Here is a 227,907-nt window from a genome sequence, read left to right on the forward strand (position 1 = left end):
GTGCCAACCAGACCATGCAACGCCTCTGGCGTCGCCGCCTCTACCGTCACCGGCGCGCCGGCCACCAGGGTCACCCGCGACCAGATCCGGTGAAAGAAGCCCTTGTTCGGGTCACGACTGAAGAAACTCCCCCACAACCCCTGCAACGCCATCGGAATCACCGGCACCGGCGTCTCTCCAAGAATCCGCGTCACGCCGCTTCGGAACTCGTTCATCTCGCCATCGGAGGTCAATTTACCTTCCGGGAAGATGCACACCAGCTCGCCGTCCTTAAGGTAGTGGGCAATCCGCTGGAAGGCCTTTTCGTAGATCTGGATGTCCTCATGCCGCCCGGCAATCGGAATCGCCCCGGCAGTGCGGAAGATAAAGTTCAAAACCGGCAGGTTGTAGATCTTGTAGTACATGACAAAACGAATCGGCCGACGCACCGAACCGGCAATCAACAGCGCATCGACAAACGACACGTGATTGCACACCAGCAACGCCGCGCCCTCGTCTGGGATCAGCTCGAGGTTCTTGTGCTCGACGCGGTACATGGAATGGCTGAGCAGCCAGATCATGAAACGCATGGTGAACTCGGGCACGATCTTGAAGATGTAGGTGTTGACCGCGATGTTCAGCAGCGACACCACCAGGAACAGCTCGGGAATCGACAGCTTGGCCACGCTCAGCAGCAGGATCGAGACGATCGCCGAGACCACCATGAACAGCGCATTGAGAATGTTGTTGGCCGCGATCACCCGCGCCCGCTCGTTCTCGGCGGTACGCGACTGAATCAACGCGTACAGCGGCACGATATAGAAGCCGCCGAATACGCCAAGGCCGAGGATATCGAACAACACCCACCACGCCTGGCCGTAACTCAGCACGGCGATCCAGTCGTTGGCCTGGACGTTCTGCGGGAAGCCGCCGGAATGCCACCACAACAGCAGGCCGAACACGGTCAAACCGAACGAGCCGAACGGCACCAGGCCGATCTCGACTTTGCGCCCGGAGAGCTTTTCGCACAGCATCGAACCCAGTGCGATGCCCACCGAGAACACCGTGGGGATCAGCGTGACCACAGTCTCGTCGCCGTACATCCATTCCTTGGCGTAGGCCGGGATTTGCGTCAGGTAGATCGCGCCGACAAACCAGAACCACGAGTTGCCGACAATCGAGCGCGACACCGCCGGTGTCTGCCCCAGGCCGAGCTTCAAGGTGGCCCAGGACTGACTGAAGATATTCCAGTTCAGGCGCATCTCGGGGCTGGACGCCGCCGCGCGCGGAATGCTGCGGCTGGCCAGGTAGCCCAGCACCGCAATGCCGACGATGGCCGTCGAGACCACCGGCGCGTAATGGGTGGACGACATCATGATCCCGGCGCCAATGGTGCCCGCGAGGATCGCGAGGAACGTGCCCATTTCCACCAGGCCATTGCCGCCCACCAGCTCATCTTCGTGCAGGGCCTGGGGCATGATCGAGTATTTCACCGGCCCGAACAGCGCCGAGTGCGTGCCCATGGCAAACAGCGCCAGCAGCATCAGCTCCAGGTGGTTGAACATGAAACCCACCGCGCCCACGGACATGATCACGATTTCGCCGATCTTGATCACCCGGATCAGCGCGTCCTTGTTGAACTTCTCGCCAAATTGCCCGGCCAGGGCCGAGAACAGGAAGAACGGCAGGATAAACAGCAACGCGCAGAGATTGACCCAGATCGAGCGGTCGCCCTCGATGGTCAGCTTGTAGAGAATCGCCAGGATCAACGACTGCTTGAATATATTGTCGTTGAACGCACCAAGGGACTGGGTAATGAAGAACGGCAGGAAACGCCGTTTGCGCAGTAAAGTGAATTGCGAGGGGTGGCTCATCGTCCGTGTTCCTGCGTGGCCTGAAGGCTGTTATTGGTTTTTCCAGGCCACGACTTTACCTAATCCTGCTTACTTATTCGCTAGTCCTGCAATGCACGGCGATACAAAAAGCTCGCCTTTATAGGCGCCCTGCACCGTGCGCTTGGCGACGATCAGCCACATCAGCGCCAGCGCCGCCACCAACACGCAACCAACGATGCTGAAAAAACCCAGGTGCAAGGTGCTCGCCAGTTTCAGCGTGGCCAGCGAGTACACGCCCAACGGGAAGGTGAAGCCCCACCAGCCAAGGTTGAACGGGATACCGGCCCGCAGGTAACGCAGGGTGATCAGCACCGCGATCAGCATCCACCACAAGCCGAAGCCCCACAGGGTGATGCCTGCGACCAGGCCGATGCCGTTGGCCATCTCACCGACGCCGGGCAGACCGTTGGCGGCAAAGATGGCAGGTGCATCACCGCCCAGTACCAGCATGCCCAGGGCACCGGTGCCGATGGGACCTAGAGCCAGCCAGCTCGACGCGGCCATATTGGCGTGTGGCAGTTTATGCAGGGCCATGCGCAGCATCAGGATGGTCAGGATGCTGAACGCCACCGGCAGGGAGAACGCCCACAGCACGTAGCTGGTCACCAGCATCACCAGTTGCGAATGGGCGTCGGCCAGGTGCGGCGCCAGCAGGCCACCGCTGGCGGCGGCGACTTCCGCGGCCACCACCGGCAACAGCCACACGGCAGTCATCTGGTCGATGCTGTGTTCCTGGCGGGTGAACATCATGAACGGGATCAGCACCCCGCAGGCCAGGGCCATCGCGACGTCGAGCCACCACAGCACCTCGGCCAGTTGCACCACGCCATCCCCCCAGCGCGGCACGCCAAACAGCAGGAAGCCGTTGATGATGGTCGCCAGGCCCATGGGAATGGTGCCGAAGAACATCGACACCGTGGAGTGCCCGAAAATACGCCGCGCCTCGTGGAAAAACATTACCCAGCGCGCCGCGTACAGCACGCTGAACAGCACAAAAAGGCCGATAGTAAACAGCCACAGCCCTTCAGCGACGGCATGCAACCCCGATACGCTGACCGGCAATTGCGCCAGCGCCAACGCCAGCACTCCGGTGCCCATGGTGGCGGCAAACCAGTTGGGGGTGAACTGGCGAATCACTTCCCGGGGACGGGTCAGGTGACTGAAGGGTTTCAAGCTGCTGTGAAGCGTATTTGGGCAAGTCATGGTGTATTCCTCTTCCTCGCATGAGGTTGAGACCATGGTAGAACCGAATCGAATATCTATATAACGGGTAATATCTCTAACTGTTATCTGTTTCGTAGATATGTGATTAAACGCTGCCTTCGGTTTCAATCACCAGAATCCGTGCCGGGCCCTGTGGATGGGCCACATGCTCGGTGCCGACACTGGCGTAGAAGATGTCGCCTACCTCAAGCAAGGCCATCTGTTCGCTGCCGTTTTCGCGATAGTGCATCTGCACCTGGCCATCAAGCACCACGAACACCTCTTCGCCGTCATTCACGTGCCAGCGATACGGCTGGTCGGTCCAATGCAAACGGGTGGTGATGCCGTTCATATTGGCGATGTCCAGCGCCTCCCAGGCGCGGCTGCCGGTGAATTCTTTGCTGCGGATGATCTTCATGGGTGAATCCCAAGGCGTAAGGGTGACGAATTATTACCGAATCAATTACCCGCCGTCGCCCTGCTCTTCGCCAAATCCTGCATTAGCAACGCCACCAACGCGCCGAGTGCCAATACGATCAGCACCACGCCATAACCGTCGGTGGTGGCGATCAAACCGAAGGTGCGCGTCAAGTTGCCCGCCAACAGCGACGGCACACAGAACGCCAGGTAACTCAGCACATAGAACGCCGACATCAAGCCCGCCCGCTCATGGGGCAAGGCCAACGGCAAAACACTGCGCAGCGCACCGAGGAATCCCGAGCCAAAACCACCGCCGGCGATCAGCGTGGCAATGAAGAACAGCGGCAGGCTGGCGCTGTGGACGGCCGTGAGGATCAGCGCAACACCCACCGCCAGCAGCACGGCGCCCAACCGCAGGACTTTGTCCGCCGGGCGGTTGCGCAGGCTGAAAATCATCACCGCCCCGCTCAGCGTCAACACCGCCACCAGTCCGCCGCCGATCAGGTTCGAGGTGGACCCGGTCGCCGCCCGCACCAGCGAGGGCGCCAGAGACAGATAAAAACCGCCCATGGCCCATACGGCTACGTCTACCGGCAACGAGATCCACAAGGCGCGTCGGGCCTGGGGCGGTACATGCAAGGTGGGCCATAGCGAGGCCAGGGCCCCCGGAATCCGGCTGACTGTCTCCGGCAGGCGCCAGACGTACAATGCCTGCAGGATCATCAACCCGAGCAGGGTCCAGTAAATCAACGTGGTCGGCATCGGCGCGAACTCCACCAGCAGGCTGCAGCCCATGGCCCCGCAGGCCATGCCCAGCAAAGGCGCTACGCTGTTGATCAGCGGGCCTTGCTGGCGGTCGGTGTCGAGCAATGCGGCGCCCAGTACGGCGGTGGCCATGCCGGTGGCAAAGCCTTGTACCGTGCGGGCGGCAATCAGCCAGCCGACGCTGTCGGCATTGATAAACAGCAACATCGCCAGCATATCGAGGAGCAGCGCGGCAAAAATTACCGGCTTGCGCCCCAGGTGGTCCGACAGTGAACCCACGGTCAGCAATGCAGCCAGCAGGCTCAAGGCGTAAATGCCAAATACCAGGGTCAACATCGCCGCCGAAAAGTGCAGGCCCTCTTGATAGAGGTGGTACAACGGGGTCGGCGCGCTGGAGGCGGCGAGAAACGTCAGCAAGGTGATCGCCAGAAACACCAGGCTGGAACGATGAGAAGTAACGCTGGACATGGGCACGCTCCGCTAAAGCTAATATTTTGCTTTTGCGGAGTGTGCTACCGGATGGCGCTTAAAGCAAATTCTTTGTGTTAAGGTTTTACGCATGGCGATAAAAGAAGGGCTCCGCCCGGGGGGCCGTAGTGCCCGGGTCCAGGAATCAGTGCATTCGGCGGTGCGTGAATTGCTCGAAGAGCAGGACCGTTCCAGCGTGACCGTGCCGCAGATAGCCACGCGCGCCGGAGTGACGCCTTCGACCATCTACCGGCGCTGGGGTGACTTGGCGGCGCTGCTGGCCGATGTTGCGATGGCCCGTCTGCGCCCGGACAGTGAGCCGGCTGATACCGGCAGCCTGCGCGGAGACCTGCGGGCCTGGGGTGAGCAATACCGTGATGAGATGAGCTCGGACCTTGGCCGCGAGATGATGCGTGATGTGCAATGCAGTCAGGCGCCGGGGTATTGCGTGGGGATTCTCACCGGGCAGTTGGAGACGATCCTGGATCGGTACACCGACGACGCCGGGACACTTCCCAGCGTGGATCGGCTGATCAATTTGATCGTTGCGCCAACCGTTTTTCGTAATCTGTTTTCTACCGCGCCGCTTGAGGTTGAAGAACTGCATGAGCTGATTGAGTTGGCTTTGCTGCCGTAAGGTGGTTTGTGGGTTTGGGTTTGGGTTTGGGTTTGGGTGTATATCCGTTATTTGGGTTGTTGCTGATATGGGTTCCGCTCTTACAGCGGCTCACTTTTGAACAGCGCAAAAGTAAGCAAAACGCTCTTGCCCCACCACTCGGCACCTCGCCTAGGCTCGGTGTGCCCTCACTCCGGCTTTGGACCGTGGGCCGCCGTCATGGGCCATCCCTGGCCCAGGACGGCTAACCTGGCGTCCTGCCAGGTTACCCACGCTCCAAAGCCTGCGTTCGGCCAGCGTGGTTTAACGGGGCGCCTAAGATCAAGATCAAAAGCAGATCAAGAGCACAGCGGCCTCCCGGCCGGCTTGAGTGTTGAAGAGCAAAATCAAAATCTAAAGCGGGCACGGTCAAAAATGTGGGAGCGGGCTTGCTCGCGAAGGTCGTTAACGATGACGCGGGCATTCTGAATGAACGCGGCGCCCTCAGGTTTTTCGCGAGCAAGCCCGCTCCCACAGAAAAGCAGATCTGCTTTCGCTTTGGTCTTTGCTTTTGCTTTTCAACACTCAAGCCGGCCGGGAGGCCGCTGTGCTCTTGCTTTTGATCTTGATCTGACTGCCCCAATAAGCCCGAGGCCGAACGCAGGTATTGCGGAGCGGGTAAACCGGCAGGACGCCGGTTTAGCCGCGCCGGGCCATGGATGGCCCGTCGCGGCGGCCCGCGGAGCAATGCCGGAGTGAGGGAACGCCGAGCCACAGCGAGGCGCCGACAGGCGGGGCAGAGCCCTTTGCTTACTTTGGGGCTTTTCCAAAGTGAGCCGCTGTAAGAGCGGAACCATAGGTGGCCGTTACCGAAAAAACGGATATGTACTCAAACCAATCGCCAAAAAAAACGGCCTCATCTGGAGGCCGTTTCTCATTACATATCAACGCTTAGGTGCGCATCCCACGCCCACTCACCAGCAACCGCGCACACCCCACATACAGCACCACAGTCGCCACCAGCATAAAGGTGATCGCCACGCTGATCTTGATGTCCGAAACGCCCAGGATCCCATAGCGAAACGCGTTAACCATATGCAACACCGGGTTAGCCAACGACACCGTCTGCCAGAACGGCGGCAGCAAGGTGATCGAATAAAACACCCCACCCAGATACGTCAGCGGCGTCAGAACAAACGTCGGAATAATCGAAATATCATCAAAGTTGCGCGCAAACACCGCATTGATGAACCCCAGCAACGAAAAGATAGTCGCCGTCAGCACCACCACCAACAGGGTGATCCCGAGGTGATGCACCTGCAAATGGGTAAAGAACAGCGACAGCAACGTCACAATCACCCCAACCATCAACCCGCGCAGCACACCGCCCAGGGTGTAGCCGATCAAAATCGTATGAGGCGACACCGGCGACACCATCAATTCCTCGATGGACCGCTGGAACTTGCTGCCAAAAAAGCTCGACACCACGTTGCCGTAGGAGTTGGTAATCACCGACATCATGATCAACCCTGGCACGATGTACTCCATATAGGTGAATCCACCCATATCACCAATCTGCCGACCAATCAGGTTACCGAAGATCACGAAGTACAAAACCATGGTGATCGCCGGCGGCAGCAAGGTCTGCGGCCAGATCCGGGTAAAGCGCTTCACTTCGCGATAAACGATGGTCTGCAGCGCGACAAGGTTGGGTTGCAGTTCCGAACTCATACCGCCACCTTCGCCAGATTTTTCTCCACCAGGGACACAAACAACTCCTCAAGGCGATTGGTTTTGTTACGCAGGCTCAGCACCTCGATGTTCTGGGTAGCCAATTGGCCAAACAGCGCGGTGATGCCCACGGCTTTGTCCACCTGGACTTCCAGGGTGTGGCTGTCCACCAGGCGATTCGGGTAGCCGATCAACTGGGGCGCAACCGTCATGTCGTTTTTCAGGTCGAGCAGGAAGGTCTCGACGTGCAACTGGCTCAGCAAATTACGCATGCTGGTGTTTTCGACAATGGTGCCGTGGTCGATGATGCCGATGTTGCGGCACAGCTGCTCAGCCTCTTCCAGGTAGTGCGTGGTGAGGATGATGGTGATGCCTTTCTGGTTCAGCTCGGTGAGAAACGTCCACATCGAACGACGCAGCTCAATGTCCACGCCCGCCGTCGGCTCGTCGAGGATCAGCAGGCGCGGTTCGTGAACCAGGGCGCGAGCGATCATCAAGCGGCGCTTCATGCCCCCGGACAGGGAACGCGAAGGCACGTCGCGCTTGTCCCACAAGCCCAGTTGCGTGAGGTATTGCTCGGCGCGTTCCTTGGCGATCTTCGGCGGGATGCCGTAGTAACCGGCCTGGGTCACGACGATGTCGAAGGTCTTTTCAAACTGGTTGAAGTTGAACTCCTGGGGCACCACGCCGATGCTGCGCTTGAGCGCCGCCGGGGATTTGTCCAGGTCGTTGCCAAAGATGTTCACCGTACCGGTGGTCTTGTTGACCAGGGTCGAGAGAATCCCGATGGTGGTGGATTTGCCGGCGCCATTGGGGCCGAGCAAGGCGAAGAAATCACCTTCGGCGACGTCCAGATCGATACCACTCAGGGCCTGGAAACCGTTGCCGTAGGTTTTGGTTAGCTGCCGGATGGACAGAGCGGAACTCATATCGGATTACGCACCAAAGAAGAGGAATAGAATTGTTACATGAGGGCAGACCGCACGGAATACAACGGCTGCGCGTGACAAGCATGGTGCTTGTCCGCGCCGCACAAGTACAGTAACCCGTATTAATAGTCGGTATCAGGTCAACGCGGTCATGACCGATTTCTGATAGGCCGGACGCTGGCGCAGCCGCTGGTACCAGGCTTCCAGGTTAGGCATCGACGGGCGTTCGATGGGCATTTCGAACCAGGCATAAATGAAGCTGCCCAAGGGGATATCGCCCATGCCGATCTCGCTGCCGGACAGGTAAGGTTGCGTGGCCAAGGCCTGATCCACCGTCTGCAAAACGTCGATGCAGGCCTGGCGACCGGCGTTGATGGTGTCCCAGTTCTGTTTTTCAGCCGGGGTTCGCAGCACGCCCCAGAACACGGTCTTGAACGGTTCGGCCAGGGTCGAGGTGGTCCAGTCCATCCACTTTTCAGCGTTGGCCCGGGCTTGCAGCTCGCTGGGGTACCAGTTCGAATCCGGCGCATGTTTGGCGGCCAGGTAGCGCACGATGGTGTTGGATTCCCACAGCACAAAATCGCCATCTTCAATCATCGGCACCCGGCCATTGGGGTTCCGCGCGCGGTATTGCGGCGTGTCGACCACACCAAAAGCCCCGCCCGCATCAATTGCCTCATAGTCCAGGCCGAGCTCCTCGGCGCACCACAGTGCTTTCCTGACATTTGACGAATTTTTACGACCCCAGATTTTCAGCATGACCGCCCCGATTTTGAAAAAGATGGTTGGATGAATGCCGGGGCAGCATACGCCGGATCACGTCCGGCTTAAATCACTCTGCATGTCCCCCAGCAGGATCGGCATCTGCTCGCCAAACAGGTGCGGGTAACATTTCTGGATGTGGGCGAAGAAAAATTCCTCGGGCACCTCGGCAAATTGCCCATGGTCCACCACGTACTCCATGGAGCGCTGGCCCTTGCGGTTGAAGGCGTGAAAAACACTGTCATGAATGCCATCGAAATCCAGCGGCGGCACATCGAACAGTTCGCACAGTTGCTGGTTGAACGCCGGCGTGGCCTTGACCCAACGGCCGTCCAGATACAACTCGGTATAGCCATGCATGGCAAATACGTCACTTCTGAGCAGCTCGATCAAACGGGGCGTCGAGAGGTGGTTACGCACGTCGGCCAGGCCGATGCGCGCCGGGATCCCGCAGTGCCTTGCGCACGCCGCCAGCAATGTTGCCTTGGGCACGCAATAACTCTCGCCGGCCGCCAGTGCGAAGCTCGCGCTGAGGGTTTGCGGGTCGCGACTGAAGGTATAGGGGTTATAGCGCACCGCCTCGCGCACAGCGTAGTAAAGACTGACTGCCTGGTCACGAAGTGCGGCACTCGAACCGCGATGTTTTTCGGCGAACTCCACCACCGCAGGGTGGTCACTATCGATGAAGCGGCCGGGATTCAAGTACGCATTCATGAGGTTAATCTCAGAGAGCAAGCCCTGAGTCTAACCACAGGCATGCACCTGGGATAACGACGATTCGGCCAAATGTCGGCGCCTGGTGCTGATCATTGCCGGCACACCACGTAACACCCTCGTCACCCCGCTTGTTCGGATGCCGACTAAGCTCTGAGGTGATTTCGCACCTGGTTTCACGGAGGATTGAATATGCTGTTGTTGTGGATACTGGTTCTGGTGGTGGGCATTGCCTACCTGGCGCACCGGCGCATCGCGCCCCTGCCCGCCATCGGCGTGGTCGCCGTCTACCTGTTGGCGATGGGCGCCTTCAGCCACGCACCAGGCTGGTTGCTGCTGATCTTCTGGGTACTGATCGCCGTGGTAGCCGCCCCGCTGCTGCTGCCGGACCTGCGCCGCAAGTACTTCACCGCGCCGCTGTTCAACTGGTTCCAGAAAGTCCTGCCGCCGATGTCCGAGACCGAGCGCGATGCCATCGACGCCGGCACCGTGTGGTGGGACGGCGAGCTGTTCAGCGGCCGCCCCGACTGGGACAAGCTGCTGGCCTATCCCAAGGCGCAACTGACTGAAGAAGAACAAGCCTTCATCGACGGCCCTACCGAAGAACTGTGCGCCATGGTCACCGACTGGGAAATCGGCCAGGCCATGGACCTGCCCCCCGCCGCCTGGGAACACATCAAGCAGCATGGCTTTTTTGCCCTGATCATCCCCAAGGAGTTCGGCGGCAAAGGCTTCTCCGCCTATGCCCACTCCCAGGTCGCGATGAAGCTGGCGACCCGCAGCGGCGACCTCGCCTCCACGGTCATGGTCCCCAACTCCCTGGGCCCGGCCGAATTGCTGCTGCACTACGGCACCGATGAACAACGCAACCATTACCTGCCACGCCTGGCCCGTGGCGACGATATCCCGTGCTTTGCCCTGACCGGCCCACTGGCCGGTTCCGATGCCGGCTCCATGCCCGACACCGGGGTGATCTGCAAAGGCGAATGGGAAGGCAAGGAAACCCTCGGCCTGCGCCTGAACTGGGAAAAACGCTACATTACCCTCGGCCCGGTAGCGACCTTGCTCGGCCTGGCCTTCAAGGCCCATGACCCGGATCATCTGCTGGGCGACAAAGAAGACTTGGGCATCAGCCTCGCGCTGATCCCCACCAGCACCCCGGGTGTTGAAATTGGCCGCCGTCACCTGCCACTGGGCGCCGCGTTCATGAACGGCCCCAACTCCGGCAAGGATGTTTTCATTCCGCTGGAATTCCTGATCGGTGGCCAGGAAATGCTCGGCAAGGGCTGGATGATGCTGATGAACTGCCTGTCGGTAGGCCGTTCGATTTCCCTGCCTGCCGTCGGAACGGGCGCGGCCAAGTTCACCAGCCTGGTGACCGGCCAGTACGCCCAGGTGCGTGAGCAGTTCAACGTACCGCTGGCGGCCTTTGAAGGCATCCAGGAAGCCCTGGCCCGCATCGGCGGCAACGCGTGGCTGATGGACAGCGCGCGGATGCTCACCGCCAACGCGGTCGACCTGGGGGAAAAACCCTCGGTACTGTCGGCGATCCTCAAGTACCACCTGACCGAACGCGGCCGCGAATGCATCAGCCACGCGATGGACGTGCACGGCGGCAAGGGCATCATCATGGGCCCCAACAACTACCTGGGCCGCAGCTGGCAGGGCGCGCCGATCTTCATCACCGTGGAAGGCGCGAATATCCTCTCGCGCAACCTGATGATCTTCGGCCAGGGTGCGATTCGTTGCCATCCGTTCGTGCTCAAGGAAATGGCCCTGGCCGGTCGCGAAGACCATGACCAGGCGCTGAAGGAATTCGACGGCCTGCTGCTGCAGCACATCGGCTTTGCCGTAAGCAACGCCGCCAGCACCCTGGTGTTGAACCTCGGTTTCGGTCACTTCGAAAAGGCTCCGGGCAACAGCCTGAGCCAGGGCTATTTCCGCGCACTCAACCGTCAGGCCGCGGCGTTTGCGATGCTGGCGGACCTGAGCATGATGCTGCTGGGCGGCGAGTTGAAACGACGCGAACGCCTGTCGGCACGTCTTGGTGATGTGCTGAGTCACATGTACCTGGCATCGGCTGCACTCAAGCGTTATCACGACCTGGATTCGCCAGACCACCTGGAACCGCTGTTCGCCTGGGCCATGGAAGAGAGCCTTGGCCACTCCGAGCGTGCACTGGATGAACTGCTGACCAACTTCCCGAGCAAGGTGTTGGGTTGTCTGTTGCGGGTGATCGTGTTCCCGTTCGGCCGCCGTCATAAAGGCCCGTCCGATGCGCTGGATGCCGAGGTGGCCGCAGTGCTTGGTCGCGCCAAGGGTGACCCGACCCTGGAAGCGGTACTGGCGGGCTGCTATCGCCCACAGTCCGCAGAAGATCCGGTGGGCGCCCTGCAACACGCCTACGACCTGTTGGCCGACAGCCATCCGTTGCAGAAAAAACTCCACGAAGGCCTCAAGAGCGGCCAGGTCAAACCGACCGCGGGCGAACACGCCATCGATGCCGGGCTGCATGCCGGCGTGCTGCAACCGGCCGAGGCGCAGACCCTGCGTGACGCTGAAGCGGCGCGGCGCAAGGTGATCGACGTGGATGATTTCAGCAAGGAAGAACTGAGCCAGGCTGAGGGAAAAGTCCGCTGATCCCAGCGGTCATATAAAAACGGGTAGAGTGCCCTGCCTCACAAATACTGATCCCTTTTGACGGCGTCTGTTGTCGTCATGCTGCGTTGCCGCTCCTCGCCATAGCAAGCTATGACTCGTCGCGGCGCCTTGCCTGACAACAACAGCCACTCGTCAAAAGGAATCGTATTTGTGAGGCAAGGCACCGAGCTATATACTCTCGCGCCCGTTTTGCTCTTGAGGACTTATCTCGTGTCCAACGTCGTTGCCGATCATCTCGTCTTGCTCGACCACCTGCGCAGCATCCTGGTTGCCGTCGGCGAAGCCGAACAGGTTCCCGAGGAAAGCCACCTCCTGTTCCTGGAGCGCTTCGATGAACTGCGCGCCTTGCTGCCCATCGACCCGATCGAAAGCCAGTACCTGGGCCAGGACATGATGAGCCAGGTCATCCTGCGCTACCCGCAAATTGCTCACCTGGTACCGCGCGACCTGCTGTGGTTCTTCGGTGGCGACTGCCTGCACTTCATGCCCGACGACGAGCTGGACCTGTACCAGGCCCTGGAAGAACGTCGCTTCGAAGCTGAACAGAACGACGAACCGTTCGACTGGAACCAGGAAAAGCAGTTGTTGGCCATGTCCAATGACCAGCCCAAGCACTGATTTCAGGGCTCACGCAGATCAAATGTGGGAGCGGCGGTGCGACGGTTCGACTTGCTCGCGAATGCGGTGGTTCAGTCAATATTTTAGGTGACTGAACCACCGCATTCGCGAGCAAGCCCGCTCCCACATTTAAACTGTATTCCTACCGTTTCTTCAGCGTCGGCTCTTTGGCCATGCACTCCACCAGATAATCAATAAACACCCGCAACTTCGGCGGCAGGTACCGCGTCGGCGAATGCAGTAGCCACGCATCCCCGTGGTACGACGCAATGAAATCCCACCCCGGCAGCACCTGCACCACCTCCCCCGCTTCCAGCGCATGCCGCGCCGTGAAATACGGCAAGCTGCCAATCCCCACATGTTGCAATACCGCATCCAGCCGCACGCCTGTGTGATTGGCCGCATACCGCCCGCGCACGCCCACCGTCACCGCCTTGCTGCCCTGGCGAAACTTCCAGCGCGCATCCCCCGGCGTCTCACCCAGGTAGATGCAACTGTGCTCCAGCAAATCATGGGGATGCTGCGGCGTACCGTGCTCCGCCAGGTACCGCGGCGTGGCGCAGATCAAATGCTCGATCGGCAGCAACTGGCGCCCCACCAACCCCGGCGGCGGGCTGTCGGTGATGCGGATGCTCAGGTCGACATTGTCGTCAATCAGGTCCACATGCCGGTCCTCCAGGATCAACTGCACGTCAACCTTGGGATAACGCCGCAAAAACTCCGGCATATGCGGATGCACCACAAAACGCCCTACCGCCTTGGGCACGCTGACCCGCACCAGCCCTTCGGCTTCATGGGTGTATTGGCCGCTGATTTCCATCACCGACCGCGCAGCACTGACCATTTCCTGGCAGCGCTTGAACACCTCTTCGCCACCTTCGCTGAGGCGCAACTTGCGCGTAGTGCGTTGCAGCAGGCGAGTTGCCAGGGCCTTTTCCAGGCGTGAGATGCTGCGGCTCACGGAGGACGGCGATGCTCCCAGTTGGCGCGCAGCCTCGGAGAAGCTGCCGGTTTCCACCACCTTGACGAAAATCGCCATTTCGCCCAGCAGCGGTAAGGGAAGATTGATGCTCATGACGCACAAGTCCATTGAGATTTGAACGGATTATCACCCATTGGCGCACTTCTTATACTGCCGGTTAGAAACCCTGATGCGGATATAAATGATGACCCAGCGCCTGTTTTTTACCCATGACCACCTGAATGCCGAACTTGAAGTGCTGGGATGCACACCTTTTGATAACCAGTTTGCGGTAATCCTGCAGTCCACAATCTTCCATCCACAAGGTGGCGGCCAGCCCTGCGACACCGGCTGGCTCGGGGCAAGCCAGGTGTTGAAGGTGGTGCAGGAAGGCGATCATGTCGTGCATTACGTAGACCGCCCCGTGGCTCCCGGCGTGATCCAGGCACGCGTCGATGAAGACCGCCGCACCTTGCACACGCGCCTGCACTCGGCCGGGCATCTGATCGGCAATGCCGGTGAAACCCTGGGCTGGATGCCGATCAAGGCTCATCACTGGCCGGGCGAAGGCAAGATCACCTTTATTCGCGGCACCTCGGCCCAGGCCATGGACGCCGAGGCGATCCAGCGGCAAGTCGACCAATGGATCGCCGCCAACCTGCCGCGCCATATGGCCCTGGATGACGGTACGCGGCAAGTGGGTTTTGGCGACCTGCCGGCCTATGCCTGCGGCGGCACGCATGTGCAGGCATTGGGGGACGTGGGTCAGGTGACGATCCTGGCCCTCTCCGAGAAAAAGGGTGCATTGTCGGTGCGCTATACCCTGAACTGACTAAACCGCAATCGCCCCCGCCCTGCCCGGTTCCACCACAAACGACTTGAGGGTCGAGACGCTGGCGTTCGGATCCCGGGGATCGGAAATCACCCGGAAGTTCGTCAGCATATTCCTCTCCTCAAGCGCCACCGACACATAGCCGCGCTGGCGGCTGTCGAAAAACTTCACATGGGGATTGAGGGGCAGGATCGCACTGAACGCATCAAATGGTGGCCCGTCAGACGTCACCGACGTGCCGACAAACTCGGTCGCGACCACGGGCGAATCCGGATTCCCTGCGTCAGCGTGCAGGTCCGTCGTCCAGAACGAGTGAATATCGCCGCCCCAGAACACCGGGTTATTCACCTTTCTGCGCACCATCGACGCAAGCATCCGCTCACGGTTGGCCATGTAACCATCCCAGCCATCGGTCCAGCGGCCGGGCTTGTGGTTGGTCAGGTCACGTTGCGTGAGCGGCGCGACCAACAGGTCCTGCGCGATCACGTTCCATTGTGCCCGGGACTCGGCAAAACCCTGATCCAGCCAAGCCTCCTGCTCCCAGCCGAGCATGGTGCGACGGGGATCGCGCAGGTCAGCACAGGTGTTCGCGGCCACATGTCCCTTGTGGCTGCCATTGGCCAGGATGCATGGCTGCTCGGAGCGGTACTGACGCCCATCCAGCACATGGAAACGCGCCAGCCGGCCGTAGTCCAAACGCCGATAGAGGCGCATGTCCGGCCCTCGCGGCAGGCTGCTGGCCCGCAGCGGCATGTGCTCGTAGAAGGCCTGGTAGGCCGCCGCCCGCTGCTTGAGAAAACTCGTCACCGGGATGTTCGGGTCCTGGGACCACTGGCTGGCATAGTCGTTTTGCACTTCGTGATCGTCCCAGGTGACCACACTGGGCGCCGCAGCATGCAGTGCCTGCAAATCCGGATCGGTCTTGTACAGGGCGTAGCGGTTGCGGTAATCCACCAGATTCAACGCATTGCCGCTGCCGTGGGGGCGAATGATCTTGCCGGAATCAGCCGCGTAGGAACTGTCATAGATGTAATCCCCGAGGAAAAACACCAGGTCAGGCTGCTCGGCGGCCAAATGCCGATAGGCGCTGAAGTAGCCTCGCTCCCAATGGGAGCAGGAGACAAAACCCAGCTGCGCCGATGCCATGGCATGCACCGCCGGCGCAGTGCGCGACTGGCCCACCGGGCTTTGCGCACCGAGGCCTTCGAACTGGTACCAGTAAGGTCGACCCGCCTCCAGCCCGGCGACTTCCACATGCACCGAATGGGCGAAACGCTCGATGGCCATCACCTCGCCCTGGCGCACAACGCGCGTCATCGCTGCATCGCGGGCCACCTTCCAGCGCACCGGCACCGCTCGGCTCAGGCCACCCCGACCGTCGGCGGCATTGAACAGCGGCGCGAGGCGCGTCCAGATCACGAAACCATCGGGCAATGGATCGCCTGACGCCACACCGAGGGTGAAGGGATAGTCGATGCCTGCACTACGGGCAAACGGGCTGAGGATCGAAAACGCCGTGGCAACTGCAAGCCCGCCCAGTACGCGACGGCGATCGTGATTCACACTCATCAACTGCGCTCCTTCCAATCGGCACGCACCAGGCCATACAACAACATGTCCTCGTGCACCCCATTCTTGAGGAAGGCGCCCTTCATGCACCCTTCGTAACCCAAGCCAATTTTTTCCATGACCCGAGCGGACCCTTTGTTACGAGCAAAGCACTGGCTGCCCACACGCTGCAGCGCCAATTCGCTGAACCCAAACGCCATGATCTGCGCCGCTGCTTCGGCGGCATAACCCTGGCTTCGAGAATGGGCGGCCACCCAATACCCGAGATGCCCACTTCGATGAGCAGCAGATAATCTGAGACTGATCACGCCGATCAATTCGCCAGTTTCCCGCAGATGAATCCCCAGCCCCAGTGAATGCCCCGAGCGGTAATTCTCTGCCTGGCCATCAATAAAGGCGTGTGCGGTTTCCAAGGTGTATGGCGATGGAATCGCAGCCGTGTTGTTCGCAATATCGGGATCGTTGGCCAGCACCGACAACGTCTCGGCCTGCTCCTTTTGCAGAGGCTTCAACAGCAGTCGCGGGGTGGATAAATGCGGCAGTGCAATGCTCATGCAGGGGGACTCGCGAAATAAATTCTCCAAGAATGTACCCGCGTCGTGTCAGTTTCATTACGTAGATAAATAGACCTACGAGTCGTCTGTAAGACGCGTCCTAGAGCCTTAAAAGCTTAAATTAAAGTTAACCATTCGGTCATTTTTGGTTGCTAGCGTGTCGCCCCTAATCAACTGCGGGGTAGCGGAATGAGAACTTGGGATGAACCCAAAAAACGCAAGGCACACATCGAACTGATCCCGATGATCGACGTGATGATGTTCCTGTTGGTGTTTTTTGTACTGGTGAGTTTGAACGTGATTCCGGCCCTGGGCATGAAGACTCAGCTGCCGAGCGCCAGCAGTTCACAGCAGCTCAAGCCGCAAAATAAATTCATCCTGACCCTGGGCCTGGAAGGTCAGCTGCAGCTCGATGGCAAGGACCTGACCGTCGACGCGCTGGTGCCTGCACTCAAGGCCGGCGAGAAGCCAGACACCAAGTCGACGATCATCGTCAACAGCGACAAAGGCGTGGAAGTGTCGCGCCTGGTCGAGGTGATGGACACCCTGCGCCTGGGTGGCTTTACCTCTGTCTCCATCGCCACGAAAAAGTCCTGATCATGTATGCCTTGTTTCGTGCGCGTCGGCTGCTGGGCAGTGTCCCGGCCCTGATCGCCCTGGTGCTGATTGCACTGGGTATCCAGTCCCAACCCCTGAAGATCCAGCCGCAGTACGACGAGTCGGCGGTTGAACTCGCGCTGGTCGAGCCCGAGCCGGAAGTGGTCCCCGAGCCCGTGGTGGAAGAACCGCCGCCACCGCCGCCGGTGATCGAAGACGAGGAGGCCGAACCTGCCCCTCCGCCTCCGCCACTCAAGCCGATCCCCAAACCACTGCCAAAACCTGAGCCCAAGCCAAAACCGGTGCCCAAGCCCGTGGTCGCCAAGCCAACGCCTGTGCCTGCGCCAGCTCCGGTGGCCGCCAAGCCGGTGCAAGCCGCTCCCGCTCCCACGCCAGCACCCGCCGCGCCACCGGCGCCGCCGAAAGTCGACGGCCAGGCACTGGAAGGCGGCTACCTCAAGGGCTTGCGCAACGAGTTGGACACCTACAAGCAATACCCCACCGGGCGCCAGGCGTCCCTTGAACGCCCGAGTGGCGAGGTGGTGGTCTGGTTAATGGTGGACCGCCAAGGCCGCGTCCTCGACTCCGGGATCCAGACCCCGGCGCCGAGCATGCTGCTCAACCGGGCCGCCACCAACAGCCTGCGCCGTATCAAGCAGGTGAAACCGTTCCCCGAACAAGCCTTCGGTGGACGTAACGAGCAGCGCTTCACCGCCACCTTCAACTACAGCGTGCAATAAGCACACACCACCAGGACGACAGTGATGAAGTTCACCCGGATTCATCTGGCACTCGTTGCCGCGACGAGCATGACCCATGGAGTGGTCATGGCAGATACCAGCGACAGTGACGTCGGGACTATTGGGGTACAGGGCAAGGCAACCGCTGGGGGCGGTTACATGGTCCAGGAAGAGAGCGCCAAGGGCCGCTCGACCATCACCAAGGAAGCGTTGGACAAACAGACGGCCACCGGCAACGCCATCGACAAGCTCAAGTACACCCCGGGCCTGAACATCTCCAGTGAAGACAACACCGGCCTCTCGGGTTTCCGCTTCACCATGCGCGGCATGAACTCCGACCAGGTCGGTATGTCGGTGGACGGCATGCCGATCAACGACTCCGGCAACTACGCGTTGTACTCCAACCTGTTGGGCGACCCGGAAAACATCGACCAGATTTTCGTCACCCAGGGCTCGTCGGAAGCCGACGGCCCGCACATCGGTTCCAGCGGCGGCAACATCGGCATCGTGACCATTCGCCCCACCAAGGAAACCGGTGCCTTCGTCAAGCAAGTGGTCGGCAGCAACGCCACCCGCAAGACCTTCGCCCGCCTCAATACCGGTGAAGTCAACGGCCTGAGCAACTGGCTGTCGGCCTCCCACACCGAAGGCCAGATGTGGCGCGGCTCGGGTGCCGTACGTGCGGACAAGGTGGAGTGGAACAGCTTCTTCGACGCCGGCAACGGCAACACTGCCAACCTGATCCTCAAGTACCACGAGCAGGACAACAACAGTTACAGCCAGTTGACCAAGGCACAGTTCCAGCAGTACGGCCGCAAGTACGACCCGTACCCGGCGACACCGGCGGTGGGCGCCAACGGCAAGGTCAGCAGCTACTACGACCTGGCGCAGAACCCGTTCCAGACCTTTACCGCCGTGCTCAACACCCAGTACAAGCTGAGCGACAACCTGTCCCTCTCGGTGATCCCGTATTACTACTACGGCAACGGCAGCGGCGTGGGCTCCTCGGCCTATGCGCTGAACAGTGGCTCGAACAAGGGCGGCGTTTTCGACCTCGGCAACCTGCCGACACAGGCTCAATACAACGCCGACGGTTCCGCGACCACCGGCGTCTACTACCGCCCTTCGCGCACCCAGACCTGGCGCCCGGGCATCACCACCAAGCTGAACTGGGACCTGGGCGACCACAGCCTGCAATTCGGCTACTGGTATGAACGCGCCCGCCAAAGCCAGACCCAACCGTTCATTGCCCTCAAGAACAACGGCAAGCCAAGCGATACCTGGCCCGACGGCAACTCCGTGGTCGACGCCAACGGCAACACCGTACAGGGTCGCGACCGCTACACCGTGACGCCGGCGCAAAAGGTCTGGACCCAGGACACCTGGTACATCAACTCGGACTGGACGTTGATCGCGGGCATTGCCTACATGAACGTCGAGCGTGACGGCACCAACCACGGCAGCCTCACCGAGCAACCCGGCAAGGCCAGCCAGACCTACAACAAACTGCTGCCCAACGCCGGCCTGAAATACCAGCTCGACGAGCGTGACCAGTTGTTCTACAGCCTGTCGCGCAACATGCGTATTCCACAGAACTACGTGCTGTACGACAAAGGCGTCGGCTCCCTCGACTCCAAGCCGGAACTCAGCTGGAACCAGGAACTGGGCTGGCGCTACACCGGCGAAGACAGCACCCTCGCCGCGACCCTGTTCTACATGCAGTTCAAGAATCGCCAGCTCACCTCCCTGGACAGCAACGGTGATTCCGCCGACATCAACGCCGGCACCGTCATCAACAAAGGCCTGGAACTGGAGTGGAGCGGCAAGCTGCCGCACAACTTCAACTACTACACCTCCTACACCTACACCAGCTCCAAGCAGCAGGACGACCTGACCGTCTACAGCGCCGGCAAGCCGATCGTGCTGCCCACCAGCGGCAAGCAGTTCGCCAACGTGCCGACCAACATGCTGGCGGCCAACATCGGCTATGACGACGGGCGCTTCTACGGCACCTTCGGCGGCAAGTTCACCAGCAAGCTCTATGGCGACCTGACCAACGACGAAGCCATCTCCGCCCGCACCATCTTCAACCTCGGCGCCGGTATCTACCTGCCGGTGGACAAGAAAGTCGTCAAGGACGCAACCCTGCGCCTGAACGTCGACAACCTGTTCGACAAGAAGTACCTGGACGGCGTGTACACCACCAAGACCAACTCGGCGAGCTACAGCGGTTTCCGCGATGGCGACCCGGCCTACATCGTTGGGCTTGACCGCACCGTCACCGTTTCCCTGGAAGCCAATTTCTAACTGCGAGGCTCAGCATCATGGACATGAACCTGCTTCACCAAATCACCTTTTATGTGATGTACGCCGCACTGGCGATTGCAATCTTCATCACCATCGAACGTGGCATTTACTTCGCCTACGTGCGCCGCCAGGCCCGTGCATTGACCGAAGTGCTGGGCGCCAATGTGCACAGCGAACGCGACCTGCCGGAAAACCTGACTCGCCGTGACAGCCTGCCACTGAGCATGGTGCTGCCGATCCTGGCGCAGAAGGCGTCCCATGGTTCGCGCAAGGACCTGGATGACGAGATCGAAACCCAGTACCTCAAGACCCGCGCGCCGCTGTCGCGCAGCCTGTGGATCATCGAAACCATCACCACCGCCGCGCCGCTGCTCGGCCTGCTGGGGACCATCCTCGGCATCATCGATACCTTCAAGGCGCTGGCCAGTGCCGGTGTGTCCGACCCGGGCCAGATTTCCGGTGGTATCGGTACGGCCCTGTTCGCCACGGGTTTGGGTATCGCCATCGCGCTGTTCTGCGTGGTGTTCCACAACTTCTTCCAGGACAGCCTGGAGCGTATCAACGACCAGCTGAAAATCCTGCTGATCCGCGCTGCAACCGGTGCCCGCGTGCAGGGTGAAGTGCCGCACCTGGTACCGACCCCGCTGCACACCCGCACTGCGTGACCTTCCCGGGGCGGGCGCATCATGCGCCCGCCCTTTTTTTGCCCGATGAGACGCCTATGTCCATATCGCTGAAATTACGTATCGCCGGCCTTGCAGGCCTGCTCCTCAGTCCGCTTGCCCAGGCGGACTTTTCAATTCCGGGATTTGAGTTGGTACACACCGTGCCAGTGGACACCCAACTTGGCACCGCCGATCTGCGCCAGCCCGGCCCCGTGTGGATCCAGCTGTTCGACGGCGCGAAAAGCCGCATCGACATCGGCCAGTTCTACGCGGCCGACCATCCTAGCTCGGTGATGGACAAGGTGATTGAACACCTGGAAGCCGCCGGCAAACGCGGGGTGAAAATTCGCTTCCTGCTGGAAGAAAAAGGCGTACGGCTGTCGGAAGCCTCGACCCTGGAGCGCCTGAAAGCCATTCCCAACCTGACCTTCCGCATCCTGCCCTATGGCAAGCTGAGTGGGGGGATCATCCACGCCAAGTACATGGTAGTGGATGGCAAGCAGGCGTTTATCGGCAGCCAGAACTTCGACTGGCGTTCGCTGGAGCATATCCACGAAACCGGGCTGTTGATCAGTGATGCAAACGTCGTCGCCCAGACCCAGGCCATTTTTGAACAGGACTGGCAGGCCCAGGCTGCGTTGGCCGACAACCAGCCTGTTGCCCTGCCCGCCACAGGCGCCACACCGGCACGCACCGGCAACTACCTGGTAGCCAGCCCCCAGCGCTACAACCCGCCGGGTGTGGGTGATTCGCAGCTGGAACTGCCACATCTGCTGGGCGAGGCGAAAAAGGAAGTGCGCGTACAACTGCTGGACTACGCGCCGCTGTCCTATGGACCTGACAGAACCCGGCCTTACTACGCGATGATCGACAACGCCGTGCGTGCAGCGGCAGCGCGCGGGGTCTCGATCAAGTTGATGGTATCCAACTGGAACACCGAAGCACTGGAATTGCCGTACCTGAAAAGCCTGGCGGTGCTGCCGAATGTCGAGGTCAAGATCGTCACGCTGCCCGAGGCCAGGCAAGGATTTATTCCTTATGCGCGGGTGATCCACAGCAAGACCATGGAAATCGACGGGCAAGTGGCGTGGGTAGGGACCAGTAACTGGCTGGGCGGTTATTTCGATAACTCGCGCAACCTGGAAGTGGTGATGCGCAGTGAGGCGATGGCCAAGCGTGTGGGAGATTTACACGAGCAGCTGTGGGACGGGCCGTATGCCAAGGCACTGGAAGTGACGAGTGAGTACCCGCAGCCGCATCCGGGCAAACCTTAAGCTGTTGCCCGCAAATGGCATGGCTTTGCGGGCAATATCACATTGCCAGATATCCAGGTTGCACTTTTTCGCCTTTGCGCTGACCAACCCTGCATAACTCATGGAGGGAGAGCAGGGATGAACAACACACGCAATGGACTGTACGGTGCCGCGCTGGTTTGGGCGGCCATCGGGCTTGGCGGCTGCGCCAATTCGATGACCACCACCGGTGAGCCCGGGGTGAAGATGGGCGAGAGCTATGAGCAGGTGCTCGCCGTGGTCAGCCGCAACAATACGGTGACCAGGGAGATCGACGGGGAAGCATTCCGGGCTGAAGGTTACTCGGAGACGTTTAAGGATTGTCGCAACAAATATTTTATCTTCCAGGGTGCTAATGGCTTGCAGATGGTCAAGCTTGAGCCCGCGCCGCATCTGTCGGTCAGCCAGAACTGCCGCCAGCCATGAGAACCTTACGTGTAATTCCCGCCCTGTTCCTGGTTCTTCTCAGCGGCTGTGGCCAGGTATATAACGTCCGCTCCCTCAACACCGCCTATACAGCGCCACCGTCTGCCGAGACGGCGCGCTTGCGCATTATCAGCGACGGCATGGTGCGCGCAGTGCCCGGGCGCGATTGCCTGGACTGGAATGTTCCCGGAGCAGGCGTGATGGTGTCCGCCAAATCCGGCTTCGCCGACCGCAATGGCGCAAGCCTGGGGATGCCGGGGCCGATTTACACCTGGGACGGTGCGGTGTCGTCCGAACAGGTGATTCCGGCGAACACGCCCATTGCCTTTCATTACCTTGGGTTGCCGCAATATGGCCGGCAATGTTTCAACACCATGACCTTTATCCCCAAGCCCGGCATGGACTACATGGTGCGAGCATCAATGTCCGGGAGTTGCTCATTCGAGCTTGCTGAGCTGCCGAAAGGTGCCGAACGATGGAGTCCGATTGAACCGACGCCGTCGGGAAGGCTGTCGATGTGCCACGCGATGGATAATTTCTAGCGGTACAAACGCAACGTGGGCCGGGGCATTGCACTCCAGCTCACAAAAAACCCACAAACAAAAACGCCGATCATTGCTGATCGGCGTTTTCGTTAAATATGGAGCGGGAAACGAGACTCGAACTCGCGACCCCGACCTTGGCAAGGTCGTGCTCTACCAACTGAGCTATTCCCGCAAATGGCGTCCCCTAGGGGACTCGAACCCCTGTTACCGCCGTGAAAGGGCGGTGTCCTAGGCCACTAGACGAAGGGGACACGCTACTGAAACACATGGTGTGTATTTCAGTGCCCAGAGATTAAATCCGAAGATTACGCCCTGGTTTCACTCAGTGCCGCCCGAGGGCAACACTGCTTAAATTTGGAGCGGGAAACGAGACTCGAACTCGCGACCCCGACCTTGGCAAGGTCGTGCTCTACCAACTGAGCTATTCCCGCATATGGCGTCCCCTAGGGGACTCGAACCCCTGTTACCGCCGTGAAAGGGCGGTGTCCTAGGCCACTAGACGAAGGGGACACACGTACAACATTCACTCCCTACCGCGTTTCGCTGTGTGCTTTACGCTGTAAGTGGCGCGCATTCTATGGATGGATTGGGAGGTCGTCAACCCCCAAGGATAAATTTATTTAAATCAATGACTTCGCCGTGGTTTACGGGGGTTGCAAGGGTTTCTCGCCGTCCAGGCTTTGGCGCCTATATTCTGGCGTTCCACAAGGCGCTATAGTTCGCCACAGCAAATGATGGCAATGTGCATCTACGCAGGGACTGCCCCGCTATATAGAAGAAACTACTGACGCAACTGGTCGCTCAGTCCTATCCGGTCACTGCACCAGTCACTACACTTCAATGCAAACCCCATAAAGAGGTCACACCGGTGACACCACTCATGATCACCCTGCTGGTAATAGCCGGGATCGTAATACTGATCGCCATTGGCTACATGAACCACGTGGTGGAAAACAATAAGCTGGAAAAGAACCGGACCCGGATCGAACTCAATGACCGGCTGCGCCGCTGCGGCGAAATCACCGAGACCTTCCCTGGCCAGTTGATGACGCCGCGACTCAAGTTGCTGCTGACCCGCCTGGAGCTCAACGTCAATCAGCGCCTGCTGAACCTCGACAAGTCCAATGCGTCGCTCAAGGCACGCATCACTGAACTCAACGCACTGGTGGCCCAGGGCGAATCGATTCCGGTGAACAACCCGCCAGGCCCGATCCAGACCGAAGCCAAGGCCAAGGATGTACGTTTCCTGCTCGAAGCACTGCATGGCCAGGTGACCCGAGCGGCCCAGGACGGTTTCCTGCCGACCAATGAAGCCAAGCACTGGATCAAGGAAATCCGCCATATCCTGGTGCTGCTGCACATCGAGTTCTTCAACAACCTGGGCCAGCACGCACTGCAACAAGGCCAGCCGGGCCAGGCTCGCCTGGCGTTCGAACGCGGCGTGCAGTACCTGCGCAAGCAACCGGAGCCGGTGGTGTACAGCCAGCAGCTGCAATTGCTCGAGAAACAGCTGGCGCGCGCCAACTCCATGGTGCTGTCCAACCTTGAACCGGCTGAAGACGAGGTCAACGAATTGACCGAAGGCTTGAAAGTGGTGGATGCGGACGCCGACTGGAAGAAGAAAGCCATCTACGACTGATCCCCTGCCATTGTGGTGGGCGGGAAACCCGCTCGCCACATGCCATCACTCTGCACCTATCCCCTTCCCCTCGAATAGCGTAAAAAAGGCCCCTCACTCCGTTAACGAAAAGGGCTTCGCCATGCCTGTCGTGCTCATCGATGGACAACCGCTGCACTACCTCGACCAGGGCACCGGCCCGGCCGTTCTCCTCGGTTCCAGCTACCTGTGGGACAGCCAGATGTGGGCGCCGCAGATCGAAGCCCTGTCGCAACAGTACCGGGTGATCGTCCCCGAGCTTTGGGGCCACGGCGAGTCCGGCGCACTGCCTGCAAACACTGCATCCCTGGACGACCTCGCACGCCAGCACCTGGCGCTGCTGGATCACCTGGACATTGCCCGGGTCAACCTCGTGGGCTTGTCGGTCGGCGGCATGTGGGGCGCACGCCTGGCGCTGCTGGCTCCCGAGCGGGTCAACAGCCTGGTGCTGATGGACACGCACCTGGGCGCCGAGCCGGAAGCCACTCGCCAATACTACTTTTCGCTGTTCAAGATGATCGAAGACGCCGGCGCCATTCCGGAACCGCTGCTGGATGTGGTGGCGCCGATCTTCTTCCGTCCCGGTATCGACCGGGAGTCGGCCTTGTACCAGGATTTCCGCAACGCACTGCAGGCCTTCCCCAAGGAGCGCCTGGTGCACAGCATCGTGCCCCTGGGCCGGATTATCTTCAGCCGCGCGGATGTGCTGGAACAACTGGCGCGCCTCGACACCGACACCACCCTGGTGATGTGTGGCGAGCAGGACAAGCCACGCCCACCGGCCGAATCAGAGGAAATGGCGGCCTTGATCGGCTGCGCGCTGACGTTGATTCCGCACGCCGGGCATATCTCCAGCCGGGAAAACCCCGATTTCGTCAACGAAGCGCTGCTGACCTTCCTGGCCAACAACGCCTGACCGCCCTGCCCTTTGATCACCGCAGGCCTGCGGTGATCAAAGGCGAAAGTGCCCGACCATCCCCTTAAGCTCCGTACCCAACTGCGCCAGCTCGATGCTCGACGCTGCATTGCCCTGCATGCTCAACGCCGATTGATCGGCACTCGCACGGATGCTGGTGACGCTGCGGTTGATTTCCTCGGCCACCGAGCTTTGCTCTTCGGCCGCCGCGGCAATCTGCTGGTTCATCTGCTGGATCAACGACACCGCCGCCGCGATGCTGCCCAGGGCGCTTTCGGTTTCCAGGGCATCACTGACCGCCAGCTTGACCAGTTCGCCGCTCTGCCTGATCTGCTGCACCGAAGCCTGCGCAGCGCTGCGCAAGGTACTGACCAACCGTTCGATTTCCTCGGTCGATTGCTGGGTGCGCTTGGCCAGCGCCCGCACCTCGTCGGCCACCACGGCAAAACCGCGGCCCTGCTCGCCCGCCCGCGCCGCCTCGATGGCCGCATTCAGCGCCAGCAGGTTGGTTTGCTCGGCCACGCTCTTGATCACCTCAAGGACGGTGCCGATAGTCTGGATCTCCGCGCTCAGGCTTTCGATGCTGGTACTGGCGGAGGTCGCGGAACTGGCCAGCAACTCGATACGCTGCAAGCTCTGGCGCACCACCTGCTGGCCGCTGTCGACCTTGTCATCCGCCGTCTGCGCCGCCTGGGCCGCTTCTTCGGCATTGCGCGCCACATCGTGCACGGTGGCGGTCATCTGGTTCATGGCCGTGGCCACCTGCTCGGTTTCTTCCTTCTGGCTGCTGACCTCGATATTGGTCTGCTCGGTGACGCTGGACAGCGAATGGGCCGAGCTGGCCAGTTGCTCGATACCCGCCTGCAACCCGCTGACCATGCTGCTCAGGCCGCTGCTCATCTGTTGCATCGCGAGCATCAACTGGCCCATCTCGTCCCGGCGACTGACTTCCATGCGGCCACTGAGATCACCGGCGGCAATCTGCTGGGCCACCGCAATCACGCTGCGCAACGGTGCAACGATCAAACGGGTGATGATCCACGCGGCAATCAGCCCGACCAATAACGCCAACGCCGAAGAACCGATGATCAGCAACGCGCTTTTCTTCAACTGCGACTGCATCGACAGGTCTTCTGCGTCGTAGGCCTGATTGACCCGGGTGACCACTTCGGCTGCACGCTCGTGCAACTGCTTGTAGACGACTTTTTCCTGGGCCAGCAGCCCGGTGTATTCGCCGAGTTTTTCGCTGAAGGCCGCGATATGCCCGGACACTTCGTTAAGCACGGTTTGGTAGCCAGGATCCTTGACGGTGGTTTTCAGCTGTTCGACCTGGGCCAGGGCCTGATCGGCCTGCTCGATCTTGCCCTGCTCGGCGTTCTCGTCATCGCCCTTGCGGCTCTGGTCCAGGCGCACGTGCGCTTCGTTCATGGCCTGCAGCATCAGGCGCGAGACCTGGCTGACCTGCCCCGCCTGCTCGATGAATTCGGCACCTTCCTTGCCCTGGCTTTCCTTGAGGCCATAGGCGCCGTCGTCCGCCAGCCCGGCCTGCAACACATCAAGGTTGTTGGCGACACTGGAGACCGACCAACTGGCCATTTCCAGCGCCAGGTCCTTGGTCTGGGTCAGCTCGACAAACTCATCGAACGCCTTGCGATACGCCGCCAGCGCCTGCTCGACGTCGCTCATCACCGGGACATTGGCAGGCGACTGGGCCTTGAGAATTACCGCCTGGGCCGCCAACGCGTCGACACGTTCGTGCAAGGCGTCCACCGACTTGGGGTCGGCATGCAGCGCGTAGTCCTGCTCGATCAAGCGCACCTTGAGCAAGCCGCTGTTGAGCGCCGACATGGCTTTAAGGCCCTCGAAGCGCTGGCCAACGGTTTGCAGCGACCACACGCCAATCGCGGCCACCAATGCCGTCAACAGCAGTACCAGGGCAAAGCCCAAGCCCAGTTTCTTGGCCATACCGAGGTTGGCAAAACGTCGTTGCACGGCAGAAATCATTGCACTTGAGTCCTCTTGCAATGGCGAATGCCATCAAGCCAGGTTTCGATGCAGCGAGATTCGCAACCCCGGGGCACTGAATACAAGGGTTTGGCGCCACAATAATGGCAAAAAGCTACATCCTCGTCGTTTTCAGAATGGTAGAGGTCGATCCTGCCGGCCCCATGGCCTTGAACAACGCCAGTGCACGCTGATCAGAAGCGTAGGCCACATTGATGCGCAGCCAGTCGCTGGATTCGCCCGTCGGGCTGAAAAGCGTCCCCGGCGACAGCAACACCCCCAGCCGGCGAGCCCGCGCCTGCACGGTGGAACGGTCGCCGACACCAGGGCGCGCCCAGAGGAACATGCCCCCCGCCGGCACCGCAAACACCTCCCACTCTTCGTCTTCCAGCACCTGCAGGGTCATGGCCATTTCCGTGCTCAGCCGCCGGCGCAGGCGTTGCACCCACTTGCGGTAGGTACCATTGGCCAGCAACGTCGCCACCACCGCCTCGGCAAACCGCGAGGTGCCGATGCCGGTCAAGGTCTTGACCCTGGCCAATTGCGCGATGATCGCCCCGCTGGCCGTGAGATACCCCACCCGCAAGGCGCTGCTGAGGGTCTTGGAAAAACTCGAGACATAGATCACCCGGTCCTCGTGGGGCAACGCCGACAACCGGGTGCACGTGGCATGTTGCAGGTCGCCATAGACGTCTTCCTCAATGATGAAGAAGTCCTGGGAATGGGCCAGTTGCAGCAAGCGCTCGGCGACCGCCAGGGACAGGCTGGTGCCGGTGGGGTTGTGATACAGGCTGTTGATGAACAGGCACTTGGGCCGGTGCCCGCGCAACAGCGCTTCCAGGGCAGGCATGTCCGGGCCGCCACGGGTGCGCGGCACTTCCAGCAGCTTGACACCGTGAAAGGCCAGTTGGCGGTAAAGGTTGCCGTACCCCGGGCTTTCCACCACCACGGTGTCGCCGGCCTTGAGCAGCGTGCGGATCAGCAGGTCCTGGGCGTGGCTCGCGCCGTGGGTGGTGAGAATATGCTCGACCCGGGTTGCCACCTGAATGTGCGCCAGGCGCTTGAGCAGCTGTTCACGCAGGGCCGGCAGGCCCAGCGGCGTGCTGTAGTTGAAGACCGCAGCAGTGTCGGTGCGGGTGACTTCACGAATCGCGTAACTGATGTCGTCGCTCTCGCGCCAGGTGTCCGGCAGCCAGCCGCATCCCAGTTTCAGTTCGCCCAGTTGATTGTCGATGAAGGCGCCCCACCCCGACTCGGCGCCCTCATACCATTGGTTTTCACCGCGAAGACCACGCTCGGCGGGTGGCTGGGCCACACAGAAACCGGCGCCTTGCCTTGAGGCCAGCACCCCTTGGGCAACCATCCGCTCGAACGCCTCGATGACGCTGGACTGACTGAGCAGGTTCTCGTGGGCCAGTTGCCGCACCGAGGGCAACCGCGTCCCGGGGCTGGCGCCGCTCTCGCGAATCCAGGCGGCCAGCGCACTGACGATTTGCTGCACTACCGGTACAAGGGCTTGTCGATCGATCCCTAAATCCATGAGCCACTCACTTAAACTGTTGTCATTTAACCCAAACCAGTTAAGCACAGAAGCCCAATGACAGCCGCGATCAAGATTTATTAAATCATTGATTTAATTGAATTATTTACCTAGTGAAACACATTCAGGTGAGGCATCTGGCCACCTGCGGAAAAACCCCACAGCGCCTCCAACGCTTTTCTGAATGGCATCCGCCTCACTTCCTAAATCGCGGTCGCGCCACCGTCCACCGCCAATGCCTGGCCCGTGGTGAAGGCAGCACCGTCGCTGCACAGATAAAGCACGGCGCTGGCGATCTCCTCGACCTTGCCGATACGCCCGACCGGGTGCATGGCGGCGGCAAATTCGGCTTTGCGCGGGTCGGCTTCATAGGCACGGCGGAACATATCGGTGTCGATCACGGCCGGGCATACCGCGTTGACGCGGATTTTCTTTTTCGCGTACTCGATCGCCGCCGACTTGGTCAGGCCGATCACCGCGTGCTTGGACGCGGCATAGATACTCATCTTCGGCGCCGCCCCAAGCCCTGCCACAGAAGCCGTGTTGACGATGGCGCCGCCGCCCTGAGCCAGCAGCAACGGCAGTTGATACTTCATGCACAGCCACACGCCCTTGACGTTGACGCCCATGATTGCGTCGAACTCATCCAGGCTGCCGTCCGCCAGCTTGCCCTTCTCGATCTCGATCCCGGCGTTGTTGAAGGCATAGTCCAACCGGCCATAGGTGGCCACGGTCTGCTGCATCAACTGCTGCACGTCCGCTTCGAGGGTGACATTGCAGCGCACAAACACCGCTTCGCCACCGGCCTGATGAATCAGCGCCACAGTGCCCTCGCCGCCAGCCGCGTCCAGGTCGGCGACTACGACTTTCAAGCCTTCAGCGGCGAACGCCAGCGCAGTGGCGCGGCCAATGCCGGCGGCCGCACCGGTCACCAGGGCGACCTGGCCGGAAAATGTCATGCTCATGGTGGATGTTCCTTCGATGGGGATGCTCGATGACCCCAGTCTAGCCAGAGCCAGCATCGGCGCGTCAGCACTATCAAAAGCCCGGTTGGCGAACCATGAGCCGCAGTGATAACGGCACCGGCATCACTATCATTGCAGTGGATCGGTGGGCATTCGCAGGTGCCGCGCACCTTGCCGGTGCAGCCCGAAGGGTCTATCACTCAAGGTCCACTTCTCAAGAGTCGCTGCCATGACTGCCCAGACCAACCGCCAATTCCTGCTCGCCAAACGCCCGGTCGGCGCGGCCACGCGGGACACCTTCACTTACCAGGAAGTGCCGGTGGGTACACCCCAGGACGGCCAGGTGCTGGTGCACAACGAATACCTGTCCCTGGACCCGGCCATGCGCGGCTGGATGAACGAGGGCAAATCCTACATTCCACCGGTGGGTATCGGCGAAGTCATGCGCGCCTTGGGCGTAGGCAAGGTGATCGCGTCGAACAACCCGAAATTTGCCGTGGGCGACTACGTCAACGGTGCCTTGGGTGTGCAGGATTACTTCCTCGGTGAGCCGTGGGGTTTCTACAAGGTCGATCCGAAACTGGCGCCGTTGCCGCGTTATCTGTCGGCGCTGGGGATGACCGGCATGACCGCTTACTTCGCCCTGCTGGACACCGGCGCGCCCAAGGCCGGCGAGACCGTGGTGATCTCCGGCGCGGCAGGCGCGGTGGGCAGCATTGCCGGGCAGATTGCCAAGATTAAAGGCTGCCGCGTGGTAGGCATCGCTGGCGGCGCCGACAAATGCAGGTTCTTGGTGGATGAGCTGGGTTTTGATGCCGCCATCGACTACAAGAACGAAGACGTGCATGCCGGCCTCAAGCGCGAGTGCCCGAAAGGTGTGGACGTGTATTTCGATAACGTCGGCGGGGACATTCTCGATGCCGTGCTCAGCCGCCTGGCATTGAAAGCCCGCGTAGTGATCTGCGGCGCCATCAGCCAGTACAACAACAAGGAAGCTGTCAAAGGGCCAGCCAACTACCTGTCACTGCTGGTCAATCGTGCGCGCATGGAAGGGTTTGTGGTGATGGACCACGCGGCGAATTTTGCCGCTGCCGGGCAGGAAATGGCCGGCTGGATGGCTCAGGGCAAGCTCAAGAGCAAGGAAGATATAGTCGAGGGGCTGGAGACGTTCCCGGAGACGCTGATGAAACTGTTCAACGGTGAGAACTTTGGGAAGTTGGTACTTAAAGTCAGCTGACACACCTCAGAACCAAATGTGGGAGCGGCGGTGCGACGGTTCGACTTGCTCGCGAAGGCGGTGTGACAGTCAATGCATAAGGTGACTGCTCTACCGCCTTCGCGAGCAAGCCCGCTCCCACATTTTTTTACCGTGCCCGCTTCAGGTCGGGTAGGTCAGGCAATCTCGGCAACTACCGCTGCCAGCGCCTTGGCCGGGTCGGCCGCCTGGCTGATCGGGCGACCGATCACCAGGTAATCGGAACCGGCATCCAGGGCCTGGCGCGGGGTCAGGATGCGACGCTGGTCGTCCTGGGCGCTGCCCGCCGGGCGAATCCCCGGGGTCACCAGTTGCAACGCCGGGTGGGCGGTCTTCAGCGCCTGCGCTTCCAGCGCCGAGCACACCAGGCCGTCCAGGCCAGCCTTTTGCGCCAGGGCCGCGAGGCGCAGCACTTGTTCCTGTGGCTCGATGTCCAGGCCGATGCCGGCCAGGTCTTCACGCTCCATGCTGGTCAGCACGGTCACGCCAATCAGCAGTGGCTTGGGGCCGCTGCGCTGATCGAGCACTTCACGGCACGCAGCCATCATGCGCAAGCCGCCGGAGCAGTGCACGTTGACCATCCACACGCCCATTTCGGCGGCGGCCTTGACCGCCATCGCGGTGGTGTTGGGGATGTCGTGGAATTTCAGGTCGAGGAACACCTCGAACCCTTTGTCACGCAAGGTGCCGACAATTTCGGCGGCACAACTGGTGAACAGTTCCTTGCCAACCTTGACCCGGCAAAGCTTGGGGTCCAACTGGTCAGCCAGCTTCAGTGCGGCGTCACGAGTGGGGTAATCCAGGGCGACGATGATAGGAGTCTGGCAGGCGGACATTGGAATGGGCTCTCAGGCAAGTCGAAATCGGCGCGGATTGTAGCGCAAGCAGCGGGTTTGCGGGATCCGATGATCGGTAATTCGCGATTTAGCCGCCAGATTGCGGGCTCCCGGGCAATTGTGTCGAAACAGATACATTCCCGACATGCCTGCAATACCCCCGAAGATTAGCCTCGCACACGTGAACCATCGTACAGAACTTCCAGCCCCGGGGCTGGGCGCCTATGCTGAACGCAACAACCTCTCCGCCGAGCTTCGGCCCGGCGGCCAACCAGGTAGATGATCGCACCATGCAAACCCTGACTCCTGTGCTGAATGACGATCAAAAAGCCTCGCTTGTCGGTGAAGACAAACGCTGGAATACCCGCGCACTGATTGTCGACGACGACGTGCCGATCCGCGAACTGCTGATCGATTACCTGGCGCGCTTCAATATCCTCGCCAGCGGCGTGACCGATGGCGCGGCCATGCGCCAGGCCATGCAAGCCGAGACCTTCGACGTGGTGGTGCTCGACCTGATGCTGCCGGGCGAAGACGGCCTGTCGCTGTGCCGCTGGCTGCGGGCAGAATCGGACATCCCGATCCTGATGCTCACCGCCCGCTGCGAACCTACCGACCGCATTATCGGCCTGGAACTGGGGGCCGACGACTACATGTCCAAGCCCTTCGAGCCCCGCGAACTGGTGGCCCGTATCCAGACCATCCTGCGTCGCGTGCGGGATGACCGCACTGAGCAACGGGCGAATATCCGCTTCGACAACTGGCGCCTCAACAGCGTACTGCGCCAACTGGTGGCCGACGATGGCCTGGTGGTGCCGCTGTCCAACGCCGAATTCCGCTTGCTGTGGGTGTTTATCGAGCGCCCGCGCCGAGTGTTGAGCCGCGAGCAATTGCTGGATGCGGCCCGTGGCCGTTCCATCGAAGCCTTTGATCGCAGCATTGACCTGCTGGTCTCACGCCTGCGCCAAAAACTCGGGGATGACCCCAAGGCCCCGCAGTTGATCAAGACCGTACGCGGTGAAGGCTACCTGTTCGACGCCCGAGATATCGGCTGATGCGCAACGCCTTCAACACCCTGTTCGGGCGGCTGTTCGGTGTGTTGCTGGTAGCGATTGTGCTGGCCCACGCGCTGGCATTCTTCTGGTTTCACCATTATGGCCCGCCGCCCCCTCCACCCCACGAGACCTTCATCGAGCAACCGGACGGCAGCCTGACGCCAATGCCCAAGGAGCATCGCCGTCCCTGGTTCGGCGGGCCTGTGGTGCCACTGACCTTCCAGTTTATCTCGCTGATCATCGCCGCCTGGTATGGCGCCAAGCTGCTCAGCCGGCCGATCCAGCGCCTGAGCGCCGCGGCCGAGCGCCTGAGCCTGGACCTCGACAGCCCACCGCTGAACGAGTCCGGCCCACGGGAGGCGCGGCAAGCGGCATCGACCTTCAACCTGATGCAAAAGCGCATCCGCGAACAGGTCACCCAGCGTGCCCGCATGCTGGGCGCCGTGTCCCACGACCTGCGCACGCCGCTGTCACGGCTCAAGCTGCGCCTGGAACAGATCGAAGACACCAAGCTGCAGGGCCAGATGCGCCAGGACCTGGACGACATGATCGGCATGCTCGACGCCACCCTGAGCTACCTGCACGAGCAGCGCACCAGCGAAACCCGGCATTGGCTGGATGTGCAGGCGCTGGTGGAGTCCCTGAGTGAAAACGCCCAGGACCGCGGCTCCGATGTGCAATGCAGTGGTGAGTGCGCGCCGCTGCAAGTGCAACCGATGGCCCTGCGTTCGTGCCTGAACAACCTGATCGACAACGCCCTGCGGTACGCCGGCACCGCGCGCATCGAACTCGCGGACACTCCGCAGGCGCTGGTGGTGAAGGTGATCGACCACGGCCCGGGCATTGCGGCGGATAAACGCGAGGCGGTGTTTGAACCGTTTTATCGGCTGGAAGGCTCGCGCAACCGCAATTCCGGTGGCGTGGGGTTGGGCATGACGATTTCCAAGGAAGCCGTGGAACGCCTCGGTGGACGGCTGAGCCTGGAGGAAACTCCGGGCGGCGGCCTTACCGCCGTAATGTGGCTGCCAAGGGCGTAGGAATGGTTCCTGCGCCCTGCAGGAACCATTACTGCCCGGTTTTATCTTCCCGCCGCACCTGAGCCTGGGTGGCACTCCAGTCGGTCAACAAGCTATACGCCACCGCCAGCAATGTCGGGCCGATAAACAGGCCGATAAAGCCGAACGCAATCAACCCGCCAAACACCCCCAGCAACACGATCACCAGCGGCAGGTTGCCGCCACGGCTGATCAGGTAGGGCTTGAGCACGTTGTCGACGCCGCTGATGATGAACGTGCCCCATACACCGAGGAACACCGCATAGGTGTAGTCGCCCTTCCAGGCGAGCCAGGCGGTGGCCGGAATCCAGATCAGCGGCGGGCCCATCGGAATCAGGCTGAGCAGGAACGTCACGATCCCCAGCACCAAAGCCCCCGGAACACCGGCAATCCAGAAGCCGATCAGCGCCAGCAAGGCCTGGGCGGCAGCGGTGCCGATCACACCGTTGACCACCCGCTGCACCGTACCCGCGACCAGTTCGATGTAATAACCCGCCCGGTCGCCGATCAACCGCTCCAGCAAGCGATGCACAAACATCGCCAGGCGCGGCCCGTCACGGTAGAAAAAGAACACGAACACCAGGCTCAGGGTCAGTTCCAGGATGCCGCCGCCGATCTGCGCACTGCGGGCCAGCAACCAGTTGCCGACCTGGCCCAGGTACGGTTTCAACGTGACCATCAGTGCCGCGCCCTGCTGGTCGATGCTGTCCCACATCGCCACCAATCGTTCGCCGACAAAGGGAATGGAGCCGAGCCAGGTGGGCGCCGCAGGCAAGCCATCCACCTGGATATCCTTGATCAGGCCCACGGCATCGCGCACATGGTCGGCCAGGTTGAACCCCAGCCAAACCAGCGGCAACGCCACCAATAGCATCCAGACCAGGGTCAGGATCCCGGCGGCCAGCGATTCGCGACCGCCCAGCCAGCGGGTGAGCAAGCGCATCACCGGCCAACTGGCAAACGCCAGTACCGCGCCCCAGAACAGCGCCGACCAGAACGGCGCCATCACCCAGAAGCTGGCACCAAACAACACCAGCAGCAGGATCTGCACCAGCAGGCGATCGTTATTGAGCATGTGGTTTCTCGAAAAGAAGTCTGTAAGAGGAAGAGCTTAGGCGAACGGCGCGGGTCCGTTCGCCCTGGAACGGTCAGCGTATCAGATGCAGGTGCAAACCCTTGGCTTCGGTGGTGCCGGTTTCCAGGCGCGCCGCACGTACGCCCTGATCGATCAAGCCCTGGCGCCATGCCTCGGCGGTGGGCCCGGTCAAACTGACCCGCAACGTGGCATCCAGGTTCAATCCGCGGGAAATAAGGGTGAGCCAGGTGGCGTCAGGCTCGGCGCCCAGCTTGGGGAAATCCAGCTCGCCGGTGCTTTTCAGTTCCCGCAGCAGCGTAGCGGAGGTCGGCAGCAAATCGCCCAACGGTGCGCTGGCGTCCATCTGTTCCACGTGCAGGTACGCCCGTCGATTGCCCCGGGTGATGCCGTACAACGCGACCAGGGAGTTGTCCTGCGGGGCCGCCAGGCGCAGCAGCAGGTATTCCTGCTGGCCGTCGGCGCCCACCAGCTTGGCATTGCCGAACACTTCATTGGCCCACAGGCTGCTTTCACCGCAATCACGGGCCTGGCACCAGAACAGCAGTTGCGCGCCCTGGGCCTGCAAGGCTTCGCGGGTGGCGGTAAAGGCGGCGCTGGAGGTGTGCTCGGCAGGCAGTTCGTAGGTGATGGCAGTGGCTTGGCCGCGGGCGGTGGCCTGGCCTTCATAGCGCAGCTGGCCGCTGATCTTGCGGATCGAGCCCAGCGGGTAGATACGTTCTTTCTCTTCGGCGGGACGGTAGTCGACGATCTGCGCGTCGACCTGACGGGCCACGGCGGGCAAGTCCTGGCTACCCGGTACGTCGGCGGCAAACACCAGCGGGCTGAAACAGCACAGCCCCAGAACACGGAAAAATCCCTTCGGCATACTCATCGGATCGGCGCGCCCTGGCCATTGGGGTGCGCTGCGGTGTTGAGATCGTTCATGGTTGACTCCCTTTCGATCCGCCCAGCCTCGGCAGTTGACCCCGCCAAGTCAAGGCGTGGAGAAGAACCGATTGAAACAGTCTGCAACAAGGGTAGCGCCTGGCTCGTCATTCAGGTGCAAATGATGGCCACCGGGCAAGGTAGTCACCTGGAACGTAAGCCCGGAAAGCAATTCGGAATGTTTCGCCAACATGCCGTCTTCGGCGACCACCAACTGTGTCGGACAGCCGACTCGGCGCACGAAGGCCATCGCCTGCTCTTCTGTCAGGCGCATGGGGGAGGCCAGGGTCAGGCGGCTGTCGCTGCGCCAGGTGTAACCACCCGGCACGGGCATCAAGCCACGCTGGGCCAGCAGTTCGGCGGCTTCACGACTGACTGCCACCACGCCTTTCATCCGCGCTTCCACCGCGCGATCAAGGGTGCTGTACACCGGCTTGCGCTTGTCCTGCAGGTTCATTTGCGCCTGCAACGCCATGCCGAGGCGTTCGGCGGCGTTGTCTGCGGTGCCGGTCGGCGGGATCACGCCATCAATCAATCCCAGGTGCGTCACCCGCTCCGGCAAGGCGCCGGCCAACACCAGGGAAACGATGGCGCCGAGGGAGTGGCCAAGTAATGCAAAACGTTTCCACCCGAGTTGTTCGGCGACTTGCAGCACGTCGTGGACGTAATCCCACAGGGAATAACCGGCGCCAACGGGGCGATGGGCCGAGTGACCATGGCCGGCCATGTCCAGCGCAACGATGCGCAGGCCATCGAGTTTCGGTGCCAGGCGGGCGAAGCTGTTGGCGTTGTCCAGCCAGCCATGCAGGGCAATCACCGGCAGGCCATCTTCAGGGCCGAACAGATGCGCCGCCAACTCGATGTGCGGCAGCGCCAGGCGGACTTCTTCGACGGGCGCAGTCATGCGCAACTGCGCTCGCGCTGGCGAGCTTCCCAACGGGCAAACAGGTTCTTGATCAAAGTGGCGGTGTCCTGTGGGCGTTCAAGGGGAAACATGTGGCCGCCGGGCATGGTCAGCATTTCGCCCATGGGCATGCGCCCCACGCCGCTGGCATGGTGACGCATCACCACCCGGCTCTGGCGACCACGCACCACCGCCAGCGGCACTTTCAGTTGCCGGGCCTGGCCGGGGCTGGTGTGGGGCACGCCGCGGTAGATGCTGATTTCGGTGGCCGGATCAAAGCGCAGGCGCAGGCGATCACCCACCGGCTCCAGGCCGTGTTGCAGGTAGGCATCAAAACAGTCGGGATCAAAGCCGCGAAACAAGGTCTTGCCAGCGAAGTACTGGCGCGCAGCCGCCAGGTCGGCGAACTCTTCACGACGGCCCAGGGTGCGCCCCGCCGGGGTCAGCCGGTCAATAAAGCCGAAACGCTTGGCCGCGCGGATCACCCAGCGATCGGCCAGGGTCAGTACCGGCGAATCCAGCATCACCACCCCGCGATACAGCTGCGGGCTACGCATGGCCGCATGCAGGTGCAGCACACCACCCAACGAATGGCCCACGCCCCACACCGGCTCCGGTTGTTGCTCAAGGTGGTGGATCAGTTCGTCCACCAGGTTCTGCCAATTGTCATCCACTGGAAACCGGGGGTCGTGACCGTGCTGCGGCAAATGCGCGACGGCGTACTCCGGGGCCAGGGCGGCAAACAATTTGCCGTAGGTCGCCGAAGGAAAGCCATTGGCGTGAGCGAAAAACACGTGCTGCGACATACCTGATCCATCACCGTAAACAGAGTGTTGATTCTCCCCAGACCCGGCAGTCACGGCAATGACTGTAACTGCCAGGAATGATGACACTCACGCCACGCCTATCGGGCCGGCGGCTTCTCCCCCAGCGGTACCACGGCCATGGTCAGGCGCGATACACAGCTGGCCTTGCCTTCATCGCTGGTCAGGCGGATGTCCCACACGTGGGTGGTGCGCCCGATATGAATCGGCTTGGCCACCGCCGTCACCCGCCCGCTGCGCAAGCCGCGCAGGTGGTTGGCGTTGATTTCCAGGCCCACGCAATAGAACTTGCTGGCGTCGATGCACAGGTAACTGGCCATGGAGCCCACGGTTTCCGCGAGTACCACCGACGCGCCGCCGTGCAGCAGGCCGTAGGGTTGATGGGTGCGGTGGTCGATCACCATGCTGGCCGTCAGGGACTCGTCGTCAAAACGTTCAAAGCGGATATCCAGTACTTCACCGATGGTGTTTTTCTGAATCGCATTCAGTTGCTCGATATTCGGTTGGGTGCGCCACAGGCTCATTGATCGGTCCTTATTGGTTTTATGTCAGTGCTCAATCCTGCCACAGCACGGCTTCGGAGCGCTCGCTCCAGGCCAGGAACTGCGACCCGTAGGCTGATTCAATCACGTTGCGCTTGATCTTCAAGGTCGGCGTGAGAAAACCGTTTTCCACCGCCCAACTGTCTTTCACCACCACCAGTTGGCGCAAGCGCTCATGTTTATCCAGCACCTGGTTGACCTCTTCCAGCAAGCGTTCAAGGCTGCCCTGCAAAGCCTGGCGCCCAGCGCCTGCGGCATCTTGCAGGCCCACGGCAGATAACACGCACAGGCCCATGGGCGCACTCAAGCCATCGCCCACCACGCACACCTGCTCGATGCGTGCATGTTCGGCCAGGCGGTTTTCAATCGGCGCCGGGGCCACGTATTTGCCTTTGCTGGTCTTGAAGATTTCCTTGAGCCGCCCGGTCAGCCGCAGGCGGCCATCGGTGCCCTGCTCGCCCTTGTCGCCGGTGCGCAGGAAGCCGTCGGCGGTGAGGGTCTCGGCAGTTTTTGCCGGGTCCTTGTAATAACCGAGCATGGTCGCGCCGCTGCGTACCTGGACTTCGCCGTCGTCACCGATGCGTACTTCGACGTCCGGGCATGGCGGGCCTATCCAGCCGAGTTTCTGCTGGCCGGGGCGGCACACGTGGGAGTAGCCGCAGCTTTCGGTCATGCCATAGACCTCCAGCACATCCAGGCCCAGCCGGCGATACCAGACCAACAGTGCTTCGGGCACGGGGGCTGCGCCGGAGATCGCCACGCGCACAGCGTCCAGGCCCAACCCGGCGAGTACTTTGTGGCCGACCCGCTTGCCGATGAAGGGCAGGCGCAGCAAGGTATCGAGGCGGCTTGCGGGGATTTTGCTATAGACGCCCATCTGGAATTTGGTCCAGATCCGCGGTACGCCGAACAGCGCTGTTGGCCTCGCCCGTTTGAGGTCTGTCAGAAAAGTGTCGAGGCTCTCGGCGAAAAATACTGTCTGTCCGGTGTAGATCGAGGCCATCTCCACGAACATGCGTTCGGCGACGTGGCACAGCGGCAGGTAGGACAGCAGGCGGTCGCCCTCCCCCAGGCCGAACAGTTCAGTGCCGCGGATGGCCGCGAAGGCCAGCGCGCCGAAGCTGTGCATCACGCCCTTGGGCAGGCCGGTGGTGCCGGAGGTGTAGATGATGGTGGCTAGATCGGATGCTGCGGGCGCGGGGTTGTCCTGAATGGGTGAGCAGGCTTGCAGGTCGGCCCAGGTGAAATCGAATTCGCCATCGGGGCACAGCGGCAGGCTGATGGTGGGCAGGTCGGCCTTTACTCCGGCGGACATGGCGGGCCAGTCGTCCAGTTTGCCGATAAATGCCAGTGCGGCTTCGGAATGCTCGAGTACGTGGGCGACGGAGTCGGCGGTGAGGTTGGGGTAGAGCGGGACCGAGACGTGGCCGGCCATCCAGATGGCGAGGTCGGCGATGATCCAGTGGGCGCAGTTTTTCGAGATCAGGGCGATGTGGGAGCCCTGGGGCAGGTCGCGGGCTCGCAGCCAGTGGGCGGCGCAGCGGGCCTGGTGACCGGCTTCGGCCCAGGTGAGGGTTTGGACCTCACCGCCTTTGATGGGCTGAACCAGGAATCGTTGCCGTGGGTGGCGGGCTTCGCGGTCGAAGAAGACTTGCAGCGGCAAACGAATAGCGACAGACATGGACGCGCTCCTTTGTGTTCCGATGGTAGCCAACCAAGCACTTGCTTGGCTGACTATTTCATGGGAGCGCGGGGGGTGCAAGTTCTGCTGTTTTTGGGGGCATATCCGTTATTCAGGTAACGGCCGCTTATGGTTCCGCTCTTACAGCGGCTCACTTTTGAACAGCGCAAAAGTAAGCAAAACGCTCTTGCCCCACCACTCGGCTCCTCGCCTAGGCTCGGAGTGCCCTCACTCCGGCTTTGGACCGTGGGCCGCCGTCATGGGCCATCCTTGGCCCAGGACGGCTAACCCGGCGTCCTGCCGGGTTACCCACGCTCCAAAGCCTGCGTTCGGCCAGCGTGGTTTAACGGGGCGCCTAAGATCAAAATCAAAAGCAGATCAAGAGCACAGCGGCCTACCGGCCGGCTTGAGTGTTAAAAGCAAAGACCAGAGCGAAAACAGATCTGCTTTTATGTGGGAGCGGGCTTGCTCGCGAAAAACCTGAGGTCGCCGCGCTGAATCAGAATGCCCGCGTCATCGTTAACGACCTTCGCGAGCAAGCCCGCTCCCACATTTGGACCGTGCCCGCCTTAGATTTTGCTTTTAACACTCAAGCCGGCCGGGAGGCCGCTGTGCTCTTGCCTTTGATCTGCTTTTGATCTTGATCTGCGGGCCCCGTCAACCACGATGGCCGCAAGTAGGCACGGTGGAGCGGGTAAATCGGCAAGGATGCCGATTTAGCCGCGCCGGGCCATGGATGGCCCGTCGCGGCGGCCCGCGGAACCGGGCCGGAGTGCGGGCATGCCGAGCCTAAGCGAGGCACCGAGTGGTGGGGCAAAGCGTTTTTTGGTTACTTTTTTAGGCGTTTGTAAAAAAGTGACCCGCTGTAAGAGCGGAACCATAAGTGGCCGTTACCGAAGAAACGGATATGTACCCAAAACCAAACCCAATCTTAAGGATTCCGAACACTCAAAAGACTCATCAACCCCGCCAACGGAAAGTCCCCTTCCAACTCCGCCAGACTCGCCGTACTCATAGGCTGCGGCTGCCGCAAATGCCCATGCTGCAAATAACTGATCAGCCCCCCCACAAACGGCTGATGGCTAACCAGCAACACATCATCGTCATTGTCGAGATGCTTGAGCACCTCCAGCGGATTACTCTCCGGCGTCAACCAAGGCACAGTGCGGATCTCAGGCTCAAACCCCAACGCCTCCCGCACCAACTGCGCCGTCTGCTGCGCCCGCACATACGGACTGGCAATAATCGCCCGCACAGGCTGCCCAATCAGATGCCCCGCACTGCGCAACACCTCATCGCGCCCATGGGCCGTCAAATTACGCTCGGCATCCGTACGCGCATGCCCCTCGGCCTCACCGTGACGCAACACCCACACCTTCATAGCTTGGGTTCCTCATCACGCGCCGGATGCGGTGCAGGCGGCACACTGTGAGCAGCCTCACCTTCCGGTGCACGGGGCGTCGGCCAATCTGCAAACGGCCAAGGCTTCTGATCACTGTGAAAACTGCCAAACCGCCCAATCTGCGCCAAAAACTGACTCAGGCTGTCACCAAAATTCATCAGCCCCAGGTTCGGCGCCCCATACACCAGGCGATAAACCAGTTGCACCACCACCAGCGCGCCCAGCAGAAACTGCGCCACTTGCCACACCAGGGCAAACACCAGCATCCACAGGACACGCAGGCCGATGGACTCGTACTTGGGTGCTGCTTTCGGATCGTTCATGACGCGTTCCTCAGTTGAAACCACTGGTGGAAATAAAGTCGACATCGGTTTTAGGCTCGGCGCGCATCAGCAACTCGATGACCTGGTTCAAGGTGCGCCCTTCAAACAGGATCGCGTGCAACCCGGCAACCAGCGGCATATACACCCCGACCTCCTGAGACTTGGCCTTCAGCACCTTCAGGGTGTTGACGCCTTCCGCCACTTCGCCCAAACGCGTCACGGCGTCTTCCAGGCTCAAGCCCTGGCCAAGGGCAAAACCGACCTGATAGTTGCGGCTTTTCGGTGACGAGCAGGTGACGATCAGGTCGCCCACACCCGCCAGGCCAAGGAAGGTCATCGGGTTGGCGCCCTGATTGACCGCAAACCGGGTCATCTCGGCCAGGGCGCGAGTGATCAGCATGCTCTTGGTGTTTTCACCCATGCCCAGCGCAACCGCCATGCCGGCGATGATCGCGTAGACGTTCTTCAACGCCCCGCCCAGCTCGACGCCGAAACGGTCGGCACTGGCGTACACGCGGAAGGTGCGACCGTGCAGCACCTCCTGCACCCGCTCGCAGAGTTCTTCGTCTTCACTGGCGATCACCGTGGCGGTCAGCGCGTGCTCAGCCACTTCCCGCGCCAGGTTCGGCCCGGACAACACGCCAATCCGCGCTTCGGGGGCGATTTCTTCAAGGATCTCGCTCATCAACTTGAAGGTGTGCGCCTCAATGCCCTTGGTCAGGCTCACCAGCAGCTTGCCCGCCAGCCGCTCGGCATGGGGTGCAAGCACCGAACGCAGGGCGCTGGAGGGCAGCGCGACGAAGCACAGGTCGCACTCGTCCAGCGTCGCCTGTAAATCAGTCACCGGCTCCACGGCCGGCAGAATCTTGATGCCTTTAAGGTAACGGGGGTTTTCCCGGTTGACCCGAATGGCTTCGGCTTGCTCGGGGTCACGCATCCATTGACGCACCCGGTGACCATTTTCAGCCAGCAGATTAGCCACGGCGGTACCAAAACTTCCGCCTCCCAGGACCGCAATAGGGCGCTGTTCAGTCATATGCAATCCGTTAATCCATAGCAGTGGCGATGGCCGCATTATACGGAGCGACCCGCCTGCGGCCAGCCCCCGCGTCAATTCAAACGCTTGTCGGAAAATGCGACATTTGTGCGAAGTAATTACAGGGCCGACGACTGGCAAAAGGCCCCACCTCAGTTAACATGGGCGGCTATCCGTAATTATCAAGGCCGTGCCGTGTATTTGGGCCCTCCTCCTCGCTCATCCCTTCTGCTGACGTTGTTGTGCATGCCGTGGTGCAGTGTGCCGGTGCTGGCTGACGACCTGTTCCTCGACAGCCAGCCGCTGCCGCAGGTGCTGACCGCCACCCGGCTCAAGCAATCGGCCGCCGCCGTGCCCGGCAGCATGACGGTGATCGACAGCGAGCTGATCAAGGCCAGCGGCGCACGGGATATCCCCGAACTGCTGCGGCTGGTGCCCGGGATGATGGTCGGCTACACCACCGGCAACCAGGCCGCCGTGAATTACCACGGCACCCAGGCGGGCGATGCGCGGCGCATGCAGGTGTTGATCGATGGGCGCTCGGTGTACCGCGCGGGCCTGGCCACGGTGGACTGGAGCGATATTCCGGTAGCCCTGGAAGACATCGACCGCATGGAGGTCTTCCGCGGCCCCAATACCGTCAGCTACGGCGCCAACGCGCTGATGGCCGTCGTCAACATCCTCACCCGCTCGCCGGCCAACAGCCATGGCACGCGGATGAAACTCACCCAGGGCGGCCGAGGGATCAACGACTGGTACGCCAGCCAGGGCATGGGCTGGGACACCGGCGATTTGCGCCTGTCACTCTCCGGTCAACAGGACGATGGCTTTGACAGCGACCGCGTGGGCGCTGACCGCCGCGACGGGCGCCGCCTGAACCGCTTCAGCCTGGCCGTGAGCCAGACCCTGAATGCGCAACAAAGCATCGACTGGCAACTGGACGCCAAGGAAGGCACCAACCAGCGCCCTTACACCTACCAACCGGTGTTCGACGGGATTACCGAAGGCGGTAACAATTCCGACGTCAGCGCCAAGGACTATGCCGGTTCCCTGCGCTGGAACTTCGACTTCAACCCCGATCACAGCCTGTATATCCAGGGTTCGGCCCAGCAATGGGATCGCCGGCAGATCTGGCGCGCGTGCGATGCCAAGGTCTCGTTCAGCCCGGAACTGACGCAGCTGTGGCAGCTCAACCCCAACTATGCCGAGCGACTGGCCCGGCACATGAACAACTTCAACCCAGGCAACCTTCCACCCGGCAGCGCCGCCGAGCAGGCACTGGCCCGCCAGGTGCTCCAGCAATGGGGGGACGGCGGCAAGGACCCGGTCTGCGGCAACATCGACCAAAGCACCAAGGAAAGCCGCTACGACCTGGAGCTGCAAGACACCCTCAGCCTGTCCGACAGCCTGCGCCTGGTCAGCGGCATGAACTACCGCTACGACCGCGCCGACTCCGACACCTACTTCAACGGCACCCTGGACGACACCACCTGGCGCCTGTTCGGCCACCTGGAATGGCGGGCCAGCGAACACTGGCTGCTGCAGGGCGGCGCGATGTACGAAGACACTCACCTGAGCGGCAACTCGCTGACGCCACGGGTGGCCGTCAACTACCTGATCAACCCGCGCCACGGCCTGCGCGCGGTGTACTCCGAAGCCATTCGCTCCCCGGACATGTTCGAGAACAACGTCAACTGGAGCTACCGCGTCACCAACCTCAGCTCGCCGGCCTACGGCCAGAACTCCGGCCAATACTTCGTGGTGACCCGTGGCCCGGGCAACCTCGACAAAGAGCTGATGCGCTCCCGGGAGCTGGGCTACAACGGCTTTTTTGCCGACATCGGGCTGAACGTCGACGTGAAGCTGTTCTACGACGAAATCAGCGAAATGGTCAGCGAGCCGCTGCGCAACAACCAGTACATCGCCAGCAACTCGAACAGCTCGCGCTTTACCGGCACCGAAACCCAGCTCGACTGGCACATGAGCACCGCCGACCGGCTGCGCGTCACCTATGCTTATGTGGATGCCAGCGCCACCAACCCCCTGGACAGGCAGCAGACCGCGCGCAACAGCGGCTCGGCCGGCTGGATGCGGGAATGGGGCCATGGCTGGTCCAGCGCGGTGTTCTACTATGGCGACGATGCGCTCAACCAGTATCGCTTCGAACGGGTCGACCTGCGGGTGGCCAAGCGCATTGCCTTGGGCAAAGCCAACGTGGAGCTGGCCGGCATGTTGCAACAACGCCTCGACAATCAGCCCACCACCTGGCCCGACAACAACTATGACCAACGCCACGTGCTCTACTTCAGTGCGGAGTTAGAGTTCTAGTGGACAGCGACTCGTCACGGATGACCCTGCCCTTTACCGCCCGGCTCTGGCGGTGCTGTGTGTTGCTTGGGGTTTTACTGTTCGGCGCACCGACATGGGCAGCGGATATCCTGCTGACCGCCGACGAAGACGGCCCGGGCGTACAAACATTCGTCCAGGCCCTGGCCCTGCAGCGTCCCGAAGACAGCGTGAAGTTCACCCCGCTCAAGGACCTGCCCGCCCCCGCAAACTTGCCGACCAGCACCCGCCTGATCCTGCTGGACCTGCCCAGCCTTGATTGGCGCCTGCAAGACGCCCAGGGCCCACCGACCCTGGTGCTGCGCATCAGCCGCCTGCAAGCGCGCCAGCGCCTGGGTGCCACGTTGCCTGCGAAGATCAGCCTGCTGTGGAGCGACCCACCGCTGGACCGACAACTGCGCCTGATCACCGGCATCCTGCCTCAGGCCCGGCGCATCGGCGTGCTCTATGGCATCGACAGCGAGTTCCTGCTGCGCGAGCTGCGCCAGTACGCCGCGCCCATGGGCCTGGAGATCGTGCCCCAGCTTTGGGAAAACATTAATGACAGTCGCCCGCTGCAAAGCCTGTTCAAGAACAGCGACGTCTTGCTGGGGCTGGATGATCCCCAGCTGTACAACCCGAAAACCGCGAAAAACCTGCTGCTCAGCAGCTACGCCAGGCAATTGCCACTGGTCGGGCCCAACGCCGGGTTCGTCAAGGCCGGCAGCCTGGCCAGCACCTACAGCGATCAGACCGACTGGCTGGATGTGCTCGACCGCCTGCTGGATCATGCGCCGGCCAGTTGGCCGCGCTCGCTGTACCCGGAACGTTTCAAAGTCGTAGGCAACCCGCAGGTTGCGCGCTCACTGGGGATCGAACAGGTGGACGAAACCAACGTCGCCGCCCGCCTGGCCGAAGGAGAAAAACGCCCATGACATTTCGTCGCCGTTGGGACATCAACACCCGGACCCAGCTCATTACCCTGGGCCCGGCACTCCTGCTGACGCTGCTGTTGATCAGCTTCTTCACCTTCGTGCGGATCCAGGACCTGCGCCAGGAACTGGACCACACCGGCCAGTTGATCGCCAACCAACTGGCGCCGGCCACCGAATACGGGGTGATTTCCGGCAACAACGACGTGCTTGAAAGCCTGTTGCGGGCCACCCTCGCCACGCCGCACGTGCGCTTCCTGGAGATTCAGGACAGCGCAGAAAATATCCTGGTGTATGTCGAGCAACCGTCGGAGAAGCACGATCGCTCGCTGTCGGTGAAAGTCTTCCAGGCGCCGATTCGCCTGCAACATATCCAGCTGGGCAATGACTTCTTCCAGGACAGTACTGCCGAGCCCAAGGCCCCGCGCGCGGACTACCTGGGGCGAGTGATTGTCGGCATGTCCAACGATGCGTTCAGCCAGCGCCAGCAGGAAATCCTGTTCAAGGCCGGGATTCTCGCGCTGTTCGCCCTGCTGTTTACCTTCCTGCTGGCCCGGCGCCTGGCGGCCAGCCTGTCGCAACCGATCAGCGCCATGGGCAATGCGGTCAAGGCGATCCAGCAGGGCGATTACCAGACGCCGCTGCCCATCGTGGATGACTCGGAGCTGGGCGACCTGTCGCGCCACATCAATAACCTCGCCGATGGCTTGAACCAGGCCAGTCGTGAACAGCACCAGGCCATGGCCCAGTTGATCCAGACCCGCGAAGAAGCCGAGCGGGCGAACAATGCCAAGTCGGACTTCCTGGCGATGATGAGCCATGAATTGCGCACGCCGATGAATGGGGTGCTGGGCATGCTGCAACTGCTGGAAACCACCGACATGACCGAGGAACAGACCGAATACGCGGCACTGGCCTCGGAGTCCACCGAACACCTGCTGAAGGTGATCAACGACATCCTCGACTTCTCGCGCATCGAGCGCGCGGCCCTGGAGCTTGAGCACATTCCGTTCGACCTGGTGGAGCTGATCAGCAGTTGCGCCCAGGCCTTCCAGCACGCCGCCCAACAACGCGGGCTGGCGCTCGAAGTGCCGATCCCCCAGGGCCTGGGCTCGCTGCAAGTACAGGGCGACCCGACCCGCATCCGGCAGATTTTGGTGAACCTGATCGGCAATGCCCTGAAGTTCACCGAGCAGGGCACCGTCACCGTCGAACCCCACTGGCAGACCCTGGACCATGAATTGCTGTGGTTCACCTGCACCGTGCGCGATAGCGGGATTGGCATTTCCGCCGAGCGCCTGGAACTGATGTTCGATGCGTTCCAGCAAGCCGACAGTTCCATTTCAAGACGTTACGGCGGCACCGGACTGGGACTGCCTATCGCACGCACCCTGGCCGAACGCATGGGCGGCACCCTGCGCGCCCAGAGCGAAGAAGGCCACGGCTCGGTGTTTACCCTGGAAATTCCGCTGGCGATCTACCAGCAGAGCTTGCCGGTGCTCGCGCCGAATACCGAAGGCAATGGCCGTGCGGGCGAAGGGCGCAACGTGTTGCTGGTGGAAGACAACCCGGTCAATCGCACGGTGGTCGAAGCCATGCTGCGCAGCCTGGGGTTCGAGGTGAGCATCGCCACCGACGGCGCCGAAGCGATTCGCAGCGCCGAGAGCCTGATTTTTACCGCAATCCTGATGGACTGCCGACTGCCGGGCATCGATGGCTACGAGGCTACCCGGCAGATTCGCCAGTTGCCCGGTTGCGCCGAGCTGCCAATCATTGCCCTCACGGCCAATGCCTTGCAGGGCGATCGCGAAGCCTGCCTGGCAGCTGGAATGAACGATTACCTGGCAAAGCCGTTCAAACGCACGGATTTGCAGCAAATCCTGCAGAGATGGGTGCAGTAACACGGTGCCATCAGCCAACTGCGACTGGCGTGAAAGACGAAAGTGCGGCAGTCTTAGGCACCCGAACGGGCCCGTAAACCGGCCCGGTTTATAATTTCAGTGCACAAGTGTACATTCATGACCTTGACGCTGTGACTTTCACTACAACGCAATAGTCTATGTGTAGGCTGCCGATATGAGGCATGAACGCTTCAGTCGGCCGGGAAGATTTGCCCTGCCCTGCCGCATGGGATTATTGAGGAGCTCGCATGACCAAACAAAACGCCTTTACTCGGGAAGACCTGCTGCGCTGCAGTCGCGGTGAGCTGTTCGGCCCAGGTAACGCGCAACTGCCCGCCCCGAACATGCTGATGGTGGATCGCATCACCCATATCAGCGAAGAGGGTGGCAAGTACGGCAAAGGTGAATTGGTCGCCGAGCTGGATATCACCCCTGACCTGTGGTTTTTCGCCTGCCATTTCGAAGGCGATCCGGTGATGCCGGGCTGCCTGGGCCTTGACGCCATGTGGCAGCTGGTCGGTTTCTACCTGGGCTGGCAAGGCCTGCCGGGCCGCGGTCGCGCCCTGGGTTCGGGCGAAGTGAAGTTCTTTGGCCAGGTCTTGCCGACCGCCAAGAAAGTCACTTACAACATTCAAATCAAGCGCGTCCTCAAGGGCAAGCTGAACCTGGCCATTGCCGATGGTTCGGTGACTGTCGACGGTCGCGAGATTTATACTGCCGAAGGCCTTCGGGTCGGCGTATTCACTTCCACTGACAACTTTTAAGGGTTATCCGCATGCGCCGCGTCGTTATCACTGGTCTGGGCATTGTTTCGTGCCTGGGCAATGACAAAGAGACCGTCTCCGCTAACCTGCGTGCAAGTCGCCCTGGCATCCGCTTCAACCCGGAATATGCCGAAATGGGTCTGCGTAGCCAGGTTTCCGGCTCCATCGACCTGCCCCTCGAAGAGCTGATTGATCGCAAGATCTATCGCTTCGTCGGCCACGCAGCCGCTTACGCCTACCTGGCCATGAAGGACGCGATCACCGATTCCGGCCTGAGCGAAGACCAGGTGTCCAACGTACGCACCGGTCTGATCGCCGGTTCCGGTGGCGCGTCGACCTTGAACCAGATGGAAGCGCTGGACATCCTGCGCGAGAAAGGCGTCAAGCGCGTTGGCCCGTACCGCGTCACGCGGACCATGGGCAGCACCGTTTCCGCCTGCCTGGCCACGCCGTTCAAGATCAAGGGCGTGAACTACTCGATCTCCTCCGCTTGCGCCACCAGTGCTCACTGCATCGGTACCGCTGTAGAGCAGATCCAGTTGGGCAAGCAGGACATCGTATTTGCCGGCGGCGGTGAAGAAGAACATTGGAGCCAGTCGTTCCTGTTCGACGCCATGGGCGCCCTGTCGACCCAGTACAACGAAACCCCGGACAAAGCCTCCCGCGCCTATGACAAGAACCGTGATGGTTTCGTCATTGCCGGCGGTGGCGGCATGGTGGTGGTCGAGGAGCTGGAACACGCCCTGGCCCGTGGTGCGAAGATCTACGCGGAAATCGTCGGCTACGGCGCGACGTCCGACGGCTACGACATGGTTGCGCCAAGCGGCGAAGGCGCCATCCGCTGCATGCAGATGGCCATGTCCACCGTTGATACCCCGATCGACTACCTGAACACCCACGGTACTTCGACTCCGGTCGGCGACTCCAAGGAAATGGAAGGCGTGCGTGCGGTATTCGGCGACAAGGCTCCGGCGATCAGCTCTACCAAGAGCCTGTCGGGTCACTCCCTGGGCGCCGCTGGCGTTCACGAAGCGATCTACTGCCTGCTGATGATGGAAGGCAACTTCATGGCGGGTTCTGCCAACATCGAGGAACTGGACCCGGACGTGGCTGACATGCCTATCCTGACCAAGACTCGTGAAGATGCGACCATCAATACAGTGATGAGCAACAGCTTCGGCTTTGGTGGCACTAACGCCACCCTGGTGCTGAAACGCTGGCAGGGTAAGTAAGCTCTCGCAGCTTGATCGCCTGAAAACGCCCCGACTGGTTCGGGGCGTTTTTTTACCCGTTTACCGCGCTTACAGTGGCTCACTTTTGAAAGCCGGAATGCGTGCCCAGTCAAAAGTAAGCAAAACGCTCTTGCCCGATCACTCGGCACCTCGCTCAGGCTTGAGTGTTTAGAAGCAAAATCAAAAGCTAAAACGGGCACGGTCCAATGTGGGAGCGGGCTTGCTCGCGAAGGTCGTTAACGATGACGCTGGCATCCTGATTCAACGCGGCGTTCTCAGGTTTTCGCCGGCAAGCCGGCTCCGACAGAAAAGCGGTTCTGCTTTTGCTTCTAACACTCAGGTCGGCTTCCAGGCCGCCGTGCTCTTGCTTTTGATCTTAGGCGCCCCGCCGACAGGCGGGGCAGAGCGCTTTGGTTACTTTGCCGCTTTTTTGCAAAGTGACTCGCTGTAAGAGCGAAACCATAAGCCGCCGTGACCGCAGCAACGGATATGCCCACCCAACAACCTAAACCGAAAACCGAGCCACCATCGTGTTGAGATCCACCGCCAACCGCGACAACTCCTGGCTCGCCGCACTGGTCTGGTTCGCCCCCGCCGACGTCTGCTGTGCCAAATCGCGAATATTCATCAAATTGCGATCCACCTCCCGCGCCACCGCCGCCTGTTCTTCCGAGGCACTGGCAATCACCAGGTTGCGCTCATTGATCAGGGTAAACGCCGAAGCAATCTCCTCCAGCGCCGTCCCCGCCGACTTGGCGATATCCAACGTTGACCGCGCCCGAGTATTGCTCTGCTGCATGGAGCTGACAGCCTGATCAGTCCCCTGCTGAATCCCACTGATCATCTGCTCGATTTCCTGGGTCGACTGCTGCGTACGATGCGCCAAGGCACGCACCTCATCCGCCACCACCGCAAACCCACGCCCGGCATCCCCAGCTCGCGCCGCTTCGATGGCGGCATTCAGCGCCAGCAAATTGGTCTGCTCGGCAATCGAACGAATCACATCCAGCACCTTGCTGATGCCATATACCTTCTGCGCCAGGTCCTCCACCTGAGTCGCATTGGCCGTCACATCATCCGCCAGGGACTCAATCGACAACACCGTCTGATGCACCTGCTCGCGCCCGTGCTGAGCGATACGATCCGACTCCCGCGATGCCTGGGACGTAGCCACCGCGTTGCTCGCCACCTCCTCCACCGCCGCCGTCATCTGGTTCACCGCAGTAGCCGCCTGCTCGATTTCCTGACTCTGCTGATGCAACCCACGGGTGGCATCTTCGGTCACGCAACTAAGCTCTTCGGAAGCCGACGCCAACTGGCTGGACGAATCGGAAATACGCCGAATGGTTTCCCGCAGGCTCTCCTGCATGCTTTTCAGCGCCTGCTGCAAACGCGCCGGCTCATCCTGGCCGCTGACAGTAATCACCCCGGTCAGATCGCCACTGGCCACACCCTGGGCGACTTTCAAAGACTGGGATAACGGCAGCACAATACTGCGGGTCAGCAACAATGCCAGGCCGATGGTGATCAGCGCCGTCACGGCAATCATGCCAACCACCCAACTGCGCGATTGCGTGAACACACTTTGCGCCAGGCTCGCCGCCTGATTGGCACTGACCTTGTTCAACGTCACCAGCTCACGCAGGGTACCGGCCAGTTCGTCGGCCAACTGGTTCATCTCGCCGTTGACCACCTTGATCGCGTCTTCCAACTGATTCGCCCGGGAAAACGCCATCACCTGTTCCTGGCGCTGCAGGTAACGCTCTTCCTCGGTTTTAAAGCGATCGAACAGCACCCGCTCTTCTGGCAGCACGATCAAGCCTTCATAGAGGGACTGAGCCTTGTGCAGGCCGCTTTTCAGCTCGGTGATTTTCTGCTCATTCTGCGTGATTGCCTGCGGGTCGCGGTTAAGCAGTAGCCGCAACGTCAGGGCCCGCACCCGCAGCAGGTCCTGATTCATCTCGCCGACCGCCATCACGCTGGGCAGCCAGTTGTTTTCCACCTGGTCAGACTGCTGGCGCATATTGCCCATCTGCAACAAGGCGAACCCGCCCAGGGCAAACACCATCAGCGCCAGCAAACCAAACCCCAGGCCGGCGCGAGGGGCGATATTCAGACTTCTGATATTCATGCTCGGAATCCTTCCAAAAGCGCTGCATCCACCTGCAGCGGGCTCTTGAAAGGTATCGGCGAGTTGAGACGTTTGCCTAAGACGAAAACGCGATATCAAAACGCCTTATGATCGCCCCGCCCCGCCTGTAGCGATTCAGCTAAACCCATCACCTGGGCTTGGGCAGAATCGCCAGGAAATTGTCCCGTGCGACCTTTCTGGCCACATCCTCAGGCAACGCATCGAGGAACGGGTCAAAGCTGCGCATTTCCTTACCGAGCTTGTTGAAGCGTCCTACCACGTCTGAGCCAAGCATGAAGCGGTCCGGGAAGCGCTCCACCAGCTTTACCCACTCAGGGCGTGCCATTCCCGCCTCATCCAGCAAGTAAGGCGTGAGCACGCTCCAGGACAGGTCGACGTAAAGGTTGGGGTAAGCCTCCAGCATGCGCGCCAGGGTCGGCAGCAAAAAATCCATCTGCGTCTGGTGCCGATGGATCTCCATGCTGCTGCCCGCATGGGCCCAGATAAACCGGGTGTGCGGGTGATTACGCAGCGGCTCTTCCATTTCCGCCAGGTACAACGGATTTTTCTCACGCTTGGAGGTGATGTTGGAATGCACCATCACCGGCAGATCATTCTCCGCGGCCAGGTGATAGATGCGGGTCATCGCCTCGTTGTTGGCCCTTGGGGTGTCGCCGGAGGTCAGCGCGGTCAGGTCGTCGTGACGGGTGAAGACTTCGCCGATGCCTTGCCAGAGCCCAGGATTGAGATCGAGCATGCGCTGGATATGGGATGCGGCATTTTTATCGTTGGGATTGAAACCACTGAGGAACGGATGAAAGCGCTGACGTTGCTCCGGGCTCAGTTTATTGACCGCATCGGCGACGAACACGTCGGTGGCGCTGTACCAATAGGCGTCGGCGTCGTCCCCGGCGTAATAGCGCGGCCGCTTGGGTTCGTCCTCATGCCATTTCTTGGCCACCGGTATGCCGGAAATCATCACGTGCTCGATGCGATTATCGGCCATGGCCTTGAGTAATTTATCCATGCCCGCCGACTCCTGGAAGAAATCGACGTAATGCAGGTGTGCATCGCTGTAGGCATAGTCGCGAGCCTGCACCGCAAGGCTTGCGGCGGTCAGCAACAGGGCAATACTCAGGCGGGTCCGGCGCACGGGGGTATCTCAAACAAGGGCTAATGCCGGTAGACCTCGGACCGCGCCTGCGGGTTCAGCGGTAAACAACGGGGAACACCAACGTGCCAGCATGCTCTATAACTGCATGAGCTTCTTCCTGCCACCCTGTGAGGTTTGCCATGCCTGTTACCGTGAACACGCTGAACGCCGAAAACTTCCGCCACAGCGTCAATATCAATAACCACGAGCTGTTTACCGACCTGCCCAAGAGCCTGGGCGGTGACGATTCGGCGCCCTCCCCCCACGATTACTTCGACGCCGCACTGGCGTCCTGCAAGGCCCTGACCGTCAAGCTCTATGCGCAGAAAAAAGACATACCGCTGACCGGCGTGACCGTGGAAGTCACCCATGACAGCACCGAAGAGCAAAAGGGCAAATACAAGCTCAACGTCAAACTGACCCTCAAGGGCGTACTCACTGACGAGCAGCGCGACGAGCTGCACCGCGTGGCGGATCGCTGCCCGGTGCACAAGCTGATGACCACGGCCGAAGTTACCATTGAGACCCGGCTCTCCGAAGGCGCCTTCAGCCAGTAGCGGCAACCTCCCGTCGAGCGGGTTATGCTCAGTACCATCAGACCCGCTCAGACTGGGAAGCACCATGACCACCGTGACCGTGATTCGCCCGCGCGCCGAAGATGTGGAAGGCCAACCGATCCTGCGCCCACTGCCCTCCAGGCAATGCCGCAGCGTCGGGCCTTTCGTGTTTTTCGACCATATGCTGCAAACCCGTTATGCCCCGGGTACCGGCATGAACATTCGCCAACACCCGCACATCGGCCTGTCTACCCTGACCTACCTGTTTGAAGGCGAACTCCTGCACAAGGACAGCCTCGGCTCCGATCAGGTGGTCAAGGCCGGGGACGTCAGCTGGATGACAGCCGGCAGTGCCATTGCCCACGTTGAACGCAGCCCCGAGGCGTTGAAGGCCAGTGGTTTCAGCCTGCACGGGTTGCAAGTGTGGCTGGCCTCCCCCAAGGAACATGAACAAGGGCCTGGGCATTACAGCCATCATCCGGCCGCCAGCTTGCCGGTGAGCGATAACCTCGGCGTGCAGATTCGCCTGATTGCCGGCAATGGCTTTTGCCTCGAATCGCCGGTGCCGGTGTTGTCGCCCACCTTGTATGCCGAGGTGCGGATGCAGACGGCTACCACCCTGCTGATCCCGGATGAGCATGAAGAACGGGCGGTGTATGTGCTGGAGGGTGAGGCGCAGTTGGATGGCGAAGCGCTGGAGGTGCATAGCCTGGTGGTGTTGCCGGCAGGCGCAAGCATGGGGCTGTTTGCCGAGACTGATTGCCACCTGGTGGTGTTCGGCGGCGCGGCGCTGGATGGGCCACGGCGGATTAACTGGAATTTTGTCGCGAGTGATCCGGCGTTGATCGAGCAGGCTCGGCAGCGTTGGGCGGCTGGGGATTGGCCGACAGTGCCGGGGGAAAGTGAGCGGATCGAGTTGCCTCTAGGCAAGGCTTAAGCGCTTTATTGCCTGTGAAACAGCCTTCGCGAGCAAGCCCGCTCCCACATTTCGACCGCGTTCCTTCAGGATGTACACGGTTAAAATGTGGGAGCGGGCTTGCTCGCGAAGGGGCCAGCTCAGGCAACCGAACTATCAGCCCTTGAACACTTCATCCAGCAAGTTATGCATCGACTGAAAGGCCCGCGCAGCGGTCTTCGCGTCATACATCATCTTGCCCGGCACATTCGCGTGCGGGTCGGTAAACGAGTGCACCGCACCGCCGTAGCTCAGCAATTGCCAATCCACACCGGCGGCGTTCATTTCGTCTTCAAACGCCGGCAGTTGCTCCTTCGGCACCAACGGGTCGGAAGCACCGTGCAACACCAGCACGGAACCCTTGATGTTTTTTGCATCGGCCGGGTTCGGCGTGTCGAGGCTGCCGTGGAACGAAACGGCAGCTTTCAACGGTGCACCGGTACGTGCCAGCTCCAGGGAGCAGCAACCACCGAAGCAGAAACCAAAGGTCGCCAGCTTCGAGGTATCCACCGCCGCTTCAGTCTGGGTTTTCAGGTGATCAAGCGCGACCTGCATGCGCTTGTTCAACAGCGGCCGGTCATTCTTCAACGGCATCATCGCCGCACCCGCTTCATCGCCGTTCGAAGGGCGGACGGTTTGCCCGTACAGGTCGGCAAGCAGCACCACGTAGCCCTTGCTGGCCACGCTCTTGGCGATCTCTTCAGCGCCGGCACTGACACCCATCCAGTTCGGCGCCATCAACAACCCTGGCAGCGGGCCCTTATGACTGGCATCAAATGCCAGGCGGCTTTCATAAGACTGGCCATCAATCTGATAGACCACGGAACGCACGGTGATTTGGCTCATCATTTACTCCAGGTGAAAGGCTCCAGAACGAAAAAACCCGCCGAAGCGGGTTTTTCTACAACGGTGTTAAACCGACAGTTCAACCAACAACTTGTTCAGTCGGCGCACATAAGCGGCCGGGTCTTTCAGGCTGTCGCCGGCAGCCAGGGCTGCCTGGTCGAAGAGGATGTGCGACAGGTCGCCAAACCGCTCTTCGCTCTGCTCGCCGTCGAGTTTCTCGATCAGCGGGTGAGCCGGGTTGAATTCGAAGATCGGCTTGGAATCCGGAACCTTCTGACCGCTGGCTTCCAGGATCTGACGCATCTGCATGCCCAGGTCCTGCTCGCCGATGGCCAGGATCGCCGGGGAATCGGTCAGACGGTGGGAAACCCGCACTTCGCTGACGGCATCGCCCAAGGCGGTCTTGATTCGCTCAACCAGACCCTCTTTGGACTTGGCCACTTCTTCAGCGGCTTTCTTGTCTTCTTCGGAATCCAGGTTGCCCAGGTCCAGGTCGCCGCGGGCGACGTCAACAAAGCTCTTGCCGTCGAAGTCGCTGAGGTAGCTCATCAGCCACTCGTCGATGCGGTCGGTCAGCAGCAGCACTTCGATGCCTTTCTTGCGGAAGACTTCCAGGTGCGGGCTGTTCTTGACCTGAGCGTAGGTTTCACCGGTCAGGTAGTAGATCTTGTCCTGACCTTCCTTGGCGCGAGCCAGGTATTCAGCCAGGGAAACGTTCTGCTCGCCGTCGTCACCGTTGGTCGATGCGAAACGCAGCAGGCCGGCGATTTTTTCCTTGTTGGCGAAATCTTCTGCCGGGCCTTCTTTCATGACCTGGCCGAAGTTTTTCCAGAAGCCCTTGTATTGCTCAGGCTCGTTTTTCGCCAGCTTTTCCAGCATGTCGAGGACACGCTTGGTCAGCGCCGACTTCATCGAGTCGATGATCGGGTCTTTCTGCAGGATTTCCCGCGACACGTTCAGCGACAGGTCGTTGGAGTCAACCACACCCTTGATAAAGCGCAGGTACAACGGCAGGAACGATTCCGCCTGGTCCATCACGAATACGCGCTGCACATACAGCTTCAGGCCTTTCGGCGCTTCACGCTGGTACAGGTCGAACGGAGCACGGGCCGGTACGTAGAGCAGCGAGCTGTATTCCAGCTTGCCTTCGACCTTGTTGTGGCTCCAGCTCAGCGGGTTTTCGTAATCGTGGGCAATGTGCTTGTAGAACTCCTGGTATTCCTCGTCCTTGACTTCGGTACGAGGACGGGTCCACAGGGCGCTGGCGCGGTTGACCACTTCCCATTCCTGGGCTGGGGCTTCTTCGCCTTCGGCCGCCGCTTGTTCTTTCGGCAACTCGATCGGCAACGCGATGTGGTCGGAGTACTTCTTGATGATATTGCGCAGACGCCAGCCATCGGCGAACTCGTCTTCACCGGACTTCAGGTGCAGGACGATGCGGGTACCACGATCAGCCTTGTCGACAGTGGCGATTTCAAATTCGCCCTCGCCCTTGGAAGACCAGTGCACGCCTTCGCTGGCGGCAAGGCCGGCACGGCGGCTGAATACTTCAACCTTGTCGGCAACGATGAAGGCCGAGTAGAAGCCCACGCCGAACTGGCCGATCAGGTGCGAATCTTTCTTCTGGTCGCCCGACAGGTTCTTCATGAAATCAGCGGTGCCGGATTTGGCGATGGTCCCCAGGTGGGTGATCGCATCGTCACGGCTCATGCCGATACCGTTGTCTTCGAGGGTGACGGTTTTCGCGTCCTTGTCGAAGCTCACACGGATTTTCAGTTCCGCGCCACCTTCCAGCAACTCAGGCTTGGACAGGGCTTCGAAACGTAATTTGTCGACAGCGTCAGAGGCGTTCGAGATCAATTCGCGAAGGAAAATTTCCTTGTTGGAATACAGCGAATGGATCATGAGGTGCAGCAGTTGCTTCACCTCGGTCTGGAAGCCCAGGGTTTCCTTTTGAGTTTCCACACTCATGGTCATCAAACTCCAATTGGATGGCAGTGGCCGCGCCCTTGAGGGTTGGCGGCGGGTTGTCATCAAAGTTGGGGGCTAAGACCAGGATTTCAAGGGCGGGCCGGTTCCTCAATCTTGAAATGCGCGCGGGCGGTGGCAATCGGTTCGGCCGGGGTGCTTTGCCAGGCGGTAATCGCCACATTGGCCACCCGTCGGCCCTGGCGCCACACCTGGCATTTGGCGTAGGTGTCGCGAAACTGGCCGGCGCGCAGGTAATCCAGGGAGAAATCGATGATCTTGGGAACACCAGGCGCACCGGTGAAAACCAGCAAATGCAAGGCTGCGGACAGCTCCATAAAGCCTGCGATCACCCCACCATGGATCGCCGGCAATATCGGGTTACCAATGTTGTCCTTGTTGGCCGGCATGCGAAACAGCAATTCATCCCCCAGCCGCGTGCATTCGATGCCAATCAGCTTGGCGTAGGGAATCAGGTTGAGCAGCGCTTCATAGTTGCCGCGCTCGTGGGCTTGCTGCAGACGGGTCTTGAACTGATGTTTCATGCCTGTTCTCCCTTGATTGCATTGCCCAGGCCCTGGCTGCCCTTGAGGCGCTTGCCCATGCGCATGAACGTGCCCACCACGTGGGCAATCGGTTGCTGCGGATCGTCCTGGTAGGCGAAGCCGCGGGTGAAGATCACGTCGGTGGTCACCCGGTAGCACTGGGCAAAGCCGAATACCGGTTTATGGGGCTCGGCCGGGTGCATGTAGTCGATGCGCAGGTCCAGGGTCGGGCAAACCTCGAACTCCGGCAGTACGCACAAGGTAGCCATGCCACAGGCGGTGTCCATCAAGGATGTGATGGCGCCGCCGTGGATCACGCCGGTCTGCGGGTCACCGACGATATGCGGAGCATAGGGCAACACCAGCGTCATGCCGTCCTCACTGGCGGCGTGCACCTGGATGCCCAGCACCTGGCAGTGGCGCAAGGCTGAAACAAAGCGCGTGGCACGGGATAAAAGAGGATTTTCGGTCATTCGTTAAAGACTCTTATTAGTGTGGAGCCGGCGGAGTAGACAACCTTGCTGAAAGTTCCCTAGGGAAAAGCCTTATATATCTGTGAGATTTAAGGAACTAAGCGTTGGGCATAGGCTCGAAAGGCCAGTAGATATCTTCAATAAGGAGAAACACCCCATGCGCAAGACTTTAGCTATTTCCATGATGCTGGCTGCTGCCCTCGGCCTCGCTGCCTGCGACAAAAAATCCGAAGACAAAGCCCAAGATGCCGCAGCCCACTCTGAGCAAGCTCAAAAAGACATGGCGAAAGCACAGGATAAAGTGAACGACGCTGCGAAAGAAAACGCCGATGCTGCCAAAGCTCAGGCTGAATCGAACGAAGCTGCAGCGAAAGAAGCAACACCTGCAACCGGTTCTTGAGTCTGACGACTTGAACACTGTGACTTGAAAAGTCATGTTGCAAAAGAAAGCCCGCTTAATAGCGGGCTTTACTTTGTCCGGTGCTTTTAACCCGGCCGGGCAGCTCGAAACTTCGAACTAAACCTCGGCACAAGTTAGTGGCTAAACGTTTAAGCCATCGCTTCACTGCGTTTGCCCAGCAGGCGGTCAATCACCACCGCAACCACCAGCGTCATCACCGAAGGCACCAGCCACGCCAGGCCCTGCTCGCTCAGCGGCAGGTGAGCCAGTTGCGATGGCATCCAGTCAGCCAGGCCCGCGCCCTTCAGCGCGTCAATGCAACCGAAGATGAACGACACCAGCATCACCGGGCCAACGATCCGGCCCTGCTCCTGCCAGAAGTCCTTACAGAAGCTCAGGGCCACCAGCACGATGCACGGCGGGTAGATGGCGGTCAGCACCGGGATCGAGAACGCGATCAGCTTGGTCAGGCCCAGGTTGGACACAAACAGCGAGAATACCGCCAGGATCACCACCAGGGTCTTATAGGACAGCGGCAGTACGCGGCTGAAGTACTCGGCGCAGGCGCAGGTCAGGCCCACCGCGGTTACCAGGCACGCCAGGGAAATCAGCACGGCGAGGAAGCCGCTGCCCAGGGAGCCGAAGGTGTGCTGGACGTAGGCGTGCAGCACGGCGGCGCCGTTGGCGGCACCGGCCGCCACTTCATGGCTGCCCGAACCGAGGCGGAACAGGCTGATGTACACCAGCGCCAGGCCCACACCGGCAATCAGCCCGGCGATGATCGCGTAGCGGGTGATCAGCTTCGGCGACTCGACGCCACGGGAGCGGATCGCGTTGACGATCACAATGCCGAATACCAGCGCGCCGAGGGTATCCATGGTCAGGTAACCATTGATAAAGCCCTGGGAGAACGGTGCAGCCACGTACTCAGGGGTGGCAACACCCACATCGCCGGCCGGCAAGGCAAAGGCAGCAATGCCCAAGACGGCCAGGGCGATGATCTTCAACGGTGCCAGGAAACGACCGACTGTATCCAGCAGACGGCCCGGGTACAGGGAGATGAAGAACACCAACAGGAAGTACACCGAGCTGTAGAGGAACAGCGCCAGCGGGCTTTCACCGGTCAGCGGCGCCAGGCCCACTTCAAAGGAAACGGTGGCGGTTCGCGGGGTGGCGAACAACGGGCCGACAGCCAGGTAGGCCGCCGCTGCCAGCAAGCCACCGGCGATCTTGCCGATCGGACTGCTCAACGCGTCCATGCCACCACCGACCTTGGCCAGGGCGACAACGGTGATCACCGGCAAACCGACCGCGGTGATCAGGAAGCCCAGCGCTGCCATCCAGACATGAGGCCCGGACTGCAAACCGACGATTGGCGGGAAGATGATGTTGCCGGCGCCCACGAACAGGGCAAAAGTCATAAAGCCCAACGCCAGGATGTCCTGGCTTTTCAACACTTTCATTTGAGGAAATACCACACTACTGAATCGGAATTTAGAGAGGGCTTCCCTATGGATGAGGGAAATACTGCCGGTCCGGATGGGGACCGACCGGTCTGGCGCGAGGCTTCCTTTTGGGAGGCACACGCATAAAGAGGCGGCTAGCCTAACGAATTTGCGGGTCAAACGCACTGTTGCGGGGCGAACTGTCCGATAAGCGACATTTTTATGTCGCGTTTTTATATCTAAATTTTGAAATGCGATCGAATGTGGGAGCGGGCTTGCTCGCGAAAGCGGTGTATCAGCCACTCATGAGCTGACTGACACACCGCTTTCGCGAGCAAGCCCGCTCCCACATGTTGATCTCCACCAACCTTCAGAATGCACAAAGGCCACCCGAAGGTGGCCTTTGTGGGGTGAAGCGTCAGTTAAGCGCGAGGCTTACTTGACAGCCCAACCGGTCAGCTCGGACAAAGCCTTGCCGATGTCTGCCAGCGAACGCACGGTTTTAACGCCTGCGTCTTCCAGGGCAGCAAACTTCTCGTCTGCAGTACCCTTGCCGCCAGAGATGATTGCGCCAGCATGGCCCATGCGCTTGCCAGCAGGGGCAGTCACACCAGCGATGTAGGAAACAACCGGCTTGGTCACGTGTGCCTTGATGTAGGCAGCCGCTTCTTCTTCAGCCGAACCGCCGATCTCACCGATCATTACGATCGCTTCGGTCTTCGGGTCTTCCTGGAACAGCTTCAGGATGTCGATGAAGTTCGAGCCTGGGATCGGGTCACCGCCGATGCCGACGCAAGTCGACTGACCGAAACCGGCGTCAGTAGTCTGCTTGACAGCTTCGTAGGTCAGGGTGCCGGAACGGGAAACGATACCGACTTTACCTGGCAAGTGAATGTGACCTGGCATGATGCCGATCTTGCATTCGCCTGGAGTGATCACGCCTGGGCAGTTAGGGCCGATCAGGACTACGCCCAGCTCGTCGCACTTAACTTTAGCGTCCAGCATGTCCAGGGTAGGAATGCCTTCGGTGATGCAAACGATCAGCTTGATGCCGCCGAATGCTGCTTCCAGGATGGAGTCCTTGCAGAAAGGAGCTGGAACGTAGATCACGCTGGCGGTGGCGCCAGTGGCAGCTACAGCATCTTTCACGGTGTTGAACACTGGCAGGCCCAGGTGCTCGGTGCCGCCTTTACCAGGAGTAACGCCACCCACCATCTTGGTGCCGTATTCGATGGCTTGCTGGGTGTGGAAACTACCTTGGGAACCGGTAATACCCTGGCAGATAACCTTGGTGTCTTTATTGATCAGGACGCTCATTATTTGCCCTCCGCAGCTTTGACAACTTGTTGAGCAGCGTCGGTCAGGCTGGTAGCAGCGATGATGTTCAAACCGCTTTCTGCCAGTACTTTAGCGCCCAGTTCAGCGTTGTTACCTTCAAGGCGCACAACAACCGGGATTTTAACGCCGACTTCTTTCACTGCACCGATGATGCCTTCGGCAATCATGTCGCAACGAACGATGCCGCCGAAGATGTTGACCAGTACTGCAGCGACGTTGGAGTCGGACAGGATGATCTTGAACGCTTCGGTAACGCGTTCTTTGGTGGCACCGCCGCCTACGTCGAGGAAGTTGGCTGGTTTGCCGCCATGCAGGTTGACGATGTCCATGGTACCCATGGCCAGGCCAGCACCGTTGACCATGCAACCGATGTTACCTTCCAGGGCTACGTAGTTCAGTTCGAACTTGGCAGCGTGCGCTTCGCGCGGATCGTCTTGCGACGGATCGTGGAAAGTCTTCAGCTTAGGCTGACGGTACATGGCGTTGGCGTCGATGTTGATCTTGGCATCGAGGCAATGCAGATCGCCGTCGGCCTTGATCACCAGCGGGTTCACTTCCAGCAGGGCCAGATCGTGATCCTGGAACAGTTTGGCCAGACCTACGAAGATCTTGGCGAACTGGGCAACTTGCTTGCCTTCCAGACCCAACTGGAATGCCAGCTCGCGACCCTGGAATGGCTGAGCGCCAACCAGTGGATCGATAGTGGCTTTCAGAATTTTTTCTGGGGTTTCTTCAGCGATCTTCTCAATGTCCACACCACCTTCGGTGGAGGCCATGAACACGATGCGACGGCTCGAACGGTCAACGACAGCGCCCAGGTACAGCTCTTTAGCGATATCAGTGCACGATTCAACCAGGATCTTGGTGACTGGCTGGCCATTGGCATCAGTCTGGTAAGTCACCAGACGCTTGCCCAGCCACTGCTGAGCGAAGGCTTTGGCGTCTTCTTTGCTGCGAACCAGCTTAACGCCGCCCGCTTTACCGCGACCACCAGCGTGGACCTGGGCTTTGACAACCCACTCGGTGCCGCCGATTTTGTCGCAAGCTTCTGCTGCTGCTTCCGGGGTGTCTACTGCGTAACCCTTGGATACTGGCAGGCCGTATTCAGCGAACAGCTGCTTACCCTGATACTCGTGAAGATTCATGCTTATTACCGTCTTCGTTAGGTACTGCGCATTCGGCGCTGCGCTCTTTATTGAGTGCCGCGCCACCTGTGACTGCTGCTTGCACAGTCAAACCACCAAAGGCCTGAACCCTGGGTGGTGAAACTGCGCAAGACTGCGTCCAGCGGATATTCCGCGGTGAGTCTTGCGCACAAGGCTCACGACGGGCAACCGCCGTGGTTTCTTATTATCTCGCTTAGCGCTTCTTCTTGTTGGCGATGTGGATGGCATGGCCATTCACTGCCAACGCGGCTTCGTGCAGCGCTTCGGACAGGGTCGGATGGGAGAAAACCATCATGCCGATGTCTTCGGCGCTGGTGCCGAATTCCATACCGATTGCGCCTTGCTGAACCAGTTCTGCTGCGCCTGGGCCGATCACATGGACGCCCAATACGCGGTCAGTCTTGGCATCAGCGATGACTTTGACAAAACCACCGGTGTCGTTGGCTGCCATGGCACGGCCAGAAGCGGCAAACGGGAAGGTGCCGACGTTAACTTCAACGCCTTCAGCTTTCAACTGCTGTTCGTTCTTGCCGACCCATGCAATTTCCGGGTGGGTGTAGATAACCGACGGGATCAGGTCGTAGTTCATCTGGGTCTTGTGACCCTTGATGCGCTCGACAACCATGATGCCTTCTTCGGAAGCCTTGTGCGCCAGCATCATGCCGCGAACCACGTCGCCAATGGCGTAGACGCCCGGCACGGTGGTAGCGCAGTGATCGTCAACGTGGATGAAACCACGCTCGTCGATGTTCACGCCGCTGTCGGAAGCCAGCAGGTCAGTGGTCACCGGACGGCGACCAACGGCTACGATCAGCTTGTCGAAAGTGATGGTCTGTTCGCCATCCTTGTCGGTGTAGGTCACGACAACTTCTTCGCCGTTAACCTTGGAACCGGTAACACGAGCGCCCAGCTTGATGTCCAGACCTTGTTTGGTCAGGGTTTTCAGCGCTTCTTTGGACACTGCGGTGTCGGCAGCCAGCAGGAACGTGTCCAGGGCTTCCAGCACGGTCACTTCGGAACCCAGGCGGGACCAGACCGAACCCAGTTCCAGGCCGATCACGCCAGCGCCGATCACGCCCAGACGTTTTGGAACCGCTTGGAATTCCAGGGCGCCGGTCGAATCAACGATCACGTTCTGGTCAACCGGAGCCGGTGGAATGTCGATTGGACGCGAACCTGGAGCCAGGATCACGTTCTCGGCTTCGATGATTTCGGTCGAACCGTCAGGCTTGGTGATTTCAACTTTCTTGCCGGCCAGCAGTTTGCCGTGGCCTTGCAGGGAAGTAACGCCGTTGGCCTTGAACAGGGTAGCAACGCCGGAAGTCAGGCCTTTAACGATGTTGGCCTTGCGGCCGACCATCGCTGGCACGTCCATGGTCACGCCAGCGTGGTTGATGCCGTGGATGGCAAAACCGTCTTGCGCTTCGTGGAATTTCCAGGAGCTGTCCAGCAGCGCCTTGGAAGGAATGCAGCCAACGTTCAGGCAAGTACCGCCCAGCGCCAGTTTGCCTTCCTTGTCGGTGTATTTTTCGATGCAAGCAGTCGAGAGGCCCAGTTGTGCGGCCTTGATGGCGGCAACGTAGCCGCCAGGGCCTGCGCCAATCACTACAACGTCAAATTTCTGCGACATGAAAAAAAATCCTCTTTAGCTAAAAGCTTCAAGCCGTGAGCCGCACTCCGGCCTGCCTCGCGGCAGACCGGGTGGTACGGCGCACCGCCGCTTTATCAGATATCCAGCAGCAGACGAGCCGGGTCTTCCAGCAGGTTCTTGATGGTCACCAGGAAAGTCACGGCTTCTTTACCATCGATCAGGCGGTGATCGTACGACAGCGCCAGGTACATCATCGGGCGGATAACCACTTGGCCGTTGATCGCCATAGGACGCTGCAGAATGTTGTGCATGCCCAGGATCGCAGCTTGTGGCGGGTTGACGATCGGAGTCGACATCATCGAACCGAAAGTACCACCGTTGGTGATGGTGAAGGTACCACCGGTCATCTCGTCGATGGTCAGTTTGCCGTCACGGGCTTTCTTGCCGAAGTTGGCGATGCCGCCTTCGATTTCAGCCAGGCTCATCAGCTCGGCGTTACGCAGAACCGGTACCACCAGGCCACGGTCGCTGGAGACGGCAACGCCGACGTCAGCATAACCGTGGTAAACGATGTCGCCGCCGTCGATGGAAGCGTTGACTGCCGGGAAGCGTTTCAGCGCTTCGGTGGCCGCTTTCACGAAGAACGACATGAAGCCCAGGCGTACGCCGTTGTGGGACTTCTCGAACAGGTCCTTGTACTTCGAACGCAGGGCCATGACTTCGGTCATGTCGACTTCGTTGAAAGTAGTCAGCATCGCCATGTTCGACTGTGCTTCAACCAGGCGCTTGGCCACGGTGGCACGCACGCGGGTCATCGGTACGCGCTTCTCGGTGCGGTCGCCAGCGGCGAACACAGGAGCAGCGGCAGCCGGGGCAGCAGCCTTGGCAGGCGCAGCAGCTGGAGCGTTTTTCTTGGCTTCAACGGCGGCAACCACGTCTTCCTTGGTCACACGGCCATCTTTGCCGGTGCCCTTGATGGACGCCAGGTTGATGCCGTTTTCGTCAGCCAGCTGACGCGCAGCCGGTGCAGCGATTGGATCTTCGCCACCCGCAGCCGGTGCAGCAGCTGGAGCTGCGGCAGCAGCCGGTGCCGCAGCGGCGGCAGGAGCAGGAGCAGCGGCAGCGGCACCGCCCTCTTCGATCGAGCCCAGTACCTGGTTCGACAGGACGGTAGCGCCTTCTTCGGCAACGATTGCGCCCAGCACGCCGTCAGCTTCAGCCAACACTTCGAGCACGACCTTGTCGGTTTCGATGTCGACGATCAGGTCGTCACGCTTGACGGCCTCGCCTGGTTTCTTGTGCCAGGTGGCAACGGTGCCATCGGCAACCGATTCCGGGAATGACGGGGCTTTGATTTCGATAGCCATTATCTGTGGGTCCTTAAAATTCGGTTTCAGTCAGCGCGAAGGCGTTAAACAGTGAAAGCATCTTGCAGCAGTTTTTCCTGCTGCTCGGCGTGCATCGACGCATAACCACACGCAGGTGCAGCGGAAGCATCACGACCGGCGTACTCCAGGCCCAGTGCCTGTTTGTGATTGCCGATGCTGCGACGCAGATGATGCTGGCTGCTGTACCACGCGCCCTGGTTCATCGGTTCTTCCTGACACCACACCACATTGGTGAGGTTGGTGTAAGGCGCGATGGCCTCCATCAGGTCGTCTTCCGGGAACGGGTAAAGCTGCTCGATCCGCACGATGGCGATGTCTTCGCGGCCTTCGGCACGGCGTTTTTCCAGCAAATCGTAGTAAACCTTGCCGCTGCACAGGATCAGGCGAGTGACCTTGGCCGCGTCGAGGGTATCGATTTCTGAAATAACGGTCTGGAACGAACCATCCGCCAGATCTTCCAGGGTCGAGATGGCCAATTTATGACGCAGCAGCGATTTCGGCGTCAGCACTACCAGCGGCTTGCGCAGCGGGCGGATCACCTGGCGACGTAGCAAGTGGTAGATCTGGGCCGGGGTAGTCGGCACGCACACCTGGATGTTGTGCTCGGCGCACAATTGCAGGTAACGCTCCAGACGGGCCGAGGAGTGCTCCGGACCCTGACCTTCATAACCGTGTGGCAGCAGCATGGTCAGACCGCACAGACGGCCCCACTTGTGCTCGCCGCTGGTGATGAACTGGTCGATAACCACCTGGGCACCGTTGGCGAAGTCGCCGAACTGGGCTTCCCAGATCACCAGCGCCTGAGGCGTGGTGGTCGAGTAACCGTATTCGAACGCCAGTACGGCTTCTTCGGACAGGAACGAATCGTACAGGTCGAAACGTGGCTGGCCTTCGTACAGGTTCTGCAACGGGATGTAGGTGCCCGCGTCTTTCTGGTTGTGCAACACAGCGTGACGGTGCGAGAACGTACCGCGGCCGATGTCCTGGCCGGTCATGCGGATCGGGTGACCTTCGAACGCCAGGGTCGCGTACGCCATGGTTTCAGCGTAACCCCAGTTGATCGGCAGGCCGCCGGCTTGCATCTTCTGACGGTCTTCGTAGATCTTCGCAACCTGGCGCTGTACGACGAAACCGTCTGGGATTTCCAGCAGCTTGGCCGACAGTTCCTGCAGGGTTTTCAGATCGAACGAGGTGTCGTGACGCGCAGTCCAGGCGTGGCCCAGGTACGGACGCCAGTCAACGAACAGCTCTTTGTTCGGCTCTTTAACCAGGCTTTTCACGACATGCAGGCCGTTGTCCAGCGCGTTGCGGTATTCATCGATCTTCGCCTGAACACGTGCATCGTCCACCACGCCGGCCTTGATCAGGCTATCGGCATACAGCTCGCGGGTGGTGCGCTGCTTGGTGATTTGCTGGTACATCAACGGTTGGGTGCCGCTAGGCTCATCCGCTTCGTTGTGACCGCGACGACGGTAGCAGACCAGGTCGATGACCACGTCACGCTTGAACTGCATGCGGTAATCGATGGCCAACTGGGTCACGAACAACACGGCTTCCGGATCATCACCATTCACATGGAGGATCGGCGCCTGGATCATCTTGGCAACGTCGGTCGCGTACTCGGTAGAGCGTGCGTCCAGCGGGTTGCTGATGGTGAAGCCCACCTGGTTGTTGATGACGATGTGAACGGTACCGCCGGTCTTGAAGCCGCGAGTCTGCGACATCTGGAAGGTTTCCAGGACCACACCCTGACCGGCGAACGCCGCGTCACCGTGGATGGAAATCGGCAGCACCTTCTCACCGGTGGAATCGTTACGACGATCCTGGCGCGCACGTACCGACCCCTCGACCACTGGAGAAACGATCTCCAGGTGGGATGGGTTGAACGCCATGGCCAGGTGAACTTCACCGCCGGTGGTCATTACGTTGGACGAGAAGCCCTGGTGATATTTAACGTCACCGGAACCCAGCTCGACCTTCTTCTTGCCTTCGAACTCGTCGAACAGCTCGCGCGGGTTCTTGCCGAAGGTGTTGACCAGCACGTTCAAGCGGCCACGGTGGGCCATGCCGATCACGATTTCCTTGGTGCCGTAGGAACCGGAACGCTGGATCAGCTCGTCGAGCATCGGGATCAGGCTTTCGCCGCCTTCCAGGCCGAAACGCTTGGTGCCCGGGTATTTGGTGCCCAGGTATTTTTCCAGGCCTTCCGCTGCAGTGACGCGCTCGAGCAAGTGGCTCTTGACGTCCGCAGACAGCACCGGGCGACCACGCACGCCTTCAAGGCGGTGCTGGAACCAGTGGCGCTGCTCGGAATCAGTGATGTGCGTAAATTCGGCACCGATGGTGCGGCAATATGTCTGCTGCAACGCTTCGTGAATTTCGCGTAGGCTCGCTTCCTCTTTGCCGATGAACAGGTCGCCGGCACGGAAGGTCGTATCAAGATCGGCATTGGTCAAGCCGTAATGATTGATCGACAGGTCTGCAGGTGCAGGACGCTGCCACAGCCCCAGCGGGTCAAGCTGGGCTGCCTGGTGGCCACGCATACGGTAGGCCTGGATCAGTCGCAGTACTTCAACTTGCTTCTTCTCGTGCTCACTGCTCACGCTTGCGGCAGAAACCGGCTGGGCGCGGCGCTGGTTCTTTGCCAGCAGCACGAACTGATCGCGAATTGTTGCGTGCGATACATCGGTGGCAGCGTTGCCGTCTGAAGACAACGTCTGAAATTTGGTGCGCCATTCTTCTGGCACAGCGTTAGGGTCGTGCAGGTAGAGCTCATAAAGCTCTTCCACATAGGCAGCGTTACCACCTGAAAGATAGCCGCTGTTCCACATGCGCTGCATCACGCTTTCTTGCATGCTTGGTCACCCTCGATTTGGGGACACCACCGGCGAAAACACCGAGTTTGCTTGCAAAAGGCCAAGTGCAGCGACCAAAACAAGCCACTTAGGATCACGCTGATAGTTCGGGTACCAACCCGAATGCCCCTGCTTGTCTCATTTCTTCAAAATAAGAGCCGCGTCTTTGTAAGTCGCTGCTCAAGTTAAAACTACGGCGCCGGTTGAAGCCTGCGCCGTAGCATCTACGGGCACAACGGTCCTGCTTTTACTACAACGTCGGTTACACGCCGCTTTGCAGCAGCATGCTACGTACGTGACCAATGGCCTTAGTCGGGTTCAGGCCTTTGGGACATACGTTGACGCAGTTCATGATCCCGCGGCAGCGGAATACGCTGAACGGGTCATCCAGCGAAGCCAGACGCTCGGCAGTCTTGGTGTCACGGCTGTCTGCCAGGAAGCGGTACGCTTGCAGCAGGGCAGCTGGGCCCAGGAACTTGTCGGGGTTCCACCAGAAGGACGGGCAGGAAGTCGAGCAGCAAGCGCACAGGATGCACTCGTACAGACCGTCCAGCTTCTCGCGCTCTTCCGGAGTCTGCAGACGCTCGATGGCCGGAGCCGGCGTGTCGTTCTGCAGGAATGGCTTAACCTTCTCGTATTGCTTGTAGAAGATGCTCATATCGACGACCAGGTCACGGATAACCGGCAAACCTGGCAGCGGACGAACAACCAACTTGTTGCCTTTCACCACGGAAGACAGCGGCGTGATGCACGCCAGGCCGTTCTTGCCGTTGATGTTCATGCCGTCGGAGCCGCAGACACCCTCACGGCAAGAGCGACGATAGGAGAAACCTTCGTCCTGCTCTTTAACCAGGGCCAGCACGTCCAGCACCATCAGGTCCTTACCACCGGTATCGACCTGGAATTCCTGCATGAACGGCGCAGCGTCCTGATCAGGGTTGTAGCGATAAACACTGACTTTCAACATGGCAGCCACCCTTAGTAAGTCCGAATCTTCGGTTCAAACGTCGGAACCGTCTTCGGCGAGAAGTTCACGGCACGCTTGGTTACGCGCTTGTCACCCGGGAAGTACAGGGTGTGGCACAACCAGTTTTCGTCGTCGCGGTCTTCATAGTCTTCACGAGCGTGAGCACCACGGGATTCTTTACGAACCTCGGCGGCGATCGCAGTCGCTTCAGCCACTTCCAGCAGGTTTTGCAGCTCAAGGGCTTCGATTCGAGCGGTGTTGAACGCCTGGCTCTTGTCGTTGATCTTGACGTTGGCGATGCGCGTACGCAGGTCAGCCAGCTGGGCGATACCTTTCTGCATGTATTCGCCGGTACGGAACACACCGAAGTAGTTCTGCATGCAGCTTTGCAGCTCTTTGCGCAGGGAGGCAACGTCTTCGCCATCGGTACGCGAGTTCAGGCCATCCAGACGTGCCAGGGCAGCGTCGATGTCGGACTGGCGTGGACGCGCGTAATCAACGCCTTCCTTCAGGGTCTGTTCCAGGAACAGGCCGGCGGCGCGACCGAATACCACCAGGTCGAGCAGCGAGTTGCCACCCAGGCGGTTGGCACCGTGAACCGATACGCACGCCACTTCACCTACCGCGAACAGACCTGGGATGATCTGGTCGACACCGTCGGCGTCCTGGGTGATCGCCTGGCCATGAATGTTGGTGGCAACGCCGCCCATCATATAGTGGCAAGTTGGAACAACCGGGATCGGCGCAACAGCCGGGTCAACGTGAGCAAAGGTCTTGGACAGCTCCATGATGCCTGGCAGACGGCTGTGCAGCACTTCTTCACCGAGGTGATCGAGCTTCAGCATCACGTGGTCGCCATCGGGACCACAGCCGTTACCGGCGATGATCTCTTTAACCATGGAACGGGCTACAACGTCACGACCGGCAAGGTCTTTGGCGTTCGGAGCATAACGCTCCATGAAGCGCTCGCCGTTCTTGTTGATCAGGTAACCACCTTCACCACGGCAACCTTCTGTAACCAGTACACCGGCGCCGGCGATGCCGGTCGGGTGGAACTGCCACATTTCGATGTCCTGTACCGGAACGCCTGCACGCAGGGCCATGCCGATACCGTCACCGGTGTTGATCAGGGCGTTGGTAGTCGAAGAGTAGATACGGCCTGCACCGCCGGTCGCCAATACGGTGGCATTAGCCCGCACGTAAGAGGTTTCGCCGGTTTCGATGCAGATAACGATCATGCCTACAAAGGCACCGTCTTCGTTCTTCACCAGGTCGACGCCGTAGTATTCGTTGAGGAATACGGTGCCGGCCTTCAGGTTGGCCTGGTACAGGGTGTGCAACAGCGCGTGACCGGTACGGTCGGCTGCGGCACAGGTACGAGCGGCCTGGCCACCCTTACCGAAGTCTTTCGACTGACCGCCGAACGGACGCTGGTAGATGCGACCCTGTTCGGTACGGGAGAACGGCAGACCCATGTGTTCCAGCTCGAAGACCGCTTCCGGGCCTACGGAGCACATGTATTCGATAGCGTCCTGGTCACCGATATAGTCGGAACCCTTGACGGTATCGTACATGTGCCAGCGCCAGTCATCGTTTGGATCGGCGGAGGCGATGGCGCACGTGATGCCACCCTGGGCCGAAACGGTGTGGGAACGGGTCGGGAACACCTTGGTGATCACGGCAGTCTTGTGACCGCCTTGGGCCAGTTGCAGCGCAGCGCGCATGCCGGCACCGCCGCCGCCAATGATGATGGCGTCGAATGAAAGCGTATTAACTGTGTTAGCCATGAATCAGATACCCCAAAGAATCTGCACACCCCAGACGAAGTAAGCGAACATCGCGACGCCGCATACTGCCTGGAAGAGAAACCGTACTGCTGTCGCGGACTTGCCCAGCGCCATCGGCGTCAGGTAGTCGGTCGCGATGGTCCACATGCCAACCCAGGCGTGAGCGCCCAGGGCTACAAGGGCCAGCAGACTGAAGATGCGCATCCCGTTGTGAGCGAACAGGCCGTGCCATTGGGCGTAGCCAATGCCAGGGTTCGCCGCGAGGTACCCGATCAGGAAGATGAAATAAGCCGCGAGAACAACCGCAGACACACGTTGCGCCATCCAGTCATAGAGGCCCGAACGCGACAGGTTCGTAACGCTGGTTACCATATCCAAACTCCCGCCAGAACGATCAGCACCACGGAAATGGCGATGACGATTTTCGAGCCCAGCTTGCCGCCTTCCAGCGTCTCACCGATACCCATGTCCATGATCAAGTGGCGAATACCGGCCACAAGGTGATAAAGCAGAGCGGACAGGAGGCCCCAGGCGACGAATTTGGCCAGCGGACTGGTCAAGCATGCCTTCACCTCGGCGTACCCTTCTTCCGAACCCAGGGATTTGCTCAATGCATAAAGCATGATGCCCAGGCCAAGAAACAGGATGATGCCGGATACACGGTGCAGGAACGACGTTACGCCGGTGATGGGGAGTTTGATGGTCCTTAGGTCTAGGTTTACAGGTCGTTGGCTATTCACGGCTTTTTTTCACACTGAAGAGCCCCTAACAATCAGGGCAAAGTTGTTGGGGAGTGCACTGGTCAGGTAACCACCACCCAGGGAGTGCGACCCCCATCAAAACGGGCCCAAAAGCCCCTGGCGGTCGGAGGCCGAGTATAGACAGTTAGGCAACTAATGACAACGCGCACTCCTCACCCTAATAGCGCATTGCGCTGGCGGCATAAAAGGCGTAAATGGCAGGTAATTTCGAGGAAAAAGTACGGTTAAAGCCTTCTGGAGCAAGACTTTAGGCAAATTGACATCTGAATTTATCTCACTATAGTGGTGCGGGCCCTGCGTGGGGGGTCTGTCTGATGATTTGAAGCATAAATAGGAGGCCACATGGCTGACAAAAAAGCGCAGTTGATCATCGAGGGCGCAGCCCCCGTCGAGCTGCCCATTTTAACCGGCACCGTTGGTCCCGATGTTATCGACGTACGGGGCCTGACGGCCACGGGCCGTTTTACATTCGACCCAGGCTTCATGTCGACCGCCTCATGCGAGTCGAAGATCACCTATATCGACGGTGATAACGGTATCCTGCTGCACCGCGGCTACCCGATCGAACAGCTTGCTGAACAGTCGGACTACCTGGAAACCTGCTACCTGCTGCTTAATGGCGAATTGCCAACAGCTGAGCAAAAGGCCCAGTTTGTCAGCACCGTGAAGAACCACACCATGGTTCACGAGCAGTTGAAGACCTTCTTCAACGGCTTCCGTCGCGACGCCCACCCGATGGCCGTCATGTGCGGCGTAGTCGGCGCCCTGTCGGCCTTCTATCACGACTCCCTGGACATCAATAACCCGCAGCATCGCGAAATCTCCGCGATCCGCCTGGTTGCCAAGATGCCGACCCTGGCCGCAATGGTTTACAAGTACTCCATGGGTCAACCCATGATGTACCCGCGCAACGACCTGACGTACGCGGAAAACTTCCTGCACATGATGTTCAACACCCCGTGCGAGATCAAACCGATCAGCCCGGTGCTGGCCGCCGCGATGGACAAGATCTTCATCCTCCACGCCGACCACGAACAGAACGCCTCGACCTCTACCGTGCGCCTGGCGGGCTCCTCGGGCGCCAACCCGTTCGCTTGTATCGCCGCCGGTATCGCCGCACTGTGGGGCCCTGCCCACGGCGGCGCGAACGAAGCCGTATTGACCATGCTCGATGAAATCGGCGATGTCTCGAACATCGACAAGTTCATCGCCAAGGCCAAGGACAAGAACGATCCGTTCAAGTTGATGGGCTTCGGTCACCGGGTCTACAAGAACCGCGACCCGCGCGCCACCGTAATGAAGAAGACCTGCGACGAAGTGTTGAAGGAACTGGGCATCAAGAACGATCCGCAACTCGAACTGGCCATGCGCCTGGAAGAGATCGCCCTGACCGACCCGTACTTCATCGAGCGCTCGCTGTACCCGAACGTCGACTTCTACTCGGGGATCATCCTCAAGGCGATCGGCATTCCAACCAGCATGTTCACCGTGATCTTCGCCCTGGCGCGGACCGTGGGCTGGATCTCCCACTGGAAAGAAATGCTCTCCAGCCCGTACAAGATTGGCCGTCCGCGCCAGCTGTACACTGGCTACGAGTCGCGTGACATCACCAAGCTGGAAGACCGCAAGTAAGCTGATCGCTACTTGGCTACACCGAAAACGGCCTCCTTTGATAGGGAGGCCGTTTTTATTTGTGCCGGATTTGAGAAACAGTTTTGTCGTATCTGTTACCAATAAAGGCAAAAAAAAGCCCCGATCTCACGACCGGGGCATTTTTTTGTAACTGTTATGGGCTTAGTGGCTAACCGCCCCACTCGCCCCCAGGCCAGTCTGCGAACGCACAAACTGCGGGAAGTACAGCGCACGTTCCTTCTCTGCCGCCGCCGACTTGTCGGTGATGGAGAAGAACCAGATGCCGATGAACGCAATGATCATCGAGAACAGCGCCGGGTACTCGTAAGGGAAGATCGCCTTCTCATGGTGCAGGATCGAGACCCAGATGGTTGGGCCGAGGATCATCAGGCCAACGGCACTGATCAAGCCCAGCCAGCCACCAATCATCGCACCGCGGGTGGTGAGGTTTTTCCAGTACATGGAAAGCAGCAGCACCGGGAAGTTACAGCTGGCCGCAATGGAGAACGCCAGGCCCACCATGAACGCGATGTTCTGGCTTTCAAACAGGATGCCCAAGCCAATCGCCAGTACTGCCAGGGCGATGGTGGTGATCTTCGATACGCGAATCTCATCCTTCTCGTTGGCCTTGCCTTTCTTGATCACGCTGGCGTACAGGTCATGGGACACCGCCGAAGCACCCGCGAGGGTCAAACCGGCAACCACTGCCAGGATGGTGGCAAACGCCACGGCCGAGATGAAGCCCAGGAAGATACTGCCGCCCACCGCGTTGGCCAGGTGCACCGCCGCCATGTTGTTACCGCCGAGCAAGGCACCTGCAGCATCCTTGAACGCCGGGTTGGTGCTGACCAGCAGGATCGCGCCGAAGCCGATGATGAAGGTCAGGATATAGAAGTAGCCGATGAAGCCAGTGGCATACAGCACGCTCTTGCGAGCTTCCTTTGCGTCACTCACAGTGAAGAAGCGCATCAGGATGTGCGGCAGGCCGGCGGTACCGAACATCAGTGCCAGGCCGAGGGAGAACGCCGAAATCGGGTCTTTCACCAGACCGCCCGGGCTCATGATCGCTTCACCTTTAGGGTGAACCTTGATCGCCTCGGCAAACAGCATGTTGAAGTCGAAGTTGACGTGTTTCATCACCATCAGCGCCATGAACGAGGCACCGGACAGCAACAGCACTGCCTTGATGATCTGCACCCAGGTGGTCGCCAGCATGCCGCCGAACAACACATAGAGGCACATCAGGATGCCTACCAGGATCACCGCGACGTGATAATCCAGGCCGAACAGCAGCTGGATCAGCTTGCCCGCGCCAACCATCTGCGCGATCAGGTAGAACGCCACCACCACCAAAGAGCCGCACGCCGACAGGCTGCGGATCTGGGTTTGCCCCAGGCGATAGGACGCCACGTCGGCAAAGGTGTATTTGCCCAGGTTACGCAGGCGCTCGGCGATCAGGAACAGAATGATCGGCCAGCCCACCAGGAAGCCGATCGAGTAGATCAGGCCGTCGTAGCCGGAGGTGAACACCAGCGCGGAAATCCCCAGGAAGGACGCCGCCGACATGTAGTCACCGGCAATCGCCAAACCGTTCTGGAACCCGGTGATCTTGCCGCCGGCCGCATAGTAGTCGGCCGCCGACTTGTTGCGCTTGGACGCCCAGTAGGTGATGCACAAGGTCGCGCCAACAAAGGCCACGAACATCAGGATCGCTGCGATATTCAGCGGTTGTTTATGCACTTCGCCGGTCAATGCATCGGCCGCCCAAACGGCAGGTGCAAAGGCCGAAGCGCCGAGTACAGCCAATAGACGACGGATCATTGCGCAGCCTCCTTGAGAATCGCATTGTTCAGGTCGTCGAATTCGCCGTTGGCGCGTCGTACATAGATGCCGGTGAGGACGAAGGCCGACACAATCAGCCCGACCCCGATCGGGATCCCCCACGTGATGGACGAACCGGGGCTGATCTTGGCCCCCAGTATTTGCGGCCCATAGGCAATCAGAAGAATGAAAGCGGAGTAAAGCCCAAGCATGATTGCCGAGAGAATCCAGGCGAATCTTTCCCTTTTACTAACCAGCTCCTTGAAACGCGGGCTGTTTTGAATCGAGAGGTAAATGCTGTCGTTCATTGTTTTTATCCTCGCAGCACAGCTTTTTATTATTGGAACATATCCACTGTATGCGGCTGAGGAACAGGTTCCAGACGACCTTAGTAGTAGAAGGAGTGTAGCGAGGGTTTACGGGTGTGCAGAAACAATTGTAGGAGCGAGCTTGCTCGCGAAAAACGTCAACGGTAACGCGTTCATTCTGGATGATCGCGGTGCCCTTGCGTTCTTCGCGAGCAAGCTCGCTCCTACAGTTTTAACGCCTTATTTAGCGGTCCACTCGGCGACGCGCTCAGGGTGCTTGGCCACCCAGTCCTTGGCCGCCGCTTCAGGCTTGGCGCCCTCCTGGATCGCCAGCATGACTTCGCCGATTTCATCCTTGGAGGCCCACTGGAATTTCTTCAGGAACGCCACGACTTCCGGGGCTTTCTTTTCCAGGCCTTTGCTGCCGATGCTGTTGACGGTCTCAGCAGCACCATAAATTCCTTTTGGGTCGTCCAGGAAACGCAGTTTCCACTTGGCGAACATCCAGTGTGGCACCCAGCCGGTGACCGCAATGGATTCCTGTTTGTCTTCGGCACGGGTCAACTCGGCGATCATCGCCGCGCCCGAGCTGGCTTGCAGCTTGTAGTCCAGGCCATAGGCCTTGATTGCTTCGTCGGTCTTGAGCATCACACCTGAACCGGCGTCGATACCCACGATCTTGTTCTTGAAGGTGGTGTCGGTCTTGAGGTCTTCGATGGATTTGGCTTTCACGTACTCAGGCACGATCAGGCCGATCTTGGCGTCCTTGAAGTTGGGGCCGTAGTCGACCACCTTGTCCTTGTTCTTGGCCCAGTATTCACCGTGGGTCACCGGCAACCAGGCGGAGAGCATGGCGTCGAGTTTGCCGGTGGCCACGCCTTGCCACATGATCCCGGTGGCGACCGCTTGCAGTTTCACGTCATAACCGAGCTTTTGCTTGATCACTTCTGCCGCCACGTGGGTGGTGGCGACACTGTCCGACCAGCCATCCACATAGCCGATGCTCAGGGTTTTGCTGTCGGCGCTGGCCAGTGTGGAGCTCATCGCAACTACCAGAGTGGCAGCTGCGCCCAAGAGTCGTCGCATCTTCATAGTGCTTCCCCGAAAGTGCTGCGCCCGGCGGATGCCGAGCGACGTCAACCTGTTGTTATGTGGTGCACCGCGCCCCCTTCACGCGCATCGATCACGTGGGTGCCTCATCAGTGGAGGGCTGACACTTCGATCATCAACCTGCTGCCACAAGCGACCTGCTCTGACTGCGACCTCAGGTAAGCAAGAAACGACATCACATCGCCAGCAGGATGATTTGTAGGACATTCACCGACGATCCCGCCCGAACTTTGCATGTCAAAATTATGCGGCCCCACTGGGACGGCTCAAATCCGGGTAAGATGCGCGCCTTTGCCCCCAGACGGCCTGATCATGCCCGCGACTGCACGTTTCCCGCTCCTGCCCTATTTATTTGCCCTGATCCTCGGTGTGCTGGCCCTCGGCGGCTATTGGTACGGCCTTGGCCAACCGGTGGTGCTGCCGGACGTGGCCAGCGCCAGCCACAAGCTGCAATGTGCGTCCTACACGCCCTTCGACAAAGACCAGTCGCCGTTCGACCAGCCGTTCAAACTGCGCCCCGAGCGCATGGACGCCGACCTGGCGTTGCTGGCCACCCGTTTCGAATGCATTCGCACCTACTCCCAGACCGGCCTTGAAGACTTGCCGGCACTGGCGCGCAAACACGGCCTGAAGCTGATGAGCGGCGCATGGGTCAGCAGTGATCCGGTGGCCACCGCCAAGGAAGTCGAGGCACTGATCGCTTCGGCCAATGCCAACCCCGACGTCGTCACCTCGGTGATCGTCGGCAACGAAACCCTGCTGCGCAAGGAAGTTACTGCCGCGCAGTTGGTCAAGTTGATCCATCACGTCAAGGACCATATCAAGCAACCGGTCACCTACGCCGATGTGTGGGAGTTCTGGCTGCAACACCCGGAAATCGCCCCGGCCGTGGACTTCCTGACCATCCACCTGCTGCCGTACTGGGAAGATGACCCCTCGGGCATCGACCAGGCGCTCAAGCACGTGGGCGATGTGCGCCAGACCTTCGGCAACAAGTTCGCCCCCAAGGACGTGATGATCGGCGAGACCGGCTGGCCGAGCGAAGGCCGCCAGCGGGAAACGGCGGTGCCGAGCCGGGTCAACGAAGCGAAATTCATGCGCGGGTTCGTGGCCATGGCCGAGGCCAATGGCTGGCACTACAACCTGATCGAAGCCTTTGACCAGCCGTGGAAACGTGCCAGTGAAGGGGCGGTGGGTGGTTACTGGGGCCTGTTTGATGCGGATCGCCAGGACAAGGGCGTGCTCGCCGGCCCGGTGACCAATGTGCCGTACTGGCCGCTGTGGCTGGGGGTTGGCGGGATTATCCTGCTGGGCACGCTGCTGCTGGGTGGCCGCGTGCGCACGGCCCGGGCTGCGTTGTTGTTGCCATTGCTGGGCGCCGTGGCGGCCTGCTCGATCGGCACCTGGGCCGAGTTGAACCGGGTCACCGCGCGCTTCACGGATGAGTGGGTGTGGGCTGGATTGCTGGTGGCCTTGAACCTTGCGGTACTGGCTCACGCCGCCCTGGCGTTGAGTGCGCGAGAAGGTTGGCGCGAACGCGCCTTCAACTGGCTGGAGCAGCGCGCTGGCTGGCTGGTGGCAATCGCCGGGTTTGCCGGTGCGGTCATGATGCTGGCGCTGGTATTTGACCCGCGTTACCGCAGCTTCCCGAGTGCCGCGCTGGTGCTGCCAGCGCTGGTGTACCTGGTGCGTCCGGTGAGCGGGCTGCGGCGGGAGATTGCGTTGCTGGCGTTCATCATCGGTGCCGGTATTGCGCCGCAGTTGTTCCGTGAAGGGGTGATGAACCAGCAGGCGTGGGGTTGGGCGGTGGTGAGCCTGCTCATGGTCCTAGCATTGTGGCGTTGCTTGCGGGTGCGCAAGGCTTAAGACCGCTTTCGCGAGCAAGCCCGCTTGTATGCTAGGACTTGAAGGGAGGAGGAGGGACAAAGCCCGATTCTGACTGTTGGCGCAGTACAGACCGTGGGAGATTTCGCCCCTCCTCCTTTCACCCAAGCGCCGATAAAGAATGCATCTGGCTATGACCGACGATAGGAACAAGCCTGCGCCTCTGGGTGAGCCCTTCAAGTGCTCAAAACCATAGCCCGGAGGAAGTCCCATGGCAATGCCAGTTCCTGTCTCAAAGCCGATCGTTGGCGTCGATGTTGCTAAAAATGAGCTGGTGATTTACCACGCCGAACTCGATCTGCTGGAAGTAATCCCGAACAACAAAACCGCCATTAAAAAATGGCTGAAGGCCCTACCGGGCACCGTGGCAGTTGCGATTGAAGCTACCAACATCTATCACTTGGAGTTCGCTGATCTCGCCTATGAAGCTGGCTGCGTGATCTACATGGTGGGTGGATATGAGCTCAGCCATTATCGTAAAGGTGTGAATATCCGGGCTAAAACCGACGCCCAGGATGCCAAATTGCTCGCTCGCTATTTAAAAAACGAAGCCGATGAACTTCGTCCCTGGACGCCGCCATCTCCTCTGTATCGCCAGCTTTTGAGTCTTTTCCGCCGCCGGGCGGCGCTGGTCCAGGCACGCGTCAGCCTGACTCAAAGCTGGGCGAATGAGCCGTTACTGAAGGCCTCTTTTACCGAGCAGGTGAAGTCGATGCAAAAGCTAGAAGGCCTGATTGAAAAGATGATCGGTGATCGCCTGAAAGAAGCTGGACTGTCGGATCAGCTAAAGCGTTGCTTGAAAGTTGAAGGTATCGGTTTTTTGACTGGAGCCCGCTTGGTTACTAGCTTTCAACGAGGTGATTTTAGAAACGCAGACGCTTTCATCGCCTTCTTGGGCATGGATTTACGCGTTTCTAAGTCAGGACAGAAAGATAATCGTCGTAGCTTGAGCAAACGTGGCGACTCAGAAGCTCGGCGTCTTTTGCACAACGCAGCGATGGCAGCTAGCCGAACGGCTGCATGGAAGGAGTTTTATCAAGCGCAACGGGCGCGGGGTTACAGCACCACTCAGGTGCTGGTAATGCTGGCCCGCAAGCTTGCTCGAGTGGTATTTGCCTTGCTAAAAGGACAAAGCGAATACCAACCAAAGGTTGGTTGAGGGTTGCCCCTCAACCATAGAATCTCCCACACTCGACCGCATTCCAAGGGATGTACTCGGTCAAATGTGGGAGCGGGCTTGCTCGCGAAGAGGCCCTGTCAGGCAACGCGAGGCTTACGGACCAACCGCAACCCCGCAATCACCACCGCAAACACCGCAAACGTCGTGTTGTACAACGCCAACGCCGGAAACCCGAACACCAGCGCCAACACCGCCAAACCCCACCCGGCCCGGCCCGGCACGAAAAACGCCAGCACCGCCGTGACCAGCGCCGCCCAGCCCAGCACCTTGAAGTGAATCATCAACCCCAGGTTGGAACGCACCTGGCATTCCCAGCGGCTGGCTTCGTCAGCGCAAATGCCCACCCAACGGCCATCCTCCATGAATCCGTAACGCGCGCCATAACTGGCGGCCAGCCAAAGCGGCAGGGCAATAAGCAACAGGATCAGCGGAAAACGGCGGGACATGAGGCACTCCGATAGGCGAAAACGGCGCCCAGCTTAATCCCCCGGTGGCCGTTGGCAAGTTTTGCAAACAGATAAGTGTTCATTAAGGCGTGCCAAAGTGTATCGTCTCGCTACTATTACCCCGATTCCGACGTTTTTTCCGACTTTTAGTGCCGAAGGCTGGCACTTCGGCAGCAACGCGGTGGTCATAGCCTGCGAACTCCACTTCAGCACGTTTTCCTCTTAGGGATTTAGTCATGCTCCGTTCCTTGCGCTGTGCGGCCCTGTTGGGCAGCCTTTTTCTGAGTGCGTCAGCACTGGCGGTCGATATCGACCAAGCCAGCTATGGCTACCCTTTGACCAACCCGTTTGAAGCGACCATCGCCACCACCCCGCCGAACCTGCGGCCGGAACTGCCATCGGACGATCAAATCAATCAGTCCGACTACACCCTGACGATGCGCCCCGAGCGCGAGTTCAGCCTGCCTGACAACTTCTGGGCGGTGAAGAAACTCACCTACCGCATCGCCAAGCAGGACCGTGCCGCACCGCTGATCTTCCTGATCGCCGGCACCGGCGCACGCTTTGACAGCACCATCAACGAATACCTGAAAAAGCTGTACTACAAGGCCGGTTACCACGTCGTCCAGCTGTCGTCCCCCACCAGCTTCGACTTCATCGCCGCCGCCTCGCGCTTCGCCACTCCCGGCATCAGCCAGGAAGACGCCGAAGACATGTACCGCGTGATGCAGGCCGTACGCGCGCAAAACCCGACGCTGCCCGTGACCGACTTCTACCTCACCGGCTACAGCCTCGGCGCCCTCGACGCAGCCTTTGTCAGCAAGCTGGATGAAACCCGTCGCAGCTTCAACTTCAAGAAAGTCCTGCTGCTGAACCCGCCGGTCAACCTCTATACCTCGATCACCAACCTCGACAAGCTGGTGCAGACCGAGGTGAAGGGCATCAACAACAGCACCACCTTCTATGAGCTGGTGTTGAACAAGCTGACCCGCTACTTCCAGCAAAAGGGCTACATCGACCTCAACGATGCCCTGCTCTACGACTTCCAGAACTCCAAGGAACACCTGACCAACGAACAGATGGCGATGCTGATCGGCACTTCGTTCCGCTTCTCGGCGGCCGACATTGCCTTCACCTCGGACCTGATCAACCGTCGCGGCCTGATCATCCCGCCCAAGTACCCGATCAGCGAAGGCACCAGCCTCACGCCGTTCCTCAAGCGTGCGCTGCAGTGCGACTTCGACTGCTACCTCACCGAACAGGTGATCCCGATGTGGCGCGCCCGTTCCGACGGCGGCAGCCTGCTGCAACTGGTTGACCAGGTCAGCCTGTATGCCCTCAAGGACTACCTGCACGACAGCCCGAAAATCGCCGTCATGCACAACGCCGACGACGTGATCCTGGGCCCTGGCGACCTGGGCTTCCTGCGTAAAACCTTCGGCGATCGCTTGACCGTCTACCCCCTGGGCGGCCATTGCGGCAACCTCAACTACCGCGTCAACGCCGACGCCATGCTGGAGTTCTTCCGTGGCTAAATATCTTCTGCTGCTCGCCGCCCTGATGTGCGCGGGCGTGGCCAATGCCGACAACAGCAAGGCCCACACGCCAACCGTAGTGGACTCCGACGGCTTTAAGGAGCCCCTGAGCCACCTCAAGTTCAACCCTGGCCTGGACCAGCGTGAGTTCGAGCGCTCGTCGGTCAACGCCCTGAATGTCTACGACCCGCTGGAGTCGTGGAACCGCCGGGTCTACCACTTCAACTACCGCTTCGACCAGTGGGTGTTCCTGCCCGTGGTGGACGGTTACCGCTATGTCACCCCGAGCTTCCTGCGTACCGGCGTCAGCAACTTCTTCAACAACCTCGGGGATGTACCCAACCTGCTGAACAGCCTGCTGCAGCTCAAGGGCCATCGTTCCCTGGAAACCACCGGGCGCCTGCTGCTCAATACCACCATCGGCATCGCCGGTCTGTGGGACCCGGCCACCGCCATGGGCCTGCCGCGCCAGAGCGAAGACTTCGGCCAGACCCTGGGCTTCTACGGTGTACCGGGCGGCGCCTACCTGGTGCTGCCGCTGTTTGGTCCGTCGAACCTGCGGGATACCACCGGCCTGCTGGTGGACTACGGCGCCGAGACCGAGATCAACTTCCTGAACGTGTCCAAGGTCAGCGAAAACCACCCGGAAATCTGGGCCCTGCGCGCCGTCGACAAGCGCTACCAGACCAGCTTCCGCTACGGCCAGATGAACTCGCCGTTCGAGTATGAAAAGGTGCGCTACGTGTACACCGAGGCGCGCAAGTTGCAGATCGCCGAGTAATGCCCCGTGTAGGCGCTGGCTTGCCAGCGCCTACATCCCCCGCCGACACCACTTACGCCACGTAAACCGCAGTTGCAGCACCGCCGCCCTGGCCATTTCCCGATCCTGCTCCGCCAATCCCGAAGGCTGTTCAAGCGCTTCAAGCATCGCAACGCTGGCCGCATCCATCAGCGACTCATTCGCCACGCTCGGTCCACCCTCCTCCAACACCGACTCCAATGCCCGCAAATAGCGATCGCGCTCAATCGCCAACGCACCCCGGCTGCCCGCCAGGCAGGCGCGCAACTCCAGCAACTCATCCCCCAGGTCCAGCCCCAGCAATCCGTTATCCCAGTGGACACGGCGATCGGCAGGCAAGGTTTCGCTGTAGCGCGACAAGCGAATCAGCCGGTCCGCCATGCGCCCGCCAAACCAGCTTTCAGCCTGCTCCAGGGGACGGGAAGTCAATTGCGCCAGGTCGAACAATGAAGCCTTGAACATCCGCCGATAGTGATGCTCGCCGGGATTGAGCTGGATCAGCCGAAACACCACCACGGCAATCCCGACCCCCACCAGCGTCGCGATGGCCTTGTTGAGGAACGCGGCGAAGTCATAGGTCATCACATTGCTGGGCCCTACGTTGTTGACGAAAAAGATGCAGAACGCCGAGGCCGTGGCCGCCAGCTTGAGGCGGCTCATGCACAACGAGGCGAAAAACAGCGGCACTCCCAACGCCAGGCATAACAAGGGAAAGCCATCGAAGCCGGGCAACAGCACGAAGCACACAAAACCGGCCACCGGGATCGACAGCGCTATGCCCTTGAGGAAGTTAAGGCTGGAAGCCGACGGGTTTTCCCGCGCTGCAAACAGGCTCAACACCACGCCACAAATCGATACCGCGCCCAAACCCGAAGGCCATGCCGTAAAGATCCAGAACGCCGCGACCGCCAGAAACGCCAACGCACTGCGCAGCCCGCCAAGCACCCCCTGCTCGATATCCCGGTGCCAGGACATCGCCCCCGGTGCGCCGGGCGGCACCCTGCCCTGCTCGACCGCCGACAGCGTCAATGCACCCAGCTCAATCAAGCGCAACACCTGCGCCAGTTGCACCAGGCAAAAGTGCGCCTCTTGGCCAAGCTGCGGATCCTGCAACGCCAGGCCAAGCCGTTGAGACAACTCGGGCAGTTCATCAAGACGCTCCTGCTGCAACGCCGAAGCCACCGCTTCAATCAGTGGCCCGACCGCCGCCGTTTCATCGAGCATCATCCGCTGGCGCGCCACGCCCCGCGCCGCCCGCAGCAGGCTAAGCAGATCACGGCTGAGCACCCGCAAGGCCTGGGAGCGGCGCCGGCCCTTGGGCCCTTCAAACCAGGCATGGTCGCGCTGGCTGTCCACCGCCACCAGGCGGCTCAATGCTTCGAGCAAGCCTTTACGCTGGTCGGTACCCAACAGCTCCGAAGCGGCAGCCCGCACCCCGGCCTGCCAGGCGGCGCGCGCCTGAACCGCCAGCACCTGCTCGACCCGGCGCGGCCACAGAATCGTACTGGCGATGGAAGCACAAAGAATCCCCAGGCTGATCTCCTGGCAGCGTGCCACCGCCTCATCGAACACTCCCAGCGGTGCCGCCGTAGCGGGTAGCGCAATAATCGCCGTGGTGTAACCCGCCAGCACAAACCCATAGGACGCGTGATTGCGCAGCAACGAAGCCCCGGTGGTACAGAACGCCAGCCACAGCGCCATGCACAGCAGGAACAACAACGGCGCCTGGCCAAACACGCCGATCATCGCAATGGAAACCATGGCCCCGACAAACGTACCCACCAGCCGATAGGCGCCTTTGGCCAGGACCATGCCGCTGGTGGACTGGCCCACGATAAATACGGTGGTCAGGGCCCACTGCGGTTGCTGCAATTCAAAACAGAAGGCCAGGTACAACGCGACCCCGCCGGCGATCATGTTGCGCAAGGCAAACAGCAGATCGCTACGGGACGGGGTCAACGTCGCCTGCCAGAAATCAGGGAGCTGGAAGGTGGAGGATTTCATTAAACCTACATATAGATAGCAAGCTAATGATTAGCATCGTATCTATATTCGTGGCGAATGCCAATCTCAGGCTATTTGACCAGGCGCTTTTCCTTGGATGGCCTGTAGCCAAAGTAGGCGCTGTAGCACTTGCTGAAATGGCTCGGCGAGACAAACCCGCAGGCCACCAGCACGTCCACCTGGGACAGCTCGGTGTGTTGCAGCAGCCGACGGGCCTCGGTGATGCGCAGTTCCAGGTAATAACGCTGGGGCGTGGTGCCAAGCTGGTCCTTGAACAAACGCTCCAACTGGCGTCGGGAACGGCCCGCATAAACGGCCAGTTGCTCAAGCTCCAGAGGCTCTTCGAGGTTGGCGTCCATCAGGTTGACCACCTCGCGCAGGGGTGCGCTCAAGCACACGTTTTCCGTGGGTTTCACCCGCCGGTAGCGCGACTCCTCAAACGCCAGGATGTCCTCGATCCCCTCCACCAGCGCTTTGCCGTACAGCCCCTTGATCCAGTCCAGCGCCATATGAAACGCACCGGAAGGGCTCGATGCCGTCAGCCGGTCGCGATCAATCACATAGGGTTCGCTGCTGACCTGCGTCGCCTTGCAGAAATCAGCGAGGGCCGGGCGATGTTCCGGGTGCACGGCGCAGCGGTAGCCGCCCAGCAATCCTGCACGCCCCAGGAACCACGCACCATTCCACAAACCGGCCAGGCTCACACCCTGCTCCGAGGCGCTTTTCAGCAGGTGGATAAACTCCTCCGCAGCCTTCAGTTCAGTGCGATAGCCACCGCATATCACCAACAGGTCCAACTCTTTAAGCACCGAAGACTCAAGCCGCGCATCGGGCCGGATCACCAGCCCCAGGTCACTGATCACCTCGCCTTCCCGCAAGCCGAAGGTCGAGGTAGAAAAAGAAGCGGGCCGCAGCAGGTTGGCGGTGATCAGCGTATCCAGCGCCTGGGTAAACGCCGGCAGCGAAAAATGTTCGAGCAACACAAATCCCGCACGCACCGTCTGGCGGGCCTCGCCGGGATTTTCATTCAGGTAACGGAGGTTCTTGCCTTTCATGCCCCCGCTGAATTGCCGTCGCTCGATCAAATGCCTATGCCCTCACCCGCTTCCAGAGGTTACCCACCGCACTGACCACCGCCAACACCACGGCCCCGGCAATGATCCCCGCCACGGCATTGAGCAACGTCGGCATCAACCACGCCAGGCCGCCAGTACTCTGGCTCACAGTCTCGATCCAGTGATGCACCACCGGCACACCATGGGTCAGGATGCCACCGCCGACCATGAACATCGCCGCCGTACCGATCACCGACAGGCTTTTCATCATGTACGGCGCCGCCCGCAGGATCGCCCCGCCGATGCTGCGCGCCGCCTGGCCGGGCTTCTGGGTGAGCCACAGGCCCAGGTCATCGAGTTTGACGATACCGGCCACCAAGCCGTAGACGCCGATGGTCATGACGATGGCGATACCCGACAACACGATCACTTGCTGCATCAGCGGTGCATCGGCCACGGTACCGAGGGTGATGGCGATGATTTCGGCGGAGAGGATGAAGTCGGTACGGATCGCGCCCTTGATCTTGTCCTTCTCGAAGGCCACCAGGTCCGTGGCCGGATCCGCCACGGCTTCCACCAGGTGCGCCTGCTCTTCGGTGCGTTTGTGGAAGAAGCTATGGGCGAGTTTTTCGAAACCTTCAAAACACAGGTAAGCGCCGCCCAGCATCAACAACGGCGTGACCGCCCACGGCGCAAACGCGCTGATCAGCAACGCAGCCGGCACCAAAATCAGCTTGTTGACGAACGAGCCCTTGGCCACCGCCCACACCACCGGAATTTCCCGCTCGGCGCGCACCCCGGAGACTTGCTGGGCATTCAGCGCCAGGTCGTCCCCCAGCACGCCGGCGGTTTTCTTCGCAGCCATCTTGGTCATCAACGCCACATCATCGAGCACCGCGGCGATGTCGTCGATCAATACCAGCAAACTGCTTCCTGCCATGGCTCAGGCTTCCCGTGATTCAAAGTGCGCCGAGAATAACGCGGCGCACCCCGGGTTAGCGAGCCGTTCAGCGCGCAGGCGTTTGCCAGCCCCCGCCAAGGCTCTGGATCAGCGCCACACTGCCCTGGCTGAGCTGGCCCTGGGTGTCGCGAAGATTCTGCTCGGCTTGCAGCAACACCAGTTGCTGGGTCAGCACGGCCTCCTGGCTCACGGTGCCGGCGCGCAACTGTGCTTCCTGGCTGCCGAACAGTTGCTGATTACGCTGGTACACCTGCTGGAACGCATCGGCCTGGGTTTGCAGGTGGTTGATTGCCGACAGGTTGTCTTCAACGTTCTGCAAGGCGCTGAGCACGGTGCCCTTGTAGGTCGCGGCGATCTGGTCATAGCTGGCCTCGGCCTGCTTGACCGCCGCTTCGCGGGCGCCGCCATCGAACAGGGTTTCCGCCAGCGCCGGGCCCAACGTCCAGATGCGATTGGGCAGGGAGAACAACCCGCCCAACGCACTGCCGCGGTAACCGGCCTCGGCAGTAAGATCCAGGGTCGGGAAGAATGCGGCTTCAGCCACGCCGATTTTCGCGTTGGCCGCCGCTGCCGAGCGCTCCGCCGCCACCACATCGGGACGCCGTTGCAGCAGGGTCGACGGCAAGGTCAACGGTGGCCGCGGGACCACGAAGCTGTAGTCATTGCGCACCGCCACGCTGAATTCACTCGGCGCCACGCCCACCAGCACGGCCAGCGCGTGTTCGTATTGCTCGCGGTCGCGCAGGGAGGTCTGCAAGTCGGCAATCGAAGTGGTCAACTGGTCCTGCGCCACCAGCAACTGGTCGTTGGTGGCGACGCCCTGGGTGAACTGCACCTGGATCATGTCCAGCAGTTGCTGGTTGATCTTCTGTTGTTGCTGCAACAGGCGCACGTCGATGTCCATCTGCCGCAGGGCGAGGTAGTTACTCGCCACGCTGGAACTGATGGACAGCCGCACCCCGGCCAGCAACGCATCCGATTGCTGGGCCGTCGCCTGGCTGGACTCTATCCCGCGCCGCACCAGGCCCCACAGGTCCGGCTCCCAACTGGCGGTCAAGGTGGCGCTGACACTGTTCTGCACGCCGCCCGCCGTGGTACCGGTGGTGGACGTGCCGCTACCACTGCCTGCCGTTCCCCGCGAACCCGACAATCCCACGCCCACCGTCGGCCACAAACCGGCCCGGCTGGACGCCACCTGCGCCTGAGCCAAACGGTACGCGGCCTCCGCCGCGATGATCGATTGGTTGGCCTTGGCCGAGCGCGCCACCAGGTCGTTCAGCACCGGGTCCTGATAGGCCAGCCACCACTGGCTGTCCATCGCCCCTTGGGGGTTAGCCGCCGCGCGCTGCCACTGCGCGCCTTCCTTGAAGGTCTGCGGCAGCTCCATGGCGGGCTTCTGGTAATCGGGCCCGACCATGCAGCCGCCGAGCAGCAAGCTGATGCAAAGCACGCTGTATTTCACGTTCATAACCTTGCTTCCTTACGCCGACCCAGGCGCTGTGACGCCCGGTCGAGCCACAGGTAGATCACCGGGGTGGTGTACAGCGTCAGCACCTGGCTGAACAGCAGGCCACCAATAATCGAAATCCCCAACGGCCGGCGCAACTCAGAGCCATAACCGGTGCCGAGCACCAGCGGCAGCGCGCCAAGGATCGCCGCCAGGGTCGTCATCATGATCGGCCGGAAACGGATCAGGCACGCCCGGCGAATCGCTTCCTTGGCCGTGAGGCCGAACTCCCGCCGCTCGGTGATCGCGAAGTCGATCATCATGATCGCGTTTTTCTTCACGATACCAATCAACAGAATCACCCCCACCAGCGCAATGATCGACAGCTCGGTGCCGGTCAGCAGCAAGGCGATCAACGCACCGACGCCGGCCGAGGGCAGGGTCGACAGAATGGTCAGCGGGTGCGTCAGGTTTTCGTAGAGGATGCCCAGCACGATATACACGCACAGCAACGCAGCGACGATCAGCAGCGGCTCACTGGCCACCGACGACTGGAACACCTGGGCCGTACCGGCAAACTGGCCGACCACACTGGCGGGCATGCGCAGCTGCTTCACCGCATCGTCCACCATCGCCGTGGCCTGGCCGATGGACGTGCCGGGCGCCAGGTTGAACGAGACTGTCACCGCCGGGAACGTGCCCTGGTGACTGATGGAAATTGCGGTGCGCGCCACCGTGTTATCCGCCAGTGCCGAGAGTGGCACCAGGGTCTGCCCGGTGGTCAGGTTGGGCGCCGCCGTGGTGCCCTTGGTGGTCGTGGCCTGGGTGCCCGTCGGCACATAAATGCCCTTGAGCGCGGAAGGGTCGGTCCAGTATTCCGGCGCGATTTCCATCACCACGTGGTACTGGTTGGCCGCGCGATACAGAGTCGCGACCTGGCGCTGGCCAAAGGCGTCGTACAGCGTCTGGTCGACCGCCGAGACACTCACCCCGAGGCGCGCCGCCGTGTCCCGGTTGATTTGCACATTGGCCAGCAAGCTGTTGTCTTGCTGGTCGGTATTGAGGTCGGTGAGTTGCGGCAATTTGCGCAGCACCGCCACCACCTTGGGCACCCATTCGTCCAGCGACTCCTGGTCATCGGCGGTCAGGGTGTATTGGTATTGTGCGCCACTTTGCCGGCCACCCACGGTGATGTCCTGGGCCGACTGCAAATACAGCTTGGTGCCCGGCAAGTCGCCGAGGCTGCGGCGGATCTGGCCGATGATTTCGGTGGCGTTGTCCTTGCGCTCGCCCAGGGGCTTGAGCAATACAAACATCTGCGCGCTGTTGACCGCCCCGCCGCCCCCTCCGCCACCGCCGACAAACCCGGCGACGGTTTCGATGTTCGGGTTTTTCATCACCTTGCGGTTGATCTCGGTGAAGTCCTTCTGCATCGCCCCATAGGAAATGCTCTGGTTCGCCAGGATGCTGCCCTGCAAGCGCCCGGTGTCTTCCTGAGGGAAAAAACCCTTGGGCACCAGCACGTACAACACGCCGGCGAGCACGATCACCAACACCGTCACAAAACCCATCAGCACCGTATGGTCGATCACCCAACCGAGGGTGCGATCGTAGAAGCGGTGAAAGCGCGAGTCCGGGTGTTCATTGCCTTCATGAATCGCTTTCGGCGCGCGCAGCAGCACGCTGGCGAGCATCGGTGTAACCGTCAGCGAGATCAGCATCGAGATCACGATGGCCACCGACAACGATACCGAAAACTCCCGGAACAGCCGCCCGACAATCCCGCCCATCAGCAGCAGCGGAATAAACACCGCCACCAGCGACACGCTGATGGTCAGTACCGTGAAGCCGACTTCCTGGGCACCGGCCAGCGCCGCTTCCACCCGGGTCTTGCCGCGCTCCAGGTGGCGCATGATGTTTTCCACCACCACAATCGCATCGTCCACCACAAAGCCGGTGGAAATCGTCAGCGCCATGAGTGACAGGTTGTTCAGGCTGTAGCCGAGGAAGTACATCGCGCCGAAGGTGCCGAGCAGCGACAGCGGCACCACAATCGCCGGCACCAGGGTGCTGCGCCAGTCGCGGAAGAAGCCGAAGGTCACCAGGGTCACCAGCAGGATCGACACCAGCAACGTGATCTCGACGTCATGCAACGAGGCGCGAATGGTGGTGGTGCGGTCCATCAGCAGGTTGAGCTTGATCGTCGCCGGAATCGAGCTTTGCAGGAACGGCAGCGAGGCTTTCACCGCGTCCACCGTTTCGATCACGTTGGCGCCCGGCTGCTTGAACACCACCAGCAGTACCGCCGGCTTGCCGTTGGACAGGCCGAAGTTGCGCAGGTCCTGCACGTCTTCGCGCACGTAGCCCAGGTCGGCGATATGGATCAGGTCGCCGTTGTGGGCCTTGACCACCAGCGGCCCGTAGTCCTTTTCATCGAGCAACTGGTCATTCGCCGCAATGCCGTAGTTACGGTCGCCGATGGCCACGTTGCCCTTGGGCAAGTTGACGTTGGAGGCGTTGATCACCTGGCGCACCTGCTCCAGGCTGACGCCGTACTGGTTGAGCCGATCGGGGTTCAATTCCACCCGCACCGCCGGCAGCGCCCCGCCGCCCACCGTCACGTCACCGACCCCGGTGGTCTGCAACAACTTTTGCTCCAACAGGGTCGAGGCCACGTCATACATCTGCCCCGGCGTGGCGCTGTCGGAGGTCAGGCTGATGATCAGAATCGGCGAATCCGCCGGGTTGACCTTGCGGTACGTCGGGTTGCCGGACAGGTCGCTGGGCAGGTTGCTGCGGGCGGCATTGATCGCCGCCTGCACATCCCGCGCGGCGCCGTCGATGTCGCGATTCAGGTCGAACTGCAAAATGATCCGCGCCGAGCCCAAGCTGCTGGATGAGGTCATCTGCGTGACCCCGGCGATCTGCCCGAACTGGCGCTCCAGGGGCGTGGCCACTGAACTGGCGACGGTGGTCGGATCGGCGCCGGGCAACGAGGCGCTGACGCTGATGGTCGGGAAATCCACCTCCGGCAACGGCGCCACCGGCAACAGCATGAAGGCCAGCGCGCCAAACAGCGCGAGGCCGGCCGCCATCAAGGTGGTTGCAATCGGGCGGCGAACAAACGGCGCGCTGAGGTTCATTGCCATCAGACCGCTTCAGCCGGGCGGCGGCTGAAGCGCTGCCCCAGGCCGTGCATGGCGAGGAAGATCACCGGCGTGGAAAACAGCGTCAGCAACTGACTGAGCAACAACCCGCCGATAATCGCGATGCCCAGCGGGTGACGCAGCTCCGAACCAATCCCCGTACCGAGCGCCAGCGGCACCGCGCCGAACAGCGACGCCATGCTGGTCATCAGGATCGGCCGGAACCGCAACTCTGCCGCCTGGCGGATCGCGGCCGTGGGGCTCAGGCCGCCCTCGCGTAACAACTCCAGGGCAAAGTCGACCATCATGATGCCGTTTTTCATCACGATACCGATCAGCAACACAATGCCGATCAGGCCGATGATGTCGAACTGCGTGCCCGTCACCAGCAGCGCCAGCAAGGCCCCGAGTGCTGCCGAGAGCAGCGTCGAAAGGATCGTCACCGGGTGCACGAAGCTCTCGTACAGAATCCCCAGCATCAGGTACACCACCACAATCGCCGCCACCACCAGGAATACCTGGTTGGACAGCGACTGTTCGAACGTCGCCGCCGCGCCTTCCAGGTTGGCCTGCACCGACAGCGGCAAGCCGACCTTGGCCTCGATGTCCTTGAGCCGCGTCACTGCCGTGCCAAGGGTCTGGCCCGGAGCAAGGTTGAACGACACGTCGGCATACGGAAACTGACCCAGGCGGTTGATGGTCACGGGCGTGCGCACCACCTGCATGGTCGCCATGCTCGACAGCGGCGCCACACCGCCACCAGGAATGTCCACGTACAACCCGGTGAGCAGGTCCGGCAAGTTGCGCGGCGGATGGTCGGTGGCGATCACCACGTGGTACTGGTTGAGCTGGGTGTAGATCGTCGAGACCTGGCGCTGGCCGAAGGCGTCATACAGCACATCGTCAATCGCCTGGGGCGTGATACCGAGTCGCGAGGCGGTGGCGCGGTCAAAGGTCAGCTGGATCTGATTGCCGAATTGCATCGCCTGGCTTTGCACGTCGGTGAACATCGGGTCTTGCTTGATCGCCGCCAGCAGCTTGTTGGTCCACGTTTCCAGCTCGTCCGGATCGGTGGCTTGCAGGCCCAGCCGGTAGCTGGTGGTGGACACCGTGGCGTCGAGGGTCAAGTCCTGTACCGAGTGCAGGTACAGGCGGATCCCGGCGTCGTCGGCGTTGGCATCGGAGAGCCGGCGGATCACCTCGGTGGCACTGTCACGCTCGCCGCGGGGCTTGAGGTTGATCAGCAGGTTGCCCTGGTTGATGGTCGGGTTGGTCTGGTCGATACCGACGAAGGACGACAGGCTTTGCACCGCCGGGTCCTTGAGGATTCGCGCGGCCAGGCGCTGTTGTTCGGTCTGCATCTGCTGGAATGAAACCGTCGGCGCCGCCTGGGAAATACCCTGGATCAGGCCGGTGTCCTGATCGGGAAAAAAGCCCTTGGGCATGATCACCAGAATCATCAGGGTCAGCGCGGCGGTGAGCGCTATCGAGATCAGGGTCAAGGTGCGGTGCGCCAACACCCAGTCAAGGCCACGCACGTAGTGGGTGTTGATGCGGTCGAAGAAATCCGCGCGGCGCTCCTGGTGCTTATTCTTGAGCATCCGCGCGCACATCATCGGCGTGAGGGTCAGGGAGATGAACGCCGAGATAACGATGGTCACGGCCACGGTCATGGCGAATTCGCGGAACAGCCGGCCGACCACATCGCCCATGAACAGCAGCGGGATCATCACTGCAATCAGCGCAATCGACAGCGAAATAATCGTGAAGCCGATTTGCTCCGAACCCTTGAGCGCCGCCTCCAGCGGCGAGTCGCTTGCCTCGATATAGCGTGTGATGTTTTCGATCATCACGATGGCGTCGTCCACCACGAATCCGATGGCGATAGTCAGCGCCATCAGTGTCAGGTTGTTCAGGGAAAAGCCCAGCGCATAAGCCACCGCCAGGGTGCCCACCAGCGTCAGCGGCACGGTGACTGCCGGAATAACCGTCGCCGCAACGTCGCGCAGGAAAATGAAAATCACGATCACCACCAGCAGCACCGCCACCGCCAGTTCGTACTGCACATCGGTGACCGAGGCGCGGATGGTTTGCGTGCGGTCGGTCAGCACATCGACCTTCAAGGTACCCGGCAAACTGGCCCGCAGCTTGGGCAGCAATTGCTGCACGCGGTCGACCACCTGAATCACATTGGCGCCGGGCTGGCGCTGAATGTTCAGCACAATCGACGGCGTGCTGTTGGTCCACGCAGCCTGGCGCGGGTTCTCCGGGCCCTGGGTGGAACTGGCGATCTGCGACAGGCGAATCGGCGCGCCATTTTTATAGGCGATCACCAGGTCGCGGTATTCCTCGGCCGATTGCAGCTGGTCGTTGGCACCAATCGAATACGCCTGGAACTTGCCGTCGATATTGCCCTTGGCCTGGTTGACGTTGGCCGTGCCGAGGGAGGTGCGCAGGTCATCAATGGACAGGCCGAGGCTATTGAGCGCCGAGGTATTCGCCTCGACCCGCACCGCCGGGCGCTGACCGCCGCTGATGGTCACCAGGCCGACGCCAGTGATCTGCGAGATCTTCTGCGCCAGCCGTGTATCCGCCAGGTCCTCGACCTTGGTCAGCGGCAACACATCGGAGGTCAGGGACAGGGTCAGTACCGGCGCATCCGCCGGATTGACCTTGCTGTACACCGGTGGGTACGGCAGGTTGGCCGGCAGGAAGGTGCCGGCGGCGTTGATCGCGGCCTGCACTTCCTGCTCTGCCACGTCCAGGGACAGCGACAGGTCGAATTGCAGGGTCACCACCGAAGCGCCGTCGGAGCTGGTGGAGTTCATCGACTTGAGGCCCGGCATCTCGCCGAGCTGGCGCTCCAGCGGCGCGGTGATCGAGGAGCTGACCACGTCCGGGCTGGCGCCGGGGTATTGGGTGAAGACCTGGATGGTCGGGTAGTCGACTTCAGGCAACGCCGACACCGACAACAGGTGATACCCCAACATGCCCAGCAACAGCACCGCGACCATCATCAAGGTGGTGGCGACGGGACGTTCGATAAAGGGCCGCGAAATGTTCATGCTCGGCAGCTCCTCACTGGGCGACGACCTTCACGGCCGAACCGTCATCCAGTTTGTCGGCGCCTTCGGTGATCACCTGCTCGCCTGGCTTGACGCCGTTCTCGAGCACCGCCGACACATCGCCCATCGATGGGCCGGTCTTGATGTTGCGCAGGCTGGCCTTGTCGCCATTCACCACGAACACAAAATCGCCCTTGCTGCCATGCTGGATCGCCCGGGTGGGCACCACGGCAACCTGGGCCAGGGTGTCGGCCTTCAGGCGCGCATTGACGAACTGGTTGGGGAACAGCGCACTGCCCGAATCATCGAACTGCGCCTTGACCTTGATGGTGCCGGTGGAGGTGTCTACCTGGTTGTCCAGGGCCAACAGGCTGCCGGTGGCCAGCAGGGCTTTCTTGTTGCGGTCGTAGGCCAGCACCGTCACGGCGCCACGGCCCAGGGCCTGGTTGATTGCACCCAGGTCGTCCTCGGGGACCGCGAACACCACGGTGGCCGGGTTCATCTGGGTAATCACCACGATGCCGGTGGTGCTGGTGGTGGTGACGTAATTGCCGGGGTCGACCAGGCGCAGGCCCACCACACCGTCGACCGGCGAAGTGATGGTGCAGTAGCCGACCTGCACTTCAAGGTTCTGCACATTGCCCTGGTCGGCGGCCACGGTGCCCAGTTGTTGCTGGACCAAGGACGCCTGGGTGTCGACGGTTTGCTGGCTGGTAGAGCCGGCCTTGACCAGTTCGCGGTAGCGCACCAGATCGCGCTGGGCATTGCTCAACACAGCCTGGTCGTGGGCCAGGGTACCCTTGGCCACGGCCAGTTGGGCCTTGAGAGCACGGTCATCGATCCGCGCAATCACCTGGCCCTTGCTGACGTGCTGGCCTTCCTTGAATTCCACGCTGCTGAGGATGCCATCGACCTGGGTGACCACGGTCACACTGCGGGTGGGGGTGACGGTGCCGAGGGCATCGATATACACCGGCACGTCCTGCAACACCACCGGCACCACGGCCACCGGTTCGCCGGTGACGGCCGGCCGGCCTTTGTGCCCGCCTGCAAAGAAGTGCAAACCCAGGGCAATCAACAACGCTACCAGTAACAACGTGCCAACGGCCCAGGCGAACGTACGTCGTCTGCTTTTCTCCACGGGTTTCTCTCTCGAACGCCGAAAACAGGAAGGGGCGGCCAGGCTAAATGGCCGCTCGCTGCCTGAACTCTAGCAGCGCGCTCGAGCTGTGCCTGTACGACCGTGAATGCGTTCAGCATCAAGACAGACAAAGTCAGCTGGGCGCCCCGCCATGCAAGGGCTGCGGCGGGATTCTTGAGCCCTGCGCAAAGCCGGTGCTACCATGCCAGACCGCCTGTCTTGGCAAGGAACCTCCTGGTCTATGAGCACCATTCGCGAGCGCAACAAAGAACTGATCCTGCGGGCTGCCAGTGAGGAGTTTGCCGACAAGGGCTTCGCCGCGACCAAAACCAGCGACATCGCCGCCAAGGCCGGGCTGCCCAAGCCCAACGTCTACTACTACTTCAAGTCCAAGGACAACCTCTATCGCGAGGTGCTCGAAAGCATTATCGAGCCGATCCTGGCGGCCTCCACACCGTTCAATCCTGATGGCGACCCTTCGGCCGTGCTGAGCGGGTACATCCGCTCGAAGATCTGCATCTCCCGGGATTTGCCGTTTGCCTCGAAAGTGTTTGCCAGTGAGATCATGCACGGCGCCCCGCATTTAAGCCCCGAGCAGGTGGAACAGCTGAATGCCCAGGCCAAGCACAACATCGACTGCATCCAGAGCTGGGTGGACCGTGGGCTGATTGCGCCGATTGATCCGCATCACCTGATGTTCAGCATTTGGGCGGCGACGCAGACGTATGCGGATTTTGACTGGCAGATTTCGGCGGTGACCGGGAAGGCGAAGTTGGATGAAGCGGATTATGAGGCGGCGGCGCAGACGATTATTCGGTTGGTGTTGAAGGGGTGTGAGCGGGACTGATAGACCGCGGTGTAGCCATCGCAGGCAAGCCAGCTCCCACACTGGGTTTGTGCCGGACACAGAATGTATGAACGACGGAGATCCACTGTGGGAGCGGGCTTGCCCGCGATAGCTATCGCCCAGACACATCCTGCCAAAAGCTGGCCCCCCCCTTAAAATATTCCTGTCTAGCCTTTCAGAACTCACTTCTGCAAAGGGGCAACGGAATGCCTGATCTACCCGCATCATGTCGTCTACGCACAGGCCGCTATAACGAACCCAACCGAATTTATCTTCTGACCAGTAACACACTGCATCGCGAACCAATATTCAGCGACTTCAAGCTAGGCAGACTGGTGGTGCAGCAATTCAGAATTGCGCAAAACCAGCGACTGGCAACCTCACTCGCCTGGGTAGTGATGCCCGATCATTTCCACTGGTTGATTTCGCTGGAAAACGGTTCGCTGGCTGACCTGATGCGCCAAGTCAAATCCAAAAGTACTCGAGTCGTGAATGCCGTTGCCGGGCGAAAAGGGCGTCTTTGGCAACCAGGTTTCCATGATCATGCCGTGCGGCGCGAAGAAAACCTTGAGGGCATAGCTCGGTACATCGTGGCCAATCCCTTGAGGGCGGGGCTGGTGAAAAAATATGGCGACTACCCACTGTGGGATGCGATCTGGCTTTGACTGGAGACCGAGTCGCCGCCATCGCGGGCAAGCCCGCTCCCACATTTTGATTCGTGAATACATTCAACTGTGGGAGCTGGCTTGCCTGCGATGACTATCCATCAGTCACCTCACATCAAGCAGTAACCCCCGCATCCGCCAACAACCCCAACCCCTCGATCGCACTGATCGCACACTGCTCGTCAATATCCGACGTATCCCCGCTGATCCCGATCGCGCCCAGCACCACACCCGCCTGATCCCGGATCAACACCCCGCCCGGTGCCGGCACCACGCTGCCCTGCCCCAGGCTGTTCAACGCGGCAATAAACGCCGGCCGTTGCTGTGCGTCCAGCGCCAGCAAGCGCGAGCCCTTGCCCAGGGCTATCGCACCCCAGGCCTTGCCAATCGCGATCTGCGGGCGCAGCAGGCTCGCGCCATCCTCGCGCTGCAACGTTATCAAATGCCCGCCGCTGTCGAGTACCGCAACGGTCAGCGGTGCCGCCGAAATGGTGCGGCCTGCCGCGATGGCGTGGCTGGCCAGGTTGACTGCGACTTTCAAGGTTAAAGCGCTCATGGGTGCCGTCCTTATCTTGTTATGGGAAAGCCGTGGGGCTCTGTCTGATCAGAAGCTCGATCAAACAAATAGAACACAATAGATTTATTTTTTGTATACAATTTTTCGAAACATACGCACCACACGTCGAAATATTCCCGTCCATAAGCCTTCCGACGAACGTAAAGGCCACCCAAGAAAATGGATTGACCTGCCCCGCTCGCCGTGAATACACTTCGGACCAACACCACTTGTATACAATTACAAAACGCAAGAGGCACCAAAACCATGAGCAAAATGAGAGCAATCGAAGCCGCTGTCCTGGTGATGCGCCGTGAAGGGGTCGACACCGCCTTCGGTATCCCGGGCGCCGCGATCAACCCGCTGTATTCGGCCTTGCAGAAGGTCGGTGGCATCGATCACGTCCTTGCTCGCCACGTTGAAGGCGCCTCGCACATGGCCGAGGGCTACACCCGCACCAAGGCCGGCAATATCGGCGTGTGCATCGGCACCTCGGGCCCGGCGGGCACCGACATGGTTACCGGCCTGTACAGCGCCTCGGCGGACTCGATCCCGATCCTGTGCATCACCGGCCAGGCGCCACGGGCACGCATGCACAAGGAAGACTTCCAGGCTGTCGACATCACCAGCATCGTCAAGCCGGTGACCAAGTGGGCGACCACCGTCCTGGAACCCGGCCAGGTGCCGTATGCCTTCCAGAAAGCCTTCTATGAAATGCGCTCCGGTCGCCCGGGCCCGGTGCTGATCGACCTGCCATTCGACGTACAAATGGCCGAGATCGAATTTGACATCGACGCCTACCAACCACTGCCCCTGGCCAAGCCTTTGGCGACCCGTATCCAGGTGGAAAAAGCCCTGGCCCTGCTGGACCAGGCCGAGCGCCCATTGCTGGTGAGCGGTGGTGGCGTGATCAACGCCGACGCCAGCGAACTGCTGGTGGAATTCGCCGAGTTGACCGGCATCCCGGTGATCCCGACCCTGATGGGCTGGGGCACGATCCCGGACGATCACCCGCAGATGGTGGGCATGGTCGGCCTGCAAACGTCCCACCGTTATGGCAACGCCACGATGTTGAAATCGGACGTGGTGCTGGGCATCGGTAACCGCTGGGCCAACCGTCACACCGGTTCGGTGGAGGTGTACACCGAGGGCCGAAAATTCATTCACGTGGACATCGAGCCGACGCAAATCGGCCGCGTATTCACCCCGGACCTGGGCATCGTTTCCGACGCCGGCTCTGCATTGACCATGTTCATTGAAGTGGCCCGCGAGTGGAAAGCCGCCGGCAAGCTCAAGGACCGCAGCGCCTGGCTCCACGATTGCCAGCAGCGCAAGGCCACCCTGCACCGCAAGACCCACTTCGACAACGTGCCGGTCAAGCCGCAACGGGTGTACGAAGAGATGAACCAGGTGTTCGGCAAAGACACCTGCTACGTCAGCACCATCGGCCTGTCGCAGATTGCCGGCGCGCAGTTCCTGCACGTCTACAAGCCACGCCACTGGATCAACTGCGGCCAGGCCGGCCCGCTCGGCTGGACCATTCCGGCGGCACTGGGTGTGGTCAAGGCGGACCCGACCCGCAAAGTCGTGGCACTGTCCGGTGACTATGACTTCCAGTTCATGATCGAAGAGCTGGCCGTGGGCGCACAGTTCAAGCTGCCGTACATCCACGTGGTGGTGAACAACTCCTACCTGGGGCTGATCCGCCAGGCCCAGCGCGGGTTTGAAATGGACTACTGCGTGCAGCTGTCCTTCGACAACCTCAACGCACCGGAACTCAACGGTTACGGCGTCGACCACGTGGCCGTCGCCGAAGGCCTGGGTTGCAAGGCCCTGCGGGTGTTCGAGCCGGGCCAGATCCAGCCGGCACTGCGCAAGGCCCAGGAAATGATCGAAGAATTCAAGGTTCCGGTGATCGTTGAGATTATTCTGGAACGGGTGACCAATATTTCCATGGGCACCGAGATCAACGCCGTCAACGAATTCGAAGATCTGGCACTGGTGGGCAACGACGCGCCGACTGCCATTTCACTGCTCGATTAAGGAGAACCCCATGCCGCGTTTTGCCGCCAACCTGTCCATGCTGTTTACCGAACAGGACTTTCTTGCCCGTTTCAAAGCCGCCGCCGATGCGGGGTTCAGTGGTGTGGAATACCTGTTTCCCTACGAATTCAGCTCAGCTGAAATCAAGGCGCAACTCGATGCCCACGGCCTGACCCAAGTGCTGTTCAACCTGCCGGCCGGTGACTGGGCCAAGGGCGAACGCGGCCTGGCCTGCCACCCGGACCGGGTCGAGGAGTTCCGTGCCGGGGTCAACCTGGCCATCGCCTACGCCCAGGTACTGGGCAATACCCAGGTCAACTGCCTGGCGGGGATTCGCCCGGCCGGCGTGGATGACGCGACGCTTGAAAAAACCTTCGTCGCCAACCTCAAGTACGCCGCCGACAAGTTGCAGGCGGTGGGCATCAAGCTTGTGATGGAGATGATCAACACCCGCGACATCCCGGGTTTCTACCTGAACAACACGGCGCAGGCCCTGTCGATTCGCGAGCAGGTGGGCAGTGCCAACCTGTTCCTGCAATACGACATCTATCACATGCAAATCATGGAAGGCGACCTGGCCCGCACCATGGCTGCGCACCTGGGTGAGATCAACCACATCCAGCTGGCGGACAACCCGGGGCGCAACGAGCCGGGGACCGGTGAGATCAACTACCGCTTCCTGTTCGAACATTTGGACCGCATTGGTTATCAGGGTTGGGTCGGCTGTGAGTACAAGCCGTTGACCACCACCGAAGCGGGTTTGGGTTGGCTCAAAAGCCACAACGCGATCTAACTGAACAAACACAGCACCCAATGTGGGAGCGGGCTTGCTCGCGAAAGCGGTGGATCAGTCGACATCAATGCTGAATGTCGGCCCCCATTCGCGAGCAAGCCCGCTCCCACAGTGGATCTCCTGTGTTTAGCAGGCCGCGCCAGGCCTGCACACCTAACAATAAGAGGATTTTCGTCATGGCTAAAATCGGATTTATCGGCACCGGCATCATGGGCCAACCCATGGCTGCCAACCTGCAAAAGGCCGGTCACCAACTGTTTCTTTCCGAGCATCACGGCAAGGCGCCGGCTGAACTGATCAGCGCTGGTGCGGTGGCCCTGGCCGACCCGCAGCAAGTGGCCCAGGAAGCCGAATTCATCATCGTCATGGTGCCCGACACTCCGCAGGTCGATGATGTGCTGTTCCGCGCCGACGGCGTTGCCGCAGGCCTTGGGCCGAACAAAGTGGTGATCGACATGAGTTCGATCTCGCCCACCGCCACCAAGGCCTTCGCCGCGAAGATCAACGAGACCGGCGCACGTTACCTCGACGCCCCGGTGTCCGGTGGTGAAGTCGGTGCCAAGGCCGGCACCCTGAGCATCATGATCGGCGGCGACCCGCAAACCTTCGAACGCGCCCTGCCGCTGTTCGAGGCCATGGGCAAGAACATCACCCTGGTGGGCGGCAATGGCGATGGCCAGACCGCCAAGGTGGCCAACCAGATCATCGTTGCGTTGAACATCCAGGCGGTGGCGGAAGCGCTGCTGTTCGCCTCGAAGAACGGCGCCGACCCGGCCAAGGTGCGTGAAGCACTGATGGGGGGTTTTGCTTCGTCGAAAATCCTCGAAGTGCATGGCGAGCGCATGATCAAGGGCACCTTCGATCCGGGCTTCCGCATCAACCTGCACCAGAAGGATCTGAACCTGGCCCTGGCCGGTGCCAAGGAGCTGGGGATCAACCTGCCGAACACCGCCGGCACGCAGCAGGTGTTCAGCACCTGCACCGCCATCGGTGGCGGCAACTGGGACCACTCGGCGCTGATCAAGGGCCTGGAACATATGGCGAATTTTTCGATTCGCGATAAATAACCCCCTGATCGTTCCCACGCTCTGCGTGGGAATGCAGCCGTGACGCTCCGCGTCGCAACAGCGGACGCAGAGCGTCCAGCGATTCATTCCCACGCGGAGCGTGGGAACGATCTGATGCATACCTAATAACAAGAATCCCCGGGAGCCCGCTTATGTCGGTCGATCCGCAACACCTGCTTCGCGAGCTGTTTGCCACAGCCATCGACGCCGCCCACCCCCGGCAAGTCCTCGAACCCTATCTGCCCGCCGACCGCAGCGGCCGTGTCATCGTGATCGGTGCCGGCAAAGCCGCCGCCGCCATGGCGCTGGTGGTGGAAAACTGCTGGCAAGGCGAAGTCTCGGGCCTGGTGGTCACCCGCTACGGCCACGGCGCACCCTGCAAGAAAATCGAGGTGGTCGAAGCCGCGCACCCGGTGCCGGATGCCGCAGGCCAGGCCGTGGCCAAGCGTGTGCTGGAGCTGATCAGCAACCTGGGCGAAGACGACCGCGTGATCTTCCTGCTCTCCGGCGGCGGCTCTGCACTGCTCGCCCTTCCGGCCGCCGGCATCACCCTGGCGGACAAGCAAGCGATCAACAAGGCCCTGCTCAAATCCGGCGCCACCATTGGCGAGATGAACTGCGTGCGCAAGCACCTCTCGGCGATCAAGGGCGGGCGCCTGGCCAAGGCAAGCTGGCCTGCCACCGTCTACACCTACGCGATTTCCGATGTACCGGGCGACCAGGCCACGGTCATCGCTTCCGGCCCCACTGTTGGCGACCCCAGTACCTCGCAACAGGCGCTGGCGATTCTCAAGCGCTACCAGATTGAAATCCCGGCGTCGGTGCGCACCTGGCTGCAAAGCCCGGAGTCGGAAACCGTCAAGCCCGGGGACCCGGTGCTCGCCCGTAGCCATTTCCAACTGATCGCCCGTCCGCAGCAATCCCTGGAAGCGGTGGCAGTGAAAGTCCGCCAGGCCGGTTTCAGCCCGCTGATCCTCGGCGACCTGGAAGGCGAAGCGCGGGACGTGGCCAAGGTGCACGCCGGTATCGCCCGGCAAATCATCCAGCACGGCCAACCCCTGGCGGCGCCTTGCGTGATCCTCTCCGGCGGCGAAACCACCGTCACCGTACGCGGCAATGGCCGTGGCGGACGCAACGCCGAATTCCTGCTGAGCCTCACCGACAGCCTCAAGGGCCTGCCCGGCGTCTACGCCCTGGCGGGTGACACCGACGGCATCGACGGCTCGGAAGACAACGCCGGCGCGATCATGACGCCCACCAGCTATGCCCGCGCCGAAGCCCTGGGCTTGAGCGCCAGTGACGAGCTGGACAACAACAATGGCTACGGCTACTTCGCGGCCCTCGACGGCTTGATCATCACCGAGCCGACCCGCACCAACGTCAACGATTTCCGCGCCATTCTGATTCTTGAAAGCCCTGAAAGAGAGTCCCCTGAACATGACGCCTGACAAGAAGGTCAAGATCCTCGCCACGCTGGGCCCGGCCACCGACAGCATCGACGACATTCGCGAGCTGGTGGAAGCCGGGGTGAATATCTTTCGCCTGAACTTCAGCCATGGCGATCATGCCGACCACGCCCAACGCTACCAGTGGATTCGCCAGGTGGAGCGCCAGCTCAATTATCCCCTCGGCATCCTGATGGACCTGCAAGGGCCGAAGCTGCGGGTGGGGCGTTTTGCCGAAGGAAAAGTGCAACTGATTCGCGGCCAGGCCCTGCGCCTGGACCTGGACCCGACACCCGGTGACCAGCGGCGAGTCAACCTGCCCCACCCGGAAATCATCGCAGCCCTGCAGCCCGGCATGGACCTGCTGCTGGACGACGGCAAGCTGCGCCTGCGGGTGATCACCAAGCACGCCGATGCCATCGACACCACCGTGCTCAACGGCGGCGAACTGTCGGACCGTAAAGGCGTGAACGTACCCCAGGCATTGCTGGAGCTCAGCCCGCTGACCGCCAAGGACCGCCGCGACCTGAGCTTCGGCCTGGAACTGGGGGTGGACTGGGTGGCGCTGTCGTTTGTGCAACGCCCGGAAGACATCCGCGAAGCCCGCGAGTTGATCGGCGACAAGGCGTTCCTGATGGCCAAGATCGAGAAGCCCTCGGCGGTGCAGCGCCTGCAGGAAATCGCCGAGTTGAGCGACGCGATCATGGTCGCCAGAGGTGACCTGGGGGTGGAAGTGCCGGCGGAAAGCGTGCCGCAAATCCAGAAGGACATCATTGGTGTGTGCCGCCAGTTGGGTAAACCGGTGGTGGTGGCCACGCAGATGCTTGAATCCATGCGCTTCTCCCCGGCGCCGACCCGTGCCGAAGTCACCGACGTGGCCAACGCAGTGGCGGAAGGGGCGGATGCGGTGATGCTGTCGGCGGAAACCGCTTCCGGTGAATACCCGTTGGAGGCCGTGCTGATGATGAGCAAGATCATTCGCCAGGTGGAAAATGGCCCGGATTACCAGACCCAGCTGGACGTCAGCCGGCCCAAGGCGGATGCCACGGTGTCGGACGCCATCAGCTGTGCGATCCGCCGTATCAGCAGCATCCTGCCGGTGGCAGTGCTGGTGAACTACAGCGAGTCGGGCAGCTCCACCTTGCGGGCGGCGCGGGAACGGCCGGCGGTGCCGATTCTGAACCTGACACCGAACCTGTCGACGGCGCGACGCTTGAGCGTGGCGTGGGGCGTGCATTCGGTGGTGAACGATCGGCTGCGGCAGGTGGATGAGGTGTGTTCCACGGCGTTGGAGATTGCCCAGGCACAGGGTATGGCGGAGCGTGGGGATACGTTGGTGATTACTGCTGGGGTGCCATTCGGGCAGCCAGGGTCGACCAATTCGTTGCGGATCGAGACATTGATCTAATCCCCTGTGGCGAGGGAGCTTGCTCCCGCTGGACTGCGCAGCAGGCCCATCTTTTGGGGCCGCTGCGCGCCCCAGCGGGAGCAAGCTCCCTCGCCACAAGATTCGGCGCTTTCCTGCAGATTATTGATCATGCCCAACCAACCCTGCCCCGACTGGGCCGAAGCCCTGCTCAACGGCTTCAGCCAGATATTCCTGCAGCGCCACCCGCTGTGTGGCCTGCTCTGCCTGCTGGCGATCCTGGTCGGCGCCCCGGCCCTGCTCGGCGGCGCGCTGCTGGGCGGTGTCGCCGGCTTGCTGACCGCCCAACGCCGCGGCTATCCCAAGGCCGAACGCCAGGCCGGTCTCTATAGCTACAACGGCGTGCTGCTCGGCTTGCTGATCAGCCAGCACTTCAGCTGGTCGGCACTGCTGCCGCCGTTGATTCTCGCCTGCGGTGGCCTCAGCGCAATCCTCACTCGCCAGTGGCTCAAACGCGCCGCCAACCCCGATGACCTGCCCGCCTACACCGCACCGTTTGTGGTACTCGGCTGGCTGCTGCTGGGCACCACCGCGCCCGCCGCATTTGCCGCCAGCGAACCCCGCACCTGGGCGCTACTCTGCGCGCCGTTCACAGGTCTGGCCCAAGTCATCCTGATGGACCACCCCCTCGCCGGCCTGCTGATCGCCCTCGGTCTTGTAATAGCCAGCCGCCGCGCGGCCTTGTGGGCGCTGACCGGCGCGAGCCTCGGCGTGTTGATCGCCCTGTTGATGGACGAGCCCGCCAGCGCCCTGCTCGGCCTGCACAGCTATAACCCGGCGCTGGCCGCCCTGGCCCTCAGCCAGTATCGTCGCCAACCCTGGCTGCCGCTGATCGGCATCCTGCTGGCGATCATCCTCACGCCCGGCTTCACCGGCCTGAACCTGCCCGCGCTGACCGCGCCGTTTATCCTCGCCACCTGGCTGGTGCGCGCCAGTCAGCGGGTGATGCAGAAAACCCGCATGGACAGCCCCTTCGAATCCCCCTAGGCTTCGCTGATCTTCGATTCAGGCGACTTCCATGGACAGCAACAAGCACTGGCGTGAGCGTCTCTACGTCATGGTTTTCCAAAGTGACACCCCGGCCGGCCGACGCTTCGACAGCACCCTGTTGCTGATCATCCTGGCCAGCCTGGTGATCGTGATCCTCGACAGCATCCAGGCAGTCCACGACAACTACGCCAACGTGCTGGCCTATATCGAGTGGGGCTTCACCATCATCTTCGCCATCGAGTACGGCCTGCGGCTGTATTGCTCGCCCAAGCCGTTGCGCTATGCCTTCAGCTTTTATGGGCTGGTGGATTTGCTGGCGATCGTGCCCGGGATCCTCGCGCTGTACTACAGCGACGCGCAGTACCTGCTGATTATCCGAATCATCCGGATGCTGCGGATTTTCCGCGTGCTCAAGCTCGGCCCGTACCTCAAGCAGGCCAACTACCTGATGTCGGCGCTGCGGGGCAGCAAGCAGAAGATCGTGGTGTTCCTGGTCAGCGTCTGCACGCTGGTCACGGTGTTCGGCACCTTGATGTACGTGATCGAAGGCCCGGAGCACGGGTTTACCAGCATTCCCAAGGGCATCTATTGGGCGATCGTCACCCTGACCACCGTGGGCTTTGGCGATATCGTGCCGAAGACCCCGCTGGGCCAGGTGATTTCGTCGCTGGTGATGATCACCGGTTATTCGATCATCGCGGTGCCCACCGGGATCTTCACCGCCGAACTGGCCAACGCCATGCGCGGTGAGCAATTGCAAACGGATTGCCCGGTGTGCAAGAAAAACAGCCATGAGCCCAATGCAGCGTTTTGCTCACGGTGTGGCAGCGCGCTTTTCAAGAAACTGGAATAAGCAAAGTTCTTTTTAATCTTTAAGCGACTATGCGCCCCCCCGTTATAGTCGCTGGCATATTGCCCCCATGCGTTTCAAAAACCTTCTCGAACAACAAGGAATGAGCAGTGAAAAAACTCGTTAGTGCCTCTCTCCTGGCCGCCGGCCTCGCACTGGCTGGCGTCGTCCAGGCCGCCCCGGTCACCCTGCTCAACGTCTCCTATGACGTGATGCGTGACTTCTACAAGGACTACAACGCCGCCTTCCAGAAGCACTGGGCCGCCGAGCATCCAAACGACAAGCTGACCCTGCAGATGTCCTTCGGTGGTTCGAGCAAACAAGCGCGCTCGGTGATCGACGGCCTGCCGGCTGACGTGATCACCATGAACATGGCCACCGACATCAACGCCCTGGCGGACAACGGCAAACTGGTGCCGGACAACTGGGTTACCCGCCTGCCGAACAACAGTGCGCCGTTCACTTCGGCCACGGTGTTCATCGTGCGCAAAGGCAACCCGAAAGCCCTGAAAGACTGGCCGGACCTGCTCAAGGATGGCGTGCAAGTCATCGTGCCGAACCCGAAGACCTCCGGTAACGGCCGCTACACCTACCTCTCGGCCTGGGGTTATGTGCTGAAAAACGGTGGCGACGAAGAGAAGGCCAAGAAGTTCGTGGGTGACCTGTTCAAGCACGCACCCGTGCTGGACACCGGTGGCCGTGCCGCTACCACCACGTTCATGACTAACCAGATCGGCGACGTGCTGGTGACCTTTGAGAACGAAGCAGAAATGATCGCCCGTGAATTCGGCCGTGATCAGTTCGAAGTGATCTACCCGAGCGTTTCCGCAGAAGCTGAGCCGCCAGTGTCGATCGTCGACAAAGTGGTCGAGAAGAAAGGCACCAAAGTGGCTGCCGAGGAATACCTGAAGTACCTGTGGTCGCCGGAAGGCCAGGAAATTGCCGCCAACAACTACCTGCGTCCACGTGACCCGAAAGTGCTGGCCAAGTACACCGACCGTTTCCCGAAAGTCGACTTCCTGTCGGTAGAGAAGACCTTTGGAGACTGGCGCACCGTGCAGAAGACCCACTTCAATGATGGCGGGGTTTTTGACCAGATCTACTCCGGCCAATAAGCAGTTCTGACTGGAGAAACCCGGTCAAAAATGTGGGAGCGGGCTTGCTCGCGAAGGCGGTGGATCAGTCGGTACATCCGGTGACTGTCACACCGCATTCGCGAGCAAGCCCGCTCCCACATTTGTTTCAGTGTTCAGCGGTTACATCGGCGGTGTCACGCCATACTTACCCGCAGAAATCGCCTGGGCCGTCACGCTCCCGTCCGCGCCCTTCGCCGCAAACATCACCACCTTCACCCCAGGCTTCAGCAAGCTGCGATCACCCGGCTCCAGGTTGACGATCGGCACATCATCCGGCACCACGATCTTCTGCTCGCCGCCCTTGTACTTGACGGTCAACGTGCGGCCATCGCTCACCACCAGGTCACCCACGGTGCCGTTGGTCATGCTGCTGCCTTCCTTCAGGTCGAACGCACGGTGCCCATCGCCTGTACCGGCCATCGCCGGTGGGAATACATGCACTTCCAGCGCCGTCAGGGTGCCATCCGCGTTGGGCATGGCCGCCGAACCGATGTAACTGCCGGGCTTGATGTCTTCGATTTTTGCCAGGGTGACCGCACGCACCTGCGTGTCCTTGGTCAGGTGCACGGTGACGTCTTCACCGCTGTTGACCTTGACGTGCATCGCGTCGCCGTCCATCGCGGTAATCGCACCCCGCACGCCGACACGCGGGGCATCTGCGGCCTGGGCAACGCCCACGGTCATCAGCGCGGCCAGGCTGGAGGCCAGGAGCATCTTGTTGAATGTCGTCTTCATGGCAGTCGATTTCCTGTTTATGCAGTTGTGACTGAATGTATCATCGACCTTCAGCGCGAAAGTTAACGTTTCAGTCATTAATTCCCGGCATGAGTGTTATCACCACAGACAGGCTACTCGCGCCCGGGGCCAGTCTTTATCCTCGCTCGCCACAATCCTTCGCTTTTATGAGAACGCCATGAACGCCACGCCCCCCGCTACAAGCACGATGACCCGAGGCATGGTGATGCTGTTTGCGTTCTGTTGCGGCGCCATCGTCGCCAACATCTACTACGCGCAACCGATCATCGAGCTGATCGCCCCGGACATCGGCCTCACGCCGGCCATGGCCAGCCTGATCGTGTCCCTGACCCAGATCGGCTATGCCCTGGGCCTGTTCTTCCTGGTGCCGTTGGGCGACCTGCTGGAAAACCGCCGGCTGATGATCATCACCACCGTGGTGGCCATCGCCAGCCTGCTGGGTGCGGCGTTCACCGAACAGCCGAACCTGTTCCTGCTGGTGTCGCTGCTGATCGGCTTCAGTTCGGTGTCGGTACAGATCCTGATTCCGCTGGCGGCGCACCTGGCGCCGGCTGAATCCCGTGGCCGGGTGGTCGGCAGCATCATGGGCGGCCTGCTGCTGGGTATTCTGCTGGCACGACCGGTGTCCAGCGTGGTGGCCGACCACTTCGGCTGGCGCGCCATGTTCATGGCCGCCGCGGCACTGATGGCGTTTATCAGCGTGGTGCTGATGCTGACCATCCCCAAGCGCCAACCGGATCACGCGGCCAGCTATGGCCAGCTGCTCGCCTCGCTGGGCACCTTGCTGCGCCGCCAGCCGGTGCTGCGCCAGCGCGCGTTTTACCAGGGCTGCATGTTCGCCACCTTCAGCCTGTTCTGGACCGCCGCCCCGCTGGAACTGTCCCGCAACCACGGCCTGAGCCAAAGCCAGATCGCCCTGTTTGCCCTGGTCGGTGCCCTGGGCGCCATCGCTGCACCCATCGCCGGGCGCCTGGCGGACGCCGGCCACACCCACCGCGCTTCGCTGCTGGCGATGCTGTTTGCCGCACTGAGCTTCCTGCCGGCCTTCGTGCACCCGCTGTACAGCGTGATCGGCCTGGCGGTGACCGGCGTGGTCCTGGACTTCTGCGTGCAGATGAACATGGTCCTTGGCCAGCGCGCCATCTACGCCCTCGACGCCAACAGCCGTAGCCGACTGAACGCGCTGTACATGACCAGCATCTTCATCGGCGGCGCGTTCGGCTCGGCGATTGCCAGCAGCGTGTACGAACACGGCGGCTGGCTGGGGGTGATGCTGGTGGGCAGCGCATTCCCGCTGGTGGCGTTGCTGCGCTTCTTGAGCGCCTCGCGGCAAGGGGCGGTGGCGACTGCCTAGTCAAACTTACAACCGCACCAACTTCTCCAAAGCCGCATCCGCCAGAAATGACGAGCGGCTTTTCACTTTGTGCTCACGCACATACCGGTCGATACGCTGGATCACATAGCCGGGCAAGGTGACATTGACCTTCTCGGTCTTGCCCAGATACGGCGAGATGTCGAGCTCCAACATCCCCCAGCCCATCCCGGCGTATTCCTCATTATCGTGGTGGGCGGCCACCGACGTTGGCATCGGAATCACCCGACCCTCTGCCGCGATCTCCTGCAACAAGATATGCGCCACTTCAACCGCTGCGTTGTAAGCCTCTTCAAAACTATCCCCGGCGGTTACAGCACCTGGAATATCGGGGATCTGAATACCGGTGGCGACAAAATCATCACCCCATTCGATACAGATTGGGTATTGCATGGAACATCTCCTTAAATCGTCCTAAAACGAAAACAGCCCGGCGCGCTTCCTGATACTTCGCACGGTGCCCTGGGGCAGATCCTTCTTGGGATGGGGCACCGGTATCGTGTACGGGTTATAGCGGTGGGTGAAAATATGATGGCTGCCTGTCACCCGATCCAGCACCCAACCCGCCTCTTGCAGCTCTTTGATCAATAGCCTGCTTTGCACCACAGCCTCCTTGCTCCGGCCTGAATAAAAGTAACTCTAGAGTTACCTTTACTCAAGCACAGAATCAGCCGGGCTGACTGACGGCTGTTTTACCGGATGTTGGAAAACCTATAAATTTATTCCCTTAAGGCATAAATCATATGTCAACCAACCGCCTTCTACCCTTACCCAAAAGGCGCCATGATTCCCGAAACGCCCCCCCCAAAAGGACACCCGATGGACCGCCTCACCGCCATGGAAACCTTCGTCCACGTCGTCGAGACCGGCTCGTTTTCCGCGGCTGCAAAACGCTTGGGAATTGGCCAGCCCGCCGTCTCCAAGGGCGTTGCGCAGCTGGAGGCGCGGCTGGCGGTCAGGTTGCTGCTGCGTTCCACCCGGGGCCTGACGCCCACCGAGGCGGGCCTGGCGTTTTTTGAAAAGGCCAAGCGCGCCGTCGACGAAGCCAACGATGCCGACGACACCGCCCGAAGCGCGGGCAATGGCCTGTCGGGCACCTTGCGCGTCAGCGCGGGCGTGACTTTTTGCCGCTTGCAGATCATTCCCAACCTGGGCCCGTTTCTTGAGCAACACCCCGGCCTGAATGTCGACGTCGTACTCGACGACCGCGTGCTCAATCTGGTGGAAGAAGGCATCGACGTTGCGCTGCGCATCGGCAACCTGAGCGACTCCGGCCTGACCGCCCGCAAGATCGGCCAAAGCCCCAGCCGGATTTTCGGCACCCCTGCCTATTTCGAGCGCCATGGCGAACCCCACTCCCCGGAAGACCTCCTGCACCATCAGGCGGTGATCTATAGCTTGAGCGAAAGTACCTGTTGGACGTTCACTCAAGCTGCCCGGCAATGCCCTGTCGTCGCGCGCGGGCGCCTGCGCGTCACGTCCTCCGAAGGCATTCGCGCCGGCGTGCTGTCTCACCAGGGGGTGGCGATGGCCGCCGATTGGATGTTCATGCCGGAGATCGCCAGTGGCGAGGTCAAGGCCGTGCTGACCGACTGGGAACTGCCGCCCCGGGACTTGTGGGCCGTGTTGCCGACAGGCCGGATGGTCAGCGCCAAGGCCCGGGCGTTTATCGAGTTTATGGAGGGAGTGGTGCGCTGATCCTCAGCTGTCAAAGTGGGGAATACGTCCGTTCAGCGATGGCCAATAACTGAACGCGCGCGGCACCGCCAACACCTCTGGCTGGCGCAGGAGCAAATCCTGGATCGCTTGCGCAGCGATACTCACCGCGATGTTTTGACCGGGGCACTGATGCCTTCCAGCGCCAAAACTGAAGATTCGTCGTTGCTGTCGCTCAAGTAGGAAAACCTCGGGCGCAGGGTTCGCGGCCGCGTCCCGATTGGCCGAGGCCAGCAGCACCAGCACGGTGTCACCCGCCTCCAGAACCCTGTCGCCAATCGTGCAACGCCGGGCCACAAATCGCCGGGTGTTCTGCACCGGAGAATCGTAGCGGGCCACCTCTTCGACCAGCGCGACGGCGAGGGTCGGCGTGCCCTGAATGCGCGCCAGCAGATCGGGAAACCGATGCAGCGTGACCAGGGTGTTGCCAATAAGGCCGGCGCTCGCTTCGCAGGTCTGTGACAGCAGTCCGATCAGATTGGCGGTCAATGCGCCAAGGTTTTCCCAGGTACTGGCTTGGTAGTTGCGAAGGATGTGCGCCCGCAAGGCTGTTTGCTCCAGCACCCCGCTGAACATCTCCCTGAGCCTGCTCGCCCCGGCGTGTGCGTCGTGCAGTTGAACCTCAGTGCTCAGGGGCGAAAGGCAGGCGACAAAATCACGTGTCAGTTGGGCGACTTCCCGCAACTGGTCGCTGCGAAAACCCAGCCCATATGCAACGGCAGACACGGGTAACGTGAACATTAATTCGCTCAGGTCGGCCCCCGGGTGACCGATGCAGGCCTGGACATTCATGACCTCTACCGAGGCCAGCGCCGGTTCGATTACCGCCCTTGGACACCGATGGCCGGCGTCTTCATTCATGCGCATCAACGCCGCAAACACCTGCCCGGCCGCACCTTGCGCAATAGCCGCAGGCACCGGCTCGTGCAACGGACGCACCCGGCAATCGGGATGTGCCAGAACGGCCTCCACTATCCTGGCAGTGCTGGCGACCCATAACCCGAGACCTTCATCGAACAGCAGTCCGCCGTTAAGCCTCAGGCCTGCGTAAAAATCATAGGGATCGTGATGCGTAGCAGCTTCCAGCGGTGTCATTGCGTACTCCCTGTTCTTAAAGAACCGCTACTATCAGCCACCGCCCACCGCAACGATTCGTTCAGGAACGAAATATGAACACCCATAACGACGACTCCGACCTCTCCCGGGTTGCCGGCGCGATTGCGGAACCGGCCCGCACCAGAATGCTCTGCGCATTGATGGACGGCCACGCGCGCACCAGCACCGAAATGGCAGTCATCGCCGAGGTCAGTGCCTCCACCGCCAGCGCTCATCTGGCACGCCTCAAGGACGATGGGCTGGTGAAGCTGCATACTCAGGGCCGGCACCGGTATTACAGCCTCGCGGGCCCTCACGTCGCTCAGGTGATTGAAGCGTTGATGGTGATCAGCAGAAACACCACGACGACGTTCGTATCAACCACGCCCACTCGATTGCAATTCGCCCGGACCTGTTACGACCACATGGCCGGGACGCTGGCGGTGCGTCTGCATGACCATTTCATCGCGTCCGGCTGGATGGTAGGCGACAGTACCTACCAGCTCACCGCAGCAGGTGAAAAGGCCATGACCGAATTGGGTGTGGACGTGCTGACGCTTCGAGCGCAACGGCGTCGTTTTGCGTGTTCGTGCCTGGACTGGAGCATGCGGCGCCCGCACCTGGCCGGCGCGTTGGGGGCCGCTTTGCTGGAAAGCTTCATCCGCCGCAGATGGGTGACCCAGGATTTGGATAGCCGCGCCCTTGGACTCACACCCAAGGGGCAGGAGGAATTGGCCTGCCGGTTTGGATTGACCGCTCAAGAGGGTTTGGCGAGGCGTTGAAACAACTGCATCAGGACGGCCAACATCTTGGCGACCATCTCGTTCAACTGCGTAAGGGTGTCCGCCTTCGGATCGACTGGCGGCGTCGGGGCAGGCAGCACACTGGGCACGGGTTGCACGTCCGGTTTATGGCCGGCCCAGTGCACGTCCCCAGGCTTGATTTCCCCCTTGCTGGTCACCCGCAGATCGGCCGTGCCCTTCCCGGCCAGGTCAATTTCCAGGCTTGCACGGCCGGTGGTGGCGTCATGCTTGAGCACAGCCTCGCCTGCCCGGCCGCTGAACCGATCGGTAAAAACCAGGCCGCTGACACCGGCCTCCTTTAATGCCCCCGAGACATCAATCTTGTCGGTGCCGCTGGTAAAGTCCTCGATCAGGTCAGGGTGCTGTGGCGTGGAATCACTGGCCTTGTCGTAGATAAAAATGTCTGCCCCACCGCCGCCGCGTAACGTATCGGCACCCGCTCCACCCTTGAGCCGATTGCCCGCCTCATTACCGATCAAGGTGTCGCGACCTGCACCACCCGTTGCATTTTCAACCGTACACCCCTTGGCAATCGAGACATTGCCCTTCAAGCCGCCCACATCAGAGAACGACTCGGCATTGAGGTTAATCTTCTGGTCCTGGGAGAACCCGGAAAAGTCCAACGTATCGTCACCGCCGCCGTCCCATACGCAGAAAATCGGTTTGTCCGTGGCGCTCTTGAGGGTCATCGCTTCGCGCTCGGTATTGGAGTTGAAGCCATAGGTGGTGTCGGTATTGCGGGTTTGATGATTGGCCCCATACAACCGCTGGGCCGCCGCAATGTCATCCATCATGGGTGCAGATGGATTCAACGACTTGAAGTCGTGGCCGGGTTGGTTTTTCTCCGACCAGTAGCTCATGACGCTGCGCGCCTTGGTATCCCCGGTATAGACCGCGCCACTGTTGTAGCTGGAGCCGCCGCCATTGTAGTTACCCGGATGCTGCAGGCCGATGGCGTGACCGATCTCATGCACCGTGGTGACCGAAAAATGACTGCCCAGGGCTGGCGCGCTATTGGTACCCCGGGTGCCGATCGTCGCTGTGGTGGTGGTCGTCCCGCGCGGAAAGGTAGCAACGCCACGGTCACCGCGAGGGTTATTCCTGATGTTCACCGTACCTTCCGTTCCACCTGCCTGCTCCCTGAAGTTGATGTTGGCCACGTCCTGCCAGGACTGTACCGCCTCGCGCACACGTTGCTTCTGCTGCGGGGTGAAACTCGAGTCGACGGTGTACGACAGGTCAACTTTGTTGTCGCCGTTACGGTCTTGAAACCGCATGTTGTCCCGCGTGATGTGCTTGCCGGCCTGATCAGTCGTGTAGGTGGGCTTGCCGGCACCGACACCAAACGGTCCGGGATCAGACTCCGGTAAATAGTAGGTCGAGGGTTTGCCAGCTATCAGCTTAGAACTATTCATGAAAACCGCGCGCTCTTTTTAATTAATGGAAGGCGCCCCCTGAACCCGTTGGCCAGCATACGACCGAACACCAGGGGACCCTGAAATTCACTTGCATTCCAAACAACCCATGACCAAGTAACCCCCCCTGCCGGGGAGTAAAAACCAAGGCGCGGACGCCTCTCAAACAGGTTTTTTATAAATACCAAACCCACTTCAAAAACCCGCACGCGCCCCGGCATTAGATTTTATATCGGACGCTGCACTTCAGTAACAGGCCCTAGTAAATCCGACGGTCTTATCAAGTGAATGCTTTTAACCAGGAAGCTTGTCTCACGGTTGCCTGTGAGGTCTACCGCAACAAAGTAGCGGCCACTGTGGGGATTGAACTTCACCACCGTATCGCCAATACGCCCCGTAAAGGCCTCAACCACCCGCAAGGGTGTATTGACCTCTTTCATCATGGGCACCAGATCAATCTTGTCCCTGCCGCTGACAAAATCCATGATCATGTCCGCGTTGTGATAGGTAGAGTCACTGGCCTTTTCATATCGGAAGGTATTGCTGCCCCCCACGCCCCAAAGGACGTCGGCCCCTACGCCACCGGTCAAGACGTTGCCAACCTGGTTGCCAATCAGCAAGTCGTGGCCTGCGCCCCCTTTGGCATTCTCCACCCTGGAACCCTTGGCTATCGAGACATTATTGTGCAGGCCGCCCACGCTGGAAGCCGCGCCGTCACGCAGATCAATTCTCTGGGCCTGGTTGAACCCGGAGAAATCCAGCGTATCGTTTCCGCCTTTGTCACGTACGATGAACCTTGGCGCACTACTGAGTGAATGCAGACTCATGGAGCGGTTGGCGATATTGGAGTTGAAACCGTAGACCGTGTCTGACGCGTCCGGCCCGGGTGTCAGTCGACCCATTACAGGGTGGGACTTTTTATCGGAATGACGATCGCCCGACCTTTCAGGTGCTACCACGTTTTGTACATAAGAGTTAAAAACAGGAGAAGCAACTATCATGCAACAACTTCCTTAAGGACACAGAATAACAGACCCTCTTTAAATAAGGCCCACCCCCGGCAAACCCTTTTCACCGGGACAACTAAACTGCCACAAGAAAGCGCAACTCACCAAGCCGAGATTATTTCACAAGAAGTATTGAAACATTAAAATTCGCCCAACCAACACGATAGGAGAAGTTGATTGTAGGAACTATTAAGCAGCCAAATTTTTCGCCACCGATGTTGTAAACTTCATCAGCAAGACTTGAAACTTTCCTACCCTTGATTAAATCTTTCACCTACAACCAAGGTTCTGACACGCGCTAATCAATTAAAAGATTTCTCGCGCAAGGGCTTAAATCACCCGCCCATCCCAGCCCACCGTCACATGCCGCGGCAACTCCCGCCGATGCTGCAACAACCACGCATCCAGCGTATGCCCCACATGGGTCAGCACCCCCAACTGCGCACCCACCTCTTCAATACATTGCAACGCCAGCGTCAGGTCATTGTGATTACGCGGAGCCTGCGGTTGCGGCGGCATGGAGCAGTCCAGCACCAGTACATCCAGCGGTTCACGCTGCAGCCAGTCGCGAGTAGCCGGTGGCAGGCCAACGGTGTCGGTGAGGTAGGCGATGCGCCTCCCCTCGCCTTCCAGCAGATAACCCAAGGTGGGTTTGGAGTGCACCAACGGCAGCGCAGTGACGCTCAGTTCACCCAACCGGCGGGTTTCAAACTCGGCAAACGGCTGGCTGAAATCGAGGATGCCGGGGTGCTTGTACAGGTCGGACAACCCTTCCGGATCCACCGGCCCATGCACCGGAATCACCAGCCCCTGGCCCCAGCGCAGATGCAGCAGACCCTGGGCATGATCGGCATGGTAATGGGTCTGGAGAATCCCGTTGAAACTGCGGGGCGGGAAGCGCTCGGTGAGGTCGGGCAACCCGCTGTCGATCAACCAGCGCTGGTCGCCACACTCGATCAATGCGCTGCATGGGCGGCGGCGCAGGCTCTGGTCATGGCGGGCCAGGCCACAGGCGGCGCACTCACAGCCATACACCGGCACTTGCCGCGCATCGCCGGTGCCCAGCAGTGTCAGGCGCATGCGGGTTGCCCGTCGAGGCAGCCCAGCAAGCGCTCGACCGTGTGTTCCAGTTGGCCGGAATTGTCGAGCAGGAACACGTCTGCAGCAGCGCTCAATCCCTCGGCGAATCGCGCATTGCGCGCCAGGCGCAGATCAATATCCGCCAGGGATTCGCGACCCCGCGCCAGCAAGCGCTGGCGCAACACCCCTTGGTCTACCGTCAGCAGCACCACCAGCAGGTTCGGGTAACGCAGCCGGGTTTGCGCCAGGTGGCCGCGGGAGCCGTTGACCAGCACATCGTGCCCCGCCGCCAGCCACTCATCGATTTCCCGCGGGATGCCATAGGACAACCCGTTGGCGTGCCAGCTGAGGGCAAATGCGCCCTCGGCCTCCATTGCGGCAAACTGCGCCGGGCTCACACCCTGCGCCGCTTCGCCCACCGCTTCCGCCGAGCGGGTGATGACCCGCCGCACAATGCGGCAGCCACGCTCGGCCAGACGCGGTCGTGCGGCATCCAGCAGGCTGTCCTTGCCCGAACCCGATGGTCCGATGAGATAGATCAACCTGCCTGCCATCAAAACACCCTCTTCGCTTGTCGCCACACTTGTTGGACCACGGGCAGTCCGTCGCGGCTCCTGGCTTGCACCAGGTCGGCCCGCAGACCCGTGGCGATTTCGCCGCGATCACTCAGGCCCGCCGCGTGTGCGGGCGCCAGGCTGATCATCCTGACCGCCCGAGAAAGGTCGCCGCCGTCCTGTTGATTGGCCAGCACGAACGCCGCCTGCAACAGGCTGGCCGGGTAGTAGTCACTGGAAAGTATATCCAGCAATCCTTCGGCGGCCAGGCCGGCGGCGGCCACATTACCCGAGTGGGACCCGCCACGCACCACGTTCGGCGCGCCCATCAGAACTTTCATGTTCAGTTGCCGGCAGCCACGGGCGGCTTCCAGGGTGGTGGGGAATTCGGCGATGGTCATGCCGTAGCGCGCCGACTCCTCGACGTGAGCCAGGGTCGCATCGTCATGGCTGGCCACCGACAGGCCGCGTTCCAGGCAATGCTCGACGATCGCGGCGCGGTAGCGGTCGCTGTACTCCCTGGAGTTGGCCATTTGCAGCTTGATGAACGCGTCCATGGTCTCGTCGTTCAGGTGGTACTTGCCCATGTAGTACTCACGGTACTTGGATTCAAGCACGAACTGGCGCTGGCCCGGCGAGTGGTCCATCACTGACACCAACTGCACCAACGGATTTTCCACCAGGTCGCGGAACACGCTCAGGGTGTCGGGGTGGCACAGCTCGCAGCGCAGGTGCAGGTGGTGTTCGGCGCGGGTCAGGCCGGCGCTTTCTGCTGCCGCGATGGCGTTGAGCATCGCCGGCAGTTTCTGCATGCGGTTGCCCTTGGGATTCACATCGCCGATGGACACCGCGTCGAACACCGTGGTGATGCCGGCCGCGATGATCTGCGCATCATGGCTGAGCACCGCCGAGGTCGACGGCCAGTCCACGCCGGGGCGCGGGGTCATGTGTTTTTCCAGGTTGTCGGTGTGCAGTTCCACCAGGCCCGGCAACAGGAAATCCCCGTCAAGGTCCTGGGCCTGGGGCAGTTGGCTGCGGCCTTCGGCGATGTCGACGATCAGCCCGTCACGCAGCACGACGCTGCCAAGGAACATGCGATCAGCCGTCACCAGCCGGGCATTACTGAGGATCTGTTCAGCGGGCATGGGCGTATTCCTCTTGGGCAACAGGCGCTGGGGTCATGTCGAAATGGCGGTCGGCGACCGCTTCACGGGCGGCGCGGTCGTGGAAGATGCCGATCAAGGCCGCGCCGGCAGCCTTGGCTTCGTTCATCAGTTCCAGCACCACCTGGCGGTTGCTGTCGTCGAGGGACGCGGTGGGTTCGTCCAGCAGCATCACCGGCCAATCCACCATGAAACCGCGGGCGATGTTGACCCGCTGTTGCTCGCCGCCGGAGAACGTACCGGGCGCCAACTGCCACAGGCGTTGCGGGATATTCAGGCGGGTCAGCAGATGCTCGGCGCGCGACTGTGCATTGGCCTTCGACCAGCCACGGGCCAGGGCGGGCTCCATCACCACATCCAGGCAGGCCACCCGCGGGATCACCCGCAGAAACTGGCTGACGTAGCCCAGGGTCTGCTGGCGCACCTGCAACACCTCCCGCGGCTCGGCACCAACCAGCTCCAGCCATTCGCCGAGGTGCTGTACTCGGATGCTGCCGCCCGCCGGCAGATAGTTACCGTACAGGGTGCGCAGCAACGTGCTTTTACCGGCGCCGGACTGGCCATGCAGCACCAGGCACTCACCGCCTTTCACACTGAACTCCACCCCGCGCAGCACATTCAGCACCACGCCGTTCTGCTGGTGCAAGGTGAAGGTTTTCGAGAGGTCACGGACCTCGATCAAGGCGTTCATCATGGTTGCAATACCGAAGACACCAGCAGTTGAGAGTAAGGGTGCTGTGGATCGTCGAGGATCTGGTCCGTCAGCCCGGTTTCCACCACGCGCGAGCGGCGCATCACCATCAGGCGGTCGGCCAGCAGGCGCGCCACGGCGAGGTCGTGGGTGACGATCACCACCGCCAGATCCAGCTCGCGAACGAGGCCGCGCAACAGGTCGAGCAAGCGCGCCTGTACCGACACGTCCAGGCCGCCGGTGGGCTCGTCCATAAATACAAGGCGCGGGCTGGAGACCAGGTTGCGGGCGATTTGCAGGCGCTGCTGCATGCCGCCGGAAAAGGTCCGGGGCAAGTCGTCGATGCGCTGCGGGTCGATTTCTACCTGGCCCAGCCAGTCGAGGCCGGCGCCACGCAGTTGCTCATAGTTGCGCACGCCCTGGGCCATCAGGCGCTCGCCGATATTGGCGCCGGCAGACACGCCCATGCGCAAACCGTCCCGAGGGTTTTGCTCGACAAAGCCCCATTCGGTGCGCAGCAAGGTGCGACGTTCGGCTTCGCTGGCGCTGTACAGATCCAGCCATTCACCGTCCTTGCCGCGATAGCCGATGTGGCCGGCCTGCGGTGGCAGACGCCCGCTGAGCAGCGAGAGCAAGGTGGACTTGCCTGAGCCCGACTCACCAACAATCCCCAACACTTCACCGGGGTACAAATCGAAGCTGACGTCCTGGCAGCCCTTCTCTTCCCCGTACAACAACGACAGGTCACGCACTTGCAAAAGAGGCTGGCTCACTGGTTGTTCTCCTTGACCCGTTGGGCGCAGTACCAGGTGTCGGAACACACAAAACTCTGGGTACCGGCGTCGTCGAGAATCAGCTCATCGAGGAACGATTCATGGCTGCCGCAGATCGCGCAGGTGTGTTCCCACTTCTGCACTTCGAACGGATGGTCTTCAAAGTCGAGGCTGGTGACCTGGGTGTACGGCGGCACCGCGTACAGGCGCTTTTCGCGACCGGCACCGAACAGCATCAGCGCCGGGCTCATGTCGAGTTTCGGGTTGTCGAATTTCGGGATTGGCGAGGGGTCCATCACGTAGCGCTCATCCACCATCACCGGGTAGGCGTAGCTGGTGGCGATATGGCCGAAGGTGGCGATGTCCTCGTAGAGCTTTACGTGCATTACCCCGTAGTCATTCAGGGCGTGCATGGTGCGGGTCTCGGTTTCCGACGGTTCGATAAAACGCAGCGGCTCCGGGATCGGCACCTGGTAGACCATGATCTGGTCGGCCTGCAACGGGGTTTCCGGGATGCGGTGGCGGGTCTGGATCACCGTGGCGTCCGGGGTGCTTTCGGTGGTGGCGACGCCCGCCGTACGGGCGAAAAAGCGGCGGATCGACACGGCGTTGGTGGTGTCGTCGGCGCCCTGGTCGATCACCTTGAGCACGTCGTCAGCCCCCAGGATCGCGGCGGTCAGTTGCATGCCGCCGGTGCCCCAACCGTAAGGCAGCGGCATCTCGCGGCCACCGAACGGCACCTGGTAACCGGGGATCGCCACGGCCTTGAGCAAGGCGCGGCGGATCATGCGTTTGGTCTGCTCGTCGAGGTAGGCGAAGTTGTACGCCGGGTCACGCGCAGGCGCTTGAGTCAGGTCATTCATGGCGGGTGCCCTCGGCCGGTTGGCGCAGTTTGCGGATCAGTTCCAGCTCGGACTGGAAGTCCACGTAGTGAGGCAATTTGAGGTGGGAAACGAAGCCCGCCGCCTCGACGTTGTCGCAGTGGGACAGCACGAATTCTTCCTGCTGGGCCGGCGAGACGATCTCTTCGTTGAACTCATTGGCCCGCAGCGAGCGGTCCACCAGGGCCATGCCCATCGCCTTGCGTTCGGCATGCCCGAATGCCAGGCCGTAGCCCCGGGTGAACTGCGCCAGCTCGGTGGCCGAGCCGACGAATTGGTTGACCATCTCGCACTCGGTGACTTCGATGCTGCCCAGGCAAATCGGGAAACCCAGCTCTTCCGGGTCGATCCACACCTCCACATCGCCGATGCGAATCTCGCCGGCGAACGGGTGGTTGCGGCCGTAACCACGTTGGGTCGAGTAACCCAGTGCCAGCAGGAAACCTTCGTCGCCACGGGCCAGGGCTTGCAGGCGCTGGGCGCGGTTGGCCGGGTATTCCAGCGGGTCGCGGGTGATGTCGGCGACGCTGCCGGTGTCGTCGGATTCGTTCTTGATCAGCCCTTCCTTGGCCAGCAAGCCGAGAACCCGAGGGCATGGTTCAAGGGCAGCATCCGGCGTGGTTTGCGGGCCCGGGTATTCACCTTCGGCCAGCAGTGCGAAGTCCAGCAGGCGGTGGGTGTAGTCGAAGGTCGGGCCCAGCAGTTGCCCGCCCGGCACGTCCTTGAAGGTGGCCGACAAACGCCGGCTCAGGGACATCTGCGCGGTGTCGATCGGCAGGCTCGGGCTGAAGCGCGGCAACGTGGTGCGGTAGGCCCGCAGCAGGAAGATCGCTTCCACCAGATCCCCCGCCGCTTGCTTGATCGCCAGTGCAGCCAACTCCGTGTCGTACAGCGAGCCTTCGCTCATCACTCGCGCGACCGCCAGCGGCAGTTGCTCGCGGATCTGCTCCACGCTCAGTTCCGCAATGGAAGTATCGCCCCGGCGTTTTTTCGCCAGCAGGCGGTGGGCATTGTCGATGGCCTGTTCGCCACCCTTGACGGCTACGTACATCAGGCATGCTCCTGTGCAATTCGGGTGCTGCGTGGCAGGCCGATCAGGTGATGGCCGGCGGCGAACAACACGTCCAGGCCACGGGGAAACGTCTCGCGGCGTTGACGTTCCAGCCAGAATGCTTGAGGCACCGGCAGGTTGACCTGACGCTGGGTCTTGATCCCCGGACCGCGCCAGTTCAAGGCGCGACCGGCTTCCAGGTCGGTCAACTGGACCAGCAAGGTGCAGGACTGATCCGGGTAGCGGTCATTGCCGTGGTCGAAGCCGCTGAGGTCGAGCAAGTCCTGTTCACCGAGCAAGGCGAACGCGGCCTCTTCCCGGTTGGCGGTCAGCGGGCAGCCGCAGTGGAAGGCCAGGTTGGCGCGGATCAGCGGCGTGTCGAAGCACGGCGCCAGCCAGAGCGGCGTGTCCATATCCAGCAGCGCCAGGCACAGCGCATAGGTAGCCGGCGCCAGGCCTTCAAGGCTGGGGGCCGCGGGCAAGGACTGGATCAGGCCGGGCTCGGCGAGGGCCTTGAGGGCCCCGCGAAAACCGCGCTGGGCGTCCAGCACCGGGTCTACAAAGGCCGGTTGCAAGCGTTGGGCATTCATCAGTTTTCTCCTCGAACCAGGGTGAAGAACTCGACCTTGGTGGCGGCGGTGTCGGCCTCTTTTTGCGCCCGGCGCTCGGCCTGGGCGTTGGCCAGTGCGCCGATCAGGTCGCTGAGCCAGGGGCTCGGGTGCGCGCCCTGCAAATGCGCATCCGCCAGGGCCGCCAGTTCGGCGTGGACCTTGTCGCGCCCGGCCAAATAGCTGTAGCCGGTACGCCCGTCAGCCAGGCGCACCACGCAGCGGGTCACGCTCATTTCGCCGAGGTTGAACGGCGCGCCATTGCCGCCCATGCGGCCACGCACCAGGGTCATGCCGATTTCCGGGGCGCGGATCAGTTGGTAATCCACGTCGCGCAGGGCGTCTTCATGGGGCAGCAATTCACTGCGAAAGGCGCGGGCGAGCACGCCGATCCAGTGTTGACGCGGGGACAGGTTCATCGGGGTCTCCATCAGGTCACCACTTGGTACTGGAAGCGATCCGAACGGCTGGTGGACTGCGCCAGCTCCACCGGGCGGCCGTCGCGATCGCGGGAAAGGGTGAATACGGTGAGCGCCGGCAAGTGCCGGGGCATCATCAGCAGTGCGGCTTCGTCGCGGTTGGGCAAACGCGCGCCGATCAGGCTTTGGGTACGGGTCAACGGCATGTCGCGCTCACGCAGGTAGTGGCGCAGCGAGCCGCCGTTGTAGTCCGCCAGCAGCGGCGCATGGCTGGCGCAGTAACGGTGGCGGATCAGGCTGACCGGCTGGTGGTCGAGCTTGCGCAGGGTTTGCAACTCGATCATCGGCGCCATCTCGGCGATGCCCAGTTGCTGGGCCTCTTCGCGGCTGGCAAAGCAGTAGCGGCGCTTGAGCAGCATCGCTTCCACGCCCACGCCTTGGGCCGACAAGGACTGGCTGTAGGAGGTCTCGGCGCCCATCGGGTAAATCAGCGGGCGGTCCAGCACCTGGGTGCCTTTGCCTTGGCGGCGCAACAGGCTGCCTTCGAACACCAGCTCGTCGATGGCGCGGCGCAGGGTGTGGCGGTTGACGCCGAAGCGTTCAGCCAGTTGCACCTCGCCCGGCAGGAATTCACCGGCCTGGTAGCTGCTCAGTTCGCGGCGCAGGATGTCAGCGAGTTCGCGGTACACCGGCTCATCTTGTCTAGACAACTGCATGCTTAAAAAAAGCGCCCTGGGGCACCCCTCCGACGTCAGATGAACTGCTTGCGCAGGCGTTGGGACAGCACGTCGATACAGCTCACCACCACGATGATCACCAGCAGCACCGCGCAGGTCTGCACGAACTGGAACGCGCGGATGTTCTCCCAGAGGATCACGCCGATCCCGCCGGCACCGACCATCCCCACCACCGTCGCCGAACGCACGTTGGCCTCGAAGCGGTAGAGCGCGTAGGACACCCACAGCGGCATCACTTGCGGGATCACGCCGTAGATCACTTCCTGCAAGGCACTGGCACCGGTGGCTCGCACACCTTCAACGGGGCCCGGGTCGATGGCTTCGACGGCTTCGGCAAACAGCTTGGCGAGGACCCCGGTGGTGCTGATCCACAAGGCCAGGACACCGGCAAAAGGACCGAGGCCGACGGCGACCACGAACAACATCGCGAACACCATTTCGTTGATCGAACGGAAGGCATCCATCACCCGGCGCAGCGGCTGGTGAATCCACCATGGGGTGATGTTGTCGGCGCACAGGATGCCCAGGGGCACCGAGCAGACGATCGCCAGCACCGTGCCCCAGAGGGCGATTTGCACGGTGACGATCATCTCCTTGAGGTAGGAGCGCCATTCGTGGAAGTCCGGCGGGAAGAAGTCGGCGGCGAAGGTCGCCATGTTTCCGGAGTCGCGGTACAGCGCCAGCGGGTTCATCTCGGCGCCGTGCCAGGCCCAGGCCAGCAGGACCAGGAACAGGCCCCAGCCCAGGTATTGCGGCCAAGTCCTTTTGCCCACTGCTTCAGCATGCAAGGTAGTCATGGGTCACTCTCGGTGTAGGGTTGGAACTGGGCTTAATGTGGGAGCGGGCTTGCTCGCGAATGCGGTGACTCAGTCGCCGGATGCGTTGAATGACACACCGTATTCGCGAGCAAGCCCGCTCCCACATGAACCCGATTCCTACAGGGGGTTAGCCGTTGGCTGCGGTCTTCTTGTCCAGTTCGGTGATGCGCTCTTGCAGCTTGGCCAGGTCGGCGTCGATGTCGGCGAGCTTCCTGGCCTTGTCAGCCGCTTCCAGCTTGTCGTCGGCGCTGATGGTGGTGCGCTGCTTGAACAGTTCCAGTTGGCGGATCGGCAACAACTGGTCGTCGCTGGACTTGAGGAACTTGCCCAGTTGCATGTTCTTCAGCACGGCCTTCTCTTCGTCGGTGTCACCGTAGTTGGCGAAGAAGTCGCGGATCTTGGTCTTCTCGCTGTCGCTCAGGGCCTTGCTCCACACCATCGGGTCGGCCGGGATCAGCGGCGACTTCCAGATCACCTTGAGCATGGCGGCCTTGTCCGGCTGGGTGACTTCCAGGCGGTCCCAGCTTTCGGTGTTGAAGGTGGCGACGTCCAACTGCCCCTTGGCCACGCTCAATGCGTTGACTTCATGGCTGGAGTTGAGGGTGCGCTTGAAGGCGGTGGCGGCGTCGACGTGGTTCTTGGCGAACACGTAGTAGCCGGGTACCAGGTAGCCCGAAGTGGAGTTCGGGTCACCGTTGCCGAAGGTCAGCTTCTTGGCGTTCTTGAGCATGTCATCGACGTTGTTGATCGGGCTGTCCTTGCGCACGATCAGCACGCTCCAGTAACCGGCAGCCCCGTTGGCGGCGGCGGTCTGGGCGAAGATTTCGCCGTTGGAACGGTCCACCGCTTCCATCGCGGCCTTGTTGCCCAGCCAGGCCACGTCGACTTTGTTGAAGCGCATGCCCTGGATCAGGCCGGCGTAGTCGGAAGCGAAGGTGGCGTTGATGGTGAGGCCGGTCTTCTTGTGCATGTCATCCAGGAAGGGCTGCCAGATGCTCTTGAGGTTCTGCGAAGACTCGGTGGACATGATGCCGAAATTGATCGCCTTGTCGGCGGCCTGGGCAGTGCCCATGGCCACGCTGGCAAGCAGCACGGCAGACAGAAACACATGACCGATACGGTTCAACATGGAGAGGATTCCTGTGGGTCGTTAGTAAGGTTTCAAGCGCGGGCCAGGGCCAACCGTGCGGGGACGACGGGTGTGCGGGTCTGGTCGGAAAACATCAGGCTGGTGTCGACATCGGCACCGTACAAATCGTTGAGGAACTGGCTGCTCAGCTCGCTGGCCTGGCCATCGAAGTGAATCCGCCCGCCCTTGAGCGCCACGGCTCGGGGGCAATAACGCATGGCGTAATCGACCTGGTGCAGGGTGACCACCACGGTCTTGCCGTCGCGGCCGTTGATGTCGGCGAGGATCTCCATGACCTTGCGCGCCGACTCCGGGTCCAGGGAGGCGATGGGTTCATCCGCCAGGATCACTTCGGCGCGTTGCGTCAAAGCGCGGGCGATTGCCACGCGTTGCTGCTGGCCGCCGGACAAGGTGGAGGCGCGCTGGCTGGCCAGGTCTGCCAGGCCGACGCGGGCCAGGGATTCCATGGCGAACTGTTTTTCCTCGGTGTTGAACAAACCGAGGTTGCCGCGCCAGCGCGGCATGCGGCCCAGGCAACCGAGCAGTACGTTGTCGAGCACGCTCAGGCGGTTGACCAGGTTGAACTGCTGGAAGATGTAGCCGATGTCGGCGCGCAGGCGCCGCACCTTGCCATTCAACCGCCCGCTGGCCTGCACTTCCCGGCCCAGCACCTTGACGCTGCCGCCGTTGCTCTTGTCGCAACAGGCCAGGCCCGCGAGGTGGCGCAGCAAGGTGGACTTGCCGGAGCCGGAAGCGCCAATCAGCGCGACCATCTCACCGGTGGCAACGGTGAGTTCGAGGTCGACCAGCGCGGATTTCTTCGCAAAGGTCTTGTTCAGATGATCGACATGGATAGCTGGAGTCATGGGCTTCTCTGTCTGGTTGAACAGCCATCCGTGGCTGCGTTTGAGTTCAAACGACAGTAGGCGCGGGCTGTGTCAGCCCTATGACTTGCACATGACTGGAGTAAAACCGTTTGATGAAGGTTTGATGAAAGGTTGGAAGTAGCTGTAGGACGTTGATCGTTCCCACGCTCTGCGTGGGAATGCCGCCTCGGACGCTCTGCGTCCATTGAAGTCTTGCGCAGTGGTGACGCCGAGCGTCACGGGATGCATTCCCACGCAGAGCGTGGGAACGATCCATACCTAACCTGTGGCGAGGGAGCTTGCTCCCTCGCCACAAGGTCTTCGCCCGGCATTGGAAATGTGCCGGACTGTGGTGCAATAGCTGGCCGCCAATATGTGCAAAAGGACAACGTGATGGGAAAAGACAAGGCATGTCCGGTCATCCTGCGAACCCGCCAATCCCTGGAAATCCTCGCCTTCAAACACCCACTGGCAGGTCTTCAACTGGTCAAGGGCAGCTTGGAGCCTGGCGAAAGTACCGAGGCTGCGGCAGTTAGAGAGTTGCTTGAAGAGGCCGGGATAACCGGCAAGGTGATACGTGACCTGGGCACTTGGCACTCAGCGTCCACGGGGCATACATGGGCCTTTCATCAATGCCTGATCCCTGAAGACCTGCCAGATACCTGGACCCATTTTGCAGAGGATGATGGCGGCCACGAGTTCCAGTTCTTCTGGCACCCGATGGCGAGCGAACCGTCAGAAGAGTGGCATCAGGTCTTTAAAGATGCCCTGGAGTTTCTAAAGCCGCGCCTTGCCGAAGTATCGCTTCAGGAATAATCAAGATCCCGGTAGATCGGTGATTTTTCCTACGATCTCTATGGCTTGCAGCAGCCTTAACTCGCCGCTAGCCTCTCCAAGTCGCTGCTCATCAGCGATCGGGTTTGGTCGCCCGGGTTAGAATGGCGCACAGTGCCGCGCAAGCGGCATTATCGTGTTCGCTTTATGGCGAGCTGCGCGTGGGAGGGCCCTGGCCCTGCCGGGTTTCCATTCCCTGGTCGACCAACCTGCGTACAGCTCGCCACCCTCCTGCTTGGTCGCAGATGTGGTGAGCTCCAATTGAATGGAGAGTCATTGCATGTACAAGGTCACGCCCAATCCGCCAGAAACGTCTGGCTCCAAGTCTGAAAAAAACAAGCTTCAGGACGCTGCCCAGCGGGCCATCGATCACTACCTGAAACCCGCCGAAACCAAAGCGTCCACCAATGAAAAAAACCACTTCAGTCTGTTCACCGTATCAGCCAACGTTGAAACGGAAGCACTGCTGAGCAACGCCTACGAAACACTCCAGTCTGCCAATGCAATGGCGTTGGACCTTTCCGAAAACATTGATGGCAAAGACCGCAGCCTGGTATTGGCGATGCAACAACTGCTGGAGTTGGGATTGTTGTTGGTGGATAGAGCGCTGGATCGAGAGTGCCCGGTGGCCTGATCAAAACCGAAATCCAACTGGCAACATAAATCCAATGTGGGAGCGGGCTTGCTCGCGAATGCAGAGGGTCAGTCAATACATCGGGTGACTGATCCACCGCTTTCGCGAGCAAGCCCGCTCCCACATTTTGATTTTCATCAGGTTCAAACTGCCCGGTGTTATTGAGCGATGCGGGCGCGCAATCGCGGCATCACAAAATCCATAAACGCCCTTAACTTCAGCGGCAACGGTGACTGGCCTTTATGCACCAAACTGATGGGCAGCGGCGCCGACTCGAACGCCTCAAGCACCACCGCCAACGCCTCCTCCCGCAGCGCATCCGCCACCTGATACGACAGCACCCGAATCACCCCCACTCCTAACGTCGCCGCTGCAATCGCTGCTTCTGCGGTGTTCACCGACAACCGCGAATGCACCGGTACCGAGAGCCCGGTTTTACCCGCGCCAAATCCCCACGCCCCTTGGGACGCCAGCACTTCGAAGGTGATGCAGTCATGCCCCGCCAAGTCCTGGGGCTCAGCGGGTATGCCGCGAGCGGCCAGGTATGCCGGGCTGGCGCACACCACCCGCCGCACCGTGCCCACCTGCATGGCCTTCAGCGAGCTGTCGGGCAACTCGCCAATGCGCACCGCGACGTCGCAGTGTTCTTCCATCAGGTGCACGACGCGGTCGGTGAGGATCAGGTTGATGTCGATCTCCGGGTACTGCGCGAGGAATTCCGCCACCACCGGCACGATGTGCAGCCGCCCGAAGACCACTGGCGCGGTAACGACCAGTTCGCCCCGGGGCTGGGAATATTCGCCAGTGGCCGCGCGCTCGGCCTCGCTGATGTCTTCAAGAATGCGCCGGCACGCGTCGAGGTAAGAGGCGCCGGCATCGGTCAACGACAGCTGGCGCGTGGTGCGGTGCAGCAGGCGGGTTTTCAGGTGCGTCTCAAGCTCGGCCATCTTGCGGCTGACGCTGGCCAGCGGCATGTCGAGGCGCCGCGCGGCAGCGGTCAGGCTGCCCGCATCAACCACGGCAACGAAGATGGACATGGATTCAAGACGGTTCATGGCAACCTATCAAATTCTGGAAGGATGATTCCAAATCCTAGGGGATTATCCTGCCAAGCGCGAGTGCGTAACGTTGGCCACTCATCTCCTTCCCGGAGATCTGCATTGAAGGAGAGCGCCGTGAGTGGCCTGCCGATGACATCCCAACCTTCCACAGCGCCTGCGGTCGCGCCGCGCGGCAAGATCATCATGATGGCGGTGATCGCCGGCGCGGTGATTACCAATATTTACTGCACCCAGCCGATCCTGCCGCTGATCGCTTCGGACATGGGCGTGGACGTGACCACCGTGGATCTGGTGGCCGGCTCCGCCCTGCTGGGTTTTGCTACCGGGCTGGCGTTGCTGCTGCCGATGGGCGACCGTTTTGACCGCCGCAAGCTGGTGCTGGGGCAGATCGCCCTGGCGTTCTGTTTCGCCCTGGCGGCGGCGTTTTCACCGGGCATCTGGGCGCTGATCGGGGCATCTTTCGGCTTGGGGATTGTGAGCTGTGTGCCGCAGCAACTGGTGCCGTTTGCGGCGGTGATGTCGCAGCCCCACGAACGCGGGCGCAATGTGGGCACGGTGGTCAGCGGGATCATGGTCGGCATCCTGCTCGGGCGCACGATCGCCGGCGTGGTCGGTGAGGCTTATGGCTGGCGGGCGGTGTACGCGATGGAGGCGGCCTTCATGATCCCGGTGTGGATCGGTGCCGCCAGGCTGCTGCCACAAGGCGTGCCGAGCACCAACCTGTCCTACCCTCGCCTGCTGGCTTCGCTGTGGCCGCTGATGCGCGACAACAGCCCGATTCGCCAATCAATGATGGTGCAGGCGTTGTTGTGGGCTTGCTTCAATGCGTTTTGGGTGAATCTGGCAGCACTGTTGGCTCATGGGCCATGGCAATTGGGCAGTGCCTGGGCCGGTGGCTTCGGGATTATCGGTGCGGCGGGTGCGTTGGCGGCGTCGCTCGGTGGGCGGGCTTCCGACAGGCTGGGTTCGCGCAAGGTGATTGGGGCGAGTATCGGGATTGTGACCTTGGCGTTCCTGCTGCTGGCGGGTGCCGAGACTTCGATTATCTTGCTGGTGCTGGGGGTGATCGTGCTGGATATCGGCGTGCAGTCGGGCTTGGTTTCCAACCAGACCCGGGCGTTTGCGGTGGACCCGAAAGCCCAGGGCCGCATCAATAGTTTGTACATGACGGCGACGTTTTTTGGCGGTGCGGTGGGGGCGACAGTCAGCGGCTGGTTGATGTCGCGGTTGGGCTGGATGGGGATTGTGGAGTTTGGGGTGATGCTGGGGGTGATTGCCGGGGTGGTCCACTGGACAAGCGCGCCCAGGCAGACTGAGGAGCTGGCGTAATTTCAAATCAAACGAGATTCAAAATGTGGGAGCGGGCTTGCTCGCGAATACGGTATATCAGTGCCCGATTTGTTGGCTGACACGCCGTATTCGCGAGCAAGCCCGCTCCCACATTTGAGCTTTGTTGTTGGGTGGACTGTATTCCAAACCAGCCATGAAAAAAGCGACCCGAAGGTCGCCTTTTTTCATTGTGCGTACTGCTTGCTCAACCCCGGCGGTACGCCATGGACATCGGTCTCTTCCCAAGGCCCGTTCGGGCTGATGGACCGGCTCCAGCCGTTGCTCCAGCGGTAGTAGGTGCGCTGGCGGTAGAACGTATCCGGCTGTTCGTCCAGCACGTACACCTGCATCTTCCCGTCCCAGTGGCTGGCCGCACCCGGTGGCGGTGCGAAGGTCGGCGAGGAGCTCGGCACCGGCTTCGACGGTTTGATCACTGGGCCTGAGGGCTGGGTGCCTGGCTGTGTGCTCGGCTGGGTCGACGGCCCTGTCGGTGGAATAGTCGGCCCGGTAGGCGACGGAGGCCGATGGACCGCACAAGCACTCAACCCCAGTACCAGGCTGAGCAGGGTGATACGTGCGATAGCGGTCATGGGCATTTCCTCGAATTATTGGTCCGGACTGTCGATGGTCAGCTGCTGCAGCGCAGTGGTGCTGCTGGCCAGGGGTTGGCTGCGGCCGATCCACTCGCCAGCTGTGGGAACACCTGCCCGGGATATGCGCGCAACCAGTTGGACTTCGGGAAAGTTGGACAGTTTCAACTGCGGCATCATCGCGTCGCTGTCGCCCAGTTCGACGGTGATCGGCAGGTCGGCCACGGTCACGCGCTTGGCCGCCAATGGCGCCGGCGGGCCTTTGACGGCACGGGCGAAGATGAACACGCTGTCGGTCGGCAAGGCCTTGGCCTTCACATCGGCGGCCAGGTCCACCCGCACTTGTATCTGTTTTTCTGCCTTCACGGGCGCCACGCTGCCGCCGCTCTCCTTGAGCTTCTCGGCGGCCCGGTCGATCCCGCCTTGCAGCGCGGCACGGGAATTGTCGTCCGGTGGCAGTTGCGCCAGCAGGCGGTTCCAGTAGTCGATCGCTTCCTGGTAACGCTGGCCTTCAAAGGCGGCGATGCCCAGCAGGCCGAGGCTGGTGACTTCTTTCGGATCGAGTTTCAGTGCTTCGTCGGTCAGGGCCTGGACCTTGGGCGACCACTGTTTGTTGTCGGCAAAGTACTGGGCCTGGGCCCACTGGCCGAGCAACTCGGGCTGGCGACCGGCCAGGGCCACGGTGCGCTCGAAGATTTTCGCCGCATCGGCGGAACGGTCCTGGGCCATGTAGGCGCGACCGAGGAAATACAGGCCTTCCGGCGAGTCCGGCTGGGCCGCTGCGGCGCGCTCCAGGCGGCGGGTCATGTCTTCCATGGACACCGGCGGCTGGGAGAATTCACGGGTCAGTTCGACCTTGTCGCTGGCACCGTAATGCAGGTACAGCGCCACGCCCAGCACCGGCACCAGAAAGGCCGCGAGCAACGGCAACGGTTTGCCGAGGCGCGACTCCCGAGGCTTTTCCACGCCCTCGGTATCCGCCAGCAACTCGCGAGCTGCTTCAGCGCGGCCGCTGTCCAGCTGGGCCGCATCCAGCACGCCTTCGGTCTGCTGGGTTTGCAGTTCCGCCACGCGTTCCTGGTACAGCGCCACGTTCAATGCAGTGCGATCCTCTTCACGCTGGGCACGGCGGCCGCGTAACACCGGGATCAGCAGGAAACTCAAGGCAATCAGAAGCAGCAGACCTGCTGCGAGCCAGAAATCAATCATCAGTTTTTTTGTCCAGCAGTTGGTCGAGGCGTTGACGCTCATCGACGGAAAGCGAGTCCGAGCCATCGGCCGGGGCGACACGACGGCGGCGCACAATCACCGCCATAACGACTAAGCCTGTGAGCAACAACCCGGCGGGGCCGAACCACAGCAGCGCTGTCTTGCCGGTGAGCGCCGGCTTGTAGCGCACGAAGTCACCGTAGCGGTCCACCATGAAGTCGATGATCTGCTGATTGTCCTTGCCCTCGCCGAGCATGCGGAAAATCTCTTTGCGCAGGTCGGCGGCGATCGGTGCGTTGGAGTCGGCGATGTCCTGGTTCTGGCACTTGGGGCAGCGCAGCTCCTTGGTCAGTTCGCGAAAACGCTCGCGGTCTCCGTCCTTGGCAAATTCGTAAGTGTCGATGGCGGCGTGGGCCACGCCGACCATGCTCAAGCCCAACACAGCGGCGGCTAACCAACGCTTCATGGCTTGGCCTCATCCACCAGCGCCTGGTACTTGGCGGCCAGTTGCTCGCGCCACACCACTTCGTCGATCACGCCCACGTACTTGTCGCGGATCACGCCCTTGGCGTCGATGAAGAAGGTTTCCGGAGCGCCGTACACACCAAGGTTCAGCCCGAGGTTGCCGTCTTCGTCGCGGATATCCAGCTGGTACGGGTTGTGGAATTCAGCCAGCCACTTCAGGGCGGCAGCATTGTCGTCCTTGTAGTTGATGCCGTAGATCACCACGCCCTTCTCCGCCAGCTTGTTCAGCACCGGATGCTCCACGCGGCAGGAAATGCACCAGGTGCCCCACACGTTGACCAGTGCCGGCTTGCCCAGCAAGTCAGCCTGAGTCAGGGTCTTGTCGCCCTGCACGGTCGGCAGCGAGAACGCCGGAAATGGCTTGCCGATCATGGCCGACGGCAGCTCGGCCGGGTCCAGGTACAGCCCGCGATACAGGAACACCGCCACCACCAGAAACGCCGCCAGCGGTAACACCATCAACCAACGCTTCATACTGGCGCTCCTTGCAGACCGAGGGCTTCACGCACCCGGCTCTTGACCTTGACCCGGTAGCGCCGGTCCATCGCTGCCAGCAAACCACCGAAGCCGGTGAGCAGGCCGCCGAACCAGATCCAGCGCACAAACGGTTTGACGTGGACCCGCACGGCCCAGGCGCCATCTCCCAACGGTTCACCCAGGGCGACGTAGAGGTCGCGGGTGAAACCGGCGTCGATCCCGGCTTCGGTCATCATCGAACTTTGCACGGTGTACAGGCGTTTTTCCGGGTGCAGCACGGCGATTTCCTTACCGTTGCGCACAACGCGTACGGTGCCTTTGTCGGAGGTGAAGTTCGGGCCTTCGAAGTGCTTGGCGCCTTCGAAAATGAAGTGGTAGCCGGCCAGGTCCATGGACTCGCCGGGGGCCAGGCGCAGATCGCGCTCGGCGCTGTTCTGGCTGGACAACACCACACCCAGGGCGCACACGGCGATGCCGATGTGGGCGACCTGCATGCCCCAGTAACTGCGAGTCATGGTCGGCAGGCCTTTGATCAAACCTTTGTGGCGGGTCTTGTCGATCAGGTCGCGTACACCGGCCAGCAATACCCAGGCCGCGAGCATGAAGGTGGCAAGCACGGCCCAGTTGAAGTCGCCGTAGGCAATCCCGGCGATCACCGCCAATGCGGCGCTGCCCAGCAGTACCGGGGTGAGCATGCCCACCAGCCATTTCACCGGGGTGTCTTTCCAGCGCACCAGTACGCCGACCGCCATCACCACCATCAGCAGCGCCATCAACGGGATGAATAGCGCGTTGAAGTACGGCGGGCCGACGGACAGCTTGGCGCCGCTCAGGGCATCCAGCACCAGCGGGTACAGGGTACCGAGCAGAATCATCGAGGCCGCCACCACCAGCACCAGGTTATTACCCAGCAGCAGGGTTTCCCGGGACCAGAGGTTGAAGCCCACGTGGCTCTTGACCACTGGCGCACGCAGGGCGAACAGCGTCAGGGAGCCGCCGACCACGAACAGCAGGAAGATCAGGATGAACACGCCGCGCTCCGGGTCGGAGGCAAACGCGTGCACCGAGGTCAGTACGCCGGAACGCACCAGGAACGTACCCAGCAGGCTCAGGGAAAACGCGGCGATGGCCAGCAACACGGTCCAGCTTTTGAACACGCCGCGTTTTTCCGTGACTGCCAGCGAGTGAATCAGCGCGGTGCCCACCAGCCAGGGCATGAAGGAGGCGTTTTCCACCGGGTCCCAGAACCACCAGCCGCCCCAGCCGAGTTCGTAGTAGGCCCACCACGAGCCCAGGGTGATGCCGATGCCGAGGAATGCCCAGGCGACGATGGTCCACGGCCGCGACCAGCGCGCCCAGGCGGCATCGAGACGCCCGCCGAGCAAGGCGGCGATGGCGAAGGCGAAGGCGACCGAGAAACCGACGTAGCCCATGTAGAGCATCGGCGGGTGCACGATAAGGCCGATGTCTTGCAGCAGCGGGTTGAGGTCGTGCCCGTCGACCGGGATCTGCGGCAGGATGCGGGTGAACGGGTTGGAGGTCATGATCAGGAACAGCAGGAAGCCGATGCTGATCATGCCCATCACCGCCAGCACCCGGGCCAGCATCACTTGCGGCAGTTGGCGGGAGAAGATCGAGACGGCAAAGGTCCAGCCGCCGAGGATCAATGCCCACAGCAGCAACGAACCTTCGTGGGCGCCCCACACGGCGCTGAACTTGTAGTACCAGGGCAAGGCGCTGTTGGAGTTATTGGCGACGTAGGCGACAGAAAAGTCGTCGGTCATGAAGGCGTAGGTCAGGCAACCGAAGGCGAACACCAGAAAGGCGAACTGGCCCCAGGCAGCCGGCTGGGCCAGGCTCATCCACAGGCGGTCACCGCGCCAGGCGCCCAGCAACGGGACCACGGCCTGGACGATGGCAAAGCACAGGGCGAGGATCATCGCCAGTTGGCCCAACTCCGGAATAAACAGTGCGGACGTCATGACTTAGCCCTCCTTGGCAGGGGTCGGGGCGGATTGGCCGCTGTCTTTGAGGGCCTTGGTGACTTCCGGCGGCATGTATTTTTCATCGTGCTTGGCCAGCACTTCATCGGCCACCACCACGCCGTCGGCGTTGAGCTTGCCGAGGGCAACGATGCCCTGCCCTTCGCGGAACAGGTCCGGGAGGATGCCGCGGTAGGTGATGGTCACGGATTTGTTGAAGTCGGTGACGATGAACTTGACGTCCAGGGAGTCGCCGGAGCGTTGCAACGAGCCTTTCTCGACCATGCCACCGGCACGGATTCGGGTGTCCAGCGGCGCTTCGCCGTTGGCGATCTGGGTCGGGGTGTAGAACAGGTTGATGTTCTCCCGCAGGGCGCTCAGGGCCAGGGTCACGGCAATGCCGACACCGGCCATGATGGCCAGGATGATCAACAGACGCTTTCTACGCAGCGGATTCACTTTTCGGTCTCCCGGCGCAAACGACGCGCCTCTTGTTGCAGGTAACGCTTGCGGGCCAGGATCGGCGCGGCGACGTTGAAGGCCAGCACCGCCAGGCAAATGCCATAGGCCGTCCAGACGTACAGGGCGTGATGGCCCATGGCGAGAAAATCACTGAAAGAGTTGAAGCTCATCCACGGGCTCCCAGGCTGTTTTGCACTTCGGCCTTGACCCAACTGGTGCGGGCTTCACGCTTGAGCACTTCGAGGCGCATGCGCAGCAGCAGCACGGCGCCAAAAAAACAGTAGAACCCCAGCACCATCAGCAGCAGCGGCGCCCACATTTCCACGGGCATTGCCGGCTTTTCGGTGAGGGTGAAGGTGGCGCCCTGGTGCAGGGTGTTCCACCACTCCACCGAGTATTTGATGATCGGGATGTTGATCACGCCGACGATCGCCAGCACCGCGCAGGCCTTGGCGGCGCTGTCACGGTTGCTGATGGCGTTGCCCAGGGCAATCAGGCCGAAGTACAGGAACAGCAGGATCAGCATCGAGGTGAGTCGCGCATCCCATACCCACCACGAACCCCAGGTCGGCTTGCCCCAGATCGCGCCGGTGACCAGCGCCACGGCGGTCATCCAGGCACCGATGGGCGCGGCGCATTGCAGGGCCACATCCGCCAGTTTCATCTTCCACACCAGGCCGACGATGCCGCACACCGCCAGCATCACGTAGCAGGACTGGGCCAGCATCGCGGCAGGCACGTGGATGTAGATGATGCGAAAGCTGTTGCCTTGCTGATAGTCCGGCGGCGCGAAGGCCAGGCCCCAGACCAGGCCGATGCCGATCAGCAATACCGCGGCGATGCTCAACCACGGCAGCAGTTTGCCACTGATGCCGTAAAACCATTTGGGCGAGCCGAGCTTGTGAAACCAGGTCCAGTTCATGCTGTTTCCATCACGGTTGCTTCTCGTCGTTGCGAGAAGCTTAGGGTCTTTACTGGTTAAGGTTCTATCGCTTAACCAGACCTCATTATTCGCCGACGCTGATCTTCAGGCCAGCCGCTATAGCAAAGGGTGTCAGGGTTACCGCCAGGGCGGCCAGGCTGCCAAGCCACAGGAGGTAACCGGTCGCCGCCATGCCCTGGAGCGCGGCTTGCAACGCGCCGCTGCCCAGGATCAACACCGGGATATACAAAGGCAAGATCAGCAGCGCCAACAACAGGCCACCGCGTTTCAAACCGACGGTCAGTGCCGCACCTACGGCGCCCAGTAGACTGAGAACCGGCGTGCCAAGCAACAAGGAAAGGAGCAACACCGGCAGGCATTCGGTGGGCAACCCCAGCATCATCGCCAGCAGCGGCGCGAGCAATACCAGCGCCAGGCCGGAAAACGCCCAGTGTGCCAGTACCTTGGCCAATACCAGAAGTGGCAGGGGGTGCGACGAAAGGACCCACTGTTCGAGGGAACCGTCTTCAAAATCACTGCGAAACAGCCCGTCCAGCGAGAGCAGGACTGACAAAAGCGCCGCCACCCAGACCAGTCCCGGAGACAAGGTTTGCAACAGTTTAGTCTCGGGGCCCACCGCCAACGGGAACAGCGCGATCACAATCGCGAAGAACACCAGCGGGTTGGCCAATTCGGCCGGACGGCGACAGAGTAACCGCGCTTCGCGGGCGACCAACAGGGCAAATACGCTCATACCGCCCACCGGCCCAGGTCGAGGTCGCGGTAACCGGCGGGCATGCGCGTCAAGGTGTGGTGAGTGGTCAGGACAACCATGCCGCCCTGCTCGCAGTGCGCGGCAAGGTGTTCTTCCAATTGGGCAACGACTTGTTTGTCGAGGGCGGTGAAGGGTTCGTCGAGAATCCATAGCGGCGGGCCGTCGAGATACAAACGGGCCAGGGCCACGCGGCGCTGCTGGCCGGCGGACAGGGTGTGGCAGGGAACGTCTTCGAAACCCTTGAGACCAACCGCGGCCAGCGCCTGCCAGATCGCCTCGCGGCTGGCGGGATGATGCAGGGCGCTGAGCCAACTGAGGTTTTCTTCAGCGGTAAGCACATCCTTGATTCCGGCGGCGTGGCCGATCCAGATCAGGTTGCGCGCCAGCTCGGTGCGCTGCTCGTGCAACGGTTTGCCGTTGAGCCGCACTTCCCCCGCCGTCGGCTGCATCAGCCCGGCCAGCAGGCGCAACAGGCTGGTCTTGCCGCTGCCGTTGGGGCCGCTGACCTGTACCATGTCGCCGCCCGCCAGACGCAGTTCGAGGTGTTCGAACAGCATCCGCAGGTCACGTTCACAGGCGAGCGCTACGGCTTCTAGAAGAGGGCTGGTCAAGAGATCGCGGGCCTTTACGGTTCAAGTCGGCGGTGGAACGGCCGTTAAAGAGATGCACATTAACTGCTTTGGCGACCGTTTTTAGAGAGCTGGATCAATCAGTTGTGTTGTTTTTAACGCTCTCTTTGAAGACGGGCGGCATTATACATGTGATGCCCTACTCTAAAGAGGGCAATTTCCCCTGAGACGGCGCGCACGATGACCGGTGAGATCAATCTTCCCACGCTCCCCCCGACGCTTCCGGCCGGGCCTGCGCCCGCGCCTGCAGCGGGCGAGTTGCTGAAACTGCTGGAGCCGCAGACCGGCCTGATCGACCCCGGAAAAACCGTAAATGCCGAGGTGCTGGCACTGAAACAAGGCGGCGATGCATTTCAGTTGCTGCTCAAGCTGACCCTGGAAGGCGGCCGGCAAACCCTGGTGCAGGCCAGCAGCAGCCAGCCGCTGCCGCTGGGTACCCAGGTGGAAGTCAGCCAGACGCCGTCGGGCAATTTGTCCATCAGCCTGCAGCAGGCCCTGAGTTCCAGCGTCGCCGCGCTGACGCGTATCGATACCAGCCAGTTACCGGTGGGCACCCTGCTGCAAGGCAAGGTGCTGACCACCCAGGCGCTGCCACAGGGCGCCAACCAGCCGGTGGTGTATCGCTCACTGGTGTCGGTGCTCAATAACGTCCTCAGCGGCGCGACCCTGACCGTCGAAAGTCCGCAGCCCTTGCGCGTCGGCAGCCTGCTCAGCGCCGTGGTGCAAAGTGCGCAGACCTTGAGCTTTGTACCGCTGAGCGGGCGCCAGGACCAATTGGCCGTGGCCCAGCAACTCTCCACCCAGCAAAGCCGCCAGGGCTCGCTGGACGTGGTATTCACCGCGCTGCAAAGCCTGCCGGCGACCAGCAGCGACAGCACCGGGGCCGACCTGCGCGCCGCCGCCGAGCGTTTGCTCGCCGGCCTGCCCGACCTGGCCCAGGCCAGCAACCCCAAGGTGCTGGCGCAACTGATCCAGAACAGCGGGACCTTCCTCGAAGCCAAGTTGCTGGCCGGGCAAAACCCGCAGATACCGCCGCTGGACATGAAAGGCGCGCTGCTGCGCTTCGTCGCCGACCTGCTGCCATCCCTGCCCGCCAGCACCAATCTGAATGCGATCCTCGCTGCCAACACCCTGGCGCAGTTGCTGCCCAGCTTCGTACGCAGCCCGCTGGGCACCCTCGGCCAGGTCGGCGCCAGGCAGGCGCCCGCAGGCTTTCCGCTGCCCGATCGGCTGATGCAACGCCTGGAAGGTGAAAGTGACCTGGAAAACCTGCTGCGCCTGGCCGCCGGGGCCATCTCCCGCCTGCAAAGCCATCAGCTGTCGAGCCTGGAGCAGACCGGTACCACCGCCGACGGCAAGCTCTTGACCACCTGGCAGCTGGAAATCCCCATGCGCACCTTGCAGGACATCGTGCCGTTGCAGGTCAAGTTCCAGCGGGAAGAACCGGCGCCCGACAAGGAACAGCCGGAACGCAAGGACAGCAAGGATCCCAAGCAAATGCTCTGGCGCGTGGAAATGGCGCTCGACATGGAGCCGCTCGGCCCGTTGCAGGTCCAGGCGCAACTGAGCCAGGGCAAACTGTCGAGCCAGTTGTGGGCGACCCGGCCCTTCACCGCCAGCCTGATCGAAAGCCACCTGGGCAGCCTGCGCGAGCGCCTGGTGTCGTCGGGACTCAACGTCGGCGACCTCGACTGCCACCTCGGTACCCCACCACGGGGCCCGAAAACCGGGCTTGAACAACGCTGGGTGGATGAAACCGCATGAAAAACCCCAACCCGCCCCGCCAGGCCATCGCCCTCAAATACGACGGGCAACAAGCGCCGACCCTGACCGCCAAGGGCGACGATGCCCTGGCCGAAGCCATCCTCAAGCTGGCCCGGGAGAACGAAGTCCCGATTTACGAAAATGCCGAGCTGGTCAAATTACTGGCACGCATGGAGTTGGGCGACAGCATCCCGGAAGAGTTGTACCGCACCGTCGCCGAGATCATCGCGTTTGCCTGGACGCTGAAGGGCAAGTTCCCGGTGGGCTACGACCCGGACGCGGGGCCGGTGGAGCGGGATGTGACGGAAAGAGGCGACGATTATTAAGGTGGGAGCCGGCTGATCGTTCCCACGCTCTGCGTGGGAACGCCGCCTCGGACGCTCCGCGTCCAACTGGCGCTGCAACGTTCAAGTCTTGCGCAGGGGTGACGCGGAGCGTCACGGGATGCATTCCCACGCAGAGCGTGGGAATGATCAGTTGCGGTGGGTGGTGTATAGCAATTATATCTTTCGAGGTATAGATTATCCCGAACCCGATAGTTCAGGATAAACCCATGAGCCCTACCCGCCCGATTCTCAGTCGAAAGCTACTCGCCGAAGCGCTCGCCCGTGATCTGGCAGGCGAGTCATTTGCCGACTACAGCTCCGGCATGTTCCTCGCGGCTCCGCGCCGTACCGGCAAGAGTACGTTCCTGCGCAACGACCTTATCCCCGAGTGCAAGGCCCGGGGCTGGCTGCCGGTTTACGTGGACCTGTGGATGAACCGCGAAGTCGACCCCGCCGAACTGATCTCCGGCGCCATCGGCAAAGCCCTGGGCGAGTTCGAAAGCGCAGTGAGCAAAGCGGCCAAGAAGGCCGGTATCGACAAGATCAGCCTGCTGCGCACCTTGAGTTGGGATTTCACCAAACCGCAATTGCCCGCCGGCACCACGCTCAGCCACGCCCTGGACGTGCTGCACCAGGTCTCGGGGCAAATGATCGTGCTGATCGTGGACGAGGCCCAGCACGCCCTCAACAGCGAAGGCGGGGTGAACGCCATGTTCGCCCTCAAGGCGGCACGGGATCATCTCAACGGCAGCAGCACGGCCGATGGCCTGCGCCTGGTCTTCACCGGCTCCAGCCGGGACAAACTGGCCAACCTGGTACTCAAGAGCAAACAACCGTTCTTCGGCGCCCACATCACACCGTTCCCGCTGTTGAGCCGGGATTTCGTCGAGTTCGTGACGGACCTCTGGAACCAGCGCCTGGCCGCGACCAACCAGTTCAACCTGGAGGACATGGACTATGCCTTCCAGCTCGTTGGCCGGCGCCCGGAAATGCTCAACAAACTACTGACCGAAGTGAGCGTGGGTCTTGGCGAAGCCAGCAACCTTGGCGAGTTGCTGAGGACCGGGGCACTCAATCACCAGGCCGGCATCTGGAGCGATTACGAGAGCGCCTACAACGACCTCTCGCCCCTGCAACAGGCGGTACTTGAAGTGATGGGCGAACGAACCCTGGGCAAGCAGGCGTTCTCGCCTTTTGCGGAGAAAACCTTCCAGGATGTGAACCGCAAGCTGGAACAGGCCCAGGTCGAGCCGAACGCCAGCACACCAAACGTGCAGAAAGCACTGGAAGTGTTGCGGGAGAAGGAGTTGGTCTGGAAAGCCAACCGTGGTGAATATGCTTTGGAGGACTCGACCATGGCCGAATGGCTGAGCAACCGGCACCGGCTATAAGCTGCAAGCAATACCGCTTGCAGCTCGTAACCTTCAGTTGTCCTTGTGCAACCGGCTCATCAACTGCGCTTCAGCCTGGGTCAACCCGCAGGACTGGGTCAGCTCATCCACCGTGGCGCCCATGCCCACCAGCTTCGCCGCCTGGGCGAATGAGAGGCTCGACGGGTCACGCTGTTCGAGTGCCGACAGCTTGTCCGGCAACGGCGCCAGCACCGAACGCAGCTCGTGCACTTCATCACCCACACGCACCGCACTTTGCTGGAAGTGGTCGACCCGCTTGGCCAGCTCCAGGATCCGCCGGTCGCGCACAGCGTCGCGCTCGACTTGTCGAGTGGCCAATTCCCGTTGCTGGCGAACATAACGCAGCAGGAAGCCCAGGGTCCCGGCCCAAAGGATGGCCAGGACGATCACCGCTACCTCAAGAAACAATCAGATATTCTCCAGGTCCTGCCACTCTTCTTCGCTCATCATCTTGTCCAGCTCAACCAGAATCAGCAGTTCGCCGTTCTTGTTGCAGACACCCTGGATGAACTTGGCCGATTCTTCGTTGCCGACGTTCGGCGCAGTCTCGACTTCGGATTGGCGCAGGTAAACCACTTCCGCCACGCTGTCGACCATGATCCCGACCACTTGCTTGTCGGCTTCGATGATCACGATGCGGGTGTTGTCGTTGACTTCGGTCGGCACCAGGCCAAAACGCTGGCGGGTGTCGATCACGGTCACCACGTTGCCGCGCAGGTTGATGATGCCCAGCACATAGCTTGGGGCACCCGGAACCGGAGCGATTTCGGTGTAGCGCAGCACTTCCTGCACACGCATCACGTTGATGCCATAGGACTCGTTGTCCAGCTTGAAGGTGACCCATTGCAGGATTGGATCATCCACCAGACCTTGTGCGGACACTGACTTGTTCATACTCCAGACCCCTTCAAATACCGTTGGTTACGGTGTGTGTTCTTGGGCAGCGCCGTAGCGCTGCTGCTTGTTATCAAGTGCGTTTGTTCAGCGGCATGGCTTTTACCGCGCCGCTGGCAATCAACTCCGCCAGTTCGGCGACATCCAGCAACGCGCACATGTGTTCGATCACAGTGCCCGCCAGCCATGGCCGCTGGCCCCGCTGGCTGCGCCATTTGATTTCGTTCGGGTCCAGGCGCAATGAGCGGCTGACCTGATGCACCGCCAGCCCCCACTCGTAGCCCTGGACCGAAATAACGTATTGCAGGCCCTGGCGGAAGTCATCGCGGTAGCGGTCGGGCATCACCCAACGCGCGGTGTCCAATACCTTCAAGTTGCCCTGCTGGCTCGGCAGGATCCCGAGGAACCAATCCGGCTGGCCGAACAACGGCGTCAACTCCTGGCCTTCCAGGGAGTAGATCGACCCCAGGCACACCAGCGGCACCGCCAGGGTCAGCCCGGCGACATCGAACAGCAAACATTCGAACGGCTCCGCAGCCCACACCGGGCGACCGTCGCCCTGTACCGGCGGCGGCGTGATGCTCGGCGGGAGGTGAACCTCAACCACCGGTTCGACCACCACAGGCGCGATCACCAGCGGTGCGACAGGCACCGGCACGGCAACTGGAACCACCAACGCATCACGGGCCTGCTCTTCCAGGACCGCCAGCTGAAACTCGTCCAGGGCAGCAGGTTCAGGCTCGATGACTTCATCGAGGATCAGAATCGGCTCCGGCATGTCCTCGGTGGCGTCCTGGAGCAAAGCGTCCAGGTAGGACTCCAGCGCCAGTTGCGGCCGGGTCTTGAAATCAACGGGACGGTTCATCTGTATGCCCACGCGCAAGCCCCATCAACCCTGTATTCAGAGGTTATCGGCCTGTGAGTGTCCGGACTTGAATCGAGAGCCGGTTTGGTCAGGAAAACCGCGGCGTCTGCATCGCTGGCAAGCCAGGCTCCTACAGGGCTGTTTATGACCATCACGCCACCTGCGCCACAAGTTGCTGGGACAACAGGTGCTTGAGCAACGCCCGATACGCCAGCACCCCACGGCTCTTGCCGTCGAACTGCGACGGCGTCAGCCCTGCCCGGCTCGCATCCCGCAGGCGCGTGTCCACCGGGATGTAGCCTTGCCAGATAGTGTCCGGATAAGCATCGCGCAATACCCGCAAGGTGCCGAGGGACGCCTGGGTACGGCGGTCAAACAGGGTCGGCACGATGCTGAACGGCAGCGCCTGCTTGCGCGAGCGGTTGATCATCGCCAGGGTGCTGACCATGCGCTCCAGGCCCTTGACGGCCAGGTGCTCAGTCTGCACCGGGATCACCAGCTGTTGGCTGGCGGCCAGGGCGTTGACCATCAGCACGCCGAGCAACGGCGGGCTGTCGATGATCGCGTAGTCGAAGTCCTGCCACAGCTGCGCCAGGGTCTTGGCGATCACCAGGCCCAGGCCGCTCTGCCCCGGCGACTGGCGCTCAAGGGTGGCCAGGGCGGTGCTGGACGGCAACAGCGAGATCTTTTCATTGCTGGTAGGCAGCAACAGTTGCCCCGGCAAGTCGGCCGGCACGCTGCCCTTGTGCAGGAACAGGTCGTAGCAACTGTGTTCCAGGGCATCCGGGTCATAGCCGAAATAGCTGGTCATGGAGCCGTGGGGGTCCAGGTCGACCACGACCACACGCTTGCCGGCCTCGGCCAGCAAGCCGGCCAAGGCGATGGACGTGGTGGTTTTACCGACACCACCCTTTTGATTGGCAACTGCCCAGACTCTCATTCGGATTGTTCCTCCCGGCAGGCATAGGCTCGACCGAGAAATTGCATGGGGTTATAGAGCCGGTGACGGAGAATTGACGGCACTCCCGCGAACCGGCGCCTTTACGGGCGCTGGTGCAGTTTGTGTGCCAGCCCGCTTCAAGGCGGCATCCGGTGTTGCATTGGCAGTGCCGGTACCGGTCAGGCTGCGGCGCACGTCCAGGTTGCGCGACACCACCAGCACCACCCGACGGTTGCGCGCACGGCCTTCCGCCGTGGCGTTATTGGCCACCGGCTGGAACTCGCCGTAACCCACCGACGCCAGGCGCCCGGGGTTCACACCCTGCATCGCGAGCATTCGTACAATACTCGCCGCCCGGGCCGAAGACAGCTCCCAGTTGGTCGGGTACTGCGCGGTACTGATCGGCAGGTTATCGGTAAAGCCTTCAACGTGGACCGGGTTTTCAAACGGCTTCAGGATCGCCGCCACCTTGTCGATGATGGTAAACGCCTGGTCGCTGGGCATTGCATCGGCACTGGCGAACAGCAGGCTGGAATTGAGCTCGATCTCGACCCACAACTCATTGCCGCGCACGGTCATCTGGTTGGAGCTGATCAGGTCGCCAAAGGCCGCGCTGATGTTATCGGCGATGCTTTTCAGCGGGTCGCTGGTGCCACCGATGCCGGCGGCGGTTTCATCGCTGTCGTTGACCAGCGGCTTGGCCGGGGTCACAGTCTTGGGGCGTTCTTCGCCAATGGGTATCGGCTTGAGGGCGCGGTCAGCGTCGTTGAATACGCCAATCAGCGCCTGGGAAATGACTTTGTACTTGCCTTCGTTGATCGAGGAAATGGAGTACATCACCACAAAAAACGCGAACAGCAACGTAATGAAGTCGGCGTAGGACACCAGCCAGCGTTCATGGTTGACGTGTTCTTCAGGCTCGCGGCGGCGACGGCTCACAACAAATACCTCCCATCAATCCATGAAGCCCTGGAGCTTCAATTCGATGGAGCGCGGGTTTTCACCCTCGGCAATCGAGAGGATGCCTTCGAGCAACATCTCGCGATAACGCGACTGGCGCAGGGCGATCGACTTGAGCTTGCTGGCCACCGGCAACAACACCAGGTTGGCACTGGCCACGCCGTAGATGGTGGCGACGAACGCCACGGCAATCCCGCTGCCCAGTTGCGACGGATCGGCCAGGTTGCCCATCACGTGGATCAAGCCCATCACCGCACCGATGATGCCGATGGTCGGCGCGTAGCCGCCCATGCTTTCAAAGACTTTGGCAGCGTTGATGTCGCGGCTTTCCTGGGTGTAGAAGTCCACTTCGAGGATGCTGCGAATCGCTTCCGGCTCGGCGCCGTCCACCAGCAGTTGCAGGCCTTTGCGGGCGTAGCTGTCGGGCTCGGCATCGGCCACGCCTTCCAGCCCGAGCAGGCCTTCCTTGCGCGCCGTGAGGCTCCAGTTGACCACGCGGTCGATGCCGCCCGGCAAGTCGACACGCGGCGGGAAGATAATCCAGATGAGGATCTGCATCGCGCGCTTGAACGAACTCATGGGCGACTGCAACAACGCCGCGCCCACGGTGCCGCCGATCACGATCAACGCCGCCGGGCCGTTGGCCAGGGCGCCCAGGTGGCCGCCTTCGAGGTAGTTGCCGCCGATAATCGCGACAAACGCCATGATGATGCCAATCAGGCTCAATACATCCATCAGAGGCAAGCCTCCACCAGGTGCTTGCCGATGTCGTCCAGGCTGTAGACGGCGTCGGCCAGGTCGGCCTTGACGATGGCCATGGGCATGCCATAGATCACGCAGCTGGCTTCATCCTGGGCCCAGATCGCGCTGCCGCCCTGCTTGAGCAGGCGCGCGCCTTCACGGCCATCGGCGCCCATGCCGGTCAACACCACCGCCAAAACTTTGTCGCCGTAGGATTTGGCCGCAGACCCGAAGGTGATATCCACACACGGCTTGTAGTTCAGGCGTTCGTCGCCCGGCAGGATTTTGATCGCACCACGGCCATCGACCATCATCTGCTTGCCACCGGGGGCCAGCAGCGCCAGACCCGGACGCAGGATGTCGCCATCCTCGGCTTCCTTGACGCTGATGCGGCACAGCTTGTCCAGGCGCTCGGCGAACGCCTTGGTGAACGCGGCCGGCATGTGCTGGATCAACACGATCGGCGCCGGGAAGTTGGCCGGCAATTGGGTCAACACCCGCTGCAAGGCCACCGGGCCGCCGGTGGACGTACCGATGGCCACCAGCTTGTAGGCCTTGCGCTTGGGCGCAGGTGAATGCGCGGCGGGCGCAGCCGTACGCACCGGGGCGGCGGCCGGGCGCGCAACCGGTGCCGGCGCCGGGCGACCAAAGGTGCTCGGGGCGGCCGGTGGCGGCGTAACGGGAGCGGGCGCCGGCGCACTGAACAGGCTGCGACGGTTACTGCGGGAGATGCTGTGCACCTTCTCGCAGAGCATCTGCTTGACCTTCTCGGGGTTGCGCGAGATGTCTTCGAAATTCTTCGGCAGGAAGTCCACCGCGCCGGCATCCAGCGCATCCAGGGTGACCCGGGCGCCTTCGTGGGTCAGCGAGGAGAACATCAACACCGGCGTCGGGCAGCGCTGCATGATGTGCCGCACCGCCGTGATGCCGTCCATCATCGGCATCTCGTAGTCCATGGTGATCACGTCCGGCTTGAGCGCCAGGGCCTGATCGATCGCCTCTTTGCCGTTGGTGGCCGTGCCGACCACCTGGATATTGGAATCCGATGAAAGAATTTCCGAGACGCGGCGGCGGAAGAAACCCGAATCGTCCACCACCAGGACCTTGACTACCATAAACACTCCGTTAGGCCGGGCGAGGGACAACCGCCCTGCCCGGGCCGAATCAAATACGCCGTGCGGCGTAACGCTTGAGCATGCTCGGAACATCCAGAATCAGCGCGATCCGACCGTCACCGGTAATGGTCGCACCCGACATGCCCGGGGTTCCCTGCAGCATTTTGCCCAAAGGCTTGATGACCACTTCTTCCTGGCCCACCAGTTGATCGACCACGAAGCCGATACGCTGGGTGCCCACGGACAGAATCACCACATGGCCTTCGCGCTGCTCTTCATGCTTGGCCGAAGCCACCAGCCAGCGCTTGAGGTAGAACAGCGGCAACGCCTTGTCGCGCACGATCACCACTTCCTGGCCGTCCACCACGTTGGTGCGCGACAGGTCGAGGTGGAAGATTTCGTTGACGTTGACCAGCGGGAAGGCGAACGCCTGGTTGCCCAGCATCACCATCAGGGTCGGCATGATCGCCAGGGTCAACGGCACCTTGATGACGATCTTCGAGCCCTGGCCCTTGGTCGAGTAGATGTTGATCGAGCCGTTGAGCTGGCTGATCTTGGTCTTCACCACGTCCATGCCCACGCCACGGCCCGACACGTCGGAAATCTCGGTCTTGGTGGAGAAGCCCGGGGCGAAGATCAGGTTGTAGCACTCGGTGTCGGTGAGGCGGTCGGCGGCGTCCTTGTCCATCACCCCACGCTTGACTGCAATGTTGCGCAGTACCGTGGGGTCCATGCCTTTGCCGTCATCGGTGATCGACAGCAGGATATGGTCGCCTTCCTGTTCGGCCGCCAGGATCACTTTGCCCTGGCGGTTCTTGCCCGAGGCTTCGCGCTCTTCCGGCGTCTCGACACCGTGGTCGACGGCGTTGCGCACCAAGTGGACCAGCGGGTCGGCCAGGGCCTCGACAAGGTTTTTGTCGAGGTCGGTTTCTTCACCCACCAGTTCCAGGTTGATCTCTTTCTTGAGCTGGCGTGCCAGGTCGCGAACCAGGCGCGGGAAACGGCCGAAGACTTTCTTGATCGGCTGCATCCGGGTCTTCATGACGGCGGTCTGCAGGTCTGCGGTGACCACGTCGAGGTTCGACACGGCCTTTTGCATGGCCTCGTCGCCACTGTTCAGGCCCAGGCGCACCAGGCGGTTACGCACCAGCACCAGTTCGCCGACCATGTTCATGATGTCGTCCAGGCGCGCGGTATCAACCCGCACGGTGGTTTCGGCTTCACTGGCCGGTTGCTTGTCCGGGGCCGGGGCAGCCGTGGCAGCCCGGGCCGGTGCTGGAGCCGGAGCCGGAGCCGCTTTCGCTGCGACAGGCGCGGCAGCCTTGGCGGCAGGAGCCGGTGTTGCGACAGCTGCGGCAGCAGCCGGTGCAGCAGCGCCGACCACTTCGGTGAACTTGCCCTTGCCGTGCAGTTCATCCAGCAGGGCTTCGAATTCGTGATCGGAGATCAGTCCATCGGCGGCCGGCGCAGCAGCGGGTGCCGCAGGCGCGGCGGCCGTTGCAGCGACTTCCGGCAGAGCCTCGGCGGCAAACGAGCCTTTGCCGTGCAACTGGTCCAGCAGCGCTTCAAATTCGTCGTCGGTGATTTCATTGCTGACGGGCGCCGCGACTTCCGTTGGCGCTGGCGCTGCGGCCACCGCGTCCGGGGCAAACTGGCCCTTGCCGTGCAACTGGTCGAGCAACGACTCGAACTCGGCGTCGGTAATGTCTTCGGTGGTCGGCACCATGGCCGGCGCACTGGCTACCGGCGCTTCGGCTTCGGCCTTGACGGCGTTCAGCGAGTCCAGCAGTTGTTCAAATTCGCTGTCGGTCACGTCGCCCGCAGGCTCGGCAACCGGCTCAGCCACCGCTTCCACCACGGGAGCGTTGGCCGCAGGTTCCGCCAGGCGCGCCAGGGCGGCCAGCAGTTCCGGCGTGGCGGCAGTGATCGGTGCGCGCTCGCGCACTTCACTGAACATGCCGTTGACCGCGTCCAGTGCTTCCAGGATCACGTCCATCAGTTCCGAGTCGACGTGCCGCTCACCCTTGCGCAGGATGTCGAACACGTTCTCGGCGATGTGACAGCACTCCACCAGCTCGTGGAGCTGGAGGAAGCCGGCGCCCCCTTTTACAGTATGAAAACCGCGAAAAATTGCATTGAGCAGGTTCGCATCATCCGGTCGGCTTTCCAGCTCGACCAGTTGTTCGGACAGTTGCTCTAAAATTTCGCCGGCCTCTACAAGGAAATCCTGAAGGATTTCTTCATCGGCGCCGAAGCTCATGGGTGTGCTCCTTAGAAGCCTAAACTGGACAGCAAATCGTCTACGTCGTCTTGCCCGGATACAACGTCTTCACGTTTATCGGCATGAATCTGCGGACCTTCACCCTTGGCGAGGTGTTTTTGTGGATCTTTTTCAGAAAGGATCGCTGCGCGGTCATGTTCGATGCCGGCAAACCGGTCGACCTGGCCCGCCATCAACACCAGTTTGAGCAGGTTGCTTTCCACTTCGGTGACCAGTTGGGTCACACGCTTGATCACCTGACCGGTGAGGTCCTGGTAATCCTGGGCCAGCAGAATGTCATTGAGGTTGCTGGAAACCGTGCGGTTTTCCTGCTCGCTGCGGGACAAAAAGCCCTCGACCCGACGCGCCAGCTCACGAAACTCCTCAGCGCCCACTTCCCGACGCATGAACCGGCCCCAGTCAGTGCTCAGGGCCTTGGCTTCACTGGCCATACCGTTGACCAGAGGCGTGGCGTTTTCCACCAGGTCCATGGTGCGGTTGGCCGCCGCCTCAGTCAGCCTGACCACGTAGGACAGGCGTTCGGTGGCATCCGTGATCTGCGAGATTTCCTCGGCCTGGGGCATGTGCGGGTCAATCTGAAAATTGACTATCGCACTGTGCAACTCACGGGTGAGCTTGCCCACTTCCTGGTACAGGCCGCGGTCACGGGTCTGGTTGAGCTCATGGATTAACTGCACCGCGTCGCCGAACTGGCCTCTTTCAAGGCTTTCGACGAGTTGATGAGCATGTTTTTTCAGGGTCGACTCAAAGTCGGCCTGCGATGATTCTTTATGCTCCATAGCTCCCCCGTGGCAGCATCAATGACCGATGCGTTCGAAGATCTTTTCGATCTTCTCTTTCAAGGCCAGTGCAGTGAATGGCTTGACCACGTAGCCGTTGACCCCGGCCTGGGCGGCTTCGATGATCTGTTCACGCTTGGCTTCAGCGGTCACCATCAGCACAGGCAGGCTGCGCAGTTTTTCATCAGCGCGCACGTGGCGCAGCAGATCGATACCGGTCATGCCCGGCATGTTCCAGTCCGTTACCAGAAAGTCGATGCTCCCGCTGTTGAGGATCGGAATCGCCGTAATACCGTCATCCGCCTCGACCGTGTTAGTGAACCCAAGGTCACGCAACAGGTTTTTTATGATCCGCCGCATCGTTGAGAAGTCATCAACGATGAGGATTTTCATGTTCTTGTCCAATTCGACCTCCAAGCAGTCTTAAACGCGCCCAGCACCTGGGCGCGCCATATCAATCAACAGGCGTTACACAAAAAGGACTACCGGGGGCGCACAACGGGCCAAGCCCGTCCGGGCGCAGGGCCTGGACGGTATCGTTCGCAGTGTCCCCACACTGCCTGTCAGCGCGCTCGCCACTCTCCCAAACGCCCCCGCAAGCGGGCCGCGCACTGGCTGTGTAACTGGCTGACCCGCGATTCGCTGACTCCCAGGACCTCACCGATTTCCTTGAGGTTCAGCTCTTCGTCGTAGTACAGCGCCAACACCAGTCGCTCACGCTCCGGCAAATTGGCTATCGCGTCCGCCAGCGCGCTCTGGAAGCGTTCATCTTCCAGGTCCCGTGACGGTTCGAGATGGGCACTCGCGCCGTCCTCGTGCAGCCCTTCATGTTCGCCGTCCTGTAAAAGGTCGTCGAAACTGAACAGCCGGCTGCCCAAGGTATCGTTCAAAATCCCGTAGTAATCGTCGAGACTCAATTGGAGTTCGGCCGCAACTTCATGATCTTTAGCGTCGCGACCGGTTTTTGCTTCAATTGAGCGAATTGCGTCACTCACCATCCGCGTATTGCGGTGCACTGATCGCGGCGCCCAATCACCTTTACGCACTTCATCGAGCATGGCCCCACGGATACGGATACCCGCGTATGTCTCGAAACTCGCGCCCTTGCTCGCGTCGTACTTGGTCGACACTTCAAGCAGGCCGATCATCCCGGCCTGGATCAAGTCCTCGACCTGCACGCTGGCAGGCAAGCGCGCCAGCAGGTGATAGGCAATGCGCTTGACCAGGGGCGCATAGCGCTCGATCAATTCGACTTGACTGTCACGTGCCGACTTCTTGTAAAGGTTGTAGCCGCTGGCTGTCATAGCACCGGTCCTGCGCTCGTCTGATGCACCAATCGCTCGACGAAAAACTCCAGATGCCCCCGGGGATTGGCGGGCAACGGCCAGGTATCGACCTTCTGGGCAATAGCCTTGAACGCCAATGCGCACTTCGAACGAGGGAACGCTTCATAGACCGCACGCTGCTTTTGCACGGCCTTGCGCACACACTCGTCGTAAGGAACTGCGCCAACGTATTGTAAGGCGACATCGAGGAAGCGATCCGTGACCTTGGTCAACTTGGCGAACAGATTCCGCCCTTCCTGCGGGCTTTGGGCCATGTTGGCCAGCACGCGGAAGCGGTTCATGCCGTAGTCGCGGTTGAGCAGTTTGATCAGGGCGTAGGCGTCGGTGATCGAGGTGGGTTCGTCGCACACCACCAGCAACACTTCCTGGGCTGCGCGCACGAAACTGACCACCGACTCGCCGATCCCGGCGGCGGTGTCGATCACCAGTACGTCGAGGTTGTCGCCAATGTCGCTGAACGCCTGAATCAGGCCGGCATGTTGCGCCGGGCTCAGGTGCACCATGCTCTGGGTGCCGGAAGCGGCCGGCACGATGCGAATCCCGCCGGGGCCTTGCAACAGTACGTCGCGCAGCTCACAGCGGCCTTCGATGACATCGGCCAGGGTATGTTTGGGCGTCAGTCCCAGCAGAACGTCGACGTTCGCCAGCCCCAGGTCAGCATCCAGCAGCATGACGCGACGGCCAAGCTCTGCCAGGGCCAGGGACAAATTCACTGACACGTTAGTTTTTCCGACGCCACCTTTGCCGCCGGTCACCGCGATCACCTGTACGGGATGCATGCTGCCCATTTTATTTCTTTACCTTGTCTTGCTTAGACGCAGGCTACATAAGTTGGCCGCGCGAACTGCTGGCAGGCCATCGATGTAGATACTTTTCACTGTCATTTTTAAATAGAAAGCCATGATGCCTCAGCCAACTCGCTTGTTCGGGCTGTGGTAGAGGTCAGCAAACATGTCAGCCATAGCTTCCTCACTGGGTTCTTCCTGCATTTGCACGCTGACAGCCCGGCTGACCAACTGATGACGGCGCGGCAGATGCAGATCATCCGGGATCCGCGGCCCGTCGGTCAGGTAGGCGACCGGTAATTCATGACTGATTGCCAGGCTCAATACTTCGCCCAGGCTTGCCGTCTCATCCAGTTTAGTCAGGATGCAACCCGCCAGCCCGCAGCGCTTGTAGCTGTGGTAGGCGGCGGTCAATACCTGCTTCTGGCTGGTAGTGGCAAGCACCAAATAGTTTCTGGATTTGATCCCGCGCCCGGCCAGGCTTTCCAGCTGCATGCGCAGGGCCGGGTCGCTGGCTTGCAGGCCGGCGGTGTCGATCAGCACCACGCGCTTGCGCAGCAATGGGTCGAGGGCGTTGGCCAGGGACTGGCCCGGGTCGACGTGGGTCACCGGCACATTGAGGATGCGGCCCAGGGTCTTGAGTTGTTCCTGGGCGCCGATGCGGTAGCTGTCCATGCTCACCAGCGCGATGTTCTGGGCGCCGTACTTGAGCACGTAACGTGCGGCCAGCTTGGCCAGGGTGGTGGTCTTGCCCATGCCGGCCGGGCCGACCATGGCAATCACACCGCCTTCTTCCAGGGGTTCGATTTCCGGGGTGACGATCATCCGCGCCAGGTGGGCCAGGAGCATGCGCCAGGCCTGGCGAGGTTCTTCAATTTGGGTGGTCAGTTGCAGCAGGTCGCGGGACAACGGGCCGGAAAGGCCAATGCGTTGCAGGCGACGCCACAGGTTGGCCTGTTGTGGCTGGCTGCCCTGCAACTGGTTCCAGGCCAGCGAACCCAGCTGCACTTCCAGCAGTTCACGCAGGCCGTTGAGTTCGAAACGCATCGAGTCGAACACCCGCTGGTCTACCGCCGGCGCCGGGGCTGGCGCAGCAGGACGCGGTGGTTCAACAAAAGTCGGCTCTACCAGCGGCTCGGACGCGGTCAACGGCAGCCCGGCGAACAGCTGGCGATTGGTGGAGGCGTCGCTGTCGCCACGCATGCTCAGTTCAGCCTGGGCCGAGACAATGCGCGAAGCGGTCTTGCGCAGCTCGTCTTCCAGTTCCATGTTCGGCACGCGCGGCGCCAGGGCCGAGGGTTTGTAATCCAGGGCAGCCGTCAGCTCCACACCGCCGGCAATACGACGGTTACCGATAATCGCAGCGTCGGCGCCCAACTCATCACGTACCAGTTTCATGGCCTGACGCATATCGGCGGCGAAAAAACGCTTCACTTGCATATCCCACTACCTCAGCCGTTGGGCCCTACTGTCGCGACGATAGTCACTTGCTTATTGTCAGGAATTTCCTGGTAAGCCAATACGTGCAAATTCGGTATAGCCAGGCGTCCAAACCGCGACAACATCGCCCGGACGGGGCCAGCCACCAGCAGGATCACCGGATGGCCTTCCATTTCCTGGCGCTGCGCGGCCTCGATCAACGAACGTTGCAGCTTCTCTGCCATGCTTGGCTCCAGCAACACGCCCTCATCAGCGCCCTGCCCAGCCTTCTGAATACTATTGAGCAATATTTGTTCCAACCTTGGTTCCAAGGTGATAACAGGCAGCTCGGAGTCAAGCCCTACAATGCTTTGGACGATTGCACGCGACAATCCGACGCGCACTGCGGCCACCAGGGCGGCAGTATCTTGACTCTTGGCGGCATTGTTGGCGATAGCTTCGGCAATGCTGCGAATGTCCCGCACCGGCACCTGCTCGGCCAACAGCGCTTGCAGCACCTTGAGCAGTTGCGAGGTGGACAGCACACCCGGTACCAACTCTTCGGCGAGTTTTGGCGAGGCCTTGGCCAGCAATTGCAAGAGTTGCTGGACTTCTTCGTGGCCAATCAGCTCGTGGGAGTGCTTGTACAGAATCTGGTTGAGGTGGGTGGCGACCACAGTGCTGGCGTCGACCACGGTGTAGCCCAGCGACTGCGCCTGGCTGCGCTGGCTGATTTCGATCCATACCGCTTCCAGGCCAAAAGCCGGATCTTTGGCGGTAATCCCGTTGAGGCTGCCAAACACCTGGCCCGGGTTGATCGCCAGTTCGCGGTCCGGGTAGATCTCGGCCTCGGCCAGAATCACCCCCATCAGGGTCAGGCGGTAGGCGCTCGGGGCCAGGTCGAGGTTGTCGCGAATGTGCACGGTGGGCATCAGGAAGCCCAGGTCCTGGGACAACTTCTTGCGCACGCCCTTGATCCGCGCCAGCAATTGCCCGCCCTGGTTGCGATCCACCAGGGGAATCAGGCGGTAGCCGACTTCCAGGCCGATCATGTCGATCGGGGTCACGTCGTCCCAGCCCAACTCCTTGGTTTCCAGGGCGCGGGCCGGCGATGGCAGCAGTTCCTGCTGGCGCGCCACTTCCTGCTGGGCAATCACCTTGATGTTGTTTTGTTTTTTCCAGAACAGGTAGGCACCGCCGGCGGCCATGGCGGCCATGCTCAGGAACGAGACATGGGGCATGCCCGGCACGATGCCCATGATCGCCATGATGCCTGCCGCCACCGCCAGCGCCTTGGGCGAGGCAAACATCTGCCGGCTGATCTGCTTGCCCATGTCTTCGGAGCCCGAAGCACGGGTCACCATGATCGCCGCAGCTGTAGATAACAACAGTGATGGCAATTGCGCCACTAAACCGTCACCGATGGTCAGCAGGGCGTAAACCTTGCCGGCGTCGCCGAAGGTCATGCCGTGCTGAAAGATGCCGACCGCCATGCCGCCGATCAGGTTGATAAACAGAATCAACAGGCCGGCGATGGCGTCGCCGCGCACGAATTTGCTGGCACCGTCCATAGAACCGTAGAACTCGGCTTCCTGGGCGACTTCAAGGCGACGGGCCTTGGCCTGGTTCTGGTCGATCAGGCCGGCGTTGAGGTCGGCGTCGATCGCCATCTGCTTGCCGGGCATCGCGTCGAGGGTAAAACGCGCGCTCACCTCGGAAATCCGCCCGGCGCCCTTGGTCACGACCACGAAGTTGATGATCATCAAGATCGCAAAAACCACGATACCGACCACGTAGTTACCGCCGATCACCACCTCACCGAAGGCCTGGATCACCTTGCCCGCGGCGGCGTGGCCGTCCTGGCCATGGAGCATCACCACCCGGGTGGAAGCCACGTTAAGCGCCAGCCGCAGCAGGGTGGCGATCAGCAGGATGGTCGGGAATACCGCGAAATCCAGCGGCCGCAGGGCGTATACGCACACCAGCAACACGACGACCGACAGCGCAATGTTGAAGGTGAAGAACACATCCAGCAGGAACGGCGGCATCGGCAACATCATCATTGCCAGCATCACCAGCAACAACAACGGCACACCCAGATTGCCTCGCGAGAGGTCAGTCAGGGTGCCACGGGCCGTGCTGAGCATTTGAGAGCGATCCACCGGTATTCCTCGTTTCCTTGAAGCAAACTTTTGACGCCGGGAAGCGTCCTGGAGGCGGTATTGCAAGAAGCCTTCCAACTTTTGCTTGAGGAAGCAGATCGTTCCGGCGGCCAGCAACGACATACCGCCGCGTGCACATCACCTGTGGCGAGGGAGCTTGCTCCCTCGCCACGCTGATTGAGGTAGCGCCCTCGCCCGCGACTTACACGGTGCGAGATGCAATTGCGGGAACGCTCAGGGGGATTTCTGTTGTTTGGGCGGACGCCTTCGCGAGCAAGCCCGCTCCCACATTTGACCGCGTTTCTACAGGATATACACGGTCAAATGTGGGAGCGGGCTTGCTCGCGAAGAGGCCAGGAGGGACGCTACAAAATCAGGAATCCCGACGCAAATCCGGCGGAATCGGCAGGTCCTTCAGCGGATCCGGCCGCTTGCCCTTGCCCGCCCGGTACTGGCGGATCTGATACACGTACGCCAACACCTGAGCCACCGCCAGATACAACCCGGCCGGAATTTCCTGGTCCAGGTCGGTGGAGTAGAAGATCGACCGCGCCAACTCCGGCGATTCCAGCAGCAGGATGTCATTGGCTACCGCAATCTCGCGGATTTTCAACGCCGTGAAATCACTGCCCTTGGCCAGCAACATCGGCGCCCCACCCTTCTCCGGGTCGTACTTGAGCGCCACGGCGTAGTGGGTCGGGTTGGTGATGACCACATCGGCATCGGGCACCGAGGCCATCATCTTGCGCTGGGACATCTCGCGCTGCAGCTGGCGAATCCGCTGCTTGACCTCGGGCCGGCCTTCCTGGTCCTTGTGCTCGTCGCGCACTTCCTGCTTGGTCATCAGCAGTTTCTTGTGGCTTTCCCACAGCTGGATCGGCGCATCCACCGCAGCAATGAGGATCAGCCCGCAAGCCATCCACAGCGAGCTCCAGCCCACCACTTGCACACTGTGGATGATCGCCAGCTCGATCGGCTCATGGGCGATGCGCAGCAGGTCGTCGATGTCGGACGACAACACCGTCAACGCCACAAACAGGATCAGGATGAACTTGGCCAAGGCCTTGAGCAGCTCCACCAGGGCCTTGGTGGAAAACATCCGCTTGAGCCCGGCCGCCGGGTTCATCCGGCTGAATTTGGGCGCCAGGCTGCCGGCGGCAAACAGCCAGCCGCCGAGGGAAATCGGGCCGATCAGGGCCGCCAGCAACAAGGTGATGAGGATCGGCTGCACCGCGAGGATCGCGATCTTGCCCGAGTGCAGCAGGTACAAACCCATGGCCCCCGGGCTCAGCAGCACGTCGCGGGGCAGGGAGAAATTCAGGCGCATCAACTCCATCAGGTCCAGGGCCAGGCCACCGCCGTAGATCAGCAGGCCGCCGGAACCGGCGAGCATGATCGCCAGGGTGTTGAGCTCTTTGGAGCGGGCAATCTCGCCCTTTTCCCGGGAGTCCTTTTTACGTTTCTCCGTGGGGTCTTCTGTCTTGTCCTGGCCACTCTCGCTCTCGGCCATGGCTTACCGCGCCCGCGCCAAGTCACGTAAAAACTGCAAGGCGTCGGTCGCCAGCGGTTGATACTGATTGAGAATGTCAGCCATGCCGACCCAGAAAATCCCCATGCCCAGCACCAGGGTCAACGGGAAACCGATGGAGAAGATGTTCAACTGCGGCGCCGCCCGGGTCATCACGCCAAAGGCGATGTTGACCACCAGCAGCGCAGTGATCGCCGGCAATACCAGCAGCAAGGATGCACCGAGCACCCAGCTCAAGCGCCCCACCAGCTCCCAGAAATGATTGACCACCAACCCGCTGCCCACCGGCAAGGTGGTGAAACTTTCGGTCATCACCTCGAACACCACCAGGTGGCCGTTCATGGCCAGGAACAGCAAGGTCACCAGCATCGTCAGGAATTGCCCGATCACCGCCACCGACACGCCGTTGGTAGGGTCGACCATGGACGCGAAGCCCATGCCCATCTGGATCGAGATGATCTGCCCGGCGATCACGAAGGCCTGGAAGAACAGCGTCAGGGAGAAGCCCAGCAAGGCGCCGATGATGATTTGCTCGGCGATCAGCATCATTGCACTGAGGTCCAGGGCATTCACCGGTGGCATCGGCGGCAAGCCCGGCACGATGACCACGGTGATCGCCACCGCGAAATACAGGCGGATGCGCCGTGGTACCAGGGTGGTGCCGAACACCGGCATGGTCATCAGCACGGCCGTGACCCGGAACAACGGCAGGATGAACGAGGCCACCCAGGTGCTGATCTGGGTGTCGGTCAAGGCCAGCATCGAATTCACGGGGTCAGCCGATCAACTGCGGAATACTGCCGTACAGCTGCAGGATGTATTCCATGAAGGTTTGCACCAGCCACGGGCCGGCGACGATCAGGGTGATCAGCATCACCAGCAGGCGCGGCAAAAAGCTCAGGGTCTGTTCGTTGATCTGGGTCGCGGCCTGGAACATCGCCACCAACAGGCCCACCAACAGGCTCGGCACCACCAGTACGGCGACCATCATGGTGGTCAGCCACAGGGCTTCGCGAAACAGGTCGACTGCTACTTCTGGCGTCATGGCCTACACCCCACCGAAACTGCCGGCCAGGGTGCCGATTATCAGCGCCCACCCGTCCACCAACACAAACAGCATGATCTTGAACGGCAACGAAATGATCAGCGGCGACAGCATCATCATACCCATGGCCATCAGCACACTCGCCACGACGAGGTCGATGATCAGGAACGGAATGAAGATCATGAAGCCGATCTGGAACGCGGTCTTCAACTCCGAGGTCACGAACGCCGGCACCAGGATGGTCAGCGGTGCCATGTCGGGGCTGGCGATGTCGGTACGCTTGGACAACCGCACAAACAACTCGAGGTCGCTGGAACGGGTCTGCGACAGCATGAAATCCTTGATCGGGCCCTGGGCCTTGTCGATCGCATCCTGGGCGGTCATTTTCTCCGCCAGGTACGGTTGCAGGGCTTGCTGGTTCACCTTGTCGAACACCGGCGCCATGATGAACAGCGTCAGGAACAGCGCCATGCCGGTGAGGATCTGGTTCGACGGCGTCTGTTGCAGGCCGAGGGCCTGACGCAGGATCGAGAACACGATGATGATGCGGGTGAAGCTGGTCATCAGCATCACGAACGCGGGGATGAAGCTCAGCGCGGTCATGATCAGCAGGATCTGCAGGCTGACCGAATACTCCTGCGCGCCCGCCGCGTTAGTGCCCAGGGTGATCGCCGGGATCGACAATGGGTCTGCTGCGTACGCCAGCGGCGCTGCCAGCAACAGCATGAGCGTCAATAAAACGCGCATTACTTCTTATCCTTCTGATCCTTGCCCAGCAACTCCATGAGGCGCTGGGCGAATTCCGGCGTGGCCGCTTGGGTCTGGGCCACTTCCACAGGCGACTTGAGCACGTGCAACGGGGTGATGCGACCGGGGGTGATGCCCAGCAGGATCTGCTCGTCGCCGACCTGCACCAGCACCAGCCTGTCCCGCGGGCCAAGGGCGCGTGAACCCACCAGCTCGATGACCTGGGCATTGCCCGGGCCGATGCGCTGCACGCGGCGCAGCACCCAGGCGAGCACGAAGATCAGCCCCACCACCAGCAACAACCCCAGCACCAACTGGGTGAGTTGCCCGCCCACACCGCTGCCGAGTGCCGGCGCAGCCGCCTGGGCAACCGGTTCTGCTGCCATTACGCTCAAGGGCAGCGTCGATAACAGTCCTACCAATGAGCGCTTCATATCAACGCAACTTCTTGATGCGTTCGCTCGGGCTGATCACGTCGGTCAGGCGGATGCCGAACTTCTCGTTGACCACCACCACTTCGCCATGGGCGATCAGCGTGCCGTTGACCAGCACGTCCAGCGGCTCGCCGGCCAGGCGGTCCAGCTCGATCACCGACCCCTGGTTGAGCTGCAGCAGGTTGCGGATGTTGATTTCGGTGCTGCCGACTTCCATGGAGATCGACACCGGGATGTCGAGGATCACGTCCAGGTTCGGACCGTCGAGGGTCACCGGGTCATTGTTCTTCGGCACGCTGCCGAACTCTTCCATGGGAAGGCGGTTGCCGACCGGTGCAGTGGCCGCATCGGCCGCCAGCAGTGCATCGATATCGTCCTGGCCAACATCGCCGGTTTCTTCCAGGGCAGCCGCCCACTCGTCAGCCAGGGCCTGGTCTTCGGCGGAAGTGTTTTCGTGTTCGGTAGCCATTACATGTCCTCGGCGGAGCAGAAATTAAGGTGGATCAGCGACGGTTGATCGGTTCGATCACTTGCAACGCCAGGTTGCCTTTGTGAGAACCGAGCTTGACCTTGAACGACGGCACGCCGTTGGCGCGCATGATCAGTTCTTCCGGCAGGTCGACGGGAATCACATCCCCCGGCTGCATGTGCAAAATATCCCGCAAACGCAGCTGGCGACGGGCCACGGTGGCGCTCAGGGGTACGTCGACGTCCAGCAGGTCTTCGCGCAGGGCTTTCACCCAGCGTTCGTCCTGGTCGTCGAGGTCGGACTGGAAACCGGCATCGAGCATCTCGCGCACCGGCTCGATCATCGAGTACGGCATGGTCACGTGCAGGTCGCCGCCGCCGCCATCGAGTTCGATGTGGAAGGTGGAGACCACAATGGCTTCGCTGGGGCCGACGATGTTGGCCATGGCCGGGTTCACTTCCGAGTTGATGTACTCGAAATTGACTTCCATAATCGCCTGCCAGGCTTCCTTCAAGTCGATGAAGGCCTGCTCCAGCACCATGCGCACCACCCGCAACTCGGTCGGGGTGAATTCACGGCCTTCGATCTTGGCGTGACGGCCATCGCCGCCGAAGAAGTTGTCCACCAGCTTGAACACCAGCTTGGCGTCGAGGATGAACAGCGCGGTGCCGCGCAGCGGCTTGATCTTCACCAGGTTGAGGCTGGTGGGCACGTACAGCGAGTGCACGTACTCACCGAACTTCATCACCTGCACGCCGCCCACTGCCACGTCCGCCGAGCGGCGCAGCATGTTGAACATGCTGATACGGGTGTAACGGGCAAAACGCTCGTTGATCATTTCCAGGGTCGGCATGCGTCCACGGACGATGCGATCCTGGCTGGTCAGGTCGTAGCTTTTGACGCTGCCGGGCTCGGCAGCCATTTCGGTCTGTACCAGACCATCGTCGACGCCATGGAGCAGCGCATCGATTTCATCCTGGGACAGCAGGTCCTGCACGGCCATGTCGTGATCCTACTGCAATACGAAATTAGTGAAGAGCACCTGCTCGATCACCGGTTTGCCGACTTCCTTCTGGGCCACTTCCTGCACGCTGGCAGTGACCTTCTGGCGCAGCATTTCCTGGCCCACCGGGGTGGCGAGGGTGTCGAAGGGTTGGGCGGAAAACAGCATCACCAGGTTGTTGCGGATCACTGGCATGTGCACCTTGAGGGCATCCAGGTCTGCCTGGTTACGCGCCAGCAGGGTAATGCTCACCTGCAGGTAGCGTTGACGGCCGTTCTGATTGAAGTTGGCGACAAACGCCGGCAGCATCGGCTCGAAGATTGCCGGTTGCTTGACGTTGGGGTTGACCTCGGCCGTGGCGGCCGGTTTGCTCTGGGCACTGTGCATAAAGTACCAGGTAGCCCCCACGGACAGGCCGATCGCCAGCAACAAGGCCAGGACAATCAGCAGGATAAGCTTGAGCTTGCCCTTGCCTGCGGGTGCTTTTGCTGCGTCGTCGCTCTTCGCCATGCCAATAATCCGTCACTATTCTGGGATTCATAGTTCTGGGGAAAGGCAAGAGCAAGTGTTATGCCAGAGTTGTCAGTTCGGTCACGGTTTCGCCGACACTGCAAAACCAATGTGGGAGCGGGCTTGCTCGCGAAAGCGGTGGATCAGCACCTGTAACTGTGACTGACACTCCGTATTCGCGAGCAAGCCCGCTCCCACATTTTGATCATCGCCAGGCCTCGGATCAGGCGTAGTAGTCCACGGCACTGGAGCCAATCACCGACTGCACCACCGGCGCGGCCACTTCAGCCACCTCACCGATACCGCCGCCATCAACCCCATCACCCCGCCCGCCGCTGCCGCTGACGCCGCGAGCCTGGTTCTGCTGTTGCTGGTCCTGGCCCTGCTGCCCCTGCCAGCCACGGGACTGGTCGGACACGTTAACGTCGACCTGGCCCATGCCCTGCTGGGCAAACATCTCCCGCAGGCGGCCCGATTGGCTTTCCAGGGCTTCACGCACCACCGCATGGCCGCTCATGAAGGTGACTTGCGCCTGCTGGTCGGCGGACATCTTCACGCTGATGTCCAGGCGACCCAGCTCAGCGGGCTGCAACTGGATCTCTGCCGACTTGAGGTTGGCGCTGGACAGGTACATGACCCGGTTCACCACCTCATCGGTCCAGCCACTCTGGTGCATGGCCAATGGCGCGTTGGCCACCGGCGGCAGGGCATTCGCAGTTTTCGGCGTGGCAGCCTGGGTCAGCGCGGCGAGTCGGTTGGCGAAGTCATCGACACGGGTGTCGCTGCTGGCGTCCTTCAAATCCTTGAGGCCGCCGTCGATCAGACCGGCGAAGGCTTTGTCGCCGCCCTGGTCGGTGCTGTCCTTGGACGCTTGCTGGTCGACCATATTGGCCAGGCCTGTGACGAAGTTTTGCGCGGCGGTCGGCTGATCCTGGGTCGGGGCCGGGGCGGTTTTTGCCGGGGCCTGGCTGCTGGCGGACACGTGTCCGCCCTGTTCCATGGCCAGGCGCACGGCAGGCATTGCATCCAGCGGATCGGCCTCGGGATCGAAGGCGGGCTTGGCGTCGTCGGTCGCGGCCATCGGTGGCGCCACGACTGGCTGGTTTTTGTCATCCTTCGCGGTGGCCGGCGTCGGGGTCTCGACGGGCGCCGGCGTAGCGGGGACGGGGACAGGGACTACCGCGGCTATCAGCGCCGGGTCTACGGCGGGGTCGACCGGAGGTTGCTGGGCCAGGGACGGATCGTCTGCCGGGGCATCGTCGTCTGACTTGGCGGTGGTGTCCGGGGTGTCCGCCTTGGCCGGCGGGTTGGCAGGCAAAGTCTTGCCGTTATCGGCAACCGATGGGGTACCGGCGGCAGGCTTGTCGTTGTTGGCGGCGGGCTTGGGGCTGTTGTCCGCAGGCTTGTCGCGGGTGGATTTGATGGGGGTGTCGGCAGGTTTTGCCGCAGGCGCAGGGGCCTGGTTGGCGAACACCTGAGCGAAGCCCGGGGCCTTGTCCCGCGGGTTCGCAGCCACTGCCGGTGGATTGGCAGCGGGCGCTTGAGGCTTGGCCGCAAGGGCTGCCTGAAGGAGCGAATTCGGGGTGATTGCCATAGTCAAGAGTCTCCGCCGCACAGGGGTCGAGGGTGCGGTAACAGGAGATAGAGCAAGAGTTGGGCCAGGTTTTGGTTTAAGGGTGCATATCCGTTATTTGGGTGATGGCTTATATGGGGTCTTGAGTGTTGAAGAGCAAAAGCAACAGCCAAATCAAAAGCGGGCACGGTCCAAATGTGGGAGCGGGCTTGCTAGCGAAGGTCGTTAACGATGACGCGGGCATTCTGGATGAACGCGGCGCTCTCAGGTTTTTCGCGAGCAAGCCCGCTCCCACAGAAAAGCAGCTCTGCTTTCGCTCTGTTTTTTGATGGGGCAGAGCGCTTTGGTTACTGTGCCGCTTTTGCAAAGTGACTCGCTGCAAGAGCGAAACCATAAGCCGCCGTTACCGAAGAAACGGATATACACACCAAAAGCGTCAGAGCTGAAACCGCTCCCGCTCATGCTCATACAACGGCCGCACCAGCGCGAATTCATGGTCAATCTCATCCACCAACTGCGCCAAATCCGCAACCACAGGCTTGGCGGACTTATCCTCGAGCAACTGACAAAGCTCAGCCAACCGCACCGCCCCAAGATTACCGCTACTCCCCTTGAAGCTATGCGCAATCCGCCCAAGCGCCTTGGCATCATCCCGAGCCCGGCGCAACGCCTCTACCCGCTTTTGCGAGTCATCGAGAAAAGTGTCGAGCAGCTTCGGATACTCGCCCTCCATGACCTCCTGCAAGCCAGTCAGCACATCGGGGTCCAGATGAATCTCTGCCACTTGTTCGCTCCTTGATCAAGAATCGGCGGATTATGCCAGAGCCTTCCATGAAAACTCCACGCACACACACCGCCCGCCGTCAGACCAGCCTACATCGCTGCTCAACTGACGCACCAGGCTCAATCCCCTACCAGACAGACGGTCAACATCCAGCGGCCTGGCCAGCACCTTATCCACATCAAACCCGGCCCCACTGTCCTCGATCCGCAGCGTCAGACACCCCCCCTCCCCGGTCGGCATCACATCCAGGTGCACCCGCACATACCCGCTATCCAACCGCGCCAGCCGCTCATTACGCTCGCGGTAATACGCAGCAAACCCCTGCGCATCCCGCTTGAGCCGCGAATCCAGCCCCAGCACACCATGTTCAAGCGCATTGGAATACAACTCCGCCATCACGCTGTACAACGCCCCGCTCTGCTCCCGCAGCCCATGAATCTCCAACAGCAACTGCAACAAATACGGCAAAGGGTTGTAGGACTTGAGCGTCTCGGCACGAAACTCAAAACTTACCGACCAATCCAGCGGCGACGACTGCCCACTGTCGGAATACACCACCGACGACGAACGCAACGGCTCATCCGCCTGCAGGCTGATCTCCACCATACTGATGTCATCGCGCACCTCACCGCGAAAACCCGCCAGGGCCTGTTCGATCTCCTCGAACAACCGGTCCGGCTCGCGATTGGCCGCAAACACCTGCTGCAACCGCTCGGCGCCAAACAACTGTTCATGGGCATCGGCAGTATCCAGCACACCATCCGACAGCAAAAACACTCGGTCACCCAGCGCCATCGGCCAGACTTCAGTGCAGTCATCAAACGCCTCGGCCGCCAGCACGCCCAATGGCAAATGCCGCGACACCAGCGGCGTGCGCTTGCCGGTGGTGACGTCATGCACGTAGCCGTCGGGCATGCCGCCGTTCCACACCTCTACCACCCGTCGCTGGGCGCTGAGGCACAGCAAGGTGGCACAACAGAACATGTCCACCGGCAGGATGCGCTTGAGCTTGGCGTTCATCTCCCGCAGGGTTTGCGCCAATCCGTAGCCCTTGGCAGTCATGCCGTAGAACACTTCCGCCAGGGGCATGGCGCCGACCGCCGCCGGCAAACCGTGGCCGGTAAAGTCCCCCAGCAGCACATGCATATCGCCCGACGGCGTGTACGCGGCCAACAGCAAATCGCCGTTGAACAGCGCGTAGGGCGACTGCACATAACGAATATTCGGCGCGGCGTTGATGCAGCCCGAGTGGGCCACCTTGTCGAACACCGCCTTGGCCACTCGCTGCTCCTGCAGCAGGTAGTCGTGGTGCCGGGCGATCAGGTCGCGTTGCTGCAACACCGTGGCCTGCAAGCGACGCAGGCGATCCATGGCATTGATCTTTGCCGCCAGGATCACCTGGTTATAGGGTTTGGCCAGGAAGTCGTCACCCCCGGCATCCAGGCACTGGGCCAGGGCTTCGCTCTCGCGCAGGGAGGTGAGGAAGATGATCGGCACCAGCGCCTCCCCCGCCAGTTGCTTGATCTGCCGGGCCGCCTCGAAGCCGTCCATCACCGGCATCAGGGCGTCCATCAACACCAACTGCGGCCGTTCACGGGTAAACACATCGACCGCTTCCTGGCCGTTGCTGGCGGTCAGCACCTGGTGGCCCTGGCGGCGCACGATGGTCGACAGCAACAACAGGTCGGCGGCGCTGTCTTCGGCGATCAACACCGTCAGCGCCTCGAGGACCGGGGCCAGGACGCTCAAGTGAGGTCGAACAGTTTGTCGAAGTTGGAAATGGCCAGGATCTTGCGCACATCGGAGTTGGCGTTGACCACCTGCACTTCGGCATTGTCGCCTCCGGCATGGTCACGCAACAGCAGGAGCATGCCCAGGGCCGAGCTGTCCATGTAGGTGGTTTCCTTCAAGTCCACCACGTAGATCTCGGGCACCTTGTAGAACCGCTCGTAGGCATCACGAAAGGCCTGGTGGCTACCGAAATCGAATCGCCCCCTGACGGTGATCGTCAACTTCGTCCCGTCCAGGGACACTTCTGATTCGACTGACATACGACTGCTTCCTTGTCATTGGCAATGTGCAACAAGGTGTAGCAGGTGATGGGGAAGTGGGCAAATCCGTGTAGGAGCGAGGGCGTGGTTAATAGGGGTTTTGGCGGGGAAGACGCTGGGACAATTCATCCAGCAGTTTCTGCTCGCGCTTGTCTTCCAGTGCACGGGCTTCGTCGATGTAGCGCTGCACCAGTTTGCGCAGGCCTTCGACCCGGGCATAGGCCTGTTGCCAGCTGTCGCGGGCCTTGTCGACGTTGGCCTGGTGCCAGGCCAGGCTCTGGCGCTGCTGGCCGACGGCGGTTTCCAACTGGTTGAGAAAGCCCTGGTAGCCCATCAGCCACTGCCCGGAGACGCCCTTGCTGCCACGCTCGATCCACTGCTGCTGATACTCGCCGCGAAAGCGCTCCAGGTCCCCCAGCTTGCTTTCCGCCAGGCGAACCTGGCCCTGGAAGTACCCCAGGCGCTGGACGGCGGTCTTTTCAGCTTTTTCGGCCATGTCCACTACCGGGGCAAGGCGCGCGGCGCGAGTGTTGGCCATGGTTTATCCGCCCGGCGCCGGCGCGAAGATGGTGCCCAGGTGTGCCTCGCTTTCACCCATGCTGATCTTGTCGTTGAGGCCCTGGCGCAGGTACGTCACCAGTTGCGGTTGCAGGGCAATCGCCAGGTCGGTCTCGCGATCGCCGCCGGCCACATAGGCGCCGACGCTGATCAGGTCGCGGCTCTGTTGATAACGCGACCACAGTTGCTTGAACTGCTGCGCGCGCATCATGTGCTCCGGGGTGACCACCGACGGCATCACCCGGCTGATGGAGGCTTCGATGTCGATGGCCGGGTAGTGCCCTTCTTCGGCCAGGCGCCGGGACAGCACGATGTGCCCGTCGAGCACGCCCCGCGCCGAGTCGGCAATCGGATCCTGCTGGTCATCGCCCTCGGAGAGTACGGTGTAGAACGCAGTGATCGAACCACCACCGGCTTCGGCGTTACCGGCACGCTCCACCAGCTTGGGCAGCTTGGCGAACACTGACGGCGGATAGCCCTTGGTGGCCGGCGGCTCGCCGATGGCCAGCGCAATTTCCCGCTGGGCCTGGGCGAAACGGGTCAGGGAGTCCATCAGCAACAGGACGTTCTTGCCCTTGTCGCGAAAATATTCGGCGATGCGCGTGCAGTACATCGCGGCGCGCAGGCGCATCAGCGGCGCGTCATCCGCCGGTGAGGCCACCACGACCGAACGCTTGAGGCCTTCTTCGCCGAGGCTGTGCTCGATGAATTCCTTCACCTCGCGGCCCCGCTCGCCGATCAGCCCGACCACGATGATGTCGGCCTCGGTAAAGCGCGTCATCATCCCCAGCAGCACCGACTTACCCACGCCGGTACCGGCGAAGAGGCCCAGGCGCTGGCCGCGGCCCACCGTCAATAAACCGTTGATGCTGCGAATGCCCACGTCCAGCGGCACGCTGATGGGGTTGCGCTTGAGCGGGTTGATGGTCGGGCCGTCCATCGGCACCCAGTCTTCGGCCTTCATCCCACCCTTGCCGTCGAGGGCGCGCCCGGCGCCATCCAGCACGCGGCCGAGCATGCTCATGCCCATCGGCAGGCGGCCGGTGTCGGCCAGCGGCACCACGCGAGCGCCGGGGGCAATGCCGGCAACGCTGCCGACGGGCATCAGGAATACTTTGCTGCCGGAGAACCCCATCACTTCGGCTTCGACCTGCACCGGGTGGTAGCTGTCGTCGTTGATCACCATGCAGCGGCTGCCCATGGCGGCGCGCAGGCCTTCGGCTTCCAGGGTCAGGCCGACCATGCGCAGCAGGCGGCCCTCCAGGATCGGCTGGCCGGGCAACTCGGTGACTTCGGCATAGCCACCCAGGCGCTTGGCGAAGCTGGTGCGGTCAAGGCGCATCGGGGGTGTCCAGCTCTACGCTCAAGTCCGGCTCTGCCGGGTGCAGCGCCTGCTCGTGCAACTGATCGAACAGCTTGGCCATGATCTGCGTGATGCGCGTCTCCACCGTGGCATCGATGCGGCTGTGCTCGGTCTCGACCCGGCAACCACCGGGCAGCAGCGCGGCGTCTTCGACGATGCGCCAGGTTTCTTCATGGCGCTCGCGCAGTGCTTTGACCTGTTCGAAATCCTGCGGGTTGATGTACAGCCGCACGTTGCCGACGCCCAGGGGCAGCAGCTTGAGGGCTTCGCGCATCACGCTTTCGATTTGCGTGGAGTCCAGGGCCAATTCGCGCTGAATCACCTGGCGGGTGATGTGCTCCACCAGCCCGACCATGGCTTTTTCAATCTGCGAGTCCTGCTCGGCGATGGGCTCGAACAGGCTGCCCATCAGGGTTTCCAGGCTGGCCAGCTTGACGCTCAGCGCGGCCTCGGCTTCCTGGCGGACCTTGAGAGTGGTGCTGCGAAAACCGTCCTTCTCGCCGGTGGAAAAACCTTCGTTGTAGGCTTCCTGGCGAATGCTTTCGAGCTCTTCCAGGGTCAGTGGCTGAACTTCCTCCAGCGGCACTTCTTCCATCTCGGCCGGGGGTTCTTCTACCGGCTCCGGCTCAGGCTCCGGGCGATGCGGGTCGAAACTGGGCAGCGACCAGACGTCGAACCCTCCGACGTCCCGTGCGCGAATCAGATCGCTGGGCGTCTCATCTTTGTTCGACATGCGCGGCGCCTTAAATCATTTCTTCGCCGCCCTTCCCACCGAGAACGATTTCTCCGGCTTCGGCCATACGGCGGGCAATGGTGAGGATTTCCTTCTGCGCAGTTTCCACGTCGCTGACGCGCACCGGGCCCTTGGCCTCGAGGTCGTCGCGCAACAGTTCGGAAGCCCGCTTGGACATGTTCTTGAAGATCTTTTCCTTGACGCCTTCGTCGGAGCCCTTGAGGGCCAGCACCAGCACGTCGGAGGACACTTCCCGCAGCAACGCCTGGATGCCACGGTCGTCGACATCGGAGAGGTTGTTGAACACGAACATGAGGTCTTCGATCTGCACCGACAGGCTGTCGTCGATCTCGCGGATCGAGTCCATCAACTGGCCTTCCACCGAGCTGTCGAGGAAGTTCATGATGTCGGCCGCACGCTTGATGCCGCCCAGGGTGGTGCGCGAAGCGTTGGAATTGCCCGAGAACTGCTTCTCGAGAATCGTGTTCAGTTCTTTCAGGGCCGCTGGCTGCACGGTGTTCAACGACGAGACGCGCAGGATGATATCCAGGCGCACCTTATGGTCGAAGTGGCCGAGCACTTCACCGGCCTGGTCGGGGTCGAGATACGCCACCACGATCGCCTGGATTTGCGGGTGTTCGTAGCGGATCACATCGGCCACGGCCCGCGGTTCCATCCACTTCAGGCTGTCGAGGCCGCTGGTGTTGCCACCCAGCAGGATGCGATCGATCAGGCCGTTGGCCTTGTCTTCGCCCAGGGCCGAGGTGAGCATCTTGCGAATGTAGCTGTCGGAGCCGACGCCCAGGCTGGTCTGGTCGCCGACGATCTCGACGAACTCGCTCATCACCTGCTCGACTTGCTCGCGGTGCACATTGCGCATTTGCGCCATGGCCACGCCGACACGCTGAACCTCTTTGGGCCCCATGTGGCGCAGCACTTGGGCGGCGTCGGTTTCTCCGAGGGACAGCAACAGCACGGCGGCTTTGTCGACCCGGGAGAGTTTGGCTACTGCAGCTCGGCTATCACTCATCTGCGTTAATCCACTCTTTCACGACCTGGGCCACACGACCCGGGTCTTCGGCCACCAGGCTCTTGATTGCGTTCAACTGAGCGTCATACCCCTCGCTCGGGCTCGGCAACAGAATGCTTTGCGGGCCACCGAGGCTCACGCGGTCGTTGGCCAGTTCGCCATCGAGGCCGCCCATGCCACCCAGTTCGACGTCGCCGCCGGCCAGGGCCAGTTGCTTCTTGCCGTGGCCGGTGATGTTGTTGAGCACCGGGCGCAGTACGCCGAACACCAGCAACAGGATGAACAACACCCCCAGCACTTGCTTGACGATGTCCCAGAACCACGGCTGAGTATAGAACGCTGCCTCGGCGATGACTTCGCCACGCTCGGCGGAGAACGGCATGTTGATCACGCTGACGCTGTCGCCACGGCTGGCATCGAAGCCCACCGCATCCTGTACCAGGCGAGTGAAGCGCGCCAATTCATCGGCGCTCCATGGGGCGCGGGTAATGGCGCCGTCTGCGGCATTGACCTTGACCTGGTCATCCACCACCACCGACACCGACAGGCGATTGATCCGACCCTGTTGCTGCTTGGTGTGGCTGATGGAACGATCAAGCTCGAAGTTCTTGGTGGACTGGTTGCGCTTGTCGGCCGGGTACGGCGCGAGCATGGGCTGGCCAGTGGCCGGGTCCATGATCTGCTGGCCGTTGGCGTCCAACAGCGGCTGGCCAGGCTGCACCGCGCCTGCGGTAGCGGCAGCGCCACCGGTGGTTTGCGGGGCAGTGGCCGGGGTGGGCGGCTGGTTGCTCAGGGCACCCGGCACGCCTTGCGGGCCATTGCTGGCGGTACGTTGCTCGGTGGTCGATTGCTCGCTGCGCAGGGCCGGCTGGTCCGGGTTGAACTGCTCGGAGGTCGATTCGACGGCGCTGAAGTCGACGTCGGCCGACACTTCAGCCTTGTAGCGATCATTGCCCAACACCGGTTGCAGGATGTTGTGCACACGCTGGGTCAGCATGCTTTCCATGCGACGGCTGTAGTCGAACTGCTTGCCGGCCATGGTCAGCGAGGAGTTCTCCGCAAGGTCCGACAGCAGGTTGCCCTTCTGGTCGACTACGGTGATCTGCGACTTGCTCAATTCAGGAACGCTGGTGGCCACCAGGTTGATGATCGCCAATACCTGGCCAGGCTCGAGGGAGCGGCCGGCAAAGAGTTCGACCAGCACCGAGGCGCTGGGCTTGCGTTCATCGCGCACAAACACCGAGCTTTTCGGAATCGCCAGGTGCACGCGGGCGCCCTTGACGTTGTTCAGGGCGGAGATGGTGCGCGCCAGTTCGCCTTCCAGGCCGCGACGGTAGCGGGTGGCTTCCATGAACTGGCTGGTCCCCAGGCCCTGGTCCTTGTCGAGGATTTCAAAGCCGATATTCGCGTCGGACGGGGTTACCCCGGCAGCCGCCAGCTTCATCCGCGCACGGGCCACATCGTCGGCCTTGACCAACAGGGCGCCGGAATTCGGTTCGACGGTGTAGCTGATGTCTGCCGCCGCCAGGGTTTCCATGATCTGCTTGGAATCCATGCCGGCCAGGCTGCCGTACAACGGACGGTAATCCGGTTGCTGGGACCACAGCACCACGGCAAAACCAATCGCCACGCTGGCAGCCAGGCCGACCATCAGGCCTACCTGACGCAACATGGTCATCTCGGAGAGGTTTTCCAGGAACGACAGGCCAAACAGCGGCGGCTTGCCGTCTGCCTTGGCGGGTGCGTTATCCACGAGTGCTTCTGCCATGACTCAAATCGTCCTTAAACCGGCATCTGCATGATGTCTTGATAGGCTTGAACCAGTTTGTTGCGCACCTGGGTCAAGGCCTGGAATGAAACGCTGGCTTTTTGCGAGGCGACCATCACGTCGGTGAGGTCCACGCCGCTCTTGCCGATCTCGAAGGCGGTCGCCAACTGATTGGATGCCTGCTGGGTGTCGCTGACTTTGTTGATGGCCTGGCCGAGCATGTCGGCAAAGCTGCTCTGGCCCAATTCCGGTACGGCTTGCGCGGCGGATTTCGGTTGAGCCATGGCATCCATTTGCATGGACCGCATATCCAACATCAACCGATTGAACTCAACACCTTGGCTCATGAACTTTCTCTCCGACGACCCGCAATTTTTTGACACTACACAGCGATTACAGGGGTGGTAGCAACAAGGGTGCCAGCTCCGTGGCATTCTGTAAGAAAAGGCGACTGGCCCTGTCGGCTTTGAGAATTTTCAGGTGGCGTAGAGGTAGGCTTCCACGTCCATCCCGGCGTCACGCATCTGCGCCAGCTTGTAGCGCAGGGTGCGCGGGCTGATGCCCAGGCGCTCGGCGGCTTCTTTGCGGCGCCCCCGCTCGGAGCGCAGGGTGTCGATGATCATCTGGAATTCCCGGCGACGCAGGTCGTCGCCCAGGGCGCCGGCGGATTCGGCAGGCACGGCTTCGACCTGTGGCGCGGCAGCCAGGCTCGGCTGCGGGGCTGCGCCCGCGCCCATGGCCAGGCAGAAATCCTGGGGCTGGATCAGGCCGCCCTGCTGCAAAATCAACGCACGCTGGATCGCATTGTCCAGTTCCCGCACGTTGCCGGGCCACGGGTAGCTGATCAGGCAGGCCTGGGCCTCGGCCGACAGGCGCGCCTGGGCATGCTTCATTTTATTGACGTGCTTGCCCAGCAGGCGCTCGGCCAGCGGGATGATGTCGGCCGGGCGCTCGCGCAACGGGCGCCAGGCCAACGGGAACACCGAGAGCCGGTAGAACAGGTCCTCACGAAAACGCCCCGCCGCCACTTCGCCCGCCAGGTCGCGGTTGGTGGTGGCGACCACACGGATGTCCAGCTGGATCGGCTTGCGTGCCCCCACCCGCTCCACTTCGCGCTCCTGCAATACCCGCAGCAACTTGGCTTGCAGGCCCAGGGGCATTTCGGAGATTTCGTCGAGCAGGATGGTGCCGCCGTCGGCCTGTTCGAACTTGCCGGCCTGCGCCGCGATGGCGCCGGTGAACGAGCCCTTCTCATGGCCGAACAAGGTGGCTTCGAGCATGTTGTCGGGAATGGCCGCGCAGTTGATCGCAATGAACGGCTGGCTGGCACGATGGGATTGCTGGTGGATGTAGCGCGCCAGTACTTCCTTGCCGGTACCGGACTCGCCGGAGATCAGCACGGTGGAATCGCTGCGGGCAACACGGGCCGCCAGTTCCAGCAATTGCGCGCTGGCCGGCTCGAAGGCAATCGGACCTTCACCCTCGGCAGCGCCCAGGGTGCCAAGGGCATGCCGGGCGACCAGTTCGATCAAGGCTTTGGGTTCGAAGGGCTTGACCAGGTAATCCGCAGCGCCCTGGCGCATGGCGTCGACGGCACGCTCCACGGCGCCGTGGGCGGTCATCAGCAGCACCGGCAGTTGCGGCTGGCGCGCACGCAACAGGCCGAGCAACTGGTGTCCGTCCATGCCCGGCATGTTGACGTCGCTGACTACCAGGCTGAAGGACTCCTGCTCCACCGCGTCCAGGGCTTCTTCGGCAGAACCGACCGCCCGATAGTCATGGCCCGCCAGCAACAGCGTGTCAGCCAATGCTTCACGCAGGGCGCGATCGTCTTCAACCAATAAAACCTTGATAGCCATGACCTTTTACTCCGCGCTGACGGCGCATGAAAACAGCGGCAGCGTGATCAACGCGCACGTGCCACGACCCAACCGGGAATGCAGCTGCAATTCTCCCTGATGTGCACGGGCGACTGCCTTGACCACGGTCAGGCCCAGGCCGGTCCCGTTGGTCTTGGTGGTAAAAAAAGGCTCGCCGAGGCGCTGCAGCACCACCGGGTCAATCCCGCTGCCGCTGTCACTGATGCTCAGGCGCAGGGTGTCGCCACGGTTGTACAGGTGCACCTTGAGCCGCGCCCCGGGGCCGCTGGCCTGGGTCGCGTTTTCGATCAGGTTGAGCAGCGCGCCCACCAGGGTGTCGCGGTTGCACAGCAACTCGCCGTAATGGCTGTCGCACTGCCAACGGACTGACGCTTCCTGGATATGAGTGGCGGCCGCCGCTTGCAGGGACTGCATCAAGGCGGCCGGGGTGACGCGATCGGTCAGCGGCAATTCGCCGCGGGCAAACACCAGCATGTCGCGCACCTGATGCTCCAGTTCGTGCAGGCGCTCCTTGAGGCGACCGGCAAAACGCTGGTGGGTGGCGGCGGGCAATTGCTCATCAGTCAAATGACTGGCGTAAATCAGCGCGGCCGACAATGGCGTACGAATCTGGTGGGCCAGGGAAGCGACCATTCGCCCCAAAGACGACAGGCGCTCATGGCGGGCCAACTGGTCTTGCAGGTGCCGGGTTTCAGTCAGGTCGTTGAGCAACACCAACTGGCCAGGCTCGGCATCCAGGGAACGCGTGGCGATGGACAGGCGGCGTCCATCCTTGAGGGAAATTTCGTGGCCGTCGTCTTCCCGGGGGGCAAAGCAGCGGGTGATGACCTCGCGCCACAGCTCGCCCTCCAGCGGCAGGCCAAGCATGTTGCAGGCCGCCGGGTTGGCTTCGCGCACACGGCCCTGCTCGTCGATGACGATCACGCCACCGGGCAACAGGTCGAGGAGGTTTTGCAGACGGTTGGCCAGTCGCTCTTTCTCGGCCAGCTCTTCCATGCGCTGGGCACTGACCACGGCCAACTCGCCTTTAAGCTCGGAAACCCGGGCTTCCAACAGGCTGTAGGAGTCAGTCAACTGGCTCGACATCTGGTTGAACAGGGAAAAAGCCTGTTCAAGCCCGAGGCGGCTGATCTGCTCTACGGAGGGGGCCGGCCCCTGAGTGTCAGGGACCGAAGATAGTTGGGCGGCGTGGGGCATCATGCTCTCTCGCTTGGCTGACCGTCAGTTAAACGGAACGTTGCGAGTGCTGTAGCAATACCCGTGCCTAAAAAAATAGGCTTAGTTTTCAGTCAGTTGAAAAACAGGCGTCAATCATCCGCCTGTTCATCACCTTCCTTGCGGCTCATGCCGTACTTGCGCATCTTCTCCACCAGGGTGGTACGACGGATGCGCAGGCGCTCGGCGGCACGGGCGACGATACCGTTGGCGTCGTCGAGTGCCTGCTGGATCAGGCCTTGTTCGAGGCTGCCGAGGTAGTCCTTCAAGTCCAGGCCTTCCGGCGGCAGCATGGCGGTGGAGCCGAAGTCCGGTGTGTGGCCGTTGATGGCCACGCGCTCTTCCAGGTCGCTGCGCAGGCTGTCCACCAATTGCTCGTCTTCGTCGTCGACGTAGCGGAATTTCTTCGGCAGCTCGACCACGCCGATCACCCCGTACGGATGCATGATCGCCATGCGCTCCACCAGGTTGGCCAACTCGCGGACGTTGCCCGGCCAGCCGTGGCGACACAGGGACATGATCGCCGCCGAGTTGAAGCGAATCGAACCACGCTTTTCGTGTTCCATGCGCGAGATCAGCTCGTTCATCAGCAACGGAATGTCTTCGACGCGCTCGCGCAGGGGCGCCATTTCGATCGGGAATACGTTGAGGCGGTAGTACAGGTCTTCGCGGAAGCTGCCGACCTCGATCATGCTTTCGAGGTTCTTGTGGGTGGCCGCGATGATGCGTACGTCGACGCTCTGGGTCTTGTTGCTGCCCACGCGCTCGAAGGTGCGCTCCTGCAATACCCGCAGCAGCTTGACCTGCATCGGCAGCGGCATGTCGCCGATTTCGTCGAGGAACAGGGTGCCGCCGTTGGCCAGTTCAAAACGCCCGGCACGGCTGGTGATCGCCCCGGTAAAGGCACCCTTCTCGTGGCCGAACAGTTCGCTTTCCAGCAGTTCTGCCGGGATCGCCCCGCAGTTGACCGGCACGAACGGCCCGTCACGACGCTTGGAATGGTAGTGCAGGTTGCGTGCGACCACTTCCTTGCCGGTGCCCGACTCGCCAAGGATCAGCACACTGGCGTCGGTGTCGGCCACTTGCTGCATCATCTGGCGCACGTGCTGGATCGCACGACTGGTGCCGACGAGGCTGCGGAACAGGTTGGGTTCGCGGTGACGGCCGCGCTCGCGGGCCTGGTCGTACATCTCGCGGTAGACCTGGGCACGGTGCAGGGAGTCGAGCAATTTGCTGTAGCTGGGGGGCATTTCAAGGGTGGAGAGCACGCGGCGGCGCTGGTCTTCCGGAAGGTCCACGGAAGAAATATCGCCCATCAGCAACACCGGAAGGAACTCATCCCAGGTCGACAGTGTCTTTAACAAGCCCAGAACTGCACCAGGAGCGTTTACCGTCCCGATCAGCACACAAATGACTTCGCGGCTCGACGACAAAGAGCTGACCGCCTGCTGCCAGTCGTGGCTGCCACAGGGTAGATTTTCTTCGCCAAGAAAATTCAGGATCACCGCCAGATCGCGGCGCCGAACGCTATCGTCATCGATCAGCAGAATTTTGGTTTCACGCCACATGCAATAGCAACTTCCCTAGTAAAACTCTAATGCCCTCGAGTTGGGGCAATCTAGATTGCTGTAGGCATTTTCTGCGCTACGGCTTTCTGACGTCTGAAAATAGCACTAGTTAAGTCAAAAAATCGTGCACAGTCAAATTTATGACGCGCGGTGTTCGGATTAACTGAGCCTTCAGCCGAACATATGGTAAACCTTTGACGCATGTTTAGCTCGGTTGAACTGCGACATCTCTTCGAAAATAGCCTGTCGCTCCCCTGTCGTCGCCTCAAGCAACTGCTGGTAGACCGAAAGCAAGTCTTCCAGTTTTGCCCGAATGGCTGCCTCATCCGCCGAATCCTCGTTGAGCGCAGCATCGATCAACGCGCGGCAGCCCAAATCCAGTTCGCCGATCGCCCCCCAGTTGCGTTCAGCCAACGCCTCGGACAGCGCCTCACGGGTCTCGTCGATTTTTTGCAATGCTTGGCTCATGACATCGTCCTCAGGCCTTACGGCCTACTGTACCTCTGTGGCAATACCATCCCAGCCTTCCTTGAGCGTAATCATCAGACCTGCGACCTCATCGATCATCGCAGCGTCATTCTGACGGTTGGCTTCCAGCAGGCGCATGGTCATGAAGGCATACAGGTTATCCAACTGCTGCAGTGCAATCGGGTCCGGGGTCTTCTCGGGGTTCAGGCCGTCACGCAACCCGACGAGGATGTCCACCGCCTTGCCCAGCATCAACCCCTTCTGCGCGATATCACCGCGAGCCATCGCACCCTTGGCCTGCGCCATACGATCCAGTGCGCCTTCCATCAGCAACTGCACCAGGCGGTGCGGGCTGGCTTCGGAGATCTGGGCGTGGGTGTTGACCTTCTGGTATTGGCGAAGGGCTCTCATGGGATTCATGTTTCTACCTCGTGACAGGCGACAGCTAAAAGGGTGGACGCTGATTATTATGTCGACGGCGTTACACAAAACTTTAGCCCGCCTGGCGCTTTGACTCAGCGCCTTGGGCGGGCTTTATCCATCCGCCAATCAGGTGGACTTCGGATTGTTCAGCGAGTTGAGGGTGGTCATGACGCTGTCGCCTTGAGCCTTGAGCTGCGCAACCAGGGAGTCCATCGCGTTGTACTTAACCGTCAGGGAGGCCGTCAGGGCATCAGAGCGCGTGTTCAGGGCGGTCTGTTGGTTGGTCAAGTCCCTGAGATTGTCCTGCAGGGTCGTGGACTTTTGGGCGAACACCCCGGTCTTGCTCAGCGCAAAGTTGGCGGTGGCATTCGTCAGGCTTGCCAACAGCCCTGTGGGGCCAGTGAAGATGCTGTTGATGTCAGAGCCGTTAGTGAGGGCGGCCTTGTCAAACGCCACATCACTGACGCTCAGCGTGCCCGCTGTCTGGTCCGTGGTCACGCCAAACTGCGCCAGGGATGAAAACGTGCCGCTACCGGTCACCGAGTTCATCACATTGCGTATCGACGCCATCATGGTACGCACAGAGCTGTCCCCGGTGAGCGCGCCTGGCGTGACGGAACCGTCGGCATTGGTAGTGACCTGGGTCTCGGCATTCACAGCCTTGACCAACGCCGTGTAAGTGTCCGTGAAACCCTTGACTGCCGACTTAAGAGTGGCGGCGTTAGCAGACACTTTGATCGTCGAAGCGCCGTTAAGGCCGTCGGCAGCTGCCGAAACCCCCGTCAAGGTGATGCTCACACCACTGATTGCGTCGGGCAGGGTATTGCTCGTGGACTCTTGAGGGCTGCCGTCCAGAGTATACACGGCGTTCACCGGTGCCGCGCCCACGACCGTCGCGCCCGTATCCAGGCCCGAGGAGCCCTTGAAGGTGATGTCACTACCTTTACCGGTAGTCGAGGACGTGACCACCAACCGGGAACCGTTGGAGTCGGTCAGGATGTTGGCACTCAAGCCCGAATTGCCGTACTGCGTATTGAGCGAGTCACGCACCTGCTGAAGGGTCCCGCCCGGCGGCACACTGACGCTGTAATCCTTGCCGGATTGGGAGACCGTAAACACCGTCGCCGAAGCCCCGGAATTGACAACCGCCGTCGGCCCACCAGGAATCACTGCCGTGGAGACTTTGGACGCCGTGGCCAAATTGGTAACGTTCAACGTAAAGTTGCCGGCCGCAGCGCCCGGGCCCAGCGTGACCGTCGCGAGCTTGTCGTTCGAAACCGTCGCACTCAGGCCGCTGAAGTTGACGGTCTTGGTCATGTTGTCCAGCGCGCCCCGGAACGCATCCAGGGCCGCCTGGATCTTGCCGATCGAGGTCAGTTGCGCAGTGGATATTTTGGTCTGGCTATCGATCTGCGCTTGCTTGGGTGCGGTTTGCGCCCCCACCAACGACTTCACAAGGCCTTGCACATCGATACCCGTACCCGGGCCGTTGACCGTTAGACCTGCTACGACTGTCATCGTCTTTCTCCTAATCCGGGGCTGATGCTTTATTGACGAATCACGCTCTAGGCAGTTTTCGCAACAAAGTTCATGCCAGTTTAGACCTTGGCGTCAAACAGCAAGCTGCTGGCGTCATGAAGGCTCTGGGCGAGTTTCAGGGCCAATTCCGAAGGAATCTGGCGAATGACCTCACCGCTTTCGGTCGCAATGACCTTGACCACAACCTGGTGGGTGGAGTCATCAATGGAAAAATCCAGTTTGCGCTGGGCAGCCTGGATGAATTCGTTTATGTCGTTGACCGCTTTTTTCAAGTCGGTGTGGCTCGATGGCTGCTGGGCATCTTTCGCGCCAGCAACGGCGTCCACCTTGGGTTTCTGCGGATCGGCACTGACAGGAGCAGGTGCATTCTGTGGCGCTGCCGCAGGGTAAGACAGGTTCAGTTTGACGCTCATGTCCATGACCAATCACCTCATTAGACAAAAGACAAAAGGGCACGTAAACGCGCCCTTCCGTCAGTTACCAAGCGCCGTTATTACTGAAGCAGCTTCAGTACAGCGGATGGCAGTTGGTTCGCCTGGGACAGGATCGCAGTCGAAGCCTGTTGCAGGGTTTGTTGCTTGGTCAACTGAGCGGTTTCAGAAGCGAAGTCAACGTCCTGGATCACGCCACGAGCAGCGGTGGAGTTGTCCGAGATGCTCTGCAGGTTGGCGATGGTGTTGTCGAAACGGTTTTGTACAGCACCGAGGTCAGCACGCTGGGAGTCGATGGTGGACAGTGCCTGGGTCAGCACGTCAACAGCGCTCTGAGCATTGGCAGCGGTGGTCACGTCAGTGTTGCTGACAACGACTTTAGCCGAGTTAACAGCGGTTGCAGTCCCGTCACCGAACACGCCGGGAACGCCGTCGCCAGACAGGGAGTAGCTGGAGCTGGAGTTCAAGGCTACAGCGCCGGTGGCAATCACGTCAGTAGTAGTAGACAGGTTTGCTGCGGTGCCAAACTTGCCATCGCCGCCTTTGGTCTGAACACCGATGGTCGCACCACCAGTGTCAGCTGCGGAGAAGGTGAAGTTCTCACCCGAGTCGGACTTGATCGACAGAGAGCCGGTCGACTGATCGAAGTTAACGCTGATGCCCAGCTTGGCAGCGTTGGAGTTCAGTTGGCCGGCAAGGTCAGCAGCGCTGGTGATGCCGGTGAACGAAACTTTAGGAGCAGTAGTACCGCTACCGACTGTCAGGGTGAACGCTCCGCTTGGAGTGGCCGCCGGGAAGGTAGTAGGCACAGTGAACTTGGCTTCGGTGCTAGCGGTAGCCTGCAGGCCACCGACTGCGCCGTTCAACTGGGCAGCGATATCCTTGGCCGAGGCTTTTGCGGCAATGGTCAGTTCATCAGATACCTGGCCACCACCGGTAACGGTGATTTTGCCGCCTGCAATACCGGCGCCTGGTGTCGGAGCATTGGACAGCAGCTGCTGCGAACCAATGTTGTTAGCCGATACGTTGCCCAGGCTCATGTTGATGGTCTGGTTGGCGTTGGCGCCCACTTGGAAAGCGGTAGTACCGAAAGAACCGTCCAGCAGGTTACGACCACCGAAAGTGGTGGTAGAAGCGATACGGGTCAATTCAGAAGTCAGAGCAGCGTACTGAGCCTGGTTCGACTTACGGTCGTCAGCGCTGAGGGAGCCGTTAGCGGACGACAGAGCCAGGGAACGCATGGTCTGCAGAATGTTGGTGGATTGCTGCATCGCGCCTTCAGCAGTTTGCGCGATGGAGTTACCGTCACCGGCGTTCTTGATGGCAACGCCCAGGCCGTTGATCTGGCTGGTCAGACGACCAGCGATTTGCAGGCCGGCCGCATCGTCTTTGGCGCTGTTGATACGCAGGCCGGAGGACAGGCGCTGCATGGAAGTTTGCAGGGCGCTGGAAGCCTTGTTCAGGTTGTTCTGAACGGTCAACGAAGCAAGGTTGGTGTTTACTGTTAATGCCATGACGAAATCCTCGTGGGTGGTGTACTGCGGCTTCCGGCCCTGGCAACCGCCGGGTGTGGCCTAGAGAACCTTCGTAATAGTTATCGTCGTGAAAGCAGGTTGCTTGAGGACTTTTTTGATTTTTTTTACTGGCGCCGTGCCACCCCTTTTAATTCAAGCATTTACGATAGCCCAAACCCCAGCAATTGTTGGCTTTCTGGCGCCAAATAAAAAACGCCCATGATCTTTCGATCATGGGCGTTTTTTTGTGCAGCGCCTTTAAGTCGTCAAGGGCGGTGCAAAATCGCCGAGCCCCAGGACAGCCCCACACCAAAACCACTGATGGCGACGCGCTTCCAGGTGGAGTCGAGCATGTGCTTTTCCAGCAGCAGCGGAATGCTCGAGGACACAGTATTGCCGGTCTCGACCATGTCCTTGATGAACTTGTCCACCGGCGCGTCTTCGAAACGTCGGGCCACGGCGTCGACAATCGCCGCACTGCCCTGGTGGATGCAGAACGCATCGATCTCGTCAGCCTTGAGGTCCGATTCGTTGAGCAGCTCGTGCAAATGCGCCGGCACCTTGAGCAAGGCGAAGTTGAACACCTGGCGGCCGTTCATGAAGAACACGCCATCGCTGACCTTCAAGTGCGGCGCACCGGAGCCGTCAGTGCCGAACTTGGACTTGCCCAACTGCCACGGCGCATCTTCACCCATCCAGGTGGCGGTAGCGGCATCGCCGAACAGCATGGTGGTGTTGCGGTCTTCCGGGTCGACGATCTTCGAGTACGGATCGGCGGTCACCAGCAGGCCGTTCTTCAGGCCGGTAGCCTCCATGAAGCCCTTCATCGCATAGATGCCGTAGACGTAGCCCGAGCAGCCCAGGGAAATATCGAAGGCCGCCACGTGCGTCGGCAGGCCCAGCTTGTCCTGGACGATGGCGGCGGTGTGAGGCAAGCCCTCTTCGTCGCCATTCTGGGTAACGACGATCAGCGCATCGATGGACTCGCGCTTCAAATCGGGGTTGTTGGCAAACAAGGCGTTGACCGCCTCGACGCACAGATCGGAGGTTTCCTGCGCGGCATCCTTGCGCGGCAGGAACGCCGAACCGATCTTGCCAATGATGAATTCTTCATCCTTGGCGAATTTGGCACCCTGGGCGTAGTTATCAATCCCGTCTGCCGGCACGTAACTGGCGATGCTTTTTATGCCAATCATTGTGGCTTCCCAATACTAAATAGCTGGAGAACACCCCGCGAGACACGTCGCCGGGTGCTGACAATAATGGGGATGACCCCGCAAAAAACTCGCCGAAAACCGCCTTTGTACCCTGGCGGCAGGCCCTCGCAGAGACCTGGCGACGACCTATCCTTTTCACACGATACAGTGAAGATGCGCTTTATGACTCACAGGTCACTCAATTTTCTGCGCTTTGTGCGAAACACGGGGACATACAAACGCCAAAAAGCACAACGGCCCACCCCGTTTCCAGGGTGAGCCGCCGGTTTGCAGCTGCGGACATCACATTTTGTTGAACAGGCTCAACTGAGAGATTTTCACAAAGGCCAACTGAGAGGCCTGCAGCATGGTTTGCTGAAGCTGCAGGTTGATCGCCGCCTGACCCATGTCGACGTTGCCCAAGGAACTCATGGTGTTGGTATTGGCAGTCCCCAGGCTGGTGTTTTCATCTGTTTGAAGATCCAGGGCATTCTGGCGAGCACCGATGGAGCCGCGCACCTGGTCAATCTGTGAACTGGCGTTGTTCAGGTTGCCGATGGTTTTGGCCACCACATCCTTGAGGTTGTTCTGCGCGACCAGGTTGCCGTCAGCCGGCGTTTCCAGGGCTTTGCGCAATTGGCTCAACGTGTCCAGGGCGTTTTCGTTCTTGTTGCTGACGGCGCTGACCGCAAACTGGTCGCCCGCCCCTGGCGCACCACTGATGTCGAACGTCACGCCGGCCGCGTTGATCGAGGTGGCACCGGCAGCCATGGTGCCGGTCGCGATGGTCTTGCTGTTCGGACTGTAGGGCTGCGCATACACCTCATACGTGGTGCCGCTGGTGAATTTGATCACCGCACCGGTATCAGGGAAGGTGCTGGCGTAGGCCGCCTGATCCGTCACCTGGCCACCGGTGACTTGTGCAGTCGACGCGTTGCCTGGCGAACGCGAAGCACTGAAGGTGTCCGGCTTGGATTGCAGGGTGAACGCCTTGCCCGCCACCAGTGCGTCGGAGTCAGCGCCGGGCGCAACGTCCGCGCCGAGCGTCAGGCTGATATCGAACTTGACGCCGCGCAGGTTGACGCTGGATGCGCCCTCTTTGGTCGCGTCGAAAGTGCCGTTGCCGGGAATCTCGGAGGTAACGTCGTTACCGTCCTTGTCGGTCACGGAATACTGCGTGCTGCTGCTGAAGGTCAGCTTGTAGGGCTGGCCGTCGGTAAAACTCTTGGTGTAGGTGACACCGGAGGTCACCGTGCCCGCCGATACCGCGACCTTGCCGTCATTGACCGCAGGCGGCAACAACGTAGCCTGGGTGCGACCGGTGTTGGTTGAACTTTCCATCATCGACTTACCGGTGTCGCCCCCCGCCATCGACAGATTGTCCGAGATCTGCAAGCTCAGCGGCGTCTCGTCACCCTGATACGTGTAGGTGCCGTCGTTATTGCGGATGTAAGGCGGCGTGTCGGTTTTCGACCCGGAAAACATGTAGTTGCCGTTGGCATCCTTGGAGTTGAGCAAGCCCAGCACCTGGTCCTCAAGCGCGCCCACTTCGCTGGCGATGGATTTACGATCGTCATCGCTCAGGGACTGGTTGGCCGCACGCAGCGCCAGTTCATTACCGCGCTGCAAGGCGGTGTTGATGCTCTTTAACACCGATTCTTCGTTGGTCAGCGAGTTCTGCAGGGTGTTGATGTTGCCGTTGAACTGGCCAAGCATGTCTTTCTGTTGCTGCAATTGCAGCAAGCGCGCGGCGGCGACCGGGTCATCGGAGGCGGTCTGCACCCGGATACCGCTGCTCGCCTGGTCCTGGGCTTTCACCACACCGGAATAGTTCGTCTGGTACTTGCTGGCGCTGGTGTCGAAATACTGCTGTGTAGAAATACGCATCGTCCCAGACTCCTTTAAAGGGCATTAATCAGTGTGCTGAAAGTTTCTTGCGCAGCCTTGATGATCTGCGACGACGCGGTGTAGTACTGCTGGAACTTGATCATGTCACCCGCCTCTTCATCCAGGTTGACCTGGGACACCGAGTTGCTGGCCGCCTTGTTCGCTGCCAACAGCGCACCCGTCGCGGTGGAGTCGGTAGCGGCCTGGCTGGCTTTGGAGCCCACCTGCGACACGAGTCGGGCGTTGGCGCTGACCAGGCTCACACCCGGGCTGCCGTCGCTGGCGCCTACGGTGGCCTTGGTCTGCAAGTCCAGCAATTGCTGGGCGTTGCGGTTGTCGGAGGTGCCCGAAGCGTTGAACGAGAAAGTCGTGCTGTCACCATTGGCAGGCGAGCCGCCGACCGTGGTGTCGAAGTTGAAGCTTTTGCCCGGGATCAACGCACCGGAGGCATCGCGCATCGGTACGTTGATGCTGATCTTGTTGCCCTGGCCCGGGATGATGGTGCCACTGCCGATCGGATTGCCTTGCGCGTCGCTCACCGTATACGACTGGGTGCCGTCGGCGGCCGGCTTGCCAAAGAGCATTTTTACCGGCATGGAGTTTTCGATGCCGGCGCGCAACTGGGCGGTATCAGCGCCGCCATGAATATCCAGCGGCACAGTCAGCTGAGGCGGTGTGAACGTACCGGTGCCGGTGTTGGTCTTGCTTGCGTTCCCCGCCAAGGGGCCCGCGAAGGCGAGCTTGTTGACGTCCTTCAGATCGACACCGATGCCCGTGGCCCCGTTGGCCGTGGGGCTGACCTTGAAGCTGTCACCGGCAGCCATGGGCCCTTTGCCGTCCAGTGCCAGGGTAAAGCCATCAATCACCGGCGGCGGCGTGGTGGTGGTGTCGAACGAACCCATGGCCTTGCCGTCGGAGCGGACGACGTTGTACTGGTTACCGCTGGTAAACGTGACTTTGTAGTCGTAGGTCATCAGCTGGCTGCTGTCCTTGATCGTGACATTCAGGTTGCCAGACCCCGCGCTGTTGCCGGCGGCCCCTTGGCTACGCTGGGAAATCGCCGCCGCGCTGTTGATATCGGTGAACAGCGACGAACCGAATTCGCCGTTGAGGTCCAGGCCCTGGCCCAACTGGTTGTTGATCGTGTCTGCCGTGGCAATCGCGATGCGCCCCAGATCATTGATGGCCGGCATCAGCACGTCACTGCGATAGCGCAGCAAGCCACCGATACTGCCGCCGGTGACCACATTGCCAAGGTCAATGGACGAGTCGCCCATCGAGAGCTGGATGGTGTACTGGCTATTGTCAGTGCTACTCGGTACCGCAGAGATATTATTGGATATCCCGCCTTCCACCAGCGACTGCCCCGTACCGGTCGTAATACTGAACTGTCCGTTTTTTTCCGTGGCCGTAACGCCGATCAGCTCGTTGAGCGAGCGCACCGCTTCGTCACGCGAGTCCAGCAGGTTGGCCGGCGCACTGCTGGAAGTCCCCTGGGCCTGGGCAATCTGCTTGTTGAGCGAGGCGATCGAGGACGTCAGCTTGTTGACCTGATCCGTCATGGTGCTCAACTGACTGTTGATCGTTTGTTTCTGCTGGTTCAACTGGCCGGAAATGGAGTTGAAGCGGTTGCTCAGGGTCTGGGCGCTGGTCAGCAGCAATTGGCGCGCGGACACGTCGCCCGGGGTGGCAGAAGCCGTCTGCGCCGCCGCGAAAAAGGCACTGAGCACCGAAGACATGCCGGTGTTGGAATCCGACAAGGTCTTGTCGATGGCACTGGCCTGGTCCAGGTAGGCGTTGGCATCGCTGTCGAGTGCCGTGCTGTTCTGGTAAGCCGTGGTGAGGAACTGGTTGTACACCCGACGCACGTCCGCCAGGGTCGTACCGGTGCCGATAAATACGCCGCCGTAGGCGTTCGACGCATTCGCGGTCTGAGCGCTCTGTTGACGCGAGTATCCCGGGGTGTTGACGTTGGCGATGTTGTTACTTAAGACCGACAACGATCCCTGGGCGGCATTGAGCCCCGACATCCCGATATTGAGCAAACTCATGATTCAGACCTTATAAATGAGTGGAAGCGCCCGCGGCAGCGTAGTTCTGGTAGCTGTTCATCGTTTTTGCGATCTGCGAAATCTTGCTGGCGTAATCCGGGTCGGTTGCATAACCGGCTTTTTGCAACTCGCGCACAAACTGTTCCGGGTTGTCGGCTGATTTCACAACTTCTTTATAGCGATCATTGCTTTGCAGCAACGTGACCAGGTCATGGAAGCTGTCCTGGTAGGAATTGTAGGAACGGAACTGCGCCGTCTCCTTGACCATCGCGCCATCGCGAAACTCGCTGGTGATCGCCCGGGCCTGTTCGCCCTGCCAACTCTGGCCGGCCTTGATACCGAACAGGTTGTGGCTGCTGGTGCCATCCTCGGCACGCATCACCGATTTACCCCAACCGGTTTCCAGGGCGGCCTGGGCCACCAGGTAGCGTGGATCGACGCCAATCCTCGCAGCGGCCTGCTTGGCCATCGGCAACATGGTGGCGACAAATTCATCCTGCGAGCTGAAGGCTTTCTTCGCCGGTGCCAGCGGTGGCTGGGCTACGGCGCGGCCGTAAACCTGCATCTGCCCGCGAGGCGGTATGGCGGCAAGGCTGCGGGCGGTGCTGTTGACCACGCCATCATCGGCAGCGCTGTTACGCAGCGGCGCGGCCTTGGCGGCAGTGGAAGCCTCGGCACCCGGCACGATGCCGGCCAGCAGGCGATCCGTCAGCTTGCTCGGCAACGAGATGCGCCGCTGGTTCATCAGCGCCATGTCGTTGGCGTGGGAGTTGGTGCCTTCAGGCACCGCCACGCGGTATGCCCACAATGGTCGCTGACCATTGCTGCGGCCCAGCGGGCCATCGGCCTTGGTACCGGCGGCAATTTCAGTCGGCACATCCACCTTCTTCGCGGGCGCAGCCGGGCCTTGCAGGGTGGCCGCCTGGGCGTCCACCGGTTTGTTCTTTTGCATCTGGCGCAGCAGCACGTCCGCCAGGCCGATACCGCCGCCCTCGCGAGACAGGGAAACCGCCAACTGCTGGTCGTACATTTCCTGGTACTGCTTGGCCGCCGGGGTATTCAGCGGGTTGTCCTTGCCCAGGGCTTCGGTGGCCGAACGCATGGACTTGAGCATCTCGCCGAGAAACAGCGACTCAAATTCCTGCGCGACCTTGCGCATGTTGCCGTCGCTGTTCTTGTCGCCGACCTTCAACTGGTTAAGCCGGTTGAGGTCGGAATAGGAACCCGAATCCGCCGTGCTGGTCAGGCCGCTCTTGCGCATGTCCATGGCCATGGCGTCAGATCACGATCAGGTCGGCTTGCAAGGCGCCGGCCTGTTTCAATGCTTCGAGGATCGCCATCAAGTCGCCGGGCGCTGCGCCCACCTGGTTCACCGCACGGACAATCTCGTCCAGGGTGGTGCCGGGGCCGAACTTGAACATCGGCTTGGCTTCTTGCTGGGCATTCACCCGCGAACGGGGGACCACGGCAGTCTGGCCGTTGGACAACGGGCCAGGCTGGCTGACGATCGGGTCTTCGGTGATGGTCACGGTCAGGCTGCCGTGGGTCACGGCCGCTGGCGAAACCTTGACGTTCTGGCCGATCACGATGGTGCCGGTCCGCGAGTTGATGATGACTTTCGCCACCGCCTGGCCCGGGTCAACCTCAAGGTTTTCCAGCAGAGACAGGTAGTCCACACGCTGGCTTGGGTCCAGCGGTGCCGTCACACGAACCGAGCCGCCATCGATGGCCTGGGCCACGCCCGGGCCGAGCAGCTCATTGATCTTGTCGACCACGCGCTTGGCGGTGGTGAAGTCAGAGCGGTTGAGGTTCAGGGTCAGGCTGTTGCCCTGGTTGAAGCCGCTGGGCACGGTGCGCTCCACCGAGGCACCACCGGGAATCCGCCCGGCCGACGGCACGTTGACGGTGATCTTCGAACCGTCGCGACCTTCGGCATCAAAGCCACCCACCACCAGGTTGCCCTGGGCAATGGCGTAGACGTTGCCGTCGATACCTTTGAGCGGGGTCATCAGCAAGGTGCCGCCGCGCAGGCTTTTCGAGTTACCCATGGACGAGACGGTGATATCGACCACCTGCCCCGGCTTGGCGAACGGCGGCAAGTCAGCGCTGATGGACACCGCCGCGACGTTCTTCAACTGCACGTTGCCCGAGCCCGGCGGCACCTTGATGCCGAACTGCGAGAGCATGTTGTTGAAGGTCTGCAGGGTGAACGGGGTCTGGGTGGTCTGGTCACCGGTGCCGTTAAGCCCCACCACCAGGCCGTAGCCGATCAGCTGGTTGGACCGCACGCCGGAAATGCTCGCGATGTCTTTCAAGCGCTCGGCCTGGGCGCCTGCGCTCAGGGCCAGCAGCAACATCGCAGCCATCAGCTGTTTGAAGTTCAAAGTGATCACCTAGAAAGGGAACAGCGGGCTAAGGAAGAAACGGTCAAACCAGCCCGGCTGACTGGCGTCAGCAAACGAACCCGTACCCGAGTAGGTGATGCGTGCATCGGCAATCCGTGTCGACGGCACGGTGTTGTCGGTGGAGATATCGTCGGCGCGAACCATGCCCGCAATGCGCACCAGTTCGTCACCGGTGTTGAGGGTCATCCACTTCTCGCCGCGTACGGCAATGATGCCGTTGGGCAGCACGTCGGCCACGGTCACGGTGATCGAGCCGGTCAGGCTGTTGCCCTGCCCTGCCGCACTCTTGCCGTTGGTGGCGCGGTCGCCGCTGTAGCCGGCGTCCAGGCTCAGGTCACCGCTGCCCAGCGGGTTGTTGGTGTTCGGTACACCGCCAAACAATGAAGTCAGGCCGATGCTGGTCTTGCTGGTCTTGCCGATCTGCGAGTTGGCGTTCTTGCTCGCCTGGGTCTTCTCGTTCAGCGTGATGGTGATGATGTCACCGACCCGGAAGGCCTTGCGGTCGCTGTACAGGTTCTGTTCGAACCCGGCCTGGTAGATCGAGCCATTGTTGGCGGCCGCCGGCAACGGCGTGCGCGGCAACACCGGCGCATAGTACGGGTCATTGGGCTTAGGCGTCGGGGCGACACAGCCCGCGAGCACAGCAATCCCACTCAATGCCAGAACAGAAACATAGCGATTCATGACCCATACCTCACGGTGTTGCAGGCGCCTTCAAGGGCGCCCCATAGACTTGATTACAGATTCTGCGTTACGAACGAAAGCATCTGGTCGGCGGTGGAAATCACCTTGGAGTTCATCTCGTAGGCGCGCTGAGTGGTGATCATGTTGACCATCTCTTCAACGGTGCTGACGTTGGATGTTTCCAGGGTGCTTTGCAGGGTGGTACCAAAGCCGTTGAGGCCCGGGGTGCCGATTTGCGGCGCGCCGCTGGACGCGGTTTCCAGGAACAGGTTGTTACCGATCGCCTGCAGGCCGGCCGGGTTGATGAAGTCAGCGGTTTGCAGGTTGCCGATCACCTGGGACGCCGGGTTGCCGGCCACGGTGATCGACACGGTGCCGTCGTTGCCGACGGTGAAGGTCTGGGCGTTGTTCGGCACGACAATCGCCGGCTCCAGCGCGAAGCCATTGGCGGTCACGACTTGGCCGTTGGAGTCCAGGTGGAACGTACCGTCACGGGTGTAGGTGGTGGTGCCGTCCGGCTGCAGGATCTGGAAGAAACCCTTGCCGTTGACTGCCAGGTCCAGCGGTTGGCCGGTCTGCTGCAGGTTACCGGCGCTGAAGTTCTTCTGGGTGCCAACGATTGCCACACCGGTACCCAGTTGCAGGCCCGACGGCAATTCGCTGTCCTGGGTCGACTGGGCGCCAGGCTGCTTCTTGATCTGATAGAGCAAGTCCTGGAACTCGGCGCGGTCACGTTTGAAACCCGTGGTCGACACGTTGGCCAGGTTGTTGGAAATGGTGGTCAGGTTGGTGTCCTGGGCGGACAGGCCTGTCTTGGCAACGTATAGAGCCGGAAGCATGTTCTTCTCCTTCGTGCGCCTGTTTTATGGCGCCGCGCTACAAAAATTAGTGTGTGGCTGCTATCAGCTCATCGCCAGGACGCGGGTCATGGCCTGGTCGTCTTCTTTGGCGCTGTTCATCATCTTGATGTGCAATTCGAACTGCTTGGACAGGGCCAGGACTGCCGTCATTTCTTCGACGGCGTTCACGTTGCTCGCCTGCAGGAAGCCCGACGTCAGCTTGACGTTGGCATCGGCCTGGGCCGGCTGGCCATCCTTGGTGTGGATGGTGCCGTCGAGGCCCTTGGTCATGTTCTTGAGGTCGGGCTGCACCAGCTTGATCCGGTCCACTTCAGCCATCACCCGCGGGCCTTCGCCCATGGCGCGGATGCTGATGGTGCCGTCCTGGCCGACTTCGATCTGCTGCTGGGGCGGCACGGCAATCGGGCCGCCGTTGCCCATGATCGGCATACCGTTGCCGGCCCGCAGCACACCCAGCGCATCGACGTTCATGCTGGCGCTGCGCACGTAGGATTCGCCGCCATCCGGGTTTTGCACGGCCATCCAGCCGTCACCGCTGACGGCCACATCGAGGTCACGGCCGGTTTCAATCATCGCGCCAGGGGAAAAGTCCGTACCTGGGCGCTCGGTCAAGGCAAAGGCCCGCGCCGGAAAGCTGTCACCGAACACCGGCATCGAGCGCGCCTGTTCCAGGTCACGCTGGAAACCATTGGTGGAAACGTTCGCCAAGTTGTTGGCGTGGGCCTTCTGCGCCAGTGCATTCTGGCTGGCGCCGGTCATTGCTACGTAAAGGTACTTATCCACGCTCTTTCCTCTTTCTGACGGACGCTTGCCGCCCACCGCTGTACTGATGAGGCTTAAGCAATTTGCGAACCAACTTTTTGAAATGAGGGAAAGTCCAGGCGGGGCGGGGGTTTGCCGGCAGGTGGCAGCTGAGGGCAGCAGGAAGAGAGTCGAAAAAACGGCGGACTTATGCCGCTAACGGCAAGTGCAGGTATCAAGACCGACAAAGAACCCATGTGGGAGCGGGCTTGCTCGCGAATGCGGAGTGTCAGTCACCGGATAATTCGACTGACCCACCGCATTCGCGAGCAAGCCCGCTCCCACAGGTTTAACCGCGTTCGGCTTTGACGACTTCGTAGTCGCGCAACTTGTTGGCAATAGTGGTGTGGGACACGCCCAGCCGCTTGCCCAACAGCCGGCTGCTGGGATGTTCGGCATACAACTGCGCCAGCACCGCCTTTTCAAAGCGCCCGACGATCTCCTCCAACCCGCCTTCCAGGGAAAAATCCCCCAGCGGCTGGCGCACGCCATAGTCCGGCAGGCGAATGTGCTCGGCCTTGACGGTGCCGCCCTCACACAGCGAAACCGCCTGGAACAGCACGTTCTCCAACTGCCGCACATTTCCCGGCCAGTGGTAATGGCTGAGGCGTTCCATCGCCGCCGGTGCGAGCTTGGGCAGCGGGCAGCCGATCTGCCGGCTGGCCTGATCCAGGAAGTGCTCCACCAGCGGCGGCAAACCGTCGAGGCACTCGCGTAGCGGCGGGATATGCAGCGAGAGCACATTGAGACGATGGTAAAGGTCCTGGCGGAATTCGCCCCGGGCGCACAGTTCGGAAAGGTCCACCTGGGTCGCGCAGATCACCCGCACATCCAGGTACACCTCTTCATCACTGCCTACACGGCGAAAGCAGCCGTCCTGCAGAAAGCGCAGCAACTTCACCTGCAATCGCGCGCTCATTTCGCCGACGCCGTCGAGAAACAACGTACCGCCCGCCGTCAGCTCCAGCAGTCCCAACTTGCCCTCCGCCCTCGCCCCTTCAAAGGCGCCGGGACCATACCCGAACAACTCGGTCTCGGCCATGGACTCGGGCAAACCGGCGCAGTTGAGCGCCATCAACGGCGACTGGCCGCGCGGGCTGGCCAGGTGACAAGCGCGGGCCAGCAACTCTTTGCCAGTGCCGGTTTCGCCTTCTATTAATAGAGGCGCATCCAACGGCGCCATGCGCCGAGCCTCACGCACCACGGCGGCCATGACCCTGGAGCTTTGGAAAATGCTGTCGAAGCCGCGCAGCTCCTGCTTGCGCACATTGTAGATACGCTCACCCACCCGGTCGGCGCGGTGCAGGGTCAGTACGGCGCCGGCCATGGCTTCGCTGTCGTCATGCTCGGAGGATTGCAGCGGCGCAATATCGGCCAGGAATACATCGCCCTTGACCTTGACCCGCAGGCCGTTGATTCGCGATTTGCTGGCCCGTACCAGTTCCGGCAAATCGAAATCTTCGGCGTAGCGCGACAACGGAATGCCCGGCACCTCATCCACCCGTACTCCGAGCAACTGCGCCGCCGCGCGGTTGGCCGCGACGATGGAGCCGCCCATGTCGATGGACAGCACCGGAAACTCCAGCGCCCCCAGCAGCGCGTTGAGCTCCATATGCCGACGCTCGCTGGGCATCAGCCCTACCCGCTTGACGCCAAATACCCCGGCAATCGCCTCGAACTGCGGGCGCAATGCCTGGAACTGCAGGTTCACCAGGTTCGGGCAATAGAGGTAGATGGCGTTGCCGTGCTCGCCACCGACCTCGCCCTTGGCGACGTTCACGCCGTACTCCACCAGTAGGTTGAGGATGTCCCGCAGGATGCCGATGCGGTTCTGGCAATGCACTTTGATACGCATGAGAAGGCCCGAAGAGGTGGAGTCGCTGCGTCTTTTTGCCGCTGGCCGCAGATAATCGTCAAGATTATGTTACAGCTGCGAGGCGATTCACACCCAAAATACGCCACAGGGAGAACGAATTGCCTCAGCCGTAACGAAAACTTTACGAATCTCAGTAACTTTTCCTACAAAAGCATGGCGCAGGAGGATGGCTTCCTGGCCCAGGCGGCGTATCAATAGGCTCATCCCAGGACATAACAAGAACGAATGCCTAGCAGGAGAGCAGTATGAAGCAGACGCAGTACGTGGCCCGCGAGCCCGACGCGAACGGTTTTATCGACTACCCGCCCGAAGAACACGCGGTGTGGAACACCCTGATCACGCGCCAACTGAAAGTGATCGAGGGCCGCGCGTGCCAGGAATACCTGGACGGCATCGACAAGCTCGGCCTGCCCCACGACCGCATTCCACAGCTAGCGGAAGTCAACAAAGTGCTGGCCGAGACCACGGGCTGGCAAGTCGCCCGGGTGCCGGCGCTGATTCCCTTCCAGACTTTTTTCGAATTGCTCGCCAACAAGCAGTTTCCGGTGGCGACGTTTATTCGTACCCGTGAAGAGCTGGATTACCTGCAGGAACCGGACATTTTTCACGAGATCTTCGGCCATTGCCCACTGCTGACCAACCCCTGGTTCGCGGAATTCACCCACACCTACGGCAAGCTCGGCCTGGCCGCCACCAAGGAACAGCGCGTGTACCTGGCGCGCCTGTACTGGATGACCATCGAGTTCGGCCTGGTGGACACGCCCGAAGGCCGGCGCATCTACGGTGGCGGCATCCTGTCTTCGCCCAAGGAGACCGTGTACTGCCTCTCGGACGTGCCCGAGCATCAAGCCTTCGACCCGCTCGAAGCGATGCGCACGCCGTATCGCATCGACATTCTGCAACCCGTGTACTTCGCCCTGCCCAACCTCAAGCGCCTGTTCGAAGTGGCGCAGGAAGACATCATGGGCATGGTCGAACGCGGGATGCAGCTGGGGCTGCACGCACCGAAGTTCCCGCCCAAGCCAAAAGCGGCTTGAACTGCGGCTTTTAGGGCCAGGTGAGTCTGTTCCCTGGCCTCGCGTTGCTTTAGGGTGACGCTACTGACGACCGTTTCCAAATACTCGATTTCAGGAATACCCACATGACCACGTTGAACCAAGCCCACTGCGAAGCCTGCCGCGCCGACGCCCCGCAAGTCAGCGACGAAGAGTTGCCGGTGCTGATCAAGCAGATCCCCGACTGGAACATCGAAGTACGCGATGGCGTGATGCAGCTGGAAAAGGTCTTCCTGTTCAAGAATTTCAAATTCGCCCTGGCCTTCACCAACGCCGTGGGCGTGATCTCCGAAGCTGAAGGCCATCACCCGGGCCTGCTCACCGAATGGGGCAAAGTCACCGTGACCTGGTGGAGCCACTCCATCAAGGGCCTGCACCGCAACGACTTCATCATGGCCGCGCGCACCGACGAAGTGGCCAAGGATGCTGAGGGCCGCAAGTAATGCATTTCGACGCAATTGGCCGGGTGCCCGGAGACCCGATCCTCGGGCTGATGGAGTTGTACGCCCAGGATCCAAACCCGAACAAGTTCGACCTCGGCGTGGGCGTGTACAAGGACGACCAGGGCCTGACGCCGATCCCGCATTCGGTGAAACTGGCCGAGCAGCGCCTGGTGGAACAACAAACCACCAAGACCTACATCGGCGGCCATGGCAATACCGCGTTCGGCTCGCTGATCAGCGAGCTGGTGCTGGGCGCCGGTTCGCCACTGCTGGGCGAGCGCCGCGCCGGCGCCACCCAGACGCCTGGCGGCACCGGCGCGCTGCGCCTGAGCGCCGACTTTATCGCCCACAGCCTGCCCGGCCGTGGCGTATGGCTGAGCAACCCGACCTGGCCGATCCACGAAACCATCTTCGCCAAGGCCGGGCTCAAGGTCAGCCATTACCCGTACGTGGGCAGCGACAATCGCCTGGACGTAGCGGCGATGCTGACCACCCTGTCCACCGTGCCAAAAGGCGATGTGGTGCTGCTGCACGCCTGCTGCCACAACCCGACCGGTTTCGACCTGTCCCACGATGACTGGCGCCAGGTGCTGAAGATCGTCCAGGAACGTCAGTTGCTGCCGCTGATCGACTTTGCGTATCAGGGTTTTGGCGATGGCCTGGAACAGGATGCATGGGCCGTGCGGATGTTCGCGGCTGAGCTGCCCGAAGTACTGATCACCAGTTCCTGCTCGAAGAACTTCGGCTTGTACAGCGACCGTGTCGGCGCGTTGATTGTGTGCGCGGCGGACGCCGAGAAACTGACGGATGTGCGCAGCCAGCTGGCGTTTATTGCGCGTAACTTGTGGTCGACGCCGCCGGACCATGGTGCTGCTGTGGTGGCGACGATTCTCGGTGACGCCGGGCTGAAAAAGCAGTGGGCCGAGGAAGTGGAAGCGATGCGGGCGCGGATTGCGCAGCTGCGTTCCGGGCTGGTGGAGGCGTTGGCGCCCCATGGGTTGTCGGAGCGGTTTGCGCACATCGCGGCGCAACGCGGGATGTTTTCCTATACCGGGTTGAGTGCGGAACAGGTGAAGCAACTGCGGGAAAAGCACAGCGTGTATATGGTCAATTCCGGGCGCGCGAACGTGGCGGGGATTGATGCGACGCGGTTGACGTTGTTGGCAGAAGCGATCGCAGATGTTTCCCACACCTGACTGAAGAAACCGGCTCCAAATGTGGGAGCGGGCTTGCTCGCGAATGCGGTGGGTCAGTCGAATTATCTGGTGACTGACCCACCGCATTCGCGAGCAAGCCCGCCCCCACATTTAGACCGAGTGAGTCTGTGGGTTTGAGGCTTAGCCCGCGACCATCTCGGCCTTTAGCTGTGCCTCTTTCGCCTGGGCATCCGCCAATCGATACAGCTCGATATGCCCGTCCCAGTGCTCGATCAGCGCCGTGCACGACTCCACCCAATCCCCGCAATTGAGGTAGTCCACCTCGCCCACCTTGCGAATCTCCGCATGGTGGATGTGCCCGCACACCACGCCATGCAGCTCGCGCTTGGTCACTTCGTGGGCGATCGCTTCTTCAAAATCACTGATAAAGCTCACCGCCGTCTTGACCTTGTGCTTGAGGTACGCCGACAACGACCAATAGCCGTAGCCATAGCGCGCCCGCCAGTGGTTCAACCAGCGGTTGAGCGTGAGGGTGAATTCGTAGGCCGAATCGCCGAGGAACGCCAGCCAGCGGTGATACCGGGTGATCACGTCGAACTGGTCGCCATGGATCACCAGCAAATGCCGGCCATCGGCAGTCACGTGCACCGCCTCGTCCACCAACTGGATATTGCCAAGGATCAGCTTCGAATAACGCCGCAGGAATTCATCGTGGTTGCCGGTGACGTAGATCACCTCGGTGCCGCGCTTGCTCATGGTCAGCAGGCGGCGGATCACGTTGGTGTGGGCCTGGGGCCAATACATGCCACTGCGCAGCTTCCAGCCGTCGATGATGTCGCCCACCAGGTAGACCTTGTCGGCGTGGTAGCCCTTGAGGAAATGCGAGAGGTGTTCGGCCTGGCAATCCCGAGTGCCCAAATGCACGTCGGAAATCCACAGGGTACGCACGCGTTGCTTGCGGCTGGGTTTGGCGAGTTCGGCGCTGGTCATGGGCATGCCTCACGGTGTTTTCGCGAGCTTGCGCCCATGGGATTAATAGCCCATGACAGTGTTGCGTCAGTCTGATGACAGCGCCCACAGGCGGCGAAGCGATGTAAACTGCAGGCCTGCCCAGGAGACTGCGATGAGACCCAACCTCACGCTACGCCACTACCCCGATGCGCCTATCGCCCATAGCCACGACCATGCACAGCTGGTGTTTGGCCTGTCCGGGCACCTGGACTTCGAGGTGGATGGCCGGGGCGGCCAGGTGCAGCACAGCAGTGTGATGGTGCTGCCCTACTCCGCCCATCACGCATGCCGCAGTCGCGATGGCAGCCGCTGCCTGGTGCTGGACGTGCCCGATGAGCACTGGCTGGCGCAGTCCCTGGGGGAGCATGCCGACGCCAGCCGCCGCTTGCTCGACCGGTGCGCACACCTGACCCTCGACAATCGCCAAAGCCAACTGGTGCAGTGGTTGGCAAGCAGCCCGGTGGACGATCCGCTGATCGCCCAGCAAGGCGCCGTATTGCTGCTGGCCAGCCTCAACCTTGCGCAGCCGCCGGTGGGCAAGCGCCTGCCCTATGCCGCGTTCGATGCGCATATCCAGCGGCACGCCGCGCACCCACTGCAAGTGGCGGACCTGGCGAAGCTCGCCGACCTGTCCGTCGCCCGCCTGCATGCACGGTTTATCGCGGAAAGCGGGCAGACGCCGATGGACTACATACGCACCCGGCGCTTGCAGATGGCCCGCGGCCTGTTGCGCGACAGCCAGCTGCCGATCGGCGAGATTGCCGCGCGGGTGGGCTATGGTTCGCAAAGTGCATTTGCTGCGGCGATGCTGCGCGAGTTTGGCCTCTCGCCCCGAGCCTTCAGACGAGCACCGCCCGGTGCAGGAGCTGGCTTGCCTGCGATAGCATCACCGCGCGCTATCTGAACGACCGAGTTGTCTGCATCGCAGGCAAGCCAGCTCCCACAGGGATCTTCACCAAGCAAGAGTCCTGCGACAAAAGCCGCGAGCCCAACGACAGACGCGAATGCCTGCAACCCTCTAGACTGCGATCCTGTAAACCCGTCGTTTAAGGATCGCAATGACTCCCCGCACAGCCCTCGGCGCCCTGCATATCGGCGCATTGATGTTTGGCCTCACTGGTGTGTTCGGCAAACTGGCGGCCGCTTCGCCGGCGATTATCGTGTTCGGCCGCGCCGCGTTCGCGGTCATTGCCCTGGCGATCTTTGCGCGCTTTGCCAGCAACACGCCCTGGCAGAAGCTGCAAGCCCGCGACTGGCGCCGCCTGCTGGTCAGCGGCCTGCTGCTGGCCGGGCATTGGGTGAGTTTCTTTATTGCGGTAAAGGTCGCCGGTGTGGCCATCGCCACCCTGGGCTTCGCCACGTTCCCGGCGTTCACGGTGATTCTCGAAGGCTTGATTTTCCGCGAGCGGATTCGCGCCAACGAGATCCTGCTGGTGGTGCTGGTGAGCATCGGCCTGGTGCTGGTCACGCCGGATTTCAATCTCGCCAGCCAGGCCACCAGCGGCTTGTTGTGGGCGGTCGGCTCCGGGTTGTTGTTCTCGCTGCTGTCGCTGAACAACCGCGCCAGTGGGCGCATCCCGCCGGTGCAGGCCGCCTTGTGCCAGAACGTGGTGGTAGCGCTGTGCCTGTTGCCCGTCGCCGCGCCCGGGCTGGCCGAAGTGCGACCAGTGGACTGGCTGTGGATCGGTCTGCTCGGGGTGTTCTGCACCGGCCTGGCCCATAGCCTGTTTGTCGCCAGCCTCGCGGTGCTCAAGGCGCGCACGGCGGCGGTGGTGTTTGCCATGGAGCCGGTGTATGGCATCACCGCGGCCTGGCTGCTGTTTGCTGAAACGCCGACCCTGCGCATGCTGATGGGCGGCGCGCTGATCATCGTGGCCATCGTGGTGTCCGGGCTGATGGGCGGCGCCAAACCGGCCAAGCAGCCGGCCACCACGGCCGAGGTTCATTGAGTACGGTCGTTATGCCCCAGGTCCCGTTGCGGGTCGATCTGGTCACGTACCCGTTGCTTGAGCACCTTGGCTTCCGGGAAGCCCCCGTCGGCCTTGCGTTCCCAGATCTGCACACCGTCGCAGGTAATCCGAAACGCACCGCCGGTGGCCGGCTCCAGGGCCACTTTGCCGAGGTCATCGGCGAACGTGCTCAGCAGTTCCTGGGCCAGCCAGGCGGCGCGCAGCAGCCACTGACACTGGGTGCAATAGGTGATGACAATCTCGGGCTTGGCCGCTGACATGAATTGACTGGCTCCTGCTTGGCGGGTTGAAAGGATCGAGTGGCTATAATACCGGCCTTTATCGTCCTGCCTTGAGATTGATGATGCGCCGCCTGTTGTCCTGTCTGTTGCTGTGCCTGTTCCCTGTCCTCGTCCAAGCCGTCGAAAACCCGCGCCCGAAGATCGGCCTGGTGCTCTCCGGCGGTGCCGCCCGTGGCCTGGCGCACATTGGCGTGCTCAAGGCCCTGGAAGAACAGGGCATCCACATCGATGCGATTGCCGGCACCAGCATGGGTGCGGTGATCGGCGGGCTGTACGCCTCGGGCTACAAGATCGACGAGCTGGAAAAACTCGCGCTGAACATCGACTGGAAGCTCGCCCTGTCTGACGCGCCACCGCGGGAAGACGTGCCATTCCGGCGCAAGCAGGATGACCGGGATTTCCTGGTCAAACAGAAACTCAGCTTCCGCGACGACGGCAGCCTCGGCCTGCCACTGGGGGTGATCCAGGGTCAGAACCTGGCCTTGCTGCTGGAAAGCATGTTCGCCCACACCAGTAACGTGCGGGATTTCGACAAGCTGCCGATCCCCTTCCGCGCCGTGGCCACCGACATCACCAGTGGTGAAAAAGTGGTGTTCCGCAAAGGCCACCTGCCCCAGGTGATCCGCGCCAGCATGTCGATCCCGGCGGTGTTTGCCCCGGTGGAACTGGATGGCCGGCTGCTGGTGGACGGCGGCATGACCGATAACATCCCGCTGGATGTGGCGCGGGAAATGGGGGTCGACATCGCCATCGTCGTCGACATCGGCACCCCGCTGCGCTCACGCAAGCAACTCAACACCGTGGTGGACGTGCTCAACCAGTCCATCACCCTGATGACCCGGCGCAATTCCGAAGAACAACTCAAGGCCCTGGCGCCCCGCGACGTGCTGATCCAGCCGCCCCTGGCCGCCTACGGGGTGACGGATTTCGGGCGCGCCAAGGACATGATCGACGCGGGCTACCGCGCCACCCGCGCACTCGACGTGCGCCTGGCGCACCTGCGCCCGGCCGAACCGGTGGACCCGTCGCTGGTGGCCGCGCGAACGCCCGGCGAGCGCAACCCGGTGATCACCGCAATCAAGGTAGAGAACGACTCCAAGGTGGGCGACGAGGTGATCCGCTACTACATCCGCCAGAACCTCGGCGAGCCCCTGGACCTGGCCCGCCTGCAAACCGACATGGGCACTCTGTACGGCCTGGATTACTTCGAACAGGTGCAATACCGCGTGGTGAAAAAGGGCAAGGACAACACCCTGGTCATCAGTGCCCGGGGCAAACGCAGCGGCACCGACTACCTGCGCCTGGGCCTGAACCTGTCGGATGACATGCGCGGCGACAGCGCCTTCAACCTCGGCGCCAGCTACCGCATGAACGGCATCAACCGCCTCGGCGCCGAATGGCTGACGCGGGTGCAGATCGGGGACAAGCAGGAGCTGTACAGCGAGTTCTATCAGCCGATGGACACCGGTTCACGCTACTTCGTCGCGCCCTATATCAGTGCCCAGGCGCAGAACGTCGAACTGATTGAAGACAATAACCCTATCTCCGAATACCGCCTGGAACGCTACGGCTTCGGCCTGAACGTGGGCCGGCAGATCGGCAACAGCGGCGAGATTCGTTTCGGCGTCGGCGAGGCCTGGGGCAAGGCGGATGTGCGCATTGGCGACCGGAATTCACCGAGCATCAACTTCAGCGAGGGTTTCTATGAGCTGAAGTACTCCTTCGACTCGTTCGACAACGTGTACTTCCCCCATACCGGCGAAGACATTGGCCTGGCCTTCCGGGAGTTCGAACCGGGGCTGGGTTCGGACCAGCGCTATCGCCAGTGGGAGTTCAAGCTGGACAAGGCCATGAGCAGCGGGCCGGACACACTGATCCTCGGCGGGCGGTATGGGCGCACCCTGGATAAGTCGGACGTGGTGATTTCCAGCTTCCTGCTGGGGGGCGCGCGGCAGCTGTCGGGCTTCCGGGAGGATGCGATTGCCGGGCAGAACATCAGCCTGATGCGCGCGGTCTACTATCGCCGGCTGACGCCGCGGTCTTATTTGCCGCTGGATTTCCCGTTGTACCTGGGCGCGTCACTGGAGCGAGGGCGGGCTTGGAACAACGACAATGAATACGACAGCGGGTACATCAACGCCGCCAGTATTTTCCTGGGGTTTGATACGCCGCTGGGGCCGTTGAATTTCAGTTATGGGTTTAACGATGACAGTCAGCAGGCGGTGTACCTGAACCTGGGGCAAACCTTCTAACTACGCCGCAAAACCCATGTGGGAGCGGGCTTGCTCGCGAAGGCGGTGTGTCAGTCAGCACATGTATTCACTGACACTTCGCCTTCGCGAGCAAGCCCGCTCCCACATTTTTGATCTTCTGTGTACTTGGGATCAGGACTTCTCGAGATTTCCGAGGATGTGTTCATGCACCCGCATGCACACCCGCAGATCCTCTTCATCGACACCCACAAACAGCTCATGGCGCAAGGCCGTGGCGATGGTCTCGATCTGCTCGATCAGCGGCTTCGCGGTGTCGCACAGCACAATGCGCTTGGCGCGGCGGTCTTCCACCACGGCCTGGCGTTGCACCAGGCCCTGGCTTTCCAGGCTGTCGAGCAAACGGGCCAAGGTGGGCCCCTCTACCCCGACACTCTGCGCCAGCTCACGCTGGGTAGGCGGTTCGGTAAAACGGGCCAGGTGCAGCAGCACCAGCCAGCGTGCCTGGGACAGTCCCAAACCTGCCAAGCGGCGATCCAGCTCGGCACGCCATCCTCGGGACATATGCGCCAACTGCATGCCAAAACGGTGTTGATCGGTTAACGGCATAAAAAACTCATGGATTAGACTGAAAATAAAGTATGGCTAATTATTAGTCAGCTAAGCATGACCCATGCCAGTAGGCAAGACCCGGTATGTACTGATTCGTTACATTGTCGTAATTGGCACATCAAATCTCGAATTCCGACTGCAAAGCGGCCCTTACGCAGTACAAAACGCCCTCGGGAACGCGGCCGGTAAACAGCGGCGCAATCTCGGAAACGGGTGGCAATTCGCCTTCTCCATCCAGGAATGCATCCTGGATTTCACCGAGCAAATCTTCCGGCAGATCAAGGGCCTGCTCCAACGACAACTGCTGCTTGCCAATGGACTCGGCGAGCAAGGTGTAGACGTTCTTTTCCGAGCACTGCAGCTGCCCGGCAATCTGGATCGGGGTCATGCCGGCACGGGCGAGGCTGATCAACTCGTGGCGGATGTCGGCGACCTCTTTCGGCGCCTCGACCTGGCCGCCGAGCACTTCGAGGAAGGCCTGGCCATAACGCTCCAGCTTGCGCGCACCGACGCCGCTGACCCTGGCCATCTCGCCGAGGGTAGTGGGATGGTCGCGGAGCATTTCCAGCAAGGTGGAGTCCGGGAAGATGACGTAAGGCGGCACGCTGTGTTCCTGCGCCAACTTCTTACGCAGCGCGCGCAGGGCTTCCCACTGTTCGCGCTCTTCGAAACGCACCAGTTGGCTGGCCTGGCTGGTGCTGCTCTTGGCGGTGGTTTGCGGCTTGAGGTCGCGGCGCAGCTCCAGGCTGACTTCGCCCTTGAGCAGCGGCCGGCAACTGTCGTTCAGGCGCAGGCCGCCGTAGCCTTCCAGGTCGATGTCCACCAGGCCACGGGCGACCATCTGCCGGAACAGCGAGCGCCACTCGCCTTCGGCGCGGGCCTTGCCCACACCGTAGACCGAGAGTTTTTCGTGGCCGAAGCTGCGAATCTTTTCATTGTCCTTGCCCAGCAACACGTCCACCAGGTGGCCGACGCCATAGCGCTGGCCGGTGCGGTAGATCGCCGACAACGCCTGGCGCGCCGGCTCGGTGGCGTCCCAGGTCTGCACGCCGTCCACGCAGTTGTCGCAGTGGCCGCAGGGCTTGGGCATGTCTTCGTCGAAGTAGGCGAGCAAGGTCTGGCGACGGCAGCGGGTTTCTTCACACAGCGACAGCATCGCGTCGAGCTTGTGCTGTTCCAGGCGCTTGTGGCGCTCGTCGCCTTCGGAGTTCTGCAGCATCTGCTTGAGCATCACCACGTCTTGCAGGCCGTAGACCATCCACGCATCCGCCGGCAGGCCGTCACGGCCGGCACGCCCGGTTTCCTGGTAGTACGCCTCGAGGGATTTGGGCAGATCCATATGGGCCACGAAGCGCACGTTGGATTTGTCGATGCCCATGCCGAACGCGATGGTGGCGACCATGATCAGGCCTTCCTCGTTGAGGAAGCGCTTCTGGTGGTAGGCCCGCAGTTCGTTGGGCAACCCCGCGTGATACGGCAGTGCCGGGTAGCCTTGTTCACTGAGGAATGCGGCGACCTCATCGACCTTCTTGCGCGACAGGCAATAGACAATGCCGGCGTCGCTGCGCCGATCGGAGAGGAACGCCAGCAACTGCTTGCGCGGCTGCTCCTTGGGCACAATGCGGTAAAAGATATTCGGCCGGTCGAAGCTCGAGAGGAAGCGCTCGGCGTTCTGCAGGTGCAGGCGCTCGACGATTTCTTCGCGGGTCCGTTTGTCGGCGGTGGCGGTCAGGGCGATGCGCGGGACGTTGGGGAACAGTTCCGCCAGTTGGCCCAGCTGCAGGTATTCACGACGGAAATCGTGGCCCCATTGGGACACACAGTGGGCTTCGTCGATGGCGAACAGGGCGATTTCCAGGCTCTGCAGGAACGCCAGCATCCGTGGCTGCACCAGGCGCTCGGGGGCGAGGTAAAGCATCTTCACTTCGCCGCGCTTGATCCGGGCGGCGAGGTCACGCTGCTGTTCGGCGCTGAGGGTGGAGTTCAGCGAAGCGGCCGCCACGCCGAGCTCTTCAAGGGTGGCCACCTGGTCGTCCATCAGGGCGATCAACGGCGACACCACCACCGCAAGCCCTTCCCGCAGGAGTGCCGGTACCTGGAAGCACAGCGACTTGCCGCCGCCGGTAGGCATCAGCACCAGGGCATCGCCGCCGTTGGCCACGCGCTCAATGATCGCACCCTGGCGGCCACGAAAACTGTCGTAGCCGAAGATGTCCTTGAGGACGCGTTGAGCCTGCTCGAGCATGAAAAACTCCAAATATCGCCGAAATCCCTCTGTACAGGCTGGTCGAAAAAGCACGCTTGAGCGGGAAATAATCCGTAAGCGAACTTTTCCCGCGACTGGCGCTTGGCCTGCAGGGGCATCACAAAACGCGGCAGTATACCCGAGCGTTACCCGGCAAAGGGTGCCGTTGGTGAATTGCCGCCGGGCTCAAATACCTCTCAAATCTGTGCTGCGGCTGGCCTGGCAGCTCAAGAAAGCCTAGAATTGCCCATCGTTTATTCCCAAGGTAGTCCGTCAATGTCCTTCGCTGAGCAACTAACCCGCCTGCAAGCCTTCCTCGATGCCGATGAGCTGCACGACGAGGCGCTGGACTACGTGGCCGCCCACGGCTATCTGACCGCGCTGTCGATCTGCTCCGATGTCGTTCCCGACCGTGAATGGATCGACGCCCTGTTCTCCGAAGAGCCTCACTACAGTGATGCCGCCCAGCGCGAAGAAATCGAATCGACCCTGCTGGCCCTCAAGGCTCACATTGGCCGCCAACTGGCTTCCGATGAAGAGTTCGAACTGCCTTGCGACCTGGACCTGGGCGAAGACCCGGACGACTCCGAACTGCGCGGCTGGTGCATCGGTTTCATGGAAGGCGTGTTCCTGCGTGAAGAGGCCTGGTTCGAAACGGCTGAAGAAGAAGTCAGCGAAATGCTGCTGCCGATCATGGTCGGTTCCGGCCTGTTCGACGAGCAACCTGAGTTCTCCGACATCGCCGCCGACGCCAACCTGATGGACGACATGATCGTTCAGATCCCGGAAGCGCTGACCGCCCTGTACCTGCTGTGCAACGCACCTGACGAAAAGCCGGCGATCCTCAAGCCTCGCCACCACTAAGACCGTTGCCCGTGGCGCCCATGGGCAACCGTTCCGCGATCCTGCGTTACGTTCTGCTGGCCATCGGCTGGTTGAGCGTGGCGCTCGGGGTAATCGGCATCTTCCTGCCGGTGCTGCCCACTACCCCCTTCCTTCTGCTGGCTGCCGCCTGCTTTGCCCGTAGCTCCCCGCGCTTCTACCGCTGGCTGGTGGAACACCCGCGCCTGGGGCCGTGGATTCGTGACTATCTGGATGGCAACGGGATTCCGCTCAAGGGCAAGGTGTATGCCATTGGGTTGATGTGGGTGAGTATCGGTTTTTCCTGCTACCTGGTGCCGCTGATCTGGGCGCGAGGGTTCATGCTGACCAGTGCGGTGTTGGTGACGGTTTATATTTTGCGGCAGAAGACATTGGCCAAGGCTCCGCAGGACTAAATGTGGGAGCGGGCTTGCTCGCGAATACGGTGGATCAGTCAGCACATGTATCGGCTGACACACCGTATTCGCGAGCAAGCCCGCTCCCACATTTTTAATCCAGTCGCTTCAGAGGGATCAACGCATCGGCGGCAAGCCATACGCCGCCAAATCAAAGTCAGCCAACTTGCGAATAATCTGGTCAGCATGGTGATACTTGCTGTCCGCCATCGCCTCATCCGGCACCGCAATCGCGGTCATGTGCGCAGCCTTGGCCGCCGTCACGCCAAACGGCGAATCCTCAAACACCAGGCAATCCTCCGGTGCCACACCCAAGCGGCGCGCCGCCGTCAGGAAGATATCCGGCGCCGGCTTGGCCGCCCCGACCTCCGGGTCATCCGCCGTGACGATGGTGTCGAACAACCCAAACCACTCACGGTGCAACGTAGTCTTGTGGCCAAACGAGTTGCGCGACGAACTGGTGCCCACGGCAATCGGAATGTTATGCGCCTTCAAATGCCGCACCAGCGCCTCAGCACCCGGCATGCCCAAGGCCTTGGGGAAACGCTCGCTCATCAGCGGCTCGCGGATCACCAGGAATTCTGCGGGGGTAATCGGCAGGTCCAGCGCCTTGACCACGTAATCCGCCAGGTCCTGGGCGCCGCGACCAATGATGTGCTGCTTGATCCCCCAGTCATAGGTACGGCCATAGCGTTCGGCGATGATCTGTGTGACTTCGGTGTAGATGCCTTCTGTGTCCAGCAACAACCCGTCCATATCGAAAATGACAGCCTTGATCGGGACAGCGGTACGCGGTGCATTCATCACTACAGATCCGTGGGCAAAAGGACTAAAAGGATTCAGCACAATAACGGCCCGCCTTGCCTGCAAGCAACCGTTAAGCTTCCGACTGGCAGTACTGCCCTTTAGAATATCTGCCTTACCCATGGAAGTGCCCTCAATGCTCTACCGCCTTTGCGCCGACGGCCTGGTGCTGTTTCACTTGTCGTTCATTCTGTTCGTGCTGTTTGGCGGTTTGCTCGCGCTCAAATGGCGGCCCGTGATGTGGTTGCACTTGCCCGCGGCTGCCTGGGGCGTTGCGGTGGAAGTGTTCCACCTGCCCTGCCCGCTGACCCGCTGGGAAAATCTGTTTCGTCATTTGGCCGGACAGGATGGTTATGGGAGTGGCTTCATCGAGCATTACATCCTGACCCTGATCTATCCGGCCGGGCTGACGCCGCAGATTCAATTGGGGCTGGGCGCGCTGGTGCTGTTGATCAACATCGCGGTGTATGTGCGGTTGATCAAGCGCCGCTAGGCAGACAGCCGATGCCCGCCAACGTCGCCTCAACCGCTTCATCCAGAGGCGTGTGCGGTTCGCTGCCCAGCACCTGCACCAGGCGGCGGTTATCCATGCATACCTCGGTTTGCCACAGGTAGCGCATCTCCTGCATCTCGCGGAAGGTGGTGACAAAGGGCGCGGCCAGTTTCAGCAGCCACCACGGGAAAGCACGTACAGAAGGCTGTTGGCCGGTCCTGCGTGACACCACCCGCTGAATCGCCTGGCTCATCTGCCGACCATCGGCATCTATGTGCCCCGCCATATGAAAACGGGCGAAGGCATCAAGGCTGTCGCGGCGTGCAATCAACTCGACCATGGTCCTCGCCACATCAGGCAGGTAAGCCCACTGATGCCCCACGCCCGGCGCCCCTGGATAGCTCACGTTGGCCACCGGTTTTGCGGGCTTGACCAGGCCTTGGGAAAACCAGCTGCTGCCGGCCTTGGCGCCGAAAAAATCGCCTGCCCGCACGATCAGCGCCCGTGCGCCCTGTTGGGTCGCCTCAAGCAAACGCTGCTCCATCTCCACCCGGATCGCGCCCTTGCGGGTAAGTGGATGCTGCGGCGAATCTTCCTCCAACCGCGCAAAGGCATCAGGCCCGAAGTTGTACACCGTGCCTGGCAAGACAATCGTCGCCCCTTCCGCGACTGCCGCCGCGATGCTGTTGTCGATCATCGGCAGCACCAGCTCCGCCCAGCGCTGGTAACCGGGCGGATTCACCGCATGCACGATCACCGAACAACCCCGGGCCGCTGCGACGACTTCCCCACGGTTCAGCGCATCACCTTTTATCCAGGTGAAATCGGCGTTCTGTTTGTGGGCCTTATCCACATCTCTAGTCAGGGCACATACCTGCCAGCCGGCAGCGAACAACTGCCGCGCCACCTCGCCACCAATCCCGCCTGTCGCGCCCAATACCAGAACCTTGTTCATGCTTTTTCCCCTGAGGGTTGTGTGATGGGGCGATTCTGTTTGCCGGCGAGCTATAGAGGAATTGCCGAAGATCATCCAGACGCTATACATTTATGCATGGCATCAAATATTGGTTGGGAGCTTTACCGGTCGTTCCTCGGGGTACTCAAGGAAGGATCGTTGTCGGGGGCCGCACGGCAGCTCGGCATCACGCAGCCCACGGTCGGGCGGCACATCGCTGCGCTGGAAAAATCCCTCAACGTAGTGCTGTTCACCCGCTCCGCCAGCGGCCTGTTGCCCACGGCGGTCGCCCTCACCCTGCGCACCCATGCCGAAACCATGGAAACCACCGCCGCCGCACTTGAGCGCGCCGCGTCGCCCCAAGGCCCCGAAGTGCGCGGCGTGGTACGAGTGTCTGCCAGCGAAGTGATCGGCGTGGAAGTCCTGCCGCCGATCATCACCCGACTGCGCCAGCAGCACCCGCACCTCAAGGTCGAACTGGTGCTGAGCAATCGCCTGCTGGACCTGCTGCAACTGGAGGCCGACATCGCCGTGCGAATGGTCCGACCCAGCCAGGAACAACTTCTGGCGAAAAGGATCGGCGTTATCGAAGTCGGCCTGCATGCGCGCAACGACTACCTGCAACAACATGGCATCCCCCAGGGCCTGAATGATCTCTCAGCTCATTCAGTCATCGGCTACGACCAGGAAAGCGCCTTCATCCGCAGCCTGGCCGTCAAAGGCTTCGACCGCAGCGCCTTTTCCCTCAGCAGCGACAGCGACCTCGCACAACTGTCCCTGATCCGCGCCGGCGCCGGCATCGGTGGCTGCCAGGTCAAACTGGCCCGGCAAGACGCCCGCCTGAGCCGAGTGCTGCCGGACGCATTTGCCCTGCAACTGGACACCTGGGTCACCATGCACGAAGACCTGCGCAACAGCCCGCGCTGCCGCGTCACCTTTGACGCCCTGGTGGCCGGTTTGCAGCATTACGTACAGGATTGAGACAGCTTCGCTGGTGAAGAATCAGAGTCCCTCAAACCCTTCATAGACGCCCCCATGTCCGAAGCCTTCGAAGTCCCCAGCCCCCACGAAAAACACGTCGAACACGCCACCGAACATGCCCACCGCAGCGGAGACAATTTCGCCAGCCGCATCGCCGTGATGACCGCCATCATGGCCACCGTCGGCGCCATGCTCAGCTACCAGGCCGGCTCCACCGAAAGCGAAGCGGCGATGGACAAAAACAACGCCGCCATCTTCAAGACCGAAGCCGCCAACCAGTGGAACTACTACCAGGCCAAATCCAGCCGGCAGAACCTCGCCGAGCTGGCGACCCATATTCCGGGGGTTGATGCCAAGCACTACACCGACGAGATCGAGCGTTACAAAACCCAGAAGGAAGACGTGCGCAAACAGGCCGAAAAGCTTGAAGCCACGTCGAAGGAATGGGATGAAAAGTCAGAGCAAGCATTGCATCAACATCACCGCTGGGCACAGGCAATGACCGCGATTCAGATCGCGATTTCGCTGGCGGCAATTACCTTGCTGACAAGGAAGGAATGGTTGAAGCGCATGGCCTACACCGCTGGCAGTGTGAGCGTGGTGCTCGGCGGGATGGCATGGTTGCATATTTGAGAGCTGGATTTTCATCGCCCTTCGGAAGCAGAAATACGGCGTCACGTATCGTCGTATTTCGCTGATAGCTATCACCAAACCAAACCGACTATAAAACTCGCCATCGCTCGCAACCTGGAAAGTTGACTATTGATGGGAGAAAACGAATTCAGTCAGTGCGTCCCGGATGCCAGAAGCCCTGTAACGTTGAACACCTCACTGGATGATTACTTCGCGGCAGAATGCCTTCAGATCTTCGCTCAAGTGGAGGACCTGTTTCTCTACCAGACCAGTAGCACCAAATACCTGACTGAGTTAATGCCGGAAGTGAGCCTCGGCACCAAATTTATCGGCTTTGAGGTTGAGAAAATCTATTCCGATACGGAGGTTTATACCTTTCGTACGGAAGGGATGAATGGAAACTACTTCTCCGTGATGGTGAAGCCAAAAAAGGTTTGGATTGATGTAAGTTGGGTTGAGCCAGGCAGAGGTGGTAACGGTATATACGCCGCTGTGGGGGCCTTCGCAGCCAATACAAAGCGCGAGTTTATCGGTGACCCGGACGGACTATCGGACATAGCAACGCGCCGCAGAACCGATGCAATGCTTTCATCCGCCCTCAAACACAAAACAACTGACCATGTCCGACCCCATCTGCGGCAAATTGACGGTGATGAACAACTGGGCATTCCGTCGCTGAGCTGGGTTGAGGGTGACACGCTTGGCAATATCCAGCGTATGATTAAAACGACCTATGAATCCCTGACCTTCTACGTGCCGGAGGTACGAAATGCTTATTACGACTTCGCAAACAAAACCTTCCGAGACACTGCGGGCCGACAGCTTCTGGATGGAAATCTGGCAAAGTGGAGCTTTGAGCATCCAGGAAGCCGAAAGGCGGGCGCAGGGCTCGCGACGCTTAAAAGAGGCCTACTCGTCGGTACCCTTCTACGCGAAGAAGGCAGCTCGAGACTCTCAATTCTGGAGCAAATTTTACGCGAGCCGCGTGAATTCGTAGAAAAGGGCAATCTTGCGGGAATCTTCTACTGACCATCTGATACCCCCTCCTCCTAGACTCACTTATATTCACCAGCCCCCTCGCGTCAGAAAACATCGGCATATTCCGGCATATCCGCTTGGGGTCCTACACCTACTCGCTATATAGTAAAACGCATAACGCCTGACACTATAAAGCCGAGGAAAAGCCGGTGACCGCACAATCATCCAAGGAAGCTGTGGGCGCCGCCTACAGCATCGAGTCAATGCGCTACGCACAGGCCATGACCTGGCGCGCCATCGAAGCGCTGTCCAGGCTCATCCGCCCCGGCATGCTCGAATCCGAAGCCCGCGAACTCGGCAAAAAAGTCCTCGCCGACCTCGACATGCAGCGCATCTGGCACCCCCTGCTGGTGCGCTTTGGCGCCAACACCCTCAAGACCTTCAAGGAACGCTCCGACGGCGACCCGGTGCTGGGGGAAAACGACATCTACTTCATCGACATGGGCGCCGTGTGGCAAGGCCATGAAGGTGATGCGGGGGCGACATTCAGCACCGGTAACGACCCCGAGATGAAGGCATGTGCGAGCGCGGCAAAAGAGCTGTTTGATCGGGTTGAGCGGCGCTGGAGGAACGACAAAGTCGTCGGCCTGGAGCTGTATCGTTTTGCCGAAGAGCAAGCGAAGGAAATGGGTTGGGTGCTGAACCTGGACATCAAAGGGCACCGCGTCAGCGACTTTCCCCATGCGATTTACCGTGGCGGTGATCTTGGGGATTTTGACCAGTATCCGAATGAAGGGCTGTGGATTCTGGAGATACAGATCGCGCACCCGAGCGGGGCTTATGGTGCGTTTTACGAAGATTTGCTGGCTTAATTTTTCAAGGAATAAAGATGGAACGCTCGACCGAATTTCCCGTGCTGTTGTTTTCTTACGGCACGTTGCAGGACAAAGCCGTGCAACTGTCCAACTTTGGGCGGGAGTTGGTGGGTCAGCAGGATGCGATGCTGGGGTATTCAAAAAGCTGGGTGGAGATTACCGATCCCGAGGTGTTGGCGGCCAGTGGCAAGACCCATCATCCGATCGTTGCTCCGAGCGGGCGGAATGAGGACAGTGTTGAGGGGATGGTGTTTCAGATTACCGAGAAGGAGCTCGCGGCGGCGGATGCGTATGAGGTGTCGGACTATAAGCGGGTTTCGGTGGGGCTGGCTTCGGGGTTGACGGCTTGGGTGTATGTGCAGGCTTGAGAGCGTGCAGTGGGCCAATCGGAGTGATTTCCTACAGATCAATCGGAAGGAGTGCCCTGCCGGGTTTGTGACGTGGGGCATATAGTTCGCCGGTCGCTCTCATAGCGACCGGGTTTGGCGACTCGACTATAAGACGGCAGAAGCCTCCCGGCTAATTTGCGGGATGCTCCTGCGCGCAATAAGCTACCCAATGGTAGCTGTGCGCGGGAGACCTTCGGGTCTGCCGGCATTGTCCGTCTTTTTCCGGTTCGCCAACCCGCGTACAGCTGCCACCTTTTGTTTGGCGACAAATGTGTGGCTACTCTCCTCCTTAAGAGAACGGACATCACATATGAATCAATACATGCCCCTCACCAGCAACGATTGCGAGACACCTGCCCTTTTTGTAGATACCACCGCGCCGCTGGACGTACTGCTTGACGCTGCCGGTTATCGAATTCGCGCTGTTACTCAAGTTCTTGAAAATCTGGCGCTGCGTGCAGAAATCAGCAGCGATACGGTTGTGCTCAGTGACTTTTCACTGCTGTGTTCGATTCCGTTGCGCGATGGTTGTGATTTGCTGGATGTGATAGGTCTGCGCATGGCTATGCGGTGTTCCTAAACCCATTGGCTTGATCCCGCACAAACGAAAAAGGGGCGACCTCTCAGTCATCCCTTTTTTGCGAACATTACCAACCTAAACGCAACGTGTGCCACGAGCCTTATGCTCGTACTCCCACCCCTTACACGCCAACCCTACATGCTTGGGAATCAGAGCGGCCCCGCTGCTGTAGGAAGTAATGGTCCTACGAGTGAAGCCTAGTTCCACAGCCGCAGCGGAGAGCGACAGATTGTTGCTGAGCATCCACTTTCTGAAGTCCTGCGTCAGCATGACCTCGCCGGACTGTTCCAGCGCCAAACGATGCAAGGTGACAGAGGACAACTCCAGGTCATTGCCCCAAGTCACGTCAAAGCCCCACTCACCGACTTCAACCCGACCAAATAGAGCCAAGTCCTGAAGGGGTTTTAGAATCGGGAAGGTATTTATGTGATCAGTGAGATCAACGGTGTGCCGCTTACCGTTATTCCACTCAATTTCGATGGCATGCTTGCCGGCAACTGGTTGCACAGCAGAGATGCGAAGCTTGCTGGTCATAAGTCAGTTCCTCCGGTTTTGTTCATTCCATACGCGCCAAAGATCAGTGGTATGGACTTTTGCCCAAAGCAGGGCAGCTTTCAAGGCCTTGGTTTCGGCACCTTTGCCGAGAACCACCAGCCCTTCTATCTGAACCAACGACTCTCCGTCCGGCGTTTGCACGTGAAAGTGCGGCGGCGCGTGGTCGTCGGGATAGATTTTTATTTTCCAGTTTCGTTCACTGTGAAGGGTAGCCATCGGGACAGATGCTAGAGAAAATTTTTCTCTAGCACAACCCTGTATTCAAACCCCAGAAACCACAAAACCCCTGGCTTCTCTCGAAACCAGGGGTTTTGTTTACATCGAATTTGGCGGTGAAGGAGAGATTCGAACTCTCGATACAATTTCTTGTATACACACTTTCCAGGCGTGCTCCTTAAGCCACTCGGACACTTCACCGTATCTCGTCAAACTGATTCAGTCTGTCGAGGCGCGCTAATGTAGTCGAAAGCTTTTCCGATGGCAAAGGTTTTTTTCAGAATTTTCATGCGCTTAGGCGGTTATGCCGTTCCAGCCCTCTGCGGCGCCACGCACACCACGGCGATTCTGCCATTCTCGGGCACTCGCGGCGCTTGTCTATAGTAGCTGCTGCGCCTTGCCGAAGGCCGCCTGCGGGTGGGCATGGGGGAAAAGTCTGACTGGGTAGTCAGTCATGGCGCTTTACCAGGGCGGGCGCGGTGGGTAACGTCTGCCGTCTGTCCTTCTATTACAAGCATTACAAGGAATCGCGTCATGAGTGAGTTGATTGCCTACCACCTCGAAGACGGTATCGCGACCCTGACCCTGAGCAACGGCAAGGTGAATGCCATTTCGCCGGCAGTGGTCAGTGCGTTTAATCAAGCGCTGGATCAGGCCGAGAAGGATCGGGCGGTGGTGATCATTACGGGCACGCCGGGGATTTTGTCCGGTGGCTATGATTTGAAGGTGATGACCGCCGGCCCTAAAGAAGCCGTGAGCCTGGTGACGTCGGGCTCCACCCTCGCCCGCCGCCTGTTGTCGCACCCCTTCCCGGTGATCGTGGCGTGCCCCGGGCACGCGGTGGCCAAGGGGGCATTCCTGCTGTTGTCGGCGGATTACCGGATCGGTGTAGACGGACCGTTCAGCATTGGCCTGAATGAAGTGATGATCGGCATGACCATGCATCACGCCGGGATCGAGCTGGCGCGGGATCGTCTGCGTAAGTCGGCGTTCCACCGTTCGGTGATCAATGCCGAGATGTTTAACCCGCAGGACGCATTGGGCGCCGGGTTCCTGGACAAGGTGGTGGCGCCGGAAGAGTTGCAGGCAGCCGCACTGGAAGCCGCTCGCCAGTTGAAGAAGATCAATATGAACGCCCACAAGCACACCAAGCTGAAGGTGCGTAAGGCGCTGCTGGAAGCCCTGGATGATGCGATCATTCAGGACCAAGGCCACTTGGGTTAATTAAACCTACGCCTGCTGAATCGAAGCCCGACCTTGAGTCGGGCTTTTTCTTACAAAGAATTCCGGATTGCCTACAACCGCTCTAGACAGTGTCTGTCACAGCATGTTGAAACATGCGCTTAAACATCGCCTATCTTCTGACTCTATAGGGGCAATTGCCGAATACAGTGCACATCCGTACACTGCGCCACCTTTTGTCCCGATGGGCTGTGTCGATGCTTTTTTTGTTACGCATGTTGTTGATGGGCCTGCATTTTATGATTGCGGGCGTACTGGGCGTGCTGCTGGGGATCTGTCGGCCGTTCAATCCAGACAACAGCCGTTACTGCGCGCGCCTGTATGCGGTGCCGGCGATGTGGCTATTGCGCCTGCGAGTGAAGGCCGATGTCGACTCGCTGCGTCACAAGCCCAGCAGTTGCGTGATCATCGCCAACCATCAATCCAACTACGACCTGTTTGTGTTCGGCACCGTGGTGCCGTACCGCACGGTGTGTATCGGCAAGAAGAGCCTGAAGTGGGTGCCGTTGTTCGGACAGTTGTTCTGGCTGGCGGGCAATGTGTTGATCGACCGGGGCAATGCGCACAAGGCGCGGCGTTCGATGCTGACCACCACCCACACCTTGCAGCATGCCGACACCTCGATCTGGGTGTTCCCGGAAGGCACGCGCAACTTCGGTGAAACCCTGCTGCCGTTCAAGAAAGGCGCGTTCCAGATGGCGATCGCCGCAGGCGTGCCGATTGTGCAGGTGTGTGTCAGCACCTATGTGAAGCAGATGAAGCTCAATAGCTGGAACAGTGGCGATATTCTGATTCGCTCGTTACCGCCAATTCCTACGAAGGGGCTGACGATGGATGACATGCCGCTGTTAATGCAGACCTGTCGCGAGCAAATGCGCGACTGCATCGAGGCGATGGACCGCGAGCTGCAAACCACGCCTGCAATCACGGCTGAACCCCGCCGAATTTGCTGACTCTGATTGGGCAGGGCAGCTAAGCTGCCTGACAGTTGTCATCTGCCATTCAAGAAGAAGCGATCAGCACTATGGGTAGAGTTGTTGCGGCCGCCGTCTATAGCGCCGGAAAGAAAGTCACTGATATCACCCTCGACGAAGGCGCCGCGTGGGCCGCCAAGCCTGACCACTTTGTGTGGATCGGCCTGGAGGAGCCCAGCGCCCTGGAACTGGCCAACCTGCAGCGCCAGTTCAACCTGCACGAACTGGCCATCGAAGACGCCCTGGAAAAACACAGCCGCCCCAAGCTTGAAACCTTCGGCGACGCGCTGTTTATCGTGACCTATTCGCCGGTGCGCGATAACGGCAAGCTGGAGTTTATCGAAACCCATATCTTTGCCGGCAACGGCTACATCATCACCGCCCGCAACGGCCACTCGGCATCCTACGGCTATGTGCGCCAGCGCTGTGAGGCGCGACCGCTGTTGCTGGAGCATGGGGAAGATTTCGTACTCTATGCGCTGCTGGATTTTGTTACCGAGAACTACCAGCCGGTGAGCGAGGCGATTCATGCCGAGGTCGATGAACTGGAGCGCAACGTGTTGTGCAACTCCCTGAGTGAAGCGGATATCCAGAAGCTCCACGGCCTGCGCCGCGATGTGCTGCGACTGAAGCGCTATGTAGCACCGATGGTGGAGATCAGTCAGGAATTGCAGAAACTGAGCTTCCCGTTTATCGACAAGAACATGCGTCCGTACTTTCGCGATGTGCAGATTCACGTCACCCGGCAGATGGAAGACCTGACCACCTTGCGGGATATCGCCAGCCAGACCATCGAGATTGGGGTGTTGCTGGAAGCCTCGCGCCAAAGCGTGGTGCAACGCAAGTTTGCCGCGTGGGCAGCGATTCTGGCGTTCCCGACGGCGGTGGCCGGGATTTACGGGATGAACTTCCAGAACATGCCGGAGCTGCAATGGCACTACGGCTATTTTGCGGTGCTGGGGTTTATTGCGGTGGGGTGTACAAGTTTGTGGGCCAGCTTCAAGCGTTCAGGCTGGCTGTAACAAACCCAGCTCATTTGCTGAAGATCAAAAGTGTGGGAGCTGGCTTGCCTGCGATGCAGGCACCTCGGTTTGTCAGTTACACCAAGGTGATGCTATCGCAGGCAAGCCAGCTCCTACATTAATCTGCTTTGCCTTGAAGACCGTGCTTCTTGCCCTGGACGGTTTCAGGCCGCTCCTGCTTTTGGTTTGTGCGCCACAAACCGCATCATCCATTCCGCCACGGTGACGCCGTGGTGGTCTCGTTCCAGGCTGGCCACACCGTTGGTGTAGACCTTCTCCCCCAGCGTTGTCTGAAGAATCTCCAGCAACTCGCGGGAATAGTCGTGGATAAATTCCGGGTGGCCCTGGAAGCACAGCACCTGGTCTTCAATGTGGTACGCCGCAAACGGGCAAAACTCGCTGGAGGCGATCACGGTGGCGTTTTCCGGCAAGGTGGTGACCTGGTCCTGGTGGCTGATCAACAGCGTCAGTTCTTCCACCACCGGGCTCATCCACGGTGCCTTGGCGTTCAGTTTGTAGTCATGGATGCCCATGCCCCAGCCCTTGGTCGCCCGCTCGGTCTTGCCGCCCAACAGCAGCGCCAGCAACTGGTGGCCGAAGCAGATGCCGATCAGCTTGTCGCCGCGGGCATGGCGGTCCAGCAGGTAGGTCTTGAGGGTCTGGATCCACGGATCGGTGCCAAAGGAGTCGGCCTTGCTGCCCGTCACCAGGTACGCGTCGAACACTTCTTCATCCGCCGGGTATTCACCCTGCACCACGTTATAGATGACGAACTCGGCGGCAATCGGCTGTTTGGAGAACAGGCGCTTGAACATCTGCCCGTACCCTTGGTACTGATCGATCAGCCCAGGACGCAGGATATCGGTTTCCAGGATGCACACGCGTAACGACATAAAAAATACCTGACACGGCGATGGGAATAATGAACACCCCCAGAGCCTGCCTTGAAATACCCTTTCAAGGCAAGCCCCGCACATGCCCAAAAGCGTCAGAAGGTCGCGTTCTGTGCAGCTTTCTCCAACAGCAGCGCCGGCGGCGTGAAGCGCTCACCATATTGCTCGGCCAGGTAGCGGGCGCGGGCGACGAAATCGTTCAGGCCGTACTGGTTGATGAATTGCAGCGCTCCGCCGCTCCAGGCGGCAAAACCGATACCGAAGATCGAGCCGACGTTGGCATCAGCCGTCGACATCAACACGCCCTCCTCCTCACAGCGCACGGTTTCGATGGCCTGGATGAACAGCAAACGGTCACGCACGTCTTGCGGCGAGATCTGTTGGCCAGGCTTTTCGAAGCGGTTTTTCAGCTCCGACCACAGGTGTTTCTGCCCGCCCGCCGGGTACTCGTAGAAACCGCCACCCGCCGCCTTGCCCGGGCGCTTGTATTCATTGAGCAACAGGTCGATCACGGCAAACGCCGGGTGCTGCGGTAACGGCTTGCCTTCGGCCTGTAAGTCCTTGGCCGTCTGTTGACGGATATGGCTCATCAGGCTGAGGGAAACTTCGTCAGAGACCGCCAGCGGCCCCACCGGCATGCCGGCCTTGCGTGACTCGGTCTCGATCATCGGTGCGGCCACGCCTTCGCCGAGCATGGCGATGCCTTCGTTGGTGAAGGTGCCGAACACCCGCGAGGTGAAGAAGCCGCGGCTGTCGTTGACCACGATCGGGGTTTTCTTGATTTGCAGTACGAAGTCGAATCCCCGCGCCAGGGTTTCGTCGCTGGTGCGGGCGCCCTTGATGATTTCCACCAGGGGCATTTTGTCCACCGGGCTGAAGAAATGCAGGCCGATAAACTTGCCCTGGTCTGGAACGGCGGTGGCTAACCCGCTGATGGGCAAGGTGGAGGTGTTGGAGGCGATCACCGCTTCGGCACCCACCACGCTTTGCGCGGCCGCCGAGACCTTGGCCTTGAGTTCCCGATCCTCGAAGACGGCTTCGATGATCAGGTCGCAGCCGGCAAGATCGGCGTCGGATTCGGTAGAAACAATCCGCGCGAGGATGGTTTCCCGCTGTTCGGCGGTCAATTGCCCACGCCCGACCTTCTTGTCCAGCAACGTGGCCGAGTGGGCCTTGCCCTTCTCTGCCGCCGCCTGGCTGACGTCCTTGAGCACCACCTCAATGCCCGCCGAGGCGCTGACGTAGGCAATGCCCGCGCCCATCATCCCGGCGCCGAGCACGCCGACCTTGCGTGTCACATACGGCGCAAAGCCCTTGGGCCGCGAACTGCCGGCATTGATTTCATTGAGCTGTAACCAGAAGGTGCCAATCATGTTTTTCGCCACTTGCCCGGTGACCAGCTCGGTGAAGTAGCGGGTCTCGATCAAGTGCGCGGTGTCGAAATCCACCTGGGCACCTTCCACGGCGGCGCAGAGGATTTTCTCCGGGGCCGGGAAGCAGCCGTTGGTTTTGGCGCGCAGGATCGATGGCGCAATGGCGAGCATTTGCGCGACTTTCGGGTTGGACGGCGTACCACCCGGGATCTGGTAGCCCTTGATATCCCAACGCTGTTTCGCCTCGGGGTTGGCCAGAATCCACGCCCGGGACTTGGCCAGCAGCTCGTCACGGTCTGCCGCCAGCTCATCAATCAACCCGGCTTGCAGCGCCTGCTGCGGCGTAATCTTTTTGCCTTCCAGCAAGTAGGGCAAGGCTTTTTCCAGGCCCAGCATCCGCACCATGCGCACCACACCGCCGCCACCCGGCAAAAGCCCGAGGGTGACTTCCGGCAGGCCAATCTGTACCGACTTGTGGTCCAGCGCCACACGGTGCTGGCACGCCAGGCAGATCTCCCAGCCACCGCCCAGCGCTGCGCCGTTGACCGCGGCCACTACCGGTTTGCCGAGGGTTTCCAGGGTGCGCAGTTGCGCCTTCAGCACCAGCACGCTGTCGTAGAAATCCTTGGCGTGGGGCTTGTCGACCTTGATCAGTTCATTAAGGTCGCCGCCGGCAAAGAAGGTCTTCTTCGCCGAGGTGATGATCACGCCCGCAATCGAATCCTTCTCGGCGTCCAGGCGGGCGACGGTGGCCGCCATGGCCTCGCGGTACACCCCGTTCATGGTGTTGGCGCTCTGGCCGGGCATGTCGATGGTCAGCACCACAATCTGGTCCTGGCCCTTTTCGTAACGAATGGCACCGGTCATGACTGATTCCTTAGGCTCAGAGGCGTTCGATGATAGTGGCGATACCCATGCCGCCGCCGACACACAGGGTGGCTAGGCCATAACGCTGCTGGCGCACCTCCAGCTCATCGAGCAAGGTGCCGAGAATCGCGCAGCCCGTGGCGCCCAGCGGGTGGCCCATGGCGATGGAACCACCGTTGACGTTGACCCGGGCGGCGTCGATGCCCATGTCCTTGATGAACTTGAGCACCACCGACGCAAACGCTTCGTTGACCTCGAACAGGTCGATGTCTTCAACCCGCAAACCCGCCTTGGCCAGTGCCTTGCGGGTTGCCGGTGCCGGGCCGGTCAACATGATGGTGGGGTCGGTACTGGTGACAGCGGTGGCGACGATCCGCGCCCGGGGTTGCAGGCCGAGTTCGCGACCTTTGGCTTCAGAACCGATCAGCATCAGCGCCGCGCCATCGACGATCCCGGAACTGTTGCCCGGTGTGTGCACGTGATTGATGCGTTCGACGTGGCTGTAGACCCGCAACGCCGTGGCGTCGAAGCCCATCTGGCCCATCATTTCGAAGCTGGGCTTGAGTTTGCCCAGGCCTTCGAGGGTGGAGTCGGCACGGATGAATTCGTCATGATCCAGCAGCACAATGCCATTTTGGTCCTGCACGGCGATCAGCGACTTGTTGAAGGAACCGTCTGATCTGGCCCGCGCCGCTTTCTGCTGTGAGTGCAGGGCAAAGGCGTCGACGTCCTGGCGGGTGAAGCCTTCCAGGGTGGCGATCAGGTCGGCACCGATGCCTTGCGGGGTGAAGTGGCTGTGCATATTGGTTTGCGGGTCGAGCACCCAGGCGCCGCCGTCACTGCCCATGGGCACTCGGGACATGGACTCGACGCCGCCCACCACCACGAGGTCTTCAAAGCCGGAGCGCACTTTCATCGCGCCGAGGTTCACGGCTTCCAGGCCCGAGGCGCAAAACCGGTTGATCTGCACACCGGCGACGCTGATATCCCAGTCCGCCACCAAGGCGGCGGTCTTGGCGATGTCGGCGCCCTGGTCGCCAATCGGTGTGACACAGCCCAGGACGATGTCATCCACCTGCCGGGTGTCGAGGTCGGTGCGCTGTTGCAGTGCCGTCAGCAAACCGGCCACCAGGTTCACCGGCTTGACGCTGTGCAGGGCGCCATCCGCCTTGCCTTTGCCCCGGGGCGTGCGTATCGCATCAAAGATCAAAGCTTGGGTCATGACGTCCTCGAATCACTATGCAACGAATCGTGCCCTTACCTTAGGCGCCGGGGCGCCGGATTCAATGACCGAACCGCTCATTGACCTTGACGCTCACGCTCAGACGAACGGTAGGAGGCTACGGGAATCGGCTGATTAATCGTTTTAGCTGTCTAGCCGTAGGGCTGGCGTCTGGCTGGCAATTGGCCTCATGCCTTTTTAATAAGTTTTATTAAGTTGATGAGATGAAATGGATCTAAGCCGTGTAGAACGAGGGCTCTAAGGTTGAATCTGTAAGAGAAGTTAAAGGTTGCTGCCGGGTTTTGCTGGAGCACCTGTAGGAACTGTAAGAAAAGAGTCATGTAGCACCGTCATAGTTGAATCGACCGGCACGCATTTGACGCTCAGGAATAACAACAAAAGGCAGTCAGCCATGTTCAAGCATTCGAAAGTACGTCAGGCGGGACTTATTCTGTTCGCCACCACCCTGATTCTGATCTTGCCCAACCTCACCAAGGTCATTGGGTGACCTCTCACACCCCACATTCTGCGCAGACACAGCGCCAGGATCGCAGCCTTTGGCAGCGCCTTTCGGGATATTGCGTATAGCGATCCCGTCAGGGGCTGCCGTTTTGCGCGCCGAGATTTTGTGATTTTGCGGTATCGTGAGTTCCACCGCCTTTTCCGATATGTGGCCCTTCCTTGAAACAGATCATCGTCCTCCTGATCCTGCTGCTGGCCTTGCCGGCGCACGCCGCGAAATTGACCGTCGAGCTGGATCACGCCAGCAAAACCTGGGAAACCACCGAACTGCTCAAGCGTCGGGATGTGCAGACGGTGCAGATCGTTGATGACGTTTCCTACAAGCGCAACATGACGTATCGCGCAGTGCCGCTGGCAGCACTGTTGCCGGGCATCACGCCGGAAAACCATCTGCAGGCAGTGGCCCTCGACGGCTTTGCCGCGGAACTGACGGCGGCACCGCTGCTATCAAAAAGCGGCGCGCGGGCCTGGCTGGCGGTGGAAGATCCGGCGCATCCGTGGCCGCCACTGGCAGACGGCAAGCCCAGTGCCGGGCCGTTTTACCTGGTGTGGACCGATCCACAGGCCGGGCATATCAGCCCTGAGCAATGGCCGTTTCAGATTTCCGGGATCAAGCAGTTGAAGACGGTGGCGGAGCGCTTCCCGGCGTTGTTGCCGGATCCGAAACTGGCGGCGAATGACCCGGTGAATCAGGGGTTCGCACTGTTCCAGAAGAACTGCCTGGCATGTCATCGCCTGAACGGGGCCGGCGATGCGCAGGTGGGGCCGGACCTGAATATTCCTTACAACCCCACTGAATATTTTGCCGGGGATTTCCTCAAGCGCTACATCCGCGATCCGCAAAGCATGCGGCACTGGCCACAGGCGAAGATGCCGGCGTTTGCCACCAGCGTGCTGCCGGATGCGGACCTGGATCTGCTGGTGGGGTATTTGAAGCATATGGCGGGCAGAAAGCAGCCTTAAGGCTCAGGTAAATCTATGGCGAGGGAGCTTGCTCCCTCGCCACAAAAAGCTTTCCTGGCACAGAGAGCTTTCCTGCTACACACAGCTCCCTCTCTCCCTGGATCCTACTGCTGCTGCACCGAAATCACCGGTGTCGGTGCTACAAATACCTTGGCATGCATCTGCTCATGCCCTCCCCCACGACGCATGCCTCGTACCGGGCAGGCGTCCAGGTAATCCAGACCCACCGCCAGCTTCAAATGCCGCTCCGGCCGCGCCAGTTGATTGGTCACGTCAAAACTGTACCAGGCGTCATCCAGCCACGCTTCAGCCCAGGCATGGCTGGCGAGGTGCTCGCAGTCTTCGCTGTACAAATACCCCGACACATAACGCGCCGGAATCCCCAGGCTGCGGGCACAGGCGAGGAAGGCGTGGGTGTGGTCCTGGCACACCCCGGCACGCCCGGCAAACGCCTTGGCCGCACAGGTGTCGACTTCGGTAGAACCCGGCGAATAGGTCATGTACTGGTTCAGCGCGTGCATCAGGTCGATCAATGCGCTGCGGTCGCGGCGTTGATGGCAATGCTTTTCGGCAAAGCTGCGCAGGGCCTCGTCCGGCTCGGTCAACCGGGTGCAGCGCAGGAACGGGAAGGCCGACTGGCTTTCATGTTCGGCCTCGCGCAATTCGTCGATATCCACTTGGCCACGGGCGCCAATGATGATGGCTTCATGGGGCTCGTCCAGGGTCAACACGTGCAGGATGTTGCCGAACGGGTCCAGTTGCGCCCGTACCGGCCGGGGCAAGTCCAACTGCCAACTGAGGACATGCTGGCGCTCGCTGTCGTGGGGCGTGAGCCGCAGGTACTGGATGCTGGCACGCACCTGGTCTTCGTAGTGGTAGGTGGTTTCGTGGCTGATGGAAAGTCTCATGCCGCCTCCAGGTATGAACTGTAAATAGCATCGCCCAACTCGCGCACGAGCGGGATGAAGTCGGTCAGCCAAGCGTGCAGGCCTTCCTCGAGAATTTCGTCGATGGCGGTATAGCGCAGGCGTGCGTCCATTTCCGCTGCCAGGCGTTGGGCCGGGCGACCGTTGATGCCGGGCAGGCTGCCAAGGATCTGGTCGATCTCTTCACTGCAGGCCCGCAGCGACCGCGGCACGTCGGCGCGCAGCAGCAACAGCTCGGCGACTTGTCGGGCGCCCGGGGCATCACGGTAGATTTCGGTGTAGGCCTCGAACGACGACAACGCCCGCAACAACGCACTCCATTGATAGTAGGCATGGGCGGTACCATCGGTGACCGCTTCGGCCTGGTCGCCGGCCATTTCATAGCGGGCGTCGAGCAAGCGCAGGGTGTTGTCGGCGCGCTCGATAAAGGTGCCCAGGCGAATAAAACGAAAGGCGTCGTTACGCATGATGGTGCCGTAGGTGGCACCGCGGAACAGGTGGGAACGTTCCTTGACCCACTCGCAGAACCGGCTCATGCCGTAGCGGCTCAGGCCTTGCTGGGCGATGTCGCGAATTTCCAGCCAGGTGGCGTTGATGTTTTCCCACATGTCGGCGGTGATTCGCCCACGCACGGCATGGGCACTGGCGCGTGCAGCGCCGAGGCAGCTGTAGATGCTGGCCGGGTTGGCAGCATCCAGGGCGAAGAAGTGCAGCAGGCGTTCGGCGTGCAGTTCACCGTGGCGCTCGCGGTAATCGTCGAGGGTGCCGGTGATCAGCAGCGGCATCGCCAGTTCATGCAGGCCATCGCCGCGCCCGTCCTGGGGCATCAGCGACAGCGAATAACTGACATCGAGCATCCGCGCGAGGTTTTCCGCGCGCTCCAGGTAGCGTGACATCCAATACAAATCCGAGGCAGTTCTACTCAACATATTTCAATCCTCGACCACCCAGGTGTCTTTGGTGCCGCCGCCCTGGGACGAGTTGACCACCAACGAGCCTTCCCGCAGCGCCACACGAGTCAGGCCGCCGGGGACCACACGGGTTTCCTTGCCTTGCAGCACAAACGGGCGCAGGTCGATATGCCGTGGGGCGATGCCGTTTTCGACGAAGGTCGGGCACGTCGACAGGCACAGCGTTGGCTGCGCGATGTAGGCGTGGGGCTTGGCCTTGATGCGTGCACGGAAGGCTTCGATTTCCGCTGCCGAGGCGGCCGGGCCGACCAACATGCCATAGCCACCGGAGCCCTGGGTTTCCTTCACCACCAGTTGCGGAAGGTTGGCCAGTACGTGGGACAGTTCACTGGGATTACGGCACTGGAACGTCGGAACATTCTTCAGGATCGGTTCTTCATCCAGGTAAAAACGGATCATCTCGGTGACGAAGGGGTACACCGACTTGTCATCCGCCACCCCGGTGCCGATGGCATTGGCCAACACCACGTTGCCCGAGCGATACGCCGCCAGCAGGCCCGGTACGCCGAGCATGGAGTCCGGGTTGAAGGCCAGCGGGTCGAGGAACGCGTCGTCGAGGCGACGGTAGATCACATCCACCGCCTTGGGACCATCGGTGGTGCGCATGAACACGCGGTCATCACGCACGAACAGGTCGGCGCCTTCCACCAGTTCCACGCCCATTTCCCGGGCCAGGAATGCATGCTCGAAGAACGCACTGTTGAAACGCCCAGGCGTCAGCACCACCACACTGGGATTATCCAGCGGGCTGGAGCTTTTCAGGGTGTCGAGCAACAGGTTGGGATAGTGGTCGATGGGCGCGATGCGCTGGGCCGCGAACAGTTCGGGGAACAGGCGCATCATCATCTTGCGGTCTTCGAGCATGTAGCTCACGCCGCTGGGGGTGCGCAGATTGTCTTCGAGGACGTAGTAAGTGCCGTCGCCATCGCGTACGAGGTCGACACCTGAGATGTGGGAATAGATATCCCGATGCAGGTCCAGGCCCTGCATCGCCAACTGGTATTGCTCGTTGGCCAGCACTTGCTCGGCGGGGATGATCCCGGCCTTGATAATGCGTTGTTCGTGGTAGAGGTCGGCGAGAAACATGTTCAGCGCCTTGACCCGCTGGATGCAGCCGCGCTCGACGATCCGCCATTCACTGGCCGGGATGCTGCGGGGGATCGTGTCGAAGGGGATCAGGCGCTCGGTACCTTGCTCATCGCCATACAAGGTGAAGGTGATACCGGCCCGGTGAAACAGCAAATCGGCTTCGCGCCGGCGCTGGGCCAGCAGTTCGGCCGGCGTGTCAGCCAACCAGCGGGCGAATTCGCGGTAATGGGGGCGCACCTGCCCTGCCCCGTCGTACATCTCATCATAATAAGTGCGGATCATGCCGTACTCCTTGTCACCCGGACGCCAGAACCATCGCAAGGCCCGTGCCAGCGGCATAAACACTTAAGTATCAATCAGTTGGATATAGACGCAGGTCTCATCGCACCGTCCCGGTGCAGCAAATGCCCGCTGTCATGGGCGGCGCCTCATTGCAATGCAGGCCATGACTATCACCAGCATAGTCAGAGTTGATTTCACTGCCCGGCAAACCCCGCGGATAATCACCTCCATCAGCTGAACAGGACGCGTCCTACAGCTTCATCCATTGCGCATTACCGCTTGTACCGAATCGCTCTCCTCCTTTGCGATCTTCCCTTTGGCCACCCTGCTCGGGTGGCTTTTTTTTGCGCAGGATTTTTCCCGCGCCAGAAACAAAAACGGCCGACCCAAAGGTCAGCCGATACGCTGTGTTATTGCTCATGCCGCTACATGGGTAACCCACGCACCTCCTGTTTCACGCCCCATCCCTCGATGATCCCGCCCAAAGGCTCGACCACCGCCTCAAAGTCCTGCTCGAAGTCTCCTATGCCGTCGTAGGTGGCGAACATAATTTTGCTCAATTCCAGGTACCATGCGCCGTCATCCCGCGCGCTGACCTGGGCATTCAGGGATTCCCCACGAAACCGACCCGCAGCCCGCCGCGCACGTTCCTCATCCGGGAAAATGGCGTAGAACTCGATGGGGTGGAAACGCGAGAAGTCAAAGCCGCCCTCTTTCATGCGGCGCAACACGTTGGTGCTGATGTCTTCTTGATAGGCTGTGCTCATGAAACGTCCTCCTCAAACCGATGGATAGACTTTCCGTGCTTCCCAAGGCCCGCGCTGCAAGGGCGCGGGTGTTACGGCAGTGACGTCGCCGCTGGGAGACAAGCATGTAGCTGACAAGACCAGACCTTAGCGATTCATTCGCTGATCTCCATTGCAGAGTAGCGCGAAGCTATCACCTCCACCAGAGTCTGTTTAAAGGCGTACAGGGAATATTCAGGCGGCGGGTTCGACGTTGAGGTCTTTGATGCTGTTTTGATCTTTCAGAATCTTGACCGTGGGTTCGGCAATACGCCCCTCCAGATCGTTGAGATCCAGTTCCTCCAGCACCGGTGATACGCGGGCGCGAACCAGGCGCGCGGCTTCTTCAAGCGTGGGTTTCTGCTCGCACTCGAATTGCTCGACTACCGACTCACCATGATCATTGGTGAAGGAAACGTTCCACTTTGGCATCAGAGCCTCCTCGATAAAACCCATGGGTGGGCTTACATCTATCTGGACCTTGAGGGCCTGGAAATCGTTCCACTCAAGGCAGGAGGCACCTGATCAACTGCAGTTATTTTTCAGCGTGTTCTTTCAGCGCTTTCAAGGTGTTGAACGGTGCGTCCACCACGAACTTGTTGGCCAACCAAGACGGCACGCTGCCACCTGGCTCGGTGTGCACCTGGTAGGTCACTTCGGTCAGGTTGTCGCCTTTAGGCACCAGTTTCCAGTAACCATCGACCTGGGCTACGCGCACGTAGCCTTTGACTTCTGGCTGGTAGGTCGGCACTTCCAACAGCTTGCGGGTGACGGTGCCATCGGCAGCCTTGGTGGTGGTGATTTCCAGGATCGAGTCACGATCGGTCACCGGGAACGGTGCCTTGAACTGGGTGTAGGTCCAGCTCTTGTCGCCTTCCTGCTTGAGCAGTTTCTGCGACTTGCATTCGTGGATCCAGGAACAGGCCCCCGCCACGTCTTCCTGCAGCGCCTGGATCTTGGCCAGCGGCGCCTTGATGGTCGTCACACCGCGATAAGCCTTGTACTTGGAACCGGCAATTTCACTCAAGGACACTTTGATGCCGTCTTCATCCTTGGCCGTCTGCCAGTCTTCAGCATGCGCTGCGGCAGCGAACAACGCGGTAAAACCGCACAACACAGCAATTCGTTTCAGTGAACCCATGGTCTTATTCCTTATTGTTGAAGTTCAGTACTTTGAACAGCCCACTAAGCCGCCGTCATCTGTTCCCACCAGCCGATCAACCTGATCGCTTCTGCCTGGCTACTGCCGCAGACCTCGATATCCGCCTGGAACGAACTACACACTGCCGGCCGCTCAGGCTGGCCAAACAACTGGCACAGTTGTTCGACCGAAAGATGCAGGCAGCGTTCGCCCGCCGGTTTGCCGGCAGGCATTCCCGGCAACGGAGAACTGATGGATGGGGCAATGCAGCAAGCGCCACAGCCTTCACGGCATTTCATGACGAACAGATCCTCGACAACTCAAGTGTTGATGGCCACGTAAGACTACGCCCTTAAACAGACGTTTTAAATTGGCTTAACAGGGGTTTTTCACCGAAAACAAAAGTGACTGACCAGTCTGCGACAGAAGGTCAGGAGTGCGCGTCACGTTTACTCGTCGGGTTTATTGCTTGAACTGGAAATCCAGCGCTGCGCCTTCTACTTCGCGGCGTTCTTCGTTGCGCAGTTGCAGCTGCATTTCATTGCTGAGCAGGCGCCCGTTGATCTGGAATGCACTGTTGTCAGTGGGCTTTTCGGCAAACATCGGCGGCAGCAGCGGCACGTTCTTCGGCTGCGGCATGGTGCCGAGGGGTTGCAGGTGGCGGACCATGTTGGACGGCAGGCTCAAATCCAGCTCTGCAGGCGGCAGCGGCGTCTTGGCGACTTCGTGGGCCGACTTTGACTTGCTGGCGATAGGCGCACGTTTTTTCACCGGCGTTGCTTTCTTTGCGGGGGCTTTCTTCGCGACCGGTGCCTTCTTGGCCGCAGCGGCTTTTTTCGCCGGCACCGTTTGCTGGGAGCTGGCAGCAGGCACCGCTTCACTAGCGGGAGCCGCCAGGACAGCGCCAGCGTTACACAGGCTTAACACGCAGATCAGCAGGGCAGCAGGAAAGGTATAAGTCATATCGCCAGCAGCATTAACGGCAGAAGGCCATATGCTCGCTTGTTGAGGACGGTATGACAAGCATGGTAATTAGCCAGCTACCCGTCGTGTCCCCTTTCCATGCCTCAAAAACCCGCCGCAGTCTCCTGGCATAACTGGCTTGCCAGCATCCCGAGGGTCATCAAGGCGCGCTCCGCCTCGCGGTTCCACGGGGTGCCGCAGTTCAGGCGAATACAGTGGTTGAACTGTTCCGTATTACTGAAGATCAGCCCCGGTGCAATGCTGATGCCCTGCTGCAAGGCGCGCACGTGCAGTTCCTGGGTATTGACCCGTCCAGGCAAACTGACCCACA

218 protein-coding genes, 5 tRNA genes and 1 pseudogene (2 of these 224 running past the window's edge) are annotated in these 227,907 nt (G+C 61.0%); 67 read left to right on the plus strand and 157 right to left on the minus strand.

What is annotated here, in order from left to right; genetic code table 11:
- The 4 genes from C0058_RS22830 to C0058_RS22845 form a co-directional block, all read right to left on the minus strand.
- Positions 1-1,853: the 5' portion of an MFS transporter gene (locus tag C0058_RS22830; RefSeq protein WP_102369630.1), read on the minus strand. 22 nt of this gene lie to the left of the window's left edge; the window shows 1,853 of its 1,875 coding nt (coding positions 1-1,853); it begins with the start codon at positions 1,851-1,853; its stop codon lies beyond the left edge, outside the window.
- Positions 1,854-1,922: 69 nt separating this feature from the next.
- Positions 1,923-3,077 carry a TDT family transporter gene (locus tag C0058_RS22835; protein WP_003212376.1) on the minus strand — a complete coding sequence of 385 codons (1,155 nt, stop codon included), beginning with the start codon at positions 3,075-3,077 and terminating at the stop codon, positions 1,923-1,925.
- A gap of 106 nt (positions 3,078-3,183) precedes the next feature.
- Positions 3,184-3,495 (minus strand): cupin domain-containing protein, encoded by a 312-nt coding sequence (locus C0058_RS22840; RefSeq protein WP_102369631.1) that lies wholly within the window; start codon positions 3,493-3,495, stop codon positions 3,184-3,186.
- A 41-nt stretch (positions 3,496-3,536) separates the two neighbouring features.
- Positions 3,537-4,730 carry an MFS transporter gene (locus tag C0058_RS22845; RefSeq protein ID WP_003212382.1) on the minus strand — a complete coding sequence of 398 codons (1,194 nt, stop codon included), beginning with the start codon at positions 4,728-4,730 and terminating at the stop codon, positions 3,537-3,539.
- A gap of 91 nt (positions 4,731-4,821) precedes the next feature.
- Here C0058_RS22845 and C0058_RS22850 point away from each other — a divergent pair, with 91 nt between their 5' ends.
- Complete coding sequence (locus tag C0058_RS22850) at positions 4,822-5,367, plus strand: TetR/AcrR family transcriptional regulator (protein WP_087695266.1); 546 nt, start codon at positions 4,822-4,824, stop codon at positions 5,365-5,367.
- Positions 5,368-6,276: 909 nt separating this feature from the next.
- On the opposite strand, the gene C0058_RS22865 is transcribed toward C0058_RS22850, so the two are convergent.
- The 4 genes from C0058_RS22865 to C0058_RS22880 form a co-directional block, all read right to left on the minus strand.
- Entirely contained in the window at positions 6,277-7,056 is a 780-nt protein-coding gene (locus C0058_RS22865) for an ABC transporter permease (RefSeq protein WP_003217229.1), read from the minus strand.
- Positions 7,053-7,985, minus strand: coding sequence for an ABC transporter ATP-binding protein (locus C0058_RS22870; protein ID WP_003217227.1), 933 nt, complete (start codon positions 7,983-7,985; stop codon positions 7,053-7,055). The genes C0058_RS22865 and C0058_RS22870 overlap by 4 nt, the downstream gene beginning before the upstream one ends.
- Before the next feature lie 135 nt (positions 7,986-8,120).
- On the minus strand, positions 8,121-8,744 hold the full coding sequence (locus tag C0058_RS22875; protein ID WP_102369632.1) for a glutathione S-transferase family protein: 624 nt from the start codon (positions 8,742-8,744) through the stop codon (positions 8,121-8,123).
- Positions 8,745-8,801: 57 nt separating this feature from the next.
- Positions 8,802-9,461, minus strand: a complete 660-nt coding sequence (locus C0058_RS22880) for a transglutaminase family protein (protein WP_102369633.1) — start codon at positions 9,459-9,461, stop codon at positions 8,802-8,804.
- Positions 9,462-9,653: 192 nt separating this feature from the next.
- Between C0058_RS22880 and C0058_RS22885 the strand changes: the two genes are divergently transcribed.
- Together C0058_RS22885 and C0058_RS22890 are read left to right on the plus strand one after the other, a co-directional pair.
- Complete coding sequence (locus C0058_RS22885) at positions 9,654-12,101, plus strand: acyl-CoA dehydrogenase (RefSeq protein ID WP_102369634.1); 2,448 nt, start codon at positions 9,654-9,656, stop codon at positions 12,099-12,101.
- A 231-nt stretch (positions 12,102-12,332) separates the two neighbouring features.
- A complete protein-coding gene (locus tag C0058_RS22890; RefSeq protein WP_003217220.1) occupies positions 12,333-12,740 on the plus strand; it encodes a PA2817 family protein in 408 nt (135 codons plus the stop codon).
- 142 nt (positions 12,741-12,882) lie between these two features.
- Here the strand turns inward: C0058_RS22890 and C0058_RS22895 are convergent, their stop codons facing one another.
- Entirely contained in the window at positions 12,883-13,815 is a 933-nt protein-coding gene (locus C0058_RS22895) for a LysR family transcriptional regulator (protein ID WP_003217218.1), read from the minus strand.
- A 91-nt stretch (positions 13,816-13,906) separates the two neighbouring features.
- On the opposite strand from C0058_RS22895, the gene C0058_RS22900 reads away from it, so the two are divergent.
- Positions 13,907-14,533 (plus strand): hypothetical protein, encoded by a 627-nt coding sequence (locus C0058_RS22900; RefSeq protein ID WP_003217215.1) that lies wholly within the window; start codon positions 13,907-13,909, stop codon positions 14,531-14,533.
- Here the strand turns inward: C0058_RS22900 and C0058_RS22905 are convergent, their stop codons facing one another.
- Together C0058_RS22905 and C0058_RS22910 are read right to left on the minus strand one after the other, a co-directional pair.
- Positions 14,534-16,102: an alkaline phosphatase gene (locus C0058_RS22905; RefSeq protein WP_102369635.1), complete on the minus strand. Its 1,569-nt coding sequence runs from the start codon at positions 16,100-16,102 to the stop codon at positions 14,534-14,536. It abuts the gene before it with no gap.
- A complete protein-coding gene (locus C0058_RS22910; RefSeq protein ID WP_003217211.1) occupies positions 16,102-16,656 on the minus strand; it encodes a GNAT family N-acetyltransferase in 555 nt (184 codons plus the stop codon). The genes C0058_RS22905 and C0058_RS22910 overlap by 1 nt, the downstream gene beginning before the upstream one ends.
- A 189-nt stretch (positions 16,657-16,845) precedes the next feature.
- Here C0058_RS22910 and C0058_RS22915 point away from each other — a divergent pair, with 189 nt between their 5' ends.
- The 7 genes from C0058_RS22915 to C0058_RS22945 all read left to right on the plus strand — a co-directional run bounded on the left by C0058_RS22915 (position 16,846) and on the right by C0058_RS22945 (position 23,225).
- Positions 16,846-17,253 carry a biopolymer transporter ExbD gene (locus C0058_RS22915; RefSeq protein ID WP_003217209.1) on the plus strand — a complete coding sequence of 136 codons (408 nt, stop codon included), beginning with the start codon at positions 16,846-16,848 and terminating at the stop codon, positions 17,251-17,253.
- A gap of 2 nt (positions 17,254-17,255) precedes the next feature.
- A complete protein-coding gene (locus C0058_RS22920; protein ID WP_102369636.1) occupies positions 17,256-17,993 on the plus strand; it encodes an energy transducer TonB in 738 nt (245 codons plus the stop codon).
- Positions 17,994-18,017: 24 nt separating this feature from the next.
- On the plus strand, positions 18,018-20,300 hold the full coding sequence (locus C0058_RS22925) for a TonB-dependent receptor (RefSeq protein ID WP_008431274.1): 2,283 nt from the start codon (positions 18,018-18,020) through the stop codon (positions 20,298-20,300).
- Between the two features lie 17 nt (positions 20,301-20,317).
- Positions 20,318-20,965, plus strand: a complete 648-nt coding sequence (locus tag C0058_RS22930; RefSeq protein WP_003217203.1) for a MotA/TolQ/ExbB proton channel family protein — start codon at positions 20,318-20,320, stop codon at positions 20,963-20,965.
- A gap of 56 nt (positions 20,966-21,021) precedes the next feature.
- Positions 21,022-22,239 carry a phospholipase D-like domain-containing protein gene (locus C0058_RS22935; protein ID WP_102369637.1) on the plus strand — a complete coding sequence of 406 codons (1,218 nt, stop codon included), beginning with the start codon at positions 21,022-21,024 and terminating at the stop codon, positions 22,237-22,239.
- A gap of 117 nt (positions 22,240-22,356) precedes the next feature.
- On the plus strand, positions 22,357-22,683 hold the full coding sequence (locus tag C0058_RS22940; protein WP_102369638.1) for a hypothetical protein: 327 nt from the start codon (positions 22,357-22,359) through the stop codon (positions 22,681-22,683).
- Positions 22,680-23,225, plus strand: coding sequence for a hypothetical protein (locus C0058_RS22945; protein ID WP_008431270.1), 546 nt, complete (start codon positions 22,680-22,682; stop codon positions 23,223-23,225). Before C0058_RS22940 ends, C0058_RS22945 begins: the two co-directional genes overlap by 4 nt.
- Before the next feature lie 99 nt (positions 23,226-23,324).
- Here C0058_RS22945 and C0058_RS22950 read toward each other — a convergent pair.
- The 4 genes from C0058_RS22950 to C0058_RS22965 form a co-directional block, all read right to left on the minus strand.
- A tRNA-Gly gene (locus C0058_RS22950) sits at positions 23,325-23,400 on the minus strand.
- A 3-nt stretch (positions 23,401-23,403) separates the two neighbouring features.
- Positions 23,404-23,479 (minus strand) — tRNA-Glu (locus tag C0058_RS22955).
- A gap of 104 nt (positions 23,480-23,583) precedes the next feature.
- Positions 23,584-23,659 (minus strand) — tRNA-Gly (locus C0058_RS22960).
- Between the two features lie 3 nt (positions 23,660-23,662).
- Positions 23,663-23,738, minus strand: a tRNA-Glu gene (locus C0058_RS22965).
- A gap of 370 nt (positions 23,739-24,108) precedes the next feature.
- Here C0058_RS22965 and C0058_RS22970 point away from each other — a divergent pair.
- Positions 24,109-24,867, plus strand: coding sequence for a hypothetical protein (locus tag C0058_RS22970; RefSeq protein WP_003217193.1), 759 nt, complete (start codon positions 24,109-24,111; stop codon positions 24,865-24,867).
- Between the two features lie 121 nt (positions 24,868-24,988).
- Positions 24,989-25,801 (plus strand): alpha/beta fold hydrolase, encoded by an 813-nt coding sequence (locus C0058_RS22975; RefSeq protein ID WP_008431265.1) that lies wholly within the window; start codon positions 24,989-24,991, stop codon positions 25,799-25,801.
- Positions 25,802-25,837: 36 nt separating this feature from the next.
- On the opposite strand, the gene C0058_RS33295 is transcribed toward C0058_RS22975, so the two are convergent.
- The 4 genes and pseudogenes from C0058_RS33295 to C0058_RS22990 form a co-directional block, all read right to left on the minus strand.
- Positions 25,838-26,719, minus strand: coding sequence for a methyl-accepting chemotaxis protein (locus tag C0058_RS33295; protein WP_371315662.1), 882 nt, complete (start codon positions 26,717-26,719; stop codon positions 25,838-25,840).
- Positions 26,699-27,805, minus strand: a pseudogene (locus tag C0058_RS33300) (HAMP domain-containing protein); the annotation flags it as partial. The pseudogene C0058_RS33300 and the gene C0058_RS33295, both read right to left, overlap by 21 nt.
- Positions 27,806-27,920: 115 nt before the next feature.
- Positions 27,921-29,345 carry a PLP-dependent aminotransferase family protein gene (locus C0058_RS22985; RefSeq protein WP_003217187.1) on the minus strand — a complete coding sequence of 475 codons (1,425 nt, stop codon included), beginning with the start codon at positions 29,343-29,345 and terminating at the stop codon, positions 27,921-27,923.
- A gap of 203 nt (positions 29,346-29,548) precedes the next feature.
- Positions 29,549-30,310 (minus strand): SDR family oxidoreductase, encoded by a 762-nt coding sequence (locus tag C0058_RS22990; RefSeq protein WP_008431261.1) that lies wholly within the window; start codon positions 30,308-30,310, stop codon positions 29,549-29,551.
- A gap of 229 nt (positions 30,311-30,539) precedes the next feature.
- Here C0058_RS22990 and C0058_RS22995 point away from each other — a divergent pair, with 229 nt between their 5' ends.
- Complete coding sequence (locus C0058_RS22995; RefSeq protein WP_102369640.1) at positions 30,540-31,547, plus strand: NADP-dependent oxidoreductase; 1,008 nt, start codon at positions 30,540-30,542, stop codon at positions 31,545-31,547.
- A 155-nt stretch (positions 31,548-31,702) separates the two neighbouring features.
- On the opposite strand, the gene pyrF is transcribed toward C0058_RS22995, so the two are convergent.
- On the minus strand, positions 31,703-32,401 hold the full coding sequence (gene pyrF, locus C0058_RS23000; protein ID WP_003217180.1) for an orotidine-5'-phosphate decarboxylase: 699 nt from the start codon (positions 32,399-32,401) through the stop codon (positions 31,703-31,705).
- Between the two features lie 290 nt (positions 32,402-32,691).
- Between pyrF and C0058_RS23005 the strand changes: the two genes are divergently transcribed.
- Both C0058_RS23005 and C0058_RS23010 read left to right on the plus strand, forming a co-directional pair.
- Positions 32,692-33,456, plus strand: coding sequence for a response regulator (locus tag C0058_RS23005; protein WP_032898726.1), 765 nt, complete (start codon positions 32,692-32,694; stop codon positions 33,454-33,456).
- Positions 33,456-34,493, plus strand: a complete 1,038-nt coding sequence (locus C0058_RS23010; RefSeq protein WP_003217175.1) for a cell wall metabolism sensor histidine kinase WalK — start codon at positions 33,456-33,458, stop codon at positions 34,491-34,493. Before C0058_RS23005 ends, C0058_RS23010 begins: the two co-directional genes overlap by 1 nt.
- Positions 34,494-34,521: 28 nt before the next feature.
- Here C0058_RS23010 and C0058_RS23015 read toward each other — a convergent pair whose 3' ends face one another.
- The 9 genes from C0058_RS23015 to C0058_RS23060 form a co-directional block, all read right to left on the minus strand.
- On the minus strand, positions 34,522-35,586 hold the full coding sequence (locus tag C0058_RS23015) for an AI-2E family transporter (protein ID WP_003217173.1): 1,065 nt from the start codon (positions 35,584-35,586) through the stop codon (positions 34,522-34,524).
- Between the two features lie 73 nt (positions 35,587-35,659).
- Positions 35,660-36,478 carry a DUF4892 domain-containing protein gene (locus C0058_RS23020; RefSeq protein WP_003217171.1) on the minus strand — a complete coding sequence of 273 codons (819 nt, stop codon included), beginning with the start codon at positions 36,476-36,478 and terminating at the stop codon, positions 35,660-35,662.
- 102 nt (positions 36,479-36,580) lie between these two features.
- A complete protein-coding gene (locus C0058_RS23025; RefSeq protein WP_102369641.1) occupies positions 36,581-37,435 on the minus strand; it encodes an alpha/beta hydrolase in 855 nt (284 codons plus the stop codon).
- Positions 37,432-38,241 carry an alpha/beta fold hydrolase gene (locus C0058_RS23030; RefSeq protein ID WP_008431257.1) on the minus strand — a complete coding sequence of 270 codons (810 nt, stop codon included), beginning with the start codon at positions 38,239-38,241 and terminating at the stop codon, positions 37,432-37,434. The genes C0058_RS23025 and C0058_RS23030 overlap by 4 nt, the downstream gene beginning before the upstream one ends.
- A 98-nt stretch (positions 38,242-38,339) precedes the next feature.
- Positions 38,340-38,783 (minus strand): hotdog fold thioesterase, encoded by a 444-nt coding sequence (locus tag C0058_RS23035; protein ID WP_102369642.1) that lies wholly within the window; start codon positions 38,781-38,783, stop codon positions 38,340-38,342.
- Between the two features lie 31 nt (positions 38,784-38,814).
- Positions 38,815-40,482 (minus strand): AMP-binding protein, encoded by a 1,668-nt coding sequence (locus tag C0058_RS23040; protein ID WP_102369643.1) that lies wholly within the window; start codon positions 40,480-40,482, stop codon positions 38,815-38,817.
- A 931-nt stretch (positions 40,483-41,413) separates the two neighbouring features.
- Positions 41,414-41,863: a phosphohistidine phosphatase SixA gene (sixA, locus tag C0058_RS23050; RefSeq protein WP_102369644.1), complete on the minus strand. Its 450-nt coding sequence runs from the start codon at positions 41,861-41,863 to the stop codon at positions 41,414-41,416.
- Positions 41,860-42,207 carry a DUF4389 domain-containing protein gene (locus C0058_RS23055; protein ID WP_003210547.1) on the minus strand — a complete coding sequence of 116 codons (348 nt, stop codon included), beginning with the start codon at positions 42,205-42,207 and terminating at the stop codon, positions 41,860-41,862. The genes sixA and C0058_RS23055 overlap by 4 nt, the downstream gene beginning before the upstream one ends.
- Positions 42,208-42,217: 10 nt before the next feature.
- The gene (locus C0058_RS23060; protein WP_003210548.1) at positions 42,218-43,243 is read right to left on the minus strand and encodes an NAD(P)H-dependent glycerol-3-phosphate dehydrogenase; all 1,026 of its coding nucleotides are present in this window, start codon (positions 43,241-43,243) and stop codon (positions 42,218-42,220) included.
- 195 nt (positions 43,244-43,438) lie between these two features.
- Between C0058_RS23060 and C0058_RS23065 the strand changes: the two genes are divergently transcribed.
- The 5 genes from C0058_RS23065 (at position 43,439) to fabB (ending at position 50,397) form a co-directional block, all read left to right on the plus strand.
- Positions 43,439-45,571: a TonB-dependent siderophore receptor gene (locus C0058_RS23065; protein ID WP_102369645.1), complete on the plus strand. Its 2,133-nt coding sequence runs from the start codon at positions 43,439-43,441 to the stop codon at positions 45,569-45,571.
- Between the two features lie 20 nt (positions 45,572-45,591).
- Entirely contained in the window at positions 45,592-46,503 is a 912-nt protein-coding gene (locus C0058_RS23070) for an ABC transporter substrate-binding protein (RefSeq protein WP_052024261.1), read from the plus strand.
- Entirely contained in the window at positions 46,500-48,401 is a 1,902-nt protein-coding gene (locus C0058_RS23075; protein ID WP_102369646.1) for an ATP-binding protein, read from the plus strand. The genes C0058_RS23070 and C0058_RS23075 overlap by 4 nt, the downstream gene beginning before the upstream one ends.
- Before the next feature lie 248 nt (positions 48,402-48,649).
- The gene (fabA, locus tag C0058_RS23080; protein ID WP_003210552.1) at positions 48,650-49,165 is read left to right on the plus strand and encodes a 3-hydroxyacyl-[acyl-carrier-protein] dehydratase FabA; all 516 of its coding nucleotides are present in this window, start codon (positions 48,650-48,652) and stop codon (positions 49,163-49,165) included.
- 11 nt (positions 49,166-49,176) lie between these two features.
- Entirely contained in the window at positions 49,177-50,397 is a 1,221-nt protein-coding gene (fabB, locus tag C0058_RS23085; RefSeq protein ID WP_003210553.1) for a beta-ketoacyl-ACP synthase I, read from the plus strand.
- A 505-nt stretch (positions 50,398-50,902) separates the two neighbouring features.
- Here fabB and C0058_RS23090 read toward each other — a convergent pair.
- Positions 50,903-52,528 carry a methyl-accepting chemotaxis protein gene (locus C0058_RS23090; RefSeq protein WP_003210555.1) on the minus strand — a complete coding sequence of 542 codons (1,626 nt, stop codon included), beginning with the start codon at positions 52,526-52,528 and terminating at the stop codon, positions 50,903-50,905.
- 148 nt (positions 52,529-52,676) lie between these two features.
- The gene (locus C0058_RS23095; protein WP_102369647.1) at positions 52,677-53,681 is read right to left on the minus strand and encodes an amidohydrolase family protein; all 1,005 of its coding nucleotides are present in this window, start codon (positions 53,679-53,681) and stop codon (positions 52,677-52,679) included.
- Positions 53,682-53,821: 140 nt separating this feature from the next.
- Between C0058_RS23095 and C0058_RS23100 the strand changes: the two genes are divergently transcribed.
- Complete coding sequence (locus C0058_RS23100; protein ID WP_003210558.1) at positions 53,822-54,238, plus strand: OsmC family protein; 417 nt, start codon at positions 53,822-53,824, stop codon at positions 54,236-54,238.
- Positions 54,239-54,302: 64 nt separating this feature from the next.
- Entirely contained in the window at positions 54,303-55,175 is an 873-nt protein-coding gene (locus tag C0058_RS23105; RefSeq protein ID WP_102369648.1) for a pirin family protein, read from the plus strand.
- A 135-nt stretch (positions 55,176-55,310) separates the two neighbouring features.
- Here C0058_RS23105 and C0058_RS23110 read toward each other — a convergent pair whose 3' ends face one another.
- From C0058_RS23110 to C0058_RS23125, 4 genes are all read right to left on the minus strand, one after another.
- Entirely contained in the window at positions 55,311-56,039 is a 729-nt protein-coding gene (locus C0058_RS23110) for a dienelactone hydrolase family protein (protein ID WP_008434010.1), read from the minus strand.
- Between the two features lie 66 nt (positions 56,040-56,105).
- Positions 56,106-58,010 carry a molecular chaperone HtpG gene (gene htpG / locus C0058_RS23115; protein WP_003210561.1) on the minus strand — a complete coding sequence of 635 codons (1,905 nt, stop codon included), beginning with the start codon at positions 58,008-58,010 and terminating at the stop codon, positions 56,106-56,108.
- Between the two features lie 89 nt (positions 58,011-58,099).
- The gene (locus C0058_RS23120) at positions 58,100-58,552 is read right to left on the minus strand and encodes a PaaI family thioesterase (RefSeq protein WP_063028212.1); all 453 of its coding nucleotides are present in this window, start codon (positions 58,550-58,552) and stop codon (positions 58,100-58,102) included.
- Positions 58,549-59,025: a PaaI family thioesterase gene (locus C0058_RS23125; protein ID WP_003210563.1), complete on the minus strand. Its 477-nt coding sequence runs from the start codon at positions 59,023-59,025 to the stop codon at positions 58,549-58,551. Before C0058_RS23125 ends, C0058_RS23120 begins: the two co-directional genes overlap by 4 nt.
- Positions 59,026-59,182: 157 nt before the next feature.
- Between C0058_RS23125 and C0058_RS23130 the strand changes: the two genes are divergently transcribed.
- On the plus strand, positions 59,183-59,425 hold the full coding sequence (locus C0058_RS23130; protein ID WP_003210564.1) for a hypothetical protein: 243 nt from the start codon (positions 59,183-59,185) through the stop codon (positions 59,423-59,425).
- A gap of 149 nt (positions 59,426-59,574) precedes the next feature.
- On the opposite strand, the gene brnQ is transcribed toward C0058_RS23130, so the two are convergent.
- The 10 genes from brnQ to sdhC form a co-directional block, all read right to left on the minus strand.
- Positions 59,575-60,888: a branched-chain amino acid transport system II carrier protein gene (gene brnQ / locus C0058_RS23135; RefSeq protein WP_003210565.1), complete on the minus strand. Its 1,314-nt coding sequence runs from the start codon at positions 60,886-60,888 to the stop codon at positions 59,575-59,577.
- A gap of 417 nt (positions 60,889-61,305) precedes the next feature.
- A complete protein-coding gene (sucD, locus tag C0058_RS23140; protein ID WP_003210566.1) occupies positions 61,306-62,187 on the minus strand; it encodes a succinate--CoA ligase subunit alpha in 882 nt (293 codons plus the stop codon).
- The gene (sucC, locus tag C0058_RS23145) at positions 62,187-63,353 is read right to left on the minus strand and encodes an ADP-forming succinate--CoA ligase subunit beta (protein WP_003210567.1); all 1,167 of its coding nucleotides are present in this window, start codon (positions 63,351-63,353) and stop codon (positions 62,187-62,189) included. Before sucC ends, sucD begins: the two co-directional genes overlap by 1 nt.
- Before the next feature lie 214 nt (positions 63,354-63,567).
- Entirely contained in the window at positions 63,568-65,004 is a 1,437-nt protein-coding gene (gene lpdA / locus C0058_RS23150; protein WP_003210568.1) for a dihydrolipoyl dehydrogenase, read from the minus strand.
- 95 nt (positions 65,005-65,099) lie between these two features.
- Positions 65,100-66,332 carry a 2-oxoglutarate dehydrogenase complex dihydrolipoyllysine-residue succinyltransferase gene (odhB, locus tag C0058_RS23155; protein ID WP_008434003.1) on the minus strand — a complete coding sequence of 411 codons (1,233 nt, stop codon included), beginning with the start codon at positions 66,330-66,332 and terminating at the stop codon, positions 65,100-65,102.
- 44 nt (positions 66,333-66,376) lie between these two features.
- Positions 66,377-69,208 (minus strand): 2-oxoglutarate dehydrogenase E1 component, encoded by a 2,832-nt coding sequence (locus C0058_RS23160; RefSeq protein ID WP_003210570.1) that lies wholly within the window; start codon positions 69,206-69,208, stop codon positions 66,377-66,379.
- A gap of 262 nt (positions 69,209-69,470) precedes the next feature.
- Complete coding sequence (locus C0058_RS23165) at positions 69,471-70,175, minus strand: succinate dehydrogenase iron-sulfur subunit (protein ID WP_003210571.1); 705 nt, start codon at positions 70,173-70,175, stop codon at positions 69,471-69,473.
- A gap of 11 nt (positions 70,176-70,186) precedes the next feature.
- Positions 70,187-71,962 carry a succinate dehydrogenase flavoprotein subunit gene (gene sdhA / locus C0058_RS23170; RefSeq protein WP_003210572.1) on the minus strand — a complete coding sequence of 592 codons (1,776 nt, stop codon included), beginning with the start codon at positions 71,960-71,962 and terminating at the stop codon, positions 70,187-70,189.
- Between the two features lie 3 nt (positions 71,963-71,965).
- Positions 71,966-72,334 (minus strand): succinate dehydrogenase, hydrophobic membrane anchor protein, encoded by a 369-nt coding sequence (gene sdhD, locus C0058_RS23175; RefSeq protein ID WP_003210573.1) that lies wholly within the window; start codon positions 72,332-72,334, stop codon positions 71,966-71,968.
- Entirely contained in the window at positions 72,328-72,702 is a 375-nt protein-coding gene (gene sdhC, locus C0058_RS23180) for a succinate dehydrogenase, cytochrome b556 subunit (RefSeq protein WP_008433998.1), read from the minus strand. Before sdhC ends, sdhD begins: the two co-directional genes overlap by 7 nt.
- 363 nt (positions 72,703-73,065) lie before the next feature.
- On the opposite strand from sdhC, the gene gltA reads away from it, so the two are divergent.
- The gene (gltA, locus tag C0058_RS23185) at positions 73,066-74,355 is read left to right on the plus strand and encodes a citrate synthase (RefSeq protein ID WP_003210575.1); all 1,290 of its coding nucleotides are present in this window, start codon (positions 73,066-73,068) and stop codon (positions 74,353-74,355) included.
- 162 nt (positions 74,356-74,517) lie between these two features.
- Here gltA and C0058_RS23190 read toward each other — a convergent pair whose 3' ends face one another.
- The 3 genes from C0058_RS23190 to C0058_RS23205 form a co-directional block, all read right to left on the minus strand.
- Positions 74,518-76,176 carry a cation acetate symporter gene (locus C0058_RS23190; protein WP_003210576.1) on the minus strand — a complete coding sequence of 553 codons (1,659 nt, stop codon included), beginning with the start codon at positions 76,174-76,176 and terminating at the stop codon, positions 74,518-74,520.
- Complete coding sequence (locus tag C0058_RS23195; RefSeq protein ID WP_003210577.1) at positions 76,173-76,484, minus strand: DUF485 domain-containing protein; 312 nt, start codon at positions 76,482-76,484, stop codon at positions 76,173-76,175. The genes C0058_RS23190 and C0058_RS23195 overlap by 4 nt, the downstream gene beginning before the upstream one ends.
- Before the next feature lie 240 nt (positions 76,485-76,724).
- Positions 76,725-77,576, minus strand: a complete 852-nt coding sequence (locus tag C0058_RS23205; RefSeq protein WP_008433997.1) for a glycine betaine ABC transporter substrate-binding protein — start codon at positions 77,574-77,576, stop codon at positions 76,725-76,727.
- 330 nt (positions 77,577-77,906) lie between these two features.
- Between C0058_RS23205 and C0058_RS23210 the strand changes: the two genes are divergently transcribed.
- Entirely contained in the window at positions 77,907-79,460 is a 1,554-nt protein-coding gene (locus C0058_RS23210; RefSeq protein WP_102370292.1) for a glycosyl hydrolase family 17 protein, read from the plus strand.
- A 235-nt stretch (positions 79,461-79,695) separates the two neighbouring features.
- Positions 79,696-80,637, plus strand: a complete 942-nt coding sequence (locus tag C0058_RS23215; protein WP_371316509.1) for an IS110 family transposase — start codon at positions 79,696-79,698, stop codon at positions 80,635-80,637.
- 98 nt (positions 80,638-80,735) lie between these two features.
- Here the strand turns inward: C0058_RS23215 and C0058_RS23220 are convergent, their stop codons facing one another.
- Positions 80,736-81,104, minus strand: coding sequence for a hypothetical protein (locus tag C0058_RS23220; protein ID WP_003210580.1), 369 nt, complete (start codon positions 81,102-81,104; stop codon positions 80,736-80,738).
- A gap of 236 nt (positions 81,105-81,340) precedes the next feature.
- On the opposite strand from C0058_RS23220, the gene C0058_RS23225 reads away from it, so the two are divergent.
- A complete protein-coding gene (locus tag C0058_RS23225) occupies positions 81,341-82,639 on the plus strand; it encodes a hypothetical protein (protein ID WP_003210581.1) in 1,299 nt (432 codons plus the stop codon).
- Positions 82,632-83,420, plus strand: coding sequence for a VacJ family lipoprotein (locus tag C0058_RS23230; RefSeq protein ID WP_003210582.1), 789 nt, complete (start codon positions 82,632-82,634; stop codon positions 83,418-83,420). The genes C0058_RS23225 and C0058_RS23230 overlap by 8 nt, the downstream gene beginning before the upstream one ends.
- Before the next feature lie 30 nt (positions 83,421-83,450).
- Here C0058_RS23230 and C0058_RS23235 read toward each other — a convergent pair whose 3' ends face one another.
- From C0058_RS23235 to C0058_RS23265, 7 genes are all read right to left on the minus strand, one after another.
- Positions 83,451-85,442: an FUSC family protein gene (locus C0058_RS23235; protein WP_102369649.1), complete on the minus strand. Its 1,992-nt coding sequence runs from the start codon at positions 85,440-85,442 to the stop codon at positions 83,451-83,453.
- A gap of 71 nt (positions 85,443-85,513) precedes the next feature.
- A complete protein-coding gene (locus C0058_RS23240) occupies positions 85,514-86,497 on the minus strand; it encodes a GlxA family transcriptional regulator (protein WP_102369650.1) in 984 nt (327 codons plus the stop codon).
- A gap of 34 nt (positions 86,498-86,531) precedes the next feature.
- Positions 86,532-87,437, minus strand: coding sequence for a DUF808 domain-containing protein (locus tag C0058_RS23245; protein ID WP_003210585.1), 906 nt, complete (start codon positions 87,435-87,437; stop codon positions 86,532-86,534).
- A gap of 67 nt (positions 87,438-87,504) precedes the next feature.
- Positions 87,505-88,926, minus strand: a complete 1,422-nt coding sequence (locus C0058_RS23250; protein ID WP_102369651.1) for an efflux transporter outer membrane subunit — start codon at positions 88,924-88,926, stop codon at positions 87,505-87,507.
- Positions 88,923-92,048: an efflux RND transporter permease subunit gene (locus tag C0058_RS23255; RefSeq protein WP_043226017.1), complete on the minus strand. Its 3,126-nt coding sequence runs from the start codon at positions 92,046-92,048 to the stop codon at positions 88,923-88,925. The genes C0058_RS23250 and C0058_RS23255 overlap by 4 nt, the downstream gene beginning before the upstream one ends.
- 5 nt (positions 92,049-92,053) lie before the next feature.
- Positions 92,054-95,116, minus strand: a complete 3,063-nt coding sequence (locus C0058_RS23260) for an efflux RND transporter permease subunit (RefSeq protein WP_102369652.1) — start codon at positions 95,114-95,116, stop codon at positions 92,054-92,056.
- A gap of 13 nt (positions 95,117-95,129) precedes the next feature.
- Entirely contained in the window at positions 95,130-96,257 is a 1,128-nt protein-coding gene (locus C0058_RS23265) for an efflux RND transporter periplasmic adaptor subunit (RefSeq protein ID WP_008433882.1), read from the minus strand.
- Between the two features lie 241 nt (positions 96,258-96,498).
- Here C0058_RS23265 and C0058_RS23270 point away from each other — a divergent pair, with 241 nt between their 5' ends.
- Both C0058_RS23270 and C0058_RS23275 read left to right on the plus strand, forming a co-directional pair.
- Positions 96,499-97,104 (plus strand): TetR/AcrR family transcriptional regulator, encoded by a 606-nt coding sequence (locus C0058_RS23270; protein ID WP_003210590.1) that lies wholly within the window; start codon positions 96,499-96,501, stop codon positions 97,102-97,104.
- 206 nt (positions 97,105-97,310) lie between these two features.
- Entirely contained in the window at positions 97,311-97,769 is a 459-nt protein-coding gene (locus tag C0058_RS23275; RefSeq protein WP_087694459.1) for a transposase, read from the plus strand.
- A 115-nt stretch (positions 97,770-97,884) separates the two neighbouring features.
- Here the strand turns inward: C0058_RS23275 and C0058_RS23280 are convergent, their stop codons facing one another.
- Entirely contained in the window at positions 97,885-98,325 is a 441-nt protein-coding gene (locus C0058_RS23280) for a heme-binding protein (protein ID WP_003210592.1), read from the minus strand.
- A 267-nt stretch (positions 98,326-98,592) separates the two neighbouring features.
- Here C0058_RS23280 and gcl point away from each other — a divergent pair, with 267 nt between their 5' ends.
- The 8 genes from gcl to C0058_RS23320 all read left to right on the plus strand — a co-directional run bounded on the left by gcl (position 98,593) and on the right by C0058_RS23320 (position 108,054).
- On the plus strand, positions 98,593-100,368 hold the full coding sequence (gene gcl, locus C0058_RS23285; protein WP_063028181.1) for a glyoxylate carboligase: 1,776 nt from the start codon (positions 98,593-98,595) through the stop codon (positions 100,366-100,368).
- Positions 100,369-100,378: 10 nt separating this feature from the next.
- A complete protein-coding gene (hyi, locus tag C0058_RS23290; RefSeq protein ID WP_003210594.1) occupies positions 100,379-101,161 on the plus strand; it encodes a hydroxypyruvate isomerase in 783 nt (260 codons plus the stop codon).
- A gap of 176 nt (positions 101,162-101,337) precedes the next feature.
- A complete protein-coding gene (locus C0058_RS23295; RefSeq protein WP_102369653.1) occupies positions 101,338-102,228 on the plus strand; it encodes a 2-hydroxy-3-oxopropionate reductase in 891 nt (296 codons plus the stop codon).
- Positions 102,229-102,380: 152 nt separating this feature from the next.
- Positions 102,381-103,676, plus strand: coding sequence for a glycerate kinase (locus tag C0058_RS23300; RefSeq protein WP_003210596.1), 1,296 nt, complete (start codon positions 102,381-102,383; stop codon positions 103,674-103,676).
- Positions 103,666-105,081, plus strand: coding sequence for a pyruvate kinase (gene pyk, locus C0058_RS23305; protein WP_003210597.1), 1,416 nt, complete (start codon positions 103,666-103,668; stop codon positions 105,079-105,081). Before C0058_RS23300 ends, pyk begins: the two co-directional genes overlap by 11 nt.
- 129 nt (positions 105,082-105,210) lie before the next feature.
- The gene (locus tag C0058_RS23310; protein ID WP_087694460.1) at positions 105,211-106,086 is read left to right on the plus strand and encodes an urea transporter; all 876 of its coding nucleotides are present in this window, start codon (positions 105,211-105,213) and stop codon (positions 106,084-106,086) included.
- A 31-nt stretch (positions 106,087-106,117) separates the two neighbouring features.
- Positions 106,118-106,942, plus strand: a complete 825-nt coding sequence (locus C0058_RS23315; RefSeq protein ID WP_008434745.1) for an ion transporter — start codon at positions 106,118-106,120, stop codon at positions 106,940-106,942.
- A gap of 107 nt (positions 106,943-107,049) precedes the next feature.
- Positions 107,050-108,054 (plus strand): sulfate ABC transporter substrate-binding protein, encoded by a 1,005-nt coding sequence (locus C0058_RS23320; protein ID WP_003210600.1) that lies wholly within the window; start codon positions 107,050-107,052, stop codon positions 108,052-108,054.
- A gap of 141 nt (positions 108,055-108,195) precedes the next feature.
- On the opposite strand, the gene C0058_RS23325 is transcribed toward C0058_RS23320, so the two are convergent.
- On the minus strand, positions 108,196-108,810 hold the full coding sequence (locus C0058_RS23325) for a DUF5666 domain-containing protein (protein WP_102369654.1): 615 nt from the start codon (positions 108,808-108,810) through the stop codon (positions 108,196-108,198).
- A gap of 178 nt (positions 108,811-108,988) precedes the next feature.
- Between C0058_RS23325 and C0058_RS23330 the strand changes: the two genes are divergently transcribed.
- On the plus strand, positions 108,989-110,185 hold the full coding sequence (locus tag C0058_RS23330; RefSeq protein WP_032899318.1) for an MFS transporter: 1,197 nt from the start codon (positions 108,989-108,991) through the stop codon (positions 110,183-110,185).
- A 6-nt stretch (positions 110,186-110,191) separates the two neighbouring features.
- On the opposite strand, the gene C0058_RS23335 is transcribed toward C0058_RS23330, so the two are convergent.
- Positions 110,192-110,596: a type II toxin-antitoxin system HicB family antitoxin gene (locus C0058_RS23335; protein ID WP_003210603.1), complete on the minus strand. Its 405-nt coding sequence runs from the start codon at positions 110,594-110,596 to the stop codon at positions 110,192-110,194.
- A 21-nt stretch (positions 110,597-110,617) separates the two neighbouring features.
- Complete coding sequence (locus tag C0058_RS23340; RefSeq protein ID WP_003210604.1) at positions 110,618-110,806, minus strand: type II toxin-antitoxin system HicA family toxin; 189 nt, start codon at positions 110,804-110,806, stop codon at positions 110,618-110,620.
- Between the two features lie 216 nt (positions 110,807-111,022).
- Between C0058_RS23340 and C0058_RS23345 the strand changes: the two genes are divergently transcribed.
- Positions 111,023-111,901 carry a LysR family transcriptional regulator gene (locus tag C0058_RS23345; RefSeq protein ID WP_087694462.1) on the plus strand — a complete coding sequence of 293 codons (879 nt, stop codon included), beginning with the start codon at positions 111,023-111,025 and terminating at the stop codon, positions 111,899-111,901.
- A 3-nt stretch (positions 111,902-111,904) separates the two neighbouring features.
- Here the strand turns inward: C0058_RS23345 and C0058_RS23350 are convergent, their stop codons facing one another.
- Positions 111,905-113,014: a cytochrome P450 gene (locus C0058_RS23350; RefSeq protein WP_102369655.1), complete on the minus strand. Its 1,110-nt coding sequence runs from the start codon at positions 113,012-113,014 to the stop codon at positions 111,905-111,907.
- A 74-nt stretch (positions 113,015-113,088) separates the two neighbouring features.
- Between C0058_RS23350 and C0058_RS23355 the strand changes: the two genes are divergently transcribed.
- Positions 113,089-113,796, plus strand: coding sequence for a helix-turn-helix transcriptional regulator (locus C0058_RS23355; RefSeq protein ID WP_003210607.1), 708 nt, complete (start codon positions 113,089-113,091; stop codon positions 113,794-113,796).
- On the opposite strand, the gene C0058_RS23360 is transcribed toward C0058_RS23355, so the two are convergent.
- The 15 genes from C0058_RS23360 to phnC all read right to left on the minus strand — a co-directional run bounded on the left by C0058_RS23360 (position 113,772) and on the right by phnC (position 127,009).
- Complete coding sequence (locus C0058_RS23360; protein WP_102369656.1) at positions 113,772-115,232, minus strand: M10 family metallopeptidase C-terminal domain-containing protein; 1,461 nt, start codon at positions 115,230-115,232, stop codon at positions 113,772-113,774. The two genes, C0058_RS23355 and C0058_RS23360, sit on opposite strands and share 25 nt — an antisense overlap.
- Before the next feature lie 227 nt (positions 115,233-115,459).
- Positions 115,460-116,233 (minus strand): M10 family metallopeptidase C-terminal domain-containing protein, encoded by a 774-nt coding sequence (locus C0058_RS23365; RefSeq protein ID WP_102369657.1) that lies wholly within the window; start codon positions 116,231-116,233, stop codon positions 115,460-115,462.
- Between the two features lie 336 nt (positions 116,234-116,569).
- Positions 116,570-117,319, minus strand: a complete 750-nt coding sequence (phnP, locus tag C0058_RS23370) for a phosphonate metabolism protein PhnP (RefSeq protein WP_102369658.1) — start codon at positions 117,317-117,319, stop codon at positions 116,570-116,572.
- On the minus strand, positions 117,310-117,873 hold the full coding sequence (gene phnN, locus C0058_RS23375; protein ID WP_087694466.1) for a phosphonate metabolism protein/1,5-bisphosphokinase (PRPP-forming) PhnN: 564 nt from the start codon (positions 117,871-117,873) through the stop codon (positions 117,310-117,312). Before phnN ends, phnP begins: the two co-directional genes overlap by 10 nt.
- Complete coding sequence (locus C0058_RS23380; RefSeq protein ID WP_102369659.1) at positions 117,873-119,018, minus strand: alpha-D-ribose 1-methylphosphonate 5-triphosphate diphosphatase; 1,146 nt, start codon at positions 119,016-119,018, stop codon at positions 117,873-117,875. Before C0058_RS23380 ends, phnN begins: the two co-directional genes overlap by 1 nt.
- Positions 119,008-119,727, minus strand: coding sequence for a phosphonate C-P lyase system protein PhnL (gene phnL / locus C0058_RS23385; RefSeq protein ID WP_008434762.1), 720 nt, complete (start codon positions 119,725-119,727; stop codon positions 119,008-119,010). The genes C0058_RS23380 and phnL overlap by 11 nt, the downstream gene beginning before the upstream one ends.
- Positions 119,727-120,536, minus strand: a complete 810-nt coding sequence (gene phnK / locus C0058_RS23390) for a phosphonate C-P lyase system protein PhnK (protein WP_085984643.1) — start codon at positions 120,534-120,536, stop codon at positions 119,727-119,729. Before phnK ends, phnL begins: the two co-directional genes overlap by 1 nt.
- A complete protein-coding gene (locus C0058_RS23395) occupies positions 120,497-121,363 on the minus strand; it encodes an alpha-D-ribose 1-methylphosphonate 5-phosphate C-P-lyase PhnJ (protein WP_008434764.1) in 867 nt (288 codons plus the stop codon). Before C0058_RS23395 ends, phnK begins: the two co-directional genes overlap by 40 nt.
- Positions 121,356-122,432 carry a carbon-phosphorus lyase complex subunit PhnI gene (locus tag C0058_RS23400; protein WP_102369660.1) on the minus strand — a complete coding sequence of 359 codons (1,077 nt, stop codon included), beginning with the start codon at positions 122,430-122,432 and terminating at the stop codon, positions 121,356-121,358. Before C0058_RS23400 ends, C0058_RS23395 begins: the two co-directional genes overlap by 8 nt.
- Positions 122,432-123,022: a phosphonate C-P lyase system protein PhnH gene (gene phnH, locus C0058_RS23405; RefSeq protein ID WP_063028147.1), complete on the minus strand. Its 591-nt coding sequence runs from the start codon at positions 123,020-123,022 to the stop codon at positions 122,432-122,434. The genes C0058_RS23400 and phnH overlap by 1 nt, the downstream gene beginning before the upstream one ends.
- Positions 123,022-123,459 (minus strand): phosphonate C-P lyase system protein PhnG, encoded by a 438-nt coding sequence (gene phnG / locus C0058_RS23410; protein WP_003210619.1) that lies wholly within the window; start codon positions 123,457-123,459, stop codon positions 123,022-123,024. Before phnG ends, phnH begins: the two co-directional genes overlap by 1 nt.
- 11 nt (positions 123,460-123,470) lie before the next feature.
- Positions 123,471-124,175 carry a phosphonate metabolism transcriptional regulator PhnF gene (phnF, locus tag C0058_RS23415; protein ID WP_023659262.1) on the minus strand — a complete coding sequence of 235 codons (705 nt, stop codon included), beginning with the start codon at positions 124,173-124,175 and terminating at the stop codon, positions 123,471-123,473.
- Positions 124,176-124,210: 35 nt separating this feature from the next.
- Positions 124,211-124,993 (minus strand): phosphonate ABC transporter, permease protein PhnE, encoded by a 783-nt coding sequence (gene phnE, locus C0058_RS23420; protein ID WP_033897602.1) that lies wholly within the window; start codon positions 124,991-124,993, stop codon positions 124,211-124,213.
- Positions 124,994-125,141: 148 nt separating this feature from the next.
- On the minus strand, positions 125,142-126,143 hold the full coding sequence (gene phnD, locus C0058_RS23425) for a phosphonate ABC transporter substrate-binding protein (RefSeq protein ID WP_102369661.1): 1,002 nt from the start codon (positions 126,141-126,143) through the stop codon (positions 125,142-125,144).
- A gap of 32 nt (positions 126,144-126,175) precedes the next feature.
- Entirely contained in the window at positions 126,176-127,009 is an 834-nt protein-coding gene (phnC, locus tag C0058_RS23430; protein ID WP_087694468.1) for a phosphonate ABC transporter ATP-binding protein, read from the minus strand.
- A gap of 393 nt (positions 127,010-127,402) precedes the next feature.
- Between phnC and C0058_RS23435 the strand changes: the two genes are divergently transcribed.
- A complete protein-coding gene (locus C0058_RS23435; RefSeq protein ID WP_102369662.1) occupies positions 127,403-127,825 on the plus strand; it encodes an NUDIX domain-containing protein in 423 nt (140 codons plus the stop codon).
- A gap of 298 nt (positions 127,826-128,123) precedes the next feature.
- On the plus strand, positions 128,124-128,477 hold the full coding sequence (locus C0058_RS23440; protein WP_087694315.1) for a DUF6124 family protein: 354 nt from the start codon (positions 128,124-128,126) through the stop codon (positions 128,475-128,477).
- A 158-nt stretch (positions 128,478-128,635) separates the two neighbouring features.
- Here C0058_RS23440 and C0058_RS23445 read toward each other — a convergent pair whose 3' ends face one another.
- Positions 128,636-129,532 carry a LysR family transcriptional regulator gene (locus C0058_RS23445; RefSeq protein WP_168197519.1) on the minus strand — a complete coding sequence of 299 codons (897 nt, stop codon included), beginning with the start codon at positions 129,530-129,532 and terminating at the stop codon, positions 128,636-128,638.
- Positions 129,533-129,667: 135 nt separating this feature from the next.
- On the opposite strand from C0058_RS23445, the gene C0058_RS23450 reads away from it, so the two are divergent.
- Positions 129,668-130,867 (plus strand): MFS transporter, encoded by a 1,200-nt coding sequence (locus tag C0058_RS23450; protein WP_102370293.1) that lies wholly within the window; start codon positions 129,668-129,670, stop codon positions 130,865-130,867.
- Positions 130,868-131,052: 185 nt separating this feature from the next.
- On the opposite strand, the gene C0058_RS23455 is transcribed toward C0058_RS23450, so the two are convergent.
- The 10 genes from C0058_RS23455 to ccmA form a co-directional block, all read right to left on the minus strand.
- On the minus strand, positions 131,053-131,457 hold the full coding sequence (locus C0058_RS23455) for a hypothetical protein (protein WP_003210627.1): 405 nt from the start codon (positions 131,455-131,457) through the stop codon (positions 131,053-131,055).
- Between the two features lie 15 nt (positions 131,458-131,472).
- Positions 131,473-132,666 carry a c-type cytochrome biogenesis protein CcmI gene (gene ccmI / locus C0058_RS23460; protein WP_102369664.1) on the minus strand — a complete coding sequence of 398 codons (1,194 nt, stop codon included), beginning with the start codon at positions 132,664-132,666 and terminating at the stop codon, positions 131,473-131,475.
- A complete protein-coding gene (locus C0058_RS23465) occupies positions 132,659-133,132 on the minus strand; it encodes a cytochrome c-type biogenesis protein (protein ID WP_003210629.1) in 474 nt (157 codons plus the stop codon). Before C0058_RS23465 ends, ccmI begins: the two co-directional genes overlap by 8 nt.
- On the minus strand, positions 133,129-133,665 hold the full coding sequence (locus C0058_RS23470; RefSeq protein WP_008434782.1) for a DsbE family thiol:disulfide interchange protein: 537 nt from the start codon (positions 133,663-133,665) through the stop codon (positions 133,129-133,131). The genes C0058_RS23465 and C0058_RS23470 overlap by 4 nt, the downstream gene beginning before the upstream one ends.
- Positions 133,662-135,650 (minus strand): heme lyase CcmF/NrfE family subunit, encoded by a 1,989-nt coding sequence (locus tag C0058_RS23475; protein WP_087694319.1) that lies wholly within the window; start codon positions 135,648-135,650, stop codon positions 133,662-133,664. Before C0058_RS23475 ends, C0058_RS23470 begins: the two co-directional genes overlap by 4 nt.
- Before the next feature lie 3 nt (positions 135,651-135,653).
- Positions 135,654-136,109: a cytochrome c maturation protein CcmE gene (ccmE, locus tag C0058_RS23480; protein WP_008434786.1), complete on the minus strand. Its 456-nt coding sequence runs from the start codon at positions 136,107-136,109 to the stop codon at positions 135,654-135,656.
- Positions 136,106-136,282: a heme exporter protein CcmD gene (gene ccmD, locus C0058_RS23485; RefSeq protein ID WP_102369665.1), complete on the minus strand. Its 177-nt coding sequence runs from the start codon at positions 136,280-136,282 to the stop codon at positions 136,106-136,108. The genes ccmE and ccmD overlap by 4 nt, the downstream gene beginning before the upstream one ends.
- On the minus strand, positions 136,279-137,034 hold the full coding sequence (locus C0058_RS23490; protein WP_003210634.1) for a heme ABC transporter permease: 756 nt from the start codon (positions 137,032-137,034) through the stop codon (positions 136,279-136,281). Before C0058_RS23490 ends, ccmD begins: the two co-directional genes overlap by 4 nt.
- An 85-nt stretch (positions 137,035-137,119) precedes the next feature.
- The gene (gene ccmB / locus C0058_RS23495) at positions 137,120-137,788 is read right to left on the minus strand and encodes a heme exporter protein CcmB (protein WP_102369666.1); all 669 of its coding nucleotides are present in this window, start codon (positions 137,786-137,788) and stop codon (positions 137,120-137,122) included.
- Positions 137,785-138,366: a cytochrome c biogenesis heme-transporting ATPase CcmA gene (gene ccmA / locus C0058_RS23500; protein ID WP_371857029.1), complete on the minus strand. Its 582-nt coding sequence runs from the start codon at positions 138,364-138,366 to the stop codon at positions 137,785-137,787. Before ccmA ends, ccmB begins: the two co-directional genes overlap by 4 nt.
- 252 nt (positions 138,367-138,618) lie before the next feature.
- On the opposite strand from ccmA, the gene C0058_RS23505 reads away from it, so the two are divergent.
- The 3 genes from C0058_RS23505 to C0058_RS23515 all read left to right on the plus strand — a co-directional run bounded on the left by C0058_RS23505 (position 138,619) and on the right by C0058_RS23515 (position 141,919).
- Positions 138,619-140,202, plus strand: coding sequence for a flagellar hook-length control protein FliK (locus tag C0058_RS23505; RefSeq protein WP_032899324.1), 1,584 nt, complete (start codon positions 138,619-138,621; stop codon positions 140,200-140,202).
- Entirely contained in the window at positions 140,199-140,528 is a 330-nt protein-coding gene (locus C0058_RS23510) for an EscU/YscU/HrcU family type III secretion system export apparatus switch protein (RefSeq protein ID WP_003210638.1), read from the plus strand. The genes C0058_RS23505 and C0058_RS23510 overlap by 4 nt, the downstream gene beginning before the upstream one ends.
- Before the next feature lie 227 nt (positions 140,529-140,755).
- Positions 140,756-141,919 (plus strand): hypothetical protein, encoded by a 1,164-nt coding sequence (locus C0058_RS23515; RefSeq protein WP_102369668.1) that lies wholly within the window; start codon positions 140,756-140,758, stop codon positions 141,917-141,919.
- Between the two features lie 33 nt (positions 141,920-141,952).
- Here C0058_RS23515 and C0058_RS23520 read toward each other — a convergent pair whose 3' ends face one another.
- The 49 genes from C0058_RS23520 to C0058_RS23770 all read right to left on the minus strand — a co-directional run bounded on the left by C0058_RS23520 (position 141,953) and on the right by C0058_RS23770 (position 192,600).
- On the minus strand, positions 141,953-142,348 hold the full coding sequence (locus tag C0058_RS23520; RefSeq protein WP_008434800.1) for a DUF2802 domain-containing protein: 396 nt from the start codon (positions 142,346-142,348) through the stop codon (positions 141,953-141,955).
- Positions 142,349-142,834, minus strand: coding sequence for a chemotaxis protein CheW (locus C0058_RS23525; RefSeq protein ID WP_003210641.1), 486 nt, complete (start codon positions 142,832-142,834; stop codon positions 142,349-142,351).
- Positions 142,835-142,907: 73 nt separating this feature from the next.
- A complete protein-coding gene (locus tag C0058_RS23530; protein WP_102369669.1) occupies positions 142,908-143,699 on the minus strand; it encodes a CheW domain-containing protein in 792 nt (263 codons plus the stop codon).
- 151 nt (positions 143,700-143,850) lie between these two features.
- On the minus strand, positions 143,851-144,639 hold the full coding sequence (locus C0058_RS23535; protein WP_003210643.1) for a ParA family protein: 789 nt from the start codon (positions 144,637-144,639) through the stop codon (positions 143,851-143,853).
- A gap of 51 nt (positions 144,640-144,690) precedes the next feature.
- Positions 144,691-145,578 carry a flagellar motor protein MotD gene (gene motD, locus C0058_RS23540; RefSeq protein WP_003210644.1) on the minus strand — a complete coding sequence of 296 codons (888 nt, stop codon included), beginning with the start codon at positions 145,576-145,578 and terminating at the stop codon, positions 144,691-144,693.
- Positions 145,579-145,593: 15 nt separating this feature from the next.
- On the minus strand, positions 145,594-146,334 hold the full coding sequence (locus tag C0058_RS23545) for a flagellar motor protein (protein WP_003210645.1): 741 nt from the start codon (positions 146,332-146,334) through the stop codon (positions 145,594-145,596).
- On the minus strand, positions 146,334-147,455 hold the full coding sequence (locus C0058_RS23550; RefSeq protein WP_008434810.1) for a chemotaxis response regulator protein-glutamate methylesterase: 1,122 nt from the start codon (positions 147,453-147,455) through the stop codon (positions 146,334-146,336). The genes C0058_RS23545 and C0058_RS23550 overlap by 1 nt, the downstream gene beginning before the upstream one ends.
- 49 nt (positions 147,456-147,504) lie before the next feature.
- The gene (locus C0058_RS23555; RefSeq protein WP_102369670.1) at positions 147,505-149,715 is read right to left on the minus strand and encodes a chemotaxis protein CheA; all 2,211 of its coding nucleotides are present in this window, start codon (positions 149,713-149,715) and stop codon (positions 147,505-147,507) included.
- Between the two features lie 11 nt (positions 149,716-149,726).
- A complete protein-coding gene (locus C0058_RS23560) occupies positions 149,727-150,515 on the minus strand; it encodes a protein phosphatase CheZ (RefSeq protein ID WP_003214538.1) in 789 nt (262 codons plus the stop codon).
- 18 nt (positions 150,516-150,533) lie between these two features.
- On the minus strand, positions 150,534-150,908 hold the full coding sequence (locus tag C0058_RS23565) for a chemotaxis response regulator CheY (RefSeq protein WP_005790040.1): 375 nt from the start codon (positions 150,906-150,908) through the stop codon (positions 150,534-150,536).
- A gap of 170 nt (positions 150,909-151,078) precedes the next feature.
- Positions 151,079-151,819 (minus strand): RNA polymerase sigma factor FliA, encoded by a 741-nt coding sequence (gene fliA, locus C0058_RS23570; protein ID WP_008434817.1) that lies wholly within the window; start codon positions 151,817-151,819, stop codon positions 151,079-151,081.
- The gene (gene fleN / locus C0058_RS23575; RefSeq protein WP_003192912.1) at positions 151,816-152,649 is read right to left on the minus strand and encodes a flagellar synthesis regulator FleN; all 834 of its coding nucleotides are present in this window, start codon (positions 152,647-152,649) and stop codon (positions 151,816-151,818) included. The genes fliA and fleN overlap by 4 nt, the downstream gene beginning before the upstream one ends.
- A 120-nt stretch (positions 152,650-152,769) precedes the next feature.
- A complete protein-coding gene (flhF, locus tag C0058_RS23580) occupies positions 152,770-154,086 on the minus strand; it encodes a flagellar biosynthesis protein FlhF (protein WP_003214543.1) in 1,317 nt (438 codons plus the stop codon).
- Positions 154,087-154,097: 11 nt separating this feature from the next.
- Positions 154,098-156,212: a flagellar biosynthesis protein FlhA gene (flhA, locus tag C0058_RS23585; RefSeq protein WP_023659255.1), complete on the minus strand. Its 2,115-nt coding sequence runs from the start codon at positions 156,210-156,212 to the stop codon at positions 154,098-154,100.
- Positions 156,213-156,600: 388 nt separating this feature from the next.
- Positions 156,601-157,737, minus strand: coding sequence for a flagellar biosynthesis protein FlhB (gene flhB / locus C0058_RS23595; protein ID WP_087694331.1), 1,137 nt, complete (start codon positions 157,735-157,737; stop codon positions 156,601-156,603).
- A 3-nt stretch (positions 157,738-157,740) separates the two neighbouring features.
- Positions 157,741-158,517 carry a flagellar biosynthetic protein FliR gene (fliR, locus tag C0058_RS23600; RefSeq protein WP_003214551.1) on the minus strand — a complete coding sequence of 259 codons (777 nt, stop codon included), beginning with the start codon at positions 158,515-158,517 and terminating at the stop codon, positions 157,741-157,743.
- Positions 158,518-158,530: 13 nt separating this feature from the next.
- Complete coding sequence (gene fliQ, locus C0058_RS23605) at positions 158,531-158,800, minus strand: flagellar biosynthesis protein FliQ (RefSeq protein WP_003214552.1); 270 nt, start codon at positions 158,798-158,800, stop codon at positions 158,531-158,533.
- A gap of 3 nt (positions 158,801-158,803) precedes the next feature.
- Entirely contained in the window at positions 158,804-159,547 is a 744-nt protein-coding gene (gene fliP, locus C0058_RS23610; protein WP_003214554.1) for a flagellar type III secretion system pore protein FliP, read from the minus strand.
- Positions 159,547-159,981 (minus strand): flagellar biosynthetic protein FliO, encoded by a 435-nt coding sequence (gene fliO, locus C0058_RS23615; protein WP_023659254.1) that lies wholly within the window; start codon positions 159,979-159,981, stop codon positions 159,547-159,549. Before fliO ends, fliP begins: the two co-directional genes overlap by 1 nt.
- 1 nt (position 159,982) lies before the next feature.
- Entirely contained in the window at positions 159,983-160,450 is a 468-nt protein-coding gene (gene fliN / locus C0058_RS23620) for a flagellar motor switch protein FliN (RefSeq protein WP_003214557.1), read from the minus strand.
- Positions 160,451-160,484: 34 nt separating this feature from the next.
- Complete coding sequence (gene fliM, locus C0058_RS23625; RefSeq protein WP_003214559.1) at positions 160,485-161,453, minus strand: flagellar motor switch protein FliM; 969 nt, start codon at positions 161,451-161,453, stop codon at positions 160,485-160,487.
- Between the two features lie 9 nt (positions 161,454-161,462).
- The gene (gene fliL / locus C0058_RS23630; protein WP_003214560.1) at positions 161,463-161,963 is read right to left on the minus strand and encodes a flagellar basal body-associated protein FliL; all 501 of its coding nucleotides are present in this window, start codon (positions 161,961-161,963) and stop codon (positions 161,463-161,465) included.
- A 223-nt stretch (positions 161,964-162,186) separates the two neighbouring features.
- Positions 162,187-163,557, minus strand: coding sequence for a flagellar hook-length control protein FliK (locus C0058_RS23635; RefSeq protein ID WP_087694332.1), 1,371 nt, complete (start codon positions 163,555-163,557; stop codon positions 162,187-162,189).
- A 415-nt stretch (positions 163,558-163,972) separates the two neighbouring features.
- Positions 163,973-164,320 (minus strand): Hpt domain-containing protein, encoded by a 348-nt coding sequence (locus C0058_RS23645; protein ID WP_102369673.1) that lies wholly within the window; start codon positions 164,318-164,320, stop codon positions 163,973-163,975.
- A gap of 30 nt (positions 164,321-164,350) precedes the next feature.
- Positions 164,351-166,069 carry a fused response regulator/phosphatase gene (locus tag C0058_RS23650; protein ID WP_102369674.1) on the minus strand — a complete coding sequence of 573 codons (1,719 nt, stop codon included), beginning with the start codon at positions 166,067-166,069 and terminating at the stop codon, positions 164,351-164,353.
- Positions 166,066-166,371 carry an STAS domain-containing protein gene (locus C0058_RS23655; RefSeq protein ID WP_003214569.1) on the minus strand — a complete coding sequence of 102 codons (306 nt, stop codon included), beginning with the start codon at positions 166,369-166,371 and terminating at the stop codon, positions 166,066-166,068. Before C0058_RS23655 ends, C0058_RS23650 begins: the two co-directional genes overlap by 4 nt.
- 88 nt (positions 166,372-166,459) lie before the next feature.
- Positions 166,460-166,909 carry a flagellar export protein FliJ gene (gene fliJ, locus C0058_RS23660; RefSeq protein ID WP_008434833.1) on the minus strand — a complete coding sequence of 150 codons (450 nt, stop codon included), beginning with the start codon at positions 166,907-166,909 and terminating at the stop codon, positions 166,460-166,462.
- Positions 166,910-166,912: 3 nt separating this feature from the next.
- Entirely contained in the window at positions 166,913-168,271 is a 1,359-nt protein-coding gene (gene fliI / locus C0058_RS23665) for a flagellar protein export ATPase FliI (protein WP_087694334.1), read from the minus strand.
- Positions 168,261-169,025 (minus strand): flagellar assembly protein FliH, encoded by a 765-nt coding sequence (gene fliH, locus C0058_RS23670; RefSeq protein ID WP_008434837.1) that lies wholly within the window; start codon positions 169,023-169,025, stop codon positions 168,261-168,263. Before fliH ends, fliI begins: the two co-directional genes overlap by 11 nt.
- Before the next feature lie 10 nt (positions 169,026-169,035).
- A complete protein-coding gene (gene fliG, locus C0058_RS23675; protein WP_003214577.1) occupies positions 169,036-170,055 on the minus strand; it encodes a flagellar motor switch protein FliG in 1,020 nt (339 codons plus the stop codon).
- Positions 170,048-171,823: a flagellar basal-body MS-ring/collar protein FliF gene (fliF, locus tag C0058_RS23680; RefSeq protein WP_008434839.1), complete on the minus strand. Its 1,776-nt coding sequence runs from the start codon at positions 171,821-171,823 to the stop codon at positions 170,048-170,050. The genes fliG and fliF overlap by 8 nt, the downstream gene beginning before the upstream one ends.
- A gap of 14 nt (positions 171,824-171,837) precedes the next feature.
- Complete coding sequence (fliE, locus tag C0058_RS23685) at positions 171,838-172,170, minus strand: flagellar hook-basal body complex protein FliE (RefSeq protein ID WP_003214581.1); 333 nt, start codon at positions 172,168-172,170, stop codon at positions 171,838-171,840.
- Between the two features lie 129 nt (positions 172,171-172,299).
- On the minus strand, positions 172,300-173,682 hold the full coding sequence (locus C0058_RS23690) for a sigma-54 dependent transcriptional regulator (RefSeq protein ID WP_087694335.1): 1,383 nt from the start codon (positions 173,680-173,682) through the stop codon (positions 172,300-172,302).
- A gap of 6 nt (positions 173,683-173,688) precedes the next feature.
- A complete protein-coding gene (locus C0058_RS23695; protein ID WP_043225993.1) occupies positions 173,689-174,900 on the minus strand; it encodes a PAS domain-containing sensor histidine kinase in 1,212 nt (403 codons plus the stop codon).
- Positions 174,901-175,010: 110 nt separating this feature from the next.
- Positions 175,011-176,486, minus strand: coding sequence for a sigma-54 dependent transcriptional regulator (locus C0058_RS23700; protein WP_003214588.1), 1,476 nt, complete (start codon positions 176,484-176,486; stop codon positions 175,011-175,013).
- 171 nt (positions 176,487-176,657) lie between these two features.
- Positions 176,658-176,954, minus strand: coding sequence for a hypothetical protein (locus tag C0058_RS23705; protein WP_008434847.1), 297 nt, complete (start codon positions 176,952-176,954; stop codon positions 176,658-176,660).
- Between the two features lie 24 nt (positions 176,955-176,978).
- Positions 176,979-177,374, minus strand: coding sequence for a flagellar export chaperone FliS (fliS, locus tag C0058_RS23710; RefSeq protein WP_003214591.1), 396 nt, complete (start codon positions 177,372-177,374; stop codon positions 176,979-176,981).
- A gap of 129 nt (positions 177,375-177,503) precedes the next feature.
- Positions 177,504-178,895 carry a flagellar filament capping protein FliD gene (gene fliD / locus C0058_RS23715; RefSeq protein ID WP_102369675.1) on the minus strand — a complete coding sequence of 464 codons (1,392 nt, stop codon included), beginning with the start codon at positions 178,893-178,895 and terminating at the stop codon, positions 177,504-177,506.
- Between the two features lie 80 nt (positions 178,896-178,975).
- On the minus strand, positions 178,976-179,335 hold the full coding sequence (locus tag C0058_RS23720) for a flagellar protein FlaG (RefSeq protein WP_102369676.1): 360 nt from the start codon (positions 179,333-179,335) through the stop codon (positions 178,976-178,978).
- A gap of 74 nt (positions 179,336-179,409) precedes the next feature.
- Entirely contained in the window at positions 179,410-180,861 is a 1,452-nt protein-coding gene (locus C0058_RS23725; protein ID WP_102369677.1) for a flagellin, read from the minus strand.
- A 266-nt stretch (positions 180,862-181,127) separates the two neighbouring features.
- The gene (locus tag C0058_RS23730) at positions 181,128-182,057 is read right to left on the minus strand and encodes a ketoacyl-ACP synthase III (protein WP_003214601.1); all 930 of its coding nucleotides are present in this window, start codon (positions 182,055-182,057) and stop codon (positions 181,128-181,130) included.
- A 303-nt stretch (positions 182,058-182,360) separates the two neighbouring features.
- Positions 182,361-183,944 (minus strand): flagellar hook-associated protein 3, encoded by a 1,584-nt coding sequence (locus C0058_RS23735; protein WP_003214602.1) that lies wholly within the window; start codon positions 183,942-183,944, stop codon positions 182,361-182,363.
- Between the two features lie 14 nt (positions 183,945-183,958).
- Entirely contained in the window at positions 183,959-185,995 is a 2,037-nt protein-coding gene (gene flgK / locus C0058_RS23740; protein ID WP_102369678.1) for a flagellar hook-associated protein FlgK, read from the minus strand.
- Between the two features lie 10 nt (positions 185,996-186,005).
- Positions 186,006-187,268, minus strand: coding sequence for a flagellar assembly peptidoglycan hydrolase FlgJ (flgJ, locus tag C0058_RS23745; protein WP_003214604.1), 1,263 nt, complete (start codon positions 187,266-187,268; stop codon positions 186,006-186,008).
- Between the two features lie 4 nt (positions 187,269-187,272).
- The gene (locus C0058_RS23750) at positions 187,273-188,361 is read right to left on the minus strand and encodes a flagellar basal body P-ring protein FlgI (protein WP_032899355.1); all 1,089 of its coding nucleotides are present in this window, start codon (positions 188,359-188,361) and stop codon (positions 187,273-187,275) included.
- Between the two features lie 27 nt (positions 188,362-188,388).
- Entirely contained in the window at positions 188,389-189,084 is a 696-nt protein-coding gene (gene flgH, locus C0058_RS23755; protein ID WP_003214607.1) for a flagellar basal body L-ring protein FlgH, read from the minus strand.
- A 53-nt stretch (positions 189,085-189,137) separates the two neighbouring features.
- Positions 189,138-189,923, minus strand: coding sequence for a flagellar basal-body rod protein FlgG (gene flgG, locus C0058_RS23760; RefSeq protein WP_003214609.1), 786 nt, complete (start codon positions 189,921-189,923; stop codon positions 189,138-189,140).
- 63 nt (positions 189,924-189,986) lie between these two features.
- Complete coding sequence (locus C0058_RS23765) at positions 189,987-190,727, minus strand: flagellar basal body rod protein FlgF (protein WP_003214611.1); 741 nt, start codon at positions 190,725-190,727, stop codon at positions 189,987-189,989.
- Between the two features lie 307 nt (positions 190,728-191,034).
- Positions 191,035-192,600, minus strand: coding sequence for a sigma-54-dependent phenylalanine hydroxylase transcriptional regulator PhhR (locus C0058_RS23770; RefSeq protein WP_003214613.1), 1,566 nt, complete (start codon positions 192,598-192,600; stop codon positions 191,035-191,037).
- A gap of 266 nt (positions 192,601-192,866) precedes the next feature.
- Here C0058_RS23770 and phhA point away from each other — a divergent pair, with 266 nt between their 5' ends.
- From phhA to C0058_RS23785, 3 genes are all read left to right on the plus strand, one after another.
- The gene (gene phhA, locus C0058_RS23775; RefSeq protein WP_003214615.1) at positions 192,867-193,658 is read left to right on the plus strand and encodes a phenylalanine 4-monooxygenase; all 792 of its coding nucleotides are present in this window, start codon (positions 192,867-192,869) and stop codon (positions 193,656-193,658) included.
- A 104-nt stretch (positions 193,659-193,762) separates the two neighbouring features.
- Entirely contained in the window at positions 193,763-194,119 is a 357-nt protein-coding gene (locus C0058_RS23780; protein WP_003214616.1) for a 4a-hydroxytetrahydrobiopterin dehydratase, read from the plus strand.
- Entirely contained in the window at positions 194,119-195,315 is a 1,197-nt protein-coding gene (locus C0058_RS23785) for an amino acid aminotransferase (RefSeq protein ID WP_102369679.1), read from the plus strand. Before C0058_RS23780 ends, C0058_RS23785 begins: the two co-directional genes overlap by 1 nt.
- A 141-nt stretch (positions 195,316-195,456) precedes the next feature.
- Here the strand turns inward: C0058_RS23785 and C0058_RS23790 are convergent, their stop codons facing one another.
- Positions 195,457-196,266, minus strand: coding sequence for a UDP-2,3-diacylglucosamine diphosphatase (locus tag C0058_RS23790; protein WP_003214618.1), 810 nt, complete (start codon positions 196,264-196,266; stop codon positions 195,457-195,459).
- 133 nt (positions 196,267-196,399) lie between these two features.
- On the opposite strand from C0058_RS23790, the gene C0058_RS23795 reads away from it, so the two are divergent.
- Together C0058_RS23795 and C0058_RS23800 are read left to right on the plus strand one after the other, a co-directional pair.
- Complete coding sequence (locus C0058_RS23795; RefSeq protein ID WP_087692744.1) at positions 196,400-197,191, plus strand: AraC family transcriptional regulator; 792 nt, start codon at positions 196,400-196,402, stop codon at positions 197,189-197,191.
- A 154-nt stretch (positions 197,192-197,345) separates the two neighbouring features.
- Complete coding sequence (locus C0058_RS23800; RefSeq protein WP_102369680.1) at positions 197,346-198,236, plus strand: DMT family transporter; 891 nt, start codon at positions 197,346-197,348, stop codon at positions 198,234-198,236.
- On the opposite strand, the gene C0058_RS23805 is transcribed toward C0058_RS23800, so the two are convergent.
- Positions 198,230-198,517 (minus strand): SelT/SelW/SelH family protein, encoded by a 288-nt coding sequence (locus C0058_RS23805; RefSeq protein ID WP_003214624.1) that lies wholly within the window; start codon positions 198,515-198,517, stop codon positions 198,230-198,232. The genes C0058_RS23800 and C0058_RS23805 overlap by 7 nt on opposite strands.
- A gap of 83 nt (positions 198,518-198,600) precedes the next feature.
- On the opposite strand from C0058_RS23805, the gene C0058_RS23810 reads away from it, so the two are divergent.
- Positions 198,601-200,790: a patatin-like phospholipase family protein gene (locus C0058_RS23810; RefSeq protein WP_003214625.1), complete on the plus strand. Its 2,190-nt coding sequence runs from the start codon at positions 198,601-198,603 to the stop codon at positions 200,788-200,790.
- Positions 200,791-200,922: 132 nt separating this feature from the next.
- On the opposite strand, the gene C0058_RS23815 is transcribed toward C0058_RS23810, so the two are convergent.
- Both C0058_RS23815 and recQ read right to left on the minus strand, forming a co-directional pair.
- Entirely contained in the window at positions 200,923-201,357 is a 435-nt protein-coding gene (locus C0058_RS23815) for a MarR family transcriptional regulator (RefSeq protein ID WP_004371158.1), read from the minus strand.
- Between the two features lie 121 nt (positions 201,358-201,478).
- Complete coding sequence (recQ, locus tag C0058_RS23820; protein ID WP_004371161.1) at positions 201,479-203,605, minus strand: DNA helicase RecQ; 2,127 nt, start codon at positions 203,603-203,605, stop codon at positions 201,479-201,481.
- Between the two features lie 276 nt (positions 203,606-203,881).
- Here recQ and C0058_RS23825 point away from each other — a divergent pair, with 276 nt between their 5' ends.
- Positions 203,882-204,469: a YecA family protein gene (locus C0058_RS23825; RefSeq protein ID WP_004371163.1), complete on the plus strand. Its 588-nt coding sequence runs from the start codon at positions 203,882-203,884 to the stop codon at positions 204,467-204,469.
- A gap of 20 nt (positions 204,470-204,489) precedes the next feature.
- Positions 204,490-204,882, plus strand: a complete 393-nt coding sequence (locus tag C0058_RS23830; protein ID WP_087692745.1) for a YbaN family protein — start codon at positions 204,490-204,492, stop codon at positions 204,880-204,882.
- A gap of 117 nt (positions 204,883-204,999) precedes the next feature.
- Here C0058_RS23830 and C0058_RS23835 read toward each other — a convergent pair whose 3' ends face one another.
- Positions 205,000-205,686: an HAD-IA family hydrolase gene (locus C0058_RS23835; RefSeq protein ID WP_004371166.1), complete on the minus strand. Its 687-nt coding sequence runs from the start codon at positions 205,684-205,686 to the stop codon at positions 205,000-205,002.
- A gap of 136 nt (positions 205,687-205,822) precedes the next feature.
- On the opposite strand from C0058_RS23835, the gene C0058_RS23840 reads away from it, so the two are divergent.
- Positions 205,823-206,179, plus strand: a complete 357-nt coding sequence (locus tag C0058_RS23840; protein ID WP_102369681.1) for a DUF2784 domain-containing protein — start codon at positions 205,823-205,825, stop codon at positions 206,177-206,179.
- Here C0058_RS23840 and C0058_RS23845 read toward each other — a convergent pair.
- Positions 206,166-207,134 (minus strand): SDR family oxidoreductase, encoded by a 969-nt coding sequence (locus C0058_RS23845; RefSeq protein ID WP_102369682.1) that lies wholly within the window; start codon positions 207,132-207,134, stop codon positions 206,166-206,168. The two genes, C0058_RS23840 and C0058_RS23845, sit on opposite strands and share 14 nt — an antisense overlap.
- Positions 207,135-207,230: 96 nt before the next feature.
- Here C0058_RS23845 and C0058_RS23850 point away from each other — a divergent pair, with 96 nt between their 5' ends.
- The 6 genes from C0058_RS23850 to C0058_RS23875 all read left to right on the plus strand — a co-directional run bounded on the left by C0058_RS23850 (position 207,231) and on the right by C0058_RS23875 (position 211,570).
- Positions 207,231-208,115: a LysR family transcriptional regulator gene (locus tag C0058_RS23850; protein WP_102369683.1), complete on the plus strand. Its 885-nt coding sequence runs from the start codon at positions 207,231-207,233 to the stop codon at positions 208,113-208,115.
- A gap of 54 nt (positions 208,116-208,169) precedes the next feature.
- Positions 208,170-208,748 (plus strand): DUF4337 domain-containing protein, encoded by a 579-nt coding sequence (locus tag C0058_RS23855; protein ID WP_102369684.1) that lies wholly within the window; start codon positions 208,170-208,172, stop codon positions 208,746-208,748.
- Between the two features lie 186 nt (positions 208,749-208,934).
- Positions 208,935-209,777 (plus strand): hypothetical protein, encoded by an 843-nt coding sequence (locus C0058_RS32685; protein ID WP_158660303.1) that lies wholly within the window; start codon positions 208,935-208,937, stop codon positions 209,775-209,777.
- A 158-nt stretch (positions 209,778-209,935) separates the two neighbouring features.
- Entirely contained in the window at positions 209,936-210,598 is a 663-nt protein-coding gene (locus tag C0058_RS23865) for a M24 family metallopeptidase (RefSeq protein WP_102369685.1), read from the plus strand.
- A 17-nt stretch (positions 210,599-210,615) separates the two neighbouring features.
- Positions 210,616-210,969 (plus strand): gamma-glutamylcyclotransferase family protein, encoded by a 354-nt coding sequence (locus C0058_RS23870; RefSeq protein ID WP_087692752.1) that lies wholly within the window; start codon positions 210,616-210,618, stop codon positions 210,967-210,969.
- 331 nt (positions 210,970-211,300) lie between these two features.
- Positions 211,301-211,570, plus strand: coding sequence for a short-chain dehydrogenase (locus C0058_RS23875; protein WP_102369686.1), 270 nt, complete (start codon positions 211,301-211,303; stop codon positions 211,568-211,570).
- Positions 211,571-211,645: 75 nt separating this feature from the next.
- Here the strand turns inward: C0058_RS23875 and C0058_RS23880 are convergent, their stop codons facing one another.
- From C0058_RS23880 to C0058_RS23890, 3 genes are all read right to left on the minus strand, one after another.
- Positions 211,646-212,104, minus strand: a complete 459-nt coding sequence (locus C0058_RS23880) for a DUF2442 domain-containing protein (RefSeq protein ID WP_087692754.1) — start codon at positions 212,102-212,104, stop codon at positions 211,646-211,648.
- A gap of 3 nt (positions 212,105-212,107) precedes the next feature.
- Entirely contained in the window at positions 212,108-212,341 is a 234-nt protein-coding gene (locus C0058_RS23885; protein WP_087692755.1) for a DUF4160 domain-containing protein, read from the minus strand.
- Between the two features lie 111 nt (positions 212,342-212,452).
- Positions 212,453-212,542, minus strand: a tRNA-Ser gene (locus tag C0058_RS23890).
- A gap of 333 nt (positions 212,543-212,875) precedes the next feature.
- On the opposite strand from C0058_RS23890, the gene C0058_RS23895 reads away from it, so the two are divergent.
- The 3 genes from C0058_RS23895 (at position 212,876) to C0058_RS23905 (ending at position 215,579) form a co-directional block, all read left to right on the plus strand.
- On the plus strand, positions 212,876-213,565 hold the full coding sequence (locus tag C0058_RS23895) for a crotonase/enoyl-CoA hydratase family protein (RefSeq protein ID WP_102369687.1): 690 nt from the start codon (positions 212,876-212,878) through the stop codon (positions 213,563-213,565).
- Positions 213,566-213,780: 215 nt separating this feature from the next.
- Entirely contained in the window at positions 213,781-214,536 is a 756-nt protein-coding gene (locus tag C0058_RS23900) for a 1-acyl-sn-glycerol-3-phosphate acyltransferase (RefSeq protein WP_102369688.1), read from the plus strand.
- Between the two features lie 71 nt (positions 214,537-214,607).
- Positions 214,608-215,579: a magnesium and cobalt transport protein CorA gene (locus C0058_RS23905; protein ID WP_004371189.1), complete on the plus strand. Its 972-nt coding sequence runs from the start codon at positions 214,608-214,610 to the stop codon at positions 215,577-215,579.
- 164 nt (positions 215,580-215,743) lie between these two features.
- Here C0058_RS23905 and C0058_RS23910 read toward each other — a convergent pair whose 3' ends face one another.
- The 3 genes from C0058_RS23910 to C0058_RS23920 form a co-directional block, all read right to left on the minus strand.
- Positions 215,744-216,472: an amidotransferase gene (locus C0058_RS23910; RefSeq protein ID WP_087692757.1), complete on the minus strand. Its 729-nt coding sequence runs from the start codon at positions 216,470-216,472 to the stop codon at positions 215,744-215,746.
- Positions 216,473-216,567: 95 nt separating this feature from the next.
- Positions 216,568-218,712, minus strand: a complete 2,145-nt coding sequence (locus C0058_RS23915) for a 3-hydroxyacyl-CoA dehydrogenase NAD-binding domain-containing protein (RefSeq protein ID WP_102369689.1) — start codon at positions 218,710-218,712, stop codon at positions 216,568-216,570.
- 16 nt (positions 218,713-218,728) lie between these two features.
- The gene (locus C0058_RS23920) at positions 218,729-219,934 is read right to left on the minus strand and encodes an acetyl-CoA C-acetyltransferase (RefSeq protein WP_102369690.1); all 1,206 of its coding nucleotides are present in this window, start codon (positions 219,932-219,934) and stop codon (positions 218,729-218,731) included.
- Positions 219,935-220,615: 681 nt separating this feature from the next.
- On the opposite strand from C0058_RS23920, the gene C0058_RS23925 reads away from it, so the two are divergent.
- The gene (locus C0058_RS23925; protein WP_102369691.1) at positions 220,616-221,419 is read left to right on the plus strand and encodes a cytochrome c; all 804 of its coding nucleotides are present in this window, start codon (positions 220,616-220,618) and stop codon (positions 221,417-221,419) included.
- Positions 221,420-221,523: 104 nt separating this feature from the next.
- On the opposite strand, the gene C0058_RS23930 is transcribed toward C0058_RS23925, so the two are convergent.
- From C0058_RS23930 to C0058_RS23970, 9 genes are all read right to left on the minus strand, one after another.
- Positions 221,524-222,327 (minus strand): transglutaminase family protein, encoded by an 804-nt coding sequence (locus C0058_RS23930; RefSeq protein ID WP_004371203.1) that lies wholly within the window; start codon positions 222,325-222,327, stop codon positions 221,524-221,526.
- Positions 222,324-223,274, minus strand: a complete 951-nt coding sequence (locus C0058_RS23935; protein WP_004371204.1) for an alpha-E domain-containing protein — start codon at positions 223,272-223,274, stop codon at positions 222,324-222,326. Before C0058_RS23935 ends, C0058_RS23930 begins: the two co-directional genes overlap by 4 nt.
- A gap of 3 nt (positions 223,275-223,277) precedes the next feature.
- Positions 223,278-224,687 (minus strand): circularly permuted type 2 ATP-grasp protein, encoded by a 1,410-nt coding sequence (locus C0058_RS23940; protein WP_004371206.1) that lies wholly within the window; start codon positions 224,685-224,687, stop codon positions 223,278-223,280.
- 425 nt (positions 224,688-225,112) lie between these two features.
- Positions 225,113-225,454: a ribonuclease E inhibitor RraB gene (locus C0058_RS23945; protein ID WP_003193463.1), complete on the minus strand. Its 342-nt coding sequence runs from the start codon at positions 225,452-225,454 to the stop codon at positions 225,113-225,115.
- A 213-nt stretch (positions 225,455-225,667) separates the two neighbouring features.
- A complete protein-coding gene (locus C0058_RS23950; protein ID WP_008434908.1) occupies positions 225,668-225,928 on the minus strand; it encodes a hypothetical protein in 261 nt (86 codons plus the stop codon).
- Positions 225,929-226,007: 79 nt separating this feature from the next.
- Positions 226,008-226,613 carry an START domain-containing protein gene (locus C0058_RS23955; RefSeq protein WP_004371215.1) on the minus strand — a complete coding sequence of 202 codons (606 nt, stop codon included), beginning with the start codon at positions 226,611-226,613 and terminating at the stop codon, positions 226,008-226,010.
- A 44-nt stretch (positions 226,614-226,657) separates the two neighbouring features.
- The gene (locus C0058_RS23960) at positions 226,658-226,912 is read right to left on the minus strand and encodes a YkgJ family cysteine cluster protein (protein ID WP_004371217.1); all 255 of its coding nucleotides are present in this window, start codon (positions 226,910-226,912) and stop codon (positions 226,658-226,660) included.
- Between the two features lie 163 nt (positions 226,913-227,075).
- Positions 227,076-227,576, minus strand: coding sequence for a translation initiation factor 2 (locus tag C0058_RS23965; RefSeq protein ID WP_102369692.1), 501 nt, complete (start codon positions 227,574-227,576; stop codon positions 227,076-227,078).
- Positions 227,577-227,680: 104 nt separating this feature from the next.
- Positions 227,681-227,907: the 3' portion of a PLP-dependent aminotransferase family protein gene (locus C0058_RS23970; RefSeq protein ID WP_008434911.1), read on the minus strand. The gene runs 1,213 nt beyond the window's last position; the window shows 227 of its 1,440 coding nt (coding positions 1,214-1,440); its start codon lies off the right edge, out of view; its stop codon occupies positions 227,681-227,683.

The sequence above is a fragment of the Pseudomonas sp. NC02 genome, from assembly GCF_002874965.1.
Lineage (GTDB): Bacteria > Pseudomonadota > Gammaproteobacteria > Pseudomonadales > Pseudomonadaceae > Aquipseudomonas.

Excerpts from the sequence above, each read along its gene's own strand:
- C0058_RS23655 (WP_003214569.1), bottom strand. The coding sequence starts at position 166,371 with ATGTCAGTCGAATCAGAAGTGTCCCTGGACGGGACGAAGTTGACGATC.
- C0058_RS23505 (WP_032899324.1), top strand. The coding sequence starts at position 138,619 with ATGACCGGTGAGATCAATCTTCCCACGCTCCCCCCGACGCTTCCGGCC.
- brnQ (WP_003210565.1), bottom strand. The coding sequence starts at position 60,888 with ATGAAAGTGTTGAAAAGCCAGGACATCCTGGCGTTGGGCTTTATGACT.
- C0058_RS23805 (WP_003214624.1), bottom strand. The coding sequence starts at position 198,517 with ATGTCAGCGGCCAAGCCCGAGATTGTCATCACCTATTGCACCCAGTGT.
- odhB (WP_008434003.1), bottom strand. The coding sequence starts at position 66,332 with ATGGCTATCGAAATCAAAGCCCCGTCATTCCCGGAATCGGTTGCCGAT.
- C0058_RS23100 (WP_003210558.1), top strand. The coding sequence starts at position 53,822 with ATGCCTGTTACCGTGAACACGCTGAACGCCGAAAACTTCCGCCACAGC.
- C0058_RS23205 (WP_008433997.1), bottom strand. The coding sequence starts at position 77,576 with ATGAAGATGCGACGACTCTTGGGCGCAGCTGCCACTCTGGTAGTTGCG.
- C0058_RS23260 (WP_102369652.1), bottom strand. The coding sequence starts at position 95,116 with ATGAACATTTCGCGGCCCTTTATCGAACGTCCCGTCGCCACCACCTTG.
- C0058_RS23270 (WP_003210590.1), top strand. The coding sequence starts at position 96,499 with ATGAGCACCATTCGCGAGCGCAACAAAGAACTGATCCTGCGGGCTGCC.
- C0058_RS23545 (WP_003210645.1), bottom strand. The coding sequence starts at position 146,334 with ATGGATGTATTGAGCCTGATTGGCATCATCATGGCGTTTGTCGCGATT.
- ccmB (WP_102369666.1), bottom strand. The coding sequence starts at position 137,788 with ATGAGCGTATTTGCCCTGTTGGTCGCCCGCGAAGCGCGGTTACTCTGT.
- C0058_RS23030 (WP_008431257.1), bottom strand. The coding sequence starts at position 38,241 with ATGTCGCAGCACGTGTTTTTCGCTCACGCCAATGGCTTTCCTTCGGCG.
- C0058_RS23510 (WP_003210638.1), top strand. The coding sequence starts at position 140,199 with ATGAAAAACCCCAACCCGCCCCGCCAGGCCATCGCCCTCAAATACGAC.
- C0058_RS23955 (WP_004371215.1), bottom strand. The coding sequence starts at position 226,613 with ATGGGTTCACTGAAACGAATTGCTGTGTTGTGCGGTTTTACCGCGTTG.
- C0058_RS23530 (WP_102369669.1), bottom strand. The coding sequence starts at position 143,699 with ATGAACCGTCCCGTTGATTTCAAGACCCGGCCGCAACTGGCGCTGGAG.
- C0058_RS23440 (WP_087694315.1), top strand. The coding sequence starts at position 128,124 with ATGTACAAGGTCACGCCCAATCCGCCAGAAACGTCTGGCTCCAAGTCT.
- C0058_RS23940 (WP_004371206.1), bottom strand. The coding sequence starts at position 224,687 with ATGATCCGCACTTATTATGATGAGATGTACGACGGGGCAGGGCAGGTG.
- C0058_RS23275 (WP_087694459.1), top strand. The coding sequence starts at position 97,311 with ATGCCTGATCTACCCGCATCATGTCGTCTACGCACAGGCCGCTATAAC.
- C0058_RS23395 (WP_008434764.1), bottom strand. The coding sequence starts at position 121,363 with ATGAATGACCTGACTCAAGCGCCTGCGCGTGACCCGGCGTACAACTTC.
- C0058_RS23325 (WP_102369654.1), bottom strand. The coding sequence starts at position 108,810 with ATGAAGACGACATTCAACAAGATGCTCCTGGCCTCCAGCCTGGCCGCG.
- hyi (WP_003210594.1), top strand. The coding sequence starts at position 100,379 with ATGCCGCGTTTTGCCGCCAACCTGTCCATGCTGTTTACCGAACAGGAC.
- C0058_RS23345 (WP_087694462.1), top strand. The coding sequence starts at position 111,023 with ATGGACCGCCTCACCGCCATGGAAACCTTCGTCCACGTCGTCGAGACC.
- C0058_RS23125 (WP_003210563.1), bottom strand. The coding sequence starts at position 59,025 with ATGACCGAAAATCCTCTTTTATCCCGTGCCACGCGCTTTGTTTCAGCC.
- C0058_RS23120 (WP_063028212.1), bottom strand. The coding sequence starts at position 58,552 with ATGAAACATCAGTTCAAGACCCGTCTGCAGCAAGCCCACGAGCGCGGC.
- C0058_RS23810 (WP_003214625.1), top strand. The coding sequence starts at position 198,601 with ATGCGCCGCCTGTTGTCCTGTCTGTTGCTGTGCCTGTTCCCTGTCCTC.
- C0058_RS23210 (WP_102370292.1), top strand. The coding sequence starts at position 77,907 with ATGCCCGCGACTGCACGTTTCCCGCTCCTGCCCTATTTATTTGCCCTG.
- C0058_RS23020 (WP_003217171.1), bottom strand. The coding sequence starts at position 36,478 with ATGAGTATGCCGAAGGGATTTTTCCGTGTTCTGGGGCTGTGCTGTTTC.
- C0058_RS23790 (WP_003214618.1), bottom strand. The coding sequence starts at position 196,266 with ATGACCAGCGCCGAACTCGCCAAACCCAGCCGCAAGCAACGCGTGCGT.
- C0058_RS23300 (WP_003210596.1), top strand. The coding sequence starts at position 102,381 with ATGTCGGTCGATCCGCAACACCTGCTTCGCGAGCTGTTTGCCACAGCC.
- C0058_RS23565 (WP_005790040.1), bottom strand. The coding sequence starts at position 150,908 with ATGAAAATCCTCATCGTTGATGACTTCTCAACGATGCGGCGGATCATA.
- phhA (WP_003214615.1), top strand. The coding sequence starts at position 192,867 with ATGAAGCAGACGCAGTACGTGGCCCGCGAGCCCGACGCGAACGGTTTT.
- C0058_RS23895 (WP_102369687.1), top strand. The coding sequence starts at position 212,876 with ATGAGTGAGTTGATTGCCTACCACCTCGAAGACGGTATCGCGACCCTG.
- C0058_RS23695 (WP_043225993.1), bottom strand. The coding sequence starts at position 174,900 with ATGCCCCACGCCGCCCAACTATCTTCGGTCCCTGACACTCAGGGGCCG.
- C0058_RS23245 (WP_003210585.1), bottom strand. The coding sequence starts at position 87,437 with ATGGCAGGAAGCAGTTTGCTGGTATTGATCGACGACATCGCCGCGGTG.
- C0058_RS22850 (WP_087695266.1), top strand. The coding sequence starts at position 4,822 with ATGGCGATAAAAGAAGGGCTCCGCCCGGGGGGCCGTAGTGCCCGGGTC.
- C0058_RS22930 (WP_003217203.1), top strand. The coding sequence starts at position 20,318 with ATGGACATGAACCTGCTTCACCAAATCACCTTTTATGTGATGTACGCC.
- C0058_RS22985 (WP_003217187.1), bottom strand. The coding sequence starts at position 29,345 with ATGGATTTAGGGATCGATCGACAAGCCCTTGTACCGGTAGTGCAGCAA.
- fliG (WP_003214577.1), bottom strand. The coding sequence starts at position 170,055 with ATGAGTGATAGCCGAGCTGCAGTAGCCAAACTCTCCCGGGTCGACAAA.
- C0058_RS23730 (WP_003214601.1), bottom strand. The coding sequence starts at position 182,057 with ATGATTGGCATAAAAAGCATCGCCAGTTACGTGCCGGCAGACGGGATT.
- fliM (WP_003214559.1), bottom strand. The coding sequence starts at position 161,453 with ATGGCCGTGCAGGACCTGCTGTCCCAGGATGAAATCGATGCGCTGCTC.
- lpdA (WP_003210568.1), bottom strand. The coding sequence starts at position 65,004 with ATGTCGCAGAAATTTGACGTTGTAGTGATTGGCGCAGGCCCTGGCGGC.
- flhB (WP_087694331.1), bottom strand. The coding sequence starts at position 157,737 with ATGGCCGAGAGCGAGAGTGGCCAGGACAAGACAGAAGACCCCACGGAG.
- C0058_RS22895 (WP_003217218.1), bottom strand. The coding sequence starts at position 13,815 with ATGAGCATCAATCTTCCCTTACCGCTGCTGGGCGAAATGGCGATTTTC.
- fliA (WP_008434817.1), bottom strand. The coding sequence starts at position 151,819 with ATGACAGCCAGCGGCTACAACCTTTACAAGAAGTCGGCACGTGACAGT.
- C0058_RS22920 (WP_102369636.1), top strand. The coding sequence starts at position 17,256 with ATGTATGCCTTGTTTCGTGCGCGTCGGCTGCTGGGCAGTGTCCCGGCC.
- C0058_RS23160 (WP_003210570.1), bottom strand. The coding sequence starts at position 69,208 with ATGCAAGAAAGCGTGATGCAGCGCATGTGGAACAGCGGCTATCTTTCA.
- htpG (WP_003210561.1), bottom strand. The coding sequence starts at position 58,010 with ATGAGTGTGGAAACTCAAAAGGAAACCCTGGGCTTCCAGACCGAGGTG.
- flgH (WP_003214607.1), bottom strand. The coding sequence starts at position 189,084 with ATGAATCGCTATGTTTCTGTTCTGGCATTGAGTGGGATTGCTGTGCTC.
- C0058_RS23355 (WP_003210607.1), top strand. The coding sequence starts at position 113,089 with ATGAACACCCATAACGACGACTCCGACCTCTCCCGGGTTGCCGGCGCG.
- C0058_RS23010 (WP_003217175.1), top strand. The coding sequence starts at position 33,456 with ATGCGCAACGCCTTCAACACCCTGTTCGGGCGGCTGTTCGGTGTGTTG.
- C0058_RS23465 (WP_003210629.1), bottom strand. The coding sequence starts at position 133,132 with ATGAAGCGTTGGTTAGCCGCCGCTGTGTTGGGCTTGAGCATGGTCGGC.
- C0058_RS23195 (WP_003210577.1), bottom strand. The coding sequence starts at position 76,484 with ATGAACGACAGCATTTACCTCTCGATTCAAAACAGCCCGCGTTTCAAG.
- C0058_RS22865 (WP_003217229.1), bottom strand. The coding sequence starts at position 7,056 with ATGAGTTCGGAACTGCAACCCAACCTTGTCGCGCTGCAGACCATCGTT.
- fliE (WP_003214581.1), bottom strand. The coding sequence starts at position 172,170 with ATGAGCCAAGGTGTTGAGTTCAATCGGTTGATGTTGGATATGCGGTCC.
- fliQ (WP_003214552.1), bottom strand. The coding sequence starts at position 158,800 with ATGACGCCAGAAGTAGCAGTCGACCTGTTTCGCGAAGCCCTGTGGCTG.
- C0058_RS23905 (WP_004371189.1), top strand. The coding sequence starts at position 214,608 with ATGGGTAGAGTTGTTGCGGCCGCCGTCTATAGCGCCGGAAAGAAAGTC.
- C0058_RS23875 (WP_102369686.1), top strand. The coding sequence starts at position 211,301 with ATGAATCAATACATGCCCCTCACCAGCAACGATTGCGAGACACCTGCC.
- phnF (WP_023659262.1), bottom strand. The coding sequence starts at position 124,175 with ATGCAGTTGTCTAGACAAGATGAGCCGGTGTACCGCGAACTCGCTGAC.
- C0058_RS23735 (WP_003214602.1), bottom strand. The coding sequence starts at position 183,944 with ATGCGTATTTCTACACAGCAGTATTTCGACACCAGCGCCAGCAAGTAC.
- C0058_RS23005 (WP_032898726.1), top strand. The coding sequence starts at position 32,692 with ATGCAAACCCTGACTCCTGTGCTGAATGACGATCAAAAAGCCTCGCTT.
- C0058_RS23310 (WP_087694460.1), top strand. The coding sequence starts at position 105,211 with ATGCCCAACCAACCCTGCCCCGACTGGGCCGAAGCCCTGCTCAACGGC.
- C0058_RS23780 (WP_003214616.1), top strand. The coding sequence starts at position 193,763 with ATGACCACGTTGAACCAAGCCCACTGCGAAGCCTGCCGCGCCGACGCC.
- C0058_RS23435 (WP_102369662.1), top strand. The coding sequence starts at position 127,403 with ATGGGAAAAGACAAGGCATGTCCGGTCATCCTGCGAACCCGCCAATCC.
- fliO (WP_023659254.1), bottom strand. The coding sequence starts at position 159,981 with ATGAAGCGCTCATTGGTAGGACTGTTATCGACGCTGCCCTTGAGCGTA.
- C0058_RS23215 (WP_371316509.1), top strand. The coding sequence starts at position 79,696 with ATGCCAGTTCCTGTCTCAAAGCCGATCGTTGGCGTCGATGTTGCTAAA.
- C0058_RS23910 (WP_087692757.1), bottom strand. The coding sequence starts at position 216,472 with ATGTCGTTACGCGTGTGCATCCTGGAAACCGATATCCTGCGTCCTGGG.
- C0058_RS23920 (WP_102369690.1), bottom strand. The coding sequence starts at position 219,934 with ATGACCCAAGCTTTGATCTTTGATGCGATACGCACGCCCCGGGGCAAA.
- phnG (WP_003210619.1), bottom strand. The coding sequence starts at position 123,459 with ATGAACCTGTCCCCGCGTCAACACTGGATCGGCGTGCTCGCCCGCGCC.
- fliR (WP_003214551.1), bottom strand. The coding sequence starts at position 158,517 with ATGCTGGCCTTGACCGACACCCAGATCAGCACCTGGGTGGCCTCGTTC.
- C0058_RS23915 (WP_102369689.1), bottom strand. The coding sequence starts at position 218,712 with ATGACCGGTGCCATTCGTTACGAAAAGGGCCAGGACCAGATTGTGGTG.
- C0058_RS23535 (WP_003210643.1), bottom strand. The coding sequence starts at position 144,639 with ATGAGAGTCTGGGCAGTTGCCAATCAAAAGGGTGGTGTCGGTAAAACC.
- C0058_RS23060 (WP_003210548.1), bottom strand. The coding sequence starts at position 43,243 with ATGACTGAACAGCGCCCTATTGCGGTCCTGGGAGGCGGAAGTTTTGGT.
- flgJ (WP_003214604.1), bottom strand. The coding sequence starts at position 187,268 with ATGGCCATGGACATGCGCAAGAGCGGCCTGACCAGCACGGCGGATTCG.
- C0058_RS23560 (WP_003214538.1), bottom strand. The coding sequence starts at position 150,515 with ATGGAGCATAAAGAATCATCGCAGGCCGACTTTGAGTCGACCCTGAAA.
- pyrF (WP_003217180.1), bottom strand. The coding sequence starts at position 32,401 with ATGTCCGCCTGCCAGACTCCTATCATCGTCGCCCTGGATTACCCCACT.
- C0058_RS23035 (WP_102369642.1), bottom strand. The coding sequence starts at position 38,783 with ATGAGCCTGTGGCGCACCCAACCGAATATCGAGCAACTGAATGCGATT.
- C0058_RS22840 (WP_102369631.1), bottom strand. The coding sequence starts at position 3,495 with ATGAAGATCATCCGCAGCAAAGAATTCACCGGCAGCCGCGCCTGGGAG.
- C0058_RS23190 (WP_003210576.1), bottom strand. The coding sequence starts at position 76,176 with ATGATCCGTCGTCTATTGGCTGTACTCGGCGCTTCGGCCTTTGCACCT.
- C0058_RS23350 (WP_102369655.1), bottom strand. The coding sequence starts at position 113,014 with ATGACACCGCTGGAAGCTGCTACGCATCACGATCCCTATGATTTTTAC.
- sdhD (WP_003210573.1), bottom strand. The coding sequence starts at position 72,334 with ATGGTAACCAGCGTTACGAACCTGTCGCGTTCGGGCCTCTATGACTGG.
- C0058_RS23725 (WP_102369677.1), bottom strand. The coding sequence starts at position 180,861 with ATGGCATTAACAGTAAACACCAACCTTGCTTCGTTGACCGTTCAGAAC.
- C0058_RS23025 (WP_102369641.1), bottom strand. The coding sequence starts at position 37,435 with ATGACTGCGCCCGTCGAAGAAGTCCGCCTGGCGCTGCCGCACATCGAG.
- C0058_RS23400 (WP_102369660.1), bottom strand. The coding sequence starts at position 122,432 with ATGTACGTAGCCGTCAAGGGTGGCGAACAGGCCATCGACAATGCCCAC.
- fleN (WP_003192912.1), bottom strand. The coding sequence starts at position 152,649 with ATGGGCAGCATGCATCCCGTACAGGTGATCGCGGTGACCGGCGGCAAA.
- C0058_RS23455 (WP_003210627.1), bottom strand. The coding sequence starts at position 131,457 with ATGACCGCTATCGCACGTATCACCCTGCTCAGCCTGGTACTGGGGTTG.
- C0058_RS23770 (WP_003214613.1), bottom strand. The coding sequence starts at position 192,600 with ATGCGTATCAAAGTGCATTGCCAGAACCGCATCGGCATCCTGCGGGAC.
- C0058_RS22900 (WP_003217215.1), top strand. The coding sequence starts at position 13,907 with ATGACCCAGCGCCTGTTTTTTACCCATGACCACCTGAATGCCGAACTT.
- C0058_RS23295 (WP_102369653.1), top strand. The coding sequence starts at position 101,338 with ATGGCTAAAATCGGATTTATCGGCACCGGCATCATGGGCCAACCCATG.
- fliS (WP_003214591.1), bottom strand. The coding sequence starts at position 177,374 with ATGAATCCCATGAGAGCCCTTCGCCAATACCAGAAGGTCAACACCCAC.
- flgG (WP_003214609.1), bottom strand. The coding sequence starts at position 189,923 with ATGCTTCCGGCTCTATACGTTGCCAAGACAGGCCTGTCCGCCCAGGAC.
- C0058_RS23470 (WP_008434782.1), bottom strand. The coding sequence starts at position 133,665 with ATGAAGCGTTGGTTGATGGTGTTACCGCTGGCGGCGTTTCTGGTGGTG.
- C0058_RS22975 (WP_008431265.1), top strand. The coding sequence starts at position 24,989 with ATGCCTGTCGTGCTCATCGATGGACAACCGCTGCACTACCTCGACCAG.
- C0058_RS23885 (WP_087692755.1), bottom strand. The coding sequence starts at position 212,341 with ATGGCTACCCTTCACAGTGAACGAAACTGGAAAATAAAAATCTATCCC.
- phnH (WP_063028147.1), bottom strand. The coding sequence starts at position 123,022 with ATGAATGCCCAACGCTTGCAACCGGCCTTTGTAGACCCGGTGCTGGAC.
- C0058_RS23550 (WP_008434810.1), bottom strand. The coding sequence starts at position 147,455 with ATGGTAGTCAAGGTCCTGGTGGTGGACGATTCGGGTTTCTTCCGCCGC.
- C0058_RS22935 (WP_102369637.1), top strand. The coding sequence starts at position 21,022 with ATGTCCATATCGCTGAAATTACGTATCGCCGGCCTTGCAGGCCTGCTC.
- phnN (WP_087694466.1), bottom strand. The coding sequence starts at position 117,873 with ATGGCAGGCAGGTTGATCTATCTCATCGGACCATCGGGTTCGGGCAAG.
- C0058_RS23795 (WP_087692744.1), top strand. The coding sequence starts at position 196,400 with ATGAGACCCAACCTCACGCTACGCCACTACCCCGATGCGCCTATCGCC.
- flhF (WP_003214543.1), bottom strand. The coding sequence starts at position 154,086 with ATGCAAGTGAAGCGTTTTTTCGCCGCCGATATGCGTCAGGCCATGAAA.
- C0058_RS23690 (WP_087694335.1), bottom strand. The coding sequence starts at position 173,682 with ATGGCTATCAAGGTTTTATTGGTTGAAGACGATCGCGCCCTGCGTGAA.
- C0058_RS22910 (WP_003217211.1), bottom strand. The coding sequence starts at position 16,656 with ATGAGCATTGCACTGCCGCATTTATCCACCCCGCGACTGCTGTTGAAG.
- C0058_RS22995 (WP_102369640.1), top strand. The coding sequence starts at position 30,540 with ATGACTGCCCAGACCAACCGCCAATTCCTGCTCGCCAAACGCCCGGTC.
- fliJ (WP_008434833.1), bottom strand. The coding sequence starts at position 166,909 with ATGGCCAACACTCGCGCCGCGCGCCTTGCCCCGGTAGTGGACATGGCC.
- C0058_RS23110 (WP_008434010.1), bottom strand. The coding sequence starts at position 56,039 with ATGAGCCAAATCACCGTGCGTTCCGTGGTCTATCAGATTGATGGCCAG.
- fliD (WP_102369675.1), bottom strand. The coding sequence starts at position 178,895 with ATGACAGTCGTAGCAGGTCTAACGGTCAACGGCCCGGGTACGGGTATC.
- C0058_RS23635 (WP_087694332.1), bottom strand. The coding sequence starts at position 163,557 with ATGGCAATCACCCCGAATTCGCTCCTTCAGGCAGCCCTTGCGGCCAAG.
- C0058_RS22940 (WP_102369638.1), top strand. The coding sequence starts at position 22,357 with ATGAACAACACACGCAATGGACTGTACGGTGCCGCGCTGGTTTGGGCG.
- C0058_RS23220 (WP_003210580.1), bottom strand. The coding sequence starts at position 81,104 with ATGTCCCGCCGTTTTCCGCTGATCCTGTTGCTTATTGCCCTGCCGCTT.
- sdhA (WP_003210572.1), bottom strand. The coding sequence starts at position 71,962 with ATGGCTAACACAGTTAATACGCTTTCATTCGACGCCATCATCATTGGC.
- C0058_RS23705 (WP_008434847.1), bottom strand. The coding sequence starts at position 176,954 with ATGAGCCAAGCATTGCAAAAAATCGACGAGACCCGTGAGGCGCTGTCC.
- C0058_RS22915 (WP_003217209.1), top strand. The coding sequence starts at position 16,846 with ATGAGAACTTGGGATGAACCCAAAAAACGCAAGGCACACATCGAACTG.
- phnP (WP_102369658.1), bottom strand. The coding sequence starts at position 117,319 with ATGCGCCTGACACTGCTGGGCACCGGCGATGCGCGGCAAGTGCCGGTG.
- C0058_RS23380 (WP_102369659.1), bottom strand. The coding sequence starts at position 119,018 with ATGCCCGCTGAACAGATCCTCAGTAATGCCCGGCTGGTGACGGCTGAT.
- C0058_RS23450 (WP_102370293.1), top strand. The coding sequence starts at position 129,668 with ATGACATCCCAACCTTCCACAGCGCCTGCGGTCGCGCCGCGCGGCAAG.
- C0058_RS22925 (WP_008431274.1), top strand. The coding sequence starts at position 18,018 with ATGAAGTTCACCCGGATTCATCTGGCACTCGTTGCCGCGACGAGCATG.
- C0058_RS23850 (WP_102369683.1), top strand. The coding sequence starts at position 207,231 with ATGGCATCAAATATTGGTTGGGAGCTTTACCGGTCGTTCCTCGGGGTA.
- phnD (WP_102369661.1), bottom strand. The coding sequence starts at position 126,143 with ATGTTGAACCGTATCGGTCATGTGTTTCTGTCTGCCGTGCTGCTTGCC.
- C0058_RS22880 (WP_102369633.1), bottom strand. The coding sequence starts at position 9,461 with ATGAATGCGTACTTGAATCCCGGCCGCTTCATCGATAGTGACCACCCT.
- C0058_RS23015 (WP_003217173.1), bottom strand. The coding sequence starts at position 35,586 with ATGCTCAATAACGATCGCCTGCTGGTGCAGATCCTGCTGCTGGTGTTG.
- C0058_RS23235 (WP_102369649.1), bottom strand. The coding sequence starts at position 85,442 with ATGAAATCCTCCACCTTCCAGCTCCCTGATTTCTGGCAGGCGACGTTG.
- fliL (WP_003214560.1), bottom strand. The coding sequence starts at position 161,963 with ATGGCGAAGAGCGACGACGCAGCAAAAGCACCCGCAGGCAAGGGCAAG.
- C0058_RS23070 (WP_052024261.1), top strand. The coding sequence starts at position 45,592 with ATGACCCTGCCCTTTACCGCCCGGCTCTGGCGGTGCTGTGTGTTGCTT.
- recQ (WP_004371161.1), bottom strand. The coding sequence starts at position 203,605 with ATGCTCGAGCAGGCTCAACGCGTCCTCAAGGACATCTTCGGCTACGAC.
- C0058_RS22835 (WP_003212376.1), bottom strand. The coding sequence starts at position 3,077 with ATGACTTGCCCAAATACGCTTCACAGCAGCTTGAAACCCTTCAGTCAC.
- phnC (WP_087694468.1), bottom strand. The coding sequence starts at position 127,009 with ATGACTCCAGCTATCCATGTCGATCATCTGAACAAGACCTTTGCGAAG.
- C0058_RS23965 (WP_102369692.1), bottom strand. The coding sequence starts at position 227,576 with ATGACTTATACCTTTCCTGCTGCCCTGCTGATCTGCGTGTTAAGCCTG.
- sixA (WP_102369644.1), bottom strand. The coding sequence starts at position 41,863 with ATGAAGGTGTGGGTGTTGCGTCACGGTGAGGCCGAGGGGCATGCGCGT.
- C0058_RS23700 (WP_003214588.1), bottom strand. The coding sequence starts at position 176,486 with ATGTGGCGTGAAACCAAAATTCTGCTGATCGATGACGATAGCGTTCGG.
- C0058_RS23870 (WP_087692752.1), top strand. The coding sequence starts at position 210,616 with ATGGAACGCTCGACCGAATTTCCCGTGCTGTTGTTTTCTTACGGCACG.
- fliP (WP_003214554.1), bottom strand. The coding sequence starts at position 159,547 with ATGCGCGTTTTATTGACGCTCATGCTGTTGCTGGCAGCGCCGCTGGCG.
- pyk (WP_003210597.1), top strand. The coding sequence starts at position 103,666 with ATGACGCCTGACAAGAAGGTCAAGATCCTCGCCACGCTGGGCCCGGCC.
- C0058_RS23855 (WP_102369684.1), top strand. The coding sequence starts at position 208,170 with ATGTCCGAAGCCTTCGAAGTCCCCAGCCCCCACGAAAAACACGTCGAA.
- C0058_RS23250 (WP_102369651.1), bottom strand. The coding sequence starts at position 88,926 with ATGAACGTGAAATACAGCGTGCTTTGCATCAGCTTGCTGCTCGGCGGC.
- flhA (WP_023659255.1), bottom strand. The coding sequence starts at position 156,212 with ATGCTCAGCACGGCCCGTGGCACCCTGACTGACCTCTCGCGAGGCAAT.
- C0058_RS23945 (WP_003193463.1), bottom strand. The coding sequence starts at position 225,454 with ATGAGCACAGCCTATCAAGAAGACATCAGCACCAACGTGTTGCGCCGC.
- ccmA (WP_371857029.1), bottom strand. The coding sequence starts at position 138,366 with ATGCTGTTCGAACACCTCGAACTGCGTCTGGCGGGCGGCGACATGGTA.
- ccmI (WP_102369664.1), bottom strand. The coding sequence starts at position 132,666 with ATGATTGATTTCTGGCTCGCAGCAGGTCTGCTGCTTCTGATTGCCTTG.
- fabB (WP_003210553.1), top strand. The coding sequence starts at position 49,177 with ATGCGCCGCGTCGTTATCACTGGTCTGGGCATTGTTTCGTGCCTGGGC.
- C0058_RS33295 (WP_371315662.1), bottom strand. The coding sequence starts at position 26,719 with ATGCTCGCGATGCAACAGATGAGCAGCGGCCTGAGCAGCATGGTCAGC.
- C0058_RS22990 (WP_008431261.1), bottom strand. The coding sequence starts at position 30,310 with ATGAGCATGACATTTTCCGGCCAGGTCGCCCTGGTGACCGGTGCGGCC.
- sucC (WP_003210567.1), bottom strand. The coding sequence starts at position 63,353 with ATGAATCTTCACGAGTATCAGGGTAAGCAGCTGTTCGCTGAATACGGC.
- C0058_RS22885 (WP_102369634.1), top strand. The coding sequence starts at position 9,654 with ATGCTGTTGTTGTGGATACTGGTTCTGGTGGTGGGCATTGCCTACCTG.
- C0058_RS23830 (WP_087692745.1), top strand. The coding sequence starts at position 204,490 with ATGGGCAACCGTTCCGCGATCCTGCGTTACGTTCTGCTGGCCATCGGC.
- C0058_RS23105 (WP_102369648.1), top strand. The coding sequence starts at position 54,303 with ATGACCACCGTGACCGTGATTCGCCCGCGCGCCGAAGATGTGGAAGGC.
- C0058_RS23880 (WP_087692754.1), bottom strand. The coding sequence starts at position 212,104 with ATGACCAGCAAGCTTCGCATCTCTGCTGTGCAACCAGTTGCCGGCAAG.
- C0058_RS23365 (WP_102369657.1), bottom strand. The coding sequence starts at position 116,233 with ATGATAGTTGCTTCTCCTGTTTTTAACTCTTATGTACAAAACGTGGTA.
- fliN (WP_003214557.1), bottom strand. The coding sequence starts at position 160,450 with ATGGCTACCGAACACGAAAACACTTCCGCCGAAGACCAGGCCCTGGCT.
- fliF (WP_008434839.1), bottom strand. The coding sequence starts at position 171,823 with ATGGCAGAAGCACTCGTGGATAACGCACCCGCCAAGGCAGACGGCAAG.
- gcl (WP_063028181.1), top strand. The coding sequence starts at position 98,593 with ATGAGCAAAATGAGAGCAATCGAAGCCGCTGTCCTGGTGATGCGCCGT.
- C0058_RS23835 (WP_004371166.1), bottom strand. The coding sequence starts at position 205,686 with ATGAATGCACCGCGTACCGCTGTCCCGATCAAGGCTGTCATTTTCGAT.
- C0058_RS23240 (WP_102369650.1), bottom strand. The coding sequence starts at position 86,497 with ATGAAAGGCAAGAACCTCCGTTACCTGAATGAAAATCCCGGCGAGGCC.
- C0058_RS23130 (WP_003210564.1), top strand. The coding sequence starts at position 59,183 with ATGCGCAAGACTTTAGCTATTTCCATGATGCTGGCTGCTGCCCTCGGC.
- C0058_RS23930 (WP_004371203.1), bottom strand. The coding sequence starts at position 222,327 with ATGAGACTTTCCATCAGCCACGAAACCACCTACCACTACGAAGACCAG.
- C0058_RS22870 (WP_003217227.1), bottom strand. The coding sequence starts at position 7,985 with ATGAGTTCCGCTCTGTCCATCCGGCAGCTAACCAAAACCTACGGCAAC.
- C0058_RS22970 (WP_003217193.1), top strand. The coding sequence starts at position 24,109 with ATGATCACCCTGCTGGTAATAGCCGGGATCGTAATACTGATCGCCATT.
- phnL (WP_008434762.1), bottom strand. The coding sequence starts at position 119,727 with ATGAACGCCTTGATCGAGGTCCGTGACCTCTCGAAAACCTTCACCTTG.
- C0058_RS23800 (WP_102369680.1), top strand. The coding sequence starts at position 197,346 with ATGACTCCCCGCACAGCCCTCGGCGCCCTGCATATCGGCGCATTGATG.
- C0058_RS23280 (WP_003210592.1), bottom strand. The coding sequence starts at position 98,325 with ATGAGCGCTTTAACCTTGAAAGTCGCAGTCAACCTGGCCAGCCACGCC.
- fliI (WP_087694334.1), bottom strand. The coding sequence starts at position 168,271 with ATGCGCCTTGACCGCACCAGCTTCGCCAAGCGCCTGGGTGGCTATGCC.
- C0058_RS23475 (WP_087694319.1), bottom strand. The coding sequence starts at position 135,650 with ATGACGTCCGCACTGTTTATTCCGGAGTTGGGCCAACTGGCGATGATC.
- fabA (WP_003210552.1), top strand. The coding sequence starts at position 48,650 with ATGACCAAACAAAACGCCTTTACTCGGGAAGACCTGCTGCGCTGCAGT.
- C0058_RS23555 (WP_102369670.1), bottom strand. The coding sequence starts at position 149,715 with ATGAGCTTCGGCGCCGATGAAGAAATCCTTCAGGATTTCCTTGTAGAG.
- C0058_RS23825 (WP_004371163.1), top strand. The coding sequence starts at position 203,882 with ATGTCCTTCGCTGAGCAACTAACCCGCCTGCAAGCCTTCCTCGATGCC.
- C0058_RS23090 (WP_003210555.1), bottom strand. The coding sequence starts at position 52,528 with ATGAATATCAGAAGTCTGAATATCGCCCCTCGCGCCGGCCTGGGGTTT.
- C0058_RS23445 (WP_168197519.1), bottom strand. The coding sequence starts at position 129,532 with ATGAACCGTCTTGAATCCATGTCCATCTTCGTTGCCGTGGTTGATGCG.
- C0058_RS23040 (WP_102369643.1), bottom strand. The coding sequence starts at position 40,482 with ATGTCTGTCGCTATTCGTTTGCCGCTGCAAGTCTTCTTCGACCGCGAA.
- gltA (WP_003210575.1), top strand. The coding sequence starts at position 73,066 with ATGGCTGACAAAAAAGCGCAGTTGATCATCGAGGGCGCAGCCCCCGTC.
- C0058_RS23750 (WP_032899355.1), bottom strand. The coding sequence starts at position 188,361 with ATGGCTGCGATGTTGCTGCTGGCCCTGAGCGCAGGCGCCCAGGCCGAG.
- C0058_RS23960 (WP_004371217.1), bottom strand. The coding sequence starts at position 226,912 with ATGAAATGCCGTGAAGGCTGTGGCGCTTGCTGCATTGCCCCATCCATC.
- phnE (WP_033897602.1), bottom strand. The coding sequence starts at position 124,993 with ATGACTACCTTGCATGCTGAAGCAGTGGGCAAAAGGACTTGGCCGCAA.
- C0058_RS23935 (WP_004371204.1), bottom strand. The coding sequence starts at position 223,274 with ATGTTGAGTAGAACTGCCTCGGATTTGTATTGGATGTCACGCTACCTG.
- C0058_RS23315 (WP_008434745.1), top strand. The coding sequence starts at position 106,118 with ATGGACAGCAACAAGCACTGGCGTGAGCGTCTCTACGTCATGGTTTTC.
- C0058_RS23815 (WP_004371158.1), bottom strand. The coding sequence starts at position 201,357 with ATGCCGTTAACCGATCAACACCGTTTTGGCATGCAGTTGGCGCATATG.
- sucD (WP_003210566.1), bottom strand. The coding sequence starts at position 62,187 with ATGAGCGTCCTGATCAATAAAGACACCAAGGTTATCTGCCAGGGTATT.
- C0058_RS22905 (WP_102369635.1), bottom strand. The coding sequence starts at position 16,102 with ATGAGTGTGAATCACGATCGCCGTCGCGTACTGGGCGGGCTTGCAGTT.
- C0058_RS23720 (WP_102369676.1), bottom strand. The coding sequence starts at position 179,335 with ATGGACATGAGCGTCAAACTGAACCTGTCTTACCCTGCGGCAGCGCCA.
- C0058_RS23360 (WP_102369656.1), bottom strand. The coding sequence starts at position 115,232 with ATGAATAGTTCTAAGCTGATAGCTGGCAAACCCTCGACCTACTATTTA.
- C0058_RS22945 (WP_008431270.1), top strand. The coding sequence starts at position 22,680 with ATGAGAACCTTACGTGTAATTCCCGCCCTGTTCCTGGTTCTTCTCAGC.
- C0058_RS23950 (WP_008434908.1), bottom strand. The coding sequence starts at position 225,928 with ATGGGTTTTATCGAGGAGGCTCTGATGCCAAAGTGGAACGTTTCCTTC.
- C0058_RS23335 (WP_003210603.1), bottom strand. The coding sequence starts at position 110,596 with ATGCAATACCCAATCTGTATCGAATGGGGTGATGATTTTGTCGCCACC.
- C0058_RS23330 (WP_032899318.1), top strand. The coding sequence starts at position 108,989 with ATGAACGCCACGCCCCCCGCTACAAGCACGATGACCCGAGGCATGGTG.
- C0058_RS23255 (WP_043226017.1), bottom strand. The coding sequence starts at position 92,048 with ATGAACCTCAGCGCGCCGTTTGTTCGCCGCCCGATTGCAACCACCTTG.
- fliH (WP_008434837.1), bottom strand. The coding sequence starts at position 169,025 with ATGTCGAACAAAGATGAGACGCCCAGCGATCTGATTCGCGCACGGGAC.
- C0058_RS22875 (WP_102369632.1), bottom strand. The coding sequence starts at position 8,744 with ATGCTGAAAATCTGGGGTCGTAAAAATTCGTCAAATGTCAGGAAAGCA.
- C0058_RS22845 (WP_003212382.1), bottom strand. The coding sequence starts at position 4,730 with ATGTCCAGCGTTACTTCTCATCGTTCCAGCCTGGTGTTTCTGGCGATC.
- flgK (WP_102369678.1), bottom strand. The coding sequence starts at position 185,995 with ATGAGTTTGCTCAATATCGGGATGTCGGGGCTCAATGCCGCCCAGGGA.
- C0058_RS23165 (WP_003210571.1), bottom strand. The coding sequence starts at position 70,175 with ATGTTGAAAGTCAGTGTTTATCGCTACAACCCTGATCAGGACGCTGCG.
- C0058_RS23225 (WP_003210581.1), top strand. The coding sequence starts at position 81,341 with ATGCTCCGTTCCTTGCGCTGTGCGGCCCTGTTGGGCAGCCTTTTTCTG.
- C0058_RS23055 (WP_003210547.1), bottom strand. The coding sequence starts at position 42,207 with ATGAACGATCCGAAAGCAGCACCCAAGTACGAGTCCATCGGCCTGCGT.
- C0058_RS23785 (WP_102369679.1), top strand. The coding sequence starts at position 194,119 with ATGCATTTCGACGCAATTGGCCGGGTGCCCGGAGACCCGATCCTCGGG.
- C0058_RS23075 (WP_102369646.1), top strand. The coding sequence starts at position 46,500 with ATGACATTTCGTCGCCGTTGGGACATCAACACCCGGACCCAGCTCATT.
- C0058_RS23490 (WP_003210634.1), bottom strand. The coding sequence starts at position 137,034 with ATGAACTGGACCTGGTTTCACAAGCTCGGCTCGCCCAAATGGTTTTAC.
- C0058_RS23840 (WP_102369681.1), top strand. The coding sequence starts at position 205,823 with ATGCTCTACCGCCTTTGCGCCGACGGCCTGGTGCTGTTTCACTTGTCG.
- C0058_RS23900 (WP_102369688.1), top strand. The coding sequence starts at position 213,781 with ATGCTTTTTTTGTTACGCATGTTGTTGATGGGCCTGCATTTTATGATT.
- C0058_RS23525 (WP_003210641.1), bottom strand. The coding sequence starts at position 142,834 with ATGAACAAGTCAGTGTCCGCACAAGGTCTGGTGGATGATCCAATCCTG.
- C0058_RS23515 (WP_102369668.1), top strand. The coding sequence starts at position 140,756 with ATGAGCCCTACCCGCCCGATTCTCAGTCGAAAGCTACTCGCCGAAGCG.
- C0058_RS23845 (WP_102369682.1), bottom strand. The coding sequence starts at position 207,134 with ATGAACAAGGTTCTGGTATTGGGCGCGACAGGCGGGATTGGTGGCGAG.
- ccmD (WP_102369665.1), bottom strand. The coding sequence starts at position 136,282 with ATGAGCTTCAACTCTTTCAGTGATTTTCTCGCCATGGGCCATCACGCC.